The organism is Ruegeria sp. HKCCA5491, assembly GCF_013034565.1.
Lineage (GTDB): Bacteria > Pseudomonadota > Alphaproteobacteria > Rhodobacterales > Rhodobacteraceae > Ruegeria.
In genome coordinates this window covers 57,123-222,422 of the sequence record NZ_WQGG01000008.1, presented here as the reverse complement: position 1 = coordinate 222,422, position 165,300 = coordinate 57,123, and the positions used below count along the sequence as shown (strand labels likewise).

The window sequence follows — 165,300 nt, the reverse complement described above, 5'->3', positions numbered from 1 at the left end:
TTGCCCCGACTGTCAAGAATTTCACGGGCGTGGATGTCGATGATTGTGCTCATTAGGCCGATCCCTGTGGCTGCATTCAGTTGCACGCCTCATAGCATCACGGATTCAAAAGTAAACCGGACCCGTTATCGCTAACACTCGTATTTCCACAGGTTTAGGGTTAACAGCCAATTGTTTGGGCTAACGTGCGACGATCCGTCAGGCGGCAACGGCCAATTCGCGCGCCAAACGACGCTCACGGATAAAAGTATACATGCCAGACAGGATAATCAGAGAGGCCCCAGCAAGTGTCATTACGTCAGGACGTTCGCCGAACATCAGCATCCCCGCAGCAATCGAAAAGACAAGGCGCGTATAGCGGAACGGTGTCAGCGCCGAGGCCTCTCCGATCCGCATTGCCGTTACGATGGCGTAATACGCCAAAACGCCAAAGCCGATCGCGCCCAGATAAGGTCCAACTTGTCCGGTCTGCAGCGGAGCGACGGGTTGCGCCGACAAGACCATAAGGGCTGCACCCGCCAGCGCGATCGCCACATAAGCCTGCAACGCCACAACGGACGACGCCACACGCGCATCAAGCTTGCGCGTAATCAAATCGCGCGCAGCGATTGCGACTACGGTTGCCACAACGAAAAGCGATTCGGGCTGAAACCCCGCCAAACCAGGGCGAATAATCATCAGGACGCCGACAAAACCAATTCCGATTGCACTCCACCGCCGCCAGCCGACATGTTCCCCTAGAAACAGCGCGGCCCCCATGGTTACTGCCAAAGGCATGGCCTGAAAGACCGCAGCGACTGTTGACAGTTCCACCAGCGACAATGCCGTGACAAAAGTCACCGCCCCGAATGCCTCGGCCCCTGCCCGCGCCATCGGCAACGGTTGCCATGCCAGCGGATCAAATATGCGCTTTCGGGTTACCAGCGACATACCTGTAAACAGGAACCCGCAGCTTACCCCCAGAACAATCATGATCTGACCGGTGGGAACACTGGTCGACAGGTGCTTGATGAACATATCCTCAAGCGCAAAGGCCGCCATCGACCCGATGATCAGCAAAATGCCGTGTACGTTGTTCATGCGCGTTTCCAAAGAAAGGGGCAGGTAAATGCCAAGCCCTCAAATCAGGAAAACCGTAACATCCCAAACGCCGCAAGCGATATTGCGACGTGTTTCATGAAATCGCGTGCGACTGCCAATCGCGTTTCGTGATGGGTCAGTCCTGTTCCAGCGGAACACCGTACAGTTCTAGCCGGTGCCCTTTCAGCTTGTATCCCAGCTTTGCCGCGATCTTCTCTTGCAGCGCTTCGATGTCGGGGTCTACGAATTCGATGACTTTGCCCGACTGCATGTCGATGAGGTGGTCATGATGATCCCTCTCAGCGTCCTCATAGCGCGCGCGGCCGTCGCCAAATTCCAGACGTTCCAGAATTCCCGCCTCTTCGAACAGTTTCACGGTGCGGTACACGGTAGCTATCGAGATCCCCGAATCCACCTCTGACGCGCGCGCATACAGCTCTTCGACATCCGGGTGATCCTCACTTTGCTGCAGCACATGTGCAATGGTACGGCGCTGACCTGTCATGCGCAGGCCCTTGGCCTCACAACGGGCGATGATCGTATCGGACATGAGTGACCCTCGGGGCTTTTTCGGTTCTCTGTCTTAATACGTCTGTGCGGCTGGCGCCACAGGGGATTTGCATTCTATGCGGCGCGCCGAAGATCAGCCCATATCGGTAAATGATCCGAAGCGATATGCGCGGGCCGAGCGTCATGGACACCATGCAGGATGGCCTCTAACCCGTCGCCCAGCGCAATCCTGTCCAACGCGCCCAGTGGCTGCGCGGCGGGAAAGCTGGGAACTGGTGGCAGAAACCGCATGTCCGGCGCCAGATGATCCAACACCGGCTGCCGCGACCATTCGTTGAAATCGCCTGCCCAGACCGTCGGCATCTGATCGAGATCATCATCGAACCGCCGCAGATGAGTGATCTGCTGACGTCTGGACGCAGGCAACAGGCCCAGATGCATCCCCATAACCCGCAGTGGGCCGATTTGGGTATCAAACTCGACCCGTACCGCGCCCCTAGGCTCTAACCCCGGCAGGTCGTGGTGACCTTTCTGGCGTTCCTGAATTTTATCGCCACGCCAGATGACAGCGTTGCCGTGCCAGCCCAGACTGCCCGCACCGCCCAGATCAACGATCTGCCAACCCGCTTCATCCAACATAAAATGAGGCAGAGCCGCCGGTCGTGGAGGCAGGCGTTTGTCAGCCTCTTGCAACACCACGATATCGGCTTCCATGCTTTCGATCACCTGCAGGATGCGCTGAGGCTGGCGACGAAAATCAAGCCCGACGCATTTCTGGATATTGTAACTCGCAATGCGCAGGGTTGAATGAGTTTGCATTTGGACCTGATCAAACATTTGAACCAAGAGTGCCACGATGGTTGTCAGGTGCAACCCCCCGACGCCCGAATGATGCGCTTATACAGAATTTTGAAGGCGGCCTCGTTCAACAGCCCATGATATCCGCGTTTCAAAGCCGGACATGGACCGACGTACATGTTCCACTTGATCCCCAGCCAACGTTCACTCTATCCCGGCGACAGGCTAATGTTGCTTGCCGATTTTCGAGGACGTTCATGATTTCGAACCCAGTTCATACGGACAATACCACCCGCGCCAGCGTAATCCTTGTCATTGGCGGAATGATGTGGGGGCTGTATTGGATTCCGGTCCGGTTCTTCTATGACCTTGGCTTGACAGGTCCGTGGCCAGGTATCGCGATGTATAGCTCGGCCCTGCTTGTTTTGATCCCTCTGGTTTGGCGCGAGCGTCTGGCGCTGGCCTTACAATGGCGCAATCTCGCCCTTAGCGGGATGTTCACCGGGGCAGCGTTCAGCCTGTATTCCCTGAGTCTTGTCTACACGGACGTCGTCCGCTCGATCCTTCTGTTCTATTTGACGCCAATCTGGGGGACGATGCTTGGGCTGGCTTTCCTGGGCGAGCGTCTAAGCTGGGGTCGCTTTGCTGGGCTGGTCTGCGGGATCGCAGGGTTGTTCGTTGTGCTGGGCGGCGACGGCTTTGTGCCATGGCCGCAAAACGCAGGCGACTGGCTGGCGCTGGCGTCGGGCATCTGTTGGGCGCTGGGGACCCTTGGGCTGTATCGGGCCAGCAGTATTTCCGTTTCCGGGCAGGTGTTTGCCTTTGTGTTGGGCGCACTGATCCTGTCTTTTCTCAGCCTCGCCCTTATTCGCGGCCCGGTTCTGCCCGCCCTCGCCCAAGGCGACTATCTTTGGGTCCTTCAACTTGCCCTTCTGTCCGCCCTATACACGCTGCCCATGGTCTATATGACGATCTGGCCCGCGACCAAGCTGTCGCCCGCGCGGGTCGGCATCCTGTTGATGAGCGAGGTTGTCGTCGGTATCGCTTCGGCGGCTGCATTTTCGGGCGAACCCTTCGGTTTGCGCGAACTGTTGGGTGCCGTCCTGATCGTCAGCGCAGCAGTCTTGGAAATCGTGCGCAAATAACCACAAACACTTACGTCCCACAGAATGTCGCGTGCACCACTTCGCTCTGAGTCGGCGGGCGTTTGAGGTCGGCCTCATCGGGTTGTTCCTTAAACGGCTGCGCCAGAACCCGGTTCAAGCGATGGAACGGGCCATAGTCACCTTGCACAGCCGCCTCAATCATTTGTTCAACCCGATGGTTGCGCGGGATAAAGGCGGGGTTTGCTGCGGCCATGACCGGGAATGGATCGTCTTCCCGCTGCAACCGAGCCTTCCAACCCTCAGCCCATGTGTCAAACGCAGCCGGGTCCGTGAATTGAGCGCGGGCTGTATCGCTGCCCAGCGCGCGGAACGTATTGGTGAAGTCGGCCTGATTTTGCGCCATGCGCACCAATAGATCAGTAATCAACCCCTCATCCCCCTCTTCCGAGATCGACAGTCCCAATTTGGACCGAAAGCGCGCTTGCCAGTTCTCTTGCAGCAAGTCCGGCATGGCATGAACAATCTCGGTCGCCTCTTCTACTGCGGCCTGCTTGTCCTCGACCTGCTGGATCAGGGCGGTGGCAAGCTGCGCGGCATTCCAAACGGCAATCTCAGGCTGGTTGGAATAGGCGTAGCGGCCCATACGGTCGATTGAGCTGTAGACCGTATTCGGGTGATAGGTGTCCATAAAGGCGCAGGGTCCATAATCTATGGTCTCGCCCGCGATCGAGCTGTTGTCGGTGTTCATAACGCCGTGAATGAAGCCCACGCTCATCCATGCGGCGATCAGTTCGGATTGTTTCTGGACAACGGCGCGCAACAGACCCATTGGCCCTTTGGCCTGAGGGTAGTGCCGTTGAATCGCGTAGTCCGTCAGTTGGCGCAGGCTGTCAAACTGGCCGCGCGACGCAAAGACTTGAAACGTCCCCACACGCAGATGGCTTTGCGCAACCCTTGTAAGCACAGCGCCGGGCATAGGCCCTTTGCGCAAGACAACTTCACCGGTCTCAACCGCAGCCAGCGCCCGCGTCGTTGGAATGCCCAGCGCGTGCATCGCCTCAGACACGATGTATTCCCGCAGGACCGGACCCAGCCAGGCCCGTCCGTCGCCCTGTCGGGAAAACGGTGTTGGGCCCGAGCCTTTGAGCTGAATGTCCCGGCGCACCCCGTCGTTTCCAACGGTCTCCCCCAACAGCACGGCGCGACCGTCACCAAGTTGAGGGTTGTAGTTTCCGAACTGGTGCCCAGAATAAAGCTGCGCGATCGGCTCTGACCCATCGGGCAGCGTGTTTCCCGCAAACGCCTCGGCCATTTCATGCACATCGCCTGGAGCGACGCGCAAAACACGCGCAAGGTCTTCGTTGAACGCGATCAGTTGCGGCGCGCGTACGGGGATCGGAGCCTGCCTTGCATAAAAGCTGTTGGGAAGCCGGGCATAGGTGTTGTCGAACGGGATTATCAGGGTCATGCGGCAAACATATTCCTGATCCGGCCGAATACCATAGCGGATCACGCAAACCCGTGCATAATCATTCGCAACCACGAGGCACCAATGACTGCACAAGACATCATCGACCACCTGAAACTGCAACAACACCCCGAAGGCGGCTGGTTTCGCGAAACCTGGCGCGCGGAAAACGAAGGTCGCGCCACGGGCACCTGCATCTATTTCCTATTGGCAGAGGGCGAGCGCAGCCACTGGCACCGCGTCGACGCGACCGAGATTTGGCTATTCCACGCTGGTGCGCCGCTTATCCTGTCCATCAGCGATACAGATACCGGGCCTGCCGTGGATCACGTGCTGATCCCTGACCTTTCCAAGGGCGCGCCCCAACTGATTGTGCCAAAAGGCCATTGGCAAGCCGCCCTGTCCACCGGGGCTTACACCTTGGTCAGTTGCACCGTGTCACCGGGGTTTGAGTTTGACGGCTTTGAACTGGCCGACCCCGGCTTTGACATTCCCCGAGGTTGAAGAATGGATCACCGAGCCCTCATAGCCTCGATTCCGCCGGAGGAAAAAGACCGCCTGCAAGAGCGTTCGAACCTCGCAGGATTGCGGCACCTTTCCCTATATGTCCTGCTGCTTTTGGTTACGAGTTTAGGCATTGCCTTACGGGTCCCGCTCTGGCCACTTCTGCTGCTGCCTCAGGGTCTGCTTCTGGTGTTTCTGTTTACACTCAGCCACGAGTGCACGCATAAGACGCCCTTTCGCACCGGCTGGCTGAACGACGCGGTTGGTCACCTTGTTTCGGTGCCTATTGCCCTGCCCTTCACGTGGTTTCGGTACTTTCATCTGGCCCACCACAAATGGACCAATGACCCGGACAAAGACCCGGAACTGGACGGCAAACCCAGACCGGAGCGCTGGCCTGACCTTTTGATCTACCTCAGTGGCTGGCCGTACTGGAAAGGCATGGCGCTCGTTCTCTTTCGCAACGCGACCGGAAAGATCGACGCGCCCTACCTACCCCAGCGACAGCATCGCGCCATACGGATTGAGGCAGTTATGTTGCTGGGCCTCTATACGCTTGCTGGCATCAGCCTGATCTTCACACCGATCCTGTTCTGGCTGTGGCTGCTTCCGGTTCTAATTGGACAGCCATTTCTGCGCCTTTACCTATTGGCAGAACACGGCCTCTGCCCACCGGTCGCCAATATGCTTGAGAATTCACGCACCACCTTCACCAACCGGATAATCCGATTTTTGGCGTGGAACATGCCCTTTCACGCGGAACATCATGCGTTTCCGAATGTGCCTTTCCACCAATTACCGTCCCTGCACGGCTGGACGAAAGCCCATCTGCAATCCACCTCGGACGGATATTCTGAGTTTACGGCAGACTACGTGCACGCGCTGGAGCGCTGATCATACCACCGCCGACAAGCGCCCTGACTCCGGTCGTTCCCGGGCACGAGGTCGGCAAACCCTTGGCCACGCGGACGGCGAGATAGGCGAAGGCCTGCGCTTCCAGCATGTCTCCGTCCAGACCTACGGCCTCGACCGGTTCGACCGCGCAGTCGAGGCCCGCGCGCAGCATTTCCATCAAAACCGGATTGCGGCGGCCTCCGCCCGTGACCAGTACGCGCGCGGGGCGCTTGGGGCAATGCTCCATCCCCTGCATCACGCCTGCGGCGCACATGCCCGTCAAGGTTGCCACGGCATCGGCGTCGGACAGTTCCTGTACCAACCCGATCATTTCTGCGAAATCGTTCCGGTCCAGCGATTTGGGCGGCACCTTGTTAAAGAACGGCTCGGCCAGAAACAATTCAAGCGCACCCATCTCGACCGTTCCGCCGCGCGCAACTGCGCCATCCCGGTCCATCGGCAAACCAAGCCGTGTTTGCATCAGGTCATCGACCGGCGCGTTGGCCGGACCGGTATCAAAGGCCAGCAGCGCGCCGGGGGCTTCGGGGCCATCAAAACTGGGGTCCACGTAAGTCAGGTTCCCCACCCCGCCGAGGTTCAGAAAACACAGAGGTTCCTTAGCTCCGATCCATTTGGCACAGGCGAAGTGAAAGAACGGCGCGAGCGGTGCGCCCTCACCCCCCATCGCCACGTCGTCACTGCGGAAATCCCACACGACGGGAACACCCAACGCCTGAGTCAAACCGTCTCCGTCGCCCACCTGCAAGGTTCCCCGCCCACCCGGTTCATGTGCAAGGGTCTGGCCATGAAAGCCGATCAGATCGATCTCATCGAATTCAGACAATGCTTCGGCATGGGCGATGGTCACCAGTTCAGCGGCGGCATCGACTTCGGGACCATGCCAATGGCCCAGCGCAGACCTGAGTGTGGCACGTTCTTCGTCGGAATAAGCGCGATAGCCGCTGGGACCGAACCCCATGATGCGCACCCCGTCGGTTTCGACCACGGCTGCGTCCACGCCATCCAAAGACGTGCCCGACATTGCGCCCAGTGCTTTGACCGTATCCGTCTTGCCTATTACCCGGCTCATGCCTTACCTCTTGCGTCTTTCGCGCCCGTTGGATCAGCGCGTTGGCCACAACCTGCACGGTAACGTAAACACAACGCAAGCCACATAAGGCGCACCGCGTGCTTTTCCTGCAAAAGGTGCCTTTTCCTTGCCACCCCCACCGCCTATACACTGCCCCGCAACACAAAGCCAAAGGGCACGGATATGACCTACCACCCCAAATCGGATTTCATCGCCACGATGATCGAGCGCGGCTTTCTTGCCGACTGCACCGATTATCAAGGCCTTGACGACGCGCTGATCAGTGGGGTGCAAACAGCCTATATCGGTTATGACGCAACCGCGCAGTCGCTGCATGTCGGTCACCTGATGAACATTATGGTTCTGCGCTGGCTGCAAAAGACCGGTCACAAGCCGATCACCCTGATGGGCGGCGGCACCACCAAGGTGGGTGACCCCTCATTCCGGTCGGACGAACGCCCCCTGCTGGGCCCCGAACAGATCGACGCCAACATCGCCGGGATGCAGAAGGTTTTCGCCAAGTACCTGTCCTATGATGACGGCGACACCGGCGCGTTGATGCTGAACAATGCAGAATGGCTGGACAGCCTGAACTACCTCGATTTCTTGCGCGATATTGGGCGGCATTTCTCGGTCAACCGGATGCTGTCCTTTGAATCCGTAAAATCCCGTCTGGACCGCGAACAATCGCTGTCTTTCCTCGAATTTAACTACATGATCCTGCAGGCCTATGACTTCCTTGAGCTGAACCGTCGCTATGGCTGTGTTCTGCAGATGGGTGGCAGCGACCAGTGGGGCAACATCGTCAACGGGATCGACCTGACGCGCCGGGTTCTGGATCAGGAGATTTATGGCCTGACGACGCCTCTGCTGACCACCAGCGACGGCCGCAAGATGGGCAAATCGCAGGGCGGAGCGATCTGGCTGAACGGAGATATGCTGTCGCCTTATGAGTTCTGGCAGTTCTGGCGCAACACCACCGACGCCGACGTTGGCCGCTTTCTGAAGATTTTCACAGAACTGCCCGTGGGCGAGTGTGACCGTCTGGCCGCGCTGCAAGGGTCCGAGATCAACGAGGCCAAAATCCGCCTCGCCAACGAGGTCACCACCCTGCTGCACGGGGCCGAGGCCGCCGCGACCGCGGAAGCCACAGCGCGCGAGGTGTTCGAGAAAGGCGGCGTGGGTGACGATCTTCCGACCCTGACCATCGGTGCGGATGAATTGCCTGCCTCAATCGTGCAGTTGATCGTTAAGTCCGGCCTCGCCAAATCCGGCAAGGAAGCCAAGCGTCTGATCGCCGAAAACGGAGCCAAACTGGACGACGCACCACTGACCGACGCGGGGTTGATGATCGACGCAGGTGCGCTGTCATCGCCGATCAAGCTGAGCGCAGGAAAAAAGCGGCACGCGCTGGTGCAACTGGGCTAAACGCTCGATTGAACCGATAGGCAACACAAGAAAACGGCCACCCTATTGGGCGGCCGTAATTTTTTGGAAAGCTGGTTTTGAGGCCTCAGCGTTTCCCGCCGTTGCCGTTTCCGCCGCCATTGCCGTTTCCACCGCCTTGGCCGTTGTTGCTACCGCCGTTACCGGTCCCGGGGCCTGAGCCTCCGGTGTTTCCACCGCCATTACCAGAGTTGCCGCTGTTCCCGTTTCCATTTCCGGGGCCACCGTTGCTACCGCCGTTGCCGTTTCCGCCGCCCTGGCCGCCGCCATTGCTGCCACCGTTGCCGTTTCCGCCGCCTTGGCCGTTGTTGCTGCCGCCGTTACCGGTTCCGGGTCCCGAGCCTCCGGTGTTACCACCACCGTTACCAGGATTGCCGCCGTTGCCGTTGCCGTTGCCGGGGCCGCCGTTGTTTCCACCGTTGCCACCGCCGTCATTGTTCCCGCCGCCGCCGTCGTTGTTCCCGCCGCCGCCGTCATTGTTGCCGCCGCCGCCGTCATTGTTGCCGCCGCCGCCGTCATTGTTGCCGCCGCTGTCGTTGTTGCCGCCGCCATCATTGTTGCCGCCGCCGCCGTCATTGTTGCCGCCGCCGTTATTGCCACCCGGACCAGATCCCGCTTGGTTCCCTTGATCGTCGTTCGGGTTTTCACCCGAATTGGAAGTTGCCCCAATCGACGCCGTCGAGAAATCTGTCAACAATGCGGCCAAAGCGGGGCATTGCTCGCCCGTGACGGCTAATGTTGCTTCGAAATCCGACCGCCGCTGCAGGCGCTCTATGAAGCTTGGCGTCACTTGCGTACAATCACACAGGGCTTGATATTCGCCCGCGTTGGCCGCGATCCGTGCCGTTCTTGCGTTGCAAACTTCTGTCGAAGCCTGCGCAGTTGTTGCCATCAACACCCCGACGAACGGGGACACCACCAAGGCTGAAACGCTTGATTTCAGTCTTATCCGCATCATTAATCTCCTTGCGCCCTAAAAACCCAAGTCCTTCAGGATCTTCGATTACAAAGTGGAAGCCGCAGATGAAGCGCGGTTAAGCGCATGCTGAAAATGCGTTAACAAAGGGCTCGCCACCACTCATCACACTCGACCAGAACACCAGTTGTGACGGTTATGGCGCATGGATATACAATATGTACCTGCGCCACCAATCAAATGTGGTCACAATGTGTCAAAATTAAGGAGAGGTTACCGAAATGCAACTACCCTCAACCGGCGCCATAGTCACAGGCGGCGCATCCGGGCTTGGAGAGGCAACCGCTCGGTACTTTGCCGAAAACGGAGCACAGGTCACTATTCTGGATCGTGACGCCGAGCGCGGAAATGAGGTTGCGGCCGAAATCGGCGGGCACTTTGTCGAGACGGATGTGACGGATGAGGCGTCGGTCGCCGCTGCGATTGACTATGCGGTAGACAAGATGGGTCGGATCACCACTGCTGTGAACTGTGCTGGCATAGCCGTAGGCATCAAGACGGTTGGGAAAGAGGGCCCTCACCCACTGGACCCATTTCAACGCACGATCGACATTAATCTGGTTGGAACTTTCAATGTTTCGCGTCTTGCAGCCGAACAGATGGCAAAGAACGCACCCGAGTCCGACGGCGCACGAGGCGTGATCATCAACACGGCGTCGATTGCGGCGTTTGATGGTCAGAAAGGCCAAACCGCCTATGCCGCATCCAAGGGTGGCATTGTGGGTATGACATTGCCCATGGCCCGTGACCTGGCCTCATCCGGTATCCGCGTGATGGCCATTGCACCGGGAATTTTCATGACGCCCATGCTCGCTGGCCTGCCGGAAGAAGTGCAACAGCAACTGGCGGCGGATGTCCCGAACCCTGCCCGCCTTGGCGACCCGCGTGAATTCGGGCGGTTGGCCGGGTTCATCGTCGAAATGGGCTATCTGAACGGTGAAGTGATCCGTATCGACGGCGCCCTGCGGATGAGGTGACCGTCAGACGCCTTCGGCCTTTTCTTCCAGCATCAGCCATTCTTCTTCGGCTGCTGCTAGCTTCTCTTGCCGTTCAACCAGCGCCTCGGTCGCTTTCTGGAACTTGACCGGCTCGCGGGTGAACAAGTCGGGATCGGACATGAGCTCTTCGAGCTTACCGATCTCGGCCTCAAGCCGTTCCATTTCAGCAGGTAGCTTTTCCAGACGGTGTTTTTCGGAAAACGACAGGCCCGATTTGGGCTGATTTTCCTGCTTTACTTTAGGTTTTGAAGGTTTTGTTTTCTCAGCCTTCCTTTCGAAAACGTCACCGCGCTGCGCAATATAGTCGGACCACCCGCCCGCGTAGACTGTGGCGCGGCAATTGCCCTCCATCGCGATGGTGGTCGTGGCGACGCGGTCCAGAAAATCCCGGTCGTGACTGACCAACAGAACGGTCCCGTCATAATCGTCCAGCAGTTCCTGCAGCAGGTCTAGCGTTTCCACATCCAGATCGTTGGTCGGTTCGTCCAGCACCAGCAGGTTCGAGGACTTTGCCATCAGCTTGGCCAACAAAAGCCGCGCTTTTTCTCCACCTGACAAGGACTTGACGGCAGCCCTTGCCTGCCGTTCGTCGAAAAGGAATTCCTTGAGGTAGCCGACAACATGCTTGGGCTGGCCGCCCACCATCACCTGATCAGCTTTGCCGGAAACGCGCATCTCGGGGTCACCGGTCAGGCTGTCCCACAGGGTCATTTCCGGGTCCAACTGCGCGCGGGTCTGATCAAAAACGGCAATCTCAAGGTTGGTTCCAAGCGACACAGAGCCTTCGTCCGGTTGCTCCTGCCCCAGCAACATTTTCAGCAGGGTCGTCTTCCCCACACCGTTGGGGCCGACAAAGGCCACCCTGTCCCCGCGCTGCACCAACAGATCAAAGTTCCGAACGATCTGCTGCGCCCCGAAAGATTTGGCCAGCCCCTTAGCCTCGATCACTTTTCTGCCTGACTTGGGTCCGGCTTCCAGCGTCATCGCAGCCGAGCCCTGACGCTTGATCTGCGCTGCTTTCTCGGCCCGCAGCGCCTGCAACGCGCGAACCCGACCCTGATTGCGCTTACGCCTCGCACTGATGCCTTCGACGGCCCATTTCGCCTCAGATTTGATCAGGCGGTTCAGTTTGTGACGCTGCTGATCTTCTTCTTCCCAGACTTTGTCGCGCCACGCCTCGAATGCTTCAAAGCCCTGTTCTTGCCGCCGAACAACCCCACGGTCGATCCACAGAGTCGCGCGGGTCAACGCGCGCAGGAATGCACGGTCGTGCGAGATCAGGACATAAGCCGCACGGGTCGACCCCAACTCGCGTTCCAACCAAGCAATCGCCTCGATATCCAGATGGTTGGTCGGCTCATCCAACAGCATCAGGTCGGGCGCTTCGGCCATCAGCTTGGCCAGCGCTGCACGGCGGCGTTCACCGCCCGAGGCTGTCTCAACAGCGCGCGACGGATCAAATTTCAAACCCTCACCCGCGCGTTCGACCTTGTAAAGCTCTCCGGGCTCCAACCCGCTGGAGGCATAATCGCCAAGCGTGGCAAACCCCTCCATCCCCGAGTCCTGCTCCATATAACCCACAGATTTTCCAGGGGGGATGACGATGTCGCCTTGATCGGCCTCAACCAGCCCCGCCATAACTTTCATTAGTGTCGACTTACCGGACCCGTTCCGCCCGACCAGCGCAACGCGGTCGCCCGGCTGAACCACCAGATCCAGCCCCGAAAACACCGGGTCGCCCCCAAAGGTCAGGGAAATACCGGCCATCTGCAACAAAGGAATTCTCGCCATGCCCGCCAGCTAAACCGGCAGGGCCAAGGCGTCAACGGCGATTACCCGACAACCGCGCGCAACAGCCGCTTTCGCGCCGGAGGGATCGCCCTAATCTCAAGCCCGGTAAAGACGTGGAGCGTATTCATGTGGCGATCGACAACAGCGTGATCGCTGACCCAGCCGCCCATCATCAGATAAGTGCGCAGCAACGGCGGCATCCGCAGCATTGCCTTCTTGGCATCGGGCCTGCGTCGCAGCCTTGCGGCAAAGCGGAACACATCGGGCGCCTTTACGCGCGGCAACCAGCGCTTTGGGGCCAGGTGGCGATGTTTCAGCATGGCAAACGCGTCCAGATATTCGGAAGTTTCTGTCCCGGCAAACGATGAGCAACCGAACAGCATTTCCACATTGTTTTCGTCCACATAGGCGGTCATTGCCCCCCATGCGACGCGCAGGATATCGGGGTCAGTCCAGTCAGGGTGAACGCAGAATCGCCCCATCTCGACCATACGTCCGGTGAATCCTTCAAGCGCCGAGAGGTCATAGAACTGGGCGGAATAGCTGCGGCTGATCTCGGACCCCTGATCCATCGTTAGCATCCGAAAGCAGCAAACCACTTGCCCCTCGGCGCGCGTATCCTCGACCAGAATATGTGCGCAGAGAGGATCGAAACCGTCCTGATCCACCTGTTCTGTTCCAAAGGCCAGCGTCCGCAGTCGCTGCGCCGCCGCAATATCCTGCGGCGTTCGCGCCAGACGCGCGCGGTACCGGCCCTTGCCGAGCAATAGTGCCATGGTCGCACCTCCGCGGTTGCAGACCCGTTTCTTCCTGCTGCGTGACTATCACACTATGTGTGACCATCGTGTGACTGCGACAAGAACTGGCTTCAAATTAATTGGTCGCGCCGGGAATGTTCGCAGGGTTGAAGTTGCCAATGTTGCCAAGCAGTTGACGCAGGAAGCCCCGACCCTCGATACTGGAATCGGTCACGCGGCGATCCAACTGAACGACAACTCCGTCCTCAAGCCCGTAGCGCTCGATGTTGCGGACGACGCCGCGCTGATCAAAGCTGATCGCGACCAGTTGACGTTCGACGACTTCGGGGCGCTTAGGGCCGTAGTGACGGACTTTGGAACGCACATAGTAATAACCGGAATCCCGTACCACGCCGGACGACGTTGGCGCGCCGACGGCTTCGACCACGCTGTCGCGGGTGTCTACGCCGACTTTGATCTCGGCCAGTTCTTCTGGTGTGGGGACATACCCGTGATTCTCGAAAACAGGCGTACACGCACCAGCGACAACCAGACACGCCCCAAATACAAGCGCTTTGGACGCTGGTTTCAACCTGTTCACAACCTTCAACATTCACACCCTCTTGCCTTGGCCCCTTGCGGACCCTATCCGATTACATCAAACCGCAGCCCCGGTTCAACACAGGAAAGGGTCACGAATGAGCAACCAGACGTCTCTGCGGGTCGCAGACCTGCCCCAGAACACGCCAACCGCCTTTGATCTGCGCCCGGATGCCAGATGGCTGGATGTGATCAAAGAGGATCTTGGCCTGCTCGGATTGCGCAAACTCAGCTTCGTGGGCGAACTGCGCGCGCAAGGCAAACGGGACTGGGCTTTGACCGGTAAATTGGGTGCAACGGTCATTCAGCCGTGCGTCGTGACATTGGAACCGGTCACGGCCAGGATCGACACGCCAGTATCCCGCATGTTTCTGGCAGATTGGTCAGACCCGGACGAAGAAGAGTTCGAGATTCCCGAAGGCGACGACTCGGAACCTTTGGGAGCAGAGATCGACCCGGCGCAGGTCATGATCGAGGCGCTGTCGCTGGCGCTGCCGCAATACCCGCGCAAGGACGGTGCGGAACTGGAACAAGCCGACTATACTGAACCGGGCAAACAGGCGATGACAGATGAAGACGTCAAACCCTTTGCCGGGCTTGCCAGTTTGCGCGATGCGATGAAAAAAGACGAGTGACACCGCGCAGATTTCCTGTCATAGCACGCCCTCAGAAAAATCGCTTGAACATGTCGAGAATCGCAGTATTTTCGCGCGCTCATCGGAATTTGGGTTGGACATTGCGGGGCTCGTCCCCTAAACGCGCGTCAAACCACGAGAAAAACGAAGAATGAAACCCGGCCCACAGCGAATCTGTTGGCCCTTAGTAGACAAAGGTTGAGACCATGGCTGTCCAACAGAACAAAGTTTCCAAGTCGCGCCGCAACAACCGCCGCGCACATGACGCTCTGGTTGCTGCAAACCCGAACGAATGCCCCAACTGTGGTGAGCTGAAGCGCCCGCACCACGTCTGTGCGTCCTGCGGCCACTATGATGACCGTGAAGTCGTCGCTCAGGCCGACGAAATCGACCTGGACGAAGACGCGGCCTAAGCCTTTCTTAGTGCAGGCCAAGGCATGACAGATAAGCCCAAGCACGCCGGACGGATTACCATTTCGGTTGACGCAATGGGCGGAGATTCGGGGCCTGCCACAGTTGTGGCAGGTATTGCGCAATCAGCGAACAAGAACCCCGACATTGCCTTCATCCTGCACGGGCCCGAAGCCCTGCTGCGCAAACTTGTCGCCAAACGACGTGTCCTGAATGGGCGCGTCGTTTTTCGTGATTGCCCCGATGTGGTCACGATGGAAGACAAGCCTAGTCAGGTTGTTCGCAACGGCAAGCAGACCTCGATGTGGTCGACGCTGGAATCAGTCCGTCTGGGCGAGGCGCATGGCGCCGTGTCCTGCGGCAATACCGGCGCGCTTATGGCCCTATCCATGATGCGGCTTCGCAAACTGCCGGGCGTGAACCGTCCGGCGATTGCGATTCTGTGGCCTTCTCGCAACCCGCAGGGCTTTAACGTGATGCTGGATGTCGGCGCAGATGTACGCGCCGACGCCAAGGACCTGCTTCAATACGCGCTGATGGGCGCGTCCTATGCCCGCAACGGCATGGCGTTGGAACGACCACGCATCGGATTGCTCAACGTCGGAACGGAAGAGCACAAAGGCCGCGCCGAATTGAAAGAAGCGCATTCGATGATCGCGGACTTCGCGGATCAGGCCAGCTTTGACTTTGTGGGCTTTGTCGAGGGCAGTGACATTCCCGGAGATAAGGCGGATGTCGTTGTAACCGATGGGTTTACCGGCAACGTCGCCATCAAAACCGGAGAGGGCACCGCTAGCCTGATCGGTGACCTGCTGCGCGAGGCGTTCAGGTACTCTCCGTTGTCCCGCCTGGCCTCTGTGCTTGCAATCACTTCGCTGAATCGCCTCAAAAAGCGTATCGACCCGCGCCGTGTGAATGGCGGAGTTTTTCTGGGTCTGAACGGGACAGTGGTCAAGTCACATGGCGGCGCTGACGCGACAGGGGTGTCAGCGGCGGTAAAACTGGCTTTCACCTTGGCCCAATCGGGGTTTGCTGAAAAATTGGCGGCACGGGTTGCATCCACAGCCGAGCTTGCACAAGATGCCGCGCACGCACCGCCGAAAGCGGGCGAATAACAAAAAAGGCAGTACCTCAGGATGGCAGGCCGTTCAGTTGTAGTTGGTGTCGGACATTATTTGCCAGAGCGCATTGTTCCGAATTCCGAGTTTGAAAAGACGCTCGATACGACGGATGAGTGGATCAGAACCCGCTCGGGTATCGAACGGCGCCACTTTGCCGCAGACGATGAAACAACGTCGGATATGGCAACCAAGGCCGCCGAAGCTGCGCTGGCAGACGCCGGCCTTACGGCTGATGACATTGATGCCATCGTTCTGGCAACTTCGACGTCGGACCTGACCTTCCCTTCTGCCGCCACCATGGTGCAGTCGCGACTGGGTATGACCAGGGGTTTCGCCTTTGACGTTCAGGCCGTGTGCGCCGGGTTTGTCTATGCCCTGACCAACGCCAACGCCCTGATTCTGTCGGAACAGGCCAAGCGCGTGCTGGTCATCGGGGCCGAGACATTTTCGCGCATCATGGACTGGACTGACCGATCGACCTGCGTGTTGTTTGGCGACGGTGCAGGCGCGCTGATCCTGGAGCGTCAGGAAGGCAACGGAACCTCGGACGACCGGGGCATTCTGGCCACCGATCTAAACTCTGACGGGCGCTACAAGGACCTGCTTTATGTCGATGGCGGTGTTTCCACTCAAACCACCGGCTTTCTGCGGATGAAGGGTAACCAGCTATTCCGCCAAGCTGTTGAACGTTTGACGTCAACTGCCGAAAATTGCTTGGAAAAAGCCGGTTTAGGTCATGAGGATGTGGACTGGATCGTCCCTCATCAGGCAAATATCCGCATCATTCAGGGCACCGCCAAGAAGCTGGGCGTTCCGATGGATCATGTCGTTGTTACGCTTCAGGACCACGGCAATACTTCGGCCGCTTCGATTCCGCTTGCGATGTCAGTGGCAAAGCAACGCGGTCAGTTCAAACCGGGCGATCTGCTTGTGACTGAGGCAATCGGTGGTGGATTGGCATGGGGTTCAGTCATCCTGCGGTGGTAACAGGCGCAAAACGGCTTACACACACGACTGCAATTCATTGATATTGACAGTGAATTTGCCCTGACCCTATGCTTTACCATCAATAGGGGAATAGGCATGGGCGACAAAACACTGACCCGAATGGATCTGAGCGAGGCCGTCTTTCGAGAAGTTGGCCTTTCACGCAACGAAAGCGCGCAACTGGTTGAAAGCGTTCTAAACCATATGTCCGACGCGCTTGTGCGTGGTGAGCAGGTCAAGATTTCGTCGTTCGGCACGTTCAGTGTGCGCGACAAAACTGCCCGTATCGGCCGCAACCCCAAAACCGGTGAAGAAGTTCCAATTCAGCCGCGCCGCGTGCTGACCTTCCGCCCGTCGCACCTGATGAAGGATCGCGTCGCCGCAGGAAACCGTAAATAAGATCAGGACAGCAGGGTCATGAGCAAGTCCCCAGACGCCTTTCGCACAATCAGTGAAGTTGCGGATTGGCTGGGTGTGCAAGCTCATGTGCTGCGATTCTGGGAAAGCCGTTTCAGCCAGGTAAAACCGGTAAAGCGCGCAGGTGGTCGTCGGTACTATCGTCCGAATGACATGCGGCTGCTTGGTGGTATCAAGAAACTGCTGCATGAGGATGGCATTACCATCAAAGGCGTTCAGCGCATCCTTCGGGAACAAGGTATAGCGCATGTCGCTTCGCTGTCGCAGGGTCTCGACGAAACGGCACAACCCGATCCGATCGCTGACAATAACGTTGTTGTTCCATTTGCAACCAAGCCAGCCCCTGCCCAAGAGCAGATTACGCTGGATCTGGAGGCGGCCAAGCCACCTGAACCTGCGCGACCGGAACCGGCTCCGGTCGTCGAAACATCACAAAATGACGCCCCTCAGCAATCCGAACCAGAATATCTGGATGAAGCACCGCTGATGGGGGGCATTGCGACTCAGGCGTGGAACAGAACGGATTTCGACGACAGTCTGTTGCGCCAAATCGCACCGGTCGCCAAAGAGCTGCGGGCCGTGCTGGATCGAATTGAAAACCGATCGGCGGGATAAGAAAAAAGGCGATGATTTCCTCTTGCCCCTGCCGGGAAAGTCTTTATGAACACCCCAACGTCGGGCTATGGCGCAGCCTGGTAGCGCGTCCGTCTGGGGGACGGAAGGTCGCAGGTTCGAGTCCTGCTAGCCCGACCAAATCACACCGACGTTTATGGCAGACAGGCCAGATCCCGCTCTGGCAACAGGGGGGATCGGAATGACAGGCGTATGTCCAAACCAGCAGATCGAAAGCATGATTGCGCGCGGTGAGATTACCGCCGAGCCCGCGATCATCGACCCGCAGGTGCAGCCGGCCAGCCTGGACTTGCGCCTGGGAACAGTGGCTTACCGCGTACGCGCATCCTTTCTGGCGGGCGAAGGACGCTCAGTCGCCGACCGTTTGGCCGAGTTCGAGATGCACCGGATTGATATCAGCCATGGCGCGGTTCTGGAAAAGGGCTGCGTTTATCTTGTTCCGTTGATGGAATCACTTGCCCTGCCCGACAGCATAACCGCAGTCGCCAATGCCAAAAGCTCGACCGGGCGACTGGACTTGTTGACCCGCACCATCACCGATGGCGGGACCGAGTTTGACCGGGTGCCCGCAGGGTATTCTGGCCCCTTGTATGCCGAAATCTGCCCCCGCTCGTTCTCGGTTCTTGTACGACCGGGTATGCGGTTGAACCAGATTCGCTTCCGCGAGGGTCAAGCGGTGCTGAGCGACGCGGAACTGACCGCACTGCACAACGACTCGCCCCTTGTCGATGGGCCTGCCGTCATTCAGGACGGGTTGGGTTTTTCGGTCGATCTGCAACTGCCGGACACCGATCTGGTCGGCTATCGCGCCAAACCGCATACTGGTGTGATCGACCTTGACCGGATTGGAGAATACGACCCACAGGAATACTGGGAGGAGGTGCGTACCACCGATGGACGCATCATCCTTGATCCCGGTGCGTTCTACATTCTGGTCAGCCGCGAGGCGGTTCATATTCCGCCCATGTACGCTGCGGAAATGGCCCCTTACCTGGCCATGGTTGGCGAATTCCGCGTGCATTATGCTGGTTTCTTCGATCCCGGGTTCGGACATGCCGCTGCTGGCGGCGCGGGATCGCGCGGCGTTCTGGAAGTGCGCTGCCACGAAGCCCCCTTCGTGCTGGAGCACGGGCAGGTTGTCGGACGGCTGGTGTATGAGAAAATGGCCGAAATGCCCACTCAGCTTTATGGAGCGGGTATCGCCTCAAACTATCAGGGACAGGGCCTGAAACTGTCCAAGCATTTCAAAGCAGTCAGCTAGAACTTTATGAAACGGCGCATCTGACGGGTCATCCGCTGCGCCTGCTTCATATTCTGTTTCTGCCGATTGGCGTTCTGCTGCATGTGACGGTCAGCCGTTGGGTCAGCTTTGGCGTTTGGCTGTTTTCCGGATTGGCGCCCCACACGACCTGCCATGTCAAAGCCTTTGTCCACACCCTTACTGACAAGGCGGCGCATAACCTGACGCACAATCATGTCGATCAGTCGATTGGCATTCATCGCTTAACTCCGTCTTCCAGATCCGAACATAATCCTTTGGCGCCGCGACAAAAGGGACGCTCGATCACTCTTCCTCGAACAGTTCGGTCTGATCTTCGTCATCTTCACCATCCTGCCCTTCCCCCAAGGGCATTGCACCCGGTGGTGGTCGGTTTTCCAGAAGGCCCGCAGCGCGCAATTCCTTGAGCCCTGGCAGATCGCGCGCATTCTCCAGACCGAAGTGGTCCAAGAATTGCGGGGTCACAACAAAGGTCACCGGACGCCCGGGGGTCATGCGGCGACGGCCCAGCCTGATCCACTCCATCTCAAGCAACTGATCAATGGTGCCGCGTGAAACGGAAACACCACGGATTTCCTCAATCTCGGCCCGTGTACAGGGTTGATGATACGCGACAATCGCCAATGTCTCGATCGCGGCACGGCTGAGTTTCCGCGTCTCGACCGTTTCCTTTTGCATCAGGAAACCTAAATCGGGCGCGGTGCGAATCGCCCAAGCCTCGCCCACACGGACCACGCGGACACCGCGCCCTTCGTATCGTTTATGCAGCAGTTCAACAGCTTGCGCCGCGTCGCTGCCATGGGGCATCCGGGCCTCAAGATCGGCAATCGTCACCGGTTCGGCGCTGGCGAACAGCACAGCCTCGACCATCCGCTCCTGTTCGGCCAACGGAGGGGCCTCGAACAGGGTGCCGGTGCCTTCGTCTTCGGGGGCGTCAGTCACGTTTTTCGGTCCTTTTACGCAGGTGGATCGGAGCAAAGGTCTCGCTTTGCTTGATCTCCATATGTCCTTCTTTCACCAGCTCCAGCGAGGCCGCAAAAGTCGCAGCCGTGGCCGAGCGTCGGCGCACTGGATCCGCATCCCAGCCATCGGGCAGGTAGGTTTCCATATCCGTCCATGTCCCGGCAAAACCGATCAGCGGGCGCATCCGTTCCAGCGCCTGCTCCATCGTGAAGACGGCGTCGCGGTCCATGACAAAGGGGCGGAACTCATCCCGAGTGCGGATACGGGCATATCCCTGCATCAGATCCAACAGCGTGGCCGAGTAGGTCACGGTACGGATACGCGTGATATCCTCGCCCTGCCCGCGTTTGAAGAAATCGCGCCCCAGTTGGTCCCGCGCCATCAGACGGGCGGCGGCGTCGCGCATCGCTTGCAGGCGTTCCAGTTGGAAAGCCAGATGGGCGGCCAGTTCCTCGCCCGACGGTCCTTCGTCATCCGGGTCGGGTGGCAGTAAAAGGCGGGATTTCAGAAAGGCCAACCACGCTGCCATGACCAGATAGTCCGCCGCCAGCTCGATACGCAGCGCACGCGCCTTTTCGACAAAGGCCAAGTACTGCTGCGCAAGAGCCAGAACCGAGATCTTCCGAAGATCAACCTTTTGCGTCCGCGACAGGGTCAGCAAGACATCCAACGGGCCTTCAAACCCGTCGACATCAACGATCAGGGCTTCGGCCGCAAGGCGATCCGCGACCGAGACCGGGTCTTCGCTGAAAAGGTTATCGTTCATACACCTGCCCGCCCATTAGGGCAGATAGTTCAGCCTCAGCCGCAGGGATGTCAAGTTCCGCTGGCTTCTGCCGCATCGACAGCGCCTTTTCCGCGCGGGATTGTGCCCGGTCGGTCATGTCTCCGGCGGCCTCCAGTACGCGTGCCCGGGCGTCGAACGATCCGTTGCAATGCAGAACCACGTCGCACCCTGCGTCCAGCGCCTGACGCGCGATATCCTCTGGCGCGCCGCTCAGAGCTTTCATCGAGATGTCGTCGGTCATGATCAGCCCGTCAAAGCCAATTCGGTCGCGGATCAGTTGGATCATCACGGATGAAATCGTCGCTGGCTGGGGATCAATCTGATCATATACCAAATGAGCGGTCATACCCATCGGCAGGTCGTTCAAAGCGCGGAACGGGGCAAAGTCGTCGCGGTTCAACTCATCCAAAGGCAAATCCACGTGGGGCAGATCATGATGGCTGTCCATGGTTGAAAGACCATGGCCGGGCATATGCTTGATCACTGGAAGCACACCACCATCAAGATGCCCTTTGGCGACGGCGCGCCCAATTCTAGAAACCTGATCCGGATCGGAACCATAGCAGCGGTTTTGCAGGAAAGGATGAGTGTCCTCGCGCGCCAGATCGACCATAGGGGCACAGTTGCTGTCGATCCCCAGCTCGAATAATTCCTGCGCGATCAGCCGATACCGCAGATACATCGCACTCTCGGCCTTTTCGCCAGAACGTGTGGTGTGATCCAGTGGCGGCATCCATTCGCGGGCGATTGGGCTCCGCAGGCGCTGCACGCGGCCACCTTCCTGATCAATGGTAATAGGACAATTGCGGCCCACCGCCTCTCGGAAGTCGTCACATAGGGCGCGTACCTGATCAGCCGTGTCGATATTGCGGGCGAACAAAATGAACCCAAACGGGTTCATCTCGCGGAACAGGCTTTTTTCTTCATCCGACAGGCGCAGGCCTTCTGCGTCAGTGATTGCAGCGCCAAACGTCAACGAGCGGCAACCGGGATGCAGTCAGCGCCTTCCGCCTGGAGGGCCGCGCAGAATTGACGCGAGTCGCTCAGGTCATCGAACCCCAATACACGAAGCCGGTAAAAGGTGCGCCCACCGCTTGAGGTTTTCTGTATAACACGCTGTTTTCCTGCCATATATTCGCCAAATCGGCCGTTCAGACGATCCCATTCGGTGCGGGCCACATCAGAACTTTCATATGCACCAAGCTGGGCAAGGCGCGTTCCCTTTGACAGTGCGTCGGGGTCCACATCCAGACCAACCGCCGCTTTGACGGCTGCGTTGATTGCGTTCTCGGTTGTACTGTTCGGTGTAATCGCCGCCGGTGTCGTTCGCGCCGGGCGCGTAATCGGGCGCAGCGAACGCCGGACGCCGGGCAAGGCCGCCAATTCCGGGTCGGGTAGCTGCGCCACCAGATCGGCAGGGTCAATCGCAGGCTCTTCTTCCGGGATAACCAACGATGCCAGTTGCACGCCCTGCTCTGCCGGGGTGTCGGTTGCGGTATTTTCATCTGCAAGTTCTGCAACCAACGCGTCCACCGCGCTCTGGCGCATTTGGGCAGCTTCCTGATCAGAAATCTCTTCCTCAACCAGATGCACGGCTTTGGTCGGCTTCAACGCTTCGACCGGTGTGTCTTCATCAGCTAGCGAAACCGGGCGCGGAGCAAGGATCAGTCGATCCGCAGGCGGTGCAGCCGTTCCAACCGCGGCAACAGCATTAACGGCCAACCCCTGATGATCCGCCGGAGTTCCGCCGGGGTTTTCAGGTTGAATCCTCATTGGCCCTTCCAGAGCGCGCACAACGGGCACACCACTCACGTCCCGCATTACAAGCTTGTAACCCCAGATGCAGATACCTGCGACCAAAGCCAGCGACGCGACTGCGCCCAGCGTATTTACGATACGCCCCAACCCCGCTGTCTGCGGTGCCGCTTCATATTCCAGCATGTCATCGGAATATTCGGACCCATCCTGAGGATGCGGTTGATTCGTGTAATGCATCTGCTCGGGGCGCATTTGCCCCGAGTAATCGTAATTCGCCATGTCCGCCTCACTGCCCGTTTCGCGCCAGAAAATAAGGCGCGCGGGTCATTTCTTGCCTACCTCGTACCGGCGGTTCGGGCGATATTTGTTACCGCATCTCCTGCGCCGGAGTAACGCCAAGAATACTCAAGCCCGCTGAAATCACAACAGAAACGGAACGGGCGAGTGCGATTTTTGACTGACTTGTGTCAACATCGCCATCCTGAATGAACCGAAGCTGAGTTTCGTCGTTCCCCTTGTTCCACAAAGCGTGAAAATCCCCAGCTAATTCATACAGATAGAAGGCAACGCGGTGCGGTTCGTTGGTTCGCGCGGCAATTTTGACCAGACGTGGCCATTCGGCCAGCTTCTTGGCAACAGTCAATTCCGAAGCATGATCAATCTTGCTCAGGTCCGCGCCTGCAAGGGCGGTATCATCGGCGTCAATCCCGGCCTCAGCCGCGCGACGCAGAACGCTCATGACGCGGGCATGGGCATATTGCACGTAGAACACCGGGTTCTCACGGCTCTGTTCCAGCACCTTGTCGAAATCGAAATCCAAAGGCGCGTCGTTCTTGCGGGTCAGCATGACAAACCGGGTCACATCCGGCCCTACCTGATCGACCACGTCGCGCAGGGTCACAAAGTTCCCTGCCCGTTTGGACATCTTGAACGGTTCGCCATTCCTCCACAGCTTCACCAACTGCGTCAGCTTGATATCCAGCGGTACCTTGCCATCGGACAGCGCTGAAACGGCGGCCTTCATACGTTTGACATAGCCGCCGTGATCCGCGCCAAACACGTCGATCAGTGCGTCAAAGCCCCGGCTCACCTTGTCATAGTGATAGGCAATATCGGGGGCGAAATAGGTCCACGAGCCGTCCGATTTTTTAACCGGGCGGTCAACGTCGTCGCCATGTTCGGTCGATTTGAACAGGGTCTGCTCGCGCGGCTCCCAATCCTCGGGCTTTTTGCCCTTGGGCGGCTCCAGAACGCCTTCATAGATCAGGCCCTTGTCGGTCAGCGCTTGCAGCGCAGATTCAATCCGGCCCGTGCCATAGAGCGACTTTTCCGAGAAGAACACGTCCATCTCAACGCCCAGCGCCTTCAGATCTGCGCGGATCAGGTCCATCATCGCGTCGGTGGCAAAGTTGCGCAGATCGTCCAGCCATTCGCTCTCGGGCTTGTCGATCAGGCTATCGCCGTATTTCTCTTTCAGCGCTTCACCGATCGGGATCAGATAGTCGCCGGGGTATAGCCCCTCGGCGATCTCGGGGCTCAGGCCATTGGCCTCGCGATACCGCTCATAAGCGGACCGTGCCAGCACATCCACCTGCGCGCCACCGTCGTTAATGTAATATTCGCGTGTCACCTCATGACCCGAATAGGCCAGCAAACTCGCCAAGGCATCGCCGAACACCGCACCCCGCGTATGACCCACGTGCAGCGGGCCGGTCGGGTTGGCCGAGACATATTCTACGTTCACCTTCTGCCCGGCCCCCATGGTCGAGCGGCCATAGTCAACACCCTTTTCAAGCACAGCAGCAAGCACGCCCTGCCAAACCGAAGATGCAAGCCGCAGGTTCAGGAAACCCGGCCCGGCCACCTCGGCACTGGTGATCCGATCGTCGGCTGCCAGTTTCCCGGCCAACACCTCGGCAATGTCGCGCGGCTTCATCTTGGCCGGTTTCGCCAGCACCATCGCCGCGTTCGTGGCCATATCGCCATGCGCCGCATCACGCGGAGGTTCAACCGCCACGTTGTCGAAGTTCAACCCCTCGGGCAGAGCACCTTCGGACTGCATCTGCGCCAGCGCGTCCAACACAAGGCCGCGGATCTCGGAAAACAGGTTCATTTCGGATGTCCTTTTGCTTGCCCGGCGGTTTATCACGCAACACAGCAAGGTCAATGGATGCCTAAAGTTTGACCTTGGTTTGGACGCAATCCTCGCTACAGTCGGCCCGAAACGCCCAATCGGAGTCCATTCATGCGCCTTGCATTGCCCCTGACCCTGCTTTTGTCCTCAGCTCTGCCCGCCTTGGCCGAGATGCCAGCACCCCAAGGTCATGTGCTGGTGACACTGGGCGGCGCAGTAAGCGAAACAAACCTGCCCGCCCGAGGCGAAAACGACGGCGGCCTTCTTGGGTTTCTTGAAGTGACCCATGATGGGGCTGCAGGCTTTGATGCCGCCTTGCTGGACAGCCTGCCTCAGGTCAAGATCTCCATCCCCTACGGCGCGCCCGAACATCAGCGCGACTTTACCTTCAGTGGCCCCCTGTTGTCAGAGGTCATGACAATGGCTGGGGCCGAAGGCAAAACCGCACGCCCCATGGCGATGGACGGGTATCAGGCGGAAATCCCGTGGGACAGCATTTCGACTTACCAACCCATATTGGCCACCCACGCCGATGGCGCACCGATGGGCATTGGCGGATACGGCCCCACCATGATCGTATTCCCGCCTTCACAGAACCAGGACGTCGCCGACGAGCAAGCCGGTCAACAGGTCTGGGCATTGGCTTACATCGAGGTTGAGTGAGCCGCAGTCAAAGGTTTACCCGTCAGCCGTGCATGATCCTGAATCGCAAACCGGTCCGTCATTCCTGCGATGTAATCTGACACGATCCGCGCCAGAGAGGTCTCATCAGCCGCAGCCTCGATATCTGCATGCCATCGTTCGGGCATCTGCTTGGGGTCGTTCAGGTAAATTGGGAACAGTTCTTCTACAATCCGGCTGACTTCGGCGCGCACCTCCATCACCGAAGGCGCTCGATACATTCGGGTGAACAAAAACGCCCGGATTTCTTTCAACTGCGCCCATAGCCCGTCCGAGAACCGGACAACTGGGCGGCCCAGATCGCGAATTTCTTCCACGGACTGCGCCCCTGACTCGGCAATCAACATTGCAGAGGTGTCGATGACGTCCGACACCATCACGCCAAACACACGCCGCAAAGCCTCATGCCTGCGCCGGTAGGGATCAAGCGCTGGGTATTTGCGATCGACCCCGGCATAACACTCACCCACGATTGGCAGGCATTGTATTTCCTCATCGGTGAACAAGTCAGCCCGCAGGCCATCCAACAGGTCATGGTTGTTATAGGCGATATCGTCCGAAAGGGCGGCTACTTGTGCCTCGGCGCTGGCGTGGGTGTGCAGTTCCAGATCGAACGCCTCAGTGCATTCAGCCAACGCCCAGGGCAACGCGCCCGATACGGGGCCGTTGTGCTTTGCGATCCCCTCCAACGTCTCCCACGTCAGGTTACAACCATCGAACTCGGCATAATGCCGTTCCAATTTGGTGACGATCCGAATGGCCTGCGCATTGTGATCAAACCCGCCATAAGGCTGCATGATCGCGTGCAATGCGTCCTCACCCGTATGCCCAAACGGAGTGTGACCCAGATCATGGGCCAAAGCCACTGCTTCGGTCAGTTCCGGGTTCAACGCCAAAGCCCCGGCAATGGTCCGCGCCACCTGCGCGACTTCAATGGAATGCGTCAATCGCGTGCGATAGCTATCCCCTTCATGCTCAACGAAAACCTGCGTTTTGTGTTTAAGCCGTCGAAACGCGCTAGCGTGAATGATCCTGTCCCGATCCCGCTGAAAGCACGACCGGAAACTGCTTTCTTCCTCTGGCACCAGACGCCCTCGTGCGCGCGCTGGGTCAGATGCAAAACCTGCTCTTTCCAAAGGTCTTGTCCTTGTCGCCTGCCATTGCGTTTTCTATATGGTAGAGTGAGAAAGAAATAAACCTTTGGAGTGCGGCATGAATCTGCCCCCAACAGTCACTGAACGCGCCTTTGAACGTCTGGCCGAAATCGGCGCCGCCGATCAAGGACAAGCTTTACGCGTCGCGGTGGAAGGCGGCGGCTGTTCCGGGTTCCAATACGAAATTGCACTGGATGAGCCGAAGGATGACGACCTCATCCTTGAAGGCAAAGGTCAGAAGGTCATCGTTGATTCTGTTTCTCTGCCGTTTCTGGAAAACGCCGTCATAGATTTTACCCAGGAACTGATCGGCGCGCGGTTTGTAATCGACAATCCCAACGCAACTTCATCATGTGGCTGTGGTACGTCTTTTTCGATGTAGTCGCCGGTGGGGGCTTTGCCCCCACACCCCCAGGATATTTTCAACCAGATGAAGCAGGGATCCGCTCTCCGACCCTTCCGCCGGAGAGCTTCACCTGGCGCGGCCATCGGCGTCCCCGCCTGTTCCGCACGGCACTAATCGCAGAAATTGGTTAACGATCCGTTTCTTCATCTGGCTTAAAATATCCCGGAGCGCGAGGCAGAGCCTCGCATCCCTCGCCCTCCGACTTGCCGATGGGTTCATTCTGCGCAATAGGTTGCCAAAGGCTTCGGAGGATCGCGTATGAAAATCGCCACGTTCAACATCAACGGCATAAAGGCGCGGGCCGAAGCTCTTCCACGCTGGTTGGACGACGCTCAGCCAGACGTTGTGCTGCTGCAAGAGATCAAATCTATTGATGAAAACTTCCCGCGCGAAATGTTCGAGGATCGCGGCTACAACGTCGAAACCCACGGCCAGAAAGGCTTTAATGGCGTTGCGATCCTATCCAAATTCCCTCTTGAAGATGTGACCCGCGGATTGCCCGGTGATAAAACTGATGAGCAGGCCCGTTGGATAGAGGCCACGGTTGTCGGGAAGAAAGCGTTACGCATCTGTGGGCTGTACCTGCCGAATGGAAACCCTGCCCCCGGGCCAAAATACGAGTATAAACTGGCTTGGATGGAACGCCTTTACCACCGGGCGCAAGAACTGATTGCCAGTGAAGAACCCGCGTTGATGGCAGGTGATTACAATATTATTCCGCAAGCTGAGGACGCAGCACGCCCCGATGCCTGGCGTGAGGATGCCCTGTTTCGACCCGAAAGCCGTGAGGCATTTCGAAAAATCTTGAACCTTGGATTTACCGAGGCGTTCCGTGCGCGAACTCAAGGCCCAGGGCATTATTCATTTTGGGATTATCAGGCAGGCGCGTGGAACCGGAATGACGGAATACGCATCGACCATTTTCTACTGACACCCCAAGCAGCCGATCTGATGCGGGATTGTCGGATCGACTCCGAAATTCGTGGGCACGAGAAACCATCTGACCACGTTCCGGTGTGGATAGAACTCGACCTCTGAAGGGCTAGCTGGTCGCGTCGTAGCTGTAAACCCATTCATATTTGCGGGCCAGTTTTGGACCGGCAACCTTCAACGCCATTTGCGCGGCCAACCGCATTGGTCCGCGCAAATGAAAGTTTCGAGCGTTGGAACCGGCCGCTGCAACGACCTTGCGCGCTCTGGACCGGCGTAGCGTCTCATAGGCCTGCAGCGCCTGTGACACGTCGGATTGTTCGTCGAATGACCGGACTAATATCCAGGCATCCTCTAACGCCAGACACGCCCCTTGTGCCATGAAAGGCAGCGTTGGATGCGCAGCGTCGCCCAAAAGAGCCAGATGTCCGTTTTGCCAATTTTCGGCAACAGGGCGCAGAAACAAGGCCCACAGATAGGTTTCTGTCACCTTCTCGAATTTATCGCGCACGCCGCCTCCGAAATCCGAAAAACGCGCACGCAAGTCACCTGGGTCGCCTTGCAGTCGCCACCCTTCCTGCTGCCAGTCCGACCGCTCTTCGACTGCAACGATGTTCATCAGGGACTGATCCCGCAATGGATAGGTCACCACGTGACGCTCTGGCCCCATCGTCAAAGACGCGCGCGGAACGTCGCCTTGAGGGGACCACGGGATCGTTGCGCGCCAAGCGACCTGACCGGTGAATTGCGGCGTTTCGGCCCCGTTCAGGATCGAGCGGAGAATACTGCGCCCTCCATCACTTGCTATAGCGCACTCGCATCGCAGGCGCTCGCCGTCGTTCAGTACGACCTCGGCCTCGGCCTGGTGCTTTGTGACGGTCGAAACCCGAGCGCCCAATCTTATCCTCACGCCAGCACGCACAGCTTCGCTGTGCAGAATGTCCAGAAGATCAGCGCGGTGAAAATAATAAGTTGGACCGGATGCCGGGCCCGGAAGGTGGCTGATCACGCGGCCGTTTCGATAGTCCCTAAGGGTTGTGCCTTGCGACAACTGCCCGATCTCCAGCGATTTGCCTGCAATACCCAGTGCACGCAGAACGGTCACGCCATTGGCGCTAATCTGAAGCCCCGCGCCGACCTCTGTCAGCGCTGGCGCCTGCTCAAGCACCGTGACATCTGCCCCGCGCTGCCGCAGCGCCAATGCACTGGCCAGGCCGCCTATTCCGCCGCCGATCACAACAAAACTGAGACCGTCAATATTCATGTTCAACGCTTAACGCAAAAACGCCGGAGCGACAGGCCCCGGCGTCTGAGATTATTGGATTCTTCAGCGATTAATCGTCGCGGTGGACTTTCTCGCGGCGTTCATGACGCTCCTGTGCTTCCAGCGTCATTGTTGCAATCGGACGCGCATCCAGACGCTTCAACGAGATCGGATCACCGGTCATCTCACAATAGCCATACTCGCCTTCGTCAATCCGGCGCAGGGCCGAGTCGATCTTGGCAACCAGCTTGCGCTGGCGGTCACGGGTACGCAGCTCCAGCGCGCGGTCGGTTTCCTCACTTGCGCGGTCGGCAACATCAGGGATGTTTCGGGTGTTGTCTTGCAGCCCCTCAATGGTATCACGGCTGCCTGCCAAAAGTTCGCTTTTCCAGTCCAGCAACTTACGGCGAAAATACTCCAGTTGCTTGTCGTTCATAAATGGTTCGTCTTCGGCTGGACGATAATCTTCGGGCAGAAATACTTCCTGCTTCATTTTTGCTCCCTCGGTGTGGCCTGCAACGCCGAGTGCTCTCTCTTCACCAGACATGAGGCATTCCCTTCTGCGGAGCGTTTATCTGACGGCGCGAGGATTGTCACTATGCAAACGTGTCGGCGGCACCGTGTGACCCTGTGTCGTCTAAATATGAGACATAAAACAACAAAACGTTGTTTTTCTGTGAAACTCACCGGGCGATTTCGTGGCGTAAGTTAAAAATTTTTCACGACCTGAAAGGCACCGAATCGTGCCAAGCATTTAAGTTGCTTGGAAATTTGGCGGCACGCGACGCTGCGACCTGCCTTGTCAAAATTCCTGTGCCGCGATAACCCCATGTTGCAATTACCGCGCGACACTTGATGAGGGGCCGATGACCGCACGATTCCAAGGAACAGCAGAATATGTTGCCACTGACGACCTAACGATAGCGGTGAACGCCGCCGTGACGCTGGAACGTCCGCTGCTGGTCAAGGGCGAGCCGGGCACAGGCAAGACCGAATTGGCCAAACAAGTCGCCGGGGCGTTGGGCCTGAAGATGATCGAGTGGAACGTTAAATCGACCACGCGCGCGCAGCAGGGTCTGTACGAATACGATGCGGTAAGCCGTCTGCGCGACAGCCAGTTGGGTGACGAGCGGGTTCAGGACGTGTCCAACTATATCCGCAAGGGCAAACTATGGCAGGCGTTTGAAGCCGACGAAAAGGTCGTGCTGCTGATTGATGAAATCGACAAGGCCGATATCGAATTTCCCAACGACCTGCTGCAGGAACTCGACAAGATGGAGTTCCACGTCTACGAGACCGGCGAAACGATCCGGGCCAAGAACCGCCCCATCGTGATCATCACCTCGAATAACGAAAAGGAACTGCCCGACGCGTTCCTACGCCGCTGTTTTTTCCACTACATCCGGTTCCCCGACGAAACCACGATGCGCCGTATCGTCGAAGTGCACCATCCCGGTATCAAAGACGGGCTGCTGACCACCGCCCTGACACAGTTCTACGAAATCCGTGAAACGCAGGGGCTGAAGAAAAAGCCGTCGACCTCCGAGGTGCTGGACTGGCTCAAGCTGCTTCTGGCCGAGGATCTGACGGCCGAGGACCTCAAGCGTGACGGTGCCAACGCTCTGCCCAAGCTACACGGCGCGCTGCTGAAAAATGAGCAGGACGTGCATTTGTTCGAACGTCTGGCGTTCATGGCCCGCAGCAAACGCTAAGAGATGTGAAGTTCCGCTGATCGACGCTTGCCTTATAGAAGGCCGGGTGTCAGCATCAGCGCAGAGGCGTCCGGGTCAGTCCGGGCGCTTGCTCACGTTACGAATGGGACATGTTGCTTGCCTGATACTCTTACAATTCGCGCATTGCGGCCCGAAGATCGCCCGGAATGGCAAGAGATGTGGCACGACTATCTGGCATTCTATGAAACAACTGTTTCAGCCGAGATTTACGACAGCACCTTTGCACGTCTGCTGGCGGACGATCCGCACGAATTTTCCTGTTTCGTCGCCGAAAAAGACGGGCAGTTGATTGGTCTGACCCACTACCTTTTTCACCGCCATGCATGGAAAGTGGAAAGCGTATGCTATCTGCAGGACCTCTTTGCCCGACCAGAGGCGCGTGGGACAGGTGTGGGACGGGCCCTGATTCAGGCCGTTTATGACGAGGCCGACAGAGAGGGTGCTCCGTCCGTTTACTGGCTGACACAGGAATTCAACCATACGGCGCGCAAGCTGTATGACCGTATCGGCAAGGAAACGCCCTTTATCCGGTATCAACGCCCATGATGCGATGGGCGGTAATCCTTTTTGGGCTTGCCCTGGTCGGGTGTACTGCGGTTCCCCCGCCCCAACCGCCGACACGTGTGAACGCGGTTGAAGAAATCCTACCGCCGGTCAAGGCCTTCACGGCGTCGTACCCCACCGCCTCATCGCGGTCGAACACCAATATCGCGTCGGACTTCATCAACCTGCATTTCGCGTTGGAAAGCGGCACCCCGCTGCCCGCGTTGACGCGGTTCGAAGGACTGGTAACCCTGCGTTTGACGGGCACACCGACCCCGTCCATGCAGCGTGATCTGACCCGGCTTCTGACCCGTCTGCAACGCGAGGCCAGGATTGACATCCGCCAGATTTCAGAGGGTCAGGCCAACATCACGGTCGAGGCCGTCAGTCAGGACCAGATTCACGATATTCTGCCGAACGCGGCCTGTTTCGTTGTCCCCAACTCATCCAGCTTTGAAGAGTACAGCCGCGATCGCCGCAAACGGAAAAGCAGTTGGACCGCCTTGCGCAACCGGGAACGGATAGGAATTTTCATACCATACGACGTCAGCCCGCAGGAAAAACGGGATTGCCTGCATGAAGAGATCGCGCAAGCACTGGGGCCGCTGAACGACCTGTATCACCTGCCAGATTCCGTCTTTAACGACGACAACATCCACACCGTTCTGACCGGTTTCGACATGTTGATCCTGCGCGCAACTTATGCCCCCGAACTGCAAAGCGGCATGACGCGCGAACAGGTCGAGGCCGCCATCCCCGGTATCCTGTCGCGGCTGAACCCGCGCGGGGACGCGATCCAACCGCAACCCATCACTGAAACCCCGCGCGAGTGGGTCAACGCCATTCAAAAATCCGTCGGTCCGGGGCCCGGATCGCGCAAACGCTTTCGCGCCGCGCAAAAAGCTGCCCTGATAGGTCAGGAACAGGGATGGACGGACCACCGCCGCGCCTTTCCCTATTACCTGATGGGACGCATGGTGCAGTTCGACGATCCGCAGCAGGCTTTGCTGCACTATGACGTCGCCCTGCAATTTCTCCGCGCCAACCCGGGCACCGAGGTACACCGCGCCTATGTCACGACCCAAACCGCCTCTTACGCGCTGGCGCAGGGGAAGGGTTCCGAGGTTCTGCCCGAATTGGACAAGGCCATCGACGTGATGACACGCGCTGAGAATGCGTCGCAACTGGCTACTTTGTTGCTGCTGAAGTCAGAAGCGCTCAGTCAGACTGGGCGGCTTACGCAGGCACGCTCCGTCAGGCTGGACAGTCTGGGATGGGCGCGCTACGGCTTCGGCTCAGAAATCGTGGTCAGGTCGCTGGTGCAGGACGTTGCCGAAGCCCCTGCAAACAACAAAGGCGGGTAACGCATGGTAGTGGTTATGGGCATGGCAATCCTTGGGGCTATCCTTGGGGCATTGACCGCGCGCAAGCGCAACGGCAGCACGGCGGATATTGCCCAATACGCAGCAGGTTACGGCATTGCCTTTGCCTTAGTCGGCCTTGTACTTTCCCTCATCCTTGTTCGTTTGGTGGTCTGAGCCATGTTCCTGCCCTTCTTCGAAAATCTCCGCAAAGCCGGTATTCCCGTTTCACTCCGCGAGTACCTCACTTTTCTGGAGGGTATGAAAAAGGGCCTCGCGACCTATGACGTTGAGGCGTTCTATTATCTGGCCCGCGTCTCGATGGTGAAAGACGAACGCAACATCGACAAATTCGACCAGGCATTTGCCGCCAGTTTCAAAGGGCTGGAAGAAATCAGCTTTGATCAGGTTTTGGAAGCCGTCGACATCCCGGCCGAGTGGTTGGCGAAGATGGCCGAAAAGCACCTGTCAGACGAAGAAAAGGCCGAGATCGAGGCACTTGGCGGGTTTGACAAGCTGATGGAAAAGCTGCGCGAGCGGCTCAAGGATCAGGAAGGCCGCCATCAGGGCGGCAACAAGTGGATCGGCACCGCAGGAACATCACCGTTCGGGGCCTATGGCTATAACCCCGAGGGCGTGCGTATCGGCCAGAAGGAAAGCCGCCACCAGCGTGCGGTCAAGGTCTGGGACAAGCGTGAATTCAAGAACCTGGATGACACGGTTGAACTGGGCACGCGCAATATAAAGGTGGCCCTGAAGCGCCTGCGCCGTTGGGTCCGCGAAGGTGCGGCGGATGAGCTGGACTTGGACGGCACAATCCGCGCCACGGCCGAGCACGGCTATCTGGACGTCAAAACCCGGCCCGAGCGTCACAATGCAGTCAAAGTCCTACTGTTTCTGGACGTAGGCGGATCAATGGACCCGCATATCAAGGTGGTCGAAGAACTGTTCTCGGCTGCGCGGACCGAGTTCAAACATCTGGAATACTACTACTTCCACAATTGCCTGTACGAAGGCCTCTGGCGGGACAATGTACGTCGTTGGGACCAACAAACCCCGACCCACGAGGTGCTGCGGACCTATGGCCCGGACTACAAGTGCATCTTTGTCGGGGATGCATCCATGAGCCCGTATGAGATCGCCTATCCTGGCGGCGCGAGCGAGCACTGGAATCAAGAACCCGGTCAGGTCTGGCTGCAACGGGCCCGCGAACAGTGGGCATCGCATCTTTGGATCAATCCGGTGCCCGAAAAGTATTGGCAGTACACCCACTCGATCAATATGGTCCGCGAGATATTCGAAGACCGCATGGTGCCAATGACATTGGCCGGGCTGGAACAGGGAATGAAGGAACTGACACGATAGGTCTTTTGGACTTTCGTTCCCAGCCGATGCGGTTTCCGATCCCGAAACAATACGGCAAATTCCAGGAAAAAATCCGGAAATCGCAGCCCCTGTAGAAACAATCCCCCTTAGTCCGGCCAGGATTCCCAAATCCGTGGTATATTGCGAAGTGGTTAAGGCTGGGGGGCTAAAATGACCAAGTTTCGTTTCCGCGCATTTCTTACGACCATTGTTACATCCGCTTCTTTAATCCTGACATCTGGGGCCGTCGCCACGTTTGCACTTGCCCCAGACGCTGCGTTTGCCAAAAGCGACAAGGCAAAAGGCGCAGGGAAAGGTCGCGGCAAAGGCAGCGGAAAAGGAAAAGCTGGAAAAGGCAACAAAAACAGCAAGACAAGCGAATACGGGAAAAGCCGGGATAAAGCCCGAAAGAACAATTCCTTTCAGAACTTGTTCAAAAAGAACAACGGCTCGAATAAAGCCAAAAGCAAGCCTAAAAACGGAACCACGCAAAGGGTTTCGTTTTCAGAATTCGGACGCGAGTTCAAACGGGACGTCGAAGAATTGTTTGGAACGCGCTCAAGCTCTCGGTCGAATCGCGGTTCGAAACCGGTCAAAAAGTCATACCGACAAGCCTCGATAGACCCGGTAGATCGGTCGCCGCGCCCGGTGGCACGGTCCACGGGGGCATATACATGGCATCAGGATGACGGGGATCTGAAACCGCCAAAACGGCGCAAGCGCGATCCTCTTGTTGCGTCGATTACCGATCCGTATGGCTCGGACAAGTTGCGCAACTTGAACGCTTCAAATGCGGCAGCGCCTGCTTTCCGAAATGCGTCACCGAACAGTAATGTCGGAAAGATCGCGACCTATCAGGCCGAAGCAACCGAGTATTACGATCTGCGCGCCGACCTATACGAGGCGCGCCGTGATTTGCGCGACCTCAACGAAGGATATGATGGCCGTTCGAGCTATGAAATTGCTGATGACATCGCCGGGCTTGATCCAAGTGACCCGGACTATGATGAGCAACTAGATGCGCTGGAGGCTGAACTGCGCGAAGCTGAATTGTACGAGGAAACACGCAACGACCTTCGGCAGGATGTCAAAGACTTGTCATACGAGACCAAGGATGCGTTGGCCGACGCAGAATCCGCCTTTTTCGAAGCATCAAAAGGGCGCACTCTGACCCGCAGCGCGTTGGGTGAGTTTCACGAAAATCTTGATCTGCCACAACCAAAAGATCGCCTTCAGGACGACGTGACGATTCAGCCGGTGCCCTACGACCCTGACTATCACCGCTATTCTGATAACCATGCGTATTTTGCCAAAGACGCCGCTTATATTCTGCGCTACGACGACGTCGAATACCCGCACAAAAAGGGCTGGAACCGTTACAAACGCGATCCGCTTGTCGCCGCGATCACGGACCCTTACGGATCGGACAAGTTGCGGAACCTGAATGCCTCAAACGCGGCGGCTCCTGCGTTCCAGAATGCGGCACCCAACAGTAACGTCGGAAAGATTGCGTCCTACCAGTTTGAGGCATCCGAGTATTACGAACTGCGGGCTGAGCTATACGAAACAAGGCGCAACTTGCGGGCATTGAACGAAAACTACGGCGGTCGCAGCAGCGATGAGATTGCAGACGACATTGCCGATCTCGACCTTGGTGATCCGAATTATGACGACAAGCTGGATACTCTGGAACGAGAGTTGCTTGAAGCGGAGGCGTATGAGGAAATTCGGGACAATCTGCGTGCTGATCTCAAAGACCTGCGGGTCGATACATTGGTCGCCCAGAAAGAGGCCGAGTATGCATTCTTTCAGGCGTCCAAGGGCGAGGTGTTGACCACAGACACTCTTTCCGACCTGCATGATAACCTAGACCTACCCACGCCTGTCGAGTGATCGGACACACAGCTATGGTCCCAAACCGGCAAAGCAGGAACTTGTGGCTTGTCTAGTTCGCGCGCGCGGCCCATATCTGAATTATGCTTCGCCTAACCCCAATATTGCTGGCAATCGCCTATGCCGTTGTCATGTATCGAATTTCCGTCTGGCGCACCCACCGGGAACTGGACGCCAAGTCCACAGAACTGGCCGACCCCGCTCTCAAACGCATGACGGATCGGCTTGCGGCGGCGCTGGGGATCGACCGCGTGCCGGTTTATATCTACGAGATTGACCCGGTGAACGGGCTTGCCGCACCGGATGGGCGAATTTTCATAACACGCGGATTCTACCGTAAATTCAGCAATGGTGAGGTTTCGGCCGAAGAAATGGCCAGCGTGATTGCGCATGAACTTGGCCATGTTGCGCTAGGCCATGCCCGGCGCCGCATGATTGATTTCTCGGGGCAGAATGCGCTTCGGGCGGCGTTGATGATTTTGCTGAACCGTTTCATCCCATTCATTGGAGCGTGGATCGCAAACATGCTCACCCATCTTCTGGCATCACGACTGTCGCGGGGGGACGAGTATGAGGCCGATGAATACGCCGCCGCATTGCTGACCAAGGCCGGAATCGGGATCGAGCCGCAAAAGTCCCTGTTTCACAAACTCGAAGATCTGACGCAACAACGCGCAGGTGTGACCCCCGCTTGGCTGATGAGCCATCCCAAAACCGATGAGCGTATTGCGGCGCTTGAAGTGCTTGAACAGCGTTGGGGCGCGGGCGGATAGGCTGGATCCTTATCTAGTTTGCGAGCGCCTTGCCCAGACGCGGAAGGCGGGCTTTTTTCATCAGGGCACGGAGGTTCCATTGGTCGCCCGACAGACGGTTGGCTTCGGCCAGAACCCTGTCGGCGAGCTCTGCCATGTCGACCGGATTTTCCGACCAGAACCCGCGAAGCAGCGCGTCGGGATCGCGGCGCTCAAGCCCTTCTTCCGAAAGGACGTTTCTTGGGAAATCCCTTGCATTCACGGTAACGATGACATCCGCAGACGAGGAAACAGCCGTCGCCAGAACATGAATATCCGCCGGGTCGGGCAACCAAAGTCTCTGCGCTAGCCCTGGGTTCTCCGCGTGTTCGGCTTTTGGCCAGTTTGCCTGTGTCAAAGCAATTTCAGCGCGAGCTTGCGCCTCACCTTCCGGGCCGAGTTTACGGGCCGCGCGCGCCCATTCTTCTAGAATGCGCGCGGACCAAACCGGTGTAAAATGACCAAGTTTGGCCGCCCCCAGCAGCATCTCTCGCATCACCGTCGGGTAAATGACGCAGGTATCAAGAACGGCCTTCACAGCCGATAAAACACAGCTTTGAGGTAACCGCTTTCGGCCAATTGCGGCAATTGCGGGTGATCGGGTCCGGCAAACCCGGTGTGGATAAGCTGCGCCTGCCGCCCTGCCCGACCAATCCCGCGCGAAGAAGCATCGCGGAACCGACCAAGGTCAGCCGCGTGCGAGCAAGAACACAGGCCAAGATAACCGCCCGCCTTCACCAGCGGTGCGGCCAGTCGCGCCACACGTTCATACGCGCGCAGCCCCGCGTCCAGTGCCTGTTTCGACGGGGCAAAGGCCGGCGGATCACAGATAACGACGTCGAATTGAGCCCCCTCCTGCCCCAGTTGTGTCAGAACATCGAAGGCGTCGCCTTGCCGGGTGTCGAACCTTCCGTCAAACCCCGAGGCTTGCGCACCCTTGGTGGCCAGTTCCAGCGCAGCGGCTGAGCCATCGACGGAAAGCGCGCGTGCCGCACCGCCGGCCAGCATCGCAAGACCAAACCCACCAACGTGGCTAAAAACATCCAACACTTGTGCGCCGGGTTGCACCAAACGCGCGGCAAACGCGTGGTTGGGGCGCTGATCGTAGAAAAGACCGGTCTTTTGCCCGCCGGTCAGATCGGCCATGTAGGTCGCGCCATTCATTGGAACCGGCAGCGGGTCATCGGGGGCCTTGCCGCGCAACGTGAGGTTAGCATCATCCAACCTCTCAAGGCCGCGTGTCCGGCCCGAAGCGTTTTTCAACACGACCGAAACGCCCGTCACAGAAACCAGAGCATCGGTCAGAGTCTCAAGGTGTTTTTCAGCCCAAGCCGCATTTGGCTGAATAACGCAGGCATCACCGAAACGGTCGATGATCACGCCGGGAAATCCGTCCGCTTCGGCATGGATCAGGCGATAATATGGCGCGTCAAACAGCCGTTCACGCATCTGAAGCGCGCGGCGCAGACGGGTCTCAAACCAATCGGAATCCAACGTGGCCTCCAGATCACGGTCCAGAACGCGGCACATGATCTTGGAGTTCGGGTTCACCGCGACCAGCGCAATGGGCGAGCGCTTTTCATCTTCGAGAACCGCAAGGGCACCGGCCTCGATCTTACGCGTCCGGCGGTCGGTCACGATGTCATTTGCATAGACCCAGGGAAAGCCATGGCGCAGCCCGCGTGCGTTGGCTTTGGGTTTCAGGCGAATACGGGGGCGATCGGCGGCTTGGGTCATGGCGCCCTCTTAGTGCCGATTGCCCGCAGGGAAAAGCCCTAGCGCGAACGCGAACGCCATCCGCCCCGTCTTTTAGGGGTTTTGGCGGCTTGCAGACCTTCGGCCAGAACCTGCGTCATAGGATGATCCGCTGCCTGCGCTGAATAGGCGGCGTGTAGGTCGACCAGCGCCAGAGCCTGATCCCGTTCCGCAGGCAGGCTGAGCGCCCAGTCCAGAAAGATAGAGCGGCATTCCGGCAAAGTGATGCCATCAATGCGATAGGCTTCGCGGATAAGACCTTTGTGGTCGTTCGGATCGTCACTGCGCGCCATTGCCGTCCTCCTTGATCACGCTGGCGATAATTTCGGCAGCGCTTGAATACCTCTGCTGCAGCGCGGCCTGAAGCTGTTCAACCTGTTCGAACCCAGTGGCCCGGCACAGGAAATCTGACCCGCCCTGGCCTATTTTGTCCGCTTCGATCATCTTACCGGACAGCAGCCGAGCCGCACATTGTACAGACCAGCATAAATCGTAGCATTCTTTGAGTGTTTGCGCCTGCGCGACGTCCAAAAGTCCGGCAGCGACCGCGCCGTCCAACCCTGCGTGAACATCGTGCTTGGTCTCACCCGACAACAAGGCTCCGGTTTCGGCCATCAACTCAATATCCATCATGCGCCCCGCGCCGTTCTTGGCGTCCCAAATACCAGACGGGGATTTCGCCGCCGCCAAACGGACGCGCATTTCTGCCACATCGTTCAATATCTGCGCTTGGTCTCGGGGGTGGGACAGGAGTACTGCGCGAAACGCCTCAATATCCTCGGCCAGTCCCGGATCGCCCGCCACGACCCTGGCACGGGTCAGGGCGAGATGTTCCCAAACCCACGCTTCATTTCGTTGATAATTGGTGAAACTCGCCCAACTCGTCGCAACGGGACCCTGATTGCCGGAAGGGCGCAGGCGCATGTCCACCTCATACAACCTGCCCTGAGACATAGGGGCAGACAGCGCCGTAATCAGCGCCTGCGTGAACCGGGCATAGTAAGTCCGGGTTGCCAAAGGTCGCGGGCCGTCAGACATGTCCTGATCCAGCGGATCGTAGATCAGGATGATATCCAGATCGGATTGCGAGTTTATTCGGCCAGCGCCAAGCGACCCCATGCCCAGAACGGCGGCCCCACGTCCCGGCGCGGGGCCGTGTTTCAGGGCGAATTGTTCTTCCACGCATGGCAGGATCGCGGCGATCACAGCCCCTGCCAGTTCCGCATATTGTTGTCCGGCCTGCGCCCCGTCGATCAATCCACGCAAGTGATGCACACCGACCCGAAAGTGCCACTCTTTGCACCAACGCCGCGCGAGGTCCAACTGGCTTTCATAATCCCCTTCCTGCGCCAGTGCCTGCTGCAAATCGGCTTGCAGAGCAGATTGCCCCGGCCAGTCATCAAAGAAGCTGCCCCCAATCACCGCATCAAACACCGAAGAATTGCGCGACAGGTGCGCCGCCAGCGCATGAGAGGTTCCGACAATGTCAATCAACAGGTCAATCAGGTGAGGGTTGGCTTCGAACAACGAAAATAGCTGTACACCCGCCGGCAAGCCCGAAAGAAACCCGTCCAGTGCCAACAGCGCCTCATCCGGTTTCGCAGTTTTCGAAAGGCGCGACAGAAGCTCGGGCTTAAGCCTCTCGAAAATATGCGCGCCCCGTTGCGATCGCAACGCCGGATAGGTGGGCCAGCGGGCCAGAATGCTTTGATCAAACCCGGCCTCTCCGGCAGGTTTCGGCGTAGACGAGCCGGGCGCAAAGAACCCTTCGGTCAGCTCGTGGACTTCGGTCAGGCGGCGGGTCAGGTCCGCCGTCAGTTCGGCGCTGTCGATCCCCATGAGGCAGGCGACACGTTCGATCCCATCAGGCGACTGAGGCACCTTGTGGGTCTGGGCATCGTGGATCATCTGAATCCGATGCTCGACATCCCGATGGGCGCGATAATGGTCCGTCAGCTTTTCCGCGACATCCCGTGGAACCCAGCCCTTGTCAGCCAAGGCTGCCAGCCCGGGCACCGTACCACGAACCCGCAGATCTGGGTCGCGCCCTCCGGCGATCAACTGGCGGGTCTGTGTAAAGAATTCGATCTCACGGATGCCGCCCTGCCCCAGCTTCATGTCATGGCCCGGTATGGTCAACGCGCCGCCGGTGCCTTTGTTCTCGCGGATACGCAGACGCATGTCATGGGCATCCTGAATGGCGGCAAAATCCAGATGCCGCCGCCAGACAAACGGCCGCAGCGTGTCCAAAAAGCGCTGTCCTGCCTCGATATCACCTGCGCAGGGCCGCGCTTTGATATAGGCTGCGCGCTCCCATGTGCGGCCAAGGCTTTCGTAATACCGTTCGGCGGCCTCAGCCGCGATGCACACAGGCGTCACCCCCGGATCGGGACGCAGACGCAGATCGGTGCGGAACACATAGCCATCTGCCGTCTTGTCGCTGAGCGTCGCGCAGAAATTCCGTGTGGCCCGGACCATTCCGTGTCGCGCATCATAGAAATCGTCCGGATCAAACCGGGTTTCATCAAACAGAACGATCAGGTCGATATCCGAACTATAGTTCAGCTCGTGCGCACCCATCTTTCCCATGGCCAGAATGATCATCCCGGCAGCAGTTTCCACATCGTCCTCGGTCATGCCCGGCAGTTTGCCCCGCCGGATCAGCGCGGCGATCTCAGCTTTGGCCGCAACGTCGGCCGCTAGTGCGCCAAAATCCGTAAGGGCCGCCGTAACTTTCTCCAACGGCCACGCACCAGCCAGATCAGCCAGAGCGGTCAGAAGCGCCACCCGCCGTTTGGCCTGTCGTAATCCGGGCTTCAACTGATCCGCTGGCAGATTTTGTACGCCCTGCATCACATCTGCCAGTGCCTGATCTGGCTGGGTTAAAGCCTGCGCAAGCCAGTCCTTCTCTTGCGCGACAAGCCCATTCAGATAAGGGCTCGATCCGGCGGCCCCAGCGATAAGTTCGCCGGCTTCAGGTGCGAGATCAGTGACAAGCGCACGCGCCTCTGCCCCCAACGACAGATCGAAAGGTCGAGGCATTCGTTGGATGGCGAGTGGTCCTGACATTAACCCTCCGGCGGAAAGACTATACAAGGGATTCAAGCCCCAATTAGGAGATGGCGTAATTTCAATGTCTTGCGCAAGCGGAAACTAACCTTTTCTCGGCGCTTTGCTATGCACCGCCCATCCAAGATGTAAATCTTTTTCACATTCACCCCTTGCAACCTGCCGCATACCCCCCATCTAGATGATGTGAACGAAATTTACATTAACCCGGAGACCCCAAATGACCGCACTTTCCGACCACGCCGTCCCTGAAAATCCGGGATGGCTCTACCGCGCCGAAGCCTGGCTTGATGATAAGGGAAAAGGGGCCTGGATCGCTGTAATGGTCCTTGGATTCATCTTCTTCTGGCCCGTAGGCCTGGCCATTCTGGCCTATATGATCTGGAGCAAACGCATGTTCAGCAAGTCCTGCAGCCGCCGCAAAACCTGGCACAGCCACATGAGCGCCATGAAACCCTCGGGCAACAGCGCCTTTGATGCATATAAGGCCGACACCCTTGCCCGTCTGGAGCGCGAACAACAGGATTTTGAAGCGTTCCTGCGCCGCCTGCGCGAAGCCAAGGACAAGGCCGAGTTCGATCAGTTCATAGACGAACGCGCCCGCGAAAACCGCGATCCAAGCGAAAACGGCGAGAACGCCTGATCCAGACTTGCCCTGCCCCGCCTGATCGGGACAGGGTAAACCACACAACAACTCGGAAATTCCCTACATGACCCATTTGCCTGACCCTGACCGCCAACCGGAGTTCTATCAGTCCGTGGCGATCAAACGCTTTGTCGCGTGGTTGTTTGACATCGCCTTTGTCTCGCTGCTCTGCACAGTTGCGATCTTTCTGACCTTGGGCATGGGCTTGTTTATTCTTGCCCTGATCTACGCGGTCGTCAGCTTTATCTATCGTGTCGTGACCATCGCAAATGGCTCAGCCACTTTGGGTATGCGGTTCATGGGCATAGAATTGCGCGATTCCTTTGGGGCCCGCATGGATACCGGCAAAGCCTTGGCACACACCGCGGGCTATTTCGTCAGCATGGCTTTCCCAGTTCTGCAGATCATCTCGGTCATCATGATGCTGACCAGCGCGCGGTGCCAGGGGCTAACAGATGCTTTCCTTGGAACGGTCATGATCAACCAGCGCGCGTAAAAATTCTCCAACTGCTTGAATCACTTGGCGGTACCGGGATCGGTTGTTATCATCCGTTTCAGGAAACCTGGAACATTCATGCGACACACGCTGCCAATAGCGCCACAATTTTATGTGACGGCCCCACAACCCTGCCCTTATCTTGAGGGCAGGATGGAGCGTAAGTTGTTCACCGCCCTACAGGGCGAAGGCGCGGATCAGCTCAACAACTCGCTGTCTCAACAAGGATTCCGCCGGTCCCAGAACGTGCTGTACCGCCCGTCTTGCGCCGATTGCGCAGCCTGCCTGTCCGCCCGGATAAACGTCTCCGAGTTTTGCACCAGCAAAAGCCAGAAACGCGCCATCAAACGCAACGCCTACCTCCAGCGCAAGGCGAACTCGCCTTGGGCAACAGATGAACAATACGAACTGTTCCGCCGATATCTGGACACGCGCCACGCGGACGGCGGCATGGCCGATATGGATGTATTCGAATTTGCCGCGATGATCGAGGAAACTCCGATCCGCAGCCGGGTCGTGGAGTACGCGGACCCGACCACCGGTGACCTGATCGCCGTAAGCCTGACGGACGTCTTGGATGACGGGCTTAGCATGGTCTATTCTTTTTACGACCCGAACCAGCCGCAAAGCTCTTTGGGGACGTACATGATCCTCGATCACATCGACATCGCCCGCGAAGCTGGCCTGCCATACGTCTATTTGGGGTATTGGGTACCCGGAAGCCCCAAAATGGGATACAAGGCCCGCTTCTCCGGGCTCGAAGCGTACGTTCGGGGCGAATGGATCAATGTCGGCAATCCGTCGGAGTTGCCGGACTCCAGTCATCATCCACTTTCCACTGCCCCCATTGCCGAACAGGTAGCCAATATCCAACTACCCGACCGCCACCCGACCAAGGGCTGAGGCAACATGCGCCAAAGCCTTCACGCGGTGACGCTAGTGGTCCCGGATTATGATGCAGCCATCGCTTTCTACTCGCAAACACTGAAATTCACCGTCCTGCAGGATATTGACCTGGGCGCAGGAAAGCGATGGGTCCGCATCGCACCGCCAGGATCAAAGCAGGGATCGCTACTGCTCGCCCGTGCGGACGGAGCTGACCAATCCGCAGTAATCGGCAACCAGACCGGTGGGCGCGTAGGCTTCTTTCTGGAAACCGATGACTTCGACCGCGACCACGCCAAAATGAACGCCGCAGGTGTTCACTTCGAGGAAGCCCCCCGACACGAGCCCTACGGAACGGTCGCCGTCTGGCGCGATCCCTTCGGAAACCGCTGGGACCTCATTCAGTTCACCTGATCCATCCCTTCATCTGGCCAAAAATATCCCGGGGTTGAATTGGCCGCAGGCCAAGAAGGGGCTGGCCCCTTCCCAAAACGCCAAAGCAAAGGGGGCCAGCAGGCCCCCTTTTCATTTTCACTGAATGACACCCAAAGATCAGTTCGGGATCAGATCCGGAACGATTGTCACAATCGACGGGAAGAACCACAGGATTGCGATTCCGACCACCTGGATCAGCACGAAAGGAATGATCCCGCGATAGATATGCCCAGTCGTGACCTCCTTCGGTGCAACCCCCCTCAGATAGAACAAGGCAAATCCGAACGGTGGCGTCAGGAACGAGGTCTGCAGGTTCACCGCGACCATGATCGTGACCCATTTCGGATCAAACGATCCGCCATAGATCACCGGGCCTACGATGGGGATCACGATGTAGATGATCTCAAGGAAATCCAGCACGAACCCAAGGATGAACAAGACCAGCATCACGATCAGGAAAACCGTAAACTCGTTGTCAAAGCTCCTGAGGAATTGCTGAATGTAATGTTCCCCACCAAACGAGATCACCACAAGGTTCAACAATTGCGACCCGATCAGGATGGTGAACACCATCGAGGTCACCTTGGCGGTTTCCCGTACCACCGGCGTCAGAACACCACTGGTAAACAGAACCCAGCACCCATAGATCAGGCCGAACAGGGCGAACAGGTAAGCGCCATACGCGATGAAGAAGGCAATCCAGGTTTCCGCCGTCACACCGCCCTGGTTGATGCGCAGGTCAAAGTTGACCCCCATGAGCAGGGCAATGATCACGGCAAATGTCGACCAGATGATCACCTTGCCGGATCGTCCCTGATCCTGCAGTTTGCGATAGGCCGCCAGCATGATCGCACCACCAGCCCCCAGCGCAGCCGCCGGAGTTGGGTTCGTCACACCACCCAGGATCGAGCCGAGAACCGCGATGATCAGAACCAGCGGTGGGAACACCACACGGATCAGATCATTGGTCGCGCACCGCGCCGCAGCTTCCTTACAGCCATACATGGCCAGCGCAAACGGCACCGCCAACAGCAGGAAGGTCGCCCCAGACGATGTTGTCGGCGCGATCAGAAGCACATCCACCAATAGCATCAGCAACAGGCCAATGGCCCCAACGATCAGGGGCTGCGTAGACTGCGACGGTGCAATTCCCCGTCCCATGACCAGCGTCAGACCCAGCAGAACAACCATCACGGCGACACCTGTTCCGATCGGTGCAGCCGCTGCGATTTTGGCTTCCTGAGCAGCGGCCAGTTCCTCTTCGGTCAGTCGTGTGGCTTCGCTGGTTCCTCCTGCAGCGTCGATGGCCTCCTGCTCGGCCACGGCCTGATCCCAGGCGGATTGACCATGCAGGTCGATCATCGAGGCCTTACATTCCGCAGACACGTTGGTGCGCAGGGATGCGCCCTCGCCAATGTCAGAGAACGCCGAAACGCTGATGTTCTGGCTGCCGATGATACCGGCGCTACTTAGCATTACCGCGCCCACGATCAGGGCGACCGGCGCGCCCAGCAACCAGGTCAGACCTTCGGCGCGAGTAATCACTTCGCCACTGCCGCCCGACAGTTCAACAGCCGGAGCCTTATCGGGGTTAAGCAACGCATATCCGAACGCATAGAGCGCATAGAGCAATGCCAGCATGATCCCCGGCAGCAGCGCCGCCTGGAACAACGTGCCGACCGAAACCACCGCCGGCTCACCCAGATAGGTCAGCGCGTCGGTACAGCCCGCTTCAACTGCGCGGGTTTCCTGAGCGGTTGAATACAAATCTCCCGCCAGAGTTCCCAGCAGAACGATCACGATCGAGGGCGGAATAATCTGCCCCAACGTACCCGAAGCGGCGATCACACCCGTCGCCAGTTCAGGCGAATAGTTGTTCCGCAACATCGTCGGCAACGCCAGCAGGCCCATGGTCACCACGGTGGCCCCGACGATCCCGGTCGAGGCCGCAAGGAACGCGCCCACAACAACAATCGACACAGCCAGACCGCCCGGCAGCGGTCCGAAAACGCGCGCCATCGTCGTCAGCAGATCGTTTGCAATCTTCGAGCGTTCAAGCGTGATGCCCATCAGGACGAACATCAGCACGGCCAGCAGAGTTTCGATCGACTGCCCCGCCAGAACACGTTCATTCATGCGGTTCACGATGAACGAGACGTTGCGGTCAAGGGCCGTTTCCCAGCCAGATACAAAGACCGGCTCAGCTATGCGCGGTAAGTCCGGGTATCGGAACACCGATATCACATCTGGCTTGATCCCAGAATTCACCACATCCCGATAGGCTTGTGAGCTGGTATCAATCGCTTGGTGTATCAGCAGCCCGGCACTGTCCAGCGCCGCAATGATCCCGAATGAGATGATCCCCGCCCCACCGATGGCAAAGGCCACCGGAAAGCCGGACAGAATGCCTCCGAAAAGGCAGAAGAACACGATAATGAGGCCTATCTCGACGCCATCAAGTCCGAATAACATAGTCTGGGTCCCCGTCCCTAATGTGCGCCTTCGTAGGCTTCTTCACCCTCACCAAGGCTGTCCTTGTCGAGGTATTTTCCAACGCTGTCTGGCCCTTCCACATATTCCAGATACGACCGGTACAGGAACGCGATGGCGTGCAGGAACACCATGCCCGCGAAAGCCACCAGAAGAATCTTGAACAGGAAGTAGGCGTTGAACCCATTCGGGCTGAAGCCGATGGTTTCCACGTTCCAACGCAGCGCGCGGGATTTCAGAATCAGCTTGTCCAGCGTATCGCTGGCCGAGGGCTTCGGCACGATTAGGTGCCGCCACATGAAGTACCATCCGTACATCCATGTCAGCACCGCCATCGGCATCATGAACAACAACGCACCCAGCATGTCGATCACACGTTTGGCCCGGTGGCTGATGCCTGCATAGATCAGGTCAACCCGAACATGTCCGCCCTGCACGAAGGTATAGGTGCAGCACAGGCACACGACCATTGCGTTATAAAGCTTCAGTTCTTCGGCATACCAACTGATATCCATCTGGATCGGGATACCGAAACCAAAGGCCATATCGGGCCGCGCGAACACCCGCTGCATGAAAACGATGACGATTTGCTGGATGACCATCAGCAGGCCCGCCCACGCAAAGAAGCGTCCGGTTGTGTTGGCGAACCCCTCAAGGCCGCGCACCATGCCCCACATGAAGTTCCGATAATACAGACCGATGGCGGTCAGAACCAAAAAGATGGTGAAGATCACAAAGAAGAACTCGACCGACCCGCCATAATAGACAAAGCGCATGATGGCTTCTTTGTCCGACCAGTTCAGCCAGAGTTGCGGATGCGTGATGGCATATCCGAAATTATAGAAGGCTTCGGCAATGTTCTGAATGAACCAAACCAGTCCATTCCACAGGGCGCCGAAGAACGAGATACCGTTTTCGTCCTGCATGTTGTCCCCAGGTCGCGTCAGTTGCACCGCAGCTTATTGTTGGCTTGTCCGAGCCCTGCATGTGCAACGGGAAAGGTTTCCCCGCACCAGGCGGGGAAACCAATTGAGTTTAGTTCCTGCGATTAGCCGCGAACGCGGTCGCGCTGTGCAGTGTAGGCACCCGACGACAGGTTCAACCAGGCCGAAGACGCCGCCATCGAAGCCATCGCGCTGTCGTGGATCTTCTTGAACAGCTCGTCGCCCATGTTTTCGTCCAGAACTTCCTGGCTGGCGGTGCCGAAGGCATCCCAAACGCTGTCCGGGAATTCCATGACCTTCACGCCGCCCGACTGCAGACGCTGCAGGGCCGCACCGTTGTTGGCCAGGAATTGCGCCAGGTTCCACTGGTGCGCTTCGGCGGCAGCGATCTCGATGATCTTCTGCTGTGCGGGTGTCAGTTCCTCGAACACGTCGCGGTTGGTCGCCAGCGACAGACCTGCGCCCGGCTCGTGGAAGCCAGCGGTGTAGTAGGTCTTGGTGATTTCCTGGAAACCGGCCTTTTCGTCGGCCCAAGGTCCGATCCACTCGGTCCCGTCGATCGCGCCGGAGGACAGTGCCTGATACACTTCCGAACCCGGGATGTTCTGAACGGACGCGCCCAGTTTACCCAGGGCTTTACCGCCCAGACCCGGCATGCGGAACTTCAGCCCGTTAAAGTCTTCGGGGCTGTTGATCTCTTTCGAGAACCAGCCGCCCGCCTGCGCACCGGTGTTACCGGCCAGGAACGACTTCAGGCCAAAGATCTGACCCAGCTCGTCATGAGCTTCCATGCCGCCATCATGGTAGTACCAGTTCACCAGTTCCTGCGCGGTCATGCCGAACGGAACAGCGGTGAAGAAGGCATAGCCCGGGTGCTGACCCACAAAGTAATAGTCCGCCGCATGGTACATGTCGGCCTGACCCGACGATACCGCGTCGAAAACTTCGAACGCGCCAACCAGTTCACCGGCTGCTTTGATGTCAACGGTCAGGTTGCCGTCAGACATTGCGGTGATGCTGTCGGCGCAACGCTGCGCGCTGTCGAAAACACCTGCCAGACCACGACCCCACGAGGTCACCATGGTCAGAGTGCGCTTGCCCTGCGCGTAAGCCGGAGCCGCCAGCGTGGTGGCCGCAGCTGCCGAGCCGCCCAGAGCAGATGTTTTCAGAAATGAACGACGATCCATATGAGTGTTCCTCCCCTACATATCCAATACCCCAGCCGATGCCGGGGGCAGTCGTTGTCAGTGCGCGCCAGCCTAATGACCCCGAATTGAATGTGAATACCTACTACTACGTAGGAACCTCGGTTTTTGGGCGGCTTGGGTCGTGAATTTGACGCCAAACACCACAATTTTCTGACCTATGGCCGGGAAGAACGATCAAAAGTCCAAAAATTTTGCAATTTGCCGCAGGCTTGCGTATCGATTCGACCATGAGGGGATTCCGAAATCTGATTTCGCTGACCTATGGCCAGAAATTGTCGCTTGTCGCGGCGATTCCCTTGGTCGTGGCCGTCGCTGCGATCGCACTGTTCGTGACGTATGAATCCCGTGCAACGGCCGAGCGCGAGATTCAGGCGCTGGAACGCAGGCTGATCGAGGCCAAGAAGGAAGAACTGCGCAACTATGTAACCCAAGCCCGCAACGGGTTCGCTTACATCTATGGCCGCGCATCAACTGACGACAAGGTGGCACAGAACCTTGTGACGCAAATCCTGTCGGCGATGATATACGGCAAGGATGGGTTCTTTTTCGTTTATGACTATGACGGTAACAATCTGGTCAGCCCGCGCCAAACCCAGTTCATCAACCGAAACTGGGAAGGTCTGACCGACAGCGACGGCACGCCCATTGTTGATGAGTTCATTCGCCTCGCTCGTCAGGGGGCCGGATGGCACAGTTTCATGTGGCAAAAGCCCTCAACCGGGGAAGAGGCGCAGATGATCGCCTATGTCGTCGGCCTGCAAGATTGGCGCTGGGCCGTGGGGACCGGTGTTTTCATAGACGATATCGTTGCCACCGTCGCCAATGCCCGCGCCGAGGTCGAGGCGCGCGTTCAGCGTACCTTCATGTATATCGGCGGCATCGTACTGGCCGCCGTACTGATCGTCTTTGCCTCGGGCATGTTGCTGAACTTCCGCGAACGCAGGCTGGCCGACGCCAAACTGAAGGAGCTGACCCAGCGTGTGTTTGACGCGCAGGAAGAAGAACGCGGTCGCGTGGCCCGTGAGCTGCATGACGGGATCAGTCAGATATTGGTCGGTGTGCGCTATGCTTTGGACAACGCCCGTCGCCGCTTGGCGCGAGGTGATGACGCAGGCGCACGCGATCCGTTGGAGAAAGGGATCGACCACCTTGGCACTGCCATCACCGAGGTCCGCCGCATCAGCCGCGACCTGCGCCCGGGCGTTTTGGACGATCTGGGGCTTGGCCCGGCGCTCAAGGCGCTAACCGACGATTTCCGCGAACGCACCGGGATTGAGACCGAGTTTTCAACCGTTGTCTTCCGTAACCGTCTGGATCAGGACAGCAAGATCGCGCTGTATCGCATCGCCCAAGAAGCCCTCACCAATATTGAGCGTCATTCGGGGGCAACGCGCGTTACAATTGATTTGCGCGGCCATAAGAAAGGCGCGACAATGCGCATTACCGATAACGGTCGTGGTCTGCGTAGCGACCCCGGACAGGCAAGCGCCGGGATCGGATTGCGGAATATGCAAGAGCGTATCGAACAGCTTGACGGCTCATTGCGTATTCTGTCATCACGCGGCCCACGCAGCGGCACGGTGATCGAGGCCAGCCTGCCCCTGAGTCATTTGTTGCCACCACGCGAAGACGCGACCCCAAACCGAAAGGCCGGTACATGAGCGACCAAACGATCCGGGTCCTTATTGTAGATGACCACCCGATGGTTGCCGAAGGGATTCAGTCGATCCTTGAAAGCTATGACGAAATTCAGGTCGTCGGAACGCTCAGTAGCGGACAAGAGGCGGTGGAAAAGGCGACAGACCTGGCCCCAGACGTCATCCTGATGGACCTGAATATGCCGGGGCTTGGCGGGTTGAGCGCCACCGAGATCATCCTGGAACGCCTGCCCCGGACCCACATCCTTATCCTGTCAATGCATGACAGCCCGGAATACATCTCGACCGCGCTAAGTCACGGTGCCAAGGGATATGTCCTCAAGGACGTCCCAACCGAAGAGATCAAACAGGCCATCGACGCCGTAATGCGCGGGGAACAATACCTTTGCACGGGTGCCAGCGGCTCGTTACAGCCCAAGGGCGAAAGCACCCGTGAGGCGCTGACTGGGCGCGAACAGACAATCCTGCTGGAGCTCGCCCAAGGCAAGTCGAATAAAGAAGTCGCTCAGGCGCTGGATATCTCTGTTCGCACCGTCGAGACGCACCGCAAGAACATCAAACGCAAACTAGGCATATCATCGACAGCCGGTCTTACACGCTATGCGCTGGAACACGGCGTCCTACAAGGCACAAGCCCCGGATTTTGATCCCGCAGCGCGCAGCGCAGCGACGCCCAACCAGCGGAGGCGCGCCAAAGGCGCGTCGACAATGGGCGGGAGGGCCTTCCGCCGACCAGCATCAGTCAAGCAGACTGTCTCGCCTTACCCCTTCCCGATCCAGGTGATGCGGCAAAACACGGCCATATAATTGCCGAGTTCGTTCGACCCCGCCGCACATACCTTCGGCCTCGACAAATGAAAAAATCCCCACATACCGGCTGCACGACCCTTTGACAGGCGCAACGCGGTGTAGGGAGTAGCGCCCTTTGAATATCTGCAGGTCGCCGGGTTGCAGTTCAAGCTTGCGCACCCGCGCTCTGTTCCCGTCCAACACCGAAGCGACCGTGTCAAAATTCTCGTCCGAAGAACTGCGCAGGTTCGGCACATACTCGAACGCGCCGCCCTCCTCTCCGTTTTGGATGGCCAATGTCACGGTGTAGTTGTTGGTGTCGAAATGCCAAGGGAAGCCCTGCCCTTCCTCAACGACATTGATAATGACGTCCGCCAGCGGGTCATCATAGCGAAAGAACCGATCCTCGGCCTCATCCAAGGCCGCGCGGATGAAGGGTAGAAAGCCCTCAAATTCATAGATTCGGCGCAAAGGTCCGGATGTTTTGAAATTATCAGCCGGCACAAAGGCATTGGACCGATCATAGAACCGCCGGACAGGATGATCCGCCGCCAACCCAGGATCACCCTTCGTGAAATAGGCGTTTGTTCGATTGAACGAGCGATGCGCTTTTGGGGCGGTCGCCCGCGCCTCTTGCAGCAATTGCGCCAACCCTTCGGCGTGCACAAAACCCGGCAGGACGGCGCATCCGTCCTGATCCAGTTCACGCCGCAAATCGCCGATCAATTGATCATACGCCCGCGAGCCCGGACAATCGATCGGATACCGTCCCAGATCCACAAGATCGTGCAACATTTCCCGCCTCCTCTGCCTGCAAAGACAAAGTCAGCGTACTCAACCCAATCGGCCGATCATGCTTGTTTGGGACATTGCCATGACGCTTTCCGACACTGTTATTTTTGCGATGCACATGCAGACGACAGGAAATCTTCTCGAATCTTCCGGCCAGGCGCCAAAACGCGCAATAAAATGTCGCAAAATTCACCGCTCAAGATACAAAATTGGTACGATTGCCTGTTGACGCCCCCTTTTACCGCCCATAATGTCCCTGCACGCAAAAAAGGAGCCTCTGGCGATGAAAGCGCTAGTCGTAATCGTAGGAAACACGCGCATGGGCCGGTAACGGTAAACCATATTCCAACCCATGCGCCTCCGAAAATCTCGGGGGCTTTTTTTTGGCAAAACGCAAGACACATGTCGCGAACGGAGCAAAGCAGATGACACGTGAGATGACCGGCGCAAAGATGGTGGTTCAGGCCCTCAAGGATCAGGGCGTGGACACGGTATTCGGATACCCCGGCGGCGCCGTGCTACCGATCTATGATGAGATTTTTCTGCAAAACGACATTCGCCACATTCTGGTGCGTCACGAACAAGGGGCCGTCCACGCCGCCGAAGGCTATGCCCGGTCAACCGGCAAACCCGGCGTTGCGCTTGTGACCTCGGGTCCCGGTGCCACTAACGCGGTGACCGGCCTGACCGACGCGCTGCTCGACTCGATCCCGATTGTTGTTCTGACCGGTCAGGTACCGACCTTCATGATCGGCTCGGACGCGTTCCAAGAGGCTGACACCGTCGGCATCACCCGCCCCTGCACCAAGCATAACTGGCTGGTGAAGGACACGGATTCGCTGGCCGAGACCATGCATGAAGCTTTCCACGTCGCCACCTCGGGCCGCCCCGGTCCGGTGCTGATCGACATTCCAAAGGACGTGCAATTCGCATCGGGTGAATATACCAGCCCTAAACCCTCGACCTCGCATTACCAACCGGTAATGAAGGGCGATCTGGAAGAGATCACCGAACTGGTCGCCGCGATGGAGACCGCCAAGAAGCCCGTCTTTTATACTGGCGGTGGCGTGATCAACTCAGGCCCTGCGGCCAGCCAGTTGCTGCGTGAACTGGTGGATTCGACCGGCTTTCCCATCACCTCGACCCTGATGGGTTTAGGTGCATATCCAGCTTCAGGTGAAAACTGGCTGGGCATGCTGGGCATGCACGGCCTTTATGAGGCCAATCTGGCGATGCATGATTGCGACCTGATGATCAATATCGGCGCTCGGTTTGATGACCGGATCACGGGGCGGATTGATGCCTTTTCGCCGAATTCGAAGAAGGCCCATATCGACATTGATCCCTCGTCCATCAACAAGGTGATCCGTGTGGACATCCCGATTGTGGGCGACGTCGCGCATGTTCTTGAGGATATCCTGAAGGTCTGGAAAGCGCGCGGTCGCAAGACCGATGCTGCGGCAGTTTCCAAATGGCAGGAACAGATCAGTGACTGGCGCAAGGTCAACTGTCTGGCCTACACCAACAGCGAAAAGACGATCAAACCGCAATATGCGCTGCAACGCCTTGAAGAGCTGACCAAAAAACACGACCGCTATATCACCACCGAGGTCGGCCAGCACCAGATGTGGGCCGCGCAGTATCTGGGCTTTGAAGACCCCAACCGCTGGATGACATCCGGTGGTCTGGGCACCATGGGCTATGGCACCCCGGCCTCGATCGGTGTGCAGATGGCCCACCCGGACGCGCTGGTGATCAACGTCGCGGGTGAGGCTTCGTGGCTGATGAACATGCAGGAGATGGGCACCGCCGTTCAGTACCGCCTGCCTGTGAAACAGTTCATCCTGAACAACGAACGCCTGGGTATGGTCCGCCAGTGGCAGGAGCTGCTGCATGGTGAGCGGTACTCGCATTCGTGGTCCGAAGCCCTGCCCGACTTCGTTAAACTCGCCGAGGCATTCGGGGCCAAGGGTATCCTGTGTTCCGACCCCGCAGATCTGGATGACGCGATCATGGAAATGATCAACTATGATGGCCCCGTTATCTTTGATTGTCTGGTAGAAAAGCACGAAAACTGCTTCCCCATGATTCCGTCGGGCAAAGCCCATAACGAGATGCTGCTGGGCGAGGCCGAGACGCAGGGCGTGATCGACTCCAAAGGTTCGGTTCTGGTTTAACAAAATTCGTCGAATTTTGTCGGGCGCCCCAGTGCCCGACCTTCGCAGGATGATGAAAGGGACGTAAATGTCTGCCCTACATATCAAAAAAGGCGCCACTCGCCATTCGGCCTATAACCTACGGCCCACCTTCTCGGACGTTCAGGAACGTCACACGATAGCAGTTCTCGTCGAGAATGAGCCCGGTGTACTGGCGCGTGTGATCGGGCTATTCTCTGGTCGCGGCTATAACATCGAAAGTCTGACCGTGGCCGAGGTTGATCATACCGGCCATCTCAGCCGTATCACCATCGTCACCACCGGTACCCCACAGGTGATCGAACAGATCAAAGCGCAGTTGGGTCGGATCGTGACGGTGCACGATGTCCACGACCTGACTGTCGAAGGCCCCTCGGTCGAGCGGGAATTGGCGATCATCAAGGTCGTCGGCGAAGGCGACAAGCGGGTCGAAGCCCTGCGTCTAGCCGATATTTTCCGCGCCAACGTGGTCGACAGCACCTTGAATTCGTTCATTTTCGAAATCACCGGCGCTCCGGACAAGATCGACGCCTTTGCCGATCTAATGCGCCCGCTGGGATTGGTCGAAGTGGCCCGCACCGGAGTCGCAGCCCTGCTGCGCGGTGACTGATAATATCCACCCCGCCCTTGGACGACCCCGTGGGCGGGGTATCTGTTTCCAAAATCCGCACCTAGCAGGATTTCGGGATTCCCTTTTCCGCCCTCTGCGGAAAACCGCCATAAAGATCAAACAAAACGAACTAAAGCCTATTGCGTTTACGCTTTTGCACGCTAGCCTCATGGAGTAGCGTGGCGTTGGGATGCGCCCGTTAGCGTATTCAGTGAGATTAAGCGCAATACCATTCGTTGGGCCGTGCGCTGTTTGTTACCCTGAAAAGTCACAATAAGAACCTGGGACACAAATGACGAATAACACTCGCAGCCCGGCGGAACTGCGCAAGATGTTCGGCGCAAATCTACAGCGATTGGCAAGGCAGTACCCCTCGGTTTCCGAACTCTGCCGCCAGCTTGGAATAAACCGGACGCAATTCAACAGATATCTCGGCGGTGAAAGCTTTCCGCGCCCGGACGTTCTGTACCGGATTTGCAATTTCTTCGAGGTCGACGCGCGCATTCTTCTGCGCCCTATTGACGAGATCGACTTACCCCCGGTCCACCCAGCAGCCTCGGCGCTGACTGAATTTCTGGGTTCCGGCCCCGGGACACTTACGGAAAACCTGCTTCCGGCGGGTTTCTATTTTGTCTCCGAGACAGGGCTGGACGAACCCCATGCGACCCGGCACAGGGTCCTGCATGCGCGCAGGCTACCGCAATGCACACTGGTCCGAAGCTATGAACCACCCTCAGGAGAAGATAGCGTTGCGTCCAACCTGCGTGAGGTTCAGGGTATTGCAGCATGCGCTGGCCGCCAGATCTATATCCTCATGTCCAGCCGCGCATCGCAGAACAGTCGAATTTACCTCGTGAAACGCGTGAACGACGCGCAATCTGATCAATGGCGAGGCGTTGCGATTTGTCTGTCAAAAACCACCGCGAATGACACAACAATGCGCAGGCTTGCGCTGCGCTATCTTGGCCCCAAACCCAAGGCGGCGCTTTCAGCGGCAAGGGCCGCCCGACGCGCGGAACGAACAGCCGAAGAAATAGTGGCCTGAACTGAAAACTTAATCCGGCTCTACCGTTTCTGCCTGAGTAATCAAGCGGTAGAGATGCCAACTTGCATGGCCAAGCAGAGGCAACACCAAAAACAAGCCCAGAAACCAGGGCACCATCGCGACAAAAGTCAGAACAGCCACGAACACGCCCCACCCCAGCATGACTGGAAAATTTGCGCTGACATAGCTGTAACTGGCAATCATGGCGGTCACAAAGTCCAATTCCCGATCCAAAAGCATCGGAATCGACAGCACCGTGATCATGTAAAGAACGGTTGCGAAAACCGCCCCGACCACCGATCCCACTGCCAGCATCGTAAGTCCATTGGGCGTCAGATACACCTCAAGCGAGGTGGATACGTTGGTCATGGTGGACAATCCCATGAACAGGGCAAAGATCATATGACCCAGAAAGAACCAAAACAGAAACATCACGACGATGATCGCACAGATAGATGGCAGTTGACGCCGACCTTGTTGTGCAACCACCCCAAAGATTGCCCCGAATCCCAGCGGCTCATTCTGCTCTAGCCTGTGCGACACCTCATACAATCCAACAGCGGCAAACGGACCGAGCAGAGGAAACCCAATCGCGGCCAACACAAGCCAGTAAGACGTTTGCGTCTGAATCGTGACCCAGGCAATGGCCCAACCCGCCACCACGTAGACCCCGGCAAAAATCAACCCGAACATCGGCGCGCGACGAAAATCCACCCAGGCCCGGCGCATGGCCTCGCGCAGCATGTCCGTCGTGGCGGGCCCCATCTTCGGAACGCCAAAAGGCTTTTCCATTCTCAGTCTCTCCTCCCCTTATTCCACCCGAATTCGTCAGGCGGGTCGCTTCTGCGGCCATTTCGTAGCTTCGTGATACGCAGCCCCAATGGACAAAACACGCGCGTCCGCACCACGAGGTCCAAAAATCTGCATACCCATCGGCATCCCGTCGGGCCCAAACCCAGCCGGAACCGACAAACTTGGAAGTCCGATCAGGCTGACGGGCACAACAACTTGCATCCACCGATGGTAGGTATCCATCTTTTTCCCGGCGATTTCGGTGGGGTACGGCGTATCCAGATTAAAAGGCCAAACCTGCGCAGAAGGCAGGGCTAAGACATCAAATTCGTCAAACACCTCAACTGCGCGACGAAACCAGTCCGACCGCACGAGGCTTGCTCGATGCACCTGCATTGCAGTCAACCCCAGCCCGCGATCAAGCTCCCACTGGGCTGTATCCTTCAGCATCGACCTGTGCTCGGTAAGCGGTGCAAGACCCGCGGCCACACTCCATGATCTCAGAGTCTCCCAGCTTTTCCACATCCTCTCAGATTCGAATGGCGCATCTACGGCTTCAACAGTAGCCCCTAAGCGCGAGAAAACCTTCAGCGCATCCTCACAAAGATCGAATATTCCATCCTCATATGGAAATGCGCCGCCCCAATCCCTCAACCAGCCTATGCGCACCCCTTTCAGATCAGCCGGTGTAACCGGTGATACGGCCTGAACTGGCACGCTCAGAGGCTGCCGCTTATCGGGGCCGGAAATCACGTCCAGCAAAAGCCCAAGATCCTCAGGGCTTCGGGCCATCGGCCCCAATGTCGATAATTGGTGCAGAAACCCATCCCCAATGGGCTGCGCGGGTACGCGCCCCCACGACGGGCGGAACCCGTAGACATTATTCCACGCAGCCGGGTTACGCAGACTGCCCATCATGTCCGACCCATCCGCTAAAGTAACCATCCCGGTGGCTAACGCAACAGCAGCGCCTCCGGATGATCCACCGCAGGATCGTTCCGAGTCATAGGGGTTTCGTGTAGCCCCGTAGACAGGGTTAAACGTATGCGACCCAAGCCCAAATTCGGGCGTGTTAGTCTTACCGATCAATATCGCACCAGCATCCCGCATCCGCGCCGCGATCAGATCGTCCTCGTCAGGCACATCATCCTTGAATAATGGCGACCCCTGCGAGGTCGGGATCCCCGCCACATTCACAAGGTCTTTGACAGCGACGGGCAACCCATGCAGCGGTCCTTTGATCGGCCCCTCATCCAAGGCCCGCGCCTCTGCCATCAGATCATCTTCGTCGCGCAAAGCAACGATAGCATTCAAAGCTCCGTTGACCTCAGCGATTTTGTCCAGGGTTGCGCGCATAACGGCGACTGCTGAAACACGTCGCCCGGACATCTCTGCCAACAATGCAGTCGCGCTCGTTTGTCTTAGGTCCATTCGGGGCTCTTTGGCATTCTCATCACTCTGTAGTGGTCAGCCTAGCGGGGGTGCCCTGTCAATAAAACCCACTGTTTAGATGTATCTTTCCCGGCCACCCGCAACCTGGGGATCCCCTTCATCTGGCCCAAAATATCCCGGGGGAGTCGCGGCTTGCCGCGGCGGGGGCAGCGCCCCCTACCCAGCTTAATCGCTCTGCGCCTCGGACCGGCTTTTGCCCGCCACGTTCAGCGCCAGCGTCGCCGCCATGAACTCATCCAGATCACCATCAAGTACACCTTTGGTGTCCGAAGTTTCGTGGTTCGTCCGCAAATCCTTGACCATCTGATAGGGCTGCAACACGTAAGACCGAATCTGGTTACCCCAACCTGCGTCACCCTTGGCCTCGTGCGCGGCGTTGATATCGGCGTTCCTGCGATCCAGCTCTTGCTGGTACAAGCGCGATTTCAGGGCCTTCATCGCAATATCGCGGTTCTGGTGCTGCGATTTCTCGGAACTCGTCACAACTATGCCAGTTGGGATGTGCGTAATCCGCACGGCAGAATCCGTGGTGTTCACGTGCTGACCACCTGCGCCAGAAGACCGATAGGTATCAATTCGAATATCCGACGGATTCACCTCAATCTCGATATTGTCGTCCACCACCGGGTAAACCCAGACCGAACTGAACGAGGTATGCCGCTTGGCCGCCGAGTCATAGGGCGAAATCCGCACCAACCGATGCACACCGCTTTCCGACTTCAGCCAGCCATAGGCATTATGGCCGGAAATCTTGTAAGCTGCGGACTTAATCCCCGCTTCTTCTCCGGCGGTCTCAGATTGTAGCTCGACCGTGTAACCCTTCTTCTCGGCCCAACGCACATACATCCGCGCCAGCATTGACGCCCAGTCGCAGCTTTCTGTGCCGCCCGCGCCCGAGTTAATCTCGAGAAAGGTGTCGTTGCTGTCCGCCTCACCGTCCAACAGCGCTTCAAGCTCTTTCTTGGCGGCTTTGGCCTGCAAGGACTTGATCGCAGACTCGGCGTCTTCGACAACCTCGTTGTCCTCTTCCATCTCGCCCAGTTCGATCAGTTCGATATTGTCGCTCAAATCCGTCTTGATCGACTCATATGTCTCGATCGCGTCTACCAGCATCTGACGCTCGCGCATCAGTTTCTGCGCGTTTTCCGGGCTGTCCCAGAGGTTGGGATCCTCAACCCTCGCGTTGAATTCCTCCAACCGATGCGGCGCAGTTTCATAGTCCATGCGCTGCGCAAGCAGCTCCAGAGACTTTTCGATTTCCGCCACGATATTCTGGGTTTCGGCGCGCATGGTTACGTCCCAACTTGCTCAATCAGGCCTGCGTGATAGCAAGTGCGTGGGGTCACCACAAGACGGCGTGACCCCGAATACTGCGCATCGTTAATATAGCCCGCCGCCCTGCAACTCACCCTGGCTGGCATTTGGGCCGACGGTGACTGTGTTGCCTGTCGATGTGGTCACCTGACGGCCTGAGCTGTGGACCTCTTCAAACAAGGGCAGATCTGACCCCATCGCAAAACCGCCGTCGTAAACGCGGTCGATAAAGCCATCTACGCCGTCACGGAAATACTCGGCCACAACGTATTCGCCGGTTGCATCCGCAGGCAGGCGCGCGCCGCTGAAGCGGTCGATTTTAATGAAATGTCCACCCGGGGGAACTTCGAATGGACCCCCGCCGTACTTTTCGACGGCTTTTTCCATAAAACTCTGGAACACCGGGCCGCACATCGTGCCACCATACGCCCCCCGCCCCATCGGGCGCGGGCGGTCATATCCAATGTAGCAACCAGCGACGATGTTTGATGTAAAGCCAATGAACCAAGCGTCCTTGGATTCATTGGTCGTGCCGGTTTTGCCAGCCGTCGGCACCGGAAGATTGACGTGGCTCGACGCTGTACCGCGATCGACAACGCCCTTCATCATCGAGGTCAACTGATAAGCCGTTATCGCATCCATGACCTGACTACGGTTGGTTTCGATGGTGGGCGACTCGTCCGGTTCCAGCCAGCTTGAGTTACAATCCAGACATTGCCGGTCATCGTGGCGGTAGATTGTCTTGCCGAACCGATCCTGAATCCGGTCAACCAGTGTCGGTTCAACCCGCTCGCCCCCGTTTGCGAACATCGCATAGGCTGCGACCATCTTGTAAAGCGTCGTTTCCTCGGACCCCAAAGAGTTGGCAAGGAACGCACCCATCCGGTCATACACACCAAAGCGTTCGGCGTATCCGGCTACCACCGGCATCGTGACCTCTTGCGCCAGACGAATGGTCATCAGGTTCCGCGACTGTTCAATCCCGGTGCGCAGCGGAGTCGGGCCGTAGAACTTGTTGGACGAGTTCTTAGGCCGCCACAAACCTTGCGGGGTATTCACCTCAATCGGGGCGTCCACAACGATCGTTGCCGGGCTGTATCCGCTGTCAAGCGCCGCGGCATAGACGAAGGGCTTGAAGCTCGACCCCGGCTGACGTTGCGCCTGCGTCGCTCGGTTGAACACCGAGTCCTGGTATGAGAACCCGCCCTGCATCGCCAGAACACGCCCCGAGTTTACGTCCATCGCGACGAAACCGCCCTGTACTTCGGGCACCTGTCGGGCGGACCATTGGCCCTCTTCCCCGGCCATGACCAGAATGACATCTCCGCGCTTGAAATTATCCTGAAAATTACCCTGCATCCACTGAATGTCAGAGCGCGGGACAGTGCCGTCTGCCGGGCCATTTTCAATACCCACGGTCAGTGACTGATCGGCGACATTCAAAACGACGGCAGGATACCATTGCGTTGGCAGGACCACGTCACGCGGGACTTCGGTGATGGCCAGCGCCTCGCGCCACTGCACCTCATCCGTCAGCTTGTCTTCAGGGATCACCTCGCCCGTGCCACGCCATTTACCGCGGGAACGGTCGTATTTTTGCAAAGCTACACGCAAAGCTCGGGCCGCCTCGACCTGCATCTCTTCGTCAACCGAGGCGCGGACGGTAAAGCCACCGGTGAAAAATTCGCCCTCACCAAAATCCTCACTCAATTGGCGGCGGATTTCGTCGGTGAAGTAATCACGCGGCGGCAAAGCGGTGCGGAAGCTTTCGAAATCACCGTTCTGGACCGAGCGCAGAGGCATGTTGGTTTCTGCCTCAAAGGTCGCCTGATCAATATATCCGTTCTGGTTCATCTCACGCAGCACATAGTTGCGGCGGGCCAGCAGGCGCTCTTTCTCGCGCACCGGGTGGAAATCGGACGGTGCCTTGGGCATAGCGGCAAGGGTTGCCGCCTCATGCGGGGCAAGTTCCTGCAAAGTTTTGTTGAAATAGGTCTGGGCCGCTGCGGTGACACCGTATGAGTTCTGACCCAGAAAGATTTCATTCATATACAGCTCAAGGATCTGTTCTTTGTCCAGCGTATCCTCAAGCCGCGTGGCGAGGATGATTTCCTTGATCTTTCGCTCGGCCCGACGGTCGCCGGATAGCAAAAAGTTCTTCATCACCTGCTGTGTGATCGTGGACGCCCCGCGCACATTCTCACCCTTGGATTTCACCGCTTCGACGCCCGCCGCAATGATGCCGCGCGGGTCATAGCCCTGATGGGTGTAGAAGTTCTTGTCCTCGGCCGAGATAAACGCCTGTTTCACCAGATCCGGAATTTCCTCGGACGGTGTGAACAGGCGGCGTTCCTGCGCGAATTCGTCGATCAATTGACCCTCGCCGGAATAAATCCGGCTGATCGTCGGCGGCTTGTATTGCGCCAGCGATTCATGGCTGGGCAGATCGCGCCCATACATCCAAAAGACCGCACCAATCACCAGCGCGGCCATGAAAATGCCCAAGGTCACGAGGCTAAAGATCGCCCCGAAAATGGATAGAATGAAACGGATCACGTTACTGCCTTTTGCTCGCGGTGCCGCCTATATAGTGATGCCCCTGCCCGGGGTCAAAACACGATGGCCAATATTAGCCGTTTTGCGCCGCAGGGTCACTGCCCAATAAGCGACCGTCTGACCAGATCATCCTGACGCCAGCGCTCCAGCCCGTCGCGAATGCCGCGCGCCATACCGGTACGCCATTCAGGGTTTCGTATGTTCTCAAGGTCTCTGGGGCTGGACAGAAACCCCAGTTCAATCAGAACAGATGGGATGTCAGCCGCCTTTAACACCGAAAACGAGGCCGTTCGGATCGGGCGGTTGTTCATCGGCCCACCCTGCTGTGTCATCCCTTCGGCCAAAGCTCGCGCAAGCGCGTCGGTGCGCGGCTTGGTTTCCCTGCGGGCAATGTCCAACAAAACATCCGCCACCTGATCGTCCGAACCGCTCAGATCAATTCCAGATATCAGATCGCCGCGATCATGACGCTCCGCCAGTCTGAGGCTGGCCACATCCGACGCATCCTCGGACAGAGTATAGACGGCAGCACCGTGCGCCCGCCCCTCGGACAGAATGTCTGCATGCAACGAGATAAAGACGTCAGCACCTGCCCGATGCGCCAGCGTGATGCGGCGCTCCAACGACACGAACTGATCGTCGACGCGGGTCATGACCACGTCGTATCCCCCAGCACGCAACAGCATTTCGCGCAGCTCGCGCGCAAAGGTCAGCATGAGGGTCTTTTCGTTGAGCCCGCCAACCTCGGCACCGGGGTCGATCCCGCCGTGCCCAGGATCCAGCATCACCCGAAGCAGGCGTGTTCCGTCCTCATCCCGCGCCGGAGGGGTAACCGATGCTTCCGGCAGATCCCAACCGGGCTGGCGCGGCGCACCCGCACTGGCGGAAAACGTATCAAAATCAGCCCCTTTCAAGTCCAAGATCAACTGCGCCTTACCCGATACCGGATCAACGCGCATATCCGAAGTCTCAACCGCCAAAGGCGCCCCAAGCTCCAGAACCATGCGCGACCACCCGGGCACATAGGCCCCATACTGCACTCCACTGACGCGATCCGTTTGCAAAAAGCTGTCGCGGTCCAGGCCGGTCCAGTCGACCTCCTGGAAATCCAGAACCATTCGATAGGGATCGCGCAGGGTGAATACCCGGTATGGCACACCCTGACTGAGACCAAGCAGCACCTGAACTCCGGCGCGCCCGTTATCAGCGACACGGCTGTCATCGGGCAACACGCGTGCAAGCGCACTGAAATCATGCGCAACGGCAGCACCGTTCAGCGCCCAGATCAGCGCAATGGCGAATAGAATTCTGCTCATGGCCTCAAGTTTTCCCGAGATCGTTTGACGCCCAGCTTAGCCGAACAACGCCCGCTTGTGAACGCCCCGCGCTCAACCCACCGACACAGAGCGTTCAGCCATGAACCGCTGCAGACGCAACAGGCCTTCTTCTATGTCTGCCGTCGATCTGGCGTAGGAAAACCGCAATGTCGTATGGCCACGCACAGGATCGAAATCGAGACCCGGAGTGACCGCCACACCCGCCTTTTCAAGGATTTCCGCAGCAAAGCTACGGCTATCATGCGTCAGGTCGGACACATCGGCATAGACATAAAATGCCCCATCAGGCGGTGCGATGTTCGTGAAGCCTGCCTTGGGCAACCCCTTAAGCATCAGGGCGCGGTTGGCCCGGTAGACATCAAGGTTTGCCTGCAATTCATCTTCGCACTCCATCGCGGCCAAAGCCGCAACCTGACTGGCGTGCGGCGCGCAGATGAACATATTCTGGGCGATCCTCTCGACAACGCGCACCTGATCTTCGGGCACAACCATCCAGCCCACACGCCAGCCCGTCATCGAGAAATATTTCGAGAACGAATTGATCACATAGCAGTCATCCGTCACCTCCAACGCTGTGACGGCCTTGGCCTCATGTTCCAGCCCATGATAAATCTCATCACTGATGAACGAGGCGCCCTGCTTTTGCGCGGCCCCGATAAGCGCCTGCATCGCCGTATGATCCAGCATTGTCCCAGTTGGATTGGCTGGCGACGCGACCATAAGCCCCTGAAGATCAAGCCCCGAGAAATCTGACGGCACAGGCTGGAGACGGTTTTCCGGCGCGGTTGGCAGATCGACCGGCACCAGCCCCAAAGCCTTCAAAATCTGTCGGTAGGACGGATAACCCGGCGCGCCTATACCGACACGATCGCCGCTGTCAAATAGCGCCGTGAAGGCCAAAAGGAATCCGCCTGATGAGCCCGGCGTGACCACAACACGCTCGGGGTTGAGGTCGACGTTATACCATTCACCATACATCCGCGCGATCCGCTGCCGCAGAGCCGGAAGGCCCAGAGCAACCGTGTACCCCAGTGGCCCTTCTTTCATGGCCTTTGCCAGAGCATCAGTCGCTCCTTGCGGCGCACCGGTTCCCGGTTGGCCAACCTCCATGTGAATGATGGTGCGTCCAGCCTCTTCAGCCCGGCGCGCGGCCTCCATAACGTCCATCACGATAAAGGGATCGACCCCGGACCGGGTTGAGTTTCTCATGCCCATCTCCCATGTTGCAGCCATGGCTTTTGAGCGCGTATCCAGGCTGGCGTCAATCCCGGCCCTGTTGCTGATCGCAGTGACATGGTTTTCAAGCGCCATTCAAACCGCAGCGCAAAGCCTGATCCGTGACCCCGATATCGAATACGGGCTGCGTGAATTGGCATTTCCCGTCTTGCGCGCAGCGGGGCTGAACACCAATCGTGTGCAAATTCTGGTGGTGAATGACAGCACGTTCAACGCCTTCGTCATCGACTATAACGCGATCTACCTGAATTACGGTCTGATCCTGACGGTCCAAAGCCCGGAAATGCTGCAGGCGGTGATTGCACACGAAGCCGCGCATATCGCCAATGGCCATCTGGCACGGCGGGTGGAGAACCTGAAAGCCGCGCAAAGGAACGCGCAGTTGGGAACCGCACTTGCCCTTGTGGTGGCCGCCGCGGGCGGTGGCGAGGCTGCTGCTGGCATCGCGGCGGGCACCTCCGGCTCGGCCCTGCGCAGTTTTCTGGCACATACCCGTGCCGAAGAATCTTCGGCTGATCGCAGTGCTGCCAGCTACCTCAGATGGGCGGGTATCTCGCCCAGCGGAATGGTTGCGCTGCACCAGAAATTTGCGGGACAGGAACTGTTAAGCACAATCAATCAAGACCCCTACATGCGCTCGCACCCCACCAGCCGTGAGCGCCTGCGGGCTGCCGAAGCTTTCATGGAAGAATTAGGAGATAAAGCGCAACCCAACCAAAGTGCTGATTACTGGTTCGCGCGCACGAAGGGTAAACTGTCGGCCTTTCTACGCTCACCGACCTGGACCATGCGCCGGGCTAAGGAAGAAAGCGCGCGGGACATCCGCCTCATGCGCGAAGCGGCGGCCTATCACCAGAACCGCGATCTGGCGAACGCCAGAGCCGCAATCAACCAAGCACTGGATATTCGGCCCGATGATCCATTTTATTACGAACTCAAAGGGCAAATATTGTTGGAAAACCGCAAGGTACAGGACGCGGTTGCTGCATATGGCAAGGCAGTGGATCTGGCCCCCAACAATGCGCTGATCCTTGCCGGATACGGTCGGGCGCTCCTGGCGCAAGGTCAGACCAATAACGCATTACAAGCCCTTGAAAAGGCAAGAAATAGAGACTACCGAAACGCCCGATTGATGCAGGATTTGGGCGTTGCATATGCGAAAGTCGGCAACAAAGGCATGGCCTCGGCCGTGACGGCCGAAAGATATGCCTTGCAAGGTCGGCTGGCAGATGCAGGTATTCACGCAAGACGGGCTGTCGGGCAATTGCCCGAAGGCTCACCTGGTTGGCAACGCGCACAGGATGTGCTGATTGCCTCAGAACAAGCTAAGAAAACAAAAAGGAAACGAAAATGATCCTCAGACACGCTGCGCCAGCCCTGCTGGGGCTTTCGTTGATCACAGGCCCCGCTCAGGCATTGGACCTGAACGCCATGACCGAGGCTGAAAAGCAACAATTCGGAGAACAGGTTCGCGATTATCTTCTGGAAAACCCGGAAGTGATCATCGAGGCCATCAATATCCTTGAGCAGCGAAATGCCGTGGCCGAAGCACAGGCCGACAAGGAGTTGGTGAGCGCCAACGCCGATGAGTTGTTCAATGATGGATATAGCTGGGTTGGCGGCAACCCGGACGGCGATATCACTCTGGTCGAGTTCATGGACTATCGCTGTGGCTATTGCCGCCGGGCCGTCCCCGAAGTGGCCGAGCTTTTGTCAGAAGACGGCAATATCCGATTGGTTATAAAAGAGTTTCCGATTTTGGGCGATGCATCGGTCCTGTCATCACGCTTTGCCGTTGCAACCAAACATGTGGCTGGCGACGACGCTTACAAACAGGTTCACGACGCACTTCTGGAATTCGGCGGCGAGCCGTCCGAAGTAACCCTGCGCCGTATCTCGGACGGGTTGGGTCTGGACAGCGACGCAATCCTCGAAGCGATGAACAGTGATCAGGTGACGAATGAGATCAACCAAACGCGCGAGTTGGCGCGGCGCATGCAGATTTCCGGCACACCTTCGTTTGTTCTGGGAACCGAGATGCTGCGCGGATACCTGACGGCTGACCAGATGCTGCAAATCGCAGACGCTGTGCGGGCCGAACAGGGCTGAATTTGAATAGTGGCGGTGCGCATCTGTGCGCCGCCCTATCCCTTACCGATCTGCTACAGCCATCGGAATTTCACGCAGCAATTTGCGCCGAAGGGCTGCGGCATAATCCTCGTAACCCGCGGCAATTTCCACAAACGCGCCCTGCCCTGAAATGACGTGGTCGACGTAATAGGCCAGCACTTCGGGCTCGGCCCCCTCAATCACAAGCGCGTTCACGGTGACACCCTGCATCACCTGCATCTCGCGCGCGACATGGGGACGATAGCCGTTATTGTGTTTGCCGTCCCCCGACACATCAATGACGCGCCGACGGCAATCCGGCCCGTAGTCGAACATCAACGCCCCGAACGCCACCGCCGGACCGATGCCGGTTCCACCCGTTGCACTTCGAGGGGCCGCCAGCACCTCGGCGGCGATCGCTTTCAATTCGTTTAGCCCTCGGACCAGACGCCAGGCCGAAATCTGCGTCTGTTGCCGCGAGTCTGACCACTCATACACCATCAAGGCCACACCACCGGGTTGGGCAGAAATCGCCGTCACCACGTCAGGGTCCAGCAAGGCTGCGGCGACGCCATCGCGTTGCAACTGATGTTCGCTCTCATTGACGCTGCCCGACACATCCAACGCAAAGGCCAAGGCCAATTCACATGCGCGCGCCGCGCCAAAGGGGGCGGTCCACATCAGTAAAACAAGGACGAGTAAAGCCTTCATAGGCCCGACTTGGCCCCAGAACAGCGCGGCCTGTCAACACAGACCTCTTCACCCTGTCGAGAACCCGGCCCTGCCCAGAGCCGTGTGCTTGCGCTATTCCGCAGCCTCGGCCGCTGCGTCCAGTTCAGCCGCTTTCTTTTCGACCTGTTCAACGATGTGCTCGATCATCTGATCGTTAGACATCTTGTGACTGGCCTTACCCGCAAGATAGACCATGCCAGAACCGGCTCCACCGCCGGTAAAGCCAACATCGGTCATCAGCGCCTCACCCGGCCCGTTCACGACGCAGCCGATGATGGATAGGCTCATGGGCGTCTTGATGTGTTCCAGTCGCTGCTCCAATGCTTCAACTGTCTTGATCACGTCGAATCCCTGCCGCGCACAGGATGGGCACGAAATGATGTTCACGCCGCGATGGCGCAGGCCCAGAGATTTCAGAATCTCATAGCCCACCTTCACCTCTTCGACCGGGTCGGCGGACAGGCTGACACGGATCGTATCGCCGATACCCATCCACAGCAGATTGCCCAGACCGATGGCCGATTTGATTGTGCCGCTGACCAGCCCCCCAGCCTCGGTGATGCCCAGATGGATGGGGGCGTCGGTGGCCTCGGCAATACCCTGATAGGCGGCGGCTGACAGGAACACGTCGCTGGCCTTCACGCTGATCTTGAAGTTGTGAAAGTCGTTGTCTTGTAGAATGCGGATATGTTCCAATCCGCTTTCGACCATCGCGTCGGGGCACGGCTCGCCATATTTTTCAAGCAGGTGCTTTTCCAAAGACCCAGCGTTAACCCCGATACGGATCGAGCAATCGTGGTCACGCGCGGCCTTGATAACCTCCTGCACGCGTTTTTCATCACCGATGTTGCCCGGATTGATACGCAGGCAGGCGGCACCTGCCTCAGCAGCCTCGATCCCGCGTTTATAGTGGAAATGGATATCGGCAACGATCGGAACCGGGCTTTCGCGCACGATTTCCTTCAGGGCCTTTGAGGACGCCTCATCAGGGACCGAAACCCGCACGATATCCGCTCCTGCCTCGGCCGCCGCCTGAACCTGCGCCACGGTCGCCGCGACATCCGTCGTCAGGGTGTTCGTCATCGTCTGCACGGCGATGGGCGCATCGCCCCCGACCGGAACACTGCCAACCATGATCTGTCGGGACTTGCGGCGATAGATGTTTCGCCACGGGCGAACGTGATTAAGGGACATGGGATCGGGTCCAAGGCAGCCTGAGTTGCAGCTTTAAATAGTTCGCCTGCCAAGGCTCCGCAATGGCAAGATCACTCAGTCGGGTCTTGCAGCGCCTCAGCCTGCAATTCGGCGACCAAACGCTTAAGGGCGCTATTCTGTTCAGCCTCAAGATCGGCAACATCGTAACGCTCAACCACGGCATCCTTGGACAGGATTACGCCTTTTGCGACCGTTCCAGGATTTCCAACAGGGCCAAAATGTTCACCGTTCATCGAGAAATATACCGAACCGGACGCCCCGGCGCGCAGTTGCGGAGGTTCTTCTGTAAGCGGAACTTCGAACGTGTTGCCCTGCTCGACCGTGCCAAGAGTGCCTTCGAATATGATACTGCCATCCGCGGCTGTAACCCGCATCCATGCCGGGTTGACGGCTACGATTTTGAGCGTCGTGTCCAGTTGTTCAACCACCTGCGGTAGTGCCGGGCGTTCTACAGTGTGAACCTCGGCCACTTCGATCTTTGGCGGCTCTGGTGGAAGGAATGTTCCGACCGAACGCGGATCAAGCGTGGAAATCGGTGCGTCACGTGCGACAAGCACGGGAACATCCAAGGCCTGTGGCCGATACAAACGATCCAGTGCTTCGGCGCTGGGGGTTTGAATGGTCGCCACCTCTTCCACTGACCCGTCAGCACGCGCGACATTTAGCGGGTCAAGGTCGGACAGAACGACAGGGGCTTGTTCAACCGGGCTAACCTGCACTTGCTGGATTTTGTTCAGAACTGCCCACCCGCCGTAGCCAATACCGCAGATCAAAGCCAACAGCACGGCGGACGATCCAATCGCACGAGGTTCAATTTGGCTGACCAGAGACTCTTTGCCTGGAATATACGGCGTATTCGGCGAAATGAACGGGTCGCGGCCCGTCGGACCACGGGCAGGCAAGCCGCCCACCGGTTTGCGGACAACGGACGCCTCTGCGGACATGCCGTGCGCGACCTCAAATCCGCTTTCTTTGCAGAAGGCCGCAAATGTCTCATCAGGGTTCATACCCAGATAACGCGCATAAGAACGCACATACCCGGCGATGAAGCCGGGTGTGTCGAAGGCATCTGGATCAGAGTCTTCTATGGCTGCGATGTAATTGGCTTTGATCCGCAATTCTCGCTGAACATCCAGTAGAGATTTGCCCATGGTGGCGCGTTCGCCGCGCATCATATCACCAAGTCGCACCTCATAATCGTCATAGCCTTTCGGCCGGACGTCAACGTCGTCTTCGGATTCGCGCTGAGATCTGCGCCCAATCATCCCTGCTGCCCCATTTTGCCTACGCGTGTTTTACGCTAGCGCCGAATCACTGCCTAAATGATTCGAACACTGATTTTGTTAGCGTAAGCTTAACACGCGACAAACAAGTTGCACACTTTGGCGTGAGGTTAACCAGCAAGTTCGGCGCGATTTAGCGCACAATGTGACCAAAGTTCGTCCATCGCGACCACCAGACGGTTCATTTCGTCGGGCCCATGCACCGGCGAAGGGGTGAATCGCAAGCGCTCGGTTCCACGCGGAACCGTCGGGAAATTGATCGGCTGAACGTAAATTCCATGGTCGTCCAACAACCGATCGCTCAGGATTTTGGTGTGGACCGGGTTACCGACGATCAGAGGAACGATGTGGCTGCCGTGATCAATCAAAGGCAGTCCCAGCCCCTTGAGGCGCAGTTTGAGGATCTGTGCCTGAGTTCGATGCTGTTCGCGCAGTTCTGTCGCATTCTTAAGATACGCGACAGACGCCGCTGCGCCCGCTGCGACCGCAGGCGGCAGAGAGGTCGTGAAGATGAAGCCCGGCGCGTAAGAGCGTACGGCGTCGCACATCTTTTCACTCGCGGCAATGTAGCCACCCAACACGCCAAAAGCTTTTGCCAATGTACCGTTGATGATGTCGATACGATGCGCCAAACGATCCCGCTCTGTCACACCGCCTCCGCGCGGGCCGTACATGCCGACAGCGTGGACCTCATCAATGTAGGTTAACGCGCCGAATTCATCCGCCAAGTCGCAGATTTCTTCGATCGGGCCAAAATCACCGTCCATCGAATACACGGATTCAAATGCGATCAGCTTGGGCACCTTGGGATCGTCAGCCTCAAGCAACTCTCGCAGATGGGCGACATCATTGTGGCGGAATATGCGCTTGGCACCTCCATTGCGGCGCACACCTTCGATCATTGAGGCGTGGTTCAATGCATCAGAATAGATGATCAGACCCGGAAACAGCTTTGGCAGCGTGCTCAGCGTTGCGTCATTGGCGATATAGGCGCTTGTGAACAGCAGCGCCGCTTCTTTTCCGTGCAGATCAGCAAGCTCGGCTTCAAGCTGGTTGTGATACACAGTCGTCCCCGAGATGTTGCGCGTGCCGCCCGAACCAGCTCCGGCGGCGTCAACGGCCTCGTGCATCGCGTTTAGTACCACCGGGTGTTGCCCCATACCCAAATAGTCGTTGCCACACCATACGGTGATATCCTGCTGCGACCCGTCAGGACGCGTCCGAACAGCATGAGGAAAGTGGCCATTGCGCCGTTCGATATCAATGAAAGTCCGGTAGCGGCCTTCGTCATGTAGCCTTGCGATCGCTGAATCAAGCTGAGCAGTATAGTCCACCGGTTTCTCCTTACTTGCCCGACCTTGTTCACAACGGTCGAACGTCTTTCATGGCACCGATTCCGGAAGATCCGAAACTGCACCGATGCACTCAATTTAAGCTCAAGACATATAACGAGCTAAGAGAATGCGTATTTGATTTGCATCAAATATCTTTTTGCATCCCACTCGACAAGTAAAGTTTCGGCAAACAGACGCGGGGAAACGACGCAGGCAATACGGAAAATCCACCTACTATTTTCGCCTCCCGCCCTACGATCGTCAAAAGCGCACTGGACGGCGCCGATAGCGCTGATAGGGTTCCGCCAAATCATCATGGCAGGAGACCCCCAATGTCGCTGGACTCTGTTCTGGACCGTATCGACACCGATCTTCAAACCTCAATTGACCGCCTGATGGAACTGCTCCGCATTCCTTCGGTTTCAACGGATCCGGCCTATGACGCTGATGTCAGTCAGGCCGCCGACTGGTTGGTCTCGGATTTGAAATCCATCGGAGTTGCGGCGGAAAAGCGGGAAACCACCGGGCATCCCATGGTCGTGGGACATATAGGTGAGGGCAGCGACGCGCCGCATGTGCTGTTCTATGGTCACTATGACGTGCAGCCCGTCGACCCTTTGAACCTGTGGAATCGTGACCCGTTCGATCCTGCGATTGAAGAGACCGAAAAAGGCCCTGTTATCCGGGGCCGAGGCTCATCCGATGACAAAGGTCAATTGATGACCTTCGTCGAAGCATGCCGCGCCTGGAAAGCCGTTCACGGCACCCTACCCTGCCGCATCACTTTCTTCTTTGAAGGTGAAGAGGAATCCGGCTCGCCCTCACTGGTCCCGTTCCTGCGCGAAAACGCGGCTGAACTAAAGGCAGATCTGGCCTTGGTCTGCGACACGTCAATGGTGTCACGTGGCGTTCCCTCCATCGCATCTCAACTACGCGGGATGCTCAAAGACGAATTCACAATCATCGGACCCCGGATTGACCTGCATTCGGGTCACTATGGTGGCCCCGGCCTGAATCCCCTTCGCGAATTATCTAAAATTGTGGCGTCCTTTTACGATGAAGAAACTGGCCGCGTCGCCGTTAACGGTTTTTATGAAGGTGTCCACGACGTTCCAGCCGAACAGCTTCGCCAATGGGAAGGCTGCGGGTTTGATGAGGCCGAATATCTCAACTCAGTTGGATACACGCAGCCACACGGCGAAAAAGGGTTTTCCGCGCTTGAACAGCAATGGGCCCGCCCAACGCTTGAGGTAAACGGGCTTTGGGGTGGATACAACGGTGCCGGGTCAAAAACGGTTATCCCGTCGCGAGCCCATTGCAAAATCACTTGCCGTCTTGTCGGCGAGATGGATCCGGATGACTTGCGCGACAAGATTCGAAAACATGTCGAACAACGCCTGTCGACGGATGCAAAAATCGAATGGGATAACGACCTAGAAGGCTCGCCCGCTTCTGTCATGAATCTGGACCGCCCCGAATTCGAAGCAGCGCGGGGTGCCTTATCCGATGAATGGGGCCGCGAGGCCGTCTTCACAGGTATGGGCGGCTCTATCCCGGTCGTCGGCTATTTCAACACTGAACTCGGGCTGGACTCGATGCTGGTCGGTTTCGCCAACGACGATGACGCGATCCATTCCCCCAATGAGAAATACGACGTCAAAAGCTTCCACAAGGGCATCCGATCGTGGGCGCGCATTCTGGACGCTCTGACCAGATAGACTTTAATGCGAGGCTCTGCCTCGCGCTCCGGGATATTTGGGGCCAGATGAAGTACGGATCCCCCGCTTCATCTGGCTAAAAATATCCCGGGGGAGTCGCCCGGTACGGGCGGCGGGGGCAGAGCCCCCATGCTCGGCCCATCACATATGGATTACCCGGTCATAGGCGTCCAGTACGCTTTCATGCATCATTTCCGACAGTGTCGGATGCGGGAAGACCGTATTCATCAGGTCTTCTTCGGTTGTCTCCAACTGACGCCCGACAACATACCCCTGAATCAACTCCGTGACTTCGGCGCCGATCATATGTGCACCCAAGAGCTCTCCGGTCTTGGCGTCGAAAATAGTCTTGATCATCCCTTCAGGTTCGCCCAACGCGATCGCCTTGCCATTGCCGATGAAAGGGAAGCGGCCAACTTTGATATCATAGCCTAGCTCTTTGGCTTTCGCCTCGGAATACCCCACTGACGCGACCTGCGGCTGGCAATAGGTACAGCCCGCGATGCTTTCTGGCTTGACCGGGTGCGCGTGCTTGCCCGCGATCAGGTCGGCAACCATGACCCCTTCGTGGCTGGCCTTGTGCGCCAGCCACGGAGCGCCTGCGATATCACCAATGGCGTATAGGCCATCGACCCCGGTCCGGCAGTATTCGTCCGTCACCACATGTGTCCGGTCAATCTTGACGCCCAATTCTTCGAGGCCCAACCCCTCGACATTGCCAACGATTCCGACCGCTGAGATTACAGCGTCAAAGTCGTGCTTTTCCACTTTTCCCTTGACCTCAATATGTGCGGTCACCTTGCCCTTGGCACGGTCCAACTGTTTGACCATCGCCTGTTCCATGATGGTCATGCCCTGTTTGGTAAACGCTTTTTTGGCGAAGGCGCTTATTTCTGCATCTTCGACGGGCAACACGCGATCCATCACCTCGACCACTGTCGTATCTGCCCCCAACGTGTTGTAGAAGCTGGCGAATTCGATACCGATCGCACCGGATCCGATGACAAGCAGTTTCTTGGGCATGCGCGGCGGCTGCAATGCGTGCTTGTAGGTCCAGACCAGATCGCCGTCCGCCTCAAGGCCCGGCAATTCACGAGCGCGGGCGCCTGTGGCCAGAACAATGTTCTTGGCCGTCAGCTCTTCGGTTCCCTTGTCGGTTTTAACCGAAACCTTGCCTTTGGCAGGGATTGTCGCCTCGCCCATCACCACGGTGACCTTGTTCTTCTTCAGCAGATGACCAATGCCGCCGGACAACTGCGCGGCAACCCCGCGTGAGCGTTTGACAACAGCGTCCAGATCATAGCCGATCTTGTCCGCCTTCAGTCCGAAATCCTTGGCCCGTTCCATCAGGTGAAATACCTCTGACGACCGCAGCAGCGCCTTGGTCGGGATACATCCCCAGTTCAGGCAGATGCCGCCAAGATGTTCACGTTCTACTACAGCGGTTTTCAGGCCTAGCTGGGCCGCGCGAATAGCTGCGACATACCCGCCGGGACCGGCGCCAATTACGATCAGATCAAAAGATTGTGCAGCCATGTTTCCCTCTCGGCGCAGGTCGATTCAGAAATTAGTTTACCATTAAACTAATTGCTTTAACGCATCAATACATTGCCCCCGCGACAAAAGCGACGCAGGGTCAAGTGGCGCCAAATGCACTGATTTGAGCCTATACCCAGCGGCCTTCTATGGCTAGAAGTTAGGGGCCAGTCGTCGATGGCAATTGTTTAACCCAAGAAATTCAAGAGGCTTATCATGGCCAGAACGCTTAAAGATCTGTTACTTGCATTGCTGAACGCCACACTCATCCTGGTAGCGCTGTGTCTGTTTCTGGGGTGGAAATTGGCCTCAACGGTCGAAGGCATCACGACAGCCTTCGCTGAGAATATCCAGATTGTTGCTCCCCTCAAACAGGAACTCCAGGGGGTTCGAGGTGAGTTGGCGGCTTTGCGCAGCGACTTGTCCTCGATTCAAATTGGCGAAAGCCTTGCGAATAGCGCAGCGGCACAGAAAATCTCGACCGCTTTAGCCAAGCTCGACGATTTGGAAAAAGAGCTACAGGCAAAGCAGGCCCGGATTTCGGAACTGACTGAATCACCGGACGAATTGATCAATACGGCCATTGAGGCCTCGGCCGACGCAATCGCCGACCGGATCATTGAAATACGTGGATGCGTGCCTGCGTCTTAACCGGCGGCCTGCAACTCTCGGACCGTCGCGCCATAGCCGCCCATGTCCACATACGCCGCTTCAGGCTCGGTCATTGGCCGCGACAGCGCTTCGTTGCGGTATGGGAACCGCCCGAATTGCCGGATTACCTCACGGTGTGCACGCGCATGCAAAAGATTACTCGAATCCTTGCTGACATTTTGACACATCAACCGCACACAGCGTTCCTGATCACACAGATTTTCCGAATGCATCAGGGGAAGATAAAAGAACTGCCTTGCGGGCTCGTCGATCTTCAGATCCCACCCCTTGTCCACAGCGCATTTGGCCGCTGACAAGGCCGCACGGTCAGATGCAAACGCCTTGGCGCTGCCTCGGAACATGTTGCGTGGAAATTGATCCATCAGGATGATGTAGGCCAACGCACCACTGGGATAGGTCAGCCAAAGGGAAAACTTGCCCTCATTTGCTGCCTCCCACATGGTTTCGAATTTTTCGCGGATTTCAGCGTCAAGCGCATCGTCCTGCAAATACCAACCCTTGGGACCGACTTCATCCAACCAAAAACTCAGTACGTCTTCAGGCCCTGCCATTGCCCTAAACTCCGTCTGTTCGCCTCCCCCAGGGACGTAACGTCATTTAAGGACGTTTTACAGGTTTGTTACAGTAACATATTGCAACACTTGCGACATAAATCTGTGTCTTAGGCAATATCTTGCGTGTCCTGCTCGGCTTCCGCCGCCTCGATGGCCACTTCCTGCGCTACTTCAAACGCAACGGGTGAGGCTGTGGGGTAAAGCGGAGACATCGTACCCGTTTCGTCGACCGGGATCGCGGCGCGTTGAGTCATGCGATACATTGCGTACCCTGCGGTTATGACCAGCAACATCGCAATGAACAGGAAAAACCCCTGAGGGCCAAACACGGCGTCGCCCATTAACCAACCGGTGATCAGCGGCCCAGCAATCGCACCCAACCCGTTGATAAAAACCAGACCGCCAGAAGCGGCCGCCATATCCTCATGCTCGAGGAAGTCATTGGCATGCGCAATCAACAGGGAATAGAGCGGATTCGACATCCCACCGATCACGAAAGCGGCAATCAGCAGGATCGGAAATGTCGTTCCGAACAACATGCCGGCAATCGACCCTCCGGCCCCGGCGATGGCGACCAGCATGATAAGAAACCGGCGATCCATGCGGTCGGAAAACCAGCCAAGCGGATATTGCAAGACGACGGCCCCGACGTAGAACGCGGCGATAAAGGTCGAGATTTCGACCAACGTCAGCCCAGCCCGTGCACCATACACCGACGCCATACCGAACTGAGCCGAGAACACGCCGCCCAACAGGAACATGCCGACACAGCCGAGCGGTGACTTACCCATCAATTCGCGCAGGGTCATCGGCTTGGTCGTGTCAAAGGCTGGTGTAGGTGAAATTGACAACAGGATCGGCCCGAAGGAAATCGAAACCAGAATCGACGCGATCACGAAAGTCTCATAGCCCGCGGGGTCTCCGACCAGCATCAAGCCTTGCGCCGTAATGATCCCGGTCATCTGGACGATCATATACAGCGAAAGCGCCTGCCCCCTGTTTTCGTTGCTGGCGGCATTGTTCAGCCAACTTTCGGCCGTAACGTACACGCCGGAAAAGCAAAACCCGATAACGACACGGCCCAGGATCCAAGCCACAGGCTCGGTCAGCATCGGATACATGATCATCACGGCCGAAATGAACGAAGCCAGCGCCGCAAAGACACGGACGTGCCCCACGCGCCGGATCATCTCAGGCGCCAAGCGCGATCCGCCGAGGAAACCCACGAAATACGCCGACATCACAAAGGACATCTCGAGAGTCGAGAACCCCTCAATCTCGCCGCGAACACCAAGGATCGTGCCTTGCAAACCGTTGCCGACCATAAGCAGGCCCACGCCAAGAAGAAGCGCCCATGCGCTGGACAGGACCTGGATCATTGGGACCTCCGCGAAAAATCGGTCTGAATTACGGATTCATTTTGATATGAAAAACGGCTCTGGGCATGCTTGTCTACGACATAACCGTAATGCGATCCCGACAACGCGGCGGTCACGGTATCAAAAGCGACGCATCTCCGTAGGAAAAGAACCGATATTTCTGGTCGATTGCGTGGGCGTAGACATCGCTCATGCGAGTCTGCCCCATCAAGGCCGACACCAGCATAAGAAGCGTGGATTTCGGCAAGTGAAAGTTGGTCATCAGCGCGTCGGTGACGTGAAATTGGAAGCCGGGATAGATGAATATGTCTGTCTCGCCTTCCCACGGTTCGATCCGGCCAGAGCGCGCGGCGCTTTCGATCAGGCGCAGCGCAGTGGTTCCAACTGGTATAACCCGTCCGCCAGCGGCCTTGGTCTTTTGGATTTCGTGGGCAGCCTGCGCGCTGACCCTGCCCCATTCAGCGTGCATTTTATGCGTAGTCACGTCTTCGACTTTCACCGGCAGAAAGGTCCCCGCACCGACATGCAGTGTGACATGAGTGATTTGCACACCGCGCTCGTCCAACGCGCGCATAAGCGCGTCGTCGAAATGCAGCGACGCGGTCGGTGCAGCCACCGCACCCGAATTTCGGGCCCAGATTGTCTGGTAATCTGTCTTGTCTTGATCGTCCGCCGGACGCTTGGCCGCAATATAGGGCGGCAAGGGCATCGCACCGGCATGTTCCAGCGCGGCATCAAAGTCCTCTCCGGTCAGGTTGAACCGCAGAAACGCCTGCCCGTCATCTACCCGCTCCAAAGTGGCGCTGAGTTGGTCCGAGAACCTGATCTCTTCGTGCAGCTTCACCTTCTTCAGCGGTTTGATCAGCGCGGCCCACGTTCCATCGGCTTGCGGGTCTAGCAGGGTTGCTTCGATCGCCGCTGAAACGGGGCCCTGTGCGCTGTCACGGTGCCGCCGTCCGTTCAGGCGCGCCGGGATCACACGCGTATCGTTAAGGACAAGGCGATCCCCGGGCTGCAACCAATCGGGTAGATCAAACACATGCGCGTCCGAGATTGCGTCGCCATCGACCACAAGCAATCGCGCCGACGAACGCGGCGTTGCCGGGCGTGTGGCAATCAGATCTTCGGGCAGGTGGAAATCGAAATCGCTGAGTTTCATGCGCGCGCCATACAAGGCCAGACCGGATTCAGCAACAGCCCAGATCAATGATCCTTCGGAGGGGAGCCAAAGGTCTTTTTCGGCTCATCAGGCTTTACAGGCAGGGAATTCGGGCCGTCGGTCACAGTGGGAGCCGGGGCGCGCAAGAGGTTGCGCAAGAACAACGGCGCAAGGCCCGACAAGGGGTTCACAGACACTTTGGGCGAAGTCAGTGGGCCCGTTAGATTATAATTGAAGCCAATAACGCCCTCACCCTTTTTGGTGAAAACGCTGCCGATCGCGTTGACCAGATAAATCGGCGAAATCGCACCCCGCAGATTCAGCATTCCCGCGACCGTATCTATCGTCCCATCAAAAGACAGCCCCATGGACGGGCCAACCGCGCTTCCGCTGAGGACTTTGACCTCGGTCGGCGTAATGCGCATCCGGCTTTCAATGGTCGAGAAAAAGATACCCTGCCCCGCCATTTCATCCAACAAACCAACAAGGCTGATCGCGTTCAGCAAGGCGGCCATCGCAGGGGCATCCGTGATCCGCGTATTCACGATCTTTAGGTTAACGTCATAGTTCCCGGGCGCGCCAACGGGCTCGAGGCTCATATCGAGCGAGCCGCCACGTGCCTGAGTGATGACCCCTGCCGATCGCAGCACCTCACCGGCATCGGACGACTTTAATTCCACGGCGCTGCGCCCACCGCGTGGGGTGACCTGCCCGCGAACCGACGCGCCTCCGTTCACGCCGGCGGTGAATGCGCCAGTGATGCCGCCCGACGTCTGGAATGATCCGTTGAATCCCGTCAGCGCGACCGATTCTGTGACCTGCAAGCGGTCCAGCACGACGTCCAGTGCAGGCCCGCGCCCGCCGCCTCCACCACCGCTGCTACCTTCGCCGAAAGTGGCACCACCCAAATTCATGACACCGCCCAGCACGCGGATATCCGGCAAGGAAGACCCACGATTCACCAGCTCGGCAGGGACGGCCAGCCAGTTGCCCAGATCGAAAGAGCTGAACTGAACCTTGTTAAAATCCCCCCCTTCGCGAAACGAGATCGAAGCCGTGGTACGCAAACCCGCCGCATCCAGCTTTAGCTCATCCACACGCAACTGATCGCCCAGCGTGGCGTCGACGTTCAATGTTCCGGTGGTCTGTCTGCCTTTGCGCCAGCCAAGTTCGGGTATGGCCAAGGCAACACCAACCAGATCAGAGGTCGCTGCCAGCTTTATTGGATCGCCTGCTCCGATGCCGATAGAGACCTGTGCGGTTCCCTGCCCCGTCAGCATACCCTGCGGTAATCCGGCTTTCAGCTCGGACATCAGACGGGGCGACAGTTCGATTTCACCGGTAACCTCGCTGCGTTGTGGGCCTGAACCACCGATGGGTTGGCGCCATGTCACGTCAACCGGAACATCACCAAACAGACCATACCCGCCAATCTCGACCGAATTCTGATCGCCCTGTACATTCAGGCGGTCTGAACTGACCGAGAATCCCGGCACCAACCGGTCGCTTGCAACGTTGTCGATTTCGCCGGTGAAGTGGAACTCTGTTTCTTCGAATTTCAAACCTTTCTTCATAGGCAACGCCAAAGTACCCGACAGGTTGACCTCACCCTGAGCCAGATCCACAGGCAGCCCGGCTTTCGTCAACAACTTTAGAGGCTTACGATCAAGCAGCGACAGCGCCGCAGTCGCTGAACCCCGCGCTTTTATCCGGGCAATGGCCGGTGACGGACCCTTGATTGTTGTATCGGGAATGATGAACGACGTGCCCGAAGCATCGACCGCCCCGCCAGCATCGGCGATCACCACCCCGCTTTCGGCAGATGCGGTAAACCGATCGTCAAGCAAGCTGACCCGACCCTGCGCGTCCTGAATGGGGGGTAAGGTCTTGGCGTAGCGGATTTTGGCGTTTTCGAACCCAAGCCCCAAGTAAATGTCCGGCTTGCGCCCCGGTTGCAGTCGCAATGCAAACTCGACGTTCCTAAATTGGCCATCATACAGGTTTTCAGACACCCAGAGCCGTGGTTTCGGGGCCAGAATTTCAGGCCAGTAATTCAGCAACCGGTCGGCAGTCATTGTATCCAGATGCGCATCCAGCGCCGCCACCCATCCATCCGGGCGGCCGATCAAATTACCCGAAGCACGCAAAGTGTGGTCTGCGTCGACCAGCGTCAGTTGCCCCAATCGCACCTCGAACGGTGCCAGCTTCAGTTGAAAATCAAGATTTGCCCGTGCGGATTCAAGTGACTCGGGGAAAAGGCCACCGGGATAGATATCAATTTTGTTCAGATCCAGTTGCGCCGTCAGGCTTTCCAATGTCCCGTCGTCAATCCCCTGCAGATAAGCCGAGCCGCTGGCCTGAACCGCCCCCAGATCGGAAACGATCGAGACTTCGTTGAAATCCAGCACCTGAGCAGCGGGATCATAGGTGAAATAGGTCCGCGCAGAGTCAAATCGAATGGGTTGTGTCTCGGGCGTCGGCTGGATGACACCTGCGGCAATATTCAGTGTCGCGAACAGGGGGCCCAATGCGGCCTGATCGTCGACGCTGCCGCGAAGGGCGCCGGAAATCGGCGCGTCAAGCTCTTGCAACCACGCCAGCGCAAGGCTTTGTCCTGCGATATCCTCGGCGGGCAGATCGGTGATGGAAATGCCGAAACTTGCCTCGGGCGTGCCCAAAACGCTGGAATAATTGGCCTCGATCGAGCTGGCATAATCCCGGCCGGTCAAAACCGAAAACCCGGTGGCAAGGCGCATTTCGTCCCCGCTGCGCGCAATCGAAATATGCCCTCCGTCGAACACCCAGGCACGGCCCAGGCGCAAATCCTGATAGTCCAACGTCAGGTTCTGCAACTCAACGGATCTAAGGCCCGACAGGATCGGAAAAAGAAATACATCGTCGGATTCTTCGATCAGTTCAGCCAGTGTGGGTGCCTGCTGTACAGGCGAGCTGCCGGTGCCGACCGTCAGCGATAGCGCGCCATCTTCGCCGCGCGTCAGGGCGATCTGGGCATCTTGCAAGACTATGCGCCTTGGCCGGATTTGCCCCCGCAAAAGCCCCCGCATCGACAGGCGTGTGCGCAAGTCCGACACTTGAGCGATCTGCTGTCCGGCGGCATCGCTAATGGTCACATCCGTCAGGCGAAGCCGGGGGCGCCACTGCTCATTTACAAAAAAGGTGGCATCCCCGAAGCGGATTTTCAGCCCGCCCAGCGTTTGATCAAGCCGCTTTTCAGCCTGAACCCGCATCCAGTTCGGGGCGTGCAGTTGCTGACCAATCAGAAAGAACCACCCTGCAAAAGCCATCGCAGCAAGCGAAAGAGCGAACCACATCGTCCAGCGAAGGGCAGTACGACGACGCGACCGACCGCGCCGGGGTTTGCCCGGATGGTCTGCACTTTTGTCTTCGTGCTGCACCAATTTTCTATCCACGCCTTTCAACCCGCTCGCGCCGCCCTATGATGACGGGCAGCACTTAAAAACCTTTAACGGAGTTTCCAATGCCCGACGTTACAGACACCGCCCCTGATTTCACGTTGCCCCGCGACGGCGGTGGCGAGGTCACGTTGTCAGACCTGCGCGGCGGTGCCGTCGTTCTTTTCTTCTATCCCCGCGATGATACGCCGGGCTGCACCAAGGAATCCATCGGTTTCTCGGAACAACTTCAAGCCTTTGCCGAGGCGGGCGCTCAAGTTTTCGGCATTTCGCGGGACACCATTGCCAAGCACGACAAGTTTGTAGCCAAGCACAACCTGACCACCCCGCTACTGTCTGACGAGGGGTCAACCGTTTGCGAGGACTTTGGCGTCTGGGTGGAAAAGAACATGTACGGGCGCAAATCGATGGGGATCGAACGCTCGACCTTTCTGATCGACGCCGACGGCAAGATCGCCCGCGTCTGGCGCAAGGTCAAAGTTCCCGGTCACGTGGATGAGGTACTTGAGGCTGCTCGCGCGCTCTGACCCTCTTTTCTGCAACCGCCATCCAGTCTAAGACCCGCGCAAACGCAGAAGCGGAGAAACCCGGTGTCGAAAACACTGACCCAGATGGCGACCGAAGTCCTGACCACTGCAGAAGGGCGCGCAAAAACCGCCCTTTCCAAACGCTATGCCGCTGAATGGTTCGCGTCGCGCAAGGGTGATGCACCTGAGATTGAGATTGGGACAGCGACCCCACCGCTTTACCCGTCGCGGCCAGAAAAGCCTGAATTGCTGTCGCCCCGCGATGTTCCAAAACGCCGACCAGGAACCGAGGCCGGGCGGATTGCCCTGCTGCACGCCGTGGCTCATATCGAACTGAACGCCGTTGATCTGCACTGGGACATCATCGCCCGGTTCGGACATGTGCCGATGCCAATCGGTTTCTACGACGACTGGGTGAAATGCGCAGAAGAAGAGTCACGTCATTTCGAGATGGTTTGCGACTGCCTTGAGCAGATGGGCAGCTATTACGGTGCCCTGCCCGCCCATTCGGGAATGTGGCGCGCGGCCAAAGATACGGCCGAGGATTTGATGGGACGGCTGGCTGTGGTTCCGATGGTGCTGGAAGCCCGCGGGCTGGATGTAACCCCCGGAATGATTGACATCTTCCGCAAGGCGAAGGCTGAGAACGCCATCGCCGCACTCGAGGTGATTTACGCCGAAGAAGTCGGGCACGTGGCCTATGGATCAAAGTGGTTTCATTTCCTATGTGGGCGTGAGAATGCCGACCCAAAGGATGTGTTTCACGAATTGGTCCGGCGGTATTTCCACGGCGTCCTGAAGCCCCCTTTCAACGAGGAAAAACGCGCCGAAGCGGGGTTGCCGCCAGATTTCTACTGGCCTTTGACTGAAGACCTGCCTCAGCCCGGACACGACCATTAAACGTGCTCAAGTTGACGTTATCGGCAATTTCCCGCCGAGAATTGGCGGGAAAAACCTACTTTGTTGGGTAAACTGGTTAACAAACTTGCCCAAAACCTGAGCTCCCTCTATGCACTTCGGCCAAGGGACGGCTATCACTCACGACCGATCCCGATCTCGGGGATTAAGAGGGAAGACGCGTGCGAACACGTCTGGCAATCAAACTACACTCGCTGCTTGAACGGCATTTTCCGGAACGCAGGGTTTTTCTGAAATCCGACAACGACACACGGTTCATCCGGCTTAGTTCGGAAACGCAGATCGCTGCTGTTGGTGGCGTTGCGGTGATTGTTGGCTGGACCGCTGTCGCGACCGCGATCTTGCTGATGGACAGCATCGGATCCGGCAACTTCCGCGAACAGGCGAAGCGAGATCAGGCCACCTATCAGGAACGGCTGAATGTTCTGTCGGCCGAACGGGACGTCCGCGCGCAAGAAGCGTTGATGGCGCAAGACCGGTTCAACGCGGCGCTCGAACAGATTTCCGCCATGCAGTCCGAGCTGCTGGCCTCGGAAAACCGCCGCCGCGAGCTTGAGACCGGGATCGAAGTGATCCAGACGACCTTGCGCGCGACAATGAAGCAGCGCGAAGAAGCCCGCACAGAGCTGGCCAAGATGAACCAAGAGGCAGGTTCGGGCGAGGTGCAGATGGCATATGCCACTAACCCTGCCCAAATGAACTTCATGACCGAGGCATTGGTCAGGACCGCGATGGAACGTGATCAGATCGCGGCCGATGCCAAGGATGCGCTGGATCAGCGCGACGAGCTGGAACTGGAAATCCAGCTAATGCAGGAACGCAGCGACGAAATTTTCCGTCAGCTAGAAGAGGCAATGGTCATCTCTGTCGAGCCGCTCGACAAGATGTTCCGCAAAGCAGGAATGCCCACCGACCGTATCATCGAAGAAGTGCGGCGTGGGTACAGTGGCATGGGTGGCCCCCTAACCCCCATATCCTTCAGCACGCGCGGTGAGGAACTGACCCCCGACGAAATCCGCGCGAATACCCTGCTGCAGCAGATGGATCAGCTGAACCTCTATCGCATTGCTGCAGAAAAAGCGCCGTTTGCAAGCCCGGTAAACGCGGTTGTCCGCTTCACCAGTGGCTACGGGACACGCCGCGACCCCAAGACCGGAGGTCGCCGCATGCATAACGGTGCTGATTTTGCAGGTGCACATGGAACGGATATATTTGCGACCGCTGACGGAGTGGTCACCCATGCAGGCTGGCAATCCGGGTTTGGACGGCTGGTAAAAATCAAGCATGCCTTCGGAATTGAGACACTTTACGCCCATAATACCAAGATCAAGGTAAAGGTTGGTCAAAGGGTCTCGCGCGGGGATCATATTGCTGATATGGGTAGCACCGGACGGTCGACCGGCACGCATCTGCACTATGAAGTACGCGTGAACGGAAAACCTGTTAACCCAATGACTTACATCAAGGCTGCGAGAAATGTTTTCTAAGAGCAAAATCAACGAGCCCGGTTCGAATGCACCAGAAGCGGCAAAACCCGCCGCACCAGCAACACCGGCTGCCCCTGCACCGTCAGAAAACAAGGCGAGCACCGCGCCCAAGCCCAAGCCTCCGGCGTCGGTTCTGTCTTCGGATCTGCACATCACCGGCAACCTGAAAACCTCGGGCGATATCCAGGTTGAAGGAACTGTCGAAGGCGACATTCGCGCGCATCTTCTGACGATCGGTGAAACCGCGACCATCAAGGGCGAAGTCACCGCAGATGACGTGGTAATCAACGGCCGTATTGTGGGCCGTGTGCGTGGTCTAAAAGTACGCCTGACCTCGACCGCACGTGTCGAAGGCGACATCATCCACAAGACCATCGCCATCGAAAGCGGCGCGCATTTCGAAGGTTCGGTCCAGCGTCAGGACGACCCGCTGAACCCTGGCCGTAGTGCCAAGGGCGGCGCAAATCCGGCGGCGGAGGTCAAGCAGTAACACCTGCTTCGCCCGGATTGAAAATTCAACGCCGCAGGGAAACCTGCGGCGTTTCTTTTTTGCCTTGGACCACGGCGCACTTTCAGGTTCCAAGACGCAACCCGCCTGTATAAGCTTGTGAAATGTGGATTTTCTTTGCCTTAGTTCTGTTGATCGCAGGCTTTTTTACCTATCGCCATTGGGCCAGAACACAGGAGCGTAAGGCCCTGCTGTCCACCCCACTTACCCCTGAACAGCGCGCCATAATCGAAGCCCAGGTTCCCTTGGTGCGCCGTTTGCCGCCTGACCTGCGCGTAGGCCTCGACGGCAAGGTGAACCTGTTTCTGAATCAGGTCCGGTTTTTTGGTTGTGACGGTCTTGAGGTCACGGAAGAAATGCGTCTGGCCATCGCCGCGCAGGCATGTCTCCTGATTATCAACAACACGCTCTGGTACGATCACCTCACCACGATCCTGATCTACCCCAACGCCTTCAAGTCCCGGCAACGCAGGCAGGACGGCTATGTGGTCAGCGAAAAGGAAATCATCCGCACCGGGGAAAGCTGGGATCGGGGGCCGGTCATTCTGTCGTGGTCTCACAGCAGGCAAGGCGCATTGGATGATCATGATGGACAAAACGTAGTCCTGCACGAATTCGCACATCAGATCGACGATCTGTCGGGCGGAACCAACGGCGTTCCAATCCTCAGCGAAGGCCAGACCTTCGCCGAGTGGGAACGAGCATTTCTGGCGGCATACGATGCCCATGTTCAATCCGTAGAAAAAGGGCGGCACACGGTCATCGACCCATATGGCGCCGTCGGGCACGAAGAGTTCTTTGCGGTATCGGTCGAGGTCTTTTTTGAACGGCCCCGCGCCTTGAAGTCCGAGGCGCCCGGCATTTACGAGCAGTTGGCCAAGCTGTTCCGGCTGGATCCCGTGACCTGGAATTAACCTGCCTTGGCGGAACCGGGTTCCGTAAAAATTTCACAAAACAGGTTTTTTGAACTACACTGAACCCATTGTTTTTCGGAGGGCTTTTCATGTCATCAAAACTCATGGCCGAATTCTTCGGCACGTTCTGGCTGGTACTGGGCGGCTGCGGCAGCGCCGTCTTAGCGGCAGGCGTCGCCGATGTCGGCATCGGCTGGCTGGGTGTATCTTTCGCTTTTGGCTTAACCGTTCTGACAATGGCATACGCAGTCGGCCATATTTCGGGCGGGCACTTCAATCCTGCCGTCAGTCTTGGCCTGATGATCGGTGGAAGGTTCCCGGCAAAAGACCTTATTCCCTATTGGATCGCCCAGGTCGTCGGCGCAATTGCCGCAGCGGTCGTCCTGTACCTGATCGTAAGCGGCGCACCCGAATTCACTGGGGTCGGAAGCTTTGCCAGCAACGGCTATGGCGAAGCGTCCCCCGAAGGGTATTCGATGATGTCCGCCTTGATCATCGAGATCGTACTGACGGCGTTTTTCATCGTAATCATTCTGGGCGCGACGTCTGAGGGTGCTCCGGCTGGTTTCGGCCCCATCGCCATCGGGTTGGGCCTGACTCTGATCCACCTGATTTCGATCCCGGTGACGAATACATCCGTAAACCCGGCGCGCTCAACCGGTGTTGCGCTGTTTGCCGACGGCCCGGCCCTTTCACAACTCTGGTTATTCTGGGTGGCCCCGCTGATCGGCGGTGCGATTGGGGCCGTGATCTGGAAAGCCATGGGCGACGACTAAGCCCCGTCTATCAAAAAGGCCCCGGCGCAATCTGCGTCGGGGCCTTTTTTGTTACTCGGTTACAGTAACTTTTTTCATCACGTCGGGCTGTCCGATGACTGCTCCGTTGGGGCCATCGCCACGCTTGATCGCGTCGACAATGTCCATCCCGTCGGTCACCTGTCCAACAACAGTATATTGGCCGTTCAGAAACGGACCGGGCGCAAACATGATGAAGAACTGCGAATTGGCACTGTTGGGGTCCTGTGCCCGTGCCATGCCCACGACACCGCGGTCGTAATTGAAGTCCGAGAACTCGGCAGGCAGGTCAGGACGGTCCGACCCACCGGTGCCAGCACGACGCAGATCGCTGCCCAGACGGCCATGTTCCACGTCGCCGGTCTGTGCCATGAAGCCGTCGATCACGCGGTGAAAGACCACACCGTCATACTTGCCTTCGGCGGCAAGGGTGCTGATCTGTTCAACGTGCTTCGGAGCCAGATCGTCAAACAAATCAACGGTTACGGTGCCATTAGCCCCCTCGCCCTCGATCTCGATCTGCAAACCAGTGGCCAACGCGGGGCTGGCCAGCAAAGCAAATGCGGCTGCCAGCTTATACATCGGCTGCCACCTTAACGCTGATCATACGGTCGGGACTCATCGGCGGCTCACCCCGGACGATGGCGTCCACGTGCTCCATCCCGTCGATAACGCGGCCATAGACGGTGTACTGGCCGTTCAGGAAGTGATTGTCCTTGAAGTTGATGAAGAACTGCGAGTTGGCCGAGTCTGGGTTCTGCGAACGTGCCGCGCCCAATGTGCCGCGATCGTGGGGCAGTTTCGAAAATTCTGCCGGAACGTTCGGCAGCGACGACCCACCTGTACCGGCCATGCGGATGTTGAATCCGTCTTCCATATCGCCGTGCTGCACGTCGCCTGTCTGCGCCATGAAACCGTCGATCACACGGTGGAAGGCCACGTTGTCATACTCACCACCACGGGCCAGTTCTTTCATCCGGGCCGAGTGCTGGGGGGCCACATCGGGCAGCAGCTCGATGACGACATTGCCGTCTTTCAGTTCGATGATGATGGTGTTTTCGGGATCCTTGATCTCGGCCATGAGGCCCTCCTGTCGTTTATCTTGCGCAAATACCTATGACGCGGACGCATGAATGCCAAGTGACGCATTGACCTGAGGGCAAAATGCAGGAAAAGAACCGCCTAAAGCGGTTGTAACGACAAGGATGAAACGATGGGCTGGAAAACGCTGGATGATATGGACCTGAACGGCAAGCGTGTGCTGGTACGCGTGGACATCAACGTACCAGTTGTTGACGGCGTTGTGACAGACGCGACCCGCATCCAGCGCATCGTGCCCACGGTACGCGACATCCTTGCGGCGGGCGGCAAACCGATCCTGCTGGCGCATTTTGGACGCCCCGGCGGTGAACGCCGCGAGAACCTGTCGCTGAAGCAATTGGTCCCGACGCTTGAGACCGCTTTTGGCTCGACTGTCCTATTCGCCGCCGATTGCGTCGGCACCGAGGCGGAACTGGCCGCCGAACAGTTGCAACCCGGTCAGGTGCTGCTTTTGGAAAACACCCGCTTTCACGCAGCGGAAACCAAGAATGACGCTGATCTGGCTGCCGGTATGGCGCGTCTGGGCGATGTATATTGCAACGACGCATTTTCCGCCGCGCACCGCGCTCACAGCTCGACCGAGGCTATTGCCCGCATGCTGCCTGCCTGCGCTGGTCGGCTGATGCAGGCCGAGCTTGAGGCGCTTGAGGGCGCTTTGGGCGCGCCCAAACGCCCTGTGACAGCCGTTGTGGGCGGGGCCAAGGTCTCGACCAAGCTGGAACTGCTGGGCAATCTGATCGACAAGGTGGACTACCTGGTTATCGGTGGCGGCATGGCCAACACGTTTCTGGTGGCCAAGGGTCTGAACGTGGGCAAATCGCTGGCGGAAACAGCGATGAAGGACACCGCAGCCGAGATCATGACCAAGGCCGAAACCTCGGGCTGTACCATCGTCCTGCCCACCGACATCGTCGTGGCCGAAAAGTTCGAAGCAGGTGCCCCTCATCAGGTTCTGCCCGCCGATCAATGTACGGATGACGGAATGATCCTTGACGCAGGCCCCGACAGCGTGGCGGCGATTTCAGACATCTTCGGACAAAGCCAGACCCTGATCTGGAACGGGCCGCTGGGCGCGTTCGAGATTGAGCCTTTCGATACCGCAACCAACGCGGCAGCGCTGAAAGCCGCGGCACTGACGCGGTCCGGGCAATTGGTCTCGGTCGCGGGTGGGGGTGACACGGTCGCGGCTTTGAATGCGTCGGGTGCGGCCAAGGATTTCTCGTACATCTCGACTGCAGGCGGCGCGTTCCTGGAATGGATGGAAGGCAAAACCCTACCCGGTGTTGCCGCGCTAGAGCAATAAATCCGCTAGCCCGCGCGTTTTTGTCGAATCAGGGGATTCACAACCCGAATCACCTGTGACATAGTGCTTTCAGAGGTCCAAAAAGGACCCGTTATTGAGGCAGACTTCATACGGCGGTAAACAGAGTGTCCCGTTCCAATCGGCCCGGTTTGGGCGCAGTCGCATTCTTTATGGTGGCGTTTATGCTGGGTGTTTATTTCACCTTTGCCGCCGTGCAAGGTGACTATGGCCTGTTCCGACGGGTCGAGATTGCAGCGGAACGGGACGCTCTGTCGCGCGACCTCGACAAGCTCGAGGCTGAAATTGCAGAGATGGAGAACCTGACCCGCCGTTTGTCGGATACTTATCTGGACTTGGATTTGTTGGACCAGCAAGCACGCTCTGTGCTGGGAATGATCCGCTCAGATGAGGTTGTCATCCGTTGATCCTCCACTGAATTGTTCGATTTTGAAGCAAGCCGCACCCCGATTTTCGCGAGATCGGACGCTGCGTCACATTTACCCTCGCCAGAAAGCGGCAAATGCTTTATGAGATAGTTTAACGCTAAACTATCTTGCCGAGAGGGGGAGATCGCCACAATGGCTGCGCGAAAAACCGCAAAGAAACCAAATGTTTCGTCGGAAGAACTGACCACCTACTACCGAGAGATGCTGCTGATCCGCCGATTCGAAGAAAAGGCCGGTCAACTTTATGGCATGGGTCTTATTGGTGGATTCTGTCACCTGTATATTGGCCAGGAAGCCGTTGTTGTGGGCCTCGAGGCCGCAGCCAAGGACGGCGACAAGCGGATTACTTCTTACCGCGACCACGGTCACATGCTGGCCTGCGGCATGGATCCGGGCGGTGTGATGGCCGAACTGACCGGACGTATTGGCGGCCTGTCCAAGGGCAAGGGCGGCTCGATGCACATGTTCTCTAAAGAGAAGCACTTCTATGGTGGGCACGGCATCGTTGGCGCGCAGGTCCCGTTGGGCGCAGGTCTGGCCTTTGCCGACAAGTACAAGGAAAACGGTGGAGTCACCTTTACTTATTTCGGTGATGGTGCGGCCAACCAGGGTCAGGTTTACGAGACATTCAACATGGCCGCCCTGTGGGAATTGCCCGTCGTATTCGTGATCGAAAACAATCAATACGCTATGGGGACCTCTCAGGCGCGCTCGACCTCGACCAAAGACATCTACCACCGAGGTGAGGCCTTCGGTATCCCCGGTGAAATTGTCAATGGCATGGACGTTCTGGCCGTCAAAGAGGCCGGTGAGAAAGCCGTCGCCCACTGTCGCGCTGGTAAGGGACCCTACATCCTCGAGGTCAAAACCTATCGCTATCGCGGCCACTCGATGTCCGACCCGGCCAAGTATCGCACCCGCGAAGAGGTTCAGAAGGTCCGCGAGCAAAGCGATCCAATTGAGCATGTGCGCGAACTACTGCTGACCGGCAAACACGCGACCGAGGACGACCTGAAGGCGATCGACAAAGAGATCAAAGAGATCGTCAATCAGGCTGCCGAATTCTCGAAAGAAAGCCCCGAGCCTTCTGTGGAAGAGCTCTGGACAGATATCTACGCCGAGGCCTGACAGATGCCGCATTTCGAAATTCACGTCAGTGACGTCGAACAGGCCAAGGCGTTCTATACCGGCCTATTCGACTGGGCGTTCACACCAATGCCCGGCGGCGAAGAAGTCGGCTATCATCTGATCAGTGGCGACCAGATCGGCGGCAGCCTAGGGCTGACCGGTGGCCTGATGCAGCGCCATGGCGAAGCGCCCGCTGCCGGTAGCCCGGTGCGCGGCGGCACCATGACCTTTGAGGTCGGTGATTGCGACGAACGCTATGCGTGGGCATTGGCAAATGGCGGCGCCGAAGCGTTGCCGCCAACCGATTATCCTGGCATAGGCCGCTGCGCCTATGTGGAAGATGGACAAGGAAACATCGTCGGGATGATTACCCCGGCCCCGGAAGGAAACTGAGACATGGCAACCGAAATTCTCATGCCCGCCCTTTCGCCCACGATGGAAGAGGGCACGCTGGCCAAGTGGCTGGTCAAAGAAGGCGACACCGTATCCTCGGGCGATATCATGGCCGAGATTGAAACCGACAAGGCCACGATGGAGTTCGAGGCCGTTGACGAAGGCATCGTCGGCAAAATTCTGATCGCGGAAGGTACCGAAGGGGTCAAGGTGAACACACCTATCGCGGTCCTCGTGGAAGAAGGCGAGGACGCCTCTGCCCTGCCCACGGCTGCGCCCGCAGCCGCAGCGGTGGCTGAGGCCGCCCCTGCGGCGGTTGAGGCCCCCGCTCCTGCCGCTGCCCCTGCTGCACCGGTGGTCGATCTATCCCCGGACTGGCCTGCGGACGCCGAGATGAAATCCGAAACCGTTCGCGAAGCCCTGCGCGACGCGATGGCCGAAGAAATGCGCGGCGATGAAGACGTCTACCTGATGGGCGAAGAGGTCGCCGAATATCAGGGGGCATACAAGATCAGCCAAGGCCTGCTGGACGAATTCGGCAGCAAGCGTGTGATCGACACGCCCATCACCGAACACGGTTTTGCCGGGATCGCAGTTGGTTCGGCCTTTGGTGGGTTGAAGCCGATTGTCGAGTTCATGACCTTTAACTTCGCCATGCAGGCGATTGACCAAATCATCAACTCTGCTGCCAAAACGCTTTATATGTCCGGCGGTCAAATGGGTTGCCCCATCGTGTTCCGGGGGCCCAACGGTGCTGCCGCCCGCGTGGCCGCACAGCATTCTCAGGACTATGCCGCCTGGTACATGCAGATCCCCGGTCTGAAAGTGGTCATGCCTTACTCGGCTGCTGATGCAAAAGGGTTGCTGAAATCGGCGATCCGCGACCCCAACCCGGTGATCTTCCTTGAAAACGAGATCCTTTACGGACGCTCTTTCGATGTCCCGCAAGTGGATGATCTGACCATCCCGCTGGGCAAGGCGCGCATCTGGCGCGAAGGCTCGGACGTGACCATCGTGAGCTTTGGCATCGGCATGCAATACGCGCTGGAAGCCGCTGACAAGCTGGCCGAGGAAGGTATCAGCGCCGAGGTGATCGACCTGCGCACTATCCGCCCGATGGACACCGGCGCGATCATTAACTCGGTGATGAAAACCAACCGTCTGGTGACAGTCGAAGAAGGCTGGCCGCAAGGCTCGGTCGGCAGCTATATCAGTTCGGTGGTGATGCAAGAGGCGTTCGACTATCTGGATGCTCCGGTCATCAACTGCACCGGCAAGGACGTTCCGATGCCTTATGCAGCGAACCTCGAAAAACTGGCACTGATCACCACCGATGAGGTGATCGCAGCCGTCAAACAAGTGACCTACCGGTAAGGAGCGACACAGATGCCCACAGAAATTCTGATGCCCGCCCTTTCCCCCACAATGGAGGAAGGCACCCTTGCCAAATGGCTGGTCAAAGAGGGCGACACCGTATCAAGCGGCGACCTGCTGGCCGAGATCGAAACCGACAAGGCCACGATGGAGTTTGAGGCCGTTGACGAAGGCACCATCGGCAAGATCCTGATCCCCGAGGGCACCGAAGGAGTCAAGGTCAACACCGCCATCGCAGTTCTGCTGGAAGATGGCGAAAGTGCTGACGACATCAGCGCGTCAGATACCGCAGCCCCCGCGGCTGCTCCGGCAGCCGCCGCGGGTAACGAGGCCGCCTCTGGGGCGTCCGAGGCACCTGCCCCTGCTCCGGCAGCACCGGCCAAAGCCGACGGTGGCCGTATCTTCGCCTCGCCGCTGGCCCGTCGTATCGCTGCGCAAAAGGGTCTTGATCTGGCGCAGATCACCGGTTCGGGACCGCATGGCCGTATCGTCAAAGTAGATGTGGAAGGCGCTACAGCCACCGCGCCTGCTCCGGCCCCTGCACCTGCAGCAGCGGCTCCGGCAGCGGCAGCCCCGGCTGGCCCGTCGGCGGATGCCGTGGCAAAAATGTACGAAACCCGCGATTACGAAGAAATCAAGCTGGACGGGATGCGCAAAACCATTGCCGCGCGCCTGTCCGAGGCCAAGCAGACCATCCCGCATTTCTACCTGCGTCGCGATATTAAGCTGGATGCGCTGCTCAAGTTCCGCAGCCAGTTGAACAAACAGCTTGAAGGCCGTGGCGTGAAGCTGAGCGTCAACGACTTCATCATCAAGGCTGTCGCAAACGCGTTGCAGCAGGTTCCGGCCTGCAACGCGGTCTGGGCCGGTGACCGGGTGCTGCAACTGAAACCCTCGGACGTGGCCGTGGCTGTCGCTATCGAGGGCGGTCTGTTCACCCCGGTTCTACAGGATGCCGACACCAAGTCGCTGTCCGCGTTGTCGACCGAGATGAAAGACCTTGCCGGTCGCGCTCGTGAACGCAAACTGGCACCGCATGAATATCAGGGCGGCACATTCGCAATCTCGAATCTGGGCATGTTTGGCATCGACAATTTCGACGCCATCGTGAACCCGCCGCACGCTGGCATTCTTGCAGTGGGTACAGGCGTCAAAAAACCAGTTGTAGGCGATGACGGAGAGCTGACCGTTGCAACAGTGATGTCCGTAACGATGTCCGTGGACCACCGCGTGATCGACGGAGCGCTTGGCGCGGAACTGCTGCAAGCCATTGTCGAAAACCTTGAGAACCCCATGGTCATGCTGGCCTAACACCAAGAGAAACCGCAACAGCCGCGCCCGCACGTTCTGGCGCGGCTTTTTCGTGTCTGGCCGGGAAGTGAGGAAACGTGATCCGGCCAACTGTTGTTTGGGCACGCGCGAGGCGTCAAGTTGTTTGCAAATCAGACACGGATGCAAAGGTGCCCCATGACCTTCACACGGCTTACTCGGACAGGTTTGATTTTGTTGATGCTGGCTTCAATTGCACCTGCGGATGCCTATGCCAAGCCCAACAGCTATCCAGGTGAAAACTCGAAGTTCAATTCCAAAAGCGCGGTTGCCAAATGGGAAGCCGAGCGCAGCAAGCGGATTGAAGAGCGAAAGAAACGGCGGGAAGAAAAGCGGCTCAAGCGGTTGAACGAAAAGAACAACCGCCCGAACTGAGTGTGAGTTACTGATCTTTGCCCAGCATGTGGTCCATTGAAATTGCAGGCTGATCACAACCTGCTTCGCCGACAATCTTTGCAGGAATGCCCGCAACGGTTTTGCACGCAGGCACGGCCTGCAAGACAACCGATCCGGCAGCAATTCGGCTGCAATGACCCACTTCAATATTGCCAAGCACCTTAGCACCCGCACCAATCAGAACACCGTCACCAATTTTCGGATGGCGCTGTTCTTCTTCCTTGCCGGTCCCGCCAAGCGTGACGGAATGCAGCATCGACACATTGTCACCGACAACCGCAGTTTCGCCGATTACGATGGAATGGGCGTGATCAATCATGATCCCTTTGCCTATTTTCGCGGCCGGGTGGATATCAATCCCGAATATCTCTGACGAGCGCATCTGGAAGAAATACGCCAGATCGTAGCGCTTCTTTTGCCATAGCCAATGCGCCACGCGATAGGCTTGCATTGCCTGATAGCCCTTAAAGTACAGAATCGGCTGCAGCAGGCGATGGCAAGCCGGGTCGCGCTCGTACACAGCCATCAAGTCGGCACGGGCCGCCTCGATCAGCGAGTGATCATCCGCATAAGCTTCGTCCACGATCTCTCGTAATACCATCATGGACATTTCATTCGAGCACAGCTTGGCCGATACCCGGTAGGACAATGCCCTATCTAGACTGCGGTGGTGCAGAATACAGGCGTGCACCAACCCGCCCATCAACGGCTCATTCTCAACGGCCAATTGAGCTTCGGTCGTGATGCGATCCCAGACGGGGTCGACGGGTGTAACGTGACTGCGCGTTTCCAACATGGCTTTTGATCCTTTGCTGCGCCTAGAATGCCATTTAGAGGCAAAAACGCCAAACGCAAACCCGTGATCAGCAGGATAACGAAAATGAATGCTTCTTTGATGGCCGAATTCGAGGCCCGAATACGCAGTCGTTTAGCGGAACTTGCTGACAACTCGGAAGCAGGAAAGAAGGCGCAAGCCATTGTTGAACTGGACCAACAAGCCATAGGGCGCCTTAGCAGGATGGACGCGTTGCAGAACCAGGCAATGGCCAAGGCTCAGCAAGCCAACAGGGACGTCGAAATGAACAGATTAAAGGCGGCATTGCTTAGGATCGACGAGGGAGAATACGGATTCTGCGAAGACTGCGGTGAAGAGATCCCAATTGGTCGCCTGAACTTGGATCATGCGGCCACCAAGTGCGTTAGCTGCGCATCCGGGTGAGCCGTTTACTTGGTTATTTTTGCATTCTCACCACTCTGTCGGTGATTTTGCCTCGCTCACCATACAGGCGAAATGGCGATGTCGTGTCGCAGGCGGCGCCTTTTGTTGCTCACGTCGCCTGAGAAGGCTTCTAAGAAGAAGGCTAATTACTTAGCCATCTAACCTACCGTAAGAAATGCTTGCAGACCGGGACCATAGCTGGCCGAAACCTGTGCCACCTGGACTGTGTAGGAACCGGACACACCGTCGGCGAGTTTTGCAGCCGACGTATATGTCCAGCGGGAAATTTGAACCAATTCCTCACGCACCAATGACCCTTCGGCCCAAATCTGTATCAGATAAGCTTCGGACTCTTCGCCCAACGGGACGTCGATTCCGGCCCAGTCGTCACCATCAACTCGGGTTCGACGCACCCACGAAAGCGTATCACCCGCCCCTGATCTACGAACACACAGATGCGCCGGGGCGTAAGGGCGCAGACCATTACCATTGAACGCCTCGACTTGATGGACAAAGGACGGGTCGTCATACCCACGCGTAGCCGGTCCAATTCTGTAGTGTTTCGCAAGCCTGCGCTCTGACCGAAGCAGCCCGGTCTGTAAGACGCGTGGGTCCAATAACACAAACACCGAACCTTCGGGCCAAACCTCGGGCATGATGGCGTCAGTTCCGAACTGCCCACGAAGCCGCCCAGAATAGGCCACAGCTCCCACGGCCGAAGGCCATTTTCCAAAAAAACATCTCGCAAAAACGAAAAAGGTGAGCGAACTCAAAATTAGTATGAACACCATACCAACAGCAATTTGAGTTACCAAAGCGCACTCTGAACAAATGGCAGAGGTGGCGACTGAGATGGGCCAAAAGGGCAGTGGCGCATAAAAAAAGAAGTCGTGCCCTCCAAGCCCAGCCCACATTTCAGGTAAGTGTCTGGGCAGCCAGTTTCCTTGGTCAAACTGTTGAGAATATTGGGTGAACCACGCAAAATTATAGATTTCGCTGTGCCCCTGCGGAACTCCGACGAAAATCATGATGGCAGGCATGATCAACGCTATTGCAACTAGCACTACGACTTTCTGCAGTTTACTTAACAAAAACACTATATTCAAACGAGCTTGTGAGGCGGCGCAAAACCATTATCTTCAGGCTCATCGTGCCAAATATTCGGAATAAAGCAACACTTCATCGACGCCTCACAACTTTTTGGCTTGCACCAATGAAGCATCCGAAAGCGATTTTTGTCACTCCGATTCTCGCGGGTAGGCAACGCTCAAACACGCTCCTTCGCTGCGCAATCCACGCAAAAAGAAATTCTGTTGCATTCAAGGTTTGATGCGAATGACCATCCCAAAAGGGTCGCAAGTTTTCAGACTAAGCTGAAGGACGCTGAGATGGAAAGAGAACAAAGAAAAGGCGACAACATGTTCGTCCTTCTAGATGAAATCAATTCGAAACCTGGCGTATTCAGTTCCTACACCGCCAGTGCGCTTTGGGCCGACAAGTACCGATCCAAACAGATGCTGGAGTTTCACATGAATGAGGCCATCAATTTATCGTCTAGAAGAGCCGACTTCATTGAACGATCTAGTGACTGGATTATAGACCACTTTGAAATCGGAATGGGTAAATCGGTATGCGATTTCGGGTGTGGCCCAGGTTTGTATACGTCTCGCTTCGCAAAATCCGGTGCGCAAGTTACAGGTTTAGACTTCTCAAAAAAAACTATTCAATATGCCCGACGACAGGCTGAGCTCGCCAAGCAAAATGTCGACTATGTTGAAATCAATTACCTCGATTTTGAAACGCCCGGTCGCTTTGATCTGATCACGATGATCATGTGCGATTTTTGCGCTCTTGGACCCGAACAGCGGTCCCGGCTCCTGTCGAAGTTCAGCACTCTGCTAAAGGACGGCGGATCTATCCTATTGGATGTATATTGGATGGCAGCATTCGATCAGCGTGAAGAATCTAGAACTTATGAGAAAAACCAGTTGAACCACTTCTGGCACAAGGAAGATTACTACTGCTTTCTCAACACCTTCGAATACGACGCTGATTCCGTTGTGCTGGACAAATACAGCATCTTTCCTGAAAAGAGCGAACCGGAAACGGTCTATAACTGGTTGCAATATTTCAGCCCCCAGAGCTTGTCGACAGAGCTTTCAGCAGCAGGGCTCGAAGTTACGAATTTCTACGGGGATGTGTCAGGTCAAGCTTTCTCGGGACAGCATCCCGAGTTCGCAGTTGTAGCATCAAGACACACAAAGGGAAGACGCCATTGGTGAATTAGCATGTCATAAGCCGCAATATAGCGACCCTTTCGCAAGTGCTTGGTATCCATTAGAGCCATGTGGAGCACTCACAAACTCCGCACCCTAGGCCGTCGATACAACCCCGCAGGCCCAACAACCAACTCATGCAGCGCCCAGACTAACGCGTCGACCCGGTCGGGCGAGCCCTGACCTTCGAATCCACGCGCGGTCATCTGGCACATCTGCTCCTCCAGCGCGTCCAGCCCGGCCACATGGCCCACCCGCCCCTGCTCATAAAGCGCCGCCACAGGCTCGGCCCGCGCCACCTTGCCGCGTGAGGCCCGCACAGCGCGGAACGGGACTAGAGGGTCCACCTGCCGGACGACCTCTTCCACCAGTTGCCCGCCCTGATTGACCTCGGCCACCAGCCGTTCGGCCCCGAACTCATCCATCGCGTCAATCGCCGCCTGCGCCCAGCCCGCAGGACCAACGCCCTGCACAGTGCGGTCGGCCAGCACATAGGCGCACCATTCCTCAAGCGGCCCCTGTAGTTGCGCGCCGACCACTACGATACCACAGGCATCCGCATGCGCCCCCACTGTCACCGCAGGGTCCAGTGCCACTACGATACGATCCAAACCGGGCACTTTATCTACCCGCGCCGCATCCAGCATCGAGCCTGTCCACAACGCGCCCTCAGCATCCGACAGCAAAACCCCATCCAATTCCTGCCGCCCCAGCCGCGTACCAGCATAGCGCGCGCGTACCTCGGCCAGAAACGAGTCCGCCAGATTGGCCCGGTTCGCCTCGGTCGGCGCGTGGGTCTGCACGGTGGACGGAGAGGCCAGCAAATCCTTCAAAACCTTCACATTGCGCGGCGTGGTCGTCACGCAGACCCGCGGCCGCTCACCCAGACGCAAGGCAAACTGCAACATATCCCAGGTCTCTTCGGCCTTTTTCCACTTGGCCAGTTCGTCTACCCACGCGGCATCGAATTGCGGGCCGCGCAGCCCTTCGGGATCATGCGCCGAAAACGCCTGCGCCTCGGCTCCGTTGGGCCAGATCAACTTGCGTTCCGATGCCTCCCAAACAGGTCGACGATCCGGGGGCGAGCATTGCAAAATCCCGCTATCGCCAAAAATGATCACGTCGCGCACCTGATCAAATGTCTCGCCCACCAACGCCACCCGACTGGCCTCTCCCCTGTCCAGCGGCTTAGCCCCTTCGACCATCGCACGCACCCACTCGGACCCTGAGCGCGTCTTACCTGCCCCGCGTCCACCCATGATCACCCACGACCGCCAGTCCCCCTCGGGCGGCAATTGATGCGGCAGCGCCCAAAACTCGAACAGGAAAGGGAGGGCACACAGCCCCCCCTCCCCGATCTCACTCAGAAATCTGTCCCTCACCGCAGCATCGGCGGAGGCGAGCCAGCCTGCACCCGATTTCAAATCGAGCGCGCTGAAGGTCGAGCGCATAGCCCCCTTGGGCAATTCCGGCTTGTCTGTGATGTTGTTCGACAAAGCTTATCTCCACTTTCTGGCAACTTCGGATCAGCCCCTCTAACTGACCCAGCTGCTTGCCTGCTCCGGCAAAGTCTGCATCCTCCCCGGCACCGATCTGCCTGCGCAGTTCTTCCGCTGCTTCGCGCAGATCGCGAATGGATCGCTCAAGCGACTGCAACAAGTCAGCCGTCTGGGTAATCCGCTCTTCCGGGGTAATCAAAGTCATGTGTGTGCCTGTGACCTCATGCGTGAGTTTTCTCCGCACGAGAGAAGCAAAAATCGGCCACCGGGCTTACCCGCGGCCGATACCCACCTCTTCTAGCATGACACCAAGCCTAAGATAATAAGTTTGTAAAGTCAAATAGTTACGCAACACTCACGCAACAGGAACCGACCTGTAATTTAACTATTTCTCAAGACCTTCCACCTCTGGGTCACGACCCGCCATATCCTTGACAACAAGCACACCGATTGGGAAACTCGACAATTACACAGCGGTAAACTTGACATTCCCTCGCCAAACACGCATGTGCCCCGAAACAAGGCGCTTCCGCGTGAGCATAGACGGTCGTATTCGACCTTACAGCGCCCAAACCTCTCCAGTTCCCCTTCACGCAGGGTTCTTGTTGCGATGGCCGGACGGCACAGGGCTCGCCTGCGCGTCCCGAGGCTTCGCGAAACCCTGTAGGCTCGTGCGGTGCGCACGTGTCGATGTATTTGTTCGTGGCTAATAGGCGGCCACGGATTGAAAAGGATGATTACTTGTTCGACTTTGACATGCTGGGCCTTGCCCCGGCCCTGAATGACGCGCTGAAACGCGCAAACTTTACGCAACCCACACCGATCCAGAATCAGGCCATTCCGATGGCGCTGCAGGGTCACGACATTATGGGGCTGGCGCAAACCGGCACCGGAAAAACTCTGGCCTTTGGGTTGCCGCTGATTGATCACCTGCTGGCGCAACCCGGCAAACCTGCCCCCAAGACAGCCAAGGCGTTGATCCTTGCGCCGACGCGTGAGCTGGTCAATCAGATCGCGGAAAGCCTGCGAACCCTGACAAAAAAAACAAAAATCCGCGTCGCAACCGTTGTGGGTGGTCAGTCTATCGGCAAGCAGATTTCCTTCCTTGCACGCGGAACCGATATCCTTGTCGCAACACCCGGTCGCCTGATTGATTTGATGGAACGCGGCGCTGTTGATCTCAGCTCGGTCCGCCATCTGGTGTTGGACGAGGCTGACCAGATGCTGGACATGGGGTTCATTCACGCCTTGCGCCGTATCGCGCCCGAACTTGGCACACCGCGTCAAACCATGTTGTTTTCCGCTACGATGCCCAAGCAGATGGAAGAAATCAGCCAGACCTATCTAACGAACCCACAGCGCATTCAGGTCTCTCCTCCGGGGAAGGCGGCTGACAAGATCACACAGTCGATCCACTTCCTGAGCCGGACTGAAAAGCCCGCCAAGCTGCGCGAGATTCTGTCTGAAGACGCCGATGCTCTGACATTGGTATTTGCGCGCACCAAGCATGGCGCAGAGCGATTGATGAAAGACCTCGTCGCTGACGGCTTTAACGCGGCCTCCATTCACGGCAACAAAAGCCAAGGCCAACGCGACCGTGCAATCAAGGCGTTTCGCGCGGGTGAGATCAACGTGCTTGTGGCAACTGACGTGGCCGCGCGCGGCATCGACATTCCCGGCGTGGCATATGTAATTAACTACGATCTTCCCGAGGTGCCCGACAACTATGTGCACCGGATCGGCCGCACCGCTCGCGCAGGTCGCGAAGGTGAAGCTATTGCATTCTGTGCGCCGGATGAACTGGATCAGTTGAAGCAGATTCAAAAGCTGATGAAGATCGAAATCCCCGTCGCCAGCGGCACAATGCCCGAGTTTGCAGAGCCCAAAAAACCGCGCAAACGTGGCGGGTTCCGCCGTCGTGGGCCAAAGCCACAGGCAGCCAACGCGTCGGCCAAGCCCAGGTCAAACCAGCGTCGGCGGCAGAAAAGAAAACCGGCCGCATGAATTGAAAAAGGTGCCGCAACACGCGGCACCTTTTTTAGTTTCCTGAACTTTGGCGTTCGGCTTCTATCTCACGCCATTTGGCGACATTACGGTTATGCTCGTCCAACGTTTCCGCAAAAGCATGCCCGCCTGTACCGTCCGCAACAAAGAACACATAGTTCGTGTCTTCCGGGGCTACGGCGGCTTCCAGGCTTGCTAGACCTGGACTTGCAATCGGAGTTGGCGGCAAACCGTCAATCACATACGTATTCCAAGGCGTTGCGCGGCGAAGTTCGCTCCGACGCAAGCCGCGACCCAAGGTCCCTTGACCTTTCGTTACGCCGTAAATGACGGTCGGGTCTGTCTGCAACTTCATGCCACGCTCAAGACGGTTCACGAAAACACTGGCCACCTGTCCACGCTCATGCGGAACGCCTGTTTCCTTTTCGATGATCGACGCGAGAATTAGCATTTCTTCCGGGCTGCTGATTGGCAGATCATCCTGTCGCTTTTCCCAGACCGCGTTGACGCGCAACTGCTGCCTGTCCTGCATACCCTGCAGAATGGCGTTCCTGTCAGCGCCGCGTACCACATCATAACTGTCGGGTGCCAACATTCCCTCTGCAGGAATTTCGGTAACTTCCCCGGTCAGCGCATCAATCTGCTTCAGCCCTTCGACCACCTGCCACGCGGTAACGCCTTCGGCCACCGAAACCCGATAGCGCGTATCAGCGTCATTGCGTTTCTCGGTATAGGCCGCGGGTGCCTCCTCTTCGGCGACATCGAATGACGCAATCTCATCAAAATCGAGCGTTGCTGGATTCAGCTCACGCACCCGAGTCTGGATACGCGTCACACCAATGCGGTACTCAATCTCGGACCCGCAGGTACTGGCACCGCTACGCGTGATTTCGTCGATGATCTGCTCCATCGACGAACCTTCGCGCACCAGGAAACTGCCCGCTTTCAACTGCGGGGCTTTGTCCGTGTAATCTGCCGCCATACGAAAGATCATCGCGCTACTGATCGCGCCCTGATCCTCCAGTTTCTGACTGACTTCGGTCATGTTGGACCCGCGCTCGACCTGAAGGCAGATCGCGGTTTCCAGAGGGCCTTCGTTTTTATAACGCGACTGCCCCCAAAGGATAAGTCCGCCCGACAAGAACAGGCCGACCACCAGAATGGTCAGCATATTGGACGCCAGAGCGCGCCACATTTAGCTGGCCTTTCCGAAGATCACGCTGGCATTCGTGCCACCAAACCCGAACGAGTTGGACAGTGCCACGTTGATCTCACGCTCTCGCTTGGCGTTCGGAGCCAAGTCGATAGGTGTTTCAACAGCGGGATTGTCCAGATTGATCGTCGGCGGGGCCACCTGATCCCGGATTGCCAGGATAGAAAAGATCGCCTCAATCGCGCCAGCAGCCCCAAGCAGGTGGCCTGTGGCAGATTTGGTCGAGGACATGGTCGCGTTTGCGGCGTGTTCGCCTAGCAAACGTTCAACTGCGCCCAGCTCAATTGTGTCCGCCATGGTCGACGTGCCGTGCGCGTTGATATAGTCCAGATCCTTTGGCTCCAGCCCGGCACTGCGCAGCGCGGCCTGCATTGAACGCTCTGCACCATCACCATCCTCGCTGGGGGCGGTGATATGGTAGGCGTCGCCGGACATGCCGTATCCCAACACTTCGGCATAAATCTTCGCGCCACGCGCCTTGGCGTGCTCGTATTCTTCCAGAATGACGATTCCGGACCCCTCACCCATGACAAACCCGTCACGATCAACATCGTAAGGACGGCTCGCGGCTTTGGGGTTATCTGCATATTTGGTCGATAGCGCCTTGCAGGCATTGAAGCCCGCGATGCCGATCTCGCAGATGCAGCCTTCGCCGCCACCTGCGACCATGACATCGGCGTCTCCTGCACGGATAATCCGGCTTGCGTCGCCGATTGCGTGGGCGCCTGTCGAACATGCAGTCACCACCGAATGGTTCGGCCCCTTGAAACCGTGGCGGATGGAAACCTGACCCGAGGCCAGGTTGATCAACGCGCCGGGAATAAAGAAGGGGGACACCCTGCGTGGCCCCTTGTCACGGATCAAGTTCGCCGTTTCCGCAATGGATCCCAGACCACCAATCCCCGAACCGATCAGAACACCGGTACGTAGGCGCGCCTCTTCATCTTCGGGAAGCCAATCCGCGTCCTTGCAGGCCATTTCAGCAGCCGCGATCGAATATAGAATGAAGTCTTCAACCTTACGCTGCTCTTTTGGCGACATCCATTCATCGGGGTTGAACGTCCCGTTTGTTCCATCGCCGCGGGGGACTTCGCAGGCATAGGTCGTCGTGACCCCACTTGCCTCGGCGTCGAACAGCGTGATTGGTCCCGCGCCGGATTCTCCATCCAACAGCCGTGACCAGGTTTCCTCGACCCCGCTGGCCAACGGAGTGACCAATCCCAGACCGGTTACAACGACTCTGCGCATGAAGTGCCTCTTGCCTGCTTCGTGTTTAAGAAACGCTCATACCCCGTGCCGGGGTGCGGGGGCAAGAGCAACAGCAAATTCTGCGTTGAACACCTGACGCTGCGAAAGGCAAAGAAATGCCGAAAGCGGTAACCCCAAGCCTAAAAAATAATCCGCCCCCTCAAAATAGATGAGGAGGCGGACAGAGGATTCGGACTTATCTTACTGAAATTCCGCCACGGGCTCATGAGCCGCGCTTGCGACGCTCAGGGCTTCTGACAAGTCAATTGTCTTGCGGAACAACGCCCGACCGACAAGTGCACCCGAGATATTGGGGATGTAGGCCAAACGAGAAATGTCATCCGCAGTACGCACAACGCCGCTTGCGATGATAGGCGTACGAGACTTTTCGGCCAGACCCGAGATCAAACCCAACTGCGCCTCAACGTCTTCCATATCGCTGTCGATATCAGTCACGAGAATGGCGGCGAAAGGCGTGTCGGCGAATGCCTCAATAAATGCCTCGGGGGTAAAGGCGCTCTGACTGCGCCAGCCCTCGGTCATGACCTGACCCTGCCAGACGTCCACGGCCAAAACGATCTGGTCCGGATGCAGCTTGGCAAGCTCTTTGACCAGATTGGGGTCCCAGGCCGCCAAGGTACCGATCACGATCCGCCCGGCGCCCTTGTCGATCCAATATTCAACTTGCTCGCGGGTCCGCATGCCACCCGCCAACTGCACGGGAATCTCTGCCGAACGGATAATCTCTTCGACCAGTTCCGAGTTCGTGTCGCGCCCTTCGATTGCGTCGAAATCCGTCAGGTGCATCCACTCAGCTCCGGCGGTGGCCCAGCCATGCGCCGTTTCTGAAGGATTCACATGCCAAATCATCGCCTCGTCCAAGCGGCCCTTGTCCAGCGTAACGCACCGGCCGCCCTGCAGTTCCATCGTGGGGTAAATCCTCATGAGCTTGCTCCTCCGCCCAATCAATCTGGAAATCCAGAATATCATAGTCAGAGAGCAGCGGCCGCGTTCTTCCAGTTTCGGCAAACTACGGGCAATTTGCGGCATCGCACCTTGCGTTTCAGTGGCGCATAGGAGGTCCGTTTCGACGCAAAAGATGAACGGGTGAACCTTGGAACTCGCTTTCTCTTATCAACTCGTACCCCAGCTTTTCCGCCAGCTTCTGAGAAGACGAATTTGAAGAATTCACCAATGCAACCAATGGCCCAGGCATAATTCGATCAAACCAATCATGCGCGGCCTGCGCCGCCTCCAAGCCCAAACCCCGACCCTGCGCTTCGGGTGCCAGAACCCATCCAGCCTCAGGAAAACTGTCAAAGTCGTCGCCCAAGGCACGATTTCCATAGAAAAACCCCGCCTGCCCGATCATCTGACGATTCGATTGTTGAATGACCGCCCACTGGCCAAATCCGGCCATTTGCCAGTGCCCTGCGTTTCTAAGGAACGAATCCCACGCTTCGCCACGGGATCGAGGCGTGCCGCCGATATGGCGCACGACACAGGGGTTGCGCCAGATTTCGGCGAACCGGTTAAAATCCTCGGGCCGCATGCCGCAAAGCGTCAGACGTGCCGTGTTGATCATCGGGGTGGATCGTATCATGCCCTGCCCGCTCAGATATTTATGCCTCGCCCAAATGGTTGCGTAGGAATATCACGGCTGACAAGCAAGAATTCCGCTGGGGCACAAAAAACGGCGCCTCCGTTGCCCGGAAGCGCCGCTTTTTACTGAATTCGAAGGTCTTAGGACGCTTCAGAGATGAACTTGACGGCGTCGCCAAAGGTCTGGATGGTCTCGGCTGCGTCATCGGGGATTTCGATGCCGAACTCTTCTTCGAAGGCCATGACCAGTTCAACAGTGTCCAGGCTGTCCGCGCCCAGATCGTCGATGAAAGAAGCGTTTTCCGCTACTTTGTCTTCTTCGACACCCAGGTGCTCAACAACGATCTTTTTAACGCGATCTGCGACGTCGCTCATGTCTATTCCTCATTCCGTTTCAGGGCGTAGTGCCCGGTTCTGCCCTCGCCCGCTCAGGCTGGCTTTGATTTGCCCGATCCGGGCGGTTAAGGTCCCCGATTACCGGGAAAGTAGAAGGCCGACCATGTGGCCGACCCCTGCATTTATGCGCCGCCTATAGCACAGACAACGCCCGAGGCAAACGCTTTCGCACCTGCCCCGATCCGCGCTCACAACATGGCCATACCGCCGTTAACATGCAAGGTGGTTCCGGTAACATATCCAGCTTCGGGGCTGGCAAGATACAGAACCGCCGCCGCAATTTCCGAGGCATCCCCCATGCGACCTGCAGGAACCTGTCCCAGAATTCCTGCCTTCTGGTCGTCTGTCAGCTTGTCGGTCATTGCGGTCGTGATGAACCCCGGTGCCACAGCGTTCGCTGTAATCCCGCGGCTGGCAACCTCATAGGCCAGAGACTTGGTCATACCAACCATTCCCGCCTTTGACGCGGCATAGTTCGCCTGACCGGGGTTGCCCGTGGCCCCCACAACAGACGAGATGTTGATGATCCGGCCCCAACGCGCCTTCATCATGCCACGCAGCACGCCTTTGCACAGCTTCGCGGTCGAGGTCATGTTGACGTCGATCACACTCTGCCATTCCTCGTCCGACATACGCATAAACAGGTTGTCGCGGGTAATACCTGCGTTGTTGACCAGAATATCGACCGACCCCATTGCATCGGCCGCCTGCTTCGGCAGGGCTGCCACAGCCTCGGGGTCACTCAGATTACAGGGCAGCACATGGGCGCGACCACCCAGTTCGCCAGCAAGGGCTTCCAACGGCTCAACCCGAGTACCCGACAGCGCAACAGTCGCGCCCGCAGAATGCAAAACGCGCGCGATCTCACCGCCAATCCCGCCCGAGGCACCGGTGATCAGTGCGTTCTTACCTGTCAAATCAAACATTCGATTATCCTTTTCATACGCATCCAGCGATGCGCTGTGTCTTACGATTCGGCCTGGGTCACATTCTGCACGTCATCCGGCGTGCCAACAGCTTTACCCGCGATCGCGCGGTCGATTTTGCGGATCATGCCCGACAAGGCTTTGCCTGCCCCGATCTCCCACGTTTCGGTCACGCCCTGCGCGGCCATGTACTGAACGCTTTCGCGCCAACGGACCGAGCCGGTGACCTGTTCGACCAGCAACTGGCGGATCAGATCCGGGTCACTAACGGCCTCGGCGCGGACATTGGCGATCACCGGCACGGCAGGCGCCTTGATTTCAACCCCGGCCAGAGCTTCAGCCATCACATCCGCCGCAGGCTGCATCAACCCGCAGTGGAAAGGGGCGCTCACCGGCAACATCACGGCACGCTTGGCACCTTTTTCCTTGGCAATTTCAGCAGCGCGTTCCACAGCGGCCTTCGCTCCCGAAACCACAACCTGCGTCGGATCGTTGTCGTTTGCAGCCTGACAAACCTCACCCTGCGCGGCTTCGTCGGCCACAGCGCGGACGGCATCCAAATCCAGCCCAAGGATCGCGGCCATTGCGCCCTCGCCCACTGGAACAGCGCTTTGCATCGCTTGTCCCCGGGTGCGCAACAGGCGCGCCGTATCCGAAACAGACAACGCACCAGCCGCTGCCAGAGCCGAATACTCGCCCAACGAATGACCCGCCACAAATGCGGCATCCGTGATGGAAACGCCCTCAGCCTCCAATGCGCGCATCGCTGCGATCGACGTGGCCATCAATGCGGGCTGTGCATTCTGGGTCAGAGTCAGTTCAGCGATATCGCCTTCCCAGATCAGGCTGCTCAGCTTTTCGCCCAATGCCTCATCGACCTCGTCGAATACCGCCTGCGCGGTGGGATACGCCTCGGCCAGAGCCTTGCCCATTCCGATGGTCTGGGCGCCCTGCCCGGGGAAAACAAATGCGCGTGTCATTGCAACCTCTTGGATGACGTTAGGTTGCGGCGGGGTGTAAACCGTGTGACCGCGCGGCACAAGCACTGCCTTGGGTCTGCGCCTTGGCACCATAGCTGTGCGCGGCCCGCTATTGTGTCCTGACTGTATGGCGATAGGTTGATCAAAGCGATACTACCTCCGGAGCATCAGATGTCCGCGACGAATACCTTCTCCAGTTATGGCAGCGTCACAAAGACCTTTCATTGGCTGACCGCCCTGTTGATTTTGACCGCCCTACCGCTGGGCTGGATCGCAAACGACATTGCCCATGCCATTTATGATCCGACGGTCCCAACCACCGAGGACGACATCGCGCGGGCTGCTCGTCTGTTTTCAATGCACAAGACTGTGGGCATCACGGTTTTCTTCGTCGCGCTCGCCCGTATCCTTTGGGCTTTCTCACAAACCAAGCCCGGCCTCTTGAACGCCGATAACAAACCCGAAGCCTTCGCCGCCGAGACCGTTCATTGGCTTCTCTATGGGTCATTGGTTCTGGTCCCTCTGACCGGTTGGGCGCATCACGCAGCGGCGGAAGGTTTTGCGCCGATCCTGTGGCCGTTCGGGCAAAACTTGCCATTCGTTCCAAAATCCGCGCATCTGGCAGAGCTCACAGCCAGCCTGCATTGGCTGTTCGTCTGGACACTTGCGGGATCTCTGGTCCTGCACATTGCCGGGGCACTCAAGCACCATGTCGTCGACAAGGACAGCACCCTTCGGCGAATGCTGCCGGGCAACGCAAAGGCACCTGAACCACCTGCGCAACATCACTCGGCCATTCCGGCTTTTACAGCACTGGCTGTCTGGGGCGCAGTTCTGATCAGCGGATGGAGCATCGGTGCATTCGACCATCATTCCCACGCCGACACCGACACCACCGAACTGGCCGAGGTACAATCCGACTGGCAAGTTCAAGAGGGCAACCTAGCCATAACGATCGCACAATTGGGCAGCCCCGTGACAGGTCAATTCGAGGAATGGACCGCCGCCATCGCGTTTGATGAGCCGGAACAGCCCGGGCTAGCCGGGTCAGCCGAGGTGACGATTGCTATCCCATCGCTCAGCCTTGGCACTGTCAGCGGTCAGGCCATGGGCGCGGATTTCTTTGACAGCGCGCAGTTTCCAACAGCCCAGTTCAAAGCAGACCTGTACAAAACCGAAACCGGGTATGAGGCACGAGGGCCCCTGTCAATCCGTGACAAATCCGTAGATGTCATTCTGCCATTCACGCTGGACCTTGAAGGCGATCGCGCAACCGTCAACGGGCAATTAGAGCTGAACCGTGTGGATTTCGACATCGGCACATCACAGCCCACCGAAGAGTCCTTGGGCTTTGCTGTTGTTGTCTCGGTGGACCTGACCGCGACACGCGGCGAATGATAAAAACCGCCGGAGCTTATGGCTCCGGCGGTTTCGCATTCGATATCTAATATTGCCTTAGTCGGCTTTCTGGGCCTCGACGGAAATGCGCACCTCAACCTCATCACCAACGAAAGGCGCGAATTGGCCAAGGTCGAACTCGCTGCGCACAAGTGTCGTTGTTGCGTCGAAACCCGCCCAAGGCTTGCCAGCCATCGGGTGTTCGCCAACCTGATTGAGCTTGGCGTCCAGTACAACCGACTTGGTCACGCCATTCATGGTCAGGTCACCTGTGATATTCGCAGTATTCTCGCCAGTGACCTCGATACCAGTCGAGGTGAATGTCACCAGATCACCTTCAACTGCGCCAAAGAAATCCTCGGTCATGAAGTGATCTTCGCGCGGCTTCCAACCTGTGAACATCTCAACAACAGGCATGGACACGGTCACGCTCGAAGCTGCCGGGTTTTCCTGATCAAACATGATCTCGCCTTCAAAACCCGAGAACATGCCGTAAGTGGTCGAAAAGCCAAGGTGGTTATAGCTGAAGATGACTTGGCTGTGGCTGGGGTCCAGAACGTATTTTTCAGCGCTCGCAAACACCGAAGTCGCTGATACGGCCAGTGCAGCAGCAAGAAGTGTGGATTTCATGACAATCTCCGCAATGTTATGGATGCAAACCTGTTGGGTTGCTCGATAACGAAAATGTGCCGCCCAAGGGCGGCACACAAGTCTTATTCTCTCACAACATCTGTTCCTTTTTGAACAGAGTGGAAATCACGCGAAGATCGTTACACTTCCGCTCAATTGACCCTTGAGCGCTCGGCTGACATCCGCCGACTGCAGTGGCAACTTCATCAACAGGCTGCCATCGACGTCGAACAGCTCAACCTGATCGTCGGAAAATTTGGCACCACCCAGCGTGTCATAGCTGCGACGCAGTACGGTCTGAGGGCGTCCATTTTCGTTCTTTTGCAACACCCGAACCTCGCGGCGGATCGGGTCGAAATAGGCATCAGGCCGCGCATCCAGAACCTGAATTGTCAGCAGACTGACCCCAACGATCAAGAAAGCAAGCGATGCAACCAGTTTGATTGGCCATACTTCCGCAGCCATGACCGAGCCCGGTGCCAGCCACATCGAAAAGGACATTACAATCAGAAATGCGCCTACAACGCGGGCCAGAACCATCCGCACCTTCCAGTTGGGGGCGAAAGTGATGAGGACTGGAACTGATTTTTCAAAAGCCGCGTTGCTCGCGGACTGTTCAAACGTATTCGTATTAATCGCGGTCATTTTTCTCACCCTGTTTTCAGGTTGCCGACTTGGGTCCGGTGTGTGGTCCGGTTTTTGTCCCGGTATGCAATTCAATTTCGAATTGAAAAGCGTCAGGAATTGGGCAACCCAAAGGAAATAGCAGGACTTCACCAAGGCATATGTGACGGGACTTGCCCCCCGGCCATAAACGTGTATACGGGGCCATCCTTCGCTAATCGTATGAATCGCGCAGCCTCTCGTGGCAGGGTCGCGAAGGGTTGAATGGCCCCGCCTTTGAAGTGCGCCTTGATATAAACAGGAGTGCACATGCCACTGTATGAGCATGTAGTGATCGCGCGTCAGGATCTGTCCAACGCGCAGGCAGAAAGCCTTGTCGAACATTTCGGCACCGTTCTGGCTGACAACGGCGGCAGCGTCGTCGACAGCGAGTACTGGGGCGTCAAGACGATGGCTTACAAGATCAACAAAAACCGCAAAGGCCATTACGCCTTCCTCAAGACTGACGCGCCTGTGGCTGCGAAAGACGAGATGGAGCGCCTGATGCAACTGCACGACGATGTTATGCGCGTTCTGACCATCAAGGTCGACGAGCATGCCGAGGGCCCTTCGGTCCAGATGCAGAAGCGCGATGAGCGCGAAGGCCGCCGCGAGCGCCGCTGATCAACGCCTGACGAAAGGACATAAACCATGGCCGCAAAACCATTTTTCCGCCGCCGCAAGGTCTGCCCGTTCTCGGGTGAGAATGCGCCGAAGATCGACTATAAAGACACCCGTCTGCTGCAGCGCTACATCTCTGAGCGTGGCAAGATCGTTCCCTCGCGCATCACCGCCGTTTCGGCCAAAAAGCAGCGTGAACTGGCCCGTGCTATCAAGCGCGCCCGCTTCCTCGCCCTGCTGCCCTACGCCGTGAAGTAAGGAGAGACTGACATGCAAGTTATCCTGCTGGAACGCGTTGCGAAACTGGGTCAGATGGGCGACGTCGTTGACGTAAAGCCCGGCTTTGCCCGCAACTTCCTGCTGCCCCAAGGCAAAGCCCTGAGCGCATCGGACGCCAACATCGCGTCGTTCGAAGCCCAGAAAGCACAGCTTGAAGCACGCAACCTGGAAACCAAGAAAGAAGCTGAAGCGCTGGCTGAAAAGCTGGACGGTCAGCAGTTCATCGTGATTCGCTCGGCATCGGATGCTGGCGCGCTGTACGGCTCGGTCACCCCGCGTGACGCCGCAGACGCCGCGACCGAAGCTGGCTTTACCGTCGACAAAAAACAGGTCGCTCTGGTCGCCCCGATCAAAGAGCTGGGCCTTCACGCGGTTGCAGTCAAACTGCACCCCGAAGTCGAAGTTGAGATCAAGATGAACGTCGCCCGCTCGGAAGAAGAAGCCGAACTGCAGGCTTCGGGCAAATCGATTCAAGAACTGGCGGCTGAAGAAGAAGCCGCCGCAGAGTTCGAGATCGCCGAGCTGTTTGATGATATTGGGTCCGCTGCGTCTGAAGACGAAGATCTGGTGGCCGAAGAAGCTCCGGCTGAGGAAGAAGACGAAACCAAAGCCTGATTTTGGTAGTCTAACCTATGAAAAGGCTGCACGGTTCGTGCGGCCTTTTTTTGTCGGCTCGTTTTACGGGCAAAATTCGGCCAGATTTTTCACCTACGCTTGCAGTCTGACGATTGATTCCTATCATCACGCCCAGAATGACCGGAGACCTTTTATGCCCCTCCTCCTACGACGCAGCGTTTTGGCCATGCTGCTTGCCGCCCCCCTAGCCGCTTGCGGTGGCCCTGAAACGCCAACCCGCGCCCAGTTCGATCCGCCGCTTTACCCCAACGAAACGCCCGAACTGCGTGCTTCGATCAACAAATGGGCCGATCATTATGAATTGCCTCGCGAGCTTGTCCACAAACTGGCAATCCGGGAAAGCACCCACCGCCCATGGGCAGTAAACCGGCCTTATTATGGCTTGCTCCAGATCCTTCCCGCGACTGCAAGGTCAATGGGATATACCGGTACCCCCAAAGGCTTGCTTGATGCGGATACCAATCTGGAGTTTGCAGGAAAATACCTGCGAGGCGCTTGGCTTTTGTCTGACGGCGATCAGCAGCGCGCAATCTTTTTGTACGCGAAAGGGTATTACCCCGAGGCGAAAGCGCGCGGGATGCTTGTTGAGACCGGCCTGAGGTCAGAATAGCGGCGTCGCGACAAGCAAAAATCCACCGACAGAATGTCACGTTGGCCCTTTGTTCGCAGCTAATTCACTGCGACACACCTGCCGAAGCCTCACAAATTGCTTGCCCTTCATGGCATAGGTGACACAACGTATGATTTAGTATGGACAGATATGGCTTTTCTTTGGGGAAAGAACTGCCGCCACAAAGGTTGGACAAGTGAAACTAATAGACTTGGCCGCGATCGACCATGAGGAGAAGTCGGCCGCCGACATATTAAATGCCGTCTGCCAGGAGCTCGGCTTTGACTATGCGTCTTACGCCACGTTCAATCCCGTCAAGGGGGATGTGCAGGGGTACGCGAACTATCCCGATGAATGGAAGATTCACTATGGGAACCAAGGTTTTCACCATTTTGACCCCACACTGCATCAATCTCTCCTCAGCATCGCACCTGTGGATTGGAGCCGGTTCCATCACGACGAAAAATTCCACACCGTATTTCGCGACGCGCATGATTTCGGGATTACGTCCCGCGGATTAACGGTGCCGGTGCGGGGGCCTTACGGCGATTGTGGGCTGCTAAATGTTACCCGGGACTGCTCGGATGACGAGTGGGAAAGGCTGAAAAGACATATCATGGGCGATTTGCAACTGGCCGCGGTGCAAGCCCATGACACGGTCATGCAATCCGGCCTGTTGGCCAAAGCGCTATACCTGCCCGCCTTGTCGACGCGGGAAAAAGAAATCCTGCAGTGGGTCGCGGAAGGTAAGTCTCAGCAGGACATCGGCGACATCCTTTCAATTTCGCATCGTACCGTTGAAGTACACATGCGGTCTGGTCGGGAAAAGCTTGGGGCCTTGACGACTCCGCAGGCGATTGGGCGCGCAATTGGTCTTGGTTTGATAGCTCCTGGTTAACAAAACCACAAAACCCTACGGGATACCCCCAATAGCCTAAGATTCGAACATGGTTAATTTTGCCTCCACGGTAACCAGACTGTAGGGGGATGGATATGATCATCGTAATTGATGGTATCAACCAACATAAATTCAAAGATGTCCTTGATGAAATGTACCAATTGCGGGCGCGTGTATTCGGCGACCGGTTGGGATGGGATGTAAACATTGTAAACGGGCGCGAACGCGATCAGTTCGACGACTTGCACCCTGCACATGTTGTCAGCATCAACGACGATGGGGATGTCGTTGGCTGCATGCGGCTGTTGCAGACCACGGGGCCACACATGCTGTCCGATGTGTTTCATTCGATTTTGGACGGTGAACCTCCGATCCGCAGCGCGCAGGTCTGGGAAGCCACCCGGTTTTGCGTCGACACCAAAAAGTTATCGCATGGTCGTGGCAAGAACACCGTTTCATATGTCACCAGCGAAGTCATGATCGGCTCTTTCGAATATGCGATGGCCGCGGGGGTATTGGACTCTGTTGCCGTGATTGATCCCGTCATGAACCGGGTTCTGCAACGGTCCGGCAACGCACCATACGACTATGTCGGCACTGCCAAGCCGATGGGCAAAGTGGTCGCAATGGCGGCGTTGATGGATTGCTCCGAAGAGCGGATTTCAGGAATTCGGGACTACGCGGGTATCAAACATGATGTCTTTCTAAGCGACGAGGCTGCGCTGGATCTGTTCGCCGGAACGAAAATCAAGCCAAAGCAGGCTGCAAACTTCGACCGCAAGCCACTGACCCAATTGGAAAAATATTTTGTGGAACAGATGAAAGCCGCCACAACCAAAGCAGAGGTCAAATCCGTTCTGCAATTGATTGAAACGCTGTCCGCGAGTTTCACGCTAGAGCAAAAGATCGCTCTGCTGAATACCCCCCGTGCTTTAGCTTATGAGGCCTAACCCCCTTACCTCATTCAACTAAAGCCACTCAAGCGGAGCCGTCATTACCAGACGGCTCCGCGTTTTTCTTTGCCCACCCAAGATGGGCGGAAAAGGCTTATTCCTCTTCCAAAGCCTCTACAGCTTTTTGCAGGTCGTCTTTGCTGACTTCTTTGTCAGCCACCTGAGCCAGCTCGACAATATAGTCGATGACTTTGTCTTCGAAGATCGGCGCGCGCAGTTGCTGCTGCATCTGGGCGTTCTGCTGAACGAATTCAAAGAACTGACGTTCCTGACCCGGGTACTGACGTGCCTGGTTCATGATCGCCTGAGTCATTTCGGCATCAGTCACCTCAACCTCGGCTTTCTGGCCCAGTTCCGCCAGCAGCAGGCCCAGACGTACGCGACGTTCAGCCAGCTTGTTGTGCTCGTCTGTAGGCTCGATCTCACCATGGTCGTGGCCTTCCACGTCCGGGTTTTCCTCATGCCAAAGCTGATGCGCGATCTGTTTAGCTTCGGCTTCCACCAGCGACGGTGGCAGGTCGAACGAAACCTTCTCGTCCAGCACGTCCAGCAGCGCACGTTTCATCACCGCGCGCGAAGCACCCGCATATTCAGCTTCCAGACGCTCGGCGATCTGTCCCTTCAGGGCTTCCAGATCTTCGGCACCGAACTTAGTGGCCAGCTCGTCGTTTACTTCGGCTGCGACAGGCTCTTTCACTTCTTTCACAGTGCAGGTAAAGACAGCCTCTTTGCCCGCCAGATGCTCGGCACCATATTCTTCGGGGAAAGTGACGTTGACGTCTTTTTCTTCCTCGGCTTTCACACCAACCAGTTGCTCTTCAAAACCGGGGATGAAGCTGTTGGAACCCAGAACCAGCGGGTAATCTTCGGCCGAGCCACCTTCGAATTCTTCGCCGTCCACTTTGCCGACAAAGTCGATCACGACCTGATCGCCATCCTTGGCTTTTGAACCCTTACGGCGCGCTTTAAAGTCTTGCGCGGTTTCGGCCAGATTGTTCAGTGCTTCTTCGATGGCCGCGTCGTCGGCTTTTACGACCAGCTTTTCCAGTTCAACCGATTTCAGGTCAACTTCGGGGATCGCAGGCAGCGCCTCATAAGACATCTCGACATGGACGTCGTCGCCTTCTTTCCAGTCCTCGTTGGTCATCTTGACCTCGGGCTGCAGCGCAGGACGATCACCGCTGTCTTCAAAGTGCTTGTTCATCGCACCGTCGATGCTTTCCTGCATCGCTTCGCCCAGCAGGCGCTGACCAAACTGCTTTTTCAGCAGCGCCATCGGCACCTTGCCTTTACGGAAGCCTTTCATTTCGACTTCCGGCTGCGCCTCGGTCAGCTTTTCGTTGACCTTTTCATCCAGCTCAGCGGCGGATACGACGATGTTGTAGCCGCGTTTCAGACCTTCGTTCAGCGTCTCGGTAACCTGCATTATGGTAGTCCCCATAGGATTCGGGGCGCGCAAAACGGCGCGCCGGGCAAATTTGACGCCTTCTATTTGTCCTGTAGCCCGCGTGCAAGAGGCAAAGCCGGGATCAACCTTGTTTTACCGCCGAAAAGGGCAAAAAAACGCCCCGAAATGCGCCGGGACGTTTCAGGCCGTTTTACAACAGATCAGAAGCGCCAGCGCGCACCCAAGGCCCAGGCTTCGTTGTTGTCAAAATCCACAGTTCCATCGAAATCATGGCTGCGATATTTCAGGTAAGCATCGGTATTGATGCTGTCGATCCGCTGAACGACCGCGATCCCCCAGGACTTGGTGCTGGACCCTTCATTATTGAAGTCAGAACCGTCGAAATAGTCGATGCCGATCCCGGTTTGCCCCCACGAAATCCAGTCGTCTTCATAGGCAACCTTGGCATACCAGTAATCGGGGTCGCTTGCGCCTGCGGCTGTGTCATCACGTGTACCCAAGGCCGCAGTAAAGCTAAATCCGCTGGGCAACAGAACAGAGGCCGACCCGATCGTGTCCTTCCGCTCTCCGGAACTGTCATCGAAATCACGTACCGCGTAAGCAATGCTTGCGGCGAACTCTACCCCGTTGGCAAAGGTGTTCCCGTATGAAACCGCGATATCGTAATAGTCATCATCATCGCTGTCGGACAGGATATTCTGGCCGTATGCGATGGCCGCAGAAAAACCGTTGAAATCCGGGGTGTCATAGCGAATTCTTCCCCTGCGACCACCGTCGAAGTTGCTGGCCGAATCGCCAACCGTGATCGCACTCAGCAGACCGTCAGGCTGCCTGTAGAAGAACGCCCCGTTTTCATCGTTTGTGAACGAATAGAGCGTCGTACCGACATAAGACAGATCAACTTCGGCAGCGCCGTCCGACGCCATGCTGCCCTGTCCTGCCGAGAATTTTCCATAGCTTCCCCGCAGCGCAAAATCCACGTGGCGCAGATCTTCTCGTGACCAACCATCGTTGTTGGTTCCATCCTGGTTGGCCGAACCTGTGCTGGGCAGGCCAAGGCCGGTTTCGAACCAGAACGTAAACTCGTTGCTGCCATAGGGTTGCATCAGACGCAGTCCGACTCGGCTGTTCGACAGATCGTTGTCAAGCAAGCGCGTTTCCGTTTCCTCGCCATCGTCAACAGAGACAATCACCGGGTGGAATTGCCCGTATAACTCGACATATCCACCACTGTTATTTTCATACTTAAGCTCTGCCACAGCAGGCGCTGCTGCAGACGCCGCCAAAACAGTTGCCACTGAACTAAGCACAATTCTCTGGGTCATTTCACTCACCATGAAAAAATTCCGGTTTCCGGCACTGCCCAATCGCGCACCAATCCCCATTTTTTAACAAGCATCCAGCCATTCAGATCAAGTCGCGTAAGTCGAGCGCAACCGCTGTAACCAAACGCTTGTAATATTTATATTATTTAAAATCTCAAAAGGTGTTTCGTTTATTCCCTCCCTACGCTTAAAGAGTGCCGCCCAGCCACGTGTGTTGCAAACATTCGCTGCTGATCCGCAATGCTTCGGTAAGCCAATAGCCGCCGAGATTGATTACGCTCGGCCAAATACCGCCGAAACAATCACATATTCATTTTTTTAAAAACGCAAGGCAATTGTTCGGACAAATCCTCTGCAATCAGCCCGGGACCGAATGTCAGCGCGCATTCAACATGCAACCAGGCGGCAAATTCCGCTGCCTGCATCGGGTCAAATCCCCGCGCCAAAAGCCCTGCGATGAACCCTGCCAGCACATCCCCCGACCCTGCCGTCGCCAGCCAGGGCGCCGCGCGCTCATAGAATGCCCCGTTGATCGAGCACCTCCCGTCCGGAGCAGCAATGACTGTATCCGGCCCTTTGAACAACACGACACATCCCGCCCTTTCGGCGGCTTCGCGGGTGGCCTCTACTTTGGAATAGGCCGGGCCTGTGGTCGGGGTGGCTGACAGTTTCTCGGCAATATCCGGGAACAGCCGCGCGAACTCTCCCCCATGCGGGGTCAAAACGCAATTTTCATGCAGAAGGGTAAACAAGGCCGCCGGATCATCCGCAAAAGCCGTCAGCGCGTCGGCATCCAGCACCGTTCCCCGCCTTGCCTCAAGCGCAACCGGCACCAATTCCCGCGCTCGCTCAACCCCTATACCGGGACCAAGACACAGGGCATTCAGACGTTCATCCCTCAGCACATCGGACAATCCGTCCGCCCCTTCGACCCGCAGCAACATGATCGCCGTCACCTGCGCCGCCACTTCCATCTGAGCACCCGGAGGAACACCCAGCGTCACCAACCCCGCCCCAATCCGCAAAGCCCCCCGCGCAGCAAGCCGCGCCGCGCCAGTCTTGGCTGGACCACCTGAGAGGATAAGGGCGTGACCGTGGGTGTATTTGTGCTGTCCAGTCCACTTGCCGTGGAATCCCCTACTTGCAGGATCAGGCGCCAACTGAACAATACTCTTGGCATAGGCGGGCTTTAGGCCGATATCGGAAATCACAAGTTTACCCGAAAGCCCCGGTCCTCCGCCATAATGACCATCTCCCATCAAGAAAAGTCCCAGTTTTGGAGAGTGAAACGAAACGGTCAAATCCGTTGGCAGAGCGCCGAAATTCATTCCGGAATCGCAACACAGCCCGCTAGGGCAGTCCACTGCTACATATTTCGGCCTGCGATCTTGTGGATGAGTACCGGTGACCGTTGGAACGAACCCATTCCATGTTCGATATGTATCATCCGGCATTGATCTGGTTATTCCTGTCCCAAACAACGCATCGACAACTAGGTCATGCTCTTGCTCATCCAAAATGTCCTCGATTTCTTCATCATCCCAATCATGAACGACGTTGGAGGCTGACCAATTTGCAAAATTCTTCTTTGCATCCGGCGGCAGCTTCTCGGCGTCCCCATACAAAAACACCTCAACCTGCCACCCCAGCCCATGCAACAGCCGCGCCACGACAAACCCGTCACCGCCGTTATTTCCCGGCCCGCACAGCACCACAGCGCGCAGCGGATCCTCTTCATCTGGCCCCAAATATCCCGGGGAGCGCGAGGGGCTGGCCCCTCGCCTGTCCAACTCCGGCCATTCCTCGAAAATTGCCTCGACAACACCCTGCCCGGCGCGCTCCATCAACTCCAGCCCGGTGACTTCACCAGACTCAATTGCTGCCTGTTCAATGGCCCTCATCTGCGCGGCGGTCAGTAATTCCGTCATCTCAATCCCCCAGTCGATTCAATACTGATTACTTTTTGTGCAAGTCGATCAAAATTTAACCGGCGCACTATTTTCTCTTCACCCAAACAGGGGCAATTACGCAATCAGATTGCCGACCGATCTTAGACGTGGTCAGTCCCAGTCTGACAAGAGTTAAAGGGAGCCCGGGATGAAGAAGATCGAAGCGATCATCAAACCGTTCAAACTCGATGAAGTGAAAGAGGCCTTGCAGGACGTCGGCGTCCAGGGCCTCAGCGTGATCGAGGTGAAAGGGTTTGGTCGTCAGAAAGGCCACACCGAACTGTATCGCGGTGCGGAATATGTGGTCGACTTTCTGCCCAAGGTGAAGGTCGAAGTCGTTTTGGACGACGATCAGGTCGATGCTGCCATCGACGCCATCGTCTCAGCCGCTAAGACCGACAAGATCGGCGACGGCAAGATCTTTGTCTCGCCCGTTGAACAAGCCATTCGCATTCGGACCGGTGAGACCGGCTCGGAAGCACTGTAATCGAACGCACTCAAATCAGAGGAATAGAAAGTATGAGCAAGGACGCAGTTCTTCAGCTGATCCGTGATGAAGACGCAGAATACGTCGACATCCGCTTTACCGACCCGCGCGGCAAGCTTCAGCACGTCACCATCATGTCCGATCAGGTTGACGAAGACTTCCTGGAAGAAGGCTTCATGTTCGACGGTTCGTCGATCGCTGGCTGGAAGTCGATCGAAGCATCAGACATGAAACTGATGCCCGACACGGAAAGCGCCTATGTCGATCCGTTCTACGCGGAAAAGACCATCTGCCTGCACTGCTCGATTGTTGAGCCCGACACCGGCGAAGCCTATGAGCGTGACCCGCGCGGCACCGCCCAGAAAGCCGAAGCTTACCTGAAATCTTCGGGTATCGGCGATGTGGCTTACATGGGCCCCGAAGCTGAATTCTTCCTGTTTGACGACGTCCGTTTCTCGAACAGCATCAACAAGGTATCCTACGAAGTTGATGCAACCGACGCGTCGTGGAACACCGACACCGAGTACGAGATGGGCAACATGGGCCACCGTCCGGGCGTCAAGGGTGGCTACTTCCCGGTGAACCCGGTTGACGAAGCGCAGGATCTGCGTTCGGAAATGCTGTCGACCATGAAACGTCTGGGCATGAAAGTCGACAAGCACCACCACGAGGTTGCGTCCTGTCAGCACGAACTGGGCCTGATCTTTGACAGCCTGACCAAACAGGCCGACGAGCTGCAGAAGTACAAATACGTCATCCACAACGTTGCACATGCCTACGGCAAATCGGCCACCTTCATGCCGAAGCCGATCGCAGGGGACAACGGCACCGGTATGCACGTGAACATGTCGATCTGGAAAGACGGCAAACCGCTGTTCGCTGGCGACAAATATGCCGACCTGTCAGACGAAGCGATCTACTTCATCGGCGGCATCCTGAAGCACGCGAAGACGCTGAACGCCTTCACCAACCCGTCGACCAACAGCTACAAGCGTCTGATCCCGGGCTTTGAGGCCCCCGTTCTGCGCGCCTACTCGGCCCGTAACCGTTCGGGTTGTGTCCGTATTCCGTGGACCGAAAGCCCGAAAGCCAAGCGCGTTGAGGCCCGCTTCCCTGACCCAGCCGCGAATCCCTACCTGGCGTTTGCTGCGCTGCTGATGGCTGGTCTGGACGGCATCAAGAATAAGATCGATCCGGGCGAAGCCATGGACAAGAACCTGTACGATCTGCCTGCCGAAGAACTGGCCCACATCCCGACCGTTTGCGGTTCGCTGCGTGAGGCTCTGGAAGCTCTGGCATCCGATCACGACTTCCTGCTGCAGGGCGACGTGTTCACCAAAGACCAGATCGACGGCTACATCGCACTGAAGATGGAAGAGGTCGAAACCTACGAGCACACCCCGCACCCGGTAGAATACGGTATGTACTATAGCTGCTGATCCGGACTGGGTTTACATCTACAAGGGCGTCCGTTCGGGCGCCCTTGTTTCATTTGGGGCGATCTTCCAAACTGGGACGACAGGAGAAGATCGCATGGACACTGAATTTTCAGACTTCGTGACCACCACCGAAGAGTTAGAGCAGATAACCGGCGCTCCTCTGCCTCAGGTTATCGCCAAAGAGCTGCCTGCGCTGGATCAGATGTGCCGTGACTTTATCGCCAAGTCTTCCTTCTGCGTGATCGCCTCGGCCAACCCCGACGGACATTTGGATGTTTCACCGCGCGGCGATCCGGCAGGTTTTGTTCACGTGTTGTCGGACAGTTTGATCGCAATTCCCGACCGCCCCGGCAACAAACGCGTGGATACGTTTCACAATGTTCTGAAAGACCCCCGCGTCAGCCTGATTTTGTTTATTCCTGGCAAGATGGAGACACTGCGTATCCGCGGCGCAGCCCGTATTTGCGCGGACCCTGCGTTGCTACGTAAAATGGCGGTGCAGGATCACCCTCCCAAACTCGCCCTGCTGATTCAGGTTCAGACCGTTTTTGCCCATTGCCCCAAATGCGTCATCCGATCAGGCATCTGGCAGCCGGACGCTTGGCCGGACTCGTCGGATCTGCCAAACATGAACGCGATGATGGTCAAACATGCCAAAATCAACAAAACGCCTGATGAGTGGTTTGAAAGCCTGAAGGGAACAGGCGAACTGGACCTGTATTAAACTTCTTTGCGCATCGGGGAATACGGCATAGGCTTGGATACAGTATTTCAGCCGACCGGATTTTGACCGTGCTTCGATTAGCCTTCATCCTTGCCATGTCGCTTCCAACGATTGGCGCGGCAGCGCCCTGCGGAAATACCGGCGCAGGTTTTGAGGCGTGGAAGTCCGACTTTGCCCGGACAGCCAAACGCGCCGGAGTGAAAAAGCGGGGGCTGCAAGCCTTATCCCAGACAACTTACGCAACGCGCACTATCGCTGCTGATCGCAACCAAAAGAGCTTCAAGTACTCGCTGGACAAGTTCATGCAGGTGCGCGGCGCAAATGCGATCGTCGCACAAGGCCGCAAACGCAAAGCCCGCAACCCACAGTTTTATGCAGCTCTTGAGCGGCAATACGGGGTGCCGGCGGGTGTACTGATCGCGATCCACGGTATGGAAACCGGCTTTGGCAACTTTATGGGGGACAGTCAGGTAGTGTCAGCAATAACGACGCTTGCCTATGATTGTCGCCGATCCGAGTTCTTTGTCCCTCATGCCATCGGCGCCCTTAAACTGGTCGATCAAGGCAGCATTACGACAGCGACACAGGGGGCGAAACATGGCGAATTGGGGCACACGCAGTTCCTGCCCGGTAACGCTCTGACATATGGGGTCGACGCCACAGGCGACGGCAAGGTCGATTTCTACAATATGACTGACGCATTGGCCTCAACCGCCAATTTTTTGCGCAAGAAGGGTTGGAAACCTGGCCGGGGCTATCAGCCCGGACAACCTAATTTTGCCATCATTCAACAGTGGAACGCGGCCACTGTGTATCAGCAATCTATTGCGATCATGGCCGCCCGAATCGACGGCTGAGGGCGCCACAATTTCAAGCCAGACCTCCTCAATTCCGCCACATTGCTGCCATATACATTAAAAGGCCCCTAAAATGCCTAGGTTTCCAGAGCGTAATCAATCTTGGCGTTTTCTGATTTTTTTCCATTTTCGCCTAAATCTGCCCAATATCGCTTGGTAAATTTGTTTGCACTACGGGATGCGACAAAGGAAAAAGCAGTGACACCGAAGCACAGCTACCATGGCGGTCTGCAATTCAACGGTAATACCGATGGCGCGATCGAGCGGTTCGCAGCAATCGTCGCGGCCACGCTGGAAGACTACGGTCATCTGGTCGAGCGCAAGACCGTTCGGGACACGACCGAGGCCAGTATCGTATCCAGCCAGTACCTCGTGCGCATGACTTTGGACACACAGGTTGTTCAGACCGAAGACCGCTTTGAACGTATGGATCGTGCGGCGGGTTTGAAAACCATTGAAAGACCCGCTGTAACGCTGCCTGAAAACCGGCTTACAATCACGATCAGCCCGGTATCCGCCCTGTTGGACGACAGTGAGATCTCCGAGCTTATGCTGGTTGTGATCCTGTACCGTATGGTCGACATTTGTGCGACCCAGCGGGTTGAATGGCTAACGCCCAATACCGTACTGACAATCGAACAGTTCCTAAGTGCCTTTGACACTCTTCCGCCCGCAAAAAAGCGGAATAGAAAACAGATTTTCGAGGCAGTTTCCGGCCCGTTCGCAGGGCAGAAAATTAATGAAGAAGTCCTGGACGAGCCACAAAAAACGGCGCTGAAACCAGCAGCCCGGCCGATCCAGTTGTCGGATGAGCAGTTGCTCAGCATCGCTTTTCGGACAGAAACAGAAACAACCGAGCAGTCATCAGATCGGGACGACACGCCCCCCCTCGACCACGACCAACCCAGTGATATCCTCCGGCTTACAAGCTGGGGTCTCACGGGTGCCGTGGCTAGTGTGTCGGTCCCGATTGCGGCGTCCATGGCCGCTGTGAACCTGATCAGGGGCGAAGACTTTCGTCTGAACACGCAGGTACTTGCCTATACGGTCGCGATATCCGCTCTCAGCACAAGCGGTGCGTTCGCCGGCGTTGCCAGCGCCTTGGGCATGTAGTTCACACTCCAAAGACCCTCCTAGGAGGCCCCGCCATCAGGCGGGGTTTTCCATTTTTGGCAGGCTGCTTGCCTCCAGAACATAGGTATGAATTGAAAACACCACCGCTCGGGTCTTGGGCAGTCGCAATAGGGTTTGCCGTTCACTGCGTAAATACCGGGCGTCGCCGGGCGTCGTTGTTTCGCGCCGTGCGTTTTCACTTCGGGGTTGGTGCAGCTCGGCATCCTCATACCACAACGCATTGAACCGCCAGAGCGGACGGTCAGGTTGAATCCCGTCGAACAAACGCTGGACACGACGCGCGATATTCTCGTCATAACTCGCAACCGGCACGTGGATATCGACCAAGGGGCGCATGAACTTTTCGGACAAGCGCCAACTGGCAGGAAAACACAGAATTGCACCTGTCAGTACATGCTCATCCCCATGTTTTTGCAGAATGCAGATGTCCTCTTGAACCAGGCGGCACAAAGTATCCATCGGATTTTTATGGTCGACCGACACCTCTTTGCCATCCGGTCTAACGACGTGATCCGAACACCCCGGATAGGCGTGTTGCAGCACGAGGTCCAGAACCTCCTGCGCTGCGGGTTCGGCGAAAGTATCCAGCGCCAGAACATCGTCGCGCCTTTCCCTTAGCAGGGCTTCCCGGTGCTGCATCTGGGCGGCAAAGGCGTCATCGCGGTGCAGCCAAGTGTCCAGCGACGTTGGCTGAATGCCCGGCAAAGGCCGGGGGGTCAGCGGGTCAAAAGGGATCGAGTTTTGCAGTATGATCGTCATGAGATTCACCTATCACCAGAAGCCCTCCCTGTCGGTCAAAAAGCGACGAACAGGTCGTCGCGTTTTTTCCAGACGAGACAGTAATGTTTCTCCACGGTTTACGAACAAGCAGGGAGGCCCAACATGAACGAACACTATCGGGACAACCGCAAGATCGACCCGACAAAAGGAGCCACTCTTGGGGACGGCACCCCGAACGATTTGGACCGGATCGAGATCGGCCCCACCCAACTCGCCTTCGCCGAGTGGGAGGCAGCGGGCCTGAGCCTACCCAACCTGAGCCAGATGCGAGAGTTTCGGTGGAAACGTTTGACGCAAGCAATCGTGGACCGGGGGTATGGCGGTTTGCTGATGTTTGACCCCCTCAACATCCGCTATGCGACCGACAGCACGAACATGCAACTTTGGAACACCCATAACCCGTTCCGCGCGGTTCTGCTGTGCGCCGATGGCTACATGGTGATCTGGGACTACAAAAATTCACCGTTCCTTTCGACGTTCAACCCGCTGGTGCGCGAGCAACGATCCGGTGCCGATCTGTTCTACTTCGACCGAGGCGACAAGGTTGATATCGCAGCAGATGTGTTTTCAAACGAAGTACGCGTGTTGATCGAAGAGCATGGCGGCGGCAACAAGCGGCTGGCAGTCGACAAGATCATGCTGCACGGCCTGCGCGCGCTTGAGGCACAAGGGTTCGAGATCACGGAGGGCGAAGAGGTCACCGAGAAAACCCGCGCGATCAAAGGCCCTGATGAAATACTGGCCATGCGCTGCGCCAACCATGCCTGCCAAACCGCCGTGGCCGAGATGGAGAAATTCGCCCGCGCCAATGTGGGCGATGGAAAGACGTCCGAGGATGACATTTGGGCCGTTCTGCACGCGGAAAACATCCGACGTGGCGGTGAATGGATTGAAACCCGCCTGTTGGCCTCGGGGCAACGCACGAACCCGTGGTTTCAGGAATGCGGGCCTCGGATCACGCAAAAGAACGAAATCATCGCCTTTGATACCGACCTGATTGGATCTTACGGCATCTGCATCGACATCTCGCGCACTTGGTGGGTTGGGGACAAGAAACCTCGGGCCGATATGGTCTATGCCATGCAGCACGCGCACGAGCACATCATGACCAACATGGAGATGCTGAAACCCGGCGTGATGATCCCCGACCTGACCGCCAACACCCACAGGTTGGACGACAAATTTCAGGCTCAGAAATATGGCTGCCTGATGCACGGGGTCGGACTGTGTGATGAATGGCCGCTGGTTGCTTACCCGGACAAGGCGGTGGAAGGCGCTTATGATTACCCACTGGAACCCGGCATGGTGCTTTGCGTCGAAGCCGCAGTCGGAGAGGTTGGTGGTGACTTTTCAATCAAACTCGAAGATCAGGTTTTGATCACCGAGGATGGGTACGAAAACCTCACCACCTACCCGTTCGATCCGATGCTGATGGGACAAAGCTGACCCCTTAGCCGGGCCAGTTTGAACGCCGCACATTGCCGTGCCAGTCTTCGACTTCCGTGCCAACCGACGGGGTCACCAAAGGTTGCGACGAATACTGGCCGGCAGCGAAGCCGATAATCCCGGTCAGGACAATCGCGATCAGAATGTTAGGACGCGGGGCAAATCCGCGTGATGCTGTGATGATATGCGCCATGATACCCTCCTTGGCTGCAAACTAATGACAGGCAAAAGATGAGGGTGAGAGATCAATTTTAAAAACGAATATTTATTTGCGTCAACATCACAAAAATTGATACTTTAATTTACTCCCCAACATCAGGCGTCCCCGACCTCCCACTGTCGGCTCACCTTCCCGTGACGCTTCCTACATAGGGGTTGAGCAGCCCACTTGTTGACCACAATATTGACGGCATCAAGAAGTGTAAGGAGCCGCCATGCCTACGGAACGCATCACATTCGCCGGTCACGACGGCAATCAGTTGGCGGCTCGCCTTGATCTTCCGGACGGACCAGTTCTGGCAACAGCCTTGTTCGCGCATTGTTTTACCTGTTCCAAGGATATTCCTGCGGCCCGCCGGATTGCGGCGCGCTTGGCGGGTATGGGTATTGCCGTTCTGCGTTTCGACTTTACCGGCCTTGGCCATTCGGAAGGCGAGTTTGCAAACACCACTTTCACGTCGAATGTCGAGGACCTGGTCGCCGCAGCCCAGTATCTGGCCGGGCGCAACATGGCTCCGTCGTTGTTGATTGGTCATTCGTTGGGGGGCGCAGCCGTATTGCGCGCGCGTGCGGGCATTCCCACCGTGAAAGCCATAGCAACGCTGGGTGCCCCGGCCGATCCGGGGCATGTGTCGCACCACTTTGAAAACGCCCTACCCGAGATTCAACAGCAAGGCTCTGCCGAGGTCACGCTGGGCGGGCGCCCTTTCCGTATTGGCAAAGCCTTCGTAGACGACATCTCGGAATCCGCTTTGACACCTGCCATTGCTAATCTGAAAGCCGCGCTTTTGGTTTTGCACGCCCCGTTGGATGAAACGGTCAGTGTAGACAACGCCAGCACGATCTTTCTAGCAGCCAAACATCCCAAAAGCTTTGTGACGCTGGACGATGCGGATCACCTGATCACACGAGCAGCGGATGCTGAATATGCCGCTGACGTAATCGCGGCATGGGTCACACGTTATGTTCCTCTGTGTCCGCCAGCCCCTCCGCCGGGCGCGCCCGAAGGTGTCGTGCGCGTGACCGAGGCTGAGCCTGCGGGGTTTCTGCAGGATATCCAGTCCGGCCCCCGGCATCACGCCGTAGCCGACGAGCCCGCCTCGTACGGAGGCACCGATCAGGGCATGTCGCCCTACGGCTTTGTGTCGTCAGGGTTAGGGGCCTGCACCTCGATGACGATCCGCATGTATGCGCGGCGCAAGGGCTGGCCGCTGACCGGCATCACTGTAGACGTCTGCCACGACAAGGTTCACGCACAGGACGCTGGTCTGGTCAGTGACGGCAAAGTCGACCTGTTTCGGCGGAAAATCCGTCTGGAAGGTCCGCTTGACGAAACCCAACGCGCGCGCCTGCTAGAGATTGCCGACAAGTGCCCTGTACACAGGACACTTGAGGGCTCAGCTCAGATCACAACCGAGCTCCTGACCTGACGAACTCAGCGCCGCGGGGCCGGACGGTGAATTGGCGGTCGCGCCGCAGGTGGGCGCGCGACCGGCGGGCGCGGACGCGCCGGTGGTTTGGCCACGGGAGGTCTGGGGCGTGCGGGCGGCTTGGCCACGGGCGGTTTGGGACGCGCTGGTGGTTTGGCCACGGGCGGACGTGGACGACCTGGGCGGTCTACGTCAATGTCGATGTCCACGTCGTGATAATAGTCGTTCCACAGCATCGAGTCGTAGAACGGATCGTACCCGTACCCAACCCCGACCGTCACGCCATCACAAGCCGACAAGGTAAAACTTGCAGCACCAAGACCCAGCGCCAGAATAGACCGTTTCAACAGTTTATGTGTCATCTGAGCCTCCCTACTGCGCGGACCGGAACGATGCGAACACAGCGTTCAGATCGTCCACATAGGCCGGATCAGCGCCGTCGCGCAGTACGGCTATGATCACCGCGACACGGTCGCGCGGCAGGTCAATCACGGTAGCGGTAAAGTTCACGCCACGCCCCTCGCGCGTGCCTGTCCCTCGGATCACTCGGGCAGGCAAACCACCGATCTGCGTAGTGACGGTCTCGGAAACGTCGGGGTCTTTTACAAGGAACTTGTCTATATCCTGCAGGTAACGAAGCCCTCCGTTGATTGAGGCGACACCGGCAGGCGAAACAAACCCCATCCACGCGCCGTCATCGGTCACGGGGCGAACGCCAATCACGCGCGCAACGGCGCGCGGGTCGCCCAGTTCGGTATCCTCAATCTCGCGCGGGCCGCCGGTACGGACCGCCCAGAAATCAGGGACTGCAAAGCTGAACAGGGCACGCCCTTGGTCTGTGTAAGTGATCGGAGTATCCGCAACAGCCGGAGCACCGCCCAACAGCAATGCCGCGCACGTGGGCAAGACGGCAGCCAATCGAATATGCATGTCTCAAAAACCTTTTGTTTCAGTCAATTTAAACTGAACTGTGGCGGTGCGACTTGTCCAGTATCTGAATGCAACAAAAAACCCGCGCCGGGTCTTCCCGGCGCGGGTTCATTCATTGCGAATATGCCGTGGTTCAGGTGCGGGCGTCGCCGACCAGCTTCCACAGGCCAGGGATCAACAGCGCAGCCAAAGCCAGCTTGATCGCGTCACCCACCAGGAACGGTGTCAGACCCCATTCCAGGATTGGCTTGTCCCAGCCATAAAGCTGACCCAGCCACAGCAGGCCGGGGACATAGATCAGGACGTTGGCCAGAACCAGTGCCAGCGCCAGCTTGCCAACCGAACGGTCCCAGCCGCGCGCAGCCAGAGCGCCCAGCAGGACGGTCGCCATCAGGTAACCCACCAGATAGCCGCCAGTGCCACCCATCATGTAAGTCAGGCCAAATTTTTCAGCCGAAGACCCAGCGAAAACGTCAAAGCCCAGCGCCCCAACCAGCAGGTAACCCAGCATCGTCACCAGACCCAAACGGGCGCCATAGGCGGTGCCGATGGTCAAAACAGCAAAGGTACCCATCGTGATCGGCACAGGCCACATCGGTACTTTGATCTTCGCAGCAACGGCCAGGACAACGATGCCCAGCGCAACCAGAACAACCTGCTTGACACGCAGCGCTGTTCCCTCGCGCGGACCAATCGCGTTGGCCAGAACATTTGCATTCATCTTCACTTCTCCCAATTCGGACCGAAATTCTGCGACAGCAATGCCCTGTCGTAGCTAATTCTGCAAGATGATTACGCTACCGCAGCATAAATTCCGTGTCCATTTCATAGGATTTCCGAGGTCCGGACACGATCCACCGCACCTTCCAATGCGGCCAGTTCGAGAAATCGTACTCTGCATCATAGCTGTCCGGCGGGCAGTCATGGTGATCCGACGCAAACGTCTTTCCTAGCTTTAGTGTGTGGAAAAAGCGGCCGTCGTCGAAATGCACGGCGATACCATCGCCGCCATCACGCCAAAGATAGCGACGCGTTCCCTTCATAGCTGGTTGCCCCGGAAGGCGCAAAGTAACGTCTTCATCATAGACCAGCCCATCGTCAGACCGGCTCAGGATCGCTGTTCCGTCTGCGCGCACGACGTGCCCTGCCCTGGCATCGCGAATGACACGGGTCAGGCTCCAGCGGCCCGCAAAGTCCGAAAGGCTTTGCGGCAAGGTCATTTAGCGTAAGTTCCGTCTGTTAGCTCGCCATTGCTGTCGACAAACCGAATGATATGCCCCGAACGGTGCACGTCATAACAGGCCCAAAGCTCTGACGGGGGCCAGACCGAGCAGTATTGGTCCCCCCGCACAACCCAACGCCCCGCGCTTGGACCGCCTGAGAAGTAGTTTGTCACCCCAGATGCGTCGAATGTCTGCCAGATGCCTTTGCCGTAGCCAAGCTTATGGCCGGTCAAAGCCTCCAGAATCTCGTCTCCAGTCAGCGCGCGGAACTCCTCTGCGGCCAAAATACTAGGCCAGAGCAACAAAATCAGGGCAAACCGTCTCATACCTGCACTCGTACCTTGTTCCCACAGACCTGCACGGCTAAACCCCGCGCCAACGCCTAATCCCAATCACAAAAAGGTGCTGCCGCCAATGATTCCCCGCTATTCCCGCCCCGAGATGGTCGCCATCTGGTCGCCCGAGACCAAGTTCCGCATCTGGTACGAAATCGAAGCCCATGCCTGCGAAGCCATGGCCGATCTGGGCGTGATCCCGCGCGAAAACGCCGATGCTGTGTGGAAAGCCAAGGACGTGGAATTCGACGTGGCCCGCATTGACGAGATCGAGGCCGTCACCAAGCACGACGTCATCGCATTCCTGACCCACCTGGCCGAGCATGTGGGCAGCGAAGAGGCCCGCTTTGTGCATCAGGGCATGACGTCTTCGGATGTGCTGGACACCTGCTTCAACGTACAGCTTACCCGCGCGGCAGATATCCTGATCGCTGATCTCGAAGGTCTGCTGGCTGCCCTGAAACGCCGCGCTTACGAGCATAAGGAAACTGTTCGTATTGGCCGCAGCCACGGCATCCACGCCGAACCCACAACTATGGGCCTGACCTTTGCGCGCTTCTATGCCGAGATGGACCGCAACCTGTCCCGTATGCGCGACGCGCGTGCCGAAATCGCCACCGGCGCGATCAGTGGCGCGGTCGGTACATTCGCCAATATCGACCCGCGCGTCGAAGAACATGTCTGCGATCAACTGGGTCTGGTGCCCGAGCCGATCAGCACGCAGGTTATCCCCCGCGACCGCCACGCAGCCTTCTTTGCAACGCTGGGCGTCATCGCCAGCAGCATTGAAAACATCGCCATCGAAGTCCGCCACATGCAGCGGACCGAGGTTCTGGAGGCCGAAGAGTTCTTTTCGAAAGGTCAAAAAGGCTCGTCCGCGATGCCGCACAAGCGCAACCCGGTTCTGACCGAAAACCTGACTGGTCTGGCCCGACTGGTTCGTATGGCCGTAGTACCCGCAATGGAAAACGTGGCCCTCTGGCACGAGCGTGATATCTCGCACAGCTCGGTCGAGCGCAACATCGGCCCTGATGCCACCGTTACGCTGGACTTTGCCCTGTCACGCCTGACCAGCGTGGTCGACAAACTGGTCGTCTACCCGGAAAACATGCTGGCCAACATGAACAAGTTCCGTGGTCTGGTCATGAGCCAGCGCGTGCTTCTTGCCCTGACCCAAGCTGGCGTCAGCCGCGAAGACGCCTATCGTCTGGTACAGCGCAACGCGATGAAGGTCTGGGAAGAAGGCAAGGACTTCAAAACCGAGCTTCTTGGGGATGCCGACGTTACCGCCGCCCTGAGCACTGATGAAATCGAAGAGAAATTCGACCTCGGCTACCACACAAAGCACGTCGATACGATCTTCGCCCGTGTTTTTGGAGAATAAGTAAGCCTATTCAAACAGCGAAAACGGCCCGGACCTCAAGATCAGGTCCGGGCCGTTCTTTTTGCCAGAACGTTCATTTTCGGGTAACATGTCGGTGTATTTCCGAATAGGAGACCCAAAGATGATCCGCATCCTTCTTTGCGCACTTGCACTTTCTTGCACAACTTCCGCCGCGTTGGCCTGCAGCGGCCATTCAAAGCAAACGCAATCCTGTGCGCCCGGCACCTATTGGGACGCCGATAGCCATAGTTGCGCAAAAATTGTGAATAGCTGAGAATATCTTTCCTACTTGTGAATAAAAGCGAGCGAACTGCTGGTAGCTTTTCGCCAGAACGCGCTAGCTTGGTTAGAACGGCCCAGATAACGGAGTAGGAAAATGCGCATCGTATTCGCTTCAGCTATTGTCCTTCAGGCATTCGCATTCGCACCTGCGTTGCACGCAGCAGGCGGGGACAGCGCAAGCCCTCCCAAGCCGACGAACACCACCAAGAAATGCCTGTTCGGACGCGTTTTTGACAAAGAACGCGGTCGCTGCGTCAAGCCTGACAAAACAAACTTCACCCAAGACGAACTTTATGAGGCCGTTCGCGAACTGGCTTATGACGGGCAGTTTGAGAATGCGCAAAGCATTCTGCAGGTCATGGATCAGAACGATGATCGCGTGATGACATACTGGGGCTTCACCTACCGTAAGATAGGCGAACTAGAGTTGGCGAATGCTTTCTACACCAACGCGATTCAGGCGAACCCGGACAACCTGCTGGCCCGGTCCTACATGGCACAGGGTTTTGTTTCAGAAGGAAAAACCGACCTCGCGATCGAGCAGTGGCGTGAAATCAAAGCACGCGGCGGCGAAGGTACATGGGCCGAAGCGTCGCTGCGCGAAGCGATCCGCACAGGCCTGACATATAGCTACTGAGGTTCAGTCTTTCTTTACCCGACTCTCGCTAACCTGACTGCGGAACAAAAGAGTGGCACCGCAGGCAGATGCAGGACGCGAATACTTTGGTACAGGTGGCATCGGGCGCAAACGCCCCGTTGCCCGAACAAAACCACGAAACGCCGCGTGTAGTTCCACGCAAGCTCAGCAACAGGCAAAAGGCTGCGGTCGTCGTGCGCCTTTTGTTGAACGATGGCGCGGATATACCCCTGGAAGAGCTTCCGGATGCGTTGCAGGAAACGCTGACCCACCAACTTGGCCAGATGGGCTTGGTGGACCGCGTAACACTTGACGCGGTCGCACAAGAGTTTGCTGAGGCTTTGGAAAGCGTCGGCCTGTCTTTTCCGCATGGACTTGCGGGGGCTCTGGACGCGGTGAACGGGAAAATTGCACCCACAACGGCAGCGCGCCTGCGCAAGGTCGCAGGTGTGCGTCAGGTTGGTGATCCATGGGAACGCCTGCGCCAGACCCCGCCCGAAAAGTTGGCTGAGATGGTTCAAGCGGAAAGCACCGAAATCGCCGCTGTCATGCAGTCAAAACTTGAAACAGCAATGGCCGCGCAGCTTCTGGGACATCTTCCGGGTCCGGTCGCGCGACGTATTACATATGCCATTTCAAAAACCGCCAATGTCACCCCCGAGGCCGTTGAACAGATCGGGTGGTCTCTTACGGCGCAGCTCGATCAGCGCCCTGCCACAGCCTTCGCTGACGGGCCCGGGGAGCGCGTAGGCGCCATATTGAACCAATCTGCCGCCGCAATGCGGGACGGATTGCTTGTCGCGCTGGACGAAGAGGATTCGGATTTTGCCAGTATCGTAAGACAGTCGATCTTTACCTTCGCGCATATCCCTGCGCGCCTGATGCCTCGGGATGTACCCGCTGTTTTACGAGGGGTGGACCAGCCCGTATTGGTCACAGCCCTCGCAGGCGCAGAAACCGACGGGGACAAGGCTGCTGTGGATTTTATGTTGTCCAACATGTCGTCGCGCATGGCTGAAAATCTGCGCGACGAAATCGGCGAACGCGGCAAGGTCAAACAGGCCGAGGCCGAAGACGCCATGGCACAAATCGTTGGCGCCGTTCGGGCCTTAGTGGAAGCCGACACCATCACATTGATCAAGGAAGAGAAAGAAGAATAGGCCGACGCGACTGCACAAACCACTGGCTCTGCGTTGAATGCTTGTGGTTACGGGTTCCGGCTTGTATGTCTGACCCGGCAATTTCAAATAGTCGCCGAGACCCCCTGATGCCCGTTGAAAAGTCTGAACTCAGCCGCTTTGAGCTTGGCAAATACTACCTGACAGGCCTATTTCTCAAGGGCGTCGTGGGAACCATGCGGCTTTTGCCTTATGAACGGCGCATCGCTACGATGGGTGCTATCGTGCGCGGTCTTGCCCCTGTAGTGGGCTTCTCGAAACGGGTCCGCAACAACCTGAACCTGACCTGCCCCGAGCTTTCCGAAGCCGAAGTGGCGCGTATTTGCCGTGCCGTTCCCGACAATGCGGGCCGGGCGATCATGGAGCATTTTTCGCCCGAAGGGTTTACTGAGCGTCAGCGCACTGCAAAAATCTCGGGCCCCGGGGTCGAGGCATTTGATGCAGCCATTGCCGAGGGAAAGCCGATCATGATGATCACGGCGCATTTCGGGCACTATCTTGCAGCGCGCGTCGCGCTACAGGCACGAAGCGGAAAAGCAATCGGTTGCCTGTACCGCCGTATGGCGAACCCCTATTTCAACGACATGTATGTGGATGCCTTCTACAAAACCGGAGCTCCGATGTTCGAACAAGGACGCCGTGGCATGGTTGAAATGGTGCGCTCGTTGAAAAAGGGTGAGATCATCGCGATCGTTTCCGATCTCCATGCCCATGGCGGAGAGGAACTGATGTTCTTTGGCAAACCCGCAGTCACATCAGTGCTGAACGCGGAACTTGCGATGAAGTACAAGGCAGTCATGATCCCCTGTTACGCCGTGCGGCAAGAAAATGGGCTGGATTTTGAAATTGTGCTCCACGATCCGGTGCCACACACCGATGCCAAAACGATGACTCAGTACACCAATGACGATCTGGAATCCGTAGTCAGACAGCACATGGGACAGTGGTTCTGGATTCACCGACGCTGGAAACCATGGAACGGGCTTGGGGTTCAACCCCAAGACATGCCCTGATCATTCCACCCGAGCAGCGGCAATGATGGGGCCGTGCCCCACCCTCTGAACAAGAACAACGGCTGGCAGGTCGGATACTAATGAGACGGAAAACTCTTGCGGGGCATCGCCGGTCCACTGACCGGCGATCTGCCAGCTTTCGACCACGTTTGCGTAATCCAGTTCATGCCCGGCCAACTCACCGCGCCGTATCGACGCGTGGCGCATCGGCGAATACTGGACAACCCGAACGTCAAACAGCGCGCCCTTTGGCACATCAACCGGAGTCACGTCGATTGTCACCTGATCCCCTGCATGTTTCGCCGTTACAGATGCCTCGGGCGCTGCCTTCAAATGCGCATCAATCAGTTTGTCCAATTCACGAGATTGCGCGCCAACGACGTCCTGCTGGCCATTGACCACCATCTGCGGCGTATAGATCATTGTCCGACCGCCCTCGCGGGCATAGGCTCTCTGCCGTGTTGTATGACCGGGGTCGGCGTATTCGTCTTTCCAACCAATGTAGTCCCAGTAATCCACGTGCAAGGCCAGGCCGATGACATCCTCTCGGCCTGCAAGATCGTGCATGATCCGATCCGCAGGCGGACACGACGAACACCCCTGAGATGTAAACAACTCGACCACGACAGGATCACTTTCAGCAGCGGCTGACGTAGCCAAAAGCAGGGAAACGAACGCAGTCAACTGAGCGATTCTGGACATTTGGGTCTCAAGATTTTGTACGGTGCCCAGTCGGTTTAAACGGATCGTCGTTCAACCTCCAATCAAGGTTTCTTGAGAGTCTGGACAAAGGCGCCGGGGAAAAATGTGTGCAATGGTATACAAAAAGCAGGGGGTTGAGCGCCTAGAACCTTGAACCGCGCGCTGTGGTAATGCAGATAACCATCAGCGAGTCCCAAAATCCAAGTCATTTGAGAGGGAGGCCAAAATTATGCCCATCAAAGTCGGACAGGATACCGCCAAGACACGTCGCAGCCTGAACGTGAATGGCAAGTCCATCTCTTATTATTCTATCCCCGCGGCGCAGGATGCCGGTCTGGGTGACTTTTCCAAATTGCCAGCCGCGCTGAAAGTGGTGCTAGAGAATATGCTGCGGTTCGAGGATGACGGGTTTTCCGTGTCCGTCGACGACATCAAAGCCTTTGCCGAATGGGGCGCGAATGGCGGTCAGAACCCGCGTGAGATCGCCTATCGCCCGGCCCGCGTGCTGATGCAGGATTTCACCGGCGTTCCGGCGGTGGTTGATCTGGCCGCGATGCGCGATGGCATCAAGGGCCTGGGCGGCGACGCGCAAAAGATCAACCCGCTGAACCCGGTTGATCTGGTCATCGACCACTCGGTCATGATTGATGAGTTCGGCAACCCGCGCGCGTTCCAGATGAACGTGGACCGCGAGTATGAGCGCAACATGGAACGCTATCAGTTTCTGAAGTGGGGCCAGAATGCCTTTAACAACTTCCGCGTTGTGCCCCCCGGAACCGGTATCTGCCATCAGGTGAACCTGGAATATCTGGCCCAAACCGTCTGGACCGACACCGATCAGGACGGCAACGAAGTCGCCTACCCTGACACGCTGGTTGGCACCGACAGCCACACCACCATGGTCAACGGTATGGCCGTTCTGGGCTGGGGCGTTGGCGGGATCGAGGCCGAGGCTGCGATGCTGGGTCAGCCGATCTCGATGCTGATCCCCGAGGTTGTGGGCTTTGAACTGACCGGTGAGATGGTTGAAGGCACAACCGGAACTGATCTGGTGCTGAAAGTGGTTGAAATGCTGCGCGAGAAAGGCGTGGTAGGCAAATTCGTCGAGTTCTACGGCGAGGGTCTGGACTGTCTGCCGCTGGCCGACCGAGCGACCATTGCGAACATGGCCCCGGAATACGGTGCAACCTGCGGCTTCTTCCCAATCGACGGCGAAACGCTGCGCTACATGCGTAATACCGGTCGCGACGAGGATCGTATTGCGCTGGTCGAAGCCTATGCCAAGGAAAACGGGTTCTGGCGCGGCGCGGATTATACGCCGATCTATACCGACACCCTCTCGCTGGATATGGGGACTATTGTCCCCGCGATCTCGGGTCCGAAACGTCCTCAGGACTATGTGGCGTTGACGGATGCGAAGGCCGCGTTCACCAAAGAGATGGCCGAGACATTCAAGCGCCCGATGGGCAAGCAGGTCGAGGTCAAAGGTGAAAACTATGGCATGGAATCGGGCAAGGTCGTGATCGCCTCGATCACTTCTTGCACCAACACGTCGAACCCCTACGTGATGATCGGCGCGGGGCTTGTGGCACGCAAAGCAGCGGCATTGGGTTTGGATCGCAAGCCGTGGGTCAAAACCTCACTGGCGCCGGGGTCGCAGGTCGTCTCCGCCTATCTGGAGGCCGCGGGTCTTCAGAAAGATCTGGACAAGATCGGATTCAACCTTGTTGGTTATGGCTGTACCACATGCATCGGTAACTCAGGTCCAATCCAGAAAGAGATCTCGGAAGCCATCGCCGAGGGCGATCTGGTCGCCACTTCGGTTCTGTCGGGCAATCGCAACTTTGAAGGCCGCATTTCGCCCGATGTGCGCGCCAACTATCTAGCCTCGCCGCCGCTGGTCGTGGTCTACGCACTTGCCGGCACTCTGGACATTGACCTGACGTCGGAACCGATTGGCCAGGACATGAATGGCAACGATGTCTTCATGAAGGATATCTGGCCGTCGACCCAAGAGATTGCCGAACTGGTTGAACAGACAGTGACGCGCGAAGCGTTCCAGTCGAAATACGCCGACGTTTTCAAGGGCGACGAGAAATGGCAGAGCGTCGAGGTTCCGCAGCAGGAAACTTATGACTGGCCACCCGCGTCGACCTACATCCAGAACCCACCCTATTTCCAGGGCATGGGCGCTGAGCCGGGCACCATCTCGAATATCGAAGGAGCCAAGGTTCTGCTGATCCTGGGTGACATGATCACCACCGACCATATCTCACCCGCTGGGTCGTTTGCGACGACAACGCCAGCTGGAAAGTATCTGATCGACCGGCAGGTTCAGCCGCGCGAGTTCAATTCTTACGGGTCGCGCCGCGGCAACCACGAGATCATGATGCGTGGCACCTTCGCCAACATCCGCGTCAAGAATGAGATGTTAGATGGTGTTGAAGGCGGCTACACCAAAGGCCCCGATGGGCAGCAAACCTCGGTCTACGAGGCATCGATGGCTTATCAAGAACAAGGCACCCCGCTGGTTGTCTTTGGCGGTGAACAATATGGCGCGGGTTCTTCGCGGGATTGGGCCGCCAAAGGAACAGCATTGCTGGGCGTCAAGGCCGTAATTGCCGAAAGCTTTGAGCGCATTCACCGTTCGAACCTTGTTGGAATGGGCGTGATCCCGTTCGAATTCACCGGCGGTGACACCCGCAAGACGCTGGGCCTGAAGGGCGACGAGACTGTTTCGATTGAAGGATTGGATGCGGTCGAGCCCCTGCAAGAGGTGCCCTGCACAATCGTCTACGGTGACGGCACCGAGAAAACCATCACTCTGAAGTGCCGCATCGATACCGCGCCCGAGATCGAATACATCGAAAACGGCGGTGTGCTGCAATATGTTCTGCGGAACCTCGCCAAGGCGGGGTGATCGTTGGGTAAGCCAGAACAATAAAGGACGCCTGCGGGCGTCCTTTATTCTTGCGAGGCTCTGCCTCGCGCTCCGAAGTATTTTTCAACAGAAGAAGGGGCGAGGTTTAGTTGGCTGCCGCTTTTTCTAGGGCCGGTCGGATCGTGCTTTCGATCACGCGCTGCGTTATTGGTCCGGGAAACCGCAAGATGATCGTGCCCTGCCCGTCTATGACATAGGTTTCAGGCACGCCGTAAACGCCCCAGTCAAGGCCCAACCGCCCCTGTTCATCCCGTCCAATCCCGGCATAGGGATCGCCCAGTTCGGACAGGAAGCTTTCGGCATTGTTCAACTGATCTTTGTAGTTGATTCCATAAACCGGGATACCCTCATCCGACAGAGCTTGCAGATTAGGATGCTCGACCCGGCAAGGCGCGCACCAACTGGCCCAGTAGTTCACCAACTTGACCTCGCCATCGCGCAGCGTGGCGTCATCAAAGCTGGCTTTGCCGGGAAATTCGGTCAAAACGACGGGCGGCGCCGGATGCCCCTCCAAAGCCGATGGGAGTGTTTCATCAGACCCGCTTTGCAATTGCACCAAGGCTGTGATCGCGAAAATTCCAAAGATCACTGGCGGAGCGATCATCAACGGCGAGATTTTAGCCATTTCGGGTCATCCTGTCCTCGACCTTCTCAAGTTCGGCCCTAACCTTGCGCCCTCGCATTACGCTAAATGCGACCAGCACCACCAACAGGCCGATGGATACGACATAAGACCAGATAACCGTATCGGCGTATTTTCCAAGATCAGGGATCATCCGTTTACCCTTTCCCGTGCCAGCAGTGCCTTGATCCGGCGCGCGCGAATTTCCGTACCCGTGCGGTACAGCACCAGCGCAATGAACAGCAGGACAAACCCGATGATGCACAGAAGCAGCGGGTAGAAATAGATGTTGCTGACCTTTTCTTCTGTATCCGTTCCGGTAATCGCAGCAGCGCGCATTACCGAAGCCCCCTGATGCAGGCCCTGGTTCCAGAAATTCACCGCATAGCGGCTGAGGATCGCAAAGACCGAGCCCACCAGACACAGGACCGATGTCAGGTCGGCGGCTGTATCAGGGTCTTCGATCGCTTCCCAGAGGGCCACGTAGCCCAGGTAGAACAGGAACAGGATCAGGAACGAGGTCAGGCGCGGATCCCACGCCCACCAGGTACCCCACATGGGTTGGCCCCAGATTGCGCCCGTCGCCAATGCGATCAGTGTCATCACGATGCCGATGGGAGCAGCCGCGCGGGCCGCCAGCGCGCTGACATGGTGACGGCGTACCAGCCAGACCAACGAGGTTACCAGCATCATCAGCCAGCAGTTGATCGCCATCAGCGCCGCAGGAACGTGCAGGTAGATGATCTTGACGGTCGAGCCCTGTTTGTAGTCATCCGGCGTAAAAAAAAACCCCCACACCAGCCCCACCACGATGCTCGCGACAGAGGTGATCCAGAAAAACGGCATTACCCGTTCGCTGGTGGCAAGGAACTTGCGCGGATTGGCGTATTCCCAGAGGGCGTTGGCTTTAGCTGCGATAGACATGGGCCTTATCTAGTCCGAGTCGGTTTCGTTCTCAATTGACCTTGGTCAATCTTTAAATGGGTCACCGAAGGTTGATACGCAAAACGGCGGCGCTGGCAAAGGGCAACAGCGCAATTGTCGCGGCGGTGATCCCGGCCAGCATGAGCAGTGGGGTCTGTGTCTCCATCCCCGTGGCACCACGCCGGGCGACTTCGGCGCCAAAGATCAGCGTGGGGACATAAAGCGGCAGGACCAGCAGCGAAAGCAGCAAGCCGCCACGTTTCAGGCCCACGGTCAGGGCAGCGCCGAAGGTTCCGATAACGCTCATGGCCGGGGTGCCGATCAGCAGCGAGATGACCAGCCAGAAATACCCCGGCACCGGCAGGTTCAGCAGAACGCCCAAAAAGGGTGCGGCCAGAACCAGCGGCAGGCCAGTGGTCAGCCAATGGGCCAGAGCCTTGATCGTCACTACCGATTCCAGTGGCAGCGGCGCAGTGGCCAGCAGGTCAAGCGAGCCGTCCTCCCAATCCAGCGCCAGTAGGCGGTCCAGCGATAGCAGGCAGGCAAGCAGCGCGCCTAGCCACAGGATACCCGGCGCGATGGTCGACAACAGCGAGGATTGCGGCCCGACTGAGAAAGGCACCAGCACAGTGACAATCAGGAAGAAGGCCAGTCCCAGGCCAAACCCTCCGCCCGCGCGGAAGGCCAGTTTCAGGTCACGCAGCAGCAGAGCGATCACAGGAAACCTCCGTCGAAATCGTCAATGGGTTTGGCCTTGTTGGGGCCGACATCCAAAACCTCCCCGTCCAGACCGAGGTCGATATGGGTGGCGATCAGGGCCGAGCCCCCCTGCCTCAGATGCGCACGTACGGCATCAGCGAACATTCTCACCGCATTTTTGTCCAGCGATACGGTGGGTTCGTCCAGCATCCAGATCGGCCGCCCCGTGACCAGCATCCGCGCCAACCCTAGCCGCCGCTTTTGTCCGGCCGACAGGTTGCCCGCATGCCGGTCCGATAGCTCATTCAGAGCAAATGCGTCCAATGCAGGCTGTATACCCCTTGTGCCAAAAACCGATGCCCAAAACGCCAAATTCTCGACCACTGTCAGAGTTGGCTTTATCCCGTCAGAATGCGACGCATAGGCGATCTGATCCTCGGCCCCCTCGATTTGACCTGCGATAGGAGGTTGCAGCCCCGCAAGTGTCCGAAGAAGGGTTGTCTTCCCGATCCCGTTCGGGCCGCGCAGGATCAGCGCCTTGCCGGGCTGAAGCGCAAAGTTGAGCCCTTCGAGCACGGGAACGCCCCCTCGGGCGATGGCCAGTTCAGTTACAGTCAGTGTCATGTCCTTCGCTTAACGGATTGCACGAAAGGACAAAAGGAAGGATTTGCAGCAGAACTTGAATAGGGTTTGTGGTGACACTGGAGGAAGCGAGGGGCCTGCCCCGCCGCCAATGGCGCTTGAACCAAAGGCGCGCCTATGCCGGCTCCCCGGGATATTTTTGGCTAGATGAAGACGGATCCCTTAGACAGGGATTAGGGCCAGCGCGACGCGGCGCCCCTCGGACAGCAGTACATTATACGTGCGGCAGGCAGCGGGAGAGCTCATGATCTCGACCCCGATGCCCGCGCTTTCAAGTTTGGTCCGGAGATCGGCCGGAATATGGGCAAGTTCGGCCCCGGTACCGATGAACAGTACATCTATGTGATCGGCCAACGCCAACAATGCGGCTTCGTCCGAATAGCCATTCCAAACCGTTGTCCCCTGAGGGCTGGTCAGAACCGTGCCTTCGTGGATCTCACCGCCAATCCGGAAGAACCCCGGGCCATAGCCGTCAATGGGTACTGCGTTGTTATACGTGATCTCATTCAGGCGCATGGATGCGTTCTAGCCCCAAAGAGGCAGGCCGGACAAGGCCGCAAGCGCGATCGCAAGATAGGCAGCAATGCGATAGGCTTTTTCACGCGAAGGGCGAAACAGCCAACCACCGAGCCAATTGCCCAAAAAGTTCGGGATCGCCAGCAGAAATCCCAATGCAGCCGCGGACAGCGTGACCAATCCCATGCCGGACAAATAACCCAAGATCAGGAAATCGAAGGCAAACAGAAAAAGCAAAATAGTGGCGCGGATAACTTCAATCGGCAGAGGGCGAGACATGTAGAAAAGAATGACGGCTGGCCCTGGCAGCCCCGCCACACCGCCCAGAAAACCTGCCGCGGCACCGATGCTCATAACCATCTTTCGACCGACGTGACCGTGATAGCGCAGCCCCGAAATCAAGATCACCAGCATTGCAATCGCCAGAATACTGACCGTATAGCGAAAAACGTCCGGCTCAACTTGGGTCAGCAGCCACAATCCCACAGGCAGCAGTATCGCGCAGCCTCCGACAAGCCGAAGCAAGTCGCCTCGATCGACAGCCCCCCAAGCGCGGCGCAAATTCGGCAGGGGTCCGAAGATATCCATAATGGTCAGGCCGATCAGCGCCCCAAACGGGCCAAGGTAGGGTGTTGCGATCGGTAAAAAGATCAGCGCGGTTCCAAAGCCGGAAAAGCCGCGAACTATACCGCCCAGAAAGGCCGCGAAAATAATGACGGCCAGCCCCGTCGGGGACTGGCCAAAAACATCAGGCATCGACGTTGGCAAACTGGTTGCCCGCCGTGTTCGACGGCTTGGACCAGTCGCGTTTGACCCCCAGCCACAGCAGGATGGTCGACGCCACGAAGACCGAGGAATACGTCCCCACGATCACACCCCAGATCATCGCAAAGACAAAGCCTCGGATGACGTCCCCGCCCAGTACGTACAGCGATATCAGCGCAAGCAGGGTTGTGACCGAGGTCATGACCGTCCGGCTGAGGGTTTCGTTGATCGAGATATTCAGAACCTCTTTCAGCTCTTTCTTTTTGTATTTGCGCAGATTTTCACGGACGCGGTCGAAGACAACCACGGTGTCGTTCAGCGAATAGCCTACGATGGTCAAAAGCGCCGCGATGATGGCCAGATCGAAGCGGATTTGTAGTTCCGAGAAGATACCGATTGTCAGGATCACATCGTGCACAAGTGCGGCGACTGCACCCAAAGCAAACTGCCATTCAAAGCGCAGCCAGATATAGACCAGCACGGCCCCGATCGCGAGGACAACGGCGATCACAGCAGTCTGAATCAACTCACCCGAAACTTTGGGGCCGACGGATTCGACGGATACGAAAACAATGTCCGGGGCCGCCCCTTTTAGCGCTGCTTCTACGGCCGTGACGGTTGCGGCCGAAACAGCCTCGGCATCGACTTGCGCCTGAATACGGATCATTGCGACGTTTTCGTCTTCACCGAAGGTCGGATCGAAAATCTCTGTGATAGTTACATCACCCAATTCCAGCGGCGCAATGGCATCGCGATAAGCGCCTACGTCGATTTCCTGCGCTGATTGGGTGCGGATCGTAGTGCCTCCTCGGAAGTCGATACCGAAGTTCAGCCCTTGCAACAGGAAAGACGTGAAGGCGATCACCATCATCAGCCCCGAGATGCCAAGCCAGATCTTCCAGCGACTGAAGAAATCGAACGAGGTGTTTTGCGGGACAAGTTTCAGTCTCATGATCAAACCTCGATCGTTTTCGGGCGGCGGCGTTCAAACCACATCACGATCATCAGGCGCGTCACGAAGATCGCGGTGAAGACCGAGGTGAGGATACCCAGACCCAGAGTGATGGCAAAGCCGCGCACCGGCCCGCTGCCCATGGCAAACAGGATCACGGCAGTGATGAAGGTGGTCACGTTTGCGTCCAGAATGGCTGACAGTGCCTTTTCATAGCCCAGTTCGATGGCGCGGGCGGGGCCTTTGGCGGATTTCAGTTCCTCGCGGATACGTTCAAAGATCAGCACGTTGGCGTCCACCGCCATACCGACCGTCAGTACGATACCCGCGATCCCCGGCAGGGTCAGCGTGGCCCCGATCATAGACAGAAGGCCAAACAGTAGTCCCACGTTCAGGATCAGCGCGATATTGGCAAAAACACCAAACAGACCATAGCTGAGCGCCATAAAGACCAGCACGGCGACGAATGCCACGATGGTTGCGACCTTACCGGCGTCGATGCTGTCTTGGCCCAGTTCCGGGCCGATGGTGCGTTCTTCCAGGAACTCCAACCCGGCTGGCAAAGCACCCGCACGCAACAGAACAGCCAAATTGGTGCTTTCTTCAACGGTGAAGTTACCAGTGATGATCCCCGATCCGCCCGGAATATGGCTTTGGATGACAGGGGCCGAGATGACCTCATCGTCCAGTACAATCGCAAAGGGCGCACCGATATTTTCCAGCGTATAGTCGCCGAATTTGCGGGCTCCGGACGTGTTGAACCGGAAGTTCACCGCAGGGCGACCGTTCTGGTCGAACGCAGGTTGCGCATCCACCAATTCTTCGCCCGTCACCACGGGCGCAGCGTCAAGCGTGTAATACACGCCATCTTCGTCGATGGACGGGACAACTTTCTCACCCACACCAGCAACCGCATCGGGGTTGGTGCCACGGCTGACAACCGGGTTAAACGTCAGTTGCGCGGTTGTGCCGATAATCTCTTTCAACTCACCCGCGCTGCCGATGCCCGGAACCTGAATCAAAATCCGGTCTGTGCCTTGACGCTGAATCGTCGGCTCTCGGGTGCCGACTTCGTCGATCCGGCGGCGAATGATCTCAAGCGACTGACGCACTGTGCGGTCGTCCGAGGCAAGCTGTTCAGCCTCGGACAATCGCACGATGATCGTGTCACCCTCGGCCCGCGCTTCGATATCCGTTGCGCCTACGCCGGTCAGCGTCTGCACCTGACGGGCCAGTCCGCGCACGACTTCCAGCGCGCGGGACATGCCTTCGGGCTGGCTGATGCGCACCCGAATCTCGTCCGGAGCCGAATCCTGCCGGCGAATAGTGCCAACTGTGCCCCGTTCATCACGCAATGCGTCGCGGATTTCCGGCCACATCGCATCCATGCGGGATTCGTAGACATCGCCAACCTGCACTTCGGCCAGCAGATGCGCGCCCCCACGAAGATCAAGGCCAAGATTGACCAGAGATGACGGCAACCAATTCGGCCATTGCCCCGCCTCGGCCTGCATCTCGGGGGTGTCGATGCCAAGCTCAATTGCGGCCTTGGCATCGTTGGATTGCTCGACGCGCGTGTAAAACGCATTCGGCAGGGCCATCAGCAGACCGATCACACAGACCGCCCAGATCAGAACCCGCTTCCAGGTATCAATTTGCAGCATTACCCTGCCTTTTCAACAAGATGTCGTGCGAAGTTACTTCGCTGGCTCGGTCTTGTTCAGAACCTGCGCAATGGTCGATTTGACCACACGGACCTTGACGCCTTCTGCGATCTCAACCTCGATCTCGTTGTCGCCTTCCTTGACCTTTGACACCTTGCCGATCAGGCCACCCTGGGTGACCACCTGATCGCCCCGGCGCACGGCTTCGACCATGGCCTGATGTTCCTTCATCTTCTTCTGCTGCGGACGGATCAGCAGGAAATACATGATCGCGAAGATCAGGATCAGCGGGAGAAACTGGGCGATTGCGCCACCTTCCATGGGATATTCCTTTTGGTTTGGTCTTGCGGAAGCGCTCCGCAAATTTGGCGAGAACCTATTCTTTGAACCGCCTGTTTGCAAGGAATGGTGGCGCAGGTTTTTTCAATGATTGGCTCATATTAATCACAGTGGCAGGCCGAAGTTGCGACTGCGTTCTAGGAACACCGGATTGGATAGATATAGTTGAGCCGTGGGAGGGCGAATGACGCAATTAATCCATACCCTTGGCCTGTTTCGCCAACTGCTGATTGCAGTCTTATTCTTCGCGTTGCTGGCACCCTTGGCATTTGCGCAGGAAACGGACACGCAAACCGAAATTGCCGAAGAACAATCTGATACGTTCAAAGCCCCCGTGATCGTGGATGGCGATACGCTGTTTTTTCTAAGGGGTTCAAGCGCCCTTCCCGCGCAAGAGCGAGCCGAAACCGTTCAGGACAACATCGTCAAAGCGGCCGAATCCTCCGACAGCCCGACCGTGACGATTGCCTACGAGGAAACGGATCTTGGCACCCGCATCCTTGTTGACGGTTTTGCGGTTTCAGTGGTCACCGTCGCCGATTCCGAACTGGAACAAATGGAGCTGGACGTTCTCAGCTTCCTCCATGGTGAAGCGATCGAAGATGCAATCGTGGCATACAGGGCCAATCGGACCGACCAGGCGCGAGTGTCCGGCGCAATCGAAGCCATCGCATGGACTGCCGGTTTTGCAGCATTCGTCGCCCTGATCCTTTGGATACATCGACGGATCAGACGCCGAACCGTAAAATTCGTGAAGCGTCATCTTAGAGATGTCGAGACCGCCACAGCTAAAAGCGTTCAGGCCGAAGCAATCGCAGCCTTAGTACGGTACGGGCTGAACTTCGTCCTGCTCGTGATTTTCTTCCTTGGGTTCTACTACTACCTGTCTTTCGTCCTGCTGGCCTTTGCCGAGACTCGGTATTTCGCCCAATTATTGTTGACGTACCTGACCGAGCCGGTTCTTCTGATCTTCAAGGGGATCATCAGCTATATCCCCAACCTGATCATGCTTGCGCTGATCTCGTGGGTGGCGATGTACATCATCAAGGGAATGCGCGTTTTCTTCGATGCCGTCGAGGCCGGCACATTCGACATGGGCGATTTCGAGCGTCACTGGGTCAACCCGACCTTCAACATCGCCCGCGTCGTCGTCATCCTGATCGCGCTTGTATTTGCCGTGCCTTACATCCCCGGTTCAGATTCTGCCGCCTTCCAAGGGTTGACTATTCTGGTCGGCGCGATGCTTTCGCTGGGTGCGAACTCGGTCGTATCAAACATGCTAGCCGGGCTGTTCGTGATCTATCGCCGGTCAACCTCAATCGGGGATCGGATTCAAATCGGCGATCACATCGGCGATGTCGTCCAGATCAAGCTGATGGAAACACATCTGAAGTCGATAAAGAACGAGCTGATCTCGATCCCCAACGCGCAGCTTATGAATTCGGATGTGGTGAACTTCTCCAAGAAAACCGACGGCAGCGGGTTGCTTTTGCACACCACCGTGGGAATCGGATACGAGGAACCGCCTGAAAAAGTTGAGGCCATGCTGATCGAAGCAGCAAGCCGCACCAAGGGGATCAAGGCCAAGCCGGAACCTTTTGTTTTATGGACGGCTTTGGCCGATTACGCGATCAACTATCAGATCAACGGATATTCGACGCGCGGCAGTATTATCCCAAAGATCCGCTCGGACCTGCATCGCAACATCGTCGCTGTGTTCAATGAGAACAACGTGCAGATCATGACGCCCTCTTACATGGCTGACCCGCCCGAACCGAAAATCCCGACCGAGGACTGGAACGGGCATCTGGCGCATGAAACCCACGAGGACACCGATAAGTCGTAACCGGTGCTACACCCCGCCTTTCAGATGGTGCATAAGCGGTTTCAGTGATTCACGCATTCAAGGACCTGAACCATGCACGACATCCGCGCCATTCGCGAAAACCCAGCCGCCTTCGACGCCGCACTTGCGCGCCGTGGGGACGCGCCGGTGTCGTCAGACCTGTTGCGGTTGGACGAAAGCCGCCGCGCCAAGATTTTGGCGGCTGAGACCGCGCAGGCCGAACAGAACAAGGCCAGCAAAGAAGTCGGCGCTGCCAAGGGTCGCGGTGATGAGGCCGAATTCGAGCGTTTGAGGGCTCTGGTCGCCGAAAAGAAGGCCGAAGTCGCCCGGATGCAGACCGAAGCTAAGGATCTGGACGCGCTGTTGACAGATCAATTGATCCGCATCGCCAACCTACCCGCCGAGGATGTGCCCGAAGGCGCAGATGAAAACGACAATGTCGAGGTGAACCGCTGGGGCACCCCGCGCGAACTGGACTTTGCCCCGAAAGAGCATTTTGAGGTTGAGGCCGTCCAAACCGGCATGGATTTCGAGACCGCTGCCAAACTGTCCGGCTCGCGCTTTGTATTGCTGTCGGGCGGCGTTGCACGCATCCACCGCGCGTTGGCGCAGTTCATGCTGGACACGCATATCAACGAAAACGAGTTGACCGAGGTCAACGGTCCCGTTCTGGTTCTGTCCGAGATGATGCAGGGCACTGGCCAGTTGCCGAAATTCGGCGAAGACAGCTATCAGACCCGTGAAGGTTGGTGGCTGATCCCGACCTCCGAAGTCTCGCTGACCAACATCGTGAACGACACGATGATCGAGGAAAGCTACCTGCCCCGCCGCTATACCGCGCATTCGCTGTGCTTCCGGTCCGAGGCAGGCAGCGCGGGCAAGGACACCCGCGGGATGTTGCGCCAGCACCAATTCGAGAAAGTTGAGATGGTCTCGGTCACGCACCCGGACAATTCCGACGATGAACAAAAGCGTATGTTGCGGTGCGCTGAAGGGATTCTTGAGAAACTGGGCGTCCCGTATCGCACTGTGATCCTGTGTACCGGCGATATGGGCTTCGGCGCACGCCGTACCTATGACATCGAAGCATGGCTGCCCGGTCAGGGCACGTATCGCGAGATCAGCTCGGTTTCGACCTGCGGCGATTTTCAGGCCCGCCGCATGAATGCGCGCTTCCGGCCCGAAGGTGGCGGCAAACCGGAATATGTCCACACGCTGAACGGCTCGGGCCTGGCGGTGGGGCGCTGCCTGATCGCGGTGCTGGAAAACGGCCAGAACTCCGATGGCACTGTCACCCTGCCCGAGGTGTTGGCCCCATATTTGGGCGGTAAGCTGACGCTGCAACTGGACGGCACTCTGGCATAAGAAAACCGACGCGCCACAGCCGCCGGTTTCTATTCGATCAAAGGCAAGGAAGGCTTACTTCTTCGCTTTTTTCTTGTCCTTCTTCTTATCGCTCTTTTTGGCGTCTTTCTTCTTGTCGCCCTTTTTCTTATCGTCTTTCTTCTTACCGTCCTTTTTGGACTTTTTATCCTTTTTCGCCTTGGCCTTTACCTTGTCCTTGGCTTTCGAGAACACAGCCTCCATTTCGGCGCGCTTCTTGGCAGCTTTCTCAGCCTTGGCTTTGGCCTTTGCCTTCTTCTTGGCTTTAGCCTCTGCCATCGCAGCCGCTGCTTTTTCTTCGGCTGCTTTACGGGCCGCTTCCTCGGCTCGCTTTTCTGCTGCGGCGGCGGCCACGGTTTTACGCGCGGCTGGCTTTCGGGCCGCAGGTTTTCGCGAAGGCGCACGGCGCGTCGCCGGCTTCGCAGCGGGTTTGGCTGCGATCGCCTGTTTCGCGGCGGCGATCAGCACAGGCGCACGTGCCGCACCTATTCGAGGGACTTTGACCAGAGCGTCGGGGGTTGCCTTGGCGATGGCTTCGGCAGTTTTGAAGCCATTGGCGGTCAGCAATTGGCCAAGCGCCTCACCTACACCATTTACGTCGGTCACTGCGGTCATTCTTTGTCCTTTCAGTTTCTCCCTGCTCATACGTATATACGCTGGATATACGCATCCACAAGACAGGGTAACACGTAGATCCCGATCGGGCGTCAATTACTGTGGGCAAGCCCGGCAGACCGATCCTTTTTGGGAAACGGAACAAGGCGCTTTGCGTCCTCATCCCACAATTTCAGGTTCAGGGCCGCGACCGCCTCGGGGAATTTGATACGCCGCGGGGTGTATTCCGGTGGCAGGTTATAATGACATGCACGCAGTCGATACGACGGAATACGTGCGTTGAAGTGGTGAATATCGTGTAACGTGATGCAGGCCACGGCATTGTCAAACCACCAGCCGAAATCCAGCGCCGACGATCCTTGCAACGCTGCCAGCTTGGGGTCCAAATCCGGGCGGCGGTCCCAATAAGTGTCCTCGAAATTGTGTTGCAGGTAGACAAGGAACACACCCAACATCCCGCCCAAAAGGGAAAATACAAGCCAGACCAGAATACCGGTCATCCCTGCGATCAAATAAAGCAGCCCAAGGAACACAACAATTGACAGGTTGTGCAACAGGACACCCGTGACACCAAACCGGACTGTATTCTTGGGCCAGCGGTACCGGATGAAATAGGTAAACAGCGCGCCCACCGGGACAAGGATAAACGGGTTGCGGTAAAGGCGATAGAACAACCGCGCCTTCCAATCCGCCTCATTCCACTCGCGCACAGTCATCGTATGAATCTCGCCGGTCTCGCGATGTTCGAGGTTGCCGATGCCCGAATGATGAAGGTTATGGTTTTGCTTCATCACTTCAAACGGAGCAAATGTGAACGGAGACAGCCCATGCCCGGCCCATTCATTCTGTTGACGCGTTTCAAACAGGGAATGGTGCCCACAGTCATGTTGCAGAACGTAAAGACGCACAGCCGAGAACGCGAAGACGATTCCGGCGGGGACCATGATGTACCAGCGATCCACATAGATGATCGCCAAAGCCAGCGATGCAAAATACACCGCAAAAGTCCCGAAGTAACTTAGCGCGGCCAGACGATTATCTTGCACCGCATATTGCCTAGTGTATTCCCTCAAATCCATAACGTCCGCTCCCCACGATGGCCCGCTTCAATATGGGTTCGAAACTATGTGCGGAAACTCCGCAAACAAGCAGCGCGTGCGAAAACAAATGCACGCACCTGAATGCTAGCGCGGGGAACTCGGGCTGTCACGCCCCTGAGCCAAAAATGCTGAAAATTGGCGCAGTTACGCGCGGCCCTTGAGATGCTTTGCCAGCGCGCCCGCGTTTTTCTTGCGGCGTCCCTTATAGGGGTTCTTGTCGCCCTGCCCACGCAACGTCAGGCGGATCGGAGTGCCCGGCATATCAAAATCCTCGCGCAGTCCGTTGACCAGATACCGGTTATAGCTTTCGGGCATCTTGTCAGGGTGCGAGCACATGACGACAAATCCAGGTGGGCGGGTTTTGGCCTGAGTCATATAACGCAGCTTGATGCGACGGCCTTGCGGTGCTGGAGGTGGATGTTGTTCCAGCATTACAGTCAGCCAGCGGTTTAGCGCAGCGGTCGGCACACGACGATTCCACACGTCATGGGCGCGCAGGATGGCGGCACGCAGACGTTCCAAACCCCTGCCCGTCTTGGCTGACACGGTAATCAACGGCGCGCCGCGCAGTTGCGGAAGAAGGCGTTCAAAGGATTCTTTGAGGTCGCGCAGCTTTTCTTGCTTGTCCTCTTCGATGTCCCATTTGTTCACGGCGACGACCACAGCGCGCCCTTCGCGCTCTGCCAGATCCGCAATTCGCAGGTCTTGCTGTTCAAACGGAATAGCCGCATCCAGCAGGACCACCACGACCTCGGCAAACTTCACGGCACGCAGACCGTCCGAGACCGACAGTTTTTCCAGCTTTTCCTGCACCTTGGCCTTTTTGCGCATCCCGGCGGTGTCGAAAATGCGCATCGGGGTGCTGTTGCCATCTGGGTCGGCCCAGTCGATCCGAAGGCTGATCGCGTCGCGGGTGATCCCGGCCTCGGGGCCGGTCAGCAGGCGATCTTCACCCATGATCTTGTTGATCAGCGTGGATTTCCCGGCATTCGGACGGCCCACAACGGCGACCTGCAACGGCTTGTCAGCGGTGATGAGCGGCGTTTCGCCCTCGCCATCCTCATCCAATTCGATATCGGTTTCCGGCGCATCATCCTGCGCCTTTTCAGCCGCAGCGTCGGCCAGAGGCATCAATTGCGCATAAAGGTCTGTCATCCCCTCGCCATGCTCGCCGGACAAACGCACCGGTTCGCCAAGGCCAAGGTTATAGGCCTCAAGCACACCTGCATCCGCCGCACTGCCTTCTGCCTTGTTGGCCGCAAGGATAACGTGTTTGGAGCGCTTGCGCAGGATTTCGGCGAACATCTCATCCGTCGGCGTCAGCCCCACCCGCGCGTCGATCATGAACAGGCACACGTCGGCCATATCCACGGCGCGTTCTGTAAGGCGACGCATCCGGCCCTGCAGGCTATCGTCAGTCGCATCCTCAAGCCCAGCGGTGTCGATCACGGTGAACCGCAGATCGCCCAAGCGCCCTTCGCCTTCGCGCAGGTCACGCGTCACGCCGGGTTGGTCGTCGACCAAAGCAAGACGTTTACCCACAAGGCGGTTGAACAGGGTGGATTTGCCCACATTGGGGCGCCCCACAATGGCGAGGGTCAGCGACATGATACTCAACTTTCAAGACTCAGACGCGCCCTTTAGCGCATCTTTCGGTCAACGGAAAGCGTGTAGATCACCTTTGGTGGACACGACATAAAGCGTCTGCCCGGCAACAACCGGTGCCGTGGTCGCACCGCCGGGTACTTCGACGCGGTGCACAAGGGTGCCGTCAACCGGGCTGAAGAACCGAAGGTATCCATCATTGGATGCAATCACCAGACGTCCCCCAGCCATGATCGGCCCGTAATGCGCCACAATGGGGCCCCGGCGATTAGGCTTGTCCTTCACAAAGCCGGGCAAGTCCTGCGCCCAGACAACTTCACCCGTCGCAGCATCCAGACGAATAAGCTGACTGCGGTCACTGATTTGGAAAAGGCTGTTCCCGGCGGGCCAAACGGTATCGACCGCACCCTCATCCGCCGTCCATTTCCGCTCGCCCGAGCTTGCATCAAAGGCCACGGTCCGGCCCGAGTGGTTCCCAATAAAGATCGTATCACCAGACACCATCGGACCACCGGTCACGTCAATGATCTGAGCTGCGGCCCGACCCCGCCGTCCTCCGGCGACCGAGGCGTTCCACCGACGGATACCGCCCTTGCGGAAGGTTGCGGAAACATCACCAGACCCGAACGCGAAGACCGCGAATTCGGACGCGATCACAGGCGCAGGCGCGCCCAGCACATTGCCGACGCTTGGCGTGCCTTGAATCTGCCACGCGATGCGGCCGTCTTTGGTATCAATGGCCCAACCGGTTTCATCACCGGCCACAAGATACAACAGGCCACCATTCACCAGCGGAGCGCCGCTGCCAGTCGCATTCAGACGTTTTTGCCACCGGATTGCCCCTGATCTGGCATCCAGCGCGGTCAGCCGCCCAAATCCCGACGAGACATATAATACACCATCGGCATAAGCGATGCCGCCGCCAGTCGCGTCCGAGTCACCGTCCGAAGCAGGAATAAGATCCGTGCTCCAGACCCGCTGACCCTGGGGCGAAACGGCGGAAACCGTCGCCCCGGAATCGAGCGTGTAGATCAATCCACCGGCAACGACCGGTTCCGCCGTGATTCGCTGCTTGCGCGAGTCGCCTTTGCCGATCGATGCGGACCAGACCCGCTGTGGCGTGGCCCGAAGTTGAGCGTTCGTCGTGCGAAACGCTGCCGTTCCCGGGCTTTGCGGCCAACTTGCATTCGCCTTCTGAGTCGGCAGGCTGATTGGATTAGACCCGCGCTTCTCGACGGTTTCCGTATCCGCCGCAGGACGGATGTCTTCGCGAGGACCGGGCAGGATGACTTCGGGTTCCTCACAAGCCGCGAGAACGGTCAGGGATACAGCCGCAACCGACAATCCAACTCGGGAAAGAAGATTTGTTACCATGGTTTTCCGAACTCGCCTGCCATTATTCGTTACGCTGCGGATCATCCCTGCCGGGCTACCAACGGTTCGGGTTCACCCCCAAGTGCCACGATCAACTGGGCTGCGCGCTGCTGAAGGTCAACGCCAATCTCGGCGTCCTGCCGTAGCGCCTGCAATCTTTCGATAGCGGCGTCGACATTGCCTTCGGATACGTCGATTAGGGCCAGTTGTTCTTCGGCCAGCAACCTAAGCGGAGCGCCGGGCGCAGCCAAAGCCTCAAACTGCTGACGCCGGTCTGCCGGGGGCAGGGTGTCGCTTTGCAGAAGCAACGCCTTGAAGGTTGCGATCGCGCGATAGATTTCCGGCAGATCGCCCTGAACCGCAATCGCATTCAGGCTGTTCACAGCCTCTTCCACCGAACCGGCCTCGAATTGGGACGCAGACAACAGCATATCTACTACCGCATCGCCACCCGGTGAAGCCGCCGCGACGCTTTCCAGGCTACCGGCCCGTTCAGCCGAGTCATTCTGAGCTAGCGCCGAAAGAATCGCATCGCCCAGTTCTTCGGCCTGCGACGTCGCGCGTGCTTTGCGGATTTCATTGAATGCGGCGCCGCCAACAATCAAGACAACCGCCAGCACACCAACCCATCCCCACCGGCGCAGCAGCAGAAACAGACGGTCACGGCGCACCTCTTCGGTCACCTCATCAATAAAACTGTCGACGTCGCTCATCCCTGCGCTCCGGGCTAATTCAATTACGTATGGCGCAATGTCATACCCCGGCGACCTTGCCAAGCCAAGGGTGCGATTTTGGGCATTTAAGGCGGGTTGAACACCGCTTGCGGAAAAAAACAAACCGAACTATTCAGTTCAGTGTGGAAAAGATACATAATGCGCCCCACATTTAAGATTAGGCGCCGTAGAAATCCGGGCGAAGAATTTGGGGAGAAATTCTGAATGCGTTTGATTTCAATCGTAAATGCTTTGCTGGTGGTCGTTGCACTATTCCTGCTTGTGTTTGAACGCGATACCCTATTTGCGATTGCTGGCCGGGCCGAAGCCGAGGCAAGCCCGTCATCTGCGGATGAATCCGAAGGCTCCGCATCCGAGAATCGGAATGCTATCGGCGTGGTGGCCGTTCGCTCGGTAGCGCGCGAGATTGACAGCGCCGTGTTGCTGCGCGGCCAAACAAAAGCCAACCGACAGGTCGAAGTTCTGGCCGAAACGACCTCGACGGTCATTTCGGAACCAAAGCGCAAAGGAACGTTCGTAGAATCGGGCGACCTGCTGTGTGAACTGGATCCCGGCACCCGCCCCGCCAGCCTTGCTGAGGCGATGGCAGGCAAGCTTGAGGCCGAGAGCCGCATCCCCGAAGCTGAAGCGCGTCTTGAAGAAGCACATGCCTTGGTCGCCGAAGCTCAGATCAACCTGACAGCTGCGCAGAAACTTTCGGAAACCGGGTTCGGCTCGGAAACGCGCAGGATATCCAGCCAGGCCGCAATGCGAAGCGCCGAAGCAGGCGTAAAGACAGCCGAAGCTGGTCTAGAGGCGACGCGCGCAGGGATTGAAGCGGCAACAGCCGAGGTCGCCGCCGCAGAACGCGAAATTGACCGCCAGACCATCGAGGCCCCGTTCAAGGGTCTGCTGGAAAGCGACACGGCTGAGTTGGGCAGCCTGATGCAGCCCGGATCGCTTTGCGCAACCGTCATTCAGCTTGATCCGATCAAACTGGTAGGTTTTGTCCCCGAGGCCGAAGTTAACCGCGTCATCGTAGGCTCCGAGGCCTCGGCGCAACTGGTCACAGGCCTGCAGGTTGCGGGCCGCGTGACATTCCTGAGCCGGTCCGCCGACGAAACAACCCGGACCTTCGAAGTTGAGATCACTGTTCCGAATCCCGAACTTGCCATTCGGGACGGGCAAACCGCAGACATCCGCATTTCTGCCGAAGGTGCCAAGGCGCATCTGCTGCCGCAATCTGCCCTTACGCTCAATAAAGAAGGTCAGGTTGGCGTTCGAAGCGTCGGGCAAGGCGACGTTGCCGATTTCTTCCCTGTCGAGCTATTGCGTGACACGTCGGAAGGCGTATGGGTCGGCGGCCTTCCTGAAACCGTGGACATAATCGTCGTCGGGCAGGAATTCGTGACAAGTGGCGTAAGCGTTAAGCCCACCTATCGGGACGCTGCAAAATGACCGGAATCGTCAGTTGGGCTGCTGGCCGGGCGCGAATGGTTCTGGCCTTTATCGCAATCTCGCTTGTTGTGGGCGGGTTTGCCTATGTCAATTTGCCCAAAGAGGGTGAGCCCGACATTGAAATCCCTGCCCTGTTTGTCTCGGTTCAATTCCCCGGCATTTCGGCTGAAGATTCCGAGAACCTGCTGGTCAAGCCGATGGAGACCGAGCTGGCCGATCTGGACGGCCTAAAGGAAATGACGTCTACGGCCTCGGAAGGTTATGCAGGGGTCGCGCTGGAATTCGATTTTGGCTGGGACAAAACCGCGATCATGGCCGACGTGCGCGACGCGATGAACAGCGCACAGGCTGAATTCCCCGAAGGCGCTGAGCAGTATTCACTGTTCGAGATCAACTTTTCGGAATTCCCGATCGTCATCGTCAACCTGACCGGGGCTGTGCCGGAACGCACAATGGCCCGCGTCGCCAAAGATTTGCAGGACGAGCTTGAATCGCTGGATTCGGTGCTTGAGGCAGGGATTGCAGGCAATCGTGACGAACTGCTTGAGGTTATCATCGACCCGCTCCGGCTCGAGGCGTACAACGTCACCGCAGCCGAGCTGATCAACGTCGTCCAAAACAACAACCAGCTTATCGCAGCGGGCGAAGTCGAGACTGAGCAAGGAACATTCTCGGTCAAGATCCCTTCGTCCTTCAAAACAGCACAAGACGTTTATGACCTGCCGGTCAAGGTCAATGGCGACCGGGTCGTCACGATGGGCGAGCTTGCGCAGATCAACTATACATTCGAAGATCGCGAAGGCACGGCACGTTTTAACGGCGAGCCCACAATTGCCCTGCAAGTGGTCAAGCGCAAAGGTTACAACCTGATCGACACGGTCGAGGCCGTCAAAACAACCATTGCCGCAGCGCAGGCCAAGTGGCCGCCCGAGATGCAGGCCGCCATCGAACTGGGCACGTCGAACGACCAAAGCCGCATCGTCGGTTCGATGGTCAGCCAGCTTGAGGGTTCGGTCCTGACAGCCATTGCGCTGGTGATGATCGTGGTTTTGGCGTCGCTGGGTACGCGCGCGGCGCTGCTGGTGGGCTTTGCCATTCCGACATCGTTCCTGCTGTGCTTTGCCTTCCTCGCCGTGATGGGCGTCAGTATTTCCAACATCGTGATGTTCGGCCTGATCCTGGCGGTGGGTATGCTAGTCGACGGGGCGATCGTTGTTGTGGAATACGCCGACAAGCGCATCAAGGAAGGTGTTGGCCCGATGCACGCCTATGTCGAGGCAGCGCAGCGGATGTTCTGGCCTATCGTGTCATCCACGGCGACTACGCTCTGCGCCTTTCTTCCCATGCTGTTCTGGCCCGGTGTTCCGGGTGAGTTCATGGGAATGCTGCCCGTCACGCTGATCTTTGTACTGTCTGCATCACTGATCGTGGCATTGATTTATCTTCCCGTAATGGGCGGTGTATCCGGGCGGCTGAGCCGTTTCTTCGACCATTCTTCTGAATGGTTGAAAGCCCGCACCCCGTGGTGGTTGCGCGTCGTGATGGTCCCCCCGTCGCTTTACATGATTTTCCTCGGGGCCATGCAGGTTCTGAACCCGGCCTATCTGCTGCCTGCGGGAGCGCCGGGTGGAATGCTCTTTGGTGCGCTTCTGTTTATCCTTGGCGCGTTTGCAGGGTCCGTGACCCTGAGCGCGGCCAAGATCGAGCGTACCCCGGATCAGCATGTGCACACGGTCCGCGAACACACACCTTTTGGCCACGTCATCAAGTTCCTCGTTGGCAATCCGATCATGCCGATCGTGTCTATCGTCGCCGTCGGATTTGCCGTTGTCACGGTCATGTCCATCTATGGCAGCAACAACCGCGGCGTAGAGTTTTTCGTCGAGAATGAGCCTGAGCAAGCAACGGCATATGTCAGGGCGCGCGGCAACATCTCTCTGGCGGAAAAAGACGAGATGGTGCTGGCGGCCGAAGAAATCATCAGCGCGCACCCTGCGGTCATCAATGTCTTTTCCTTCGCGGGCGAAGGTGGCCTAAGCCAGAATAATGGCGGCGCACAAGCGCCCGCTGACACAGTTGGTCGCGTTCAGTTTGAAATCATTCCATGGGAAGATCGGCCGAACGTGTCCGAACCCATCCTAGGTGGGCTGGTCGATCGGCAAACTGTTGCGCCAGACTATGACGGCGATTTCGTGCTGGATCAGCTAAACGCGGAACTTGCCGAGATTCCGGGCATCATTGTTGAGATTCTGCCGCTGTCCCAAGGTCCGGCCTCGGCCAAACCGGTGCATCTGCGCATCAAGGGCGATGGCTGGGAAGAGCTGACCGCGGCAACACTGGCCGCACGCGATGTGTTTGATAACACACCCGGCCTGATCAAGATCGAAGACACGCTTCCCCTGCCCGGCATTGATTGGCAGATTGACGTCGATGTGGCCAAGGCAGGTCGTTTTGGTGCCGATGTCGCCACGGTCGGTGCCATGGTTCAGTTGGTGACCCGTGGGCTTTTGCTGGGTGAAATGCGTCCGGAAAACGTGGATGAAGAAATTGAAATCCGCGTCCGCCTGCCCGACGAAGATCGCGTTCTTTCGACCCTCGATACCCTCAAGGTTCGAACGCCGGATGGCCTTGTACCCTTGTCGAACTTTGTCACCCGCAAGCCCGTTGCGAAACTGGCCCAGATCGACCGCGTGAATCAGCAGCGGTACTACGATGTCAAAGCCGACGTAGAACCCGGCCTGAGCAAGGTGACCATAGAAGCCTCTGATGGATCGCAAGAGCGTGTGGCCGTCGTCAGAGAGTTGACCGACGACGCAATTCCCGAAGGCACGACTGTCACCGGACCCAACGGATCCGAATACGAGGTCGTAAAGACAACTGGTGCTTTGGATGCCGAACAGATACGGTCGCAGATCACCTCGGGCGACGCGCGCATCGCGCCAATCAATCCCAATGAACGGATCGCCGTCCTGACAGAATGGCTTGAGACCGATCCGCTTGGCAGCGCAGTAAGCTGGGAATGGACCGGCGATCAGGAAGATCAGGAAGAATCCGGAGCGTTCCTCATGAACGCTTTTGCCGGTGCCTTGGGTCTGATGTTTGTCATACTGTTGGCGCAGTTCAACTCGTTCTACAATTCCGTTCTTGTCCTGTTGGCGGTTGTTCTTTCGACCACCGGGGTCCTGATCGGGATGCTGGTCATGCAACAGCCGTTTTCGATCATCATGACCGGAACGGGGATTGTGGCCCTCGCGGGAATTGTGGTGAACAACAATATTGTCCTGATTGACACCTATCAGGAATACAGCCGCTATATGCCGCGGATTGAGGCCATTGTGCGCACCGCCGAAGCCCGCATTCGCCCGGTTCTGCTGACCACCCTGACCACGATGGCAGGCCTGACACCGATGATGTTCGGCCTTTCGCTCGACTTCATCAACGGCGGCTATTCCATCAACAGCCCCACCGCCTTGTGGTGGAAACAGCTTGCAACGGCGGTGGTGTTCGGGCTTGGCATTGCGACCGTTCTTACCCTGATCGTGACGCCTTCTTTCCTGGCGCTGCGTGTGTGGGTTTCGACCTATACGATCTGGTTGGGCAAACTTCTGGCACGCGCAACGGCGGGTCGATCCAGTCAGGTCGCGCAGGATATGGCCATAGGAAAAGCGGCGCGTCAGGCGCAAGCCACCGAGGTAATCTGGACCGACGAACCATGGACGGCGGAACTCGAAACGGATCGCACACCGGATGCACCGCCGGGCTCTCCTCTCAAAGCAGCCGAATGAATCAGAAGGGGCCGGTCAAGAACCGGCCCCCTTTTCTTTACGCCCCGCACAAGAATACTACGCGGCTTCCAAGTCGTTTTGCTGCCGGTTCCACAATTGGGCATAGCGCCCGTTTTGCTCTAGCAACTCATCATGTGTGCCTTGTTCGATGATCTCACCACGTTCCAGAACGACGATACGATCCGCCTCGGCAATAGTGCTGAGCCGGTGGGCAATCGTAATGACGGTTCGCCCTTCACCCGCGCGCGCCAAGGCGTCCTTGATGTCCTTTTCAGTGTCTGTGTCCAGCGCCGATGTCGCCTCATCCAGCAAGAGGATCGGCGGGTTCTTGAGCAACGTCCGCGCGATCCCGACGCGTTGCTTTTCACCGCCTGACAGCTTCAAACCACGCTCACCAACCTTGGTGTCATAGCCTTCGGGTAAAGTAATGATGAAGTCATGGATCTGTGCCGCCTTGGCCGCCGATTCCACGTCGTCTTGCGTGGCATTGTCACGTCCATAAGCAATATTATAGCCGATGGTGTCATTAAACAGCACGGTATCCTGCGGCACGACGCCTATGGCCGCGTGCAAACTGTTTTGGGACGCATCGCGCACATCCTGCCCATCAATCCTGAGCGTTCCGCCGGTTACGTCGTAGAACCGGAAAAGCAAGCGGCCAATGGTGGATTTGCCAGAACCCGTCGCTCCGACAATCGCGACCGTTTGACCAGCCGGAACGGTCAGAGATACGCCTTTCAGGATTTCCCGATCCGCGTCGTAGCCAAAGCGGACATCCTCTAACGTCACCTCTCCACCTGAAACCACCAAATCCGGCGCGTCGGGTTTGTCCGTGACTTCGGCGGGTTGTTCCAGTAGGTCGAACATCTGGCCCATATCAACAAGGGCCTGACGGATTTCCCGGTAGACCGTACCCAGAAAGTTCAAAGGTACGGTAATCTGGATCATATAGGCGTTCACCATCACGAAATCACCAACGGTCAGGGTGCCATTTTGCACGCCGATTGCCGCCAGAACCATGACACCGATCAGGCCACAGGTGATCAAGAAAGACTGACCGAAATTCAGGAACGCCAGCGAATAAGCCGTCTTTAGCGCAGCGCCCGCATACGCCTTCATCGACACATCATAACGCTCCGCTTCGCGCGTTTCCGCATTGAAATACTTGACCGTTTCAAAGTTCAGAAGGCTGTCGATGGCGCGTTGATTGGCCTCGGTATCCTGATCGTTCATCTCGCGGCGCAGCTTCACGCGCCATTCGGTGACCGCAAAGGTAAACCAGATATACAGGGCGATCGTGACGGCCACGACCACAAGATACCAGACATCGAACAGCCACATCAGGATGATAGCCACCAGCAACAGCTCAAGAATCAGAGGACCAATCGAAAACAGCAGAAACCGCAATAGGAACTCAACGCCCTTTACACCCCGTTCGATAATACGGCTAAGGCCCCCGGTCCGGCGCGTGACGTGATATCGCATAGAAAGCTGGTGAATATGCCTGAACGTCTCAAGGGCCAAGGCGCGCAGCGCGCGCTGACCAACAGGTGCAAAGGCCGCGTCGCGAAGCTGTTGAAAGCCCACAGTCATCATCCGGGCCACGCCATAGGCTACGGTCAGACCAACGGCACCCAACGCCAGCGGTGGCACCCCCTCACCCGCCAGACCATCGACCGCGCCTTTATAGAGAATCGGCGTATAGACCGCGATGAGCTTTGCCAGCACCAGCATTCCCATTGCCAGTACAACACGCCGCTTTACCCAGGGTTCATCCTCGGGCCAAAGATAGGGCGCGACTTTGCGGATCGTGCGCAAACCGGATCGTTGCTCGTCGATCTCGGACATATCATCAGAATGCATAGGGGCTGCTCGTCTCATCACGTACCAATACTGCGGTCAGAGATAGACCCCCGACCCAAGAGGGCCAGAGGTACAGGTTTATTCCGGAATGGTGAAGACTTGCCCAGGATAGATCAGATCCGGATCGCGGATCGAGTCCCGGTTAGCGTCGAACAGGCGCACAAACAGTATGCCGTCACCGTACCGCTCGCGTGAAATGGCCCAAAGGGTGTCGCCTTCTTGAACGGTCACCGACCGGATGGTGGCCTGTGTCGATTGCTCTGCGGAACTGTCTGGCGCATCACTTGCGCGCAAAACTTCTAGCGGTTCGCGTTTGAACGGAGTCTCTAGGCGGCTGACGACGGTCCCGTCCGAGCCGACTTCATCCACCCGCAGGGTGTAGACACCGGGATCAACCCCCTCAAGCTCGCTGCGCCACTTTCCGTCATCCGCAGGCGGCAAATCCGCGACAAGGCGGTTGTTCAAATACAGTCGCACAACAGACCCGTCCGGTACGCGGCCTGTCAGTTCAACCTCGCCTTCGTCTGAATACCCGATCGTATCCAGCGCGACCTGTGCGGCCTCTCCTGCCTGAGACGCCGGAGGCTGCACCAGCTCCACACCATCTTCACCTGAACGTAAAACCGTAACCTGCTGGTTCTGAACAGCTTCAGGCGCAGCTTCAGCGGTTTGCGCGGTCTGCTCCGCCTGCGGCCCAGCGGTTTGTTCAGTCTGTGGCTCAGCGGTTTGCGCGGTCTGCTCTGTCTGCGGTTCGATGGAGGCTTCGGCTGTGTCGGTCGGCGCGGCTTCGTCGATTTCTGTGTTCGACTCTTGCGCAACGTCGGTCTGTGCCTCCCCACTCTCAGAGTTTTCCAGCGCCGGTGATTCGACTTGTGGTTCCGGCAATGCCGCGATGAGGTAGTCATCGGAGCGCAGTTGTTCTTCGCCCGCATCTGTTTCCAACGTCAGGCCACGCGCGGTGTTGGAAAACGGGATACTGACGAACTCTGCGAACTGTCCGCTGCCGTCCACCGTGAAACTGTGGACAGCCTCACCGTCCAGCAGAACGCGAATTACGGCACCCGGTTCGGCGTTTCCGGACAAGACCGCATTGCCGTCCGGCTCTACAAAAATCTGGTCCAGGGTTGGTGGCGTAGCTTCCGCCGCGACCTGCGGCTGCACTTCGCCATCCGTTGCTTCGGGTTCGGCTTGGTTCGCGGTCTGTTCAGTCGTTTGTGGCTGATCGACTGACGGCTCTGCCGGCTGCGACTCGGTCGACGTTACCTCGGCTTCTGTCGGGGTTTCCTCTTCGGCAGCTTCGTCCGGTGCTTGTGCCGCCACTTCAGTTTCTGTCGTGACTTCCTCTGGGGCAGCGTCAAAGACACCCGACCAATACGCACCACCTGCGCCGACAAGAACCAGAATACCGACAATCACAACCCAGGTGTTCGGGCCCGGGCTTTCGTTTTCCGACTTCGCGTCCATCATTTTCCTTTCACTCCGTCGCGCAAATGGTTTCAGAGCAACGCATTCTGCCAGACGGTTGAGCCAATCTATCAATCTCGCTATCAGGGGTCAAAACCCCAGATACAACCCCGGAGAAGCCCTCTTATGTCCCAGAAATCCGTCTGTGTGTATTGCGGGTCACGCAATGGTGTGAACTCAGCCTATTCCGACGCCGCCCGCACATTCGGCCAGCTTCTTGCGAATGAAGGCTGGAGGCTGGTGTACGGTGCCGGGGATGTAGGTTTGATGGGCGAGGTTGCGCGTGCCGCACAAGCCGCCGGAGGGGATACGTTCGGCGTCATCCCCGTTCACCTGCTACAGCGCGAAGTTGGCAAAACCGACCTGACGCGTTTCGTGGTCACCGAAACGATGCACGAACGCAAGAAAGTCATGATCATGAACGCGGACGCCGTCGTGGTTCTACCCGGTGGTCCGGGCTCGCTGGACGAACTGTTCGAGGCGCTGACATGGCGGCAGTTGGGCCTGCATGACAAGCCCATTCTGGTCATGAACGTGGATGGATACTGGAACGCCTTGCACGACTTGGTACAGCAGGTCATCGGTCAGGGTTTCGCAGACAGCTCTCTGGCCGATTTCATCACATGGGTCGATAGCCCACACGCGGCGATGTCTGCCTTGCGGCCACTCCTGTCCGAACCCGGTGCGTAAACGGGCGGCGTCACCGCCCGCTATGGGATTGGGTCTTAAACCGCCGATTTCAGACGGTTGGTCAAGACCTGTTCGACTTTGTGAAGTGGATGATTGGTAAGGGTCTTGTCGACTTCGGCGACGACCTTGCTCAGAACTTCGCTGTGAAGACGTCGACGCAGCAGGCCCAGCACGTGCGGGCTCGCAACCAGAACCAAACGCTTATACGCGCCCTTCAGCCCCTTGCGGTTCAGCAGGTTGGCCACATCCTGCACAAACAGGGATTTTGCATGGGTTTTCCACTTGGCCTCCTCGACTGCCGATTTTTGGTTCGGTCCGGTGTCAGGGCGGCGCCCTGCCCGATCAGTGGGACGGGCCACAGGCGCATCGTTTTCCTCAACCGAAACAACGACCAGATTGGGGTCGCCGGCGTCGGTGATATTCTCCATGAACAGCGCCTTTTCCCCGTCGGCAATGACAACCCAAGTTCCCTGTGAAAGTGCGACCATTGTGATCTCCTGCTATGGTTTTATGTGACCATCCCTCATCCGTCAGACACAGTTCTACAGTGACGCGCCCAAGGTTTTTTGCGCGTTTCCAGTCTGTTATCCATTTGATTGGCGGCTCTCTCCCTCCGCTCACCTTACGTAAGCACTGTTGCCGTCCATACAATCCCGTTCGCAGTCAAAAGCGAACCGAGCGGCAGGATTCCACCCATCGGTCAGGCGGACAGGTCTACGACCGTCATTTCAGGGGTCACGCCAAAACGGACTGGCAGGATCGAACATCCAATGCCTCCGGACACAACCAAATCGCGCTGACCTTCGCGAACATGACCATAGGCAAAACGGTTGCCAAACCGCGACGGTACCATGGGTGACCACCCGAACAGGCGCACTTGCCCGCCATGTGTGTGGCCCGACACTGTCAGCGCGACCCTGTCCGGGACGTTCGGGAAAATGTCAGGCTCATGGGCCATCAATACGACCGGAGCTTCATCGGTGACTTGGGTCAATGTCGCGGGTAGATTATCCAACCCCCGATATCGCCCCCGCCCTGTAACAATGGCGAGCTGATCCTCAACCCCGGCTAGCCAGCACCCTGCGCCGTCCAGTTTCACCGCGTCATTCGACAGAACCCGGATGCCATTCTCGCGCAAGGCCTCAGCATAGATATTCGGCCCACCCCCACGCCGTTGCGCAGCCAGATCATCCCACCAATCGTGGTTGCCCAAAACGGCAAAGACGCCGTGTTTTGCCTCAAGCCCGGCCAGCACAGGTGCCAGATCGGCAATCGGAACCGGTTGGGAAACCATCCTGTGCCCGGCCGTATAATCGCCCAACAGCAGAATCAGATCCGGTGCCAGCGCATTCGTGCGCTTAACAACCTGTTCGATGCGTTTCAGCCCGACATGGGGTTCCCCGACGTGTAAATCCGCCAAAACCGCAATCCGAAGCGGAGGCGCAGCCCAGTCATCACGCCGAACCCGCCAGCGCTTTACACGCAACCGAAGCGCGGGTTCGATGAAAAACCCATAGGCCGCAACAAAAAGACCTGCCAGCGTCACCGCCAGCAGGCCCTTGATAAACCCTCGACGGGTCAAGGATCACATCCGCGAAGCGACGTTTTCCCAATTCACCAGATTGTCGAGGAAGTTCGACAGGTAAGCCGGACGCTTGTTGCGGAAGTCGATGTAGTAGCTGTGCTCCCACACGTCGCAACCCAGCAGCGCGGTCT

General features: G+C 57.6%; 162 protein-coding genes and 1 tRNA gene (1 of these 163 cut by a window edge). 76 read left to right on the top strand and 87 right to left on the bottom strand.

What is annotated here, in order from left to right:
• Positions 1–198: 198 nt before the first annotated feature.
• From GOV88_RS12625 to GOV88_RS12615, 3 genes are all read right to left on the bottom strand, one after another.
• Entirely contained in the window at positions 199–1,080 is an 882-nt protein-coding gene (locus tag GOV88_RS12625; protein WP_171240645.1) for a DMT family transporter, read from the bottom strand.
• 136 nt (positions 1,081–1,216) lie between these two features.
• Positions 1,217–1,630, bottom strand: coding sequence for a Fur family transcriptional regulator (locus GOV88_RS12620; RefSeq protein ID WP_171122310.1), 414 nt, complete (start codon positions 1,628–1,630; stop codon positions 1,217–1,219).
• 74 nt (positions 1,631–1,704) lie between these two features.
• Positions 1,705–2,409: an endonuclease/exonuclease/phosphatase family protein gene (locus GOV88_RS12615; protein ID WP_171122308.1), complete on the bottom strand. Its 705-nt coding sequence runs from the start codon at positions 2,407–2,409 to the stop codon at positions 1,705–1,707.
• Positions 2,410–2,645: 236 nt separating this feature from the next.
• Between GOV88_RS12615 and GOV88_RS12610 the strand changes: the two genes are divergently transcribed.
• The gene (locus GOV88_RS12610) at positions 2,646–3,533 is read left to right on the top strand and encodes a DMT family transporter (protein ID WP_171240644.1); all 888 of its coding nucleotides are present in this window, start codon (positions 2,646–2,648) and stop codon (positions 3,531–3,533) included.
• 10 nt (positions 3,534–3,543) lie between these two features.
• On the opposite strand, the gene GOV88_RS12605 is transcribed toward GOV88_RS12610, so the two are convergent.
• Complete coding sequence (locus GOV88_RS12605; RefSeq protein WP_171240643.1) at positions 3,544–4,962, bottom strand: YdiU family protein; 1,419 nt, start codon at positions 4,960–4,962, stop codon at positions 3,544–3,546.
• 84 nt (positions 4,963–5,046) lie between these two features.
• On the opposite strand from GOV88_RS12605, the gene GOV88_RS12600 reads away from it, so the two are divergent.
• The gene (locus GOV88_RS12600; RefSeq protein WP_171240642.1) at positions 5,047–5,466 is read left to right on the top strand and encodes a cupin domain-containing protein; all 420 of its coding nucleotides are present in this window, start codon (positions 5,047–5,049) and stop codon (positions 5,464–5,466) included.
• A gap of 3 nt (positions 5,467–5,469) precedes the next feature.
• Positions 5,470–6,360 (top strand): fatty acid desaturase, encoded by an 891-nt coding sequence (locus tag GOV88_RS12595; protein ID WP_171240641.1) that lies wholly within the window; start codon positions 5,470–5,472, stop codon positions 6,358–6,360.
• Here the strand turns inward: GOV88_RS12595 and GOV88_RS12590 are convergent.
• Complete coding sequence (locus GOV88_RS12590) at positions 6,326–7,450, bottom strand: anhydro-N-acetylmuramic acid kinase (protein WP_171240640.1); 1,125 nt, start codon at positions 7,448–7,450, stop codon at positions 6,326–6,328. The genes GOV88_RS12595 and GOV88_RS12590 overlap by 35 nt on opposite strands.
• 183 nt (positions 7,451–7,633) lie before the next feature.
• On the opposite strand from GOV88_RS12590, the gene tyrS reads away from it, so the two are divergent.
• The gene (tyrS, locus tag GOV88_RS12585; RefSeq protein ID WP_171240639.1) at positions 7,634–8,878 is read left to right on the top strand and encodes a tyrosine--tRNA ligase; all 1,245 of its coding nucleotides are present in this window, start codon (positions 7,634–7,636) and stop codon (positions 8,876–8,878) included.
• 85 nt (positions 8,879–8,963) lie between these two features.
• Here the strand turns inward: tyrS and GOV88_RS20350 are convergent, their stop codons facing one another.
• Positions 8,964–9,851 carry a hypothetical protein gene (locus GOV88_RS20350; RefSeq protein WP_174834534.1) on the bottom strand — a complete coding sequence of 296 codons (888 nt, stop codon included), beginning with the start codon at positions 9,849–9,851 and terminating at the stop codon, positions 8,964–8,966.
• Between the two features lie 242 nt (positions 9,852–10,093).
• Between GOV88_RS20350 and GOV88_RS12575 the strand changes: the two genes are divergently transcribed.
• On the top strand, positions 10,094–10,849 hold the full coding sequence (locus tag GOV88_RS12575) for a 3-hydroxyacyl-CoA dehydrogenase (protein ID WP_171240638.1): 756 nt from the start codon (positions 10,094–10,096) through the stop codon (positions 10,847–10,849).
• Positions 10,850–10,852: 3 nt separating this feature from the next.
• Here GOV88_RS12575 and GOV88_RS12570 read toward each other — a convergent pair whose 3' ends face one another.
• The 3 genes from GOV88_RS12570 to GOV88_RS12560 form a co-directional block, all read right to left on the bottom strand.
• A complete protein-coding gene (locus GOV88_RS12570; protein WP_254449230.1) occupies positions 10,853–12,661 on the bottom strand; it encodes an ABC-F family ATP-binding cassette domain-containing protein in 1,809 nt (602 codons plus the stop codon).
• A 41-nt stretch (positions 12,662–12,702) separates the two neighbouring features.
• Positions 12,703–13,437, bottom strand: coding sequence for a GNAT family N-acetyltransferase (locus tag GOV88_RS12565; RefSeq protein ID WP_171240637.1), 735 nt, complete (start codon positions 13,435–13,437; stop codon positions 12,703–12,705).
• Between the two features lie 97 nt (positions 13,438–13,534).
• Positions 13,535–14,011 (bottom strand): outer membrane protein assembly factor BamE, encoded by a 477-nt coding sequence (locus tag GOV88_RS12560; protein WP_171122288.1) that lies wholly within the window; start codon positions 14,009–14,011, stop codon positions 13,535–13,537.
• A gap of 85 nt (positions 14,012–14,096) precedes the next feature.
• Here GOV88_RS12560 and GOV88_RS12555 point away from each other — a divergent pair, with 85 nt between their 5' ends.
• The 8 genes from GOV88_RS12555 to GOV88_RS12520 all read left to right on the top strand — a co-directional run bounded on the left by GOV88_RS12555 (position 14,097) and on the right by GOV88_RS12520 (position 19,463).
• Entirely contained in the window at positions 14,097–14,633 is a 537-nt protein-coding gene (locus GOV88_RS12555; protein WP_171240636.1) for a DUF177 domain-containing protein, read from the top strand.
• A gap of 206 nt (positions 14,634–14,839) precedes the next feature.
• The gene (gene rpmF, locus GOV88_RS12550) at positions 14,840–15,046 is read left to right on the top strand and encodes a 50S ribosomal protein L32 (RefSeq protein ID WP_008756996.1); all 207 of its coding nucleotides are present in this window, start codon (positions 14,840–14,842) and stop codon (positions 15,044–15,046) included.
• 24 nt (positions 15,047–15,070) lie between these two features.
• Positions 15,071–16,159, top strand: coding sequence for a phosphate acyltransferase PlsX (gene plsX / locus GOV88_RS12545; protein ID WP_171240635.1), 1,089 nt, complete (start codon positions 15,071–15,073; stop codon positions 16,157–16,159).
• Between the two features lie 21 nt (positions 16,160–16,180).
• A complete protein-coding gene (locus tag GOV88_RS12540; RefSeq protein ID WP_171126589.1) occupies positions 16,181–17,152 on the top strand; it encodes a beta-ketoacyl-ACP synthase III in 972 nt (323 codons plus the stop codon).
• 96 nt (positions 17,153–17,248) lie between these two features.
• Positions 17,249–17,551 carry an integration host factor subunit alpha gene (ihfA, locus tag GOV88_RS12535; protein ID WP_008755922.1) on the top strand — a complete coding sequence of 101 codons (303 nt, stop codon included), beginning with the start codon at positions 17,249–17,251 and terminating at the stop codon, positions 17,549–17,551.
• A gap of 18 nt (positions 17,552–17,569) precedes the next feature.
• The gene (locus tag GOV88_RS12530) at positions 17,570–18,184 is read left to right on the top strand and encodes a MerR family transcriptional regulator (protein ID WP_171122280.1); all 615 of its coding nucleotides are present in this window, start codon (positions 17,570–17,572) and stop codon (positions 18,182–18,184) included.
• Positions 18,185–18,245: 61 nt separating this feature from the next.
• A tRNA-Pro gene (locus GOV88_RS12525) sits at positions 18,246–18,322 on the top strand.
• 61 nt (positions 18,323–18,383) lie between these two features.
• Positions 18,384–19,463, top strand: a complete 1,080-nt coding sequence (locus tag GOV88_RS12520) for a 2'-deoxycytidine 5'-triphosphate deaminase (RefSeq protein WP_171240634.1) — start codon at positions 18,384–18,386, stop codon at positions 19,461–19,463.
• On the opposite strand, the gene GOV88_RS12515 is transcribed toward GOV88_RS12520, so the two are convergent.
• The 6 genes from GOV88_RS12515 to argS all read right to left on the bottom strand — a co-directional run bounded on the left by GOV88_RS12515 (position 19,460) and on the right by argS (position 25,102).
• Positions 19,460–19,702 carry a hypothetical protein gene (locus GOV88_RS12515; protein WP_171240633.1) on the bottom strand — a complete coding sequence of 81 codons (243 nt, stop codon included), beginning with the start codon at positions 19,700–19,702 and terminating at the stop codon, positions 19,460–19,462. The two genes, GOV88_RS12520 and GOV88_RS12515, sit on opposite strands and share 4 nt — an antisense overlap.
• A 64-nt stretch (positions 19,703–19,766) precedes the next feature.
• A complete protein-coding gene (gene scpB, locus GOV88_RS12510; protein WP_171122275.1) occupies positions 19,767–20,423 on the bottom strand; it encodes an SMC-Scp complex subunit ScpB in 657 nt (218 codons plus the stop codon).
• Entirely contained in the window at positions 20,416–21,210 is a 795-nt protein-coding gene (locus GOV88_RS12505; protein WP_171240632.1) for a ScpA family protein, read from the bottom strand. The genes scpB and GOV88_RS12505 overlap by 8 nt, the downstream gene beginning before the upstream one ends.
• Positions 21,200–22,207, bottom strand: a complete 1,008-nt coding sequence (gene nagZ / locus GOV88_RS12500) for a beta-N-acetylhexosaminidase (protein WP_171240631.1) — start codon at positions 22,205–22,207, stop codon at positions 21,200–21,202. Before nagZ ends, GOV88_RS12505 begins: the two co-directional genes overlap by 11 nt.
• Complete coding sequence (locus GOV88_RS12495) at positions 22,204–23,268, bottom strand: SPOR domain-containing protein (protein WP_171240630.1); 1,065 nt, start codon at positions 23,266–23,268, stop codon at positions 22,204–22,206. Before GOV88_RS12495 ends, nagZ begins: the two co-directional genes overlap by 4 nt.
• Positions 23,269–23,356: 88 nt before the next feature.
• Complete coding sequence (gene argS / locus GOV88_RS12490; protein WP_171240629.1) at positions 23,357–25,102, bottom strand: arginine--tRNA ligase; 1,746 nt, start codon at positions 25,100–25,102, stop codon at positions 23,357–23,359.
• Positions 25,103–25,234: 132 nt separating this feature from the next.
• Between argS and GOV88_RS12485 the strand changes: the two genes are divergently transcribed.
• On the top strand, positions 25,235–25,786 hold the full coding sequence (locus GOV88_RS12485) for a hypothetical protein (RefSeq protein WP_171240628.1): 552 nt from the start codon (positions 25,235–25,237) through the stop codon (positions 25,784–25,786).
• Here the strand turns inward: GOV88_RS12485 and GOV88_RS12480 are convergent.
• A complete protein-coding gene (locus GOV88_RS12480) occupies positions 25,768–26,940 on the bottom strand; it encodes a deoxyguanosinetriphosphate triphosphohydrolase (protein WP_171240627.1) in 1,173 nt (390 codons plus the stop codon). The two genes, GOV88_RS12485 and GOV88_RS12480, sit on opposite strands and share 19 nt — an antisense overlap.
• 76 nt (positions 26,941–27,016) lie before the next feature.
• On the opposite strand from GOV88_RS12480, the gene GOV88_RS12475 reads away from it, so the two are divergent.
• Both GOV88_RS12475 and xth read left to right on the top strand, forming a co-directional pair.
• The gene (locus GOV88_RS12475) at positions 27,017–27,340 is read left to right on the top strand and encodes an iron-sulfur cluster assembly accessory protein (protein ID WP_171122261.1); all 324 of its coding nucleotides are present in this window, start codon (positions 27,017–27,019) and stop codon (positions 27,338–27,340) included.
• 282 nt (positions 27,341–27,622) lie between these two features.
• Positions 27,623–28,402: an exodeoxyribonuclease III gene (gene xth, locus GOV88_RS12470; RefSeq protein WP_171122259.1), complete on the top strand. Its 780-nt coding sequence runs from the start codon at positions 27,623–27,625 to the stop codon at positions 28,400–28,402.
• Between the two features lie 4 nt (positions 28,403–28,406).
• Here the strand turns inward: xth and GOV88_RS12465 are convergent, their stop codons facing one another.
• Positions 28,407–29,558, bottom strand: coding sequence for an FAD-dependent monooxygenase (locus GOV88_RS12465; protein WP_171240626.1), 1,152 nt, complete (start codon positions 29,556–29,558; stop codon positions 28,407–28,409).
• Between the two features lie 70 nt (positions 29,559–29,628).
• Positions 29,629–30,051 (bottom strand): RNA polymerase-binding protein DksA, encoded by a 423-nt coding sequence (gene dksA, locus GOV88_RS12460; protein WP_171122255.1) that lies wholly within the window; start codon positions 30,049–30,051, stop codon positions 29,629–29,631.
• A gap of 373 nt (positions 30,052–30,424) precedes the next feature.
• Here dksA and GOV88_RS12455 point away from each other — a divergent pair, with 373 nt between their 5' ends.
• From GOV88_RS12455 to GOV88_RS12425, 7 genes are all read left to right on the top strand, one after another.
• Positions 30,425–31,270 carry a MoxR family ATPase gene (locus tag GOV88_RS12455; protein ID WP_171240625.1) on the top strand — a complete coding sequence of 282 codons (846 nt, stop codon included), beginning with the start codon at positions 30,425–30,427 and terminating at the stop codon, positions 31,268–31,270.
• 117 nt (positions 31,271–31,387) lie between these two features.
• A complete protein-coding gene (locus GOV88_RS12450) occupies positions 31,388–31,837 on the top strand; it encodes a GNAT family N-acetyltransferase (RefSeq protein WP_171240624.1) in 450 nt (149 codons plus the stop codon).
• Complete coding sequence (locus tag GOV88_RS12445) at positions 31,834–33,198, top strand: DUF2927 domain-containing protein (RefSeq protein WP_171240623.1); 1,365 nt, start codon at positions 31,834–31,836, stop codon at positions 33,196–33,198. The genes GOV88_RS12450 and GOV88_RS12445 overlap by 4 nt, the downstream gene beginning before the upstream one ends.
• 3 nt (positions 33,199–33,201) lie before the next feature.
• Complete coding sequence (locus GOV88_RS12440) at positions 33,202–33,372, top strand: hypothetical protein (RefSeq protein ID WP_171240622.1); 171 nt, start codon at positions 33,202–33,204, stop codon at positions 33,370–33,372.
• 3 nt (positions 33,373–33,375) lie between these two features.
• Positions 33,376–34,560, top strand: coding sequence for a VWA domain-containing protein (locus GOV88_RS12435; protein ID WP_171240621.1), 1,185 nt, complete (start codon positions 33,376–33,378; stop codon positions 34,558–34,560).
• 171 nt (positions 34,561–34,731) lie between these two features.
• Positions 34,732–36,453 carry a hypothetical protein gene (locus GOV88_RS12430; protein WP_171240620.1) on the top strand — a complete coding sequence of 574 codons (1,722 nt, stop codon included), beginning with the start codon at positions 34,732–34,734 and terminating at the stop codon, positions 36,451–36,453.
• A gap of 83 nt (positions 36,454–36,536) precedes the next feature.
• Positions 36,537–37,226 carry a M48 family metallopeptidase gene (locus GOV88_RS12425; protein ID WP_171240619.1) on the top strand — a complete coding sequence of 230 codons (690 nt, stop codon included), beginning with the start codon at positions 36,537–36,539 and terminating at the stop codon, positions 37,224–37,226.
• Positions 37,227–37,239: 13 nt separating this feature from the next.
• Here the strand turns inward: GOV88_RS12425 and GOV88_RS12420 are convergent, their stop codons facing one another.
• Genes GOV88_RS12420 through GOV88_RS12405 form a run of 4 tightly spaced genes read right to left on the bottom strand, consistent with a single transcriptional unit; the run spans position 37,240 to position 42,068 of the window.
• On the bottom strand, positions 37,240–37,782 hold the full coding sequence (locus GOV88_RS12420; protein ID WP_171240618.1) for an RSP_2648 family PIN domain-containing protein: 543 nt from the start codon (positions 37,780–37,782) through the stop codon (positions 37,240–37,242).
• The gene (locus GOV88_RS12415; RefSeq protein ID WP_171240617.1) at positions 37,779–38,981 is read right to left on the bottom strand and encodes an RSP_2647 family RNA methyltransferase; all 1,203 of its coding nucleotides are present in this window, start codon (positions 38,979–38,981) and stop codon (positions 37,779–37,781) included. The genes GOV88_RS12420 and GOV88_RS12415 overlap by 4 nt, the downstream gene beginning before the upstream one ends.
• 38 nt (positions 38,982–39,019) lie before the next feature.
• On the bottom strand, positions 39,020–39,292 hold the full coding sequence (locus tag GOV88_RS12410; protein WP_171212706.1) for a hypothetical protein: 273 nt from the start codon (positions 39,290–39,292) through the stop codon (positions 39,020–39,022).
• Positions 39,279–42,068 (bottom strand): glutamine-synthetase adenylyltransferase, encoded by a 2,790-nt coding sequence (locus tag GOV88_RS12405; protein ID WP_171240616.1) that lies wholly within the window; start codon positions 42,066–42,068, stop codon positions 39,279–39,281. The genes GOV88_RS12410 and GOV88_RS12405 overlap by 14 nt, the downstream gene beginning before the upstream one ends.
• 220 nt (positions 42,069–42,288) lie before the next feature.
• Between GOV88_RS12405 and GOV88_RS12400 the strand changes: the two genes are divergently transcribed.
• The 4 genes from GOV88_RS12400 (at position 42,289) to GOV88_RS12385 (ending at position 44,509) form a co-directional block, all read left to right on the top strand.
• On the top strand, positions 42,289–42,711 hold the full coding sequence (locus GOV88_RS12400; protein WP_171240615.1) for a DUF2852 domain-containing protein: 423 nt from the start codon (positions 42,289–42,291) through the stop codon (positions 42,709–42,711).
• A gap of 67 nt (positions 42,712–42,778) precedes the next feature.
• Positions 42,779–43,210, top strand: coding sequence for an RDD family protein (locus tag GOV88_RS12395; protein ID WP_171122228.1), 432 nt, complete (start codon positions 42,779–42,781; stop codon positions 43,208–43,210).
• 78 nt (positions 43,211–43,288) lie between these two features.
• A complete protein-coding gene (locus GOV88_RS12390; protein ID WP_171240614.1) occupies positions 43,289–44,113 on the top strand; it encodes an arginyltransferase in 825 nt (274 codons plus the stop codon).
• A gap of 6 nt (positions 44,114–44,119) precedes the next feature.
• Positions 44,120–44,509, top strand: a complete 390-nt coding sequence (locus tag GOV88_RS12385) for a VOC family protein (protein ID WP_171240613.1) — start codon at positions 44,120–44,122, stop codon at positions 44,507–44,509.
• A 138-nt stretch (positions 44,510–44,647) separates the two neighbouring features.
• Here the strand turns inward: GOV88_RS12385 and GOV88_RS12380 are convergent, their stop codons facing one another.
• The 3 genes from GOV88_RS12380 to GOV88_RS12370 all read right to left on the bottom strand — a co-directional run bounded on the left by GOV88_RS12380 (position 44,648) and on the right by GOV88_RS12370 (position 49,151).
• The gene (locus GOV88_RS12380; RefSeq protein ID WP_171122223.1) at positions 44,648–47,002 is read right to left on the bottom strand and encodes a TRAP transporter large permease subunit; all 2,355 of its coding nucleotides are present in this window, start codon (positions 47,000–47,002) and stop codon (positions 44,648–44,650) included.
• 17 nt (positions 47,003–47,019) lie between these two features.
• Positions 47,020–47,946 carry a TRAP transporter small permease subunit gene (locus GOV88_RS12375; protein ID WP_171240612.1) on the bottom strand — a complete coding sequence of 309 codons (927 nt, stop codon included), beginning with the start codon at positions 47,944–47,946 and terminating at the stop codon, positions 47,020–47,022.
• A gap of 122 nt (positions 47,947–48,068) precedes the next feature.
• Complete coding sequence (locus GOV88_RS12370; protein WP_171122219.1) at positions 48,069–49,151, bottom strand: TRAP transporter substrate-binding protein; 1,083 nt, start codon at positions 49,149–49,151, stop codon at positions 48,069–48,071.
• Between the two features lie 248 nt (positions 49,152–49,399).
• On the opposite strand from GOV88_RS12370, the gene GOV88_RS12365 reads away from it, so the two are divergent.
• Complete coding sequence (locus tag GOV88_RS12365) at positions 49,400–50,833, top strand: cache domain-containing protein (RefSeq protein WP_171240611.1); 1,434 nt, start codon at positions 49,400–49,402, stop codon at positions 50,831–50,833.
• Positions 50,830–51,477: a response regulator transcription factor gene (locus GOV88_RS12360; protein ID WP_171240610.1), complete on the top strand. Its 648-nt coding sequence runs from the start codon at positions 50,830–50,832 to the stop codon at positions 51,475–51,477. The genes GOV88_RS12365 and GOV88_RS12360 overlap by 4 nt, the downstream gene beginning before the upstream one ends.
• Before the next feature lie 91 nt (positions 51,478–51,568).
• Here the strand turns inward: GOV88_RS12360 and GOV88_RS12355 are convergent, their stop codons facing one another.
• Complete coding sequence (locus tag GOV88_RS12355; RefSeq protein WP_171240609.1) at positions 51,569–52,414, bottom strand: hypothetical protein; 846 nt, start codon at positions 52,412–52,414, stop codon at positions 51,569–51,571.
• Between the two features lie 422 nt (positions 52,415–52,836).
• On the opposite strand from GOV88_RS12355, the gene GOV88_RS12350 reads away from it, so the two are divergent.
• The 3 genes from GOV88_RS12350 (at position 52,837) to GOV88_RS20500 (ending at position 56,261) form a co-directional block, all read left to right on the top strand.
• Positions 52,837–54,588, top strand: a complete 1,752-nt coding sequence (locus tag GOV88_RS12350; RefSeq protein WP_171122215.1) for an acetolactate synthase 3 large subunit — start codon at positions 52,837–52,839, stop codon at positions 54,586–54,588.
• A 67-nt stretch (positions 54,589–54,655) separates the two neighbouring features.
• Positions 54,656–55,216, top strand: a complete 561-nt coding sequence (ilvN, locus tag GOV88_RS12345; protein WP_171122214.1) for an acetolactate synthase small subunit — start codon at positions 54,656–54,658, stop codon at positions 55,214–55,216.
• Positions 55,217–55,508: 292 nt separating this feature from the next.
• Complete coding sequence (locus GOV88_RS20500) at positions 55,509–56,261, top strand: helix-turn-helix transcriptional regulator (RefSeq protein WP_254449229.1); 753 nt, start codon at positions 55,509–55,511, stop codon at positions 56,259–56,261.
• A 9-nt stretch (positions 56,262–56,270) separates the two neighbouring features.
• Here the strand turns inward: GOV88_RS20500 and GOV88_RS12335 are convergent, their stop codons facing one another.
• The 6 genes from GOV88_RS12335 to GOV88_RS12310 form a co-directional block, all read right to left on the bottom strand.
• Positions 56,271–57,053, bottom strand: coding sequence for a DUF2189 domain-containing protein (locus GOV88_RS12335; protein WP_171240608.1), 783 nt, complete (start codon positions 57,051–57,053; stop codon positions 56,271–56,273).
• A gap of 36 nt (positions 57,054–57,089) precedes the next feature.
• A complete protein-coding gene (locus tag GOV88_RS12330; RefSeq protein ID WP_171240607.1) occupies positions 57,090–58,484 on the bottom strand; it encodes an amidase in 1,395 nt (464 codons plus the stop codon).
• Between the two features lie 186 nt (positions 58,485–58,670).
• A complete protein-coding gene (gene prfB / locus GOV88_RS12325; RefSeq protein WP_171240606.1) occupies positions 58,671–59,795 on the bottom strand; it encodes a peptide chain release factor 2 in 1,125 nt (374 codons plus the stop codon).
• Between the two features lie 90 nt (positions 59,796–59,885).
• The gene (locus GOV88_RS12320; protein WP_171240605.1) at positions 59,886–62,375 is read right to left on the bottom strand and encodes a PBP1A family penicillin-binding protein; all 2,490 of its coding nucleotides are present in this window, start codon (positions 62,373–62,375) and stop codon (positions 59,886–59,888) included.
• Between the two features lie 95 nt (positions 62,376–62,470).
• Positions 62,471–63,691 carry an N-acetylmuramoyl-L-alanine amidase gene (locus GOV88_RS12315; RefSeq protein WP_171240604.1) on the bottom strand — a complete coding sequence of 407 codons (1,221 nt, stop codon included), beginning with the start codon at positions 63,689–63,691 and terminating at the stop codon, positions 62,471–62,473.
• A gap of 72 nt (positions 63,692–63,763) precedes the next feature.
• On the bottom strand, positions 63,764–64,921 hold the full coding sequence (locus tag GOV88_RS12310; protein ID WP_171240603.1) for a pyridoxal phosphate-dependent aminotransferase: 1,158 nt from the start codon (positions 64,919–64,921) through the stop codon (positions 63,764–63,766).
• On the opposite strand from GOV88_RS12310, the gene GOV88_RS12305 reads away from it, so the two are divergent.
• Both GOV88_RS12305 and GOV88_RS12300 read left to right on the top strand, forming a co-directional pair.
• Complete coding sequence (locus GOV88_RS12305) at positions 64,920–66,302, top strand: M48 family metalloprotease (RefSeq protein ID WP_171240602.1); 1,383 nt, start codon at positions 64,920–64,922, stop codon at positions 66,300–66,302. The genes GOV88_RS12310 and GOV88_RS12305 overlap by 2 nt on opposite strands.
• Positions 66,299–67,057, top strand: coding sequence for a DsbA family protein (locus tag GOV88_RS12300; protein ID WP_171240601.1), 759 nt, complete (start codon positions 66,299–66,301; stop codon positions 67,055–67,057). Before GOV88_RS12305 ends, GOV88_RS12300 begins: the two co-directional genes overlap by 4 nt.
• A gap of 42 nt (positions 67,058–67,099) precedes the next feature.
• Here GOV88_RS12300 and GOV88_RS12295 read toward each other — a convergent pair whose 3' ends face one another.
• The 4 genes from GOV88_RS12295 to hemA form a co-directional block, all read right to left on the bottom strand.
• Positions 67,100–67,768 (bottom strand): DUF1194 domain-containing protein, encoded by a 669-nt coding sequence (locus GOV88_RS12295; RefSeq protein ID WP_171212692.1) that lies wholly within the window; start codon positions 67,766–67,768, stop codon positions 67,100–67,102.
• Between the two features lie 93 nt (positions 67,769–67,861).
• Positions 67,862–68,983 (bottom strand): flavodoxin-dependent (E)-4-hydroxy-3-methylbut-2-enyl-diphosphate synthase, encoded by a 1,122-nt coding sequence (gene ispG / locus GOV88_RS12290; protein ID WP_171240600.1) that lies wholly within the window; start codon positions 68,981–68,983, stop codon positions 67,862–67,864.
• Between the two features lie 71 nt (positions 68,984–69,054).
• Positions 69,055–70,269 (bottom strand): helix-turn-helix domain-containing protein, encoded by a 1,215-nt coding sequence (locus GOV88_RS12285; RefSeq protein WP_171240599.1) that lies wholly within the window; start codon positions 70,267–70,269, stop codon positions 69,055–69,057.
• A gap of 128 nt (positions 70,270–70,397) precedes the next feature.
• Entirely contained in the window at positions 70,398–71,621 is a 1,224-nt protein-coding gene (gene hemA, locus GOV88_RS12280; RefSeq protein ID WP_171240598.1) for a 5-aminolevulinate synthase, read from the bottom strand.
• 332 nt (positions 71,622–71,953) lie between these two features.
• Here hemA and GOV88_RS12275 point away from each other — a divergent pair, with 332 nt between their 5' ends.
• Positions 71,954–73,339, top strand: coding sequence for a dipeptidase (locus tag GOV88_RS12275; RefSeq protein ID WP_171240597.1), 1,386 nt, complete (start codon positions 71,954–71,956; stop codon positions 73,337–73,339).
• A gap of 141 nt (positions 73,340–73,480) precedes the next feature.
• Here GOV88_RS12275 and lpdA read toward each other — a convergent pair whose 3' ends face one another.
• Positions 73,481–74,875, bottom strand: coding sequence for a dihydrolipoyl dehydrogenase (gene lpdA / locus GOV88_RS12270; protein WP_171240596.1), 1,395 nt, complete (start codon positions 74,873–74,875; stop codon positions 73,481–73,483).
• A 216-nt stretch (positions 74,876–75,091) separates the two neighbouring features.
• Here lpdA and GOV88_RS12265 point away from each other — a divergent pair, with 216 nt between their 5' ends.
• On the top strand, positions 75,092–75,526 hold the full coding sequence (locus tag GOV88_RS12265) for a hypothetical protein (RefSeq protein ID WP_171126552.1): 435 nt from the start codon (positions 75,092–75,094) through the stop codon (positions 75,524–75,526).
• Here the strand turns inward: GOV88_RS12265 and GOV88_RS12260 are convergent.
• From GOV88_RS12260 to GOV88_RS12245, 4 genes are all read right to left on the bottom strand, one after another.
• Positions 75,523–76,098, bottom strand: a complete 576-nt coding sequence (locus GOV88_RS12260; protein WP_171240595.1) for a DUF924 family protein — start codon at positions 76,096–76,098, stop codon at positions 75,523–75,525. The genes GOV88_RS12265 and GOV88_RS12260 overlap by 4 nt on opposite strands.
• Positions 76,099–76,208: 110 nt before the next feature.
• The gene (locus GOV88_RS12255) at positions 76,209–77,480 is read right to left on the bottom strand and encodes an MFS transporter (protein WP_171122197.1); all 1,272 of its coding nucleotides are present in this window, start codon (positions 77,478–77,480) and stop codon (positions 76,209–76,211) included.
• A gap of 112 nt (positions 77,481–77,592) precedes the next feature.
• The gene (queA, locus tag GOV88_RS12250; protein WP_171240652.1) at positions 77,593–78,639 is read right to left on the bottom strand and encodes a tRNA preQ1(34) S-adenosylmethionine ribosyltransferase-isomerase QueA; all 1,047 of its coding nucleotides are present in this window, start codon (positions 78,637–78,639) and stop codon (positions 77,593–77,595) included.
• A gap of 44 nt (positions 78,640–78,683) precedes the next feature.
• Complete coding sequence (locus tag GOV88_RS12245) at positions 78,684–82,070, bottom strand: DUF3971 domain-containing protein (protein ID WP_371808239.1); 3,387 nt, start codon at positions 82,068–82,070, stop codon at positions 78,684–78,686.
• A 68-nt stretch (positions 82,071–82,138) separates the two neighbouring features.
• Between GOV88_RS12245 and GOV88_RS12240 the strand changes: the two genes are divergently transcribed.
• The 6 genes from GOV88_RS12240 (at position 82,139) to aqpZ (ending at position 87,203) form a co-directional block, all read left to right on the top strand.
• Complete coding sequence (locus GOV88_RS12240) at positions 82,139–82,600, top strand: peroxiredoxin (RefSeq protein WP_171122195.1); 462 nt, start codon at positions 82,139–82,141, stop codon at positions 82,598–82,600.
• A gap of 63 nt (positions 82,601–82,663) precedes the next feature.
• Positions 82,664–83,500: a ferritin-like domain-containing protein gene (locus GOV88_RS12235; RefSeq protein ID WP_371808238.1), complete on the top strand. Its 837-nt coding sequence runs from the start codon at positions 82,664–82,666 to the stop codon at positions 83,498–83,500.
• Between the two features lie 179 nt (positions 83,501–83,679).
• Complete coding sequence (locus GOV88_RS12230) at positions 83,680–85,005, top strand: DUF5930 domain-containing protein (RefSeq protein ID WP_171240593.1); 1,326 nt, start codon at positions 83,680–83,682, stop codon at positions 85,003–85,005.
• Positions 84,995–85,495 (top strand): polymer-forming cytoskeletal protein, encoded by a 501-nt coding sequence (locus GOV88_RS12225; RefSeq protein WP_171122193.1) that lies wholly within the window; start codon positions 84,995–84,997, stop codon positions 85,493–85,495. The genes GOV88_RS12230 and GOV88_RS12225 overlap by 11 nt, the downstream gene beginning before the upstream one ends.
• Before the next feature lie 122 nt (positions 85,496–85,617).
• Positions 85,618–86,427, top strand: coding sequence for a zinc-dependent peptidase (locus tag GOV88_RS12220; protein ID WP_171212682.1), 810 nt, complete (start codon positions 85,618–85,620; stop codon positions 86,425–86,427).
• Between the two features lie 89 nt (positions 86,428–86,516).
• The gene (gene aqpZ, locus GOV88_RS12215; RefSeq protein ID WP_171122191.1) at positions 86,517–87,203 is read left to right on the top strand and encodes an aquaporin Z; all 687 of its coding nucleotides are present in this window, start codon (positions 86,517–86,519) and stop codon (positions 87,201–87,203) included.
• A 51-nt stretch (positions 87,204–87,254) separates the two neighbouring features.
• Here the strand turns inward: aqpZ and GOV88_RS12210 are convergent, their stop codons facing one another.
• On the bottom strand, positions 87,255–87,803 hold the full coding sequence (locus GOV88_RS12210) for a peptidylprolyl isomerase (protein WP_171212681.1): 549 nt from the start codon (positions 87,801–87,803) through the stop codon (positions 87,255–87,257).
• The gene (locus GOV88_RS12205; RefSeq protein ID WP_171126544.1) at positions 87,796–88,302 is read right to left on the bottom strand and encodes a peptidylprolyl isomerase; all 507 of its coding nucleotides are present in this window, start codon (positions 88,300–88,302) and stop codon (positions 87,796–87,798) included. The genes GOV88_RS12210 and GOV88_RS12205 overlap by 8 nt, the downstream gene beginning before the upstream one ends.
• Before the next feature lie 132 nt (positions 88,303–88,434).
• On the opposite strand from GOV88_RS12205, the gene pgk reads away from it, so the two are divergent.
• The 7 genes from pgk to GOV88_RS12170 all read left to right on the top strand — a co-directional run bounded on the left by pgk (position 88,435) and on the right by GOV88_RS12170 (position 94,670).
• A complete protein-coding gene (pgk, locus tag GOV88_RS12200) occupies positions 88,435–89,625 on the top strand; it encodes a phosphoglycerate kinase (RefSeq protein WP_171240592.1) in 1,191 nt (396 codons plus the stop codon).
• A gap of 125 nt (positions 89,626–89,750) precedes the next feature.
• The gene (locus GOV88_RS12195) at positions 89,751–90,050 is read left to right on the top strand and encodes a septum formation initiator family protein (protein WP_171122187.1); all 300 of its coding nucleotides are present in this window, start codon (positions 89,751–89,753) and stop codon (positions 90,048–90,050) included.
• Positions 90,051–90,203: 153 nt separating this feature from the next.
• The gene (gene pdhA, locus GOV88_RS12190) at positions 90,204–91,199 is read left to right on the top strand and encodes a pyruvate dehydrogenase (acetyl-transferring) E1 component subunit alpha (protein WP_171122186.1); all 996 of its coding nucleotides are present in this window, start codon (positions 90,204–90,206) and stop codon (positions 91,197–91,199) included.
• A gap of 3 nt (positions 91,200–91,202) precedes the next feature.
• On the top strand, positions 91,203–91,592 hold the full coding sequence (locus tag GOV88_RS12185; protein ID WP_171126542.1) for a VOC family protein: 390 nt from the start codon (positions 91,203–91,205) through the stop codon (positions 91,590–91,592).
• Positions 91,593–91,595: 3 nt separating this feature from the next.
• Positions 91,596–92,966: a pyruvate dehydrogenase complex E1 component subunit beta gene (locus tag GOV88_RS12180; protein ID WP_171122184.1), complete on the top strand. Its 1,371-nt coding sequence runs from the start codon at positions 91,596–91,598 to the stop codon at positions 92,964–92,966.
• A gap of 12 nt (positions 92,967–92,978) precedes the next feature.
• On the top strand, positions 92,979–94,277 hold the full coding sequence (locus GOV88_RS12175; RefSeq protein ID WP_171122183.1) for a pyruvate dehydrogenase complex dihydrolipoamide acetyltransferase: 1,299 nt from the start codon (positions 92,979–92,981) through the stop codon (positions 94,275–94,277).
• A 156-nt stretch (positions 94,278–94,433) separates the two neighbouring features.
• A complete protein-coding gene (locus GOV88_RS12170) occupies positions 94,434–94,670 on the top strand; it encodes a hypothetical protein (protein ID WP_171122182.1) in 237 nt (78 codons plus the stop codon).
• Between the two features lie 7 nt (positions 94,671–94,677).
• Here the strand turns inward: GOV88_RS12170 and cysE are convergent, their stop codons facing one another.
• Positions 94,678–95,487 carry a serine O-acetyltransferase gene (cysE, locus tag GOV88_RS12165; RefSeq protein WP_171122181.1) on the bottom strand — a complete coding sequence of 270 codons (810 nt, stop codon included), beginning with the start codon at positions 95,485–95,487 and terminating at the stop codon, positions 94,678–94,680.
• Positions 95,488–95,571: 84 nt separating this feature from the next.
• Here cysE and GOV88_RS12160 point away from each other — a divergent pair, with 84 nt between their 5' ends.
• Positions 95,572–95,910: a TraR/DksA C4-type zinc finger protein gene (locus GOV88_RS12160; protein ID WP_171122180.1), complete on the top strand. Its 339-nt coding sequence runs from the start codon at positions 95,572–95,574 to the stop codon at positions 95,908–95,910.
• A 158-nt stretch (positions 95,911–96,068) separates the two neighbouring features.
• Here GOV88_RS12160 and GOV88_RS12155 read toward each other — a convergent pair whose 3' ends face one another.
• Positions 96,069–96,623, bottom strand: a complete 555-nt coding sequence (locus GOV88_RS12155; RefSeq protein WP_171240591.1) for a hypothetical protein — start codon at positions 96,621–96,623, stop codon at positions 96,069–96,071.
• 675 nt (positions 96,624–97,298) lie between these two features.
• Between GOV88_RS12155 and GOV88_RS12150 the strand changes: the two genes are divergently transcribed.
• Positions 97,299–98,192 (top strand): class I SAM-dependent methyltransferase, encoded by an 894-nt coding sequence (locus tag GOV88_RS12150; protein ID WP_217358921.1) that lies wholly within the window; start codon positions 97,299–97,301, stop codon positions 98,190–98,192.
• 74 nt (positions 98,193–98,266) lie between these two features.
• On the opposite strand, the gene GOV88_RS12145 is transcribed toward GOV88_RS12150, so the two are convergent.
• The gene (locus tag GOV88_RS12145) at positions 98,267–99,493 is read right to left on the bottom strand and encodes a DNA-packaging protein (RefSeq protein ID WP_171240649.1); all 1,227 of its coding nucleotides are present in this window, start codon (positions 99,491–99,493) and stop codon (positions 98,267–98,269) included.
• Positions 99,494–99,545: 52 nt separating this feature from the next.
• Positions 99,546–99,890: a hypothetical protein gene (locus GOV88_RS12140; RefSeq protein ID WP_171126608.1), complete on the bottom strand. Its 345-nt coding sequence runs from the start codon at positions 99,888–99,890 to the stop codon at positions 99,546–99,548.
• Between the two features lie 536 nt (positions 99,891–100,426).
• On the opposite strand from GOV88_RS12140, the gene GOV88_RS12135 reads away from it, so the two are divergent.
• Positions 100,427–101,689 carry a DEAD/DEAH box helicase gene (locus GOV88_RS12135; protein ID WP_171240590.1) on the top strand — a complete coding sequence of 421 codons (1,263 nt, stop codon included), beginning with the start codon at positions 100,427–100,429 and terminating at the stop codon, positions 101,687–101,689.
• 34 nt (positions 101,690–101,723) lie between these two features.
• Here GOV88_RS12135 and mltG read toward each other — a convergent pair whose 3' ends face one another.
• The 7 genes from mltG to fabD all read right to left on the bottom strand — a co-directional run bounded on the left by mltG (position 101,724) and on the right by fabD (position 108,054).
• Positions 101,724–102,884: an endolytic transglycosylase MltG gene (gene mltG, locus GOV88_RS12130; protein WP_171126536.1), complete on the bottom strand. Its 1,161-nt coding sequence runs from the start codon at positions 102,882–102,884 to the stop codon at positions 101,724–101,726.
• A complete protein-coding gene (gene fabF, locus GOV88_RS12125; RefSeq protein ID WP_171122176.1) occupies positions 102,885–104,150 on the bottom strand; it encodes a beta-ketoacyl-ACP synthase II in 1,266 nt (421 codons plus the stop codon).
• Positions 104,151–104,351: 201 nt separating this feature from the next.
• On the bottom strand, positions 104,352–105,095 hold the full coding sequence (locus GOV88_RS12120) for a HisA/HisF-related TIM barrel protein (RefSeq protein WP_171122175.1): 744 nt from the start codon (positions 105,093–105,095) through the stop codon (positions 104,352–104,354).
• Between the two features lie 118 nt (positions 105,096–105,213).
• Positions 105,214–105,753 (bottom strand): GNAT family N-acetyltransferase, encoded by a 540-nt coding sequence (locus tag GOV88_RS12115; protein WP_171126535.1) that lies wholly within the window; start codon positions 105,751–105,753, stop codon positions 105,214–105,216.
• 140 nt (positions 105,754–105,893) lie between these two features.
• Complete coding sequence (locus tag GOV88_RS12110; RefSeq protein ID WP_008756330.1) at positions 105,894–106,127, bottom strand: acyl carrier protein; 234 nt, start codon at positions 106,125–106,127, stop codon at positions 105,894–105,896.
• Between the two features lie 209 nt (positions 106,128–106,336).
• The gene (gene fabG / locus GOV88_RS12105) at positions 106,337–107,074 is read right to left on the bottom strand and encodes a 3-oxoacyl-[acyl-carrier-protein] reductase (protein WP_171122173.1); all 738 of its coding nucleotides are present in this window, start codon (positions 107,072–107,074) and stop codon (positions 106,337–106,339) included.
• A gap of 41 nt (positions 107,075–107,115) precedes the next feature.
• The gene (gene fabD / locus GOV88_RS12100; RefSeq protein ID WP_171240589.1) at positions 107,116–108,054 is read right to left on the bottom strand and encodes an ACP S-malonyltransferase; all 939 of its coding nucleotides are present in this window, start codon (positions 108,052–108,054) and stop codon (positions 107,116–107,118) included.
• A gap of 171 nt (positions 108,055–108,225) precedes the next feature.
• On the opposite strand from fabD, the gene GOV88_RS12095 reads away from it, so the two are divergent.
• The gene (locus GOV88_RS12095; protein ID WP_171240588.1) at positions 108,226–109,452 is read left to right on the top strand and encodes a cytochrome b/b6 domain-containing protein; all 1,227 of its coding nucleotides are present in this window, start codon (positions 108,226–108,228) and stop codon (positions 109,450–109,452) included.
• 57 nt (positions 109,453–109,509) lie between these two features.
• Here GOV88_RS12095 and GOV88_RS12090 read toward each other — a convergent pair whose 3' ends face one another.
• Together GOV88_RS12090 and GOV88_RS12085 are read right to left on the bottom strand one after the other, a co-directional pair.
• A complete protein-coding gene (locus tag GOV88_RS12090; protein WP_171122170.1) occupies positions 109,510–110,082 on the bottom strand; it encodes a YceI family protein in 573 nt (190 codons plus the stop codon).
• Positions 110,083–110,208: 126 nt separating this feature from the next.
• Positions 110,209–110,727 carry a hypothetical protein gene (locus tag GOV88_RS12085; RefSeq protein WP_171122169.1) on the bottom strand — a complete coding sequence of 173 codons (519 nt, stop codon included), beginning with the start codon at positions 110,725–110,727 and terminating at the stop codon, positions 110,209–110,211.
• A 288-nt stretch (positions 110,728–111,015) separates the two neighbouring features.
• Between GOV88_RS12085 and rpsF the strand changes: the two genes are divergently transcribed.
• From rpsF to GOV88_RS12055, 6 genes are all read left to right on the top strand, one after another.
• The gene (rpsF, locus tag GOV88_RS12080; RefSeq protein ID WP_171122168.1) at positions 111,016–111,369 is read left to right on the top strand and encodes a 30S ribosomal protein S6; all 354 of its coding nucleotides are present in this window, start codon (positions 111,016–111,018) and stop codon (positions 111,367–111,369) included.
• A gap of 27 nt (positions 111,370–111,396) precedes the next feature.
• Positions 111,397–111,624, top strand: coding sequence for a 30S ribosomal protein S18 (rpsR, locus tag GOV88_RS12075; RefSeq protein ID WP_005608650.1), 228 nt, complete (start codon positions 111,397–111,399; stop codon positions 111,622–111,624).
• 12 nt (positions 111,625–111,636) lie between these two features.
• A complete protein-coding gene (rplI, locus tag GOV88_RS12070) occupies positions 111,637–112,260 on the top strand; it encodes a 50S ribosomal protein L9 (RefSeq protein ID WP_171122167.1) in 624 nt (207 codons plus the stop codon).
• A gap of 154 nt (positions 112,261–112,414) precedes the next feature.
• On the top strand, positions 112,415–112,891 hold the full coding sequence (locus GOV88_RS12065) for a lytic transglycosylase domain-containing protein (protein WP_171122166.1): 477 nt from the start codon (positions 112,415–112,417) through the stop codon (positions 112,889–112,891).
• Positions 112,892–113,087: 196 nt separating this feature from the next.
• Positions 113,088–113,789 (top strand): LuxR family transcriptional regulator, encoded by a 702-nt coding sequence (locus GOV88_RS12060; protein ID WP_171122165.1) that lies wholly within the window; start codon positions 113,088–113,090, stop codon positions 113,787–113,789.
• A gap of 95 nt (positions 113,790–113,884) precedes the next feature.
• Positions 113,885–114,739, top strand: coding sequence for an acyl-homoserine-lactone synthase (locus GOV88_RS12055; RefSeq protein WP_171240587.1), 855 nt, complete (start codon positions 113,885–113,887; stop codon positions 114,737–114,739).
• Between the two features lie 97 nt (positions 114,740–114,836).
• Here GOV88_RS12055 and tig read toward each other — a convergent pair whose 3' ends face one another.
• The 3 genes from tig to GOV88_RS12040 all read right to left on the bottom strand — a co-directional run bounded on the left by tig (position 114,837) and on the right by GOV88_RS12040 (position 119,403).
• A complete protein-coding gene (gene tig, locus GOV88_RS12050; RefSeq protein ID WP_171240586.1) occupies positions 114,837–116,168 on the bottom strand; it encodes a trigger factor in 1,332 nt (443 codons plus the stop codon).
• Positions 116,169–116,350: 182 nt separating this feature from the next.
• Positions 116,351–117,475: a porin gene (locus tag GOV88_RS12045; protein ID WP_171126527.1), complete on the bottom strand. Its 1,125-nt coding sequence runs from the start codon at positions 117,473–117,475 to the stop codon at positions 116,351–116,353.
• Positions 117,476–117,777: 302 nt separating this feature from the next.
• Positions 117,778–119,403, bottom strand: coding sequence for an NAD(P)H-hydrate dehydratase (locus GOV88_RS12040; protein ID WP_171240585.1), 1,626 nt, complete (start codon positions 119,401–119,403; stop codon positions 117,778–117,780).
• 169 nt (positions 119,404–119,572) lie between these two features.
• Here GOV88_RS12040 and GOV88_RS12035 point away from each other — a divergent pair, with 169 nt between their 5' ends.
• The 5 genes from GOV88_RS12035 (at position 119,573) to GOV88_RS12015 (ending at position 124,044) form a co-directional block, all read left to right on the top strand.
• Entirely contained in the window at positions 119,573–119,911 is a 339-nt protein-coding gene (locus tag GOV88_RS12035; RefSeq protein WP_170354532.1) for a P-II family nitrogen regulator, read from the top strand.
• Positions 119,912–119,943: 32 nt separating this feature from the next.
• Positions 119,944–121,350, top strand: a complete 1,407-nt coding sequence (gene glnA, locus GOV88_RS12030) for a type I glutamate--ammonia ligase (protein WP_171240584.1) — start codon at positions 119,944–119,946, stop codon at positions 121,348–121,350.
• Positions 121,351–121,444: 94 nt separating this feature from the next.
• Positions 121,445–122,074, top strand: a complete 630-nt coding sequence (locus tag GOV88_RS12025; protein ID WP_171122159.1) for an MSMEG_1061 family FMN-dependent PPOX-type flavoprotein — start codon at positions 121,445–121,447, stop codon at positions 122,072–122,074.
• Positions 122,075–122,169: 95 nt separating this feature from the next.
• Positions 122,170–122,931: a lytic transglycosylase domain-containing protein gene (locus GOV88_RS12020; RefSeq protein ID WP_171240648.1), complete on the top strand. Its 762-nt coding sequence runs from the start codon at positions 122,170–122,172 to the stop codon at positions 122,929–122,931.
• 198 nt (positions 122,932–123,129) lie between these two features.
• Positions 123,130–124,044 carry a hypothetical protein gene (locus tag GOV88_RS12015; RefSeq protein WP_371808144.1) on the top strand — a complete coding sequence of 305 codons (915 nt, stop codon included), beginning with the start codon at positions 123,130–123,132 and terminating at the stop codon, positions 124,042–124,044.
• 36 nt (positions 124,045–124,080) lie between these two features.
• On the opposite strand, the gene GOV88_RS12010 is transcribed toward GOV88_RS12015, so the two are convergent.
• A complete protein-coding gene (locus tag GOV88_RS12010; protein ID WP_171240582.1) occupies positions 124,081–124,824 on the bottom strand; it encodes a DUF3445 domain-containing protein in 744 nt (247 codons plus the stop codon).
• A 123-nt stretch (positions 124,825–124,947) separates the two neighbouring features.
• Between GOV88_RS12010 and dddP the strand changes: the two genes are divergently transcribed.
• Positions 124,948–126,291, top strand: a complete 1,344-nt coding sequence (dddP, locus tag GOV88_RS12005; protein WP_171240581.1) for a dimethylsulfonioproprionate lyase DddP — start codon at positions 124,948–124,950, stop codon at positions 126,289–126,291.
• Between the two features lie 4 nt (positions 126,292–126,295).
• Here dddP and GOV88_RS12000 read toward each other — a convergent pair whose 3' ends face one another.
• Entirely contained in the window at positions 126,296–126,484 is a 189-nt protein-coding gene (locus tag GOV88_RS12000) for a hypothetical protein (RefSeq protein WP_171240580.1), read from the bottom strand.
• A 241-nt stretch (positions 126,485–126,725) separates the two neighbouring features.
• Here GOV88_RS12000 and GOV88_RS11995 point away from each other — a divergent pair, with 241 nt between their 5' ends.
• Positions 126,726–127,940 carry a bifunctional alpha/beta hydrolase/OsmC family protein gene (locus tag GOV88_RS11995; protein WP_171240579.1) on the top strand — a complete coding sequence of 405 codons (1,215 nt, stop codon included), beginning with the start codon at positions 126,726–126,728 and terminating at the stop codon, positions 127,938–127,940.
• Between the two features lie 5 nt (positions 127,941–127,945).
• Here GOV88_RS11995 and GOV88_RS11990 read toward each other — a convergent pair whose 3' ends face one another.
• The 5 genes from GOV88_RS11990 to GOV88_RS11970 all read right to left on the bottom strand — a co-directional run bounded on the left by GOV88_RS11990 (position 127,946) and on the right by GOV88_RS11970 (position 130,419).
• Positions 127,946–128,302 carry a hypothetical protein gene (locus GOV88_RS11990; RefSeq protein WP_171126520.1) on the bottom strand — a complete coding sequence of 119 codons (357 nt, stop codon included), beginning with the start codon at positions 128,300–128,302 and terminating at the stop codon, positions 127,946–127,948.
• Between the two features lie 10 nt (positions 128,303–128,312).
• Complete coding sequence (locus GOV88_RS11985; RefSeq protein WP_171122152.1) at positions 128,313–128,870, bottom strand: hypothetical protein; 558 nt, start codon at positions 128,868–128,870, stop codon at positions 128,313–128,315.
• Between the two features lie 133 nt (positions 128,871–129,003).
• Positions 129,004–129,591: a biotin transporter BioY gene (locus GOV88_RS11980; RefSeq protein ID WP_171240578.1), complete on the bottom strand. Its 588-nt coding sequence runs from the start codon at positions 129,589–129,591 to the stop codon at positions 129,004–129,006.
• Between the two features lie 76 nt (positions 129,592–129,667).
• A complete protein-coding gene (locus GOV88_RS11975) occupies positions 129,668–130,090 on the bottom strand; it encodes a DUF6314 family protein (RefSeq protein WP_171240577.1) in 423 nt (140 codons plus the stop codon).
• Entirely contained in the window at positions 130,087–130,419 is a 333-nt protein-coding gene (locus GOV88_RS11970; protein WP_171210748.1) for a hypothetical protein, read from the bottom strand. The genes GOV88_RS11975 and GOV88_RS11970 overlap by 4 nt, the downstream gene beginning before the upstream one ends.
• A gap of 88 nt (positions 130,420–130,507) precedes the next feature.
• Between GOV88_RS11970 and purB the strand changes: the two genes are divergently transcribed.
• The 4 genes from purB to GOV88_RS11950 all read left to right on the top strand — a co-directional run bounded on the left by purB (position 130,508) and on the right by GOV88_RS11950 (position 134,922).
• Entirely contained in the window at positions 130,508–131,812 is a 1,305-nt protein-coding gene (gene purB, locus GOV88_RS11965; RefSeq protein ID WP_171122148.1) for an adenylosuccinate lyase, read from the top strand.
• Positions 131,813–132,188: 376 nt separating this feature from the next.
• On the top strand, positions 132,189–132,731 hold the full coding sequence (locus GOV88_RS11960; RefSeq protein WP_171122147.1) for a hypothetical protein: 543 nt from the start codon (positions 132,189–132,191) through the stop codon (positions 132,729–132,731).
• Between the two features lie 68 nt (positions 132,732–132,799).
• The gene (locus tag GOV88_RS11955) at positions 132,800–133,891 is read left to right on the top strand and encodes a flagellar motor switch protein FliG (protein ID WP_171240576.1); all 1,092 of its coding nucleotides are present in this window, start codon (positions 132,800–132,802) and stop codon (positions 133,889–133,891) included.
• Positions 133,892–133,998: 107 nt separating this feature from the next.
• On the top strand, positions 133,999–134,922 hold the full coding sequence (locus GOV88_RS11950; RefSeq protein ID WP_171122145.1) for a lysophospholipid acyltransferase family protein: 924 nt from the start codon (positions 133,999–134,001) through the stop codon (positions 134,920–134,922).
• Here the strand turns inward: GOV88_RS11950 and GOV88_RS11945 are convergent, their stop codons facing one another.
• Positions 134,923–135,624 (bottom strand): thioredoxin family protein, encoded by a 702-nt coding sequence (locus GOV88_RS11945; protein WP_171240575.1) that lies wholly within the window; start codon positions 135,622–135,624, stop codon positions 134,923–134,925. It lies immediately after the preceding gene.
• Positions 135,625–135,853: 229 nt separating this feature from the next.
• Between GOV88_RS11945 and acnA the strand changes: the two genes are divergently transcribed.
• Complete coding sequence (gene acnA / locus GOV88_RS11940; protein ID WP_171240574.1) at positions 135,854–138,544, top strand: aconitate hydratase AcnA; 2,691 nt, start codon at positions 135,854–135,856, stop codon at positions 138,542–138,544.
• A gap of 106 nt (positions 138,545–138,650) precedes the next feature.
• Here acnA and GOV88_RS11935 read toward each other — a convergent pair whose 3' ends face one another.
• From GOV88_RS11935 to yajC, 10 genes are all read right to left on the bottom strand, one after another.
• Complete coding sequence (locus GOV88_RS11935; protein ID WP_171126513.1) at positions 138,651–139,190, bottom strand: DsbE family thiol:disulfide interchange protein; 540 nt, start codon at positions 139,188–139,190, stop codon at positions 138,651–138,653.
• Complete coding sequence (ccmD, locus tag GOV88_RS11930) at positions 139,183–139,341, bottom strand: heme exporter protein CcmD (RefSeq protein ID WP_171240573.1); 159 nt, start codon at positions 139,339–139,341, stop codon at positions 139,183–139,185. The genes GOV88_RS11935 and ccmD overlap by 8 nt, the downstream gene beginning before the upstream one ends.
• Positions 139,338–140,111, bottom strand: coding sequence for a heme ABC transporter permease (locus GOV88_RS11925; RefSeq protein ID WP_171210753.1), 774 nt, complete (start codon positions 140,109–140,111; stop codon positions 139,338–139,340). The genes ccmD and GOV88_RS11925 overlap by 4 nt, the downstream gene beginning before the upstream one ends.
• 61 nt (positions 140,112–140,172) lie before the next feature.
• Positions 140,173–140,829: a heme exporter protein CcmB gene (ccmB, locus tag GOV88_RS11920; protein ID WP_171126510.1), complete on the bottom strand. Its 657-nt coding sequence runs from the start codon at positions 140,827–140,829 to the stop codon at positions 140,173–140,175.
• Entirely contained in the window at positions 140,826–141,434 is a 609-nt protein-coding gene (gene ccmA, locus GOV88_RS11915; RefSeq protein WP_171240572.1) for a heme ABC exporter ATP-binding protein CcmA, read from the bottom strand. The genes ccmB and ccmA overlap by 4 nt, the downstream gene beginning before the upstream one ends.
• Before the next feature lie 180 nt (positions 141,435–141,614).
• Positions 141,615–141,968: an Mth938-like domain-containing protein gene (locus GOV88_RS11910; protein ID WP_171122137.1), complete on the bottom strand. Its 354-nt coding sequence runs from the start codon at positions 141,966–141,968 to the stop codon at positions 141,615–141,617.
• 9 nt (positions 141,969–141,977) lie between these two features.
• On the bottom strand, positions 141,978–142,724 hold the full coding sequence (locus tag GOV88_RS11905) for a sulfite exporter TauE/SafE family protein (protein WP_171122136.1): 747 nt from the start codon (positions 142,722–142,724) through the stop codon (positions 141,978–141,980).
• On the bottom strand, positions 142,717–143,685 hold the full coding sequence (gene secF, locus GOV88_RS11900) for a protein translocase subunit SecF (protein ID WP_171122135.1): 969 nt from the start codon (positions 143,683–143,685) through the stop codon (positions 142,717–142,719). Before secF ends, GOV88_RS11905 begins: the two co-directional genes overlap by 8 nt.
• Positions 143,686–143,687: 2 nt before the next feature.
• Positions 143,688–145,349 (bottom strand): protein translocase subunit SecD, encoded by a 1,662-nt coding sequence (secD, locus tag GOV88_RS11895; protein ID WP_171122134.1) that lies wholly within the window; start codon positions 145,347–145,349, stop codon positions 143,688–143,690.
• Between the two features lie 33 nt (positions 145,350–145,382).
• A complete protein-coding gene (yajC, locus tag GOV88_RS11890; RefSeq protein ID WP_155151194.1) occupies positions 145,383–145,670 on the bottom strand; it encodes a preprotein translocase subunit YajC in 288 nt (95 codons plus the stop codon).
• Between the two features lie 202 nt (positions 145,671–145,872).
• On the opposite strand from yajC, the gene GOV88_RS11885 reads away from it, so the two are divergent.
• Together GOV88_RS11885 and serS are read left to right on the top strand one after the other, a co-directional pair.
• Positions 145,873–147,534: a mechanosensitive ion channel family protein gene (locus GOV88_RS11885; RefSeq protein WP_171122133.1), complete on the top strand. Its 1,662-nt coding sequence runs from the start codon at positions 145,873–145,875 to the stop codon at positions 147,532–147,534.
• Between the two features lie 72 nt (positions 147,535–147,606).
• Positions 147,607–148,899, top strand: a complete 1,293-nt coding sequence (gene serS / locus GOV88_RS11880; RefSeq protein WP_171240571.1) for a serine--tRNA ligase — start codon at positions 147,607–147,609, stop codon at positions 148,897–148,899.
• Between the two features lie 54 nt (positions 148,900–148,953).
• Here the strand turns inward: serS and GOV88_RS11875 are convergent, their stop codons facing one another.
• From GOV88_RS11875 to GOV88_RS11855, 5 genes are all read right to left on the bottom strand, one after another.
• On the bottom strand, positions 148,954–149,532 hold the full coding sequence (locus tag GOV88_RS11875; RefSeq protein ID WP_171240570.1) for a helix-hairpin-helix domain-containing protein: 579 nt from the start codon (positions 149,530–149,532) through the stop codon (positions 148,954–148,956).
• A 92-nt stretch (positions 149,533–149,624) separates the two neighbouring features.
• Positions 149,625–150,611, bottom strand: a complete 987-nt coding sequence (locus GOV88_RS11870; protein ID WP_171122130.1) for a fatty acid desaturase — start codon at positions 150,609–150,611, stop codon at positions 149,625–149,627.
• 165 nt (positions 150,612–150,776) lie between these two features.
• Complete coding sequence (gene der / locus GOV88_RS11865) at positions 150,777–152,240, bottom strand: ribosome biogenesis GTPase Der (RefSeq protein WP_171122129.1); 1,464 nt, start codon at positions 152,238–152,240, stop codon at positions 150,777–150,779.
• Between the two features lie 48 nt (positions 152,241–152,288).
• Positions 152,289–153,611 carry a PQQ-like beta-propeller repeat protein gene (locus GOV88_RS11860; RefSeq protein WP_171240569.1) on the bottom strand — a complete coding sequence of 441 codons (1,323 nt, stop codon included), beginning with the start codon at positions 153,609–153,611 and terminating at the stop codon, positions 152,289–152,291.
• A gap of 41 nt (positions 153,612–153,652) precedes the next feature.
• Positions 153,653–154,324 (bottom strand): hypothetical protein, encoded by a 672-nt coding sequence (locus GOV88_RS11855; protein WP_171240568.1) that lies wholly within the window; start codon positions 154,322–154,324, stop codon positions 153,653–153,655.
• 225 nt (positions 154,325–154,549) lie between these two features.
• Between GOV88_RS11855 and GOV88_RS11850 the strand changes: the two genes are divergently transcribed.
• Together GOV88_RS11850 and GOV88_RS11845 are read left to right on the top strand one after the other, a co-directional pair.
• Positions 154,550–155,782, top strand: coding sequence for an efflux RND transporter periplasmic adaptor subunit (locus tag GOV88_RS11850; RefSeq protein ID WP_171240567.1), 1,233 nt, complete (start codon positions 154,550–154,552; stop codon positions 155,780–155,782).
• Positions 155,779–159,567 (top strand): efflux RND transporter permease subunit, encoded by a 3,789-nt coding sequence (locus GOV88_RS11845; RefSeq protein WP_171240566.1) that lies wholly within the window; start codon positions 155,779–155,781, stop codon positions 159,565–159,567. Before GOV88_RS11850 ends, GOV88_RS11845 begins: the two co-directional genes overlap by 4 nt.
• Before the next feature lie 57 nt (positions 159,568–159,624).
• On the opposite strand, the gene GOV88_RS11840 is transcribed toward GOV88_RS11845, so the two are convergent.
• Both GOV88_RS11840 and GOV88_RS11835 read right to left on the bottom strand, forming a co-directional pair.
• Positions 159,625–161,430 (bottom strand): ABC transporter ATP-binding protein/permease, encoded by a 1,806-nt coding sequence (locus tag GOV88_RS11840; protein ID WP_171240565.1) that lies wholly within the window; start codon positions 161,428–161,430, stop codon positions 159,625–159,627.
• Between the two features lie 78 nt (positions 161,431–161,508).
• Complete coding sequence (locus GOV88_RS11835; protein ID WP_254449228.1) at positions 161,509–162,897, bottom strand: LysM peptidoglycan-binding domain-containing protein; 1,389 nt, start codon at positions 162,895–162,897, stop codon at positions 161,509–161,511.
• 123 nt (positions 162,898–163,020) lie between these two features.
• On the opposite strand from GOV88_RS11835, the gene GOV88_RS11830 reads away from it, so the two are divergent.
• Positions 163,021–163,584, top strand: coding sequence for a TIGR00730 family Rossman fold protein (locus GOV88_RS11830; protein WP_171122123.1), 564 nt, complete (start codon positions 163,021–163,023; stop codon positions 163,582–163,584).
• A gap of 35 nt (positions 163,585–163,619) precedes the next feature.
• Here the strand turns inward: GOV88_RS11830 and GOV88_RS11825 are convergent, their stop codons facing one another.
• The 3 genes from GOV88_RS11825 to GOV88_RS11815 form a co-directional block, all read right to left on the bottom strand.
• Entirely contained in the window at positions 163,620–164,072 is a 453-nt protein-coding gene (locus GOV88_RS11825) for a host attachment family protein (RefSeq protein ID WP_171240564.1), read from the bottom strand.
• 212 nt (positions 164,073–164,284) lie between these two features.
• Positions 164,285–165,166 (bottom strand): metallophosphoesterase, encoded by an 882-nt coding sequence (locus tag GOV88_RS11820; protein WP_171240563.1) that lies wholly within the window; start codon positions 165,164–165,166, stop codon positions 164,285–164,287.
• 3 nt (positions 165,167–165,169) lie between these two features.
• On the bottom strand, positions 165,170–165,300 hold the 3' end of the coding sequence (locus tag GOV88_RS11815; protein ID WP_171122120.1) for a superoxide dismutase. The gene runs 469 nt beyond the window's last position; only the last 131 of its 600 coding nucleotides appear in the window; the start codon falls outside the window, past its right edge — the gene reads right to left on this strand; its stop codon occupies positions 165,170–165,172.

Excerpts from the sequence above, each read along its gene's own strand:
- GOV88_RS12625 (WP_171240645.1), bottom strand. The coding sequence starts at position 1,080 with ATGAACAACGTACACGGCATTTTGCTGATCATCGGGTCGATGGCGGCC.
- GOV88_RS12620 (WP_171122310.1), bottom strand. The coding sequence starts at position 1,630 with ATGTCCGATACGATCATCGCCCGTTGTGAGGCCAAGGGCCTGCGCATG.
- GOV88_RS12615 (WP_171122308.1), bottom strand. The coding sequence starts at position 2,409 with ATGCAAACTCATTCAACCCTGCGCATTGCGAGTTACAATATCCAGAAA.
- GOV88_RS12610 (WP_171240644.1), top strand. The coding sequence starts at position 2,646 with ATGATTTCGAACCCAGTTCATACGGACAATACCACCCGCGCCAGCGTA.
- GOV88_RS12605 (WP_171240643.1), bottom strand. The coding sequence starts at position 4,962 with ATGACCCTGATAATCCCGTTCGACAACACCTATGCCCGGCTTCCCAAC.
- GOV88_RS12600 (WP_171240642.1), top strand. The coding sequence starts at position 5,047 with ATGACTGCACAAGACATCATCGACCACCTGAAACTGCAACAACACCCC.
- GOV88_RS12595 (WP_171240641.1), top strand. The coding sequence starts at position 5,470 with ATGGATCACCGAGCCCTCATAGCCTCGATTCCGCCGGAGGAAAAAGAC.
- GOV88_RS12590 (WP_171240640.1), bottom strand. The coding sequence starts at position 7,450 with ATGAGCCGGGTAATAGGCAAGACGGATACGGTCAAAGCACTGGGCGCA.
- tyrS (WP_171240639.1), top strand. The coding sequence starts at position 7,634 with ATGACCTACCACCCCAAATCGGATTTCATCGCCACGATGATCGAGCGC.
- GOV88_RS20350 (WP_174834534.1), bottom strand. The coding sequence starts at position 9,851 with ATGCGGATAAGACTGAAATCAAGCGTTTCAGCCTTGGTGGTGTCCCCG.
- GOV88_RS12575 (WP_171240638.1), top strand. The coding sequence starts at position 10,094 with ATGCAACTACCCTCAACCGGCGCCATAGTCACAGGCGGCGCATCCGGG.
- GOV88_RS12570 (WP_254449230.1), bottom strand. The coding sequence starts at position 12,661 with ATGGCGAGAATTCCTTTGTTGCAGATGGCCGGTATTTCCCTGACCTTT.
- GOV88_RS12565 (WP_171240637.1), bottom strand. The coding sequence starts at position 13,437 with ATGGCACTATTGCTCGGCAAGGGCCGGTACCGCGCGCGTCTGGCGCGA.
- GOV88_RS12560 (WP_171122288.1), bottom strand. The coding sequence starts at position 14,011 with ATGTTGAAGGTTGTGAACAGGTTGAAACCAGCGTCCAAAGCGCTTGTA.
- GOV88_RS12555 (WP_171240636.1), top strand. The coding sequence starts at position 14,097 with ATGAGCAACCAGACGTCTCTGCGGGTCGCAGACCTGCCCCAGAACACG.
- rpmF (WP_008756996.1), top strand. The coding sequence starts at position 14,840 with ATGGCTGTCCAACAGAACAAAGTTTCCAAGTCGCGCCGCAACAACCGC.
- plsX (WP_171240635.1), top strand. The coding sequence starts at position 15,071 with ATGACAGATAAGCCCAAGCACGCCGGACGGATTACCATTTCGGTTGAC.
- GOV88_RS12540 (WP_171126589.1), top strand. The coding sequence starts at position 16,181 with ATGGCAGGCCGTTCAGTTGTAGTTGGTGTCGGACATTATTTGCCAGAG.
- ihfA (WP_008755922.1), top strand. The coding sequence starts at position 17,249 with ATGGGCGACAAAACACTGACCCGAATGGATCTGAGCGAGGCCGTCTTT.
- GOV88_RS12530 (WP_171122280.1), top strand. The coding sequence starts at position 17,570 with ATGAGCAAGTCCCCAGACGCCTTTCGCACAATCAGTGAAGTTGCGGAT.
- GOV88_RS12520 (WP_171240634.1), top strand. The coding sequence starts at position 18,384 with ATGACAGGCGTATGTCCAAACCAGCAGATCGAAAGCATGATTGCGCGC.
- GOV88_RS12515 (WP_171240633.1), bottom strand. The coding sequence starts at position 19,702 with ATGAATGCCAATCGACTGATCGACATGATTGTGCGTCAGGTTATGCGC.
- GOV88_RS12505 (WP_171240632.1), bottom strand. The coding sequence starts at position 21,210 with ATGAACGATAACCTTTTCAGCGAAGACCCGGTCTCGGTCGCGGATCGC.
- GOV88_RS12495 (WP_171240630.1), bottom strand. The coding sequence starts at position 23,268 with ATGGCGAATTACGATTACTCGGGGCAAATGCGCCCCGAGCAGATGCAT.
- argS (WP_171240629.1), bottom strand. The coding sequence starts at position 25,102 with ATGAACCTGTTTTCCGAGATCCGCGGCCTTGTGTTGGACGCGCTGGCG.
- GOV88_RS12485 (WP_171240628.1), top strand. The coding sequence starts at position 25,235 with ATGCGCCTTGCATTGCCCCTGACCCTGCTTTTGTCCTCAGCTCTGCCC.
- GOV88_RS12475 (WP_171122261.1), top strand. The coding sequence starts at position 27,017 with ATGAATCTGCCCCCAACAGTCACTGAACGCGCCTTTGAACGTCTGGCC.
- xth (WP_171122259.1), top strand. The coding sequence starts at position 27,623 with ATGAAAATCGCCACGTTCAACATCAACGGCATAAAGGCGCGGGCCGAA.
- GOV88_RS12465 (WP_171240626.1), bottom strand. The coding sequence starts at position 29,558 with ATGAATATTGACGGTCTCAGTTTTGTTGTGATCGGCGGCGGAATAGGC.
- dksA (WP_171122255.1), bottom strand. The coding sequence starts at position 30,051 with ATGAAGCAGGAAGTATTTCTGCCCGAAGATTATCGTCCAGCCGAAGAC.
- GOV88_RS12455 (WP_171240625.1), top strand. The coding sequence starts at position 30,425 with ATGACCGCACGATTCCAAGGAACAGCAGAATATGTTGCCACTGACGAC.
- GOV88_RS12445 (WP_171240623.1), top strand. The coding sequence starts at position 31,834 with ATGATGCGATGGGCGGTAATCCTTTTTGGGCTTGCCCTGGTCGGGTGT.
- GOV88_RS12440 (WP_171240622.1), top strand. The coding sequence starts at position 33,202 with ATGGTAGTGGTTATGGGCATGGCAATCCTTGGGGCTATCCTTGGGGCA.
- GOV88_RS12435 (WP_171240621.1), top strand. The coding sequence starts at position 33,376 with ATGTTCCTGCCCTTCTTCGAAAATCTCCGCAAAGCCGGTATTCCCGTT.
- GOV88_RS12430 (WP_171240620.1), top strand. The coding sequence starts at position 34,732 with ATGACCAAGTTTCGTTTCCGCGCATTTCTTACGACCATTGTTACATCC.
- GOV88_RS12425 (WP_171240619.1), top strand. The coding sequence starts at position 36,537 with ATGCTTCGCCTAACCCCAATATTGCTGGCAATCGCCTATGCCGTTGTC.
- GOV88_RS12415 (WP_171240617.1), bottom strand. The coding sequence starts at position 38,981 with ATGACCCAAGCCGCCGATCGCCCCCGTATTCGCCTGAAACCCAAAGCC.
- GOV88_RS12410 (WP_171212706.1), bottom strand. The coding sequence starts at position 39,292 with ATGGCGCGCAGTGACGATCCGAACGACCACAAAGGTCTTATCCGCGAA.
- GOV88_RS12405 (WP_171240616.1), bottom strand. The coding sequence starts at position 42,068 with ATGTCAGGACCACTCGCCATCCAACGAATGCCTCGACCTTTCGATCTG.
- GOV88_RS12400 (WP_171240615.1), top strand. The coding sequence starts at position 42,289 with ATGACCGCACTTTCCGACCACGCCGTCCCTGAAAATCCGGGATGGCTC.
- GOV88_RS12395 (WP_171122228.1), top strand. The coding sequence starts at position 42,779 with ATGACCCATTTGCCTGACCCTGACCGCCAACCGGAGTTCTATCAGTCC.
- GOV88_RS12390 (WP_171240614.1), top strand. The coding sequence starts at position 43,289 with ATGCGACACACGCTGCCAATAGCGCCACAATTTTATGTGACGGCCCCA.
- GOV88_RS12385 (WP_171240613.1), top strand. The coding sequence starts at position 44,120 with ATGCGCCAAAGCCTTCACGCGGTGACGCTAGTGGTCCCGGATTATGAT.
- GOV88_RS12380 (WP_171122223.1), bottom strand. The coding sequence starts at position 47,002 with ATGTTATTCGGACTTGATGGCGTCGAGATAGGCCTCATTATCGTGTTC.
- GOV88_RS12375 (WP_171240612.1), bottom strand. The coding sequence starts at position 47,946 with ATGCAGGACGAAAACGGTATCTCGTTCTTCGGCGCCCTGTGGAATGGA.
- GOV88_RS12370 (WP_171122219.1), bottom strand. The coding sequence starts at position 49,151 with ATGGATCGTCGTTCATTTCTGAAAACATCTGCTCTGGGCGGCTCGGCA.
- GOV88_RS12365 (WP_171240611.1), top strand. The coding sequence starts at position 49,400 with ATGAGGGGATTCCGAAATCTGATTTCGCTGACCTATGGCCAGAAATTG.
- GOV88_RS12360 (WP_171240610.1), top strand. The coding sequence starts at position 50,830 with ATGAGCGACCAAACGATCCGGGTCCTTATTGTAGATGACCACCCGATG.
- GOV88_RS12355 (WP_171240609.1), bottom strand. The coding sequence starts at position 52,414 with ATGTTGCACGATCTTGTGGATCTGGGACGGTATCCGATCGATTGTCCG.
- GOV88_RS12350 (WP_171122215.1), top strand. The coding sequence starts at position 52,837 with ATGACACGTGAGATGACCGGCGCAAAGATGGTGGTTCAGGCCCTCAAG.
- ilvN (WP_171122214.1), top strand. The coding sequence starts at position 54,656 with ATGTCTGCCCTACATATCAAAAAAGGCGCCACTCGCCATTCGGCCTAT.
- GOV88_RS20500 (WP_254449229.1), top strand. The coding sequence starts at position 55,509 with ATGACGAATAACACTCGCAGCCCGGCGGAACTGCGCAAGATGTTCGGC.
- GOV88_RS12335 (WP_171240608.1), bottom strand. The coding sequence starts at position 57,053 with ATGGAAAAGCCTTTTGGCGTTCCGAAGATGGGGCCCGCCACGACGGAC.
- GOV88_RS12330 (WP_171240607.1), bottom strand. The coding sequence starts at position 58,484 with ATGGACCTAAGACAAACGAGCGCGACTGCATTGTTGGCAGAGATGTCC.
- prfB (WP_171240606.1), bottom strand. The coding sequence starts at position 59,795 with ATGCGCGCCGAAACCCAGAATATCGTGGCGGAAATCGAAAAGTCTCTG.
- GOV88_RS12315 (WP_171240604.1), bottom strand. The coding sequence starts at position 63,691 with ATGAGCAGAATTCTATTCGCCATTGCGCTGATCTGGGCGCTGAACGGT.
- GOV88_RS12305 (WP_171240602.1), top strand. The coding sequence starts at position 64,920 with ATGCCCATCTCCCATGTTGCAGCCATGGCTTTTGAGCGCGTATCCAGG.
- GOV88_RS12310 (WP_171240603.1), bottom strand. The coding sequence starts at position 64,921 with ATGAGAAACTCAACCCGGTCCGGGGTCGATCCCTTTATCGTGATGGAC.
- GOV88_RS12300 (WP_171240601.1), top strand. The coding sequence starts at position 66,299 with ATGATCCTCAGACACGCTGCGCCAGCCCTGCTGGGGCTTTCGTTGATC.
- GOV88_RS12295 (WP_171212692.1), bottom strand. The coding sequence starts at position 67,768 with ATGAAGGCTTTACTCGTCCTTGTTTTACTGATGTGGACCGCCCCCTTT.
- ispG (WP_171240600.1), bottom strand. The coding sequence starts at position 68,983 with ATGTCCCTTAATCACGTTCGCCCGTGGCGAAACATCTATCGCCGCAAG.
- GOV88_RS12285 (WP_171240599.1), bottom strand. The coding sequence starts at position 70,269 with ATGATTGGGCGCAGATCTCAGCGCGAATCCGAAGACGACGTTGACGTC.
- GOV88_RS12275 (WP_171240597.1), top strand. The coding sequence starts at position 71,954 with ATGTCGCTGGACTCTGTTCTGGACCGTATCGACACCGATCTTCAAACC.
- lpdA (WP_171240596.1), bottom strand. The coding sequence starts at position 74,875 with ATGGCTGCACAATCTTTTGATCTGATCGTAATTGGCGCCGGTCCCGGC.
- GOV88_RS12265 (WP_171126552.1), top strand. The coding sequence starts at position 75,092 with ATGGCCAGAACGCTTAAAGATCTGTTACTTGCATTGCTGAACGCCACA.
- GOV88_RS12260 (WP_171240595.1), bottom strand. The coding sequence starts at position 76,098 with ATGGCAGGGCCTGAAGACGTACTGAGTTTTTGGTTGGATGAAGTCGGT.
- GOV88_RS12255 (WP_171122197.1), bottom strand. The coding sequence starts at position 77,480 with ATGATCCAGGTCCTGTCCAGCGCATGGGCGCTTCTTCTTGGCGTGGGC.
- queA (WP_171240652.1), bottom strand. The coding sequence starts at position 78,639 with ATGAAACTCAGCGATTTCGATTTCCACCTGCCCGAAGATCTGATTGCC.
- GOV88_RS12240 (WP_171122195.1), top strand. The coding sequence starts at position 82,139 with ATGCCCGACGTTACAGACACCGCCCCTGATTTCACGTTGCCCCGCGAC.
- GOV88_RS12225 (WP_171122193.1), top strand. The coding sequence starts at position 84,995 with ATGTTTTCTAAGAGCAAAATCAACGAGCCCGGTTCGAATGCACCAGAA.
- GOV88_RS12220 (WP_171212682.1), top strand. The coding sequence starts at position 85,618 with ATGTGGATTTTCTTTGCCTTAGTTCTGTTGATCGCAGGCTTTTTTACC.
- aqpZ (WP_171122191.1), top strand. The coding sequence starts at position 86,517 with ATGTCATCAAAACTCATGGCCGAATTCTTCGGCACGTTCTGGCTGGTA.
- GOV88_RS12210 (WP_171212681.1), bottom strand. The coding sequence starts at position 87,803 with ATGTATAAGCTGGCAGCCGCATTTGCTTTGCTGGCCAGCCCCGCGTTG.
- GOV88_RS12205 (WP_171126544.1), bottom strand. The coding sequence starts at position 88,302 with ATGGCCGAGATCAAGGATCCCGAAAACACCATCATCATCGAACTGAAA.
- pgk (WP_171240592.1), top strand. The coding sequence starts at position 88,435 with ATGGGCTGGAAAACGCTGGATGATATGGACCTGAACGGCAAGCGTGTG.
- pdhA (WP_171122186.1), top strand. The coding sequence starts at position 90,204 with ATGGCTGCGCGAAAAACCGCAAAGAAACCAAATGTTTCGTCGGAAGAA.
- GOV88_RS12185 (WP_171126542.1), top strand. The coding sequence starts at position 91,203 with ATGCCGCATTTCGAAATTCACGTCAGTGACGTCGAACAGGCCAAGGCG.
- GOV88_RS12180 (WP_171122184.1), top strand. The coding sequence starts at position 91,596 with ATGGCAACCGAAATTCTCATGCCCGCCCTTTCGCCCACGATGGAAGAG.
- GOV88_RS12175 (WP_171122183.1), top strand. The coding sequence starts at position 92,979 with ATGCCCACAGAAATTCTGATGCCCGCCCTTTCCCCCACAATGGAGGAA.
- GOV88_RS12170 (WP_171122182.1), top strand. The coding sequence starts at position 94,434 with ATGACCTTCACACGGCTTACTCGGACAGGTTTGATTTTGTTGATGCTG.
- cysE (WP_171122181.1), bottom strand. The coding sequence starts at position 95,487 with ATGTTGGAAACGCGCAGTCACGTTACACCCGTCGACCCCGTCTGGGAT.
- GOV88_RS12160 (WP_171122180.1), top strand. The coding sequence starts at position 95,572 with ATGAATGCTTCTTTGATGGCCGAATTCGAGGCCCGAATACGCAGTCGT.
- GOV88_RS12150 (WP_217358921.1), top strand. The coding sequence starts at position 97,299 with ATGGAAAGAGAACAAAGAAAAGGCGACAACATGTTCGTCCTTCTAGAT.
- GOV88_RS12140 (WP_171126608.1), bottom strand. The coding sequence starts at position 99,890 with ATGACTTTGATTACCCCGGAAGAGCGGATTACCCAGACGGCTGACTTG.
- mltG (WP_171126536.1), bottom strand. The coding sequence starts at position 102,884 with ATGTGGCGCGCTCTGGCGTCCAATATGCTGACCATTCTGGTGGTCGGC.
- fabF (WP_171122176.1), bottom strand. The coding sequence starts at position 104,150 with ATGCGCAGAGTCGTTGTAACCGGTCTGGGATTGGTCACTCCGTTGGCC.
- GOV88_RS12120 (WP_171122175.1), bottom strand. The coding sequence starts at position 105,095 with ATGAGGATTTACCCCACGATGGAACTGCAGGGCGGCCGGTGCGTTACG.
- GOV88_RS12115 (WP_171126535.1), bottom strand. The coding sequence starts at position 105,753 with ATGATACGATCCACCCCGATGATCAACACGGCACGTCTGACGCTTTGC.
- GOV88_RS12110 (WP_008756330.1), bottom strand. The coding sequence starts at position 106,127 with ATGAGCGACGTCGCAGATCGCGTTAAAAAGATCGTTGTTGAGCACCTG.
- fabG (WP_171122173.1), bottom strand. The coding sequence starts at position 107,074 with ATGTTTGATTTGACAGGTAAGAACGCACTGATCACCGGTGCCTCGGGC.
- fabD (WP_171240589.1), bottom strand. The coding sequence starts at position 108,054 with ATGACACGCGCATTTGTTTTCCCCGGGCAGGGCGCCCAGACCATCGGA.
- GOV88_RS12095 (WP_171240588.1), top strand. The coding sequence starts at position 108,226 with ATGTCCGCGACGAATACCTTCTCCAGTTATGGCAGCGTCACAAAGACC.
- GOV88_RS12090 (WP_171122170.1), bottom strand. The coding sequence starts at position 110,082 with ATGAAATCCACACTTCTTGCTGCTGCACTGGCCGTATCAGCGACTTCG.
- GOV88_RS12085 (WP_171122169.1), bottom strand. The coding sequence starts at position 110,727 with ATGACCGCGATTAATACGAATACGTTTGAACAGTCCGCGAGCAACGCG.
- rpsF (WP_171122168.1), top strand. The coding sequence starts at position 111,016 with ATGCCACTGTATGAGCATGTAGTGATCGCGCGTCAGGATCTGTCCAAC.
- rpsR (WP_005608650.1), top strand. The coding sequence starts at position 111,397 with ATGGCCGCAAAACCATTTTTCCGCCGCCGCAAGGTCTGCCCGTTCTCG.
- rplI (WP_171122167.1), top strand. The coding sequence starts at position 111,637 with ATGCAAGTTATCCTGCTGGAACGCGTTGCGAAACTGGGTCAGATGGGC.
- GOV88_RS12065 (WP_171122166.1), top strand. The coding sequence starts at position 112,415 with ATGCCCCTCCTCCTACGACGCAGCGTTTTGGCCATGCTGCTTGCCGCC.
- GOV88_RS12055 (WP_171240587.1), top strand. The coding sequence starts at position 113,885 with ATGATCATCGTAATTGATGGTATCAACCAACATAAATTCAAAGATGTC.
- tig (WP_171240586.1), bottom strand. The coding sequence starts at position 116,168 with ATGCAGGTTACCGAGACGCTGAACGAAGGTCTGAAACGCGGCTACAAC.
- GOV88_RS12045 (WP_171126527.1), bottom strand. The coding sequence starts at position 117,475 with ATGACCCAGAGAATTGTGCTTAGTTCAGTGGCAACTGTTTTGGCGGCG.
- GOV88_RS12040 (WP_171240585.1), bottom strand. The coding sequence starts at position 119,403 with ATGACGGAATTACTGACCGCCGCGCAGATGAGGGCCATTGAACAGGCA.
- GOV88_RS12035 (WP_170354532.1), top strand. The coding sequence starts at position 119,573 with ATGAAGAAGATCGAAGCGATCATCAAACCGTTCAAACTCGATGAAGTG.
- glnA (WP_171240584.1), top strand. The coding sequence starts at position 119,944 with ATGAGCAAGGACGCAGTTCTTCAGCTGATCCGTGATGAAGACGCAGAA.
- GOV88_RS12025 (WP_171122159.1), top strand. The coding sequence starts at position 121,445 with ATGGACACTGAATTTTCAGACTTCGTGACCACCACCGAAGAGTTAGAG.
- GOV88_RS12020 (WP_171240648.1), top strand. The coding sequence starts at position 122,170 with ATGTCGCTTCCAACGATTGGCGCGGCAGCGCCCTGCGGAAATACCGGC.
- GOV88_RS12010 (WP_171240582.1), bottom strand. The coding sequence starts at position 124,824 with ATGACGATCATACTGCAAAACTCGATCCCTTTTGACCCGCTGACCCCC.
- dddP (WP_171240581.1), top strand. The coding sequence starts at position 124,948 with ATGAACGAACACTATCGGGACAACCGCAAGATCGACCCGACAAAAGGA.
- GOV88_RS12000 (WP_171240580.1), bottom strand. The coding sequence starts at position 126,484 with ATGGCGCATATCATCACAGCATCACGCGGATTTGCCCCGCGTCCTAAC.
- GOV88_RS11995 (WP_171240579.1), top strand. The coding sequence starts at position 126,726 with ATGCCTACGGAACGCATCACATTCGCCGGTCACGACGGCAATCAGTTG.
- GOV88_RS11990 (WP_171126520.1), bottom strand. The coding sequence starts at position 128,302 with ATGACACATAAACTGTTGAAACGGTCTATTCTGGCGCTGGGTCTTGGT.
- GOV88_RS11985 (WP_171122152.1), bottom strand. The coding sequence starts at position 128,870 with ATGCATATTCGATTGGCTGCCGTCTTGCCCACGTGCGCGGCATTGCTG.
- GOV88_RS11980 (WP_171240578.1), bottom strand. The coding sequence starts at position 129,591 with ATGAATGCAAATGTTCTGGCCAACGCGATTGGTCCGCGCGAGGGAACA.
- GOV88_RS11975 (WP_171240577.1), bottom strand. The coding sequence starts at position 130,090 with ATGACCTTGCCGCAAAGCCTTTCGGACTTTGCGGGCCGCTGGAGCCTG.
- GOV88_RS11970 (WP_171210748.1), bottom strand. The coding sequence starts at position 130,419 with ATGAGACGGTTTGCCCTGATTTTGTTGCTCTGGCCTAGTATTTTGGCC.
- purB (WP_171122148.1), top strand. The coding sequence starts at position 130,508 with ATGATTCCCCGCTATTCCCGCCCCGAGATGGTCGCCATCTGGTCGCCC.
- GOV88_RS11960 (WP_171122147.1), top strand. The coding sequence starts at position 132,189 with ATGCGCATCGTATTCGCTTCAGCTATTGTCCTTCAGGCATTCGCATTC.
- GOV88_RS11955 (WP_171240576.1), top strand. The coding sequence starts at position 132,800 with ATGCAGGACGCGAATACTTTGGTACAGGTGGCATCGGGCGCAAACGCC.
- GOV88_RS11950 (WP_171122145.1), top strand. The coding sequence starts at position 133,999 with ATGCCCGTTGAAAAGTCTGAACTCAGCCGCTTTGAGCTTGGCAAATAC.
- GOV88_RS11945 (WP_171240575.1), bottom strand. The coding sequence starts at position 135,624 with ATGTCCAGAATCGCTCAGTTGACTGCGTTCGTTTCCCTGCTTTTGGCT.
- acnA (WP_171240574.1), top strand. The coding sequence starts at position 135,854 with ATGCCCATCAAAGTCGGACAGGATACCGCCAAGACACGTCGCAGCCTG.
- GOV88_RS11935 (WP_171126513.1), bottom strand. The coding sequence starts at position 139,190 with ATGGCTAAAATCTCGCCGTTGATGATCGCTCCGCCAGTGATCTTTGGA.
- ccmD (WP_171240573.1), bottom strand. The coding sequence starts at position 139,341 with ATGATCCCTGATCTTGGAAAATACGCCGATACGGTTATCTGGTCTTAT.
- GOV88_RS11925 (WP_171210753.1), bottom strand. The coding sequence starts at position 140,111 with ATGTCTATCGCAGCTAAAGCCAACGCCCTCTGGGAATACGCCAATCCG.
- ccmA (WP_171240572.1), bottom strand. The coding sequence starts at position 141,434 with ATGACACTGACTGTAACTGAACTGGCCATCGCCCGAGGGGGCGTTCCC.
- GOV88_RS11910 (WP_171122137.1), bottom strand. The coding sequence starts at position 141,968 with ATGCGCCTGAATGAGATCACGTATAACAACGCAGTACCCATTGACGGC.
- GOV88_RS11905 (WP_171122136.1), bottom strand. The coding sequence starts at position 142,724 with ATGCCTGATGTTTTTGGCCAGTCCCCGACGGGGCTGGCCGTCATTATT.
- secF (WP_171122135.1), bottom strand. The coding sequence starts at position 143,685 with ATGAGACTGAAACTTGTCCCGCAAAACACCTCGTTCGATTTCTTCAGT.
- secD (WP_171122134.1), bottom strand. The coding sequence starts at position 145,349 with ATGCTGCAAATTGATACCTGGAAGCGGGTTCTGATCTGGGCGGTCTGT.
- yajC (WP_155151194.1), bottom strand. The coding sequence starts at position 145,670 with ATGGAAGGTGGCGCAATCGCCCAGTTTCTCCCGCTGATCCTGATCTTC.
- GOV88_RS11885 (WP_171122133.1), top strand. The coding sequence starts at position 145,873 with ATGACGCAATTAATCCATACCCTTGGCCTGTTTCGCCAACTGCTGATT.
- serS (WP_171240571.1), top strand. The coding sequence starts at position 147,607 with ATGCACGACATCCGCGCCATTCGCGAAAACCCAGCCGCCTTCGACGCC.
- GOV88_RS11875 (WP_171240570.1), bottom strand. The coding sequence starts at position 149,532 with ATGACCGCAGTGACCGACGTAAATGGTGTAGGTGAGGCGCTTGGCCAA.
- GOV88_RS11870 (WP_171122130.1), bottom strand. The coding sequence starts at position 150,611 with ATGGATTTGAGGGAATACACTAGGCAATATGCGGTGCAAGATAATCGT.
- der (WP_171122129.1), bottom strand. The coding sequence starts at position 152,240 with ATGTCGCTGACCCTCGCCATTGTGGGGCGCCCCAATGTGGGCAAATCC.
- GOV88_RS11860 (WP_171240569.1), bottom strand. The coding sequence starts at position 153,611 with ATGGTAACAAATCTTCTTTCCCGAGTTGGATTGTCGGTTGCGGCTGTA.
- GOV88_RS11855 (WP_171240568.1), bottom strand. The coding sequence starts at position 154,324 with ATGAGCGACGTCGACAGTTTTATTGATGAGGTGACCGAAGAGGTGCGC.
- GOV88_RS11850 (WP_171240567.1), top strand. The coding sequence starts at position 154,550 with ATGCGTTTGATTTCAATCGTAAATGCTTTGCTGGTGGTCGTTGCACTA.
- GOV88_RS11845 (WP_171240566.1), top strand. The coding sequence starts at position 155,779 with ATGACCGGAATCGTCAGTTGGGCTGCTGGCCGGGCGCGAATGGTTCTG.
- GOV88_RS11840 (WP_171240565.1), bottom strand. The coding sequence starts at position 161,430 with ATGCATTCTGATGATATGTCCGAGATCGACGAGCAACGATCCGGTTTG.
- GOV88_RS11835 (WP_254449228.1), bottom strand. The coding sequence starts at position 162,897 with ATGATGGACGCGAAGTCGGAAAACGAAAGCCCGGGCCCGAACACCTGG.
- GOV88_RS11830 (WP_171122123.1), top strand. The coding sequence starts at position 163,021 with ATGTCCCAGAAATCCGTCTGTGTGTATTGCGGGTCACGCAATGGTGTG.
- GOV88_RS11825 (WP_171240564.1), bottom strand. The coding sequence starts at position 164,072 with ATGGTCGCACTTTCACAGGGAACTTGGGTTGTCATTGCCGACGGGGAA.